The 224,061-nt window shown below is 63.0% G+C and carries 230 protein-coding genes, 3 tRNA genes and 4 pseudogenes (2 of these 237 only partly in view); 91 read left to right on the top strand and 146 right to left on the bottom strand.

Features of this window, described 5'->3' with window-relative positions:
- From ABIC16_RS11645 to ABIC16_RS11635, 3 genes are all read left to right on the top strand, one after another.
- Positions 1–1,306, top strand: partial view of a GMC family oxidoreductase gene (locus tag ABIC16_RS11645; RefSeq protein ID WP_354291231.1) — the 3' portion only. Its footprint begins 401 nt before the window's first position; only the last 1,306 of its 1,707 coding nucleotides appear in the window; the start codon falls outside the window, past its left edge; its stop codon occupies positions 1,304–1,306.
- Positions 1,303–2,016, top strand: a complete 714-nt coding sequence (locus ABIC16_RS11640) for a gluconate 2-dehydrogenase subunit 3 family protein (protein WP_354291230.1) — start codon at positions 1,303–1,305, stop codon at positions 2,014–2,016. Before ABIC16_RS11645 ends, ABIC16_RS11640 begins: the two co-directional genes overlap by 4 nt.
- Positions 2,017–2,296: 280 nt before the next feature.
- A complete protein-coding gene (locus ABIC16_RS11635) occupies positions 2,297–3,307 on the top strand; it encodes an alpha/beta hydrolase (protein ID WP_277969363.1) in 1,011 nt (336 codons plus the stop codon).
- 503 nt (positions 3,308–3,810) lie between these two features.
- Here ABIC16_RS11635 and ABIC16_RS11630 read toward each other — a convergent pair.
- Positions 3,811–4,284, bottom strand: a complete 474-nt coding sequence (locus ABIC16_RS11630) for a DUF2721 domain-containing protein (protein ID WP_354291229.1) — start codon at positions 4,282–4,284, stop codon at positions 3,811–3,813.
- A gap of 131 nt (positions 4,285–4,415) precedes the next feature.
- On the bottom strand, positions 4,416–4,679 hold the full coding sequence (locus ABIC16_RS11625) for a hypothetical protein (protein ID WP_354291228.1): 264 nt from the start codon (positions 4,677–4,679) through the stop codon (positions 4,416–4,418).
- A gap of 205 nt (positions 4,680–4,884) precedes the next feature.
- Between ABIC16_RS11625 and ABIC16_RS11620 the strand changes: the two genes are divergently transcribed.
- A complete protein-coding gene (locus ABIC16_RS11620; protein ID WP_354291227.1) occupies positions 4,885–7,848 on the top strand; it encodes a TonB-dependent receptor domain-containing protein in 2,964 nt (987 codons plus the stop codon).
- Positions 7,849–8,166: 318 nt separating this feature from the next.
- Here ABIC16_RS11620 and ABIC16_RS11615 read toward each other — a convergent pair whose 3' ends face one another.
- Together ABIC16_RS11615 and ABIC16_RS11610 are read right to left on the bottom strand one after the other, a co-directional pair.
- Positions 8,167–9,186 (bottom strand): LacI family DNA-binding transcriptional regulator, encoded by a 1,020-nt coding sequence (locus tag ABIC16_RS11615; protein WP_354291226.1) that lies wholly within the window; start codon positions 9,184–9,186, stop codon positions 8,167–8,169.
- Between the two features lie 4 nt (positions 9,187–9,190).
- Positions 9,191–10,429: an MFS transporter gene (locus tag ABIC16_RS11610; RefSeq protein ID WP_354291225.1), complete on the bottom strand. Its 1,239-nt coding sequence runs from the start codon at positions 10,427–10,429 to the stop codon at positions 9,191–9,193.
- A gap of 776 nt (positions 10,430–11,205) precedes the next feature.
- Between ABIC16_RS11610 and ABIC16_RS11605 the strand changes: the two genes are divergently transcribed.
- From ABIC16_RS11605 to ABIC16_RS11590, 4 genes are read left to right on the top strand one after another with little or no spacing between them, the layout of a single operon-like run.
- Positions 11,206–14,478, top strand: coding sequence for a TonB-dependent receptor (locus ABIC16_RS11605; RefSeq protein ID WP_354291224.1), 3,273 nt, complete (start codon positions 11,206–11,208; stop codon positions 14,476–14,478).
- A gap of 54 nt (positions 14,479–14,532) precedes the next feature.
- Positions 14,533–15,237: a SapC family protein gene (locus tag ABIC16_RS11600; protein WP_354291223.1), complete on the top strand. Its 705-nt coding sequence runs from the start codon at positions 14,533–14,535 to the stop codon at positions 15,235–15,237.
- Positions 15,230–16,264, top strand: a complete 1,035-nt coding sequence (locus ABIC16_RS11595; protein ID WP_354291222.1) for a cupin-like domain-containing protein — start codon at positions 15,230–15,232, stop codon at positions 16,262–16,264. Before ABIC16_RS11600 ends, ABIC16_RS11595 begins: the two co-directional genes overlap by 8 nt.
- Positions 16,261–17,760, top strand: coding sequence for a tryptophan halogenase family protein (locus ABIC16_RS11590; protein ID WP_354291221.1), 1,500 nt, complete (start codon positions 16,261–16,263; stop codon positions 17,758–17,760). Before ABIC16_RS11595 ends, ABIC16_RS11590 begins: the two co-directional genes overlap by 4 nt.
- A 155-nt stretch (positions 17,761–17,915) precedes the next feature.
- Here the strand turns inward: ABIC16_RS11590 and ABIC16_RS11585 are convergent, their stop codons facing one another.
- A complete protein-coding gene (locus ABIC16_RS11585; RefSeq protein WP_354291220.1) occupies positions 17,916–18,791 on the bottom strand; it encodes an SDR family oxidoreductase in 876 nt (291 codons plus the stop codon).
- A gap of 388 nt (positions 18,792–19,179) precedes the next feature.
- Between ABIC16_RS11585 and ABIC16_RS11580 the strand changes: the two genes are divergently transcribed.
- The gene (locus tag ABIC16_RS11580; protein WP_354291219.1) at positions 19,180–19,389 is read left to right on the top strand and encodes a hypothetical protein; all 210 of its coding nucleotides are present in this window, start codon (positions 19,180–19,182) and stop codon (positions 19,387–19,389) included.
- Positions 19,390–19,406: 17 nt separating this feature from the next.
- Positions 19,407–21,212, top strand: a complete 1,806-nt coding sequence (locus tag ABIC16_RS11575) for a glycoside hydrolase family 15 protein (RefSeq protein WP_354292310.1) — start codon at positions 19,407–19,409, stop codon at positions 21,210–21,212.
- A gap of 120 nt (positions 21,213–21,332) precedes the next feature.
- On the opposite strand, the gene ABIC16_RS11570 is transcribed toward ABIC16_RS11575, so the two are convergent.
- The 3 genes from ABIC16_RS11570 to ABIC16_RS11560 are packed head-to-tail and all read right to left on the bottom strand — an operon-like array spanning position 21,333 to position 25,031.
- A complete protein-coding gene (locus tag ABIC16_RS11570; RefSeq protein WP_354291218.1) occupies positions 21,333–22,136 on the bottom strand; it encodes an SDR family NAD(P)-dependent oxidoreductase in 804 nt (267 codons plus the stop codon).
- Positions 22,137–22,146: 10 nt separating this feature from the next.
- Positions 22,147–23,712 carry a GMC family oxidoreductase gene (locus ABIC16_RS11565; protein ID WP_354291217.1) on the bottom strand — a complete coding sequence of 522 codons (1,566 nt, stop codon included), beginning with the start codon at positions 23,710–23,712 and terminating at the stop codon, positions 22,147–22,149.
- Positions 23,682–25,031: an alpha/beta hydrolase gene (locus ABIC16_RS11560; protein ID WP_354291216.1), complete on the bottom strand. Its 1,350-nt coding sequence runs from the start codon at positions 25,029–25,031 to the stop codon at positions 23,682–23,684. The genes ABIC16_RS11565 and ABIC16_RS11560 overlap by 31 nt, the downstream gene beginning before the upstream one ends.
- 554 nt (positions 25,032–25,585) lie before the next feature.
- On the opposite strand from ABIC16_RS11560, the gene ABIC16_RS11555 reads away from it, so the two are divergent.
- From ABIC16_RS11555 to ABIC16_RS11545, 3 genes are all read left to right on the top strand, one after another.
- Positions 25,586–26,437: a LytTR family DNA-binding domain-containing protein gene (locus ABIC16_RS11555; RefSeq protein WP_354291215.1), complete on the top strand. Its 852-nt coding sequence runs from the start codon at positions 25,586–25,588 to the stop codon at positions 26,435–26,437.
- 118 nt (positions 26,438–26,555) lie between these two features.
- Positions 26,556–26,813: a hypothetical protein gene (locus ABIC16_RS11550; RefSeq protein WP_354291214.1), complete on the top strand. Its 258-nt coding sequence runs from the start codon at positions 26,556–26,558 to the stop codon at positions 26,811–26,813.
- Entirely contained in the window at positions 26,810–27,610 is an 801-nt protein-coding gene (locus ABIC16_RS11545; RefSeq protein WP_354291213.1) for a hypothetical protein, read from the top strand. The genes ABIC16_RS11550 and ABIC16_RS11545 overlap by 4 nt, the downstream gene beginning before the upstream one ends.
- A 303-nt stretch (positions 27,611–27,913) precedes the next feature.
- On the opposite strand, the gene ABIC16_RS11540 is transcribed toward ABIC16_RS11545, so the two are convergent.
- Entirely contained in the window at positions 27,914–28,993 is a 1,080-nt protein-coding gene (locus tag ABIC16_RS11540) for a DUF5694 domain-containing protein (protein WP_354291212.1), read from the bottom strand.
- 325 nt (positions 28,994–29,318) lie between these two features.
- Positions 29,319–29,394 (bottom strand) — tRNA-Lys (locus ABIC16_RS11535).
- 101 nt (positions 29,395–29,495) lie between these two features.
- On the opposite strand from ABIC16_RS11535, the gene ABIC16_RS11530 reads away from it, so the two are divergent.
- From ABIC16_RS11530 to ABIC16_RS11515, 4 genes are all read left to right on the top strand, one after another.
- Positions 29,496–29,939 (top strand): hypothetical protein, encoded by a 444-nt coding sequence (locus tag ABIC16_RS11530; RefSeq protein WP_354291211.1) that lies wholly within the window; start codon positions 29,496–29,498, stop codon positions 29,937–29,939.
- A 103-nt stretch (positions 29,940–30,042) separates the two neighbouring features.
- Positions 30,043–30,267: a hypothetical protein gene (locus ABIC16_RS11525; RefSeq protein ID WP_354291210.1), complete on the top strand. Its 225-nt coding sequence runs from the start codon at positions 30,043–30,045 to the stop codon at positions 30,265–30,267.
- Positions 30,268–30,394: 127 nt separating this feature from the next.
- The gene (locus ABIC16_RS11520; protein WP_354291209.1) at positions 30,395–30,634 is read left to right on the top strand and encodes a hypothetical protein; all 240 of its coding nucleotides are present in this window, start codon (positions 30,395–30,397) and stop codon (positions 30,632–30,634) included.
- A gap of 12 nt (positions 30,635–30,646) precedes the next feature.
- Entirely contained in the window at positions 30,647–30,856 is a 210-nt protein-coding gene (locus ABIC16_RS11515; RefSeq protein ID WP_354291208.1) for a hypothetical protein, read from the top strand.
- Between the two features lie 92 nt (positions 30,857–30,948).
- Here the strand turns inward: ABIC16_RS11515 and ABIC16_RS11510 are convergent, their stop codons facing one another.
- Positions 30,949–31,269 (bottom strand): hypothetical protein, encoded by a 321-nt coding sequence (locus tag ABIC16_RS11510; RefSeq protein ID WP_354291207.1) that lies wholly within the window; start codon positions 31,267–31,269, stop codon positions 30,949–30,951.
- Positions 31,270–31,296: 27 nt separating this feature from the next.
- Between ABIC16_RS11510 and ABIC16_RS11505 the strand changes: the two genes are divergently transcribed.
- Positions 31,297–31,785 carry a DUF4142 domain-containing protein gene (locus tag ABIC16_RS11505; protein ID WP_354291206.1) on the top strand — a complete coding sequence of 163 codons (489 nt, stop codon included), beginning with the start codon at positions 31,297–31,299 and terminating at the stop codon, positions 31,783–31,785.
- 90 nt (positions 31,786–31,875) lie between these two features.
- On the opposite strand, the gene ABIC16_RS11500 is transcribed toward ABIC16_RS11505, so the two are convergent.
- Positions 31,876–32,712, bottom strand: a complete 837-nt coding sequence (locus ABIC16_RS11500) for a DNA adenine methylase (RefSeq protein ID WP_354291205.1) — start codon at positions 32,710–32,712, stop codon at positions 31,876–31,878.
- 165 nt (positions 32,713–32,877) lie between these two features.
- The gene (locus ABIC16_RS11495) at positions 32,878–34,311 is read right to left on the bottom strand and encodes an IS1182 family transposase (protein WP_354291204.1); all 1,434 of its coding nucleotides are present in this window, start codon (positions 34,309–34,311) and stop codon (positions 32,878–32,880) included.
- Positions 34,312–34,656: 345 nt separating this feature from the next.
- Here ABIC16_RS11495 and ABIC16_RS11490 point away from each other — a divergent pair, with 345 nt between their 5' ends.
- On the top strand, positions 34,657–34,815 hold the full coding sequence (locus ABIC16_RS11490) for a hypothetical protein (protein ID WP_354291203.1): 159 nt from the start codon (positions 34,657–34,659) through the stop codon (positions 34,813–34,815).
- A 797-nt stretch (positions 34,816–35,612) separates the two neighbouring features.
- Here the strand turns inward: ABIC16_RS11490 and ABIC16_RS11485 are convergent.
- The 3 genes from ABIC16_RS11485 to ABIC16_RS11475 all read right to left on the bottom strand — a co-directional run bounded on the left by ABIC16_RS11485 (position 35,613) and on the right by ABIC16_RS11475 (position 37,901).
- A complete protein-coding gene (locus ABIC16_RS11485) occupies positions 35,613–36,092 on the bottom strand; it encodes a hypothetical protein (protein WP_354291202.1) in 480 nt (159 codons plus the stop codon).
- Positions 36,093–36,289: 197 nt separating this feature from the next.
- A complete protein-coding gene (locus ABIC16_RS11480) occupies positions 36,290–36,973 on the bottom strand; it encodes an HPP family protein (RefSeq protein WP_502958305.1) in 684 nt (227 codons plus the stop codon).
- A 334-nt stretch (positions 36,974–37,307) separates the two neighbouring features.
- The gene (locus ABIC16_RS11475; protein ID WP_354291201.1) at positions 37,308–37,901 is read right to left on the bottom strand and encodes a PEPxxWA-CTERM sorting domain-containing protein; all 594 of its coding nucleotides are present in this window, start codon (positions 37,899–37,901) and stop codon (positions 37,308–37,310) included.
- A 242-nt stretch (positions 37,902–38,143) separates the two neighbouring features.
- Here ABIC16_RS11475 and ABIC16_RS11470 point away from each other — a divergent pair, with 242 nt between their 5' ends.
- The 5 genes from ABIC16_RS11470 (at position 38,144) to ABIC16_RS11450 (ending at position 42,270) form a co-directional block, all read left to right on the top strand.
- Entirely contained in the window at positions 38,144–38,386 is a 243-nt protein-coding gene (locus ABIC16_RS11470; protein WP_354291200.1) for a peptidase S24, read from the top strand.
- Between the two features lie 217 nt (positions 38,387–38,603).
- Positions 38,604–38,849 (top strand): hypothetical protein, encoded by a 246-nt coding sequence (locus ABIC16_RS11465; RefSeq protein ID WP_354291199.1) that lies wholly within the window; start codon positions 38,604–38,606, stop codon positions 38,847–38,849.
- Between the two features lie 402 nt (positions 38,850–39,251).
- On the top strand, positions 39,252–39,521 hold the full coding sequence (locus tag ABIC16_RS11460; RefSeq protein WP_354291198.1) for a hypothetical protein: 270 nt from the start codon (positions 39,252–39,254) through the stop codon (positions 39,519–39,521).
- 69 nt (positions 39,522–39,590) lie between these two features.
- Positions 39,591–40,706: an acyltransferase family protein gene (locus ABIC16_RS11455; protein ID WP_354291197.1), complete on the top strand. Its 1,116-nt coding sequence runs from the start codon at positions 39,591–39,593 to the stop codon at positions 40,704–40,706.
- 400 nt (positions 40,707–41,106) lie between these two features.
- A complete protein-coding gene (locus ABIC16_RS11450; RefSeq protein ID WP_354291196.1) occupies positions 41,107–42,270 on the top strand; it encodes an acyltransferase family protein in 1,164 nt (387 codons plus the stop codon).
- Positions 42,271–42,428: 158 nt separating this feature from the next.
- Here the strand turns inward: ABIC16_RS11450 and ABIC16_RS11445 are convergent, their stop codons facing one another.
- The 19 genes from ABIC16_RS11445 to ABIC16_RS11355 all read right to left on the bottom strand — a co-directional run bounded on the left by ABIC16_RS11445 (position 42,429) and on the right by ABIC16_RS11355 (position 61,586).
- Positions 42,429–43,043, bottom strand: coding sequence for a PEPxxWA-CTERM sorting domain-containing protein (locus ABIC16_RS11445; RefSeq protein ID WP_354291195.1), 615 nt, complete (start codon positions 43,041–43,043; stop codon positions 42,429–42,431).
- 105 nt (positions 43,044–43,148) lie between these two features.
- Positions 43,149–45,881, bottom strand: coding sequence for a hypothetical protein (locus ABIC16_RS11440; RefSeq protein ID WP_354291194.1), 2,733 nt, complete (start codon positions 45,879–45,881; stop codon positions 43,149–43,151).
- A 129-nt stretch (positions 45,882–46,010) separates the two neighbouring features.
- Positions 46,011–48,800, bottom strand: coding sequence for a hypothetical protein (locus tag ABIC16_RS11435; protein WP_354291193.1), 2,790 nt, complete (start codon positions 48,798–48,800; stop codon positions 46,011–46,013).
- A 24-nt stretch (positions 48,801–48,824) separates the two neighbouring features.
- Positions 48,825–49,991: a hypothetical protein gene (locus tag ABIC16_RS11430; protein ID WP_354291192.1), complete on the bottom strand. Its 1,167-nt coding sequence runs from the start codon at positions 49,989–49,991 to the stop codon at positions 48,825–48,827.
- A 9-nt stretch (positions 49,992–50,000) separates the two neighbouring features.
- Positions 50,001–50,303, bottom strand: a complete 303-nt coding sequence (locus ABIC16_RS11425; protein WP_354291191.1) for a hypothetical protein — start codon at positions 50,301–50,303, stop codon at positions 50,001–50,003.
- Positions 50,300–50,674 (bottom strand): hypothetical protein, encoded by a 375-nt coding sequence (locus ABIC16_RS11420; RefSeq protein ID WP_354291190.1) that lies wholly within the window; start codon positions 50,672–50,674, stop codon positions 50,300–50,302. The genes ABIC16_RS11425 and ABIC16_RS11420 overlap by 4 nt, the downstream gene beginning before the upstream one ends.
- 27 nt (positions 50,675–50,701) lie before the next feature.
- Positions 50,702–50,857 carry a hypothetical protein gene (locus ABIC16_RS11415; protein ID WP_354291189.1) on the bottom strand — a complete coding sequence of 52 codons (156 nt, stop codon included), beginning with the start codon at positions 50,855–50,857 and terminating at the stop codon, positions 50,702–50,704.
- 109 nt (positions 50,858–50,966) lie between these two features.
- Positions 50,967–51,341 carry a hypothetical protein gene (locus ABIC16_RS11410; RefSeq protein WP_354291188.1) on the bottom strand — a complete coding sequence of 125 codons (375 nt, stop codon included), beginning with the start codon at positions 51,339–51,341 and terminating at the stop codon, positions 50,967–50,969.
- On the bottom strand, positions 51,338–51,742 hold the full coding sequence (locus ABIC16_RS11405; RefSeq protein ID WP_354291187.1) for a hypothetical protein: 405 nt from the start codon (positions 51,740–51,742) through the stop codon (positions 51,338–51,340). The genes ABIC16_RS11410 and ABIC16_RS11405 overlap by 4 nt, the downstream gene beginning before the upstream one ends.
- On the bottom strand, positions 51,739–52,311 hold the full coding sequence (locus ABIC16_RS11400) for a lysozyme (protein ID WP_354291186.1): 573 nt from the start codon (positions 52,309–52,311) through the stop codon (positions 51,739–51,741). The genes ABIC16_RS11405 and ABIC16_RS11400 overlap by 4 nt, the downstream gene beginning before the upstream one ends.
- A 13-nt stretch (positions 52,312–52,324) precedes the next feature.
- Complete coding sequence (locus ABIC16_RS11395) at positions 52,325–52,789, bottom strand: hypothetical protein (RefSeq protein ID WP_277969318.1); 465 nt, start codon at positions 52,787–52,789, stop codon at positions 52,325–52,327.
- 4 nt (positions 52,790–52,793) lie between these two features.
- Entirely contained in the window at positions 52,794–53,057 is a 264-nt protein-coding gene (locus ABIC16_RS11390; protein ID WP_354291185.1) for a hypothetical protein, read from the bottom strand.
- 11 nt (positions 53,058–53,068) lie between these two features.
- Positions 53,069–53,368 (bottom strand): hypothetical protein, encoded by a 300-nt coding sequence (locus ABIC16_RS11385; protein ID WP_354291184.1) that lies wholly within the window; start codon positions 53,366–53,368, stop codon positions 53,069–53,071.
- Positions 53,369–53,370: 2 nt separating this feature from the next.
- Complete coding sequence (locus ABIC16_RS11380; protein ID WP_354291183.1) at positions 53,371–53,901, bottom strand: hypothetical protein; 531 nt, start codon at positions 53,899–53,901, stop codon at positions 53,371–53,373.
- Positions 53,902–53,919: 18 nt separating this feature from the next.
- Positions 53,920–57,600, bottom strand: a complete 3,681-nt coding sequence (locus tag ABIC16_RS11375; RefSeq protein ID WP_354291182.1) for a phage tail protein — start codon at positions 57,598–57,600, stop codon at positions 53,920–53,922.
- A gap of 3 nt (positions 57,601–57,603) precedes the next feature.
- The gene (locus tag ABIC16_RS11370; RefSeq protein WP_354291181.1) at positions 57,604–58,026 is read right to left on the bottom strand and encodes a DUF6950 family protein; all 423 of its coding nucleotides are present in this window, start codon (positions 58,024–58,026) and stop codon (positions 57,604–57,606) included.
- A gap of 13 nt (positions 58,027–58,039) precedes the next feature.
- Positions 58,040–58,627: a hypothetical protein gene (locus tag ABIC16_RS11365; RefSeq protein WP_354291180.1), complete on the bottom strand. Its 588-nt coding sequence runs from the start codon at positions 58,625–58,627 to the stop codon at positions 58,040–58,042.
- Positions 58,627–59,220, bottom strand: a complete 594-nt coding sequence (locus ABIC16_RS11360; RefSeq protein ID WP_354291179.1) for a hypothetical protein — start codon at positions 59,218–59,220, stop codon at positions 58,627–58,629. The genes ABIC16_RS11365 and ABIC16_RS11360 overlap by 1 nt, the downstream gene beginning before the upstream one ends.
- Entirely contained in the window at positions 59,220–61,586 is a 2,367-nt protein-coding gene (locus ABIC16_RS11355) for a D-alanyl-D-alanine carboxypeptidase family protein (protein WP_354291178.1), read from the bottom strand. Before ABIC16_RS11355 ends, ABIC16_RS11360 begins: the two co-directional genes overlap by 1 nt.
- Positions 61,587–61,658: 72 nt before the next feature.
- Here ABIC16_RS11355 and ABIC16_RS11350 point away from each other — a divergent pair, with 72 nt between their 5' ends.
- Positions 61,659–62,267, top strand: coding sequence for a hypothetical protein (locus ABIC16_RS11350; RefSeq protein ID WP_354291177.1), 609 nt, complete (start codon positions 61,659–61,661; stop codon positions 62,265–62,267).
- 99 nt (positions 62,268–62,366) lie between these two features.
- On the opposite strand, the gene ABIC16_RS11345 is transcribed toward ABIC16_RS11350, so the two are convergent.
- The 14 genes from ABIC16_RS11345 to ABIC16_RS11280 all read right to left on the bottom strand — a co-directional run bounded on the left by ABIC16_RS11345 (position 62,367) and on the right by ABIC16_RS11280 (position 71,932).
- Positions 62,367–62,486 carry a phage tail assembly chaperone gene (locus tag ABIC16_RS11345; protein ID WP_354291176.1) on the bottom strand — a complete coding sequence of 40 codons (120 nt, stop codon included), beginning with the start codon at positions 62,484–62,486 and terminating at the stop codon, positions 62,367–62,369.
- The gene (locus ABIC16_RS11340) at positions 62,486–62,917 is read right to left on the bottom strand and encodes a gene transfer agent family protein (RefSeq protein ID WP_354291175.1); all 432 of its coding nucleotides are present in this window, start codon (positions 62,915–62,917) and stop codon (positions 62,486–62,488) included. Before ABIC16_RS11340 ends, ABIC16_RS11345 begins: the two co-directional genes overlap by 1 nt.
- On the bottom strand, positions 62,914–63,204 hold the full coding sequence (locus tag ABIC16_RS11335) for a hypothetical protein (RefSeq protein WP_354291174.1): 291 nt from the start codon (positions 63,202–63,204) through the stop codon (positions 62,914–62,916). Before ABIC16_RS11335 ends, ABIC16_RS11340 begins: the two co-directional genes overlap by 4 nt.
- Before the next feature lie 36 nt (positions 63,205–63,240).
- Positions 63,241–63,663, bottom strand: a complete 423-nt coding sequence (locus ABIC16_RS11330; RefSeq protein WP_354291173.1) for a hypothetical protein — start codon at positions 63,661–63,663, stop codon at positions 63,241–63,243.
- 45 nt (positions 63,664–63,708) lie between these two features.
- The gene (gene gp17, locus ABIC16_RS11325; RefSeq protein ID WP_354291172.1) at positions 63,709–64,110 is read right to left on the bottom strand and encodes a tail completion protein gp17; all 402 of its coding nucleotides are present in this window, start codon (positions 64,108–64,110) and stop codon (positions 63,709–63,711) included.
- Entirely contained in the window at positions 64,103–64,645 is a 543-nt protein-coding gene (locus tag ABIC16_RS11320) for a hypothetical protein (RefSeq protein WP_354291171.1), read from the bottom strand. The genes gp17 and ABIC16_RS11320 overlap by 8 nt, the downstream gene beginning before the upstream one ends.
- On the bottom strand, positions 64,645–64,998 hold the full coding sequence (locus ABIC16_RS11315; protein WP_354291170.1) for a phage head closure protein: 354 nt from the start codon (positions 64,996–64,998) through the stop codon (positions 64,645–64,647). The genes ABIC16_RS11320 and ABIC16_RS11315 overlap by 1 nt, the downstream gene beginning before the upstream one ends.
- Positions 64,995–65,636 (bottom strand): head-tail connector protein, encoded by a 642-nt coding sequence (locus tag ABIC16_RS11310; RefSeq protein WP_354291169.1) that lies wholly within the window; start codon positions 65,634–65,636, stop codon positions 64,995–64,997. Before ABIC16_RS11310 ends, ABIC16_RS11315 begins: the two co-directional genes overlap by 4 nt.
- A 57-nt stretch (positions 65,637–65,693) precedes the next feature.
- Positions 65,694–65,921, bottom strand: coding sequence for a hypothetical protein (locus tag ABIC16_RS11305; RefSeq protein ID WP_354291168.1), 228 nt, complete (start codon positions 65,919–65,921; stop codon positions 65,694–65,696).
- 86 nt (positions 65,922–66,007) lie between these two features.
- Positions 66,008–67,378, bottom strand: a complete 1,371-nt coding sequence (locus ABIC16_RS11300) for a phage major capsid protein (protein WP_354291167.1) — start codon at positions 67,376–67,378, stop codon at positions 66,008–66,010.
- A gap of 10 nt (positions 67,379–67,388) precedes the next feature.
- Positions 67,389–68,375 carry a head maturation protease, ClpP-related gene (locus ABIC16_RS11295; protein ID WP_354291166.1) on the bottom strand — a complete coding sequence of 329 codons (987 nt, stop codon included), beginning with the start codon at positions 68,373–68,375 and terminating at the stop codon, positions 67,389–67,391.
- 8 nt (positions 68,376–68,383) lie between these two features.
- Entirely contained in the window at positions 68,384–69,571 is a 1,188-nt protein-coding gene (locus tag ABIC16_RS11290; RefSeq protein ID WP_354291165.1) for a phage portal protein, read from the bottom strand.
- A gap of 125 nt (positions 69,572–69,696) precedes the next feature.
- Entirely contained in the window at positions 69,697–71,511 is a 1,815-nt protein-coding gene (locus ABIC16_RS11285; protein WP_354291164.1) for a terminase large subunit, read from the bottom strand.
- On the bottom strand, positions 71,504–71,932 hold the full coding sequence (locus ABIC16_RS11280; protein WP_354291163.1) for a P27 family phage terminase small subunit: 429 nt from the start codon (positions 71,930–71,932) through the stop codon (positions 71,504–71,506). The genes ABIC16_RS11285 and ABIC16_RS11280 overlap by 8 nt, the downstream gene beginning before the upstream one ends.
- Before the next feature lie 178 nt (positions 71,933–72,110).
- Between ABIC16_RS11280 and ABIC16_RS11275 the strand changes: the two genes are divergently transcribed.
- The gene (locus ABIC16_RS11275; protein WP_354291162.1) at positions 72,111–72,674 is read left to right on the top strand and encodes a hypothetical protein; all 564 of its coding nucleotides are present in this window, start codon (positions 72,111–72,113) and stop codon (positions 72,672–72,674) included.
- Here ABIC16_RS11275 and ABIC16_RS11270 read toward each other — a convergent pair.
- From ABIC16_RS11270 to ABIC16_RS11195, 16 genes are all read right to left on the bottom strand, one after another.
- The gene (locus tag ABIC16_RS11270; protein ID WP_354291161.1) at positions 72,671–72,928 is read right to left on the bottom strand and encodes an HNH endonuclease; all 258 of its coding nucleotides are present in this window, start codon (positions 72,926–72,928) and stop codon (positions 72,671–72,673) included. The genes ABIC16_RS11275 and ABIC16_RS11270 overlap by 4 nt on opposite strands.
- Before the next feature lie 1,396 nt (positions 72,929–74,324).
- Complete coding sequence (gene nusG, locus ABIC16_RS11265) at positions 74,325–74,876, bottom strand: transcription termination/antitermination protein NusG (RefSeq protein WP_354291160.1); 552 nt, start codon at positions 74,874–74,876, stop codon at positions 74,325–74,327.
- 47 nt (positions 74,877–74,923) lie between these two features.
- Positions 74,924–75,343 carry a hypothetical protein gene (locus ABIC16_RS11260; protein WP_354291159.1) on the bottom strand — a complete coding sequence of 140 codons (420 nt, stop codon included), beginning with the start codon at positions 75,341–75,343 and terminating at the stop codon, positions 74,924–74,926.
- A complete protein-coding gene (locus ABIC16_RS11255) occupies positions 75,340–75,936 on the bottom strand; it encodes a hypothetical protein (RefSeq protein WP_354291158.1) in 597 nt (198 codons plus the stop codon). The genes ABIC16_RS11260 and ABIC16_RS11255 overlap by 4 nt, the downstream gene beginning before the upstream one ends.
- The gene (locus ABIC16_RS11250) at positions 75,923–76,630 is read right to left on the bottom strand and encodes a helix-turn-helix domain-containing protein (RefSeq protein WP_354291157.1); all 708 of its coding nucleotides are present in this window, start codon (positions 76,628–76,630) and stop codon (positions 75,923–75,925) included. Before ABIC16_RS11250 ends, ABIC16_RS11255 begins: the two co-directional genes overlap by 14 nt.
- A 34-nt stretch (positions 76,631–76,664) precedes the next feature.
- On the bottom strand, positions 76,665–76,874 hold the full coding sequence (locus ABIC16_RS11245) for a hypothetical protein (RefSeq protein WP_354291156.1): 210 nt from the start codon (positions 76,872–76,874) through the stop codon (positions 76,665–76,667).
- Positions 76,874–77,113, bottom strand: coding sequence for a DUF2312 domain-containing protein (locus tag ABIC16_RS11240; RefSeq protein WP_354291155.1), 240 nt, complete (start codon positions 77,111–77,113; stop codon positions 76,874–76,876). Before ABIC16_RS11240 ends, ABIC16_RS11245 begins: the two co-directional genes overlap by 1 nt.
- Positions 77,114–77,136: 23 nt before the next feature.
- Positions 77,137–77,415, bottom strand: coding sequence for a hypothetical protein (locus ABIC16_RS11235; RefSeq protein WP_277969288.1), 279 nt, complete (start codon positions 77,413–77,415; stop codon positions 77,137–77,139).
- 41 nt (positions 77,416–77,456) lie between these two features.
- On the bottom strand, positions 77,457–78,629 hold the full coding sequence (locus ABIC16_RS11230; RefSeq protein WP_354291154.1) for a DNA polymerase III subunit beta: 1,173 nt from the start codon (positions 78,627–78,629) through the stop codon (positions 77,457–77,459).
- The gene (locus ABIC16_RS11225) at positions 78,626–79,258 is read right to left on the bottom strand and encodes a TRM11 family methyltransferase (protein WP_354291153.1); all 633 of its coding nucleotides are present in this window, start codon (positions 79,256–79,258) and stop codon (positions 78,626–78,628) included. Before ABIC16_RS11225 ends, ABIC16_RS11230 begins: the two co-directional genes overlap by 4 nt.
- Positions 79,258–79,446 carry a conjugal transfer protein TraR gene (locus ABIC16_RS11220; RefSeq protein WP_354291152.1) on the bottom strand — a complete coding sequence of 63 codons (189 nt, stop codon included), beginning with the start codon at positions 79,444–79,446 and terminating at the stop codon, positions 79,258–79,260. Before ABIC16_RS11220 ends, ABIC16_RS11225 begins: the two co-directional genes overlap by 1 nt.
- Positions 79,446–79,709: a hypothetical protein gene (locus tag ABIC16_RS11215; RefSeq protein ID WP_354291151.1), complete on the bottom strand. Its 264-nt coding sequence runs from the start codon at positions 79,707–79,709 to the stop codon at positions 79,446–79,448. Before ABIC16_RS11215 ends, ABIC16_RS11220 begins: the two co-directional genes overlap by 1 nt.
- On the bottom strand, positions 79,706–79,864 hold the full coding sequence (locus ABIC16_RS11210) for a hypothetical protein (RefSeq protein WP_354291150.1): 159 nt from the start codon (positions 79,862–79,864) through the stop codon (positions 79,706–79,708). Before ABIC16_RS11210 ends, ABIC16_RS11215 begins: the two co-directional genes overlap by 4 nt.
- A gap of 37 nt (positions 79,865–79,901) precedes the next feature.
- Positions 79,902–80,321, bottom strand: coding sequence for a hypothetical protein (locus ABIC16_RS11205; protein ID WP_354291149.1), 420 nt, complete (start codon positions 80,319–80,321; stop codon positions 79,902–79,904).
- A 47-nt stretch (positions 80,322–80,368) separates the two neighbouring features.
- On the bottom strand, positions 80,369–80,548 hold the full coding sequence (locus ABIC16_RS11200; RefSeq protein WP_354291148.1) for a hypothetical protein: 180 nt from the start codon (positions 80,546–80,548) through the stop codon (positions 80,369–80,371).
- Positions 80,549–80,551: 3 nt separating this feature from the next.
- Positions 80,552–80,692, bottom strand: a complete 141-nt coding sequence (locus tag ABIC16_RS11195) for a hypothetical protein (RefSeq protein ID WP_354291147.1) — start codon at positions 80,690–80,692, stop codon at positions 80,552–80,554.
- Positions 80,693–80,786: 94 nt separating this feature from the next.
- On the opposite strand from ABIC16_RS11195, the gene ABIC16_RS11190 reads away from it, so the two are divergent.
- Positions 80,787–81,035 carry a hypothetical protein gene (locus ABIC16_RS11190; RefSeq protein ID WP_354291146.1) on the top strand — a complete coding sequence of 83 codons (249 nt, stop codon included), beginning with the start codon at positions 80,787–80,789 and terminating at the stop codon, positions 81,033–81,035.
- Positions 81,036–81,126: 91 nt separating this feature from the next.
- Here the strand turns inward: ABIC16_RS11190 and ABIC16_RS11185 are convergent, their stop codons facing one another.
- Positions 81,127–81,351, bottom strand: coding sequence for a hypothetical protein (locus tag ABIC16_RS11185; protein ID WP_354291145.1), 225 nt, complete (start codon positions 81,349–81,351; stop codon positions 81,127–81,129).
- A gap of 86 nt (positions 81,352–81,437) precedes the next feature.
- Here ABIC16_RS11185 and ABIC16_RS11180 point away from each other — a divergent pair, with 86 nt between their 5' ends.
- From ABIC16_RS11180 to ABIC16_RS11135, 10 genes are all read left to right on the top strand, one after another.
- Entirely contained in the window at positions 81,438–82,136 is a 699-nt protein-coding gene (locus tag ABIC16_RS11180; RefSeq protein WP_354291144.1) for a S24 family peptidase, read from the top strand.
- Positions 82,137–82,362: 226 nt separating this feature from the next.
- A complete protein-coding gene (locus ABIC16_RS11175) occupies positions 82,363–82,797 on the top strand; it encodes a hypothetical protein (protein ID WP_354291143.1) in 435 nt (144 codons plus the stop codon).
- Positions 82,798–82,862: 65 nt separating this feature from the next.
- Positions 82,863–83,243 carry an HIRAN domain-containing protein gene (locus ABIC16_RS11170; RefSeq protein ID WP_354291142.1) on the top strand — a complete coding sequence of 127 codons (381 nt, stop codon included), beginning with the start codon at positions 82,863–82,865 and terminating at the stop codon, positions 83,241–83,243.
- A gap of 92 nt (positions 83,244–83,335) precedes the next feature.
- On the top strand, positions 83,336–83,578 hold the full coding sequence (locus ABIC16_RS11165) for a hypothetical protein (protein WP_354291141.1): 243 nt from the start codon (positions 83,336–83,338) through the stop codon (positions 83,576–83,578).
- Positions 83,575–83,763, top strand: coding sequence for a hypothetical protein (locus ABIC16_RS11160; protein WP_354291140.1), 189 nt, complete (start codon positions 83,575–83,577; stop codon positions 83,761–83,763). The genes ABIC16_RS11165 and ABIC16_RS11160 overlap by 4 nt, the downstream gene beginning before the upstream one ends.
- Positions 83,763–84,128 (top strand): hypothetical protein, encoded by a 366-nt coding sequence (locus ABIC16_RS11155; protein WP_354291139.1) that lies wholly within the window; start codon positions 83,763–83,765, stop codon positions 84,126–84,128. The genes ABIC16_RS11160 and ABIC16_RS11155 overlap by 1 nt, the downstream gene beginning before the upstream one ends.
- Positions 84,125–84,559, top strand: a complete 435-nt coding sequence (locus ABIC16_RS11150; RefSeq protein ID WP_354291138.1) for a hypothetical protein — start codon at positions 84,125–84,127, stop codon at positions 84,557–84,559. The genes ABIC16_RS11155 and ABIC16_RS11150 overlap by 4 nt, the downstream gene beginning before the upstream one ends.
- Positions 84,559–84,912, top strand: a complete 354-nt coding sequence (locus ABIC16_RS11145; RefSeq protein ID WP_354291137.1) for a hypothetical protein — start codon at positions 84,559–84,561, stop codon at positions 84,910–84,912. Before ABIC16_RS11150 ends, ABIC16_RS11145 begins: the two co-directional genes overlap by 1 nt.
- Positions 84,909–85,115, top strand: coding sequence for a hypothetical protein (locus ABIC16_RS11140; protein ID WP_354291136.1), 207 nt, complete (start codon positions 84,909–84,911; stop codon positions 85,113–85,115). The genes ABIC16_RS11145 and ABIC16_RS11140 overlap by 4 nt, the downstream gene beginning before the upstream one ends.
- Positions 85,112–85,282, top strand: coding sequence for a hypothetical protein (locus ABIC16_RS11135; RefSeq protein ID WP_354291135.1), 171 nt, complete (start codon positions 85,112–85,114; stop codon positions 85,280–85,282). The genes ABIC16_RS11140 and ABIC16_RS11135 overlap by 4 nt, the downstream gene beginning before the upstream one ends.
- A gap of 10 nt (positions 85,283–85,292) precedes the next feature.
- On the opposite strand, the gene ABIC16_RS11130 is transcribed toward ABIC16_RS11135, so the two are convergent.
- A complete protein-coding gene (locus tag ABIC16_RS11130; RefSeq protein ID WP_354291134.1) occupies positions 85,293–85,508 on the bottom strand; it encodes a hypothetical protein in 216 nt (71 codons plus the stop codon).
- 656 nt (positions 85,509–86,164) lie between these two features.
- On the opposite strand from ABIC16_RS11130, the gene ABIC16_RS11125 reads away from it, so the two are divergent.
- The 5 genes from ABIC16_RS11125 to ABIC16_RS11105 all read left to right on the top strand — a co-directional run bounded on the left by ABIC16_RS11125 (position 86,165) and on the right by ABIC16_RS11105 (position 89,198).
- A complete protein-coding gene (locus tag ABIC16_RS11125; RefSeq protein ID WP_354291133.1) occupies positions 86,165–86,515 on the top strand; it encodes a hypothetical protein in 351 nt (116 codons plus the stop codon).
- Positions 86,512–87,051: a hypothetical protein gene (locus ABIC16_RS11120; RefSeq protein WP_354291132.1), complete on the top strand. Its 540-nt coding sequence runs from the start codon at positions 86,512–86,514 to the stop codon at positions 87,049–87,051. Before ABIC16_RS11125 ends, ABIC16_RS11120 begins: the two co-directional genes overlap by 4 nt.
- A 112-nt stretch (positions 87,052–87,163) precedes the next feature.
- Positions 87,164–87,691: a DUF1643 domain-containing protein gene (locus ABIC16_RS11115; protein ID WP_354291131.1), complete on the top strand. Its 528-nt coding sequence runs from the start codon at positions 87,164–87,166 to the stop codon at positions 87,689–87,691.
- Entirely contained in the window at positions 87,688–87,927 is a 240-nt protein-coding gene (locus tag ABIC16_RS11110) for a hypothetical protein (RefSeq protein WP_354291130.1), read from the top strand. The genes ABIC16_RS11115 and ABIC16_RS11110 overlap by 4 nt, the downstream gene beginning before the upstream one ends.
- Positions 87,927–89,198: a site-specific integrase gene (locus tag ABIC16_RS11105; protein ID WP_354291129.1), complete on the top strand. Its 1,272-nt coding sequence runs from the start codon at positions 87,927–87,929 to the stop codon at positions 89,196–89,198. The genes ABIC16_RS11110 and ABIC16_RS11105 overlap by 1 nt, the downstream gene beginning before the upstream one ends.
- A gap of 81 nt (positions 89,199–89,279) precedes the next feature.
- On the opposite strand, the gene ABIC16_RS11100 is transcribed toward ABIC16_RS11105, so the two are convergent.
- The 6 genes from ABIC16_RS11100 to ABIC16_RS11075 form a co-directional block, all read right to left on the bottom strand.
- Positions 89,280–89,355, bottom strand: a tRNA-Lys gene (locus ABIC16_RS11100).
- A gap of 109 nt (positions 89,356–89,464) precedes the next feature.
- On the bottom strand, positions 89,465–90,580 hold the full coding sequence (gene rodA, locus ABIC16_RS11095) for a rod shape-determining protein RodA (RefSeq protein WP_277969255.1): 1,116 nt from the start codon (positions 90,578–90,580) through the stop codon (positions 89,465–89,467).
- Positions 90,577–92,646 carry a penicillin-binding protein 2 gene (mrdA, locus tag ABIC16_RS11090; protein WP_354292308.1) on the bottom strand — a complete coding sequence of 690 codons (2,070 nt, stop codon included), beginning with the start codon at positions 92,644–92,646 and terminating at the stop codon, positions 90,577–90,579. The genes rodA and mrdA overlap by 4 nt, the downstream gene beginning before the upstream one ends.
- A gap of 29 nt (positions 92,647–92,675) precedes the next feature.
- Positions 92,676–93,185 (bottom strand): rod shape-determining protein MreD, encoded by a 510-nt coding sequence (gene mreD / locus ABIC16_RS11085; protein WP_354291128.1) that lies wholly within the window; start codon positions 93,183–93,185, stop codon positions 92,676–92,678.
- Entirely contained in the window at positions 93,182–94,120 is a 939-nt protein-coding gene (locus ABIC16_RS11080) for a rod shape-determining protein MreC (RefSeq protein ID WP_354291127.1), read from the bottom strand. The genes mreD and ABIC16_RS11080 overlap by 4 nt, the downstream gene beginning before the upstream one ends.
- A gap of 132 nt (positions 94,121–94,252) precedes the next feature.
- The gene (locus ABIC16_RS11075; RefSeq protein ID WP_010163754.1) at positions 94,253–95,299 is read right to left on the bottom strand and encodes a rod shape-determining protein; all 1,047 of its coding nucleotides are present in this window, start codon (positions 95,297–95,299) and stop codon (positions 94,253–94,255) included.
- Positions 95,300–95,457: 158 nt separating this feature from the next.
- Between ABIC16_RS11075 and mutL the strand changes: the two genes are divergently transcribed.
- The gene (gene mutL, locus ABIC16_RS11070; protein WP_354291126.1) at positions 95,458–97,344 is read left to right on the top strand and encodes a DNA mismatch repair endonuclease MutL; all 1,887 of its coding nucleotides are present in this window, start codon (positions 95,458–95,460) and stop codon (positions 97,342–97,344) included.
- A gap of 463 nt (positions 97,345–97,807) precedes the next feature.
- Here mutL and rplI read toward each other — a convergent pair whose 3' ends face one another.
- Genes rplI through rpsF form a run of 3 tightly spaced genes read right to left on the bottom strand, consistent with a single transcriptional unit; the run spans position 97,808 to position 99,089 of the window.
- The gene (gene rplI / locus ABIC16_RS11065) at positions 97,808–98,413 is read right to left on the bottom strand and encodes a 50S ribosomal protein L9 (protein WP_354291125.1); all 606 of its coding nucleotides are present in this window, start codon (positions 98,411–98,413) and stop codon (positions 97,808–97,810) included.
- A 12-nt stretch (positions 98,414–98,425) separates the two neighbouring features.
- Positions 98,426–98,650 carry a 30S ribosomal protein S18 gene (gene rpsR / locus ABIC16_RS11060; RefSeq protein WP_010163758.1) on the bottom strand — a complete coding sequence of 75 codons (225 nt, stop codon included), beginning with the start codon at positions 98,648–98,650 and terminating at the stop codon, positions 98,426–98,428.
- 13 nt (positions 98,651–98,663) lie between these two features.
- Positions 98,664–99,089, bottom strand: coding sequence for a 30S ribosomal protein S6 (rpsF, locus tag ABIC16_RS11055; RefSeq protein WP_277971201.1), 426 nt, complete (start codon positions 99,087–99,089; stop codon positions 98,664–98,666).
- Positions 99,090–99,642: 553 nt separating this feature from the next.
- On the opposite strand from rpsF, the gene ABIC16_RS11050 reads away from it, so the two are divergent.
- Entirely contained in the window at positions 99,643–99,945 is a 303-nt protein-coding gene (locus ABIC16_RS11050; protein ID WP_354291124.1) for a hypothetical protein, read from the top strand.
- Between the two features lie 46 nt (positions 99,946–99,991).
- Positions 99,992–100,336 carry a hypothetical protein gene (locus ABIC16_RS11045; protein WP_354291123.1) on the top strand — a complete coding sequence of 115 codons (345 nt, stop codon included), beginning with the start codon at positions 99,992–99,994 and terminating at the stop codon, positions 100,334–100,336.
- A gap of 56 nt (positions 100,337–100,392) precedes the next feature.
- On the opposite strand, the gene ABIC16_RS11040 is transcribed toward ABIC16_RS11045, so the two are convergent.
- A complete protein-coding gene (locus tag ABIC16_RS11040; RefSeq protein ID WP_354291122.1) occupies positions 100,393–100,770 on the bottom strand; it encodes an RcnB family protein in 378 nt (125 codons plus the stop codon).
- Positions 100,771–100,955: 185 nt separating this feature from the next.
- On the opposite strand from ABIC16_RS11040, the gene fabD reads away from it, so the two are divergent.
- From fabD to mltG, 5 genes are all read left to right on the top strand, one after another.
- Entirely contained in the window at positions 100,956–101,891 is a 936-nt protein-coding gene (gene fabD / locus ABIC16_RS11035) for an ACP S-malonyltransferase (RefSeq protein WP_354291121.1), read from the top strand.
- 13 nt (positions 101,892–101,904) lie between these two features.
- Complete coding sequence (gene fabG, locus ABIC16_RS11030) at positions 101,905–102,645, top strand: 3-oxoacyl-[acyl-carrier-protein] reductase (RefSeq protein WP_354292307.1); 741 nt, start codon at positions 101,905–101,907, stop codon at positions 102,643–102,645.
- Between the two features lie 126 nt (positions 102,646–102,771).
- Positions 102,772–103,008 carry an acyl carrier protein gene (locus ABIC16_RS11025; protein WP_010163766.1) on the top strand — a complete coding sequence of 79 codons (237 nt, stop codon included), beginning with the start codon at positions 102,772–102,774 and terminating at the stop codon, positions 103,006–103,008.
- Between the two features lie 123 nt (positions 103,009–103,131).
- A complete protein-coding gene (gene fabF / locus ABIC16_RS11020; RefSeq protein WP_277971196.1) occupies positions 103,132–104,391 on the top strand; it encodes a beta-ketoacyl-ACP synthase II in 1,260 nt (419 codons plus the stop codon).
- A gap of 7 nt (positions 104,392–104,398) precedes the next feature.
- Positions 104,399–105,364, top strand: a complete 966-nt coding sequence (mltG, locus tag ABIC16_RS11015) for an endolytic transglycosylase MltG (RefSeq protein WP_354291120.1) — start codon at positions 104,399–104,401, stop codon at positions 105,362–105,364.
- A 92-nt stretch (positions 105,365–105,456) separates the two neighbouring features.
- On the opposite strand, the gene ABIC16_RS11010 is transcribed toward mltG, so the two are convergent.
- From ABIC16_RS11010 to ABIC16_RS10970, 9 genes are all read right to left on the bottom strand, one after another.
- Positions 105,457–105,690: a hypothetical protein gene (locus ABIC16_RS11010; RefSeq protein WP_354291119.1), complete on the bottom strand. Its 234-nt coding sequence runs from the start codon at positions 105,688–105,690 to the stop codon at positions 105,457–105,459.
- 153 nt (positions 105,691–105,843) lie between these two features.
- Positions 105,844–106,458 carry a bifunctional 4-hydroxy-2-oxoglutarate aldolase/2-dehydro-3-deoxy-phosphogluconate aldolase gene (gene eda / locus ABIC16_RS11005; RefSeq protein WP_277971193.1) on the bottom strand — a complete coding sequence of 205 codons (615 nt, stop codon included), beginning with the start codon at positions 106,456–106,458 and terminating at the stop codon, positions 105,844–105,846.
- Positions 106,455–107,423, bottom strand: coding sequence for a glucokinase (glk, locus tag ABIC16_RS11000; protein WP_354291118.1), 969 nt, complete (start codon positions 107,421–107,423; stop codon positions 106,455–106,457). Before glk ends, eda begins: the two co-directional genes overlap by 4 nt.
- 54 nt (positions 107,424–107,477) lie before the next feature.
- The gene (edd, locus tag ABIC16_RS10995) at positions 107,478–109,295 is read right to left on the bottom strand and encodes a phosphogluconate dehydratase (protein WP_354291117.1); all 1,818 of its coding nucleotides are present in this window, start codon (positions 109,293–109,295) and stop codon (positions 107,478–107,480) included.
- Positions 109,296–109,413: 118 nt separating this feature from the next.
- Entirely contained in the window at positions 109,414–110,124 is a 711-nt protein-coding gene (pgl, locus tag ABIC16_RS10990) for a 6-phosphogluconolactonase (RefSeq protein ID WP_277971190.1), read from the bottom strand.
- Between the two features lie 103 nt (positions 110,125–110,227).
- Positions 110,228–111,691 (bottom strand): glucose-6-phosphate dehydrogenase, encoded by a 1,464-nt coding sequence (gene zwf, locus ABIC16_RS10985; RefSeq protein ID WP_354291116.1) that lies wholly within the window; start codon positions 111,689–111,691, stop codon positions 110,228–110,230.
- A 94-nt stretch (positions 111,692–111,785) separates the two neighbouring features.
- Positions 111,786–112,715, bottom strand: a complete 930-nt coding sequence (argC, locus tag ABIC16_RS10980; RefSeq protein WP_354291115.1) for an N-acetyl-gamma-glutamyl-phosphate reductase — start codon at positions 112,713–112,715, stop codon at positions 111,786–111,788.
- A complete protein-coding gene (locus ABIC16_RS10975) occupies positions 112,712–112,972 on the bottom strand; it encodes an SH3 domain-containing protein (RefSeq protein WP_354291114.1) in 261 nt (86 codons plus the stop codon). Before ABIC16_RS10975 ends, argC begins: the two co-directional genes overlap by 4 nt.
- 52 nt (positions 112,973–113,024) lie before the next feature.
- The gene (locus tag ABIC16_RS10970; RefSeq protein ID WP_277971186.1) at positions 113,025–113,348 is read right to left on the bottom strand and encodes a MarR family transcriptional regulator; all 324 of its coding nucleotides are present in this window, start codon (positions 113,346–113,348) and stop codon (positions 113,025–113,027) included.
- 334 nt (positions 113,349–113,682) lie between these two features.
- On the opposite strand from ABIC16_RS10970, the gene secG reads away from it, so the two are divergent.
- Together secG and pyrG are read left to right on the top strand one after the other, a co-directional pair.
- Positions 113,683–114,087: a preprotein translocase subunit SecG gene (gene secG / locus ABIC16_RS10965; protein WP_277971185.1), complete on the top strand. Its 405-nt coding sequence runs from the start codon at positions 113,683–113,685 to the stop codon at positions 114,085–114,087.
- Between the two features lie 109 nt (positions 114,088–114,196).
- Positions 114,197–115,831, top strand: a complete 1,635-nt coding sequence (gene pyrG, locus ABIC16_RS10960; protein ID WP_277971184.1) for a CTP synthase — start codon at positions 114,197–114,199, stop codon at positions 115,829–115,831.
- Between the two features lie 67 nt (positions 115,832–115,898).
- Here pyrG and ABIC16_RS10955 read toward each other — a convergent pair whose 3' ends face one another.
- Entirely contained in the window at positions 115,899–116,372 is a 474-nt protein-coding gene (locus ABIC16_RS10955) for an Hsp20 family protein (protein ID WP_277971183.1), read from the bottom strand.
- A 263-nt stretch (positions 116,373–116,635) separates the two neighbouring features.
- Between ABIC16_RS10955 and ABIC16_RS10950 the strand changes: the two genes are divergently transcribed.
- The 9 genes from ABIC16_RS10950 to ABIC16_RS10910 all read left to right on the top strand — a co-directional run bounded on the left by ABIC16_RS10950 (position 116,636) and on the right by ABIC16_RS10910 (position 129,923).
- A complete protein-coding gene (locus tag ABIC16_RS10950) occupies positions 116,636–119,089 on the top strand; it encodes a TonB-dependent receptor (RefSeq protein ID WP_354291113.1) in 2,454 nt (817 codons plus the stop codon).
- A 524-nt stretch (positions 119,090–119,613) separates the two neighbouring features.
- Positions 119,614–120,864 (top strand): lipoprotein-releasing ABC transporter permease subunit, encoded by a 1,251-nt coding sequence (locus ABIC16_RS10945; RefSeq protein ID WP_277971181.1) that lies wholly within the window; start codon positions 119,614–119,616, stop codon positions 120,862–120,864.
- A complete protein-coding gene (locus tag ABIC16_RS10940; protein ID WP_277971180.1) occupies positions 120,857–121,531 on the top strand; it encodes an ABC transporter ATP-binding protein in 675 nt (224 codons plus the stop codon). The genes ABIC16_RS10945 and ABIC16_RS10940 overlap by 8 nt, the downstream gene beginning before the upstream one ends.
- Positions 121,528–122,130, top strand: a complete 603-nt coding sequence (locus tag ABIC16_RS10935) for a GNAT family N-acetyltransferase (RefSeq protein WP_354291112.1) — start codon at positions 121,528–121,530, stop codon at positions 122,128–122,130. Before ABIC16_RS10940 ends, ABIC16_RS10935 begins: the two co-directional genes overlap by 4 nt.
- The gene (locus ABIC16_RS10930) at positions 122,127–122,606 is read left to right on the top strand and encodes a glutathione peroxidase (RefSeq protein WP_354291111.1); all 480 of its coding nucleotides are present in this window, start codon (positions 122,127–122,129) and stop codon (positions 122,604–122,606) included. The genes ABIC16_RS10935 and ABIC16_RS10930 overlap by 4 nt, the downstream gene beginning before the upstream one ends.
- A gap of 134 nt (positions 122,607–122,740) precedes the next feature.
- Complete coding sequence (locus ABIC16_RS10925; RefSeq protein WP_354291110.1) at positions 122,741–124,054, top strand: AAA family ATPase; 1,314 nt, start codon at positions 122,741–122,743, stop codon at positions 124,052–124,054.
- 3 nt (positions 124,055–124,057) lie between these two features.
- A complete protein-coding gene (locus ABIC16_RS10920; RefSeq protein WP_354291109.1) occupies positions 124,058–124,498 on the top strand; it encodes a hypothetical protein in 441 nt (146 codons plus the stop codon).
- 268 nt (positions 124,499–124,766) lie between these two features.
- Positions 124,767–128,285 (top strand): DNA polymerase III subunit alpha, encoded by a 3,519-nt coding sequence (dnaE, locus tag ABIC16_RS10915; RefSeq protein WP_354291108.1) that lies wholly within the window; start codon positions 124,767–124,769, stop codon positions 128,283–128,285.
- 33 nt (positions 128,286–128,318) lie between these two features.
- Entirely contained in the window at positions 128,319–129,923 is a 1,605-nt protein-coding gene (locus ABIC16_RS10910) for a long-chain fatty acid--CoA ligase (RefSeq protein WP_354291107.1), read from the top strand.
- Positions 129,924–129,928: 5 nt separating this feature from the next.
- Here the strand turns inward: ABIC16_RS10910 and ABIC16_RS10905 are convergent, their stop codons facing one another.
- The 4 genes from ABIC16_RS10905 to purM form a co-directional block, all read right to left on the bottom strand.
- On the bottom strand, positions 129,929–130,597 hold the full coding sequence (locus ABIC16_RS10905; RefSeq protein ID WP_354291106.1) for a hypothetical protein: 669 nt from the start codon (positions 130,595–130,597) through the stop codon (positions 129,929–129,931).
- Positions 130,549–130,926 carry an MmcQ/YjbR family DNA-binding protein gene (locus ABIC16_RS10900; protein WP_354291105.1) on the bottom strand — a complete coding sequence of 126 codons (378 nt, stop codon included), beginning with the start codon at positions 130,924–130,926 and terminating at the stop codon, positions 130,549–130,551. Before ABIC16_RS10900 ends, ABIC16_RS10905 begins: the two co-directional genes overlap by 49 nt.
- On the bottom strand, positions 130,923–131,498 hold the full coding sequence (gene purN / locus ABIC16_RS10895) for a phosphoribosylglycinamide formyltransferase (RefSeq protein ID WP_354291104.1): 576 nt from the start codon (positions 131,496–131,498) through the stop codon (positions 130,923–130,925). The genes ABIC16_RS10900 and purN overlap by 4 nt, the downstream gene beginning before the upstream one ends.
- Positions 131,499–131,622: 124 nt before the next feature.
- Positions 131,623–132,732 carry a phosphoribosylformylglycinamidine cyclo-ligase gene (purM, locus tag ABIC16_RS10890; RefSeq protein ID WP_354291103.1) on the bottom strand — a complete coding sequence of 370 codons (1,110 nt, stop codon included), beginning with the start codon at positions 132,730–132,732 and terminating at the stop codon, positions 131,623–131,625.
- Between the two features lie 62 nt (positions 132,733–132,794).
- Here purM and ABIC16_RS10885 point away from each other — a divergent pair, with 62 nt between their 5' ends.
- The 6 genes from ABIC16_RS10885 to ABIC16_RS10860 all read left to right on the top strand — a co-directional run bounded on the left by ABIC16_RS10885 (position 132,795) and on the right by ABIC16_RS10860 (position 141,335).
- Complete coding sequence (locus tag ABIC16_RS10885; RefSeq protein WP_354291102.1) at positions 132,795–134,048, top strand: heavy-metal-associated domain-containing protein; 1,254 nt, start codon at positions 132,795–132,797, stop codon at positions 134,046–134,048.
- A gap of 43 nt (positions 134,049–134,091) precedes the next feature.
- Positions 134,092–134,715, top strand: coding sequence for an HdaA/DnaA family protein (locus ABIC16_RS10880; RefSeq protein WP_354292306.1), 624 nt, complete (start codon positions 134,092–134,094; stop codon positions 134,713–134,715).
- Positions 134,712–136,889 carry an RNA degradosome polyphosphate kinase gene (locus ABIC16_RS10875; RefSeq protein WP_354291101.1) on the top strand — a complete coding sequence of 726 codons (2,178 nt, stop codon included), beginning with the start codon at positions 134,712–134,714 and terminating at the stop codon, positions 136,887–136,889. The genes ABIC16_RS10880 and ABIC16_RS10875 overlap by 4 nt, the downstream gene beginning before the upstream one ends.
- 7 nt (positions 136,890–136,896) lie before the next feature.
- Positions 136,897–138,423: a Ppx/GppA phosphatase family protein gene (locus tag ABIC16_RS10870; RefSeq protein WP_354291100.1), complete on the top strand. Its 1,527-nt coding sequence runs from the start codon at positions 136,897–136,899 to the stop codon at positions 138,421–138,423.
- Between the two features lie 141 nt (positions 138,424–138,564).
- On the top strand, positions 138,565–139,752 hold the full coding sequence (locus tag ABIC16_RS10865; RefSeq protein ID WP_354291099.1) for a glycosyltransferase: 1,188 nt from the start codon (positions 138,565–138,567) through the stop codon (positions 139,750–139,752).
- Positions 139,749–141,335: a glycosyltransferase family 39 protein gene (locus ABIC16_RS10860; protein WP_354291098.1), complete on the top strand. Its 1,587-nt coding sequence runs from the start codon at positions 139,749–139,751 to the stop codon at positions 141,333–141,335. Before ABIC16_RS10865 ends, ABIC16_RS10860 begins: the two co-directional genes overlap by 4 nt.
- 6 nt (positions 141,336–141,341) lie before the next feature.
- On the opposite strand, the gene rnd is transcribed toward ABIC16_RS10860, so the two are convergent.
- Entirely contained in the window at positions 141,342–142,517 is a 1,176-nt protein-coding gene (rnd, locus tag ABIC16_RS10855) for a ribonuclease D (RefSeq protein WP_354292305.1), read from the bottom strand.
- 151 nt (positions 142,518–142,668) lie between these two features.
- Between rnd and aspS the strand changes: the two genes are divergently transcribed.
- Together aspS and ABIC16_RS10845 are read left to right on the top strand one after the other, a co-directional pair.
- Positions 142,669–144,489, top strand: a complete 1,821-nt coding sequence (aspS, locus tag ABIC16_RS10850) for an aspartate--tRNA ligase (protein ID WP_354291097.1) — start codon at positions 142,669–142,671, stop codon at positions 144,487–144,489.
- 94 nt (positions 144,490–144,583) lie between these two features.
- Positions 144,584–145,357, top strand: coding sequence for a polyphosphate kinase 2 family protein (locus tag ABIC16_RS10845; RefSeq protein ID WP_354291096.1), 774 nt, complete (start codon positions 144,584–144,586; stop codon positions 145,355–145,357).
- Positions 145,358–145,405: 48 nt separating this feature from the next.
- Here the strand turns inward: ABIC16_RS10845 and ABIC16_RS10840 are convergent, their stop codons facing one another.
- Complete coding sequence (locus ABIC16_RS10840; RefSeq protein ID WP_354291095.1) at positions 145,406–145,858, bottom strand: hypothetical protein; 453 nt, start codon at positions 145,856–145,858, stop codon at positions 145,406–145,408.
- A gap of 166 nt (positions 145,859–146,024) precedes the next feature.
- Complete coding sequence (locus ABIC16_RS10835; protein WP_354291094.1) at positions 146,025–146,654, bottom strand: carbonic anhydrase; 630 nt, start codon at positions 146,652–146,654, stop codon at positions 146,025–146,027.
- Positions 146,655–146,719: 65 nt separating this feature from the next.
- Between ABIC16_RS10835 and lipA the strand changes: the two genes are divergently transcribed.
- On the top strand, positions 146,720–147,667 hold the full coding sequence (gene lipA, locus ABIC16_RS10830) for a lipoyl synthase (RefSeq protein WP_277970838.1): 948 nt from the start codon (positions 146,720–146,722) through the stop codon (positions 147,665–147,667).
- Between the two features lies 1 nt (position 147,668).
- A complete protein-coding gene (locus ABIC16_RS10825) occupies positions 147,669–148,157 on the top strand; it encodes a type II toxin-antitoxin system RatA family toxin (protein WP_354291093.1) in 489 nt (162 codons plus the stop codon).
- Here ABIC16_RS10825 and ABIC16_RS10820 read toward each other — a convergent pair.
- Genes ABIC16_RS10820 through ABIC16_RS10810 form a run of 3 tightly spaced genes read right to left on the bottom strand, consistent with a single transcriptional unit; the run spans position 148,088 to position 150,317 of the window.
- The gene (locus ABIC16_RS10820; protein ID WP_502958304.1) at positions 148,088–148,618 is read right to left on the bottom strand and encodes a CinA family protein; all 531 of its coding nucleotides are present in this window, start codon (positions 148,616–148,618) and stop codon (positions 148,088–148,090) included. The two genes, ABIC16_RS10825 and ABIC16_RS10820, sit on opposite strands and share 70 nt — an antisense overlap.
- A 2-nt stretch (positions 148,619–148,620) precedes the next feature.
- Entirely contained in the window at positions 148,621–149,154 is a 534-nt protein-coding gene (locus ABIC16_RS10815) for a hypothetical protein (protein ID WP_354291091.1), read from the bottom strand.
- Positions 149,151–150,317 (bottom strand): bifunctional 2-C-methyl-D-erythritol 4-phosphate cytidylyltransferase/2-C-methyl-D-erythritol 2,4-cyclodiphosphate synthase, encoded by a 1,167-nt coding sequence (locus ABIC16_RS10810; RefSeq protein WP_354291090.1) that lies wholly within the window; start codon positions 150,315–150,317, stop codon positions 149,151–149,153. The genes ABIC16_RS10815 and ABIC16_RS10810 overlap by 4 nt, the downstream gene beginning before the upstream one ends.
- A gap of 114 nt (positions 150,318–150,431) precedes the next feature.
- Here ABIC16_RS10810 and dusB point away from each other — a divergent pair, with 114 nt between their 5' ends.
- The 7 genes from dusB to hflX all read left to right on the top strand — a co-directional run bounded on the left by dusB (position 150,432) and on the right by hflX (position 159,579).
- Positions 150,432–151,436 carry a tRNA dihydrouridine synthase DusB gene (gene dusB / locus ABIC16_RS10805; protein WP_277970818.1) on the top strand — a complete coding sequence of 335 codons (1,005 nt, stop codon included), beginning with the start codon at positions 150,432–150,434 and terminating at the stop codon, positions 151,434–151,436.
- Positions 151,412–152,506 carry a two-component system sensor histidine kinase NtrB gene (locus ABIC16_RS10800; protein ID WP_354291089.1) on the top strand — a complete coding sequence of 365 codons (1,095 nt, stop codon included), beginning with the start codon at positions 151,412–151,414 and terminating at the stop codon, positions 152,504–152,506. The genes dusB and ABIC16_RS10800 overlap by 25 nt, the downstream gene beginning before the upstream one ends.
- Positions 152,506–153,933 (top strand): nitrogen regulation protein NR(I), encoded by a 1,428-nt coding sequence (gene ntrC / locus ABIC16_RS10795; protein ID WP_354291088.1) that lies wholly within the window; start codon positions 152,506–152,508, stop codon positions 153,931–153,933. Before ABIC16_RS10800 ends, ntrC begins: the two co-directional genes overlap by 1 nt.
- Positions 153,934–154,018: 85 nt before the next feature.
- Positions 154,019–156,250 carry a sensor histidine kinase gene (locus tag ABIC16_RS10790; RefSeq protein WP_502958303.1) on the top strand — a complete coding sequence of 744 codons (2,232 nt, stop codon included), beginning with the start codon at positions 154,019–154,021 and terminating at the stop codon, positions 156,248–156,250.
- A gap of 3 nt (positions 156,251–156,253) precedes the next feature.
- Positions 156,254–157,627 carry a nitrogen assimilation response regulator NtrX gene (gene ntrX / locus ABIC16_RS10785; protein WP_354291086.1) on the top strand — a complete coding sequence of 458 codons (1,374 nt, stop codon included), beginning with the start codon at positions 156,254–156,256 and terminating at the stop codon, positions 157,625–157,627.
- A 158-nt stretch (positions 157,628–157,785) separates the two neighbouring features.
- Positions 157,786–158,277, top strand: coding sequence for an RNA chaperone Hfq (gene hfq, locus ABIC16_RS10780; RefSeq protein ID WP_431358425.1), 492 nt, complete (start codon positions 157,786–157,788; stop codon positions 158,275–158,277).
- A 9-nt stretch (positions 158,278–158,286) separates the two neighbouring features.
- Positions 158,287–159,579: a GTPase HflX gene (gene hflX / locus ABIC16_RS10775; protein ID WP_354291085.1), complete on the top strand. Its 1,293-nt coding sequence runs from the start codon at positions 158,287–158,289 to the stop codon at positions 159,577–159,579.
- 34 nt (positions 159,580–159,613) lie between these two features.
- Here hflX and mazG read toward each other — a convergent pair whose 3' ends face one another.
- Complete coding sequence (gene mazG / locus ABIC16_RS10770) at positions 159,614–160,363, bottom strand: nucleoside triphosphate pyrophosphohydrolase (RefSeq protein WP_354292303.1); 750 nt, start codon at positions 160,361–160,363, stop codon at positions 159,614–159,616.
- Positions 160,364–160,510: 147 nt separating this feature from the next.
- Positions 160,511–162,673, bottom strand: a complete 2,163-nt coding sequence (locus ABIC16_RS10765; protein WP_354291084.1) for a TonB-dependent siderophore receptor — start codon at positions 162,671–162,673, stop codon at positions 160,511–160,513.
- A 129-nt stretch (positions 162,674–162,802) separates the two neighbouring features.
- On the opposite strand from ABIC16_RS10765, the gene ABIC16_RS10760 reads away from it, so the two are divergent.
- Entirely contained in the window at positions 162,803–163,621 is an 819-nt protein-coding gene (locus ABIC16_RS10760; protein WP_354291083.1) for a transglutaminase family protein, read from the top strand.
- A 56-nt stretch (positions 163,622–163,677) separates the two neighbouring features.
- Here ABIC16_RS10760 and ABIC16_RS21180 read toward each other — a convergent pair.
- A pseudogene (locus ABIC16_RS21180) lies at positions 163,678–163,779 on the bottom strand (PEPxxWA-CTERM sorting domain-containing protein); the annotation flags it as partial.
- 78 nt (positions 163,780–163,857) lie between these two features.
- Positions 163,858–164,832 (bottom strand): annotated as a pseudogene (locus tag ABIC16_RS10755) (NF038122 family metalloprotease); the annotation flags it as partial.
- 304 nt (positions 164,833–165,136) lie between these two features.
- On the opposite strand from ABIC16_RS10755, the gene ABIC16_RS10750 reads away from it, so the two are divergent.
- A complete protein-coding gene (locus tag ABIC16_RS10750; RefSeq protein ID WP_354291081.1) occupies positions 165,137–166,564 on the top strand; it encodes a tetratricopeptide repeat-containing sulfotransferase family protein in 1,428 nt (475 codons plus the stop codon).
- 151 nt (positions 166,565–166,715) lie between these two features.
- Positions 166,716–168,767 (top strand): M3 family metallopeptidase, encoded by a 2,052-nt coding sequence (locus ABIC16_RS10745; RefSeq protein ID WP_354291080.1) that lies wholly within the window; start codon positions 166,716–166,718, stop codon positions 168,765–168,767.
- Between the two features lie 98 nt (positions 168,768–168,865).
- Here ABIC16_RS10745 and ABIC16_RS10740 read toward each other — a convergent pair whose 3' ends face one another.
- From ABIC16_RS10740 to ABIC16_RS10690, 11 genes are all read right to left on the bottom strand, one after another.
- Positions 168,866–169,033: a hypothetical protein gene (locus ABIC16_RS10740; RefSeq protein WP_354291079.1), complete on the bottom strand. Its 168-nt coding sequence runs from the start codon at positions 169,031–169,033 to the stop codon at positions 168,866–168,868.
- Positions 169,030–169,794: an MBL fold metallo-hydrolase gene (locus ABIC16_RS10735; protein ID WP_354291078.1), complete on the bottom strand. Its 765-nt coding sequence runs from the start codon at positions 169,792–169,794 to the stop codon at positions 169,030–169,032. Before ABIC16_RS10735 ends, ABIC16_RS10740 begins: the two co-directional genes overlap by 4 nt.
- Positions 169,791–170,567, bottom strand: a complete 777-nt coding sequence (locus tag ABIC16_RS10730; protein WP_354291077.1) for a TatD family hydrolase — start codon at positions 170,565–170,567, stop codon at positions 169,791–169,793. The genes ABIC16_RS10735 and ABIC16_RS10730 overlap by 4 nt, the downstream gene beginning before the upstream one ends.
- Complete coding sequence (metG, locus tag ABIC16_RS10725) at positions 170,568–172,106, bottom strand: methionine--tRNA ligase (protein ID WP_354291076.1); 1,539 nt, start codon at positions 172,104–172,106, stop codon at positions 170,568–170,570.
- A gap of 39 nt (positions 172,107–172,145) precedes the next feature.
- Entirely contained in the window at positions 172,146–173,123 is a 978-nt protein-coding gene (locus ABIC16_RS10720; RefSeq protein ID WP_354291075.1) for a DNA polymerase III delta subunit-related protein, read from the bottom strand.
- Positions 173,120–173,752 (bottom strand): dTMP kinase, encoded by a 633-nt coding sequence (gene tmk, locus ABIC16_RS10715; RefSeq protein WP_354291074.1) that lies wholly within the window; start codon positions 173,750–173,752, stop codon positions 173,120–173,122. Before tmk ends, ABIC16_RS10720 begins: the two co-directional genes overlap by 4 nt.
- A gap of 4 nt (positions 173,753–173,756) precedes the next feature.
- Entirely contained in the window at positions 173,757–174,929 is a 1,173-nt protein-coding gene (locus tag ABIC16_RS10710) for a D-alanyl-D-alanine carboxypeptidase family protein (RefSeq protein WP_354291073.1), read from the bottom strand.
- Positions 174,930–174,948: 19 nt separating this feature from the next.
- Positions 174,949–175,734: an SPOR domain-containing protein gene (locus ABIC16_RS10705; RefSeq protein WP_354291072.1), complete on the bottom strand. Its 786-nt coding sequence runs from the start codon at positions 175,732–175,734 to the stop codon at positions 174,949–174,951.
- Positions 175,735–175,756: 22 nt separating this feature from the next.
- Positions 175,757–176,734, bottom strand: a complete 978-nt coding sequence (locus ABIC16_RS10700; RefSeq protein WP_354292302.1) for a lytic murein transglycosylase — start codon at positions 176,732–176,734, stop codon at positions 175,757–175,759.
- Between the two features lie 187 nt (positions 176,735–176,921).
- Positions 176,922–177,008, bottom strand: a tRNA-Ser gene (locus tag ABIC16_RS10695).
- 97 nt (positions 177,009–177,105) lie between these two features.
- Complete coding sequence (locus ABIC16_RS10690; RefSeq protein ID WP_354291071.1) at positions 177,106–177,990, bottom strand: 3'-5' exonuclease; 885 nt, start codon at positions 177,988–177,990, stop codon at positions 177,106–177,108.
- A gap of 101 nt (positions 177,991–178,091) precedes the next feature.
- Between ABIC16_RS10690 and ABIC16_RS10685 the strand changes: the two genes are divergently transcribed.
- Entirely contained in the window at positions 178,092–178,355 is a 264-nt protein-coding gene (locus ABIC16_RS10685) for a DksA/TraR family C4-type zinc finger protein (RefSeq protein ID WP_354291070.1), read from the top strand.
- A 132-nt stretch (positions 178,356–178,487) separates the two neighbouring features.
- Here the strand turns inward: ABIC16_RS10685 and rpmE are convergent, their stop codons facing one another.
- The 14 genes from rpmE to ABIC16_RS10615 all read right to left on the bottom strand — a co-directional run bounded on the left by rpmE (position 178,488) and on the right by ABIC16_RS10615 (position 192,099).
- Positions 178,488–178,721 carry a 50S ribosomal protein L31 gene (rpmE, locus tag ABIC16_RS10680; RefSeq protein WP_277969758.1) on the bottom strand — a complete coding sequence of 78 codons (234 nt, stop codon included), beginning with the start codon at positions 178,719–178,721 and terminating at the stop codon, positions 178,488–178,490.
- A 93-nt stretch (positions 178,722–178,814) separates the two neighbouring features.
- Entirely contained in the window at positions 178,815–179,297 is a 483-nt protein-coding gene (gene fabZ, locus ABIC16_RS10675; protein ID WP_354291069.1) for a 3-hydroxyacyl-ACP dehydratase FabZ, read from the bottom strand.
- A gap of 7 nt (positions 179,298–179,304) precedes the next feature.
- Positions 179,305–180,033, bottom strand: coding sequence for an OmpH/Skp family outer membrane protein (locus ABIC16_RS10670; protein ID WP_277969756.1), 729 nt, complete (start codon positions 180,031–180,033; stop codon positions 179,305–179,307).
- On the bottom strand, positions 180,033–182,810 hold the full coding sequence (gene bamA, locus ABIC16_RS10665; RefSeq protein WP_354291068.1) for an outer membrane protein assembly factor BamA: 2,778 nt from the start codon (positions 182,808–182,810) through the stop codon (positions 180,033–180,035). The genes ABIC16_RS10670 and bamA overlap by 1 nt, the downstream gene beginning before the upstream one ends.
- A 68-nt stretch (positions 182,811–182,878) precedes the next feature.
- Positions 182,879–184,012: a M50 family metallopeptidase gene (locus ABIC16_RS10660; RefSeq protein ID WP_354291067.1), complete on the bottom strand. Its 1,134-nt coding sequence runs from the start codon at positions 184,010–184,012 to the stop codon at positions 182,879–182,881.
- Positions 184,009–185,190 (bottom strand): 1-deoxy-D-xylulose-5-phosphate reductoisomerase, encoded by a 1,182-nt coding sequence (locus ABIC16_RS10655; protein WP_354291066.1) that lies wholly within the window; start codon positions 185,188–185,190, stop codon positions 184,009–184,011. Before ABIC16_RS10655 ends, ABIC16_RS10660 begins: the two co-directional genes overlap by 4 nt.
- On the bottom strand, positions 185,187–185,963 hold the full coding sequence (locus ABIC16_RS10650; protein WP_354291065.1) for a phosphatidate cytidylyltransferase: 777 nt from the start codon (positions 185,961–185,963) through the stop codon (positions 185,187–185,189). The genes ABIC16_RS10655 and ABIC16_RS10650 overlap by 4 nt, the downstream gene beginning before the upstream one ends.
- A gap of 20 nt (positions 185,964–185,983) precedes the next feature.
- Positions 185,984–186,739 (bottom strand): isoprenyl transferase, encoded by a 756-nt coding sequence (locus ABIC16_RS10645; protein ID WP_354291064.1) that lies wholly within the window; start codon positions 186,737–186,739, stop codon positions 185,984–185,986.
- Complete coding sequence (gene frr, locus ABIC16_RS10640; RefSeq protein ID WP_277969751.1) at positions 186,736–187,293, bottom strand: ribosome recycling factor; 558 nt, start codon at positions 187,291–187,293, stop codon at positions 186,736–186,738. Before frr ends, ABIC16_RS10645 begins: the two co-directional genes overlap by 4 nt.
- A 2-nt stretch (positions 187,294–187,295) precedes the next feature.
- Positions 187,296–188,024, bottom strand: coding sequence for a UMP kinase (gene pyrH / locus ABIC16_RS10635; protein WP_277969750.1), 729 nt, complete (start codon positions 188,022–188,024; stop codon positions 187,296–187,298).
- A gap of 215 nt (positions 188,025–188,239) precedes the next feature.
- Positions 188,240–189,175, bottom strand: a complete 936-nt coding sequence (gene tsf / locus ABIC16_RS10630) for a translation elongation factor Ts (RefSeq protein ID WP_354291063.1) — start codon at positions 189,173–189,175, stop codon at positions 188,240–188,242.
- An 85-nt stretch (positions 189,176–189,260) separates the two neighbouring features.
- On the bottom strand, positions 189,261–190,109 hold the full coding sequence (gene rpsB, locus ABIC16_RS10625; protein ID WP_354291062.1) for a 30S ribosomal protein S2: 849 nt from the start codon (positions 190,107–190,109) through the stop codon (positions 189,261–189,263).
- Between the two features lie 411 nt (positions 190,110–190,520).
- Positions 190,521–191,348, bottom strand: a complete 828-nt coding sequence (pssA, locus tag ABIC16_RS10620; protein ID WP_502958302.1) for a CDP-diacylglycerol--serine O-phosphatidyltransferase — start codon at positions 191,346–191,348, stop codon at positions 190,521–190,523.
- Positions 191,349–191,367: 19 nt separating this feature from the next.
- A complete protein-coding gene (locus ABIC16_RS10615) occupies positions 191,368–192,099 on the bottom strand; it encodes a phosphatidylserine decarboxylase (protein WP_354291060.1) in 732 nt (243 codons plus the stop codon).
- A gap of 183 nt (positions 192,100–192,282) precedes the next feature.
- Between ABIC16_RS10615 and ABIC16_RS10610 the strand changes: the two are divergent.
- Together ABIC16_RS10610 and ABIC16_RS10605 are read left to right on the top strand one after the other, a co-directional pair.
- Positions 192,283–193,504 (top strand): annotated as a pseudogene (locus ABIC16_RS10610) (NADP-dependent isocitrate dehydrogenase).
- Positions 193,505–193,641: 137 nt separating this feature from the next.
- A complete protein-coding gene (locus tag ABIC16_RS10605; RefSeq protein ID WP_354291059.1) occupies positions 193,642–195,435 on the top strand; it encodes a cation:proton antiporter domain-containing protein in 1,794 nt (597 codons plus the stop codon).
- A 205-nt stretch (positions 195,436–195,640) separates the two neighbouring features.
- Here the strand turns inward: ABIC16_RS10605 and alaS are convergent, their stop codons facing one another.
- Both alaS and ABIC16_RS10595 read right to left on the bottom strand, forming a co-directional pair.
- Positions 195,641–198,295: an alanine--tRNA ligase gene (gene alaS, locus ABIC16_RS10600; protein ID WP_354291058.1), complete on the bottom strand. Its 2,655-nt coding sequence runs from the start codon at positions 198,293–198,295 to the stop codon at positions 195,641–195,643.
- 65 nt (positions 198,296–198,360) lie between these two features.
- Positions 198,361–199,614: a M24 family metallopeptidase gene (locus tag ABIC16_RS10595; protein ID WP_354291057.1), complete on the bottom strand. Its 1,254-nt coding sequence runs from the start codon at positions 199,612–199,614 to the stop codon at positions 198,361–198,363.
- A gap of 103 nt (positions 199,615–199,717) precedes the next feature.
- Here ABIC16_RS10595 and ABIC16_RS10590 point away from each other — a divergent pair, with 103 nt between their 5' ends.
- From ABIC16_RS10590 to ABIC16_RS10570, 5 genes are all read left to right on the top strand, one after another.
- Entirely contained in the window at positions 199,718–201,025 is a 1,308-nt protein-coding gene (locus tag ABIC16_RS10590) for a dicarboxylate/amino acid:cation symporter (RefSeq protein WP_354291056.1), read from the top strand.
- A gap of 266 nt (positions 201,026–201,291) precedes the next feature.
- Positions 201,292–201,822 (top strand): NIPSNAP family protein, encoded by a 531-nt coding sequence (locus ABIC16_RS10585; protein ID WP_354291055.1) that lies wholly within the window; start codon positions 201,292–201,294, stop codon positions 201,820–201,822.
- Between the two features lie 86 nt (positions 201,823–201,908).
- Positions 201,909–202,355 (top strand): VOC family protein, encoded by a 447-nt coding sequence (locus ABIC16_RS10580; protein ID WP_354291054.1) that lies wholly within the window; start codon positions 201,909–201,911, stop codon positions 202,353–202,355.
- 161 nt (positions 202,356–202,516) lie between these two features.
- Positions 202,517–203,704: a DUF2252 family protein gene (locus tag ABIC16_RS10575; RefSeq protein ID WP_354291053.1), complete on the top strand. Its 1,188-nt coding sequence runs from the start codon at positions 202,517–202,519 to the stop codon at positions 203,702–203,704.
- Between the two features lie 154 nt (positions 203,705–203,858).
- A complete protein-coding gene (locus ABIC16_RS10570; RefSeq protein WP_277969737.1) occupies positions 203,859–204,257 on the top strand; it encodes a hypothetical protein in 399 nt (132 codons plus the stop codon).
- A gap of 70 nt (positions 204,258–204,327) precedes the next feature.
- On the opposite strand, the gene ABIC16_RS10565 is transcribed toward ABIC16_RS10570, so the two are convergent.
- The 4 genes from ABIC16_RS10565 to ABIC16_RS10550 all read right to left on the bottom strand — a co-directional run bounded on the left by ABIC16_RS10565 (position 204,328) and on the right by ABIC16_RS10550 (position 207,634).
- Positions 204,328–205,740, bottom strand: a complete 1,413-nt coding sequence (locus tag ABIC16_RS10565; protein ID WP_354291052.1) for a family 43 glycosylhydrolase — start codon at positions 205,738–205,740, stop codon at positions 204,328–204,330.
- A gap of 41 nt (positions 205,741–205,781) precedes the next feature.
- Complete coding sequence (locus ABIC16_RS10560) at positions 205,782–206,480, bottom strand: acetylxylan esterase (protein ID WP_354291051.1); 699 nt, start codon at positions 206,478–206,480, stop codon at positions 205,782–205,784.
- A gap of 271 nt (positions 206,481–206,751) precedes the next feature.
- On the bottom strand, positions 206,752–207,012 hold the full coding sequence (locus ABIC16_RS10555; protein ID WP_354291050.1) for a hypothetical protein: 261 nt from the start codon (positions 207,010–207,012) through the stop codon (positions 206,752–206,754).
- 19 nt (positions 207,013–207,031) lie between these two features.
- On the bottom strand, positions 207,032–207,634 hold the full coding sequence (locus ABIC16_RS10550) for an arylesterase (RefSeq protein ID WP_354291049.1): 603 nt from the start codon (positions 207,632–207,634) through the stop codon (positions 207,032–207,034).
- On the opposite strand from ABIC16_RS10550, the gene ABIC16_RS10545 reads away from it, so the two are divergent.
- Together ABIC16_RS10545 and ABIC16_RS10540 are read left to right on the top strand one after the other, a co-directional pair.
- The gene (locus tag ABIC16_RS10545; protein ID WP_502958301.1) at positions 207,634–208,383 is read left to right on the top strand and encodes an ABC transporter ATP-binding protein; all 750 of its coding nucleotides are present in this window, start codon (positions 207,634–207,636) and stop codon (positions 208,381–208,383) included. The genes ABIC16_RS10550 and ABIC16_RS10545 overlap by 1 nt on opposite strands.
- Positions 208,380–210,876: pseudogene (locus ABIC16_RS10540) on the top strand (ABC transporter permease). Before ABIC16_RS10545 ends, ABIC16_RS10540 begins: the two are co-directional and overlap by 4 nt.
- Positions 210,877–210,916: 40 nt before the next feature.
- Here ABIC16_RS10540 and ABIC16_RS10535 read toward each other — a convergent pair.
- The 14 genes from ABIC16_RS10535 to ABIC16_RS10470 all read right to left on the bottom strand — a co-directional run.
- Positions 210,917–211,435, bottom strand: coding sequence for a YdcF family protein (locus ABIC16_RS10535; protein ID WP_354291047.1), 519 nt, complete (start codon positions 211,433–211,435; stop codon positions 210,917–210,919).
- Complete coding sequence (locus ABIC16_RS10530) at positions 211,432–212,940, bottom strand: deoxyribodipyrimidine photo-lyase (protein ID WP_354291046.1); 1,509 nt, start codon at positions 212,938–212,940, stop codon at positions 211,432–211,434. The genes ABIC16_RS10535 and ABIC16_RS10530 overlap by 4 nt, the downstream gene beginning before the upstream one ends.
- Positions 212,934–213,428, bottom strand: coding sequence for a DUF427 domain-containing protein (locus ABIC16_RS10525; RefSeq protein ID WP_354291045.1), 495 nt, complete (start codon positions 213,426–213,428; stop codon positions 212,934–212,936). The genes ABIC16_RS10530 and ABIC16_RS10525 overlap by 7 nt, the downstream gene beginning before the upstream one ends.
- A 154-nt stretch (positions 213,429–213,582) precedes the next feature.
- Positions 213,583–214,143: a YkgJ family cysteine cluster protein gene (locus ABIC16_RS10520; protein ID WP_354291044.1), complete on the bottom strand. Its 561-nt coding sequence runs from the start codon at positions 214,141–214,143 to the stop codon at positions 213,583–213,585.
- A 999-nt stretch (positions 214,144–215,142) separates the two neighbouring features.
- Positions 215,143–215,901 (bottom strand): maleate cis-trans isomerase family protein, encoded by a 759-nt coding sequence (locus ABIC16_RS10515; RefSeq protein WP_354291043.1) that lies wholly within the window; start codon positions 215,899–215,901, stop codon positions 215,143–215,145.
- Positions 215,898–216,779, bottom strand: coding sequence for a nitrilase-related carbon-nitrogen hydrolase (locus ABIC16_RS10510; protein ID WP_354291042.1), 882 nt, complete (start codon positions 216,777–216,779; stop codon positions 215,898–215,900). The genes ABIC16_RS10515 and ABIC16_RS10510 overlap by 4 nt, the downstream gene beginning before the upstream one ends.
- Positions 216,772–217,881, bottom strand: coding sequence for a DODA-type extradiol aromatic ring-opening family dioxygenase (locus ABIC16_RS10505; protein WP_354291041.1), 1,110 nt, complete (start codon positions 217,879–217,881; stop codon positions 216,772–216,774). The genes ABIC16_RS10510 and ABIC16_RS10505 overlap by 8 nt, the downstream gene beginning before the upstream one ends.
- A gap of 11 nt (positions 217,882–217,892) precedes the next feature.
- The gene (locus ABIC16_RS10500; RefSeq protein ID WP_354291040.1) at positions 217,893–218,906 is read right to left on the bottom strand and encodes a 2,5-dihydroxypyridine 5,6-dioxygenase NicX family protein; all 1,014 of its coding nucleotides are present in this window, start codon (positions 218,904–218,906) and stop codon (positions 217,893–217,895) included.
- A gap of 11 nt (positions 218,907–218,917) precedes the next feature.
- A complete protein-coding gene (locus ABIC16_RS10495) occupies positions 218,918–219,697 on the bottom strand; it encodes an SDR family oxidoreductase (RefSeq protein WP_354291039.1) in 780 nt (259 codons plus the stop codon).
- Positions 219,697–219,891: a ferredoxin gene (locus ABIC16_RS10490; RefSeq protein WP_277969719.1), complete on the bottom strand. Its 195-nt coding sequence runs from the start codon at positions 219,889–219,891 to the stop codon at positions 219,697–219,699. The genes ABIC16_RS10495 and ABIC16_RS10490 overlap by 1 nt, the downstream gene beginning before the upstream one ends.
- Positions 219,888–221,108, bottom strand: coding sequence for an NADH-ubiquinone oxidoreductase-F iron-sulfur binding region domain-containing protein (locus tag ABIC16_RS10485; protein ID WP_354291038.1), 1,221 nt, complete (start codon positions 221,106–221,108; stop codon positions 219,888–219,890). Before ABIC16_RS10485 ends, ABIC16_RS10490 begins: the two co-directional genes overlap by 4 nt.
- Positions 221,105–221,782 carry an isochorismatase family protein gene (locus ABIC16_RS10480; protein WP_354291037.1) on the bottom strand — a complete coding sequence of 226 codons (678 nt, stop codon included), beginning with the start codon at positions 221,780–221,782 and terminating at the stop codon, positions 221,105–221,107. Before ABIC16_RS10480 ends, ABIC16_RS10485 begins: the two co-directional genes overlap by 4 nt.
- Before the next feature lie 235 nt (positions 221,783–222,017).
- Positions 222,018–222,848, bottom strand: a complete 831-nt coding sequence (locus ABIC16_RS10475; RefSeq protein WP_277969716.1) for a TauD/TfdA dioxygenase family protein — start codon at positions 222,846–222,848, stop codon at positions 222,018–222,020.
- A gap of 374 nt (positions 222,849–223,222) precedes the next feature.
- A protein-coding gene (locus tag ABIC16_RS10470; protein WP_277969715.1) for an AraC family transcriptional regulator crosses the window boundary here: on the bottom strand, positions 223,223–224,061 show its 3' portion. It continues 175 nt past the right edge of the window; 839 of the gene's 1,014 nt are visible here — the last part of the coding sequence; the start codon falls outside the window, past its right edge; it ends in the stop codon at positions 223,223–223,225.

The raw sequence follows: 224,061 nt of genomic DNA, 5'->3' as shown, positions 1-224,061 counted from the left end.
CCTTGGGGTGGATTGGCCGATCGGTTATGATGACGTCGCGCCGTTCTACGATCGCATCGAACGCATGATCGGCGTCAACGGTGGCCCGCTGGGGCTGGAGAACCACCCGGATTCCCCAGCAGGATGCCTGATGCCGCCACCGCACCCGCGCATCCCGGAAATGCTCATCAAGGCCGCTGCCGAAGATCTTGGGATCCCGGTGCGCGCGGCCCACACCGCAGTGCTGACGCGCGACATGCCCGACGCGGTTGCGCCGCGCAGTGCCTGCCTCAACGCGACGCCGTGCACGCGCGGCTGCACGATCGGTGCGATGTTCCAGACGACCACGTCGTTGCTGCCGATGGCAAAGGCGACCGGGCGGCTCACGATCATCACCGACGCGATGGTGTCCCGCGTGACGATGGCGCGTCCCGATCGTGCTGGCGGGGTCGAATATGTCGATCGCAAGACCGGGATGCGGCATCAGGTAAAGGCGCGCACAGTGGTGCTGGCGGCGGGCACCGGCGAAACGACCCGCCTGCTGCTCAATTCGGGGAAGGGCGGGCGCGGCCTTGCCAATTCCTCCGGCGAGTTGGGCCGTAATTTGACCGATTCGACTGGCGCGTCCTTCCGCGCTTATATTCCGGCACTTGCCGATCGCCCGCGCTACAATGAAGAAGGGATTGGTGGGCAGCACATCTACATCCCCTTCTGGCTGTATCAGCAACAGAAGCGCGGCGAGCTCGACTTTGCCCGTGGGTATCATTTCGAGATCGGTGGCCGGTTCGGCATTCCGCCTGCAGAAGCCGTGCCGCGCGTCTGGGGGGCGGCACTGAAAAAGGCGGTCCGAAGCGCCTCGGGCGCGACGATCCAGTTGACGCTGCGCGGCGAAATGATCCCCAACAAGGACAGTTTCTGCGAGGTCGATCCGGTCGTGAAGGACCGGTTCGGTATCCCCGTGCTGCGGTTTGCCTTTCGCTGGACGCAAAATGAAGTGAACCAGGTAGCGCACGGCCGGCGAACCGCGCATGCCGTGTTCAAGCGGATGGGCGGTACGATCCTCGACCCCGATTTGCCGCCGGAAAAGATCATGACCGCGGGCGGCGAGATCATCCATGAACTGGGTACGGCCCGGATGGGGGCGGACAGGCAGTCGTCGGTGGTCGACAGTTATGGCCAGACTTGGGACGTCGACAATCTCATATTGATGGACGGCGCGGTCTTCGCGTCCGGCGCACACAAGAACCCTACGCTCACCATCCTCGCGCTGGCGTTGCGCGCGTCCGAGCGGCTGGCGCAGCGGTTGAAGTCGGGAGCTTTCGCATGACGTTGTCGCGCCGCACCACGATGCAATGGATGATGGCCGCCGCGGTGTTGCCGATGGCGCGCTGGTCGCCGCCCGCGATGGCCGCGGGCATGGTTGATGCCGCCGGGGCGGCGCCGCCGTTCGACGTCATCGTGGACTGGCCCGACACGCCGCCGCTCGCGCAGGCGATCGGCTATGGCCGTGACCCCGATCTGATGATGCCGAAGGTTCCATGGGCGCTGACCTTGAGCGTTGCGCAGCGCAGGACGGTCGACTTGCTCGGCGACCTGATCCTGCCCAAGGACACGGTATCGCCAGGGGCAGGGGCGCTCGGCGTCGGCGCGTTCATCGACGAATGGATCAGCGCACCCTATCCGGTCCAGCGCGTTGACCGCGAAAAGGTGATCGGCGGTCTGATATGGCTCGATGCGCAGAGCCGAGTGCTGCACGCGCAGGCCTTTGATGCGATCACGCCTGGGCAACGTGCCGGACTGCTCGACGCATTGAGCGTTGCGGTGCCGATCGCCAAGATGGCGGCTCCGGTGGCGTTCATGGACACGATGCGAAAGCTCTTCGTTCTCGGTTTCTACAGCCTGCCGGAAGGTAAGGTGGACATGGGGTATATCGGCGATCAACCGACCCCCGGCGCTTATCCCGGACCAACTCCCGAAGCCCTTTCGCACTATGCCCAAACCATGGACCGGATGGGACTGAAAATGTCGCAGGCGTAGCGATGCTGGCGTAGCCGTGATTATTCTGGATGTTTGCAGTAGGCAGACCCTGATTGTTCTCCGGTTCAGGCAAGCATACTGAATTGGCCGACCGACCGCCTCTTGCTTTGCTCAGCGGTAAGGTACTCAAGGCTCGATCGAACTGGGGAAGCCGGAAGGCGACGCGATGCTGCTCTCAGAACGAAACAGTAGAAGGTCGGATGTCGTCCCACTCTGAACATTGCTTATGCATCACGCTGGTCTCACGGCTTGGTTGCACGAAAATAGCAGGAGACAAGGTTTGTCGCGGTTCCGGTTGGTTATGCCGTCTCTCTTTGCGTTCGGCATCGCCGGCGCATCTTATGGTCAGCCCAGCTCGCCCGACGCTTCGCCAGCCAGGGTCGTCGTTCCCAAGGTTGAACGGGAAGGGGTGTGGCAGCCGGGTGCAGGTGGTACGCAAGTCCCGCTGTGGCCTGCGAATGTTGCCTTGGCGAAGCCGGATACGGGCGACCATCCCGAAGCTACCGGAAATGGCTCGCCACTTGTTGCAGGAAAAATGTGGCATTGGGCCAGCTATGTGACGCGGCCGACCATGACCGTCTACAAGCCTAAAGGGCGTAATACCGGAACGACGATGATGGTCTTACCCGGTGGCGGGTTCTACGCAGTTGCGACCGATCTCGAGGGAACTGAAATCTGCAACTGGGTCGTGCAGCAGGGCATGACCTGCGTACTGCTGAAGTATCGGACACCCCAGATCTGGGAAACAGAGGCAGGAAAGCCGCAGCAGCGACCAAAAGTCCTATTGGGTCTGGAAGACGCTCAGCGAGCGATGGGCCTGTTGCGGGAGCGCGCCTCTACATACGGGATCGATCCGCATAAGATTGGCGTGATCGGCTTTTCTGCAGGTGCCTATCTTGTAGCGAATATGAGCAACACGGAAGACCGCACTTACCCGGTAGCCGATCCAGCCGATCAGCAATCACCCCGGCCGGATTTCGCGATCGTCGCCTACACGGCGCGGATGCTCGATACCAGCAAGGGCAGGAACAGCCTTGAACTGAAACCGTGGGTGAAGATCAGCCCGAATGCACCGCCAACGCTCATCATTCATGCCATGGACGATCCGACGGACAATGTCCGTCAAGGGATGGCATATGCGCTGGCGCTGAACGACGCTGGCGTACCGGTTGATATGCGTCTCTATGCAAAAGGCGGTCACGCCTTCGGAATGCGTCCAACGCCCGATCCGATCACCAGGGAATGGCCGGGCGAGGTCAAGCAATGGCTTCAGAACCTAGGTATGCTTTGATGCCGATGGTCGCTTCTGCGTGAACCCGGAGCCGAAACCGTACGAAGTATTAGCTTTCTGAACGGACATTCCCTCTTCGGAAGTTTGCCGCGCTTTTGGACCGGCACGTACCCGCGGCATTGCGTTCGAAGAACAGGCGGTGTTTGACCGGTAGCGTTTGCGCTTGCCTGCCACTCACTAAGCGAGGGTCGATCGCCGGGTGCAATGCTTGAGTTCAGTTGGTCAGCACGCGCTGGAGAACTTGCAGCGCATGCACGCCATAGGGCGGAACTCGCCCGATAGATTCTGGCGAGATGATGCGAAGGGTATCTTCAAAGAATTCGACCGTTCCGTCCGCGGGTTGTTGCCCGGTGCCGTTGTTCTGCCGCCTTTCGTTTATGCTCCTGGCATCGGCAGATTGCTGACCCCCGAACGTCGGTGGGTCGGGTTCGCCTTTCGGACTGCCTGATTGGTCAGGGCGAATGGTACCGTACGTCCGATTGCCGGTACGCTGCGCCGGGGCGCTACGGCCGGTCCGGCTGACGATGTTCCTGTCTATCACCCTCGGGTTGCGCCTGTTCTCTGACCGAACGGCCGGACAAGATGGTCTCGAACCCAAATGCCCCCAATGCTGCCACTGCACAGACGAGGGCGGATCCAAAAAAGGCGAAGAGGATATAGCCCGTTCCAGCGTTGCGCAGCGCACCGAGAAAAAGGGTCAGCGCAGCGCAGCAAGTCAGCGCTCCCGCAAGGGTCGCCAGTAGGACAGCCACGTCGAGCGCAAGCGACCGCAGACGAAGACGGGCCAACTGCCGGGGATGACCTGAAGGATCGCTTGCAAGTCGATCGACGCGGTCGGCAATGCGACCCAATCTGGTCGTGAACACGTTGAGCAGCGAGGCGAGGCCCGTGAGCAGGAAGATCGGCGTCAGCGCGAGTTGAACGACATGCGCCGCGCCGGAGAGATCATTAGCTCCGAACATCAAGTCCCCATGCATGCGTAGATCCCGGTCTGCAAGCACTTGGACTTGAAAGGGTTAGAGGAGGGAAAGGGTCACGACCTGAGGCGTACGAAGCGCGGGTTGGTTCGGATATGCTATCGCCTCGCGCCCGTTAGGAGAAGGCATCCTCATTCCTGTGGCTGACAGCGTTCGGCCGCACCGGCAAGGGGGCTGACGGGACTAAAAGGAGAAGCGCCTTTACCCAACACTTTGCGGAATGATGTCGGTCGAATCTTGTGCTGCTGCGAGAGTAAGGGCGGCCGAATGCACGTCGCAAACGGATCCTTACGTTGGAAGAAAAGCCGGGCGCTGCTCAGGAGGGCTGCGGTGGCGACAACGCCCACCATCATTCGTGCCGGAATCGGCCTCGCGAGCATCAGCACGGGCATCATGATCCCGCATACCTCCTGGCACAGAGTATGACACCTCTAAAGCCTTTGGTTATGCTTTGGTATTTGTGTTTTGCGATTTTGATGATACCAGACCCACCAGTTGCAGAGCGTGATTGCACGCCGTCTGGATGAGGTTGCTATGATTGTACGAAACGTTGCGTCGCAGGCCGTATTGGCCGCTGTTTTTCTCCTGCATGCAGCACCTGTGGTCGCTCAAGAAACGCCCGAACAGGCAAAGACTGAGGCAGACGCCACAACGGCGGTCGTAGCAGCAGAACCCGATCCGCAAGCGGATGCAGCGATCGTGGTGACGGGATCGCGCATTCAGCGCCCGAACACGACCTCCGCCGCGCCTATCACGTCGGTGACCGCGCAGGACATCAAGGCGCAGGCGGCGATCAACGTCGAGGACGTGCTCAACCGGCTGCCGCAAGTCGCGCCGGACAGCCAGCAGACCTATAACGATTCGGATGGTCGCCAGCGGATTAAGCTGCGCAGCCTCGGGTTCGAACGCACGCTGGTGCTGATCGACGGCAAGCGCATCGGTACCCAGAACGGCCAAGACGTCGGGATCATCCCGCCGTCGCTGCTTGAGCGAGTCGACGTGCTGACCGGTGGTGCCTCGTCGGTTTACGGTTCCGATGCAGTCGCGGGTGTCGTCAACTTCGTCCTCAAGAAGGATTTTGAAGGGATCCAGCTCGACGGCAATTACAATTTCTACAACCACAACAACAAGGACACGGTGGTGTCGTCGCTGGCGCGCGGCGCCGGTTTCAGCAGCAAGCAGGGCCTGAGCAACGACGGTGGCCGTGCCGACGTGACGCTCACCGCGGGCAAGAAGTTCTTCGACGGCGCGCTGCGGCTCAACGGCTTCGTCAATTACAAGCACACCGACGCGATTCTGCTGTCGGATCGTTCGAACTCGGGTTGTTATCTGACACAAACGAGCCTGAACGCGCCCTTGTCGTGCGGGCTGACGCCAAGCAGCTCGACCAGCGGCCTGATCACGCCGCTTAGCGGCGCCAACGCCAACGCCCAATATGTGAACAACCCCAACGGCTCGCGGACCTTCGTTCCGTTCGGGCCGGGAGCGGGGAACGCGTCGAACTATTTCAGCAACTATGCCTACCAGCGCCCCTCCGAGCGCGTGAACGCTGGTGGTTTCGCCAGCCTCGACATCTCGCCCAACGCCGAACTCTACGCATCGGGCATCTGGTTCCGCGACAAGTCTTACAACAATTACCCGGCAATCGCTGGCGGCAACGTCCAAGTGAATTGCAACAACCCGTTCCTGTCGGCCAGCCAGTCCACCGCGATCTGCGGTGCTGCCGCCGGAACCGCGGCGACTGCACCGATCGATCTTCGCTACCGCCTGGGCGAAGGCAATGACCAGCCCGACGCGTATCTGAACACCGGCCTCCGCCTCACCGGCGGCGTGCGCGGCAAAGTCGGCGATGCGTGGACGTATGACGTCGGCGGCGTCTACGCCCGCAACCATCAGGATTACTCGCCGAGCTTCGTCGACCCGACGCGGTTGCAGAATGCGATCAACGTCGGCGGAACCCGCGCTGCACCGACCTGCGCGGCGACGGCCGACGCGGCGTGCGTTCCCTTCGACGCCTTCAGCGCGGGCAACAGCGATCCGGCGCTGATCGACTATCTTTATAATCAGGGCACGTCGGTAACCGTCGGCACGCTGTACGACGTTCAGGCCAACGTGACCGGCGACCTCGGGAAGTACGGCATCACGTCGCCGTTCGCCGAACAGGGTGTGGCGGTCGCATTGGGCGCGGAATATCGCAAGGATACGCTCAAATCGCGGGCGGACAGCGCGTATCGCGCCCGCCTCGGCGGGACCGACAGTTTCCTCAGCCAGGATGTCTGGGAAGGCAATATCGAAGTCCAGGCACCGCTGGTTCAGCACAAGCCGTTCGTCGAGCAACTGCAGGTCAACGGCGGCTATCGCCTGTCGAAGTACAGCAGCAATCCCAGCACCTTCAACACCTGGAAGGTCGAGGGCATCTACGCCCCGGTTCGCGACCTGACGTTCCGCGCCTCGTTCAACAAGGCACAGCGCGCACCGACGGTGGTCGAAATCCGCCAGGCGACTAATGTCGAGTTCGCGCGCGGCGGATCGGGCACGTTCAACGATTTCTGCGCACCGACCGTCACCAGCAACCCCAATGGCGGCGTGACGTACGGGTCGCCGATCGCATCGCGCGACGTCTGCCGCGCGACGGGCCTGTCGGACGCGCTGTACGGCAGCCCGACGCTGCTCTGTCCGGGGGATGCGTCGACCGGCGCAACCGGGTGCACCGTGCGCTCGGGCGGGTTCACCGCCGATCCCGAGACCGCCTACACCCAGACCTACGGCCTGATCATCAAGCCGCGCTTCGTGCCGGGGCTGTTCATCTCGGTCGATCGCTATCGGATCAAGATCAACAACTCGCTCGGCTATAACGACTACAGCTATTACACCGATGGATGCCAGCGTTCGAACGGCGATGCGTTCTTCTGTCAGGGTATCGTGCGCAACCCGGGCACGGGTACGCTCTATTCGTCGGCAGCGAGCAACCCGACCACGGGCTTCATTCGCCAGGGAACGACCAACTTCTACACGTCGATCGCGCGCGGCTATGATTTCCAGACGCAATACACGCTCAACCTCGACAAGCTCGGCAAGATCGACTGGAACTTCAACGGCTCGCTGACGACCTTCGCGGGTGGCCAGGATTCACCGGTGCAGCCGTCGCGCAATTGTGCGGGCTATTATGGGAATGGTTGCGGCCAGTTGATCCCGAAGTGGTCGCACGGCCTGCGCGCAACCTACACCACGATGAGCAAGGTGTTCAGCGCCTCGGCTAACTGGCGTTATGTCGGTTCGCTGACCAATGCCGACAATTCGGGCGATCCCGCGATCGGCGGCACGCCGGAGCGCGCGCGGACGGGGTATTTCCGGGTCGCCCCTCAGAACTATTTCGATCTGGCGCTCAATTTTGCGGTCAACAAGGCGTTCTCGCTGCGGTTGATTGCGAACAATCTGCTGGATCGGAGCGCGCCGATCGTTCCGGACTCGTACAACGTCGCCCTTGCGCGAACCAACACCATTCCGCAGCGGTATGACTCATTGGGCCGCAACTTGTCGGTCGGTGCGACTGTGCGGTTCTGATATAGCTCTCAGAGCGTTCATACCCTCTCTCCATCATTGATTGCGGCACGCACGGAGGTGCGTGCCGCAATTGAGCGATGATTGAACGGAATTACTCGACCAATCAGTAGGCCAACAAACTCGCTCTGATCTGCATGACACGAGCCGCGAAAGCTTGGAACGCGATGCGGCAAGCAGCATCGCCGAACGGTTACAAAGCGAGGCGGCGTCGTCGTTACGGGGTGCGGTACGAATGCTTGAACAGCCGCTCTTCGTTTCCTCGCCGTCGCCCGCTCCATGCCGCCCGTTATCGGGCGGTGAGATAACGGCATTTGCACGTCAAGCCGGCCCCGAACTTGAACGTTCGATAAAAGTATACGGCACCTGAACCGATCGCGCGGGTCGGTCGCAAGCCTGTTGGTACGACGGATCGGCCAGGATATCGATGGCGACACTGGCGAGAACGCCATTGGGTTGGTGAATGGTCGTCAGCTGAGGCCACGCCATGCGAGATATGGGTGCATCGTCGAAGCCGACGACGGACAGGGCCCCAGGTACGGCAATATTCCTGCTTGCGGCGCTGACCAAAACTCCCAAAGCCATCTCGTCGTTGGCGGCAAACACAGCGCTGGGACGGTCGTCTGTCGACAGAATTGCGTCTCCTGCCGCCATGCCGGATCGGAAGCTGAAGTCACCGCCCCGAATCCAGGCATCTCGGATGCCAATCCCTGCGCAACGCATCGCGTCGCTGAACCCAGCCAGCCTCTTGCCGGCCGCATCGTGCGAAACAATCCCTTGAACGAAAGCAATGTCGCGGTGTCCCAACGCGATAAGATGATCAGTCATATCGCGGGCGGCTTGATAGTCGTCGATGTAAATCACCGCGGCAGATGAATCGTTTGGCGACGAATTCAATTTCACGACCGGGATGCCGCGGTGATCAAGCAGGTCGGCGAGATCGGGCCAATCGCAGATTGGCGGGGTGAGAATAACCCCTGCGAGCTGCAAGGCCTGCACCGTTTTCGACACCTGGTCGAGCGCCCCGGATGCGCCGCGGTCAACTCGTTCGACAACAAGATGGTATCCGTGATGACGGCAGCGGACCATCGCTCCAAGCTGGACGTCTGCGGCGTATCCCGATGCCGGATCGTCAAAAAACAACCCAATGAGGTAGGATCGAGAACTCGACAGGCTGCGGGCGTAGGCGTTCGGGCGGTAGTCCAGTTCGGCGACGACCCGTAGGACGTGATTTCGTACCGCTGGCCTGACATGCGCCTCTGCATTCATTACCCGCGAAACGGTCTTTGGCGACACACCTGCGGCGCGAGCGACATCCTTGATGGTTACCGGCGGCATCATCCCGCTATAAAGTCCATGTTCGATGCCGCCACCATGCGAACCCTGCGATGACGATGTAGCAGGCGCCTGGAAGACCGAACGCAATCTTCAACCCGACCATGTCCGCAACAACGCCGGTCAGCAACGGGATGATGGCGCCGCCCACGACAACCATGCACAACAACATTGAGGCATAGGTCGCGGTGGAATGATCGTCAGGCAGCGCAAGCGCGAAGATCGTCGGATACATGATCGCATTGCACAGCCCGACCGCAAGCAATGCCGAAGCCGCCACCGGACCTTGCAACCCGATTGCCATCCCCACGAGCGCAATGGCGGTGATCGCGCAGCCGAGCAGCATCGTCGGTGCGCTATACCGAGCGAGGTAGCGGGCGCCTACCAGTCGCCCGGCCAGCGCACCAGCCCAGTACAGACCTACGAGTTGCCCTGCCGCCACCGGAGAGATGCCCAGAGTTTCGGGCATCGCCAAATACTCTACGAGGAGTGTGCCGATCGTGACTTCGGCGCCGACATAGGCGAACATCGCGCCTGCACCCGCCAGCAGCCGCCGGTTCAACAGCACGCCGACAATGCCCGAGAGCGGCACCTGGCGCGGCGTCGATGACGGGAGCAGCAAATCGCGTCGGTAGATGAAGGCTGATGCAAGCGCAGATGCGACCAGCGCAACGGCAAGGAACGGGAAAACGACCCGTACATGATTTGTCAGGTCACCGGTTCGTGGCCGACCAGTCCCGAGCAGCAGTGTGGATCCTGCCAACGACGCAAGCACGGTGCCGAGCGAGTTGAAGCCTTGCAGGAAGGTCAGTCGCGAAACGGCGCGGCGTGTCGGTTCGACCACCGGGACGACGATGTTGGCGGCGATCTGCAGGAAGGTGACTCCGCTGGCGAGCGCGAGGAGTGCGAGTAGGACCACCATGTATCCGAACGACCCAAGCGAGGCGGCCAGCAGGCCGCAACCGAGCGCGATGACAACCAGCCCCGCCGCGATGCTTCGCATGTAGCCAAACTTAACCACCAGCGCGGTGATCGGTACGGCGAAGAGGAGATAGCTAGAATGGAACGCGAACTGCACCAGCAGTGCACGCGTATGATTCAGTCCTTCGATCATCCGTAACCGGGGTACAAGCAGTCCGACCAGCGAGTTGAGGAAGCCTCCCAGAAAATACACGCCGATACAAAGCCGAAACAGCAGTGTCGCGCGGTGTTCGCTGGTCTCGGGCGCAAGGGTTGTGCTGTTGGTCACGCCTCATCCTATCAAGGCGCCGATGCCGCGCAACGTACGACAATGGCATCGCACGACACATTGATATCGATGTCGGAGGGAGTGATCACGCCGCCAAGCCGCTCGGGAAGATGCGGCATGGGAAGACTTCTACGAGGAGTACGCGATCCTTGCGGATCGCCTGCCCGCTGTTGAGCGTCGCGCCGATGGCGCTCTTGGCGCAAACGCTGCCGGGGGAGGGGCCTGCACAGCCGTCGGCATCAGAGAGAGCGGGCGGAACGGATGCGCGGAGGTTTGAGACCTGGCGCGACACCACAATTACCGCGGCGGACCGGGTCGATGCTCTCGTAAAGGCGATGACCAAGACCGAAAGGCTGAAATACGTTCACGGCATATTTCCCCGATAGCGAAGAACCTAACGCCTGATATGTTTCCGCCCGTTGGTTACGAGCCCGGCGTCCCTCGTCTGGGCATACCGACGTTGACGATCACTGCCGCTCGACGCGCATTGCCACAATGGGAAGCCGCTGGCTGGCGTCTCAAGGCGGCACCTATGCCGTCAAGCTCGCGACGGATGCCCAGACGGCGATCGTAGTAGGCACGGTCAGGCTGACTGAACAACGCCTGGCGTCGGTCCGTGCTGCTTTTGACACACCTTGAAACAAATACGCACGACACGGACGGCGATGTTGCGGACTGATTGACATCGATGTCGGGCGAAAGCACGGTGGAATTACGCGGGGTTACACCGCCAGGTTCATACACCGGCAGGGACATGCCGGTCAGGGAGGATGAGTATGAGGGGATCTATTTCGTCGGCGTTCGCGCGCTCGACGTCACTATTCGCGCTGGTTGCTGGGTTGACGATGCCAGCCGTCGCGAATGCGCAGGCAGCGCCAAGTCCGACACCGCTGGTTCAGGCACAACAGGGTACCCCACAAGCCGATACGTCGCCAGGCGCTCCGCAGATCGAGACCGGCGCGACCGCCACCAACGCGATGCCGGACCAGACTCCAAGCGACGATATCGTCGTGACTGGCGTTCGCGCATCGCTCGAGCGGTCGATCGCGATCAAGCGCGATTCGTTCGGTGTCGTTGACGCGATCAGCGCGGAGGACATCGGCAAGTTCGCCAACACCAATCTGGCGGAATCGCTGCAACGCATCACGGGCGTGTCGATCGATCGTCGTAACGGCGAAGGTTCAACCGTTACGGTCCGCGGCTTTGGCGCTCAGTACAATCTTGTTACGCTCAACGGCCGTCAGCTTGCGACGTCGAACATCGTTGCAGTGGGCGGAGACCAAGGCGGCGATGGTGCTGGTGGCTTCGGTCGGTCGTTTGACTTTTCCAACCTCGCTTCCGAAGGCGTCAAGACGTTGGAGGTCTACAAGACCGGCCGCGCCGCGATCCCCTCGGGTGGCATCGGAGCGGCCGTGAACGTCGTCAGCCGTCGTCCGCTCGACTCCAGGGACACGGGCCTGCTCGGCTCGCTAGGCGTCAAGGGCGCATACGACAACAGCTCGTCAGACTGTTTCGACTGCGGCGCGCGAGTAACGCCCGAGGTTTCCGGTACTGCGAGCTGGAGCGATCCTAATCAGCGCTTCGGCGTTTCGCTGTTCGGAAGCTACCAGAAGCGCAACTTCAGCTTCTCCAGCGTCGCGCCCGACAACTGGAACATCCGGTCGCTCACCGACTTCCTGAATCCTGGCAACGGGTTCGTCAACGGTCAGACAGTAATCAACAACCGTCCGACCAACGGCAACGTTCTGGTCTCGGTGCCCAATGACTCCCGCTATCACTTTTCTGAGGCGAGCCGCGAGCGCATCAACGGATCTGGCGTTCTGCAATTCCGCCCGACCGACACGCTGACCCTTACGGCAGACGGCCTCTACGCTCAGCTGCGTCAATCCGAACGTCGATCGACCCAGTCCAACTGGTTCAATCGCCCGTTCGGCGTGGTCACGTTCGACGACGCCAGCAACGGCATTGCGACGACGAGCTTTCTTTCGGAAACCATCAACGGCGTGAAGGACGAAGCGTTTGAGCAAGCGTATCGCGCACAGAAGAACAAGCTGTACGATTTTGGGGGCAACATCGAGTGGAAGCCGACTGAACGCTTCACTCTGGCGATCGATGGCCACATCGGTCGGGCGGATAGTTCTCCCGACAACCCCAATGGTCAGACGTCGACCACTGTCGCGTTCAATGCGCCGGTCGTTGCCGCGCATTCGCTAACGCTCGGAAAGGATGGTTTCCCGCAACAGACGATCGCCATCAACGACGGCTCGACCAGCACGACGCCGACCGGCCAGGCTTTTATCAAGGGCAACGGCAACGGCGTGATCGATCTTGGGGATCTGTCGAGCGCGGTGCAACGTCAGTTCGCGTCCAATCAGACGCAGCGGGTTAAAGAACTGCGCGCAGATGCGGGTTGGGTGTTGAACGATCAACTCCGCGTCGATGCCGGCGTCGATTACCGCACCACGGACACGCGGCAGACGCAATACAATACTCGCCAGGTCCTGGGTGACTGGGGCAATTCGCTGCCGCCCGACGTTGCACGGCTCGCCCCCGGTCAGGTGTTTCAGTTCTGCAACGTATGCAAGTTCGAACACAACGATGGAAAACCGGACGCCAACACGTTGGTCGCGTTCCGCACACAGGATGCCACAAAGCTCTACAATACGCTGTACGACTATTATCTTGGCGTGACGAACGACGGCGTGAACCACGCCAACAACATCGACGCGAATGACGACAACCGCGTCCGCGAGAATGTCTGGTCGGGCTATGTCCAAGGGGCGTGGAACGGCAAGCTTTTCGATCATAACGCGCAATTGGTCGCCGGCGTACGGTACGAGAATACCAAAGTGCGGGCGGTTTCGCTTCAGCCGGTACCCACTGCAATCGTGTGGACTGCGGACAACGACTTTTTCGTGGCAAACACGTCCGATCGCCAGACATTGTCTTCGCGTGGCGGCTACAGCAACTGGCTTCCGTCGGTGGATGCCAAGTTCGAGGTCATCCGTAACCTCTTCGCACGGGCTTCGTACAGCAAGACGATCTCACGGGCTGGTTATGGCGACTTATTTGCCTCGACCAACGTTGGCAGTCCGGGCCGTCCGACGGCGATCGGTGGCATAGCGACAGGCACCGCGCATAATACCGATCTCGACCCACTGTCATCGGACAACATTGACATCTCGTTCGAATGGTATCCGAGAAAAGACGTTTTCCTGTCTGCTGGCTTCTTCAACAAGCAGGTCCATAACTTCATCGGCCAGACGGTCGTCAACCGTAACCTGTTTGGCCTGCGCGATCCCACCTCCGGTACCGCCGGAACGCGGTCCGGTACTGCGCGCCAGCAGTTGGCGGGCACGTTCAATGCTGACATTACTGACGTAAATCTGTTTACCTACACCGCATTGCTGCAGCAGAATGCGGGCAACGTGGCGACGACGAACGCTCAGTTTGCGGCCAATTACAACACGCAGAGTCGTGCGTTGAACCAGGGGTTCGTAGATCAGGTCTTGGGTCAGTACGATGTCACCGCCAACGGACAGGATCCACTGTTCAATTTCGCGGTGAATACGCCGATCAACAATCAGGATGCGCATATCTATGGCTTCGAACTTGCCGGGCAGTATTTCCTTGGAAACACTGGCTTCGGCGTGGCAGCCAGCTACACGCTGGTTCGCGGGAATATCGGTATCGACGTTGCCGCAGATCCGAGCGTCAACACCTTTGCGTTGGTAGGCCTCTCAGATACTGCCAATGCGACCCTGATCTACGACAAGCGTGGCATCTCGGCGCGGCTGTCGTACAACTGGCGCGACAAGTTCCTGAGCGGTATCAACCGCGGCGGCGATCGCAATCCGGTGTTCACCGCGCCTTATGGGCAGCTCGATCTGTCGGTGAACTTTGATCTCACGCCGCGTCTGGCACTTGGGTTCGAGGCGATCAATCTTACCGAGGAGGGAGTGCGGTCGTACGGTCGTGACGAGAGCAACATCTGGTACCTGGCGGAAGGGTCCGCGAGATACCTAGTTGGGGCCCGATACCGCTTTTAACGAACCATCGGGAAGGCCGCTGACCCCAGCGGCCTTCTCGTCTAGGATGATTTCATGACGTCTCCGGTCTTGCTCAACAACGTCGACCACCGGGACCTGCGTGTCGCAGTCGGACATCACGCGCGCTACGGCGACGCGATCAACCAGACGCGGGTCTTTCCGGCTGAGTTTGAGGAACTGCAGCGCGACTATGCGATCCTGATACGGAGAGATGACGACGGTTCTCTTTTCGCCACAGTCCTGTTGGGCCTCGATCCTGATGAGAACCTGTTTCTCGACGGTGAACGGTGGGATGCGCGGTACGTGCCCGCGGCTCGGGCGCGTGGACCCTTTTCGATTGGCGTGTCGTCCGATGGCGAACCCATGATCCACGTCGATCTGGACCATCCCCGCGTCGGCACTACTGGAGAGCGGGTTTTCCGTGACCTCGGCGGGAACGGCCCGTTGCTCGATTACGTCTCGGCGATGTTACAAAGGATCTATGTCGGTCTGGAAACCGAAAAACGGATGTTCGAAGCGTTCGCTGCCGCTGACTTGCTTGAACCCGCCACACTGCAACTCGATCTTGCTGATGGGCGCCGCTATGACATTCCCGATCGCTTCACCGTCGATGCAGGGCGATTGGCTGCGCTTGACGGCGAAACTTTGGCACGGCTTCACCGGGACGACTTCTTGCGTCCTGCGCTTTGGATCGCCTCGTCGCTCGGCAACCTCCGCCACCTGATCGATCGGAAGCTTCGAAAGGAGGCCCATGGCTGAGCGCCTGCGGGTATCGCGACGGGTGCGGGAGATCGAGGGCACCGGCGTCCTCGATTTAGAATCGTTATTAGCACTCGACGAACCTGTGATCCTGCGCGGGCTTGCCGCCGATTGGCCGCTAGTTCAGGCCGGACGTGCGTCGCCTCAAGAAGCCGCCGCCTATCTTCGTCGGTTCGACACGGGCCGCCCAGTTACAGGATATGTCGGCGATCCTGCGATCAAGGGGCGCTTCCATTATGACGAGACCGCGACGTCCTTGAATTTCGCCGCGAAGCGGATCTCGCTGGGCGACTTTCTTAATCTTCTGCTTGGCCAACTGGGCGACGTCGCGGGGCCGGCCTATTATCTCGGCTCCACCGATCTCGACGACTATCTTCCCGGTTTTCGCGCTGAGAACGATCTGCTGCCACACGGCCCGGTCTTCAATCACCACCCGCCGCTCGCCAGCATCTGGATCGGAAACCGCACGATCGCGTCTGCGCATCACGACATGTCGAACAATGCTGCGGTCTGTGCGGTTGGACGGCGGCGATTTACGCTGTTCCCGCCGGATCAAGTCGCGAACCTGTATCCCGGTCCGCTTGCCCCCACGCCCGGCGGGCAGGTGGTCAGCATGATTGATTTCACCGCACCTGATCTAACAGCCTATCCCCGCTTCGCCGCCGCACTTGCCGCCGGATCGGTGGCAGAACTCGAGGCTGGGGACGTCATCGTTTACCCGGCGTTGTGGTGGCATCATGTCGAGGCGTTGAACGACTTCAATGTGCTGGTGAACTATTGGTGGAATCCGGTACCCACATTCATGGATACGCCTATGGATACGGTGCTGCATGCATTCCTCAGCCTGCGTGACCGGCCCGCGCAAGAGAAACGCGCATGGCGGGCGATGTTCGACTATTATGTATTCGGTGACGCTGAGGCAGTCGCAGCGCATTTGCCCGTGCCCGCGCGCGGACCGCTCGCACCGCTCGATGAGGCTGGCGCACGTCAGTTGCGCGCCTATCTGCTAAACCGGCTTAACCGATGACGGCACCCATGGAAGCACCGCGTACCCGCGTCGTCGTCGCTGGTGGTGGTACCGCCGGCTGGATCGCTGCTGCGGCGATCGTCCGCCAGCTCGGGCCGCTGGTCGACGTCACGGTTGTCGAATCGGACGAGATTGGCACCGTCGGCGTCGGCGAGTCCACCATTCCGACCGCGCGCAGTTTCCATGCTTTCCTCGGCATCGACGAAGCCGCGTTCATGCGTGCCACGCAGGCGACCTTCAAACTCGGCATCGCGTTCGAGAACTGGCGCAAGATCGGTGACAGCTATTTTCATCCATTCGGAAGCGTCGGTCGGTCGGTGGCGATCGCCGACTTTCAGCATTTCTGGCTCGCGGCACGTGAACGTGGGTTCGGTGGCGCATACGGCGACTACTCGCTCGAACAGCAGGCGGCCGGCGCCGGCCTTTTCGGACACGATGAACACCATTCGCTGGCCTACGCATATCACCTGGATGCGACCGCCTACGCGCGGTTCCTTCGGACGTTGGCAGAGCCTTGGGGCGTGCGGCGCGTTGAGGGACGCATCGAGCAGGTCCAGCGCGATGGTCAAGGCGGAGATATCGTAGCGCTTGTCCTGGCATCGGGTGAACAGATCGCGGGTGATTTATTCATCGACTGCACCGGCTTCCGCGCGCTTCTGAGCGAAGCCACGCTTGAGACCGGGTTCGAGGATTGGTCAGAATGGCTCACAACCGACCGGGCGCTTGCTGTGCAGACGGAGGCAGTCAGTCCGCCGGTACCGTACACCCGCGCGATCGCGCATGCCGCCGGTTGGCGCTGGCAAATTCCGCTTCAGACGCGGACTGGTAACGGCCTTGTCTATTCTAGCCGGCACATGAGTGACGATGAGGCGCACGTTACGTTGATCGGTTCTCTGAATAGCCGCCCGCTGTTCGAGCCGCGACAACTGCGGTTTCGTTCAGGCATGCGACGGCAGGCCTGGAACCGGAACTGTATCGCGCTGGGTCTTGCGGCAGGGTTCATCGAGCCGCTCGAGTCGACCAGCATCCATCTGATCATGAATGCGGTGATCCGTCTGATTCAGTTGTTCCCATTTCGGGGGGACGATCACGTTGCACTGGCCTCACGCTTCAACACTCAATCCAGGCACGAGTGGGAGCATGTACGCGACTTCATCATTCTCCATTACCACGTCACGGAACGTACCGACTCCCCGTTCTGGCGTGACTGCGCGAGCATGCCAATTCCTGATAGCCTTGCTGAACGCCTTTCTCTTTTTGCCGCGACGGCCGGCGCTTGGCAGGGACAGGACGATCTGTTCAGAATCGATTCCTGGGTTTCGGTCATGCTCGGACAAGGCATCGTACCGCGTGCACATCATCGCATTGCCAGTATGATAAAGGGGTCAGATCTGGAAACATCGTTTGCAGACCTTTCCAGAGGAATATCAAGGACGGTACGCACGCTACCGCGTCATTGTGACTTTCTTGCGCAATATTGCCCAGCTGACGGCTGATGCTTTGGCCAGTGGTTCCGTTCAGCCGCTCAGCTTACAGCCTGAACTCTCGACGATGTGCGGGAGCTAACCGCTCTGAAGTAGTCTCAAGATCCGCGGGGCGTTCAACCTCAGCTGACCGCAGACGGCAGTCGGCTGAGGTCGGGTTTTCAGAACTAGGAAATGGGAACGCCACCGGTGACCGCTACGACATTGCCGGACATGTAACTCCCTTCCGTCGATGCTAGCATCACGTAAGCGGGCGCGAGTTCGCCCGGTTGTCCGGCGCGTCCAAGCGGCGTGTTCTGGCCGAGTGTCTCCAATTCCTCCGAGGACTTCGCGATCGGCTGGATAGGCGTCCAGATCGGGCCGGGCGCAACCGCGTTCACGCGAATGCCGTCCCCAGATAGCAGGTTGGACAGGCCTACCGTCAGGCTCGAGATGGCGCCCTTGGTCGCCGCATAAACGATCATGTTCTTACCCGCGACCTTGGCCTGTTCGCTGGTCGTGTTGATGATCGCCGAACCCGGCTTCAAGTGCGGTGCGGCCGCCTTGGCCAGACGGATCATGGCAAAGACGTTGGCGGAGAAAGCGGCCTGCATCTCGTCGTCGTCGATGCTATCCAGCCCCTCGTTCATGGTTTGCGCGGCGGCATTGTTGACCAGGATGTTGAGGCCGCCGAGTTCCGCGACCGTCCGTTCGACAAGCTTTACGCAGTGATCTCTGTCGCGGATGTCGCCCGGCAACAGAATGCACCGCTGGCCTGCCTTCTCGACCCACGTTTGCGTCTCTTTGGCATCGGCTTGCTCTTCGGAAAGGTAGGAAATGGCGACGTTTGCACCTTCACGCGCATACGCAATCGCCACTGCGCGACCGATACCGGAATCACCGCCGGTTATGAGTGCCACCTGGCCTTCAAGCAGTCCCTTACCGACATAGCTATCCTCGCCATGGTCCGGTTTGGTACGCATCTCAGTCGTCAGACCGGGGCTCGGCTGTTGCGGCTCGTCGGGAAAACTCGTCGGCTGGCTGGTGCGGGGATCTTCAATCATATCGGCTCCTGCTGATGGGGTATGCAGCAAACGACCCACGAGGAATAACGTGCCCGGGGACACTGATCACGAGCGCGCATCAGGCCGTCGACGGGCAAAAATGAATGGGCGTCGAAGGTTAAAGGGGAAGGGGGAATGAATGCCGCAAGACGCGCGGAGTGTTGGCGAGATCGCATGATCAGACGCATGGCTGGCGCTCTACGAGGGTACCGCTCGGTTTGACCTATGGGTCGCCGTTGGTCGGGGGCGGTGGCGTCAGGCGTCGGAGCATCTTTCTCCCCTTGCAGAACGGATAGGGTTTGATCCTCTTGCGTTGGGATCTTCCCTACTTTGTTGTTCGTGCAGGCCGACCGGCCCTGCGTCTAGCCATCATCCGCCCGGAGTGAGCATGCCCGAAACGATCGTTTTCTCTGGTGATAGCGCCGGCATCGGGTCTGCTACCGAACAGCATTTTGCAAACGCCGTTTGGAAGGGCGAGATCGTCGCGCGGGGCGTTGCCCAAGACCCGGCGGTCGTCGCGGCTCCGCGTAGCAGCGAAGCGGAACCGGATGATCACGCTGCCGCGGCGTCGAGCCTCCTGTCGGGGTCACAGGCGTGACGGGCCTTCTCGCAGGCTTGCTCTCGCGCGCCACTCAGCCCGCTGCAAGTGGAACCAGAACCGACGGCTATCTCGCGTTGGAGGATTATGGCGCGCTGGGCGACGGTCGCTCGGTTGCCTTGTCGGGTGCCGATGGTTCGATCGATTGGTGGTGCGTTCCGAATCTCGATTCCCCACCGCTGTTCGATCGTCTGCTCGATCCGGAAGAAGGCGGTCGCTTCAGCGTGACGCCAACCGAACCCTTCGAGGTCGAGCGGCAGTATCGGCCAGACAGCAACGTTCTCGAGACTATCTTCAAGACCGCCGAAGGGCAGGCCAAGGTCACGGAGTCGATGAACAGCGGCACGGCTGGCCGCTTGCCCTGGGCGGAACTGGCGCGGCGGGTAGAAGGGCTTGAGGGCACCGTCGCGTTCGCGGTGGAAATGCGGCCCGGTCGCCGGGCAAACGGGGCTAGCCCGTATCAATCGAAGATTGGCCGCCATTCGGTCTTCCATGTTGGATCGGTGCTGGGTCTCTTCCGGCATAGCGAAGGCTTCGTGTCCGAACGCGCCGATGACGCCGTCAGAGGCACGCTCACCGTTACGCAGGGGCAATGCGAAGTGCTTGCGATCGTTGCCGGGGAAGACGAACCCCTGGTGGTTCCCACGATCGCGGACATCGACGACCGTATCGATCTTTCCGATGAGGAATGGCGCGCCTGGGCATCGCGTGTGATTTACGACGGCGAGCATCGCGCCGCCTTCATCCGCAGCGTGCTGGCGCTGAAGCTGTTGTTGTTCTCGCCATCGGGCGCGATTGCCGCCGCGGCGACGACGTCGCTTCCCGAAGGAATCGGCGGGGTGAAGAATTACGACTATCGCTACGCATGGATTCGTGACGCGGGCTATACGATTAAGGCATTCCTGGCCGCCGGCGCGCAGGCCGAGGCAAAGGCGGCCTTTACCTGGCTGCTGAAGCGGCTCGCTGAACATGACGCGCGCGTCTGCTATACGCTAGGTGGCGAACTGGTGCCGGACCTTACCGAGATCGACGTGCCGGGCTATCGCCGGTCGGCGCCGGTGCAGATCGGCAATGCCGCGACGGACCAGCATCAGCACGGTATCTATGGAGACATTTTCGAGACGGCTTCGTGTTTTGTCGGGTGCGGCAACATCCTCGATCCATCCAGTGCCGAACTGCTCTCGCACCTTGCCGATCAATGCGCGGACGCCTGGCGCAAGAAAGACGCCGGGATCTGGGAGCTGGAGGATCCGCAGCATTACACGATGTCCAAGGTCAGTTGCTGGCAGGCGCTTGCGCGTGCTGTCGAGCTGGCGGACGATGGTCAATTGCCCACGACGTGCCGTGACCGCTGGGCCCGCGAACGCGACCGGATCGCGGCGTGGATCGAACAGCATTGCTGGTCCGAAACGAAGCAGGCATTCGTCTTCTATCCCGGCAGCGACAAGCTCGACGCCTCGCTGGCGCTCGCGGTTCGCTTCGGGTTCGACGGGCATGAGAAACTTAGGAAAACACTCGACGCGATCGACGCCGAGCTCGGTGCAGGGCCTTACCATTACCGGTATAGCGGCGTCGACGCGGAGGAGGGCTGTTTCCTCGCCTGCACGTTCTGGATGGTCGAGGCGCGCGTGTTGCTCGGTCAACGCGATCAAGCGGAAAAGGCATTCATGTCGATTACCGCTGCGCTCGATCGCGGCGTCGGCATCATGACCGAGATGGCGGACCCAACGACCGGCGTGTTCCTCGGAAACTTGCCGCAGGGTCTGTCGCATCTTGCCCATGTCATGGCGCTCGATGTCCTGTCTCACCAGGATGCATGCTGACCGGCGTCTACTGTCGTCACGTCCCGAGCACCCGAACACTCAAGACCGTTCTTAGCTAACCCCTGATCCTCAGAGTTGTGTGGCAACGCCGCGGCACCGGAAGGTACCGCGGCGTGTCCTTTATCCGGCGATGGTGAAAACCGAACCGGAATCCACACGGATGCCCGCGCCGTTGATAAAGCTGGCACGTTCGGAGCACAGAAACGCGACGGCGGCGGCGACTTCTTCGGCGCGACCGCGACGCTTCAACACCATTCCGGGACGTTCCTCCTCAAGGAAGCTGTCGATCGCCGCGTCGAAGCTCTCGCCGCGCTCTTCGGCGCGTTTGCGCATCATCTTGTCCGTCATGGGCGTAGCGATGAAGGCGGGCGAAACAGTGTTCACCAGCACGTTGTCGCAACCGTAGGCCTTCGACAAACCCTTTGCGAGACTGAGGATGCCTGCTTTGGAGGCGCAATAGGCGAGCTCATCGACATAAGGCTGGACCGCGTCCTCGGATGCGAACAGCACGATGCGGCCCCAGCCCTTTTGACGCATCGCCGGGATCGCCTCCCGGCACATGCGCACGGCACCCATCAGATTGATGTCGAGCGTCTGCTGCCAACCTGCGTCGTCGACGTCGAGGAAGTCGCCAGTCGCACCAGTGACGCCCGCCGCATTGACGTAAATGTCGGGCTCGCCGAGTTCGTCACGAACCTGTGCCCACAAGGTGCGGACGTCGTCGGGTTTGGTCACGTCGCCGGTGACGGCAATGACTCTGCCGAGCGGCGACAGTTCGGCGAGCGCCTCGTCCAGCGTGCCGCCTGGCTGGTCGGTGATCGCGATGCGAACGCCCGCTTCCAGCAGCAGGCGTGCCGTCTCCTTGCCCATTCCCGAGTCTGCGCCGCTGATCAGCGCGATACGGTCTTTGATACCCAGATCCATGATGAACTCCTCAACGGTCGGAAGCAAGAAAGCGGTCGGCGGTGCGAAGCGACAGCGCCATGATCGTCAACGCGGGGTTGGCCGCGAGCGCGCTCGGAAAGATGGAATTGTCGCAGATTAGCAGGTTCGGCACGTCGAAGCTGCGACCGTCCGGATCGACCACCGCCGTGTCGCCATTACGCCCCATACGGCAGGTGCCGATCGTATGGGCAGAGCGGTCAATGGCAAAGATATCGTGCGCCCCCGCCGCTTGCCATATTTCGGTCAGCGTGCGTCGCGCGTGGCGGTCGATCGCCTGTTCGTTGGCGTGATAGCTGAAGTCGATCCGGGCCTTGCGATGTCCAAACGCATCGACTTCGTCGGAAAGCGTCAGGCGATTGTCCGCATGGGGCAGGCATTCTCCGTTGATCCCGATCCCGGCCATCCGGTTATACCCGCGAAGGATCGTCTGGAGCCGCTCGCCCCACATGCCGGCACCGCGCGCCAGGCCGGTCGCAAGAGTGACGGGCAATACGCCAAGGCTCTGGATCAGATACCCGCCGGCGCAGCCCGCTTCGCCGGGCCGCATCATGTCCTCGCTGATCAGAGATGAGGGATAGCCGCGGTTCATTCGCATTTCGGCGTCGAACCGACCCCATACCTGAGTCGCCACATGCGCCATGAAATTCCGCCCGACCTGACCGCTCGAATTGGCGATGCCGAGATTGAGGAGCAGGCGCGGTGTCTCGATCCCGCCAGCACATAAGAAGACGGAGGAACAGCGCTGGCGATATTCTTCGCCATCCTTCCGATAGATCACCGCGCTGATCCGGCCCATACCGTCAAATTTGAACGACAGGACGCGGGCTTCGGCACGGATTTCGGCGCCATGCGCGGTGGCGAGGGGCAGGTAGGTCGTGTCCATGCTGGTCTTGGCCGCCGTGCGGCAGCCTTGATGGCAAGTGCCGCAATTGATGCACGCTTGCCGCTGTCCCCAATGCGGCTGATCGCGATCGCGTGACACCAAAGCGGCGGGTGCGTCCGTTGCGGTAACGCCCAGCGCTGCACAGCCGCGCGCCATGGCATCGGCGGCGGCGTTCCGCTTTACGGGCGAATAGGCGTAGCGGCGGCCAGCATCCCAGGGATACTGCGCTGGACCGGACACGCCGGTGAAATCTTCGACCTCTGCAATGTAGCGGATTAGTTCGGCGTGGTTGATCGGCCAGTCGGTACCTTCGCCGGTCAGCGTCTTCAGTTGCAGATCCCGTGGGTCGGGACGCGGGCAGAAGGCCCCCCAATGCAGCGTCGATCCGCCGACCCCCATGCCGGAGTTATTGGAACCGAACGCCGTTGGCGTCGCCCCGCCGCTCAGTCGCTCCTCCATCCAGTAGATGTCGGCGGCAACTTCGTCGGCAACATGCTCGGCGGGCAGGAAAGCGCGCCCTGCGTCCAGCGCGACGACCGACAGGCCCGCCTGCGCGAGGCGCGCGGTAAGCGGCGCGCCGCCGGCGCCTGTGCCGATCACTACCGCGTCGACGACGTCGCTCGGCGCGTAACGTTTCGCCTTCACGACCGGCGGTCCGGTGACGACTGCCATGATTCCAGGTCGTCCGCGCCGGTACGGGTATAACCCTGTTTGCGGTGACCATCGCCACCGACCGCAAATCCATCATAGCCTATCGACGCCATCGTCGACGGGAGCGACATCCAGACGCGCACGACTTCTGCACGGACGTCCTCGAACCACAAGGCCATTTGCTCCGGGGAAAGCTGTGCCGCGTCATCGCTGCCGATTTCGCCGTCGGCGACGCGCTCCAGCACTCTGGTCTGCTCGTCGCGTTCGAGAGCGGTGAAACCGCCGGACACGTTCTCCAATGTTGCGAAGCCGCGCTGCCATGCTTCCCGATCGCACGGCAGGGCGGCGAAACGCCAGCCGTCACCCGTTCCATCGGCGATCCCCGCCAGGACACGGTCCACCAGAGCACTATCCCCACCGGAGTCGGGCAGGATTTGCACGACCAGTCCCGCAGCCGTGGCACGCTCTTCCGCGGTCCAGAACTCAGCTTGCTCCACGGGCTGCAACCGCTTTAGCAGCACCGTGCGAGTCCTGCGGCTGACGCGATCGGAGGCGAGCAGTTTCCCGAAATCGTCGGGAAGTTCGGCCGACGCTATCGTTGCCAGGCGACTTTCGATCAGTCCGGCAAGCGCCTGCGGCTGTTCGTACGGGATGAGATGCGCCGCCCCCTGGACGACGCGTAGGTCGGCGTCGGCGTAATGCGGCAAGTTGAGCCGACGCTGCGCGTCCTCGCCAAGATCCCCGTCTTCGGCACCGGCAATAATCAGCGCCGGGATCGCAATACGTCCAACAGCAGCACTCCAATCCTCGCGACTGCCGCGTTCGAGCCAGCCAAGCCACGCTTCCCGGCTGGAGCGCTGTACATCGTCAATCGCCGCATTCCGCAATGGGGTTGCGAGCGGCTTCGCCGTATTGGCATCGATGAAGGTCGCGGCATCGGTCGGCGAGGCTTGTCCATGGGCGAACCAGCCGATCATGTCAGTGCGACGGTCTTCGTCCATAGGCTCCGGCGATGGCGGCGAGGCGGTGACCAATATGACACCGACGACTCCTGACAGTCCGATCTCGCCTGCTACCGCGCGGGCCGCAACAAGGCTGACGATCTTGCCGCCCATGCTGTGACCGACGAGAACGCACGATGTGGGCGCGCGAGCGCGTATTTCGTCCGCCAGCCAGTTCGCCATCTCGCCGAGATTGGCGTATCCTTCATCCGCCGCGGTGCCGAAACCAGGCAGGTCCAGTGCCACGCAATCGTGTTCCGGCAGATGTTCGAAAACGTGGTTCCATTCGCTGGCGCTGGCGCCGAGAGCATGGAGAAATATCAACGTCGGTCCGGTCATGAAGCCCCGCAAATGCATCTGGCTACCGGACGTTGCAAAAGCCGGTCGGTTCCGGATGGCGACGCCCCACAGCAAGTATTTACCGTCTGGACGTTACTGAGCGGGGGACATTCGTGGTGACGGAATGTTCAAACCACGACGTGATCATCAAATGGGGCAGAGCAATCACCGCCAGCACGGCGAAAAGCAAACGTACGTTCGTGGGGCCCCAGCCGAGGTACGACGGTTCCCATTCCGCCAACCGAGGTTTGGGCTGGGGTATGGAGAGCGACGGCGGGCTGCGTTTGGGTTGGCACTGAGGTGCCAACGACGGCGTTGCGAACCTGCTCGTTGTGGACCTCGCGTCGGTCGCGGCGGTCAGAGTCTTCAGCAAGGGCGACACCGGATGCAAATGAACCGGGGATCCACGTCTGGGCTATGAGCCGGAAGCTTTTATTTACCGGATTAAGATCACGGCTACCGAGATGTTTTGGTCGCTGTCGCCCATCGGATAAGGTCCGCCAGAGCCAATTGGGTGGCGACTTTGAGCAGGGGAGCTAGGCAAGGGAGACGAGGTGATCGACGCGGTTGATCGAGGCTTCTACGAAGGGCCGAACACCTTCTTAATCCAGAGAAATTGGACACCCTTGATACGTATGCGGGCTCTCTCGATCGCTTCCCAATTACGGACGCCCATAACAATATGGCTGGGCGTCACAGCCTTTCTAACAATCGTGAATGCCTTCGGCGTTTCGACGACGTTCGGTCCTGCGGCAGCATCGTCATTCTGGGGTGGACTCGTTGCTGTCAATATCGCGTGTTGGTTCGCATGGCGCAGATTGACGCCCGGGGACGAGTTGACTGGCCGTCAGCTGGTCGTGGGAGCCGCGCTGTTCAACGGTCTCCTCGCCATCGAGGTGCCGCTGCTTTATCGGCTTATGGGTCGGACGAACGCTGTGATCGGCTGGCGCCCATTCGTGTATGGGCTGCTCGTTACGGCGTTCGTTGCCTACCTTGTGCGGGTCGCAAAAGCCCGGCGAACGATCCTGCAACCTCAAAGCAGCCCCATACCGGTCGATGCTGTTCAGCCACTGCATCCTGTTACGCCTGGGATCCTTGCGCGTGCCGGTATCCGCGATGTCGAGGATCTTCTCGCGGTCCGCGCAGAGGACAACTATTGCCGCCTGGTGCTTCGCAACATGGAGTCTGTGCTCATCCATTACCGCTTCAAGGATGCGGTCATGGATCTTGGCGATCGCCACGGCGTGCAGGTTCATCGTAGCGCCTGGGTTGCGAACAGCGGCGTGGTTGGGGCCCAACGCGACGGTCGGCGTTGGTCACTTAAGCTGGCAGACGGTACCATCGTGCCGGTCAGTGAAACCAGTGTAGCCCTTTGCCGGGCACGTGGTTGGCTAAGAATCCACTGACGGACTGGCGTAACGCCAATCCGACTTCACGAAAAAGCACGCTGATACGGCGCAATACCGTCTTCTCACGCCAGTCCGCCTTGGTGATCACAAAGGCGAGATCGGCGTAGGGGGATCAATGTTGAGTAGCAGAGCGGTGACCGCGATGGCGCATGTCGCGGTAGAAAGCATTGCGCTGGCAAGCGGCGCCGCAGGGCTTGTACTGTCGAAGGGCAGGGTCGGGCATCGGTTCGTCGGGCGCATCTATGCCGTGGTGATCCTGCTCATCAACTTTACGGCTTTGTCGATCTGCCACTTGCCGCTGAACCTCGCTCTGTTCCTATGCGGTCCATGGCGCGTCAGCGCTCGACTAAGCGAAGCAGGGGTGCTGTCATGATTGACCACGGACACAAATCGCCCGCTGCTGTCGCCGACATTATCGCCATGGCGGCAGTCACCTGGGTTGCAGCGGCAACGTTGCACGAAGGCTTGGGTCATGGTCTGGCCTGCAAGGCTATGGGCGGGGAGCCGATTGCGTGGAGTACTTTCCACTTCGAATGCAACCACCGGGCGATGTCCGTCTGGGGCAGACGTATCGTTGCTGGTGCTGGAACTGTGGTCAATCTTGCCCTCATAGGCTTGGGCGGGCTCTGCTGGCGCTTCAGTACAGCTGCGACCGTCAAGCTTGCGGCCTGGATCGCATTCGTCGTCAATGGCCTGACGTCGTTCGGATACCTGATCTTCTCTGCCACTTTCGGTATCGGAGACTGGAACGCGGCGGGTGTGATGGCGGGCGTCTTAGATCCGTGGTTCGCACGAGGCGTTCTCGCTGTCGTCGGCGTTGCTGGATACGTTGCCATCATCTGGGCGGCTGCCCGGATGCTGTCGCAAATGCTGAATGGTCCCAGTATGGCGGCGCACGCGCGCCGGTTGGCGATAACGATTTGGGTGACGACGGGTGGGGTCTCCCTACTCGCGGGGCTGTCCGCAGACGCCGCTTGGCAGTCTACCCTAGGCGCGTCCATCGGGGTTGCGTTGGGTGGTAACGCTGGCCTGTTGAGTATCGCGCGTTTCATGACTCCGTCGCCGAGGCAGTGCTCCTCGGACGTCCCACCCAGCTGGATTTTACGCGGCACGGCAATCGTTTGCGTCGTAGCGTTCGGTGTTGTCCTCGGCCCGTCAGTTCGTCTTTGACAACTGAAGACTGGTCAGCTGCAGACTTACGCTGCGTGCGCGATCTGATGAGTAGATATGATCGGTTCCTGGAAGCGGTATCGGTGCTGAGCCTGTTAAATCAGAAAACGGAAGCGTTACCGTGACGGTTGCGCGATCGTCTGTTCCGGCCCGTCAGCACGGATATAACGAATGTCTGAAGTTGGAACAGATGCAGAGGCGCGCGAACGTTTGACACTGTTTCTCTTCCGTGACGTTAAAGGTCGCTTCCAGCGTTTGAGATATCGGGTTCAGCTTTCATCTATTGTGCTAAAGCGTTCGTGATCAGCGAAGCACGGTCTCCGCATCTACTACCGTCATGTCGTGCATTTGGTTGAGGTAGTTTTCGATGTACGGCTTGTGCGAGGCGCCGACGACCACAAGACCGCGGATGCCCGGTCGCATGGCGAACATATCGCGGATGTTCGACGCCATCCGCAAGTTGCGGGTCTCCCAATAGCCGACATAGCCCCGGCCGAAGCGTTCCGTCGAAGGCTCTTCCAGCGCGGCACCGAAGTCGCTGGCGAAGATCAGTTTCCCCTGGTCGGCGCGATTCAAGGCACGATACATTGCAAGCATGGTACCCGGTTGCCCCACCCTGGCGGCCAGTGCTGCATCCGTTGCCTTGCGCTTGGATGTGGCGGGATTATCCCAGGCCTTGGAGATCGCGGCTTCGTAGCCATTTTCATCGGTAACGGGCGAATCGGCGGTGTGGTCGTCCATCGCATGAACGCGTTCGAGACCGAGCCGGGCGGCCAATGCGGCTGCGATCAACAGGCTTTCGTCGTTCCGGGTGCGTAGCCGCTCGAGCCGCGCGACCAAAGTGGTGTCGAGACCCTCGCCGACATGGCGTTCGTTCTCCGGGAGGCGCAGCCATTGGACCAGCGCGCTAGCGCCCTCGCCGCCGGCGAGGAACAATGCGGCAAGGCGCCTTCGGTCGGCAGCCGACGGCGTCGCGGGCCAGGTCGCGAGCAGGCGGCTCCAAGCAGCCGTCGCCGACGGCACATCGAGCCCCGTCGCCTTGGCAGCGGGGGCGGGGTCCCAACAGTAGCTTTCGACGCTGTCCTTATAGTGATCGGGGTAGTGCCGCATGAAATCGCACTGCGCCCCGGACACCGCCTCGATGGCAATCGCTTGAGGGCGCCATACTTCCAGCTTGTCGAGGAGCGGGTCGAGTTGCTCGGGCTGGAACGCCGCCGGCATACCCGATAGATGCGTGCTGCCGAGCACGAGCAACTGGTTGCGTGTTCCGGAATGCGGCCCCTTCAGCCGGCTTGTATCAAACGGACGGTAGTCTTGCGCCGTTGCGATCGACGCGCCTGCAACTGCAGCGATCATCGCTGCCAACTTCCACAACTGCGCCATATCTCGTCCCGTAGACTATAACCGTGCTATGGACGTAATACAGCAAGCGTGCCGAAGGAAGTAGCTACCGTGTCGTATGTCGTGGGCGCTCGGGCAAGACGCACTAGCCTTTATTCCACCGTACGCTCGTGCGCCGCTACGCACACGGGTCGGTGAACCACTTGCAGCGTTACGCAGACCAGCTGATTTTCAGGGCAGATCAGGTTACGCTGGACCCGAGACAGAAAAGCCCGGTCAAGGTCACGAAAACGTTCCGAGCGGAGCTCATCCCGGCCTAGGCTAGTGGCCGGGATCTACAGGGATAACTAGCGTCTGGAGAAGAAAATGGTGGACGCACTTGGGCTCGAACCAAGGACCCGCTGATTAAGAGTCAGCTGATTTCCCTGTCTTTTCAACGCTCCTTCCGCGATTATCTGCATCTGTACCGGAACGAACGCTCAGCGCTAGCGGAAGTTTGTCGGAAAGCGAAAAGGTCAGCTGCGCAGCCTCTGTGGAGGGCGGCATGACCTGCATCCATATCGGGAGCAGCTGCCTCGCGCGCGGCGGTGCTATCATATCCGCCTTCAGCGACGCCCACGATTACCGGATCACCGATGGCGTACGGATCTGGCATTTCGATTGGAGCGATCGGTTCGGTCCCAGCCTGACGAACGGGAAGGGGGAGATAAGGGCTAAGCCGTACCCGCCCGAGGGATCGCCCTTCTGGCGCTGCGTGATGCTGTGGCAGCGGCAGGGAAAGCGGTCCGAGGCGTTCGGCGCCGGCGCGTACCTCCGCGCTGCGATCTTCGACCAGCCGCCGGTCGGGACGTACACGATTGACGATCGGGGACTGATCCTGAACTTTGACGAGCCCGAGGGGTTCGACGAGGACTATTCGGAGCGGCGGTACGTTGATCGAGATGGGTGTCAGGTGGGGCTGCGCCGCCGGCGCGGGCGGCGCGAGTAGTGCTTGAGCGCCGCCCAGCAGATTGCTCTTAGTCAGTTCCTTCCCGGCCTCGCAATGATAAGCACCCTATAGAACCCAATCTACGTTTCCAAAGGAACGCAGCATGACGAATCCGGTCGACATTTCGAACGAGGAATACCGCATCTACACCTATCCGAACAACTCAGAGTATCGAATTAATAGCCCGCTCGCGTTGCACGTCATTCAAGATGGGAAGGGCCCGACCCACCGCGTGACCGACAACTTTGGCATGACGCATCTCCCTGAACGCGGCTGGGTCGCCATCGCCTGGAAGCCCCGCGACGGCGCACAAGTTCTCGTCCCCTGATCTCCCCCACCCCGCCGACGCGAGGGGGTATCGTCAATTGAGCGGGAGCGAGATTATGGAAGACGGACGGATAGCGAACTGCCCCGATTGCGGAAAGACAACGCCGTGGGGCGTTTACGACGAGCACATGAACCTCGAACATCGCCAGCCGCAACGGCAGGAAACCGGGCTGAGTAGGTTTGACGAGGCAGTTGCGCAGGTATTTCAGGAGGCGTGCAATCGCTTTGTCGAGTCAATTCGCGAGGCGGGTCAGCACGATCCCGACAACAAGTTTTTTATCGCCACGAACGCCATTCAGGATGCTTGGCCGGATGTGATCGTGCGCTTGTATCCCGACCGTGCTGCCGTGCCGCCGGCGCAAATCTGAAAGAAGTTCGCCGTGGACGTAATACCAGCGACGCACTTCGTCGGGTTCCGCGGCGATGAGTACGTCAGCGCTGTCCGCATCTGGGGAAAGCCGAACTTCGTCCACCGCGTTTGGGATCGGCGCGCGGTCCGCGACATCGACCCCACCGACACGGTAATTTTTGCCAAGGGCACGGAGCATGACGAGCCGTGCAAGTTTAACGGGCAGGATATCGTTGAGTGATGCTGAACGCGATCCTGCCCTCTGGTTTGGGGTCGGTCCAGCATCGCTCTGCATAGGGGTTTCACCGCGGGCGGGCCTATACACCGCAGGATTTACCCGCGCCCGATCAGTTCCTTAACCCGCTTGCTGCCCCCGGTCGTCGCGGCTGCGGTCATGTATGTCTTCTTTGCCTCGGCAAGGTCGAACCGTTCGAACATTTCGCTCGCGCCAGTGGTCGCGTCGATCGTCAGAATGTAACGCCCAGTGATGTCTGGCGTATTGGCGGAACGGCGTTCGAAGAGCCGAAGCGAACACGCCGCGGACTGATGCGAACCCAGCCCGGTTTGCGAAACCTGATATTGATCAAGCAGATATGATTTTAATGATACGAAGCATTCAAACGTTCCGGGCGTTCCCCGATCAGGACAAAGCATAGACGCTTATCCAGCAGGAGATAAAACATGCGGTTTGGCAAAACTATCGCAATACTGGCGCTCGGTACGGTCCCGGCACTGGCGGTCGCTGCTTCGGCGATGACGTCGGCGACCTATTTCATGAAGGCAGGAGCGGGAGATCTTTATGAGAAGCAGTCAAGCACGCTTCTCATGCAGTCGACTGCCAACCCCGCCCTCAAGACGTTCGCCAAGGAGATGATCACCGACCACACGAACAGCACTGCGGCGGTTAAGGCAGCCGCGATGAAGGCTGGGCTGCATCCGGCCCCCCCGAAGCTGACGGCGAAGCAAATGAGTGATCTCGCCGCGTTGCGTGCAGCGAAGGGCACCTCACGCGACACGCTCTACATTACGCAACAGAAGGCAGCGCATCAGGAAGCACTCGCACTGCATCAAGGCGAGTCATCGACCGGGACTGCAGCGCCGCTCAAGGCGGCGGCTGCTAAGATCGTCCCAGTCGTGCAGCATCACATCGACATGCTTGCCACGATGTAACTGAATGCAATGCCCCGTCACCGGTAACGTCGCCGGGGCATTGCATACGCGGGTAAGGCAACCGCTTTGTTAAGCAATCACGGGATTCACTTAACCCCTGACGATCAGTTCTTTCACCCGCTTGCCGCTGCCGGTTGCCGCAGTCGCGATTGTATAGGTCGTATCGATCTCAACGACGTTAAACCGTCCGAATACTTCGCGCGCTCCGTCGGTCGCGTTGATCGTCAAAATGAAACGCCCCGCGATCCCCGCCAGCTGCTCGGCCAGGCGTTCAAAGTCCGCACGCTCGAACACACCCGGACCATAGTCGCCCTCGCAGCCCCAATATGGCGGATCGAGGAAGAATAGCGTCCCGGGCCCGTCGTATCGCCGGATCAGGTCGGCATACGGCAGTCGCTCGATCACGACGCCTGTCAGGCGCTGGTGGAGCTCATCGAGCACAGGCGCGAGCTTGGTCACGTCGAACCGCGCCGGCGTCCGTCGATCCACTCCGAAGTTCCGACCATCGACCTTGCCCCCGAACGAAAGCCGCTGGAGGTAGAGGAAGCGCGCGGCCCGCTCGAGATCGGTCAGCGTCTCTGGCGCCGCGGCGCGCAGCCGATCAAACTCCGCCCGGCTGGTGATCTGCCATTTCAGCACGTCCATGAATTGAGGATAGTGCCGTTGCAGGATCCGGAAGAGGGTGGTGACGTCCGCAGAGATATCGTTGACCACCTCGGCCCGGGGCTGGCGCGTGCGCTTGAGGAACACGCCGCCCATGCCGACGAACGGCTCGACATAGGTGTCGTGCGGTGTCGAATCGATCAGGGCGCAGAGACGGCGCGATAGGTTGCGCTTGCCGCCGATGTACGGGGCAGGGGGTGAGACTGGCCGGATCGGATTCGACGGCGGTTCTGTCGCTGGCGGATTGGCAGGTTGGTGGCGCATCCACGAGCCTGCACCACAAGGCGGCCGTTGTAGGAAAGCACTTTCACCACCGCTTTAAGGGAAGAGAGACCTCGGGCGAAAACAGACGGAATGTCTGAGATTGGTGGAGGCTGTGTGAGAACGGTGACGGAGCTTCGCTGATTGAGATGCGCGCGAACGCAGGGTTCAGGCCTGCATCGCTGCTATCAGCCCCGGCACACCGACCAGAGCGATGGCGCGCTTGATGTTGTAGGCGAGGATGTGGAGGCTCATCTCGGTTCTGACGTTCCTCAGCGTTCGCGTCTTGAAGTGGCTTCGCCCCATCCAGTCCTTGAGAGTGCCGAAGACGTGCTCGACCGTGCGTCGTCTGACGCGCATTGCACTCGGCATCCGGTCGAGCCGCGCCTGCATCGCTTCGATCACCTCTTCATGCTCCCACCGCTTGATGCGGCGTTCGATGCCGGTGGTGCAGTTCGCCTTCACGCCGCAGCGATAGCGACAGGCCGGCGTGGCATAGGCGTGTAGCGTCATGCCATGCTCGATAGTGGAGAAGCGCCGCGTCATCGTTTCGCCGTCCGGGCATCGGTAGGTGTCGTTCTCGGGCACATAGACGAAGTCCTGCTTGCCCCAGCGGCCATCGGCCTTGGCGCCGGAGGTGAGCGGCTTGGGGCAGATCGGCGTGATGCCGGCCGCTTCGCACGCCAGGATCTCAGGGCCCGAGAAGTAGCCGCGATCGGCGAGCACGGTGAGCACATCCGTGCCCGTCGCCGCACGGGCTTGCTCGCCCATATTCGCCAAAGACGTACGGTCGTGGCCAAGGTTGATGACCTCGTGCGCGACAATGATGTGGCTGTCGGTATCGACCGCCGCCTGGAGGTTGTAGCCGACCTGCCCAGTGCCCGTGCCCGCCGACGCCATCGCGCGCGCGTCCGGGTCGGTGAGCGAGATCTGCCGATCAGGCGATGCGGCGACCGCCTGTTCCATGGCTTCGAGTTCCCGCATCTGCCGCCGCAGCTCGCCGAGCCGTGTCGTCAGCCGCGTCGTGCGTGGTTCGGCGGCTTCACCGTCCTGCCGGTCGGCGGTGTCGAGCATGCCGAGATAGCGCTGGATGCTGGCATCCACCTGCTCCATTCGGCGCCGGATCGTCACGGCTGTGAAGTTTTTGTCGCGGGCGTTGACCGCCCGCATGCGGCTGCCGTCCACCGCCACTGTGCCGCCCGCAATGAGCCCGAGGTTGCGACAGAGCAGGACGAACCGGCGACACGCCGACTGGATCGCTGCGCCATGATCGCGGCGGAAGTCGGCGATGGTCTTGAAGTCGGGCGCGAGCTTGCCGGTCAGCCACATCAGCTCGACGTTGCGGCCCGCTTCGCGCTCCAGCCGCCGGCTCGACTGCACCTGGTTTAGATAGCCGTAGATGTAGAGCTTGAGCAGCATCGCCGGATGGTAGCCAGGCCGCCCGGTCGCCGCTGCATCCGCGAAACCCAGCGCCGCCAGATCCAGTTCGTCGACGAACACATCGACGATCCGCACCGGGCTGTCCTCGGCTACGTAATCGTCCACGCAATCAGGCAGGAAAAGCTGCTGCCGCCGATCGCACCCCGCTATGAAACGCCCCATCACCGGCCTCCCAAATCAGACCCTGATCATAGCATGTCAGCGCGTTTTCACACAGCCTCGGTGGATACCGGCCATTCACGTTTTTTCCAGATCGTCGGCTGCGGCTATCACTCCCTTACCAGCGCGTTGTAGGAGCCAAACCCTGATATTTCGGCGTTTTGCTTCGTAGGGGAATGGCTGGCAGTCGCGTCAAGCAGCCGTTCGCCTTCATGAAACGAAATAGGGATGCGACCTAACCAGCCAGCCTTTTCCGTGGTACAGGAAAGACATCGCCACCGATCATGCCGCGAGCAGGATGGCGACAGAGGGCAAAGACTGGCTCCCGCTTGCACGTGGAGCACCAAGATGGCCGAAACCAACGAGATGGCATTTCTTGTTGTGCGCGAGCGACAATCTCGCGAGTTGGCATTAGTACCGGGAGATATTGCAGTGCAGCGTGCGCACCTAGCAATGGCGGACATCTATGCCGCCCGCATATCCGCTATAAAATCACAAATCCGTTAAGTCACAGACGGATAAAGGCCTCTTCAGAAAACACGCCTGACATCTTGCGAGCGAACTCAAATAGCATCTCCGATGCTATAGGTTGCAGGCCGTCTGCCCGGTTCGGAGTGTCAGACATTGAACTCCTTACCGTTTGTTCGCAGCGTGGCGTTGTGACCATGAGTCCGCCGCAATTCGAACGTTACGGATACGGTCCAAATATGGTATGTTGAACGATCGGTGACTTCAGCGGGAGGGCGCTATGGAGACCTATCGAGTCGATTGTCTAAGCGGCAGTGAAGTCGTTGAGACAGACCAGTATGAGGCTCGGGACGATATAGAGGCTTTGATTTTGTTCAAATTGCGCGGTGAGACAACCGATTGCGAGTTGTGGTGCGGCATACGGTTGGTAGCCAGAGTCCCGAATGGCGGACGGCCTATCTTGGCTTCGGAAAGTCCTCCCGCTCGGAGTTGACCGGCCTATCTCAGTCCGGTTTGCCGTTCGACGGCGGCACCACTTGACCCGCGTCAGCCGTCCGTCCGCTTTTGTCCGCTGCCACCTCGAACGTCTTCCGCGGATCGTCGGCTGCGGTTATCACTCGCCTACCAGCGCGTTATAGGAGTCAAACCCTGATTTTTCCGGTTCACTACGAGCGGGAATGTCTGAAAGTGGTGGACAGCGGACCGTCCGCTTTCGGGCGCCGATTAGGGTAACCGGACCTTCGTTTATTTGCGGGACAGATCGCCTGGATGTCGACGTTGGCAATTTGCAGTCATTCGGCTTTCATGAAGCCTGCGGATGGAAGCAGGTGATGATCCTACATGCCCACGTAGTTCGAATCCCGGCAGGGCGTCACTTTGCGCTGAACGTCAGCGCCGTATTCTCCAAAACTTTGACATTCGGGATCGTCAGGAAAGTATCGAAGTCTGCTATCATTCGTTCGCCGCACTGAGCCGAGATATTGCCACTTCGGCGAAAGGCGGTACTCAGCCTCTCTGTTTTGCGGTCTTATTTCAACGGGCCTCTGTCCTTCGCTAACCTCGACCATCATCGGCACGGTGCCGTAATCTGCTATTATTATCCGTCCGGAAGGCGATGTGTACAAGCTGACGTGTCGAGAATCCGCCGCTCCGTTGTAATCTACTGACGCGTTGCCGTGTTGATTAGCCACGATCGTCCGAAACACTCCGGTGGCGCGATGCTGAAGCGTGATTACGGTTCCATCCTGCAAACGGACCTTCTGCTCCATCCATGGCCAGTCACAAGAAGCTGCTGAAAGGGCAACGGCCAGCGACATCAGTAAGCGAAGCGATAGGGCGGCCATCTTGCTAACCTTCCATCCGGCGCTGTCGTTTACAATGACCCGTTGACCCCACCCGGCTGACGGAACGGCAGCTTATAGGCACTGCGACGACAGCGCCCGATGGCGACAACTGGGCGAAAGCGGAATGGCTGGGATTGAAGGTTAGAAGACACGGCCGGACGCGCGACGCCTTAGTTTCGTTTTCGTTCTGCCGCGTGGAACTCGACGCGGCGAAACAGCAGGTCAAGGTCTTCTCTGCTCACATCGAATGTTTCGCCAAGGTCAGCGAGTGCCAAATCGATGTCTGCGGGGTTCGGTACGCCCAGTTCGGACGCAGCAAGCTCGTGGCCCGCTATCGGTATGGCACGGTGTGGATATGAATGCCCTGATGCCTTGTGGAACGCGAACCCCGCAAGGATTAGAATGACCGAATTGATCCCAACTGGCACGAACGGAAAGGCATAGCCGGCGCTCAGCACCGCAGGGCCTCCGATGACCGCGGTCAACGCAGCCGCTCCGCCGGGAGGATGCAAGCAACGAAGCAGCGACATCGCCAATATTGCCCCGACGACTGCAACCCCGACCGCAAGAGACGGTATAGGGACGAACCGGGCTGCTGTTACACCAACGAGCGCCGATACGACATTGCCCCCCACCACCGACCAAGGCTGCGCCAATGGGCTAGTCGGAACGGCAAAAACGAGCACGGCCGAAGCACCGATGGGCGCTATTAGAAAAGGTAGCGGCGCCAGTCCATGCAGAGCCGCTGCTGACACCATACTCGTCAGCATTACGCCAACCAGCCCGCCCACACATGCGATAAGGCGGTCCCGCAGGGTTGCGCCGGCCAGAACAGGAACAAAAGACAACGACATTCTCATTTGTCCTTAGTACCTTTTGGAATAATCTTATCCGAACCGTACCCGGGCGTCGATCGAACTACCATGCGCTCGCTATACTGCTTGGCGTGCTAAAGTCCCCTTCCGGGATCAAATTAGAGTAGCGTGAATGGCGGGGACGTAGGCGTTTCCAGACATTCCGCTTCACCGCCTGAAAGGCTGCTGGTCGACTTTTAGGAACGGGAGAAGCTTTGTCTGCGCATGAACGTAGTGACCTCTTGTCTAGCGGACGGTCCTCGCTCAGGCGGCACGCAGCAAAAAGCCGCCACCCTTCCGGGCAGCGGCTTATCTTTAAAATAGCATTGGGCTGTTAGGCGTAGACAGCCGTCGTCGACCGGCGGCGATAGCGGAGGCCAGCGCCCATCATGCCGAATCCAGCGAGCATCATTGCCCAAGTGGCTGGCTCTGGCACTGCGCCGGTGACAGATGCGGCGAACGTTCCGTTGGCCGCATTCGTGATCGTTACCGAGCCGCGATCTGTGTCGAACGTCGCGGCATAGGGGTTCTCATTGAATGAGATCGGAACCGTCTCGAAGTTGGTATCGCCCTTGTAGTTCAGCAGGGCATTATTCTGACCAGAAAAGTAGCTGTTGGTCGCACTGAAATACAGGCCCGCGTAGCCATTACGGTTGACGTAGAAGGACACGGGCGAAAGGATGTTGAACGTTCCAACCGTGGAACCGAACGCGGAAAGCGACGTCAATGGCGTCAGGTAAGAAAAGCCGTTGTTTGTAATCGTGGAGGTGTCACCGATCCCAGTAAATGTTGCGGCGACGTCGGTGAACTCGCCACCATTTACGCCGCTGAAAGACCCCGTGAACGTGTAGATCACCGGCGCCGCCATGGCAGGGGCGGCGATGGCCGAGGTGGTCAGCATTAGCGCAGCAACAATAAGCTTTTTCATGTAACATCCCCTCAAAACTAGCCCCCGCATCGCGGTAGGTTGCACCGACGTGCGGCTTAAGGCTTGGCAATAACTGTGCCACTGGCTAAAACGTGCGCTCAATGGTTTTTTCTAGACAGCTCATTGTAACTTTTTCTTACAGCGAAGGAACAATGTGGCCTGGTGGCCAATTAGATGGAGCAGTAGAAAGTTTGTCGTCGGTTTTGTAAGCACTTACGCGATGACGAACCGGGAGAGCCCGAATGAAGCCTGTCGTCGCCGCCACACCCGATCAGGTGCGCGAAACGTTGCGATCGCTTGCCAAAGAAACCAGGGTTCCGCTCGCACCATTGTCACGAATGGTCGGTCGACCATCCGATTACCTGTCGAGATTTGTGCGCGGAGAAAGAGGCAACGGCCTGAAAGCCAACGAGCAGGATTTTCTCGCAGAATTCTTTCGGGTCGATCCGCGCCTGTTCGGAGCGCGAGAGGACTGGGAGCCCTGATCCGATGGGTCCGGCTGCTGCTGAGGCTGTGACGCTTGAACCATGGTGCGATGTGGCGCTGTGGTGTATCGTAGCGGCAACCGCTCAAGTCCCCCCAAGCGACGCAGGCGGCCAGGGTCGTAGCTCCGGTTGTCTCCGAACTGCGACCCGCTTTTCTGCTCTTTGCCCAAACTGGTCTCGAGCCGCGCGTGTGCTTAAAATTGGATAGGGGACGACGATGGAAATCATCGAACGAGTAGCGCGCGCCCTTTGCAAGGCGGACGGTCATCCGGAAAACTCAAGGTTCGAAGGCAAGCCGATGTGGGTCAGCTACTCCGACACGGCGCGGGTTGCGGTTGAGGTTATGCAGAATCCGACTGAAGCAATGGCTGAAGCTGCTCGTGACCTCGGACCTAACCACGACCCCATCAGATATTATGCTGCGATGATCACCACCGCGCTTGCACGCCCGCCGCAAAGCTGAGGGACAGGCGCTGTGGATGTGATCACAGCTATCGGTTTGCACTTGATCCATGACAACGACGTTTGTTTTCAGGCGCTTATGCTAAAACTAACCGGCCCGTCTCCCTCCCGATGCGTGGGCTGGCTAGGGCCGCAGTTTTGTACCCCCCAGCTGCGGCCCGCCTCGTTGGCTACTCGCCGACTAAAGCCTGCCGAGCCGCCACAGCCAGTTCCCGAAAGGCGGACTGCCACGTCCCGCCGGCCTCGCACCAAGGCGTGCGCACCTCAAAGTGAACCTGCCGGCTATCCCACATCTTCTCCGCCAGGTGGTCGACCACGGCGTCTTCGTCGTTGCTGGTGCATAGGCGGCAGCGCGCCATCGCGAATCCCTTGCTATCGTGTTCCTGTTCCGTTCCATAGCAGGATGCATAGCCGCCAGCGAATCAAGATCGATTTATCGGTGCAGATCCTCCGCGCCGCTGTGGCAGCGAGTCCGGAGCAACGGGTCGACACGATCGCGGTCCGGCTCGCACTGCGTGTGCTGATGCCGCATTGCCCTGAGCGTTGGCCGTTGACGGCGTTCTGGGACAGCGCTTCCGGCGATAACGAGATCGGTCGCTTCCAAAGCACCAACGCCGCGCTCAACGGGATCATGCGACAGTTGCGGCTGTCGGGGGTGTGGCGCGACGCTTAACGTGGCACCTTTCCAAAATGTTTCGCACGCGCTACAAACTGTTGCGAACGGTTCTTTAGAAACCGGATAGTGGCATCGATCAGAAGCCGGGTGGGGCGTACTTTGACAGACAACATTCTTACCGATGACCAGTTGCGTCGCAGGCCGGCAGTCGCCGCAGAAGCAGGTTATAGTGCCTTAGATCCAGATCTGCCGCACTCTCACCCAAAGCCCCGCATTGGGTACTTGGACGGTTGGCGAGGCCTATCGATCCTCGCCGTTCTTGCAGGCCATTTCGCCCAACTGCCCATCATGAATTTTGGCCGGTTCGGCGTTGAAATGTTCTTTGTGTTGAGCGGAAGTTTGATGGCGCAGGTGCTCTTCATTGAACGGCAGCCGATCGGCGAGTTTTTCCGACGTCGAGCCTCGCGGATCTGGCCTGCGTTTCTTCTATTTGTGGTCGTAGTTGCGACCGTGTTTCACGGAAACCAATATGTGTCTTGGCGCACTCTCCTGGGCGCGTTCACCTTCACAATTAACTACCTCACGCTCTATCCTGACCAGCCGGAAGTGCTGAACCACATATGGTCCCTCTCAATCGAAGAGTGGAGCTATGTCTTCTTGGCGTTAATCGCGATCGTATCGCAACGCCTGAAGTTGGACCCTATCCTCTGGCTTGGAATCATCGCCGCCCTCGCGACGCTGAACGGTGTGATTTTATCGTGGCAGGGGCTCGATTACTATCATGTTTACTGGCGGACAGATGTGCGCGCGGCCACGTTGCTGGACTCCGTTGTGATATGCCTATTGTTCCACCGCCACCGACTTAGCATTCACCCATATGCGCCGCTCGCAGCAGCGGCAGTCGCATTTGCACTGAACACAAACCATGTCCCGGATCCCATAAAATACTCGGTCGGGCCGATATTTCTTTCGATAGCTTTGGCGAGCTTGGGAAGTGCGCCGGAACTGGTTCGAAATGCCCTTTCGGTGAGACCGCTACGTCTGTTCGGACTGATCTCGTTCTCTCTGTATTTGTGGCAACAGCCGTTTGTCTCGGTGGTTGAAGCGCCGGCTATCGTCAGGGTAGCCTGCGCAATATTGATTGCGACGTTGAGCTACCGGTACGTGGAGAACCCTTTGCGACGGTATCTAAATAGCCTTGGGAGCAAAACAGGGGCAACGGGTAAGCGAGCTCCTGCCTGATCTTCGCTGGTTCAGAAACGCATTCACGGCCACCTGCTTCGGCGCGTTAGTCTGCCCGCCATACTCTCGCGGGCCCCACGCCCCGAACTTGCTGATCTGCCCGACGTCGTAATAGAGCATCGTCAGATCGGCCTGTCTGGACATTGCAGCAAAATTCATTGCTCAGGTCGCCCATAAGTTTTGGTACTGTTCTGACACATGTTGTTCGGCGGAAACGATTTTGGCAGGGCGCGGTATAGCTGCGGGAATTGGCGGATACGCGGCCAATCGTGGTTCGCGAGTGGCCCGGCAGCCTCATCTACGTATGACTAACGGCCGCTAATTATAAACTGGCGCAGCCTCATTTCGATGATATTGAACGGCTTACAAAGTGAATCGACGTTACCGGGGGGGCGGGGGCATGACATACCAAGAGCGCGCGAGGGCATACTTTGCGAAAATGCCGTCGGTCAGTGATCAGTTAGAGAAGTATCGAGGTGCCGGACCCGGGTTCGATTTTTGGAGGTTTTCTCTTTCTGCCAGCATCATTTTTCTCCACACATTCCACGTCTGTTACGGAACGGCCATTGGGGGGGGCAAAATAACCTTTCTAGACCCAGCGAATGGGGCAATTTTGCCAATTTTCTTTGGTTTGAGCGGCTTTCTCGTTGCCGGCAGTGCTATTCGTACCGAAAAGCTTTCGACGTTCTTGGGTTTTCGTGCGATCCGTTTGATGCCTGCGCTGTCCGTCGAGGTCACCCTCGCAGCCATTATCCTTGGACCAGCGCTTACCACAATTCCCTTACTGCAGTATTTCACGCATCACGACTTTTGGGCCTATTGGGGTAATATCATAGGGCGAGTGCGCTATCACTTGCCGGGGGTGTTTGAAAATAATCCGCTGCCGCTGACCGTAAACGGGAATCTCTGGACACTTCACGCGGAGTTGGTGTGTTACGGCATCATGGCTGCAGCAATGCTTTTGGGCATTCTTCGGCAACGCCGCGCGCTCTTCGCGTTTTGGTTGATTGCGACCGCGGTGATGACAACGTTAACCTTTACTAACGGTTGGTTCGTCGGGCGTGCATTGTATCCGCATAGCTTGTGGATTTATGCCTTTTGCACAGGGGTTGTGGCCTTCGTATGGCGCGATAAAATTATCCTATCGCCCGTTCTAGCGGTCGCAATGGTAGGCCTCTATCTGGCTCTATATTTCGTGAAAGACCTGAGCGTTGTCGCAATATTGCCGCTAATATATATAATGATTTGGGTAGGTATGCAGCCAAAACTGCAATCGCGTTTTTTCAAAAAGGGCGATTACTCTTACGGCTTATATCTTTACGGCTTTGTGATCCAGCAGACAATTGCGTTGGTCCTTCCAGATGCACGCGAGTGGTGGATCATGTTCCCGCTTTCGCTCTTACTTACTTTAGGTTTCGCTATTGTTTCTTGGCATCTAATCGAGAAGCCTGCTCTGCGGTTGAAAAAGTTTATCTCACGTCGCGCAGCAGCTCCAGCGGGGACAGCGACACCCCACGAGATACGCCCAGAAGAGCAGGCGCGTCTTGCGGCTGCGGAGATCTGAACGAACCGTGGGGCTTAATTTTGTCATGTTGGCGAGGCCCTTGCGATCACGACAAAGGTCGAGCGCAGGGCGTGACCGTGGTGTTCAACGGTATAGTGCGCCAGTTGCGGCTGTCGGGGCAGGGGGGTGGCGACCAAAGGTCAGCCCCATAGTCTCTTTCAACCTGGAATCGGGGTCACAAGCGGAACTGTTCGACGCCTCAGGAAACACCCGATCATGCCAAAACCGGCCAGCATAAAAGCCCACGAACCGGGTTCAGGAAGTGCCGTTGGCGTGAAATCGTACGTGATTGTGTAGCGATCGCGAGATATCGCCGGGAACAGGGATTGGGGTCGCATCAGCGGGACTGCATTGGCCGAAAACGTCGCGGTAGTCGCAATTTCAGCCGCAAGGGGAACCGTTCCATCGCCGATGTACATGTCGAGGTTCTCTGTCGTGGAGCCCATTGCCGTGCCAACAACGATGATCCCGAGCACCAATGGGTTTTCGGTGAAAGACCTGTACGAGCCCGTGAAATCGAACGAGGCCAGCGAGGATCCCCCATAAGTTCCGACGGCCGAAACTAGCGGCGTTCCAAGCTCGAACGGATAGCTGAAATACGCTGTAAAATCGTATGATGCTGAAACCGAGACGCTGTTGAGCTTCCCCGCATTGGCGTTGAATTTCGCCGCATAAGCCGGGCCTCCGGTTACCGTTTGCACGATCGTAGCAGCTGTGGCTGGCACAGCGCACAGCGTCGTAGAGGCGCAAAGCACCAGATAAAGGTTACGCATACAGTATTATTCCCTGACGCTGCACGATTCGTGCGGCGCCGGAAAATCTACTCGTTAAGGAATTGGTGTCAATCAGTCGCAAAGTTCCGGCAAACGAAGACCTTGTTAGGTCAATACGATCTTGTTCGAATGGCTGAAGGCGGTGCTGTCTCCAAGGTCGCCACGTTCGACAAGCTCAAAGGTTTCGCCCGCCTTCATGTTTCCGCGAGCGATCGTGTTCCCGGTCAGATTGAGCGAACGCAGCGCACCATCTGTGCCAGTGATAACCACCACCCGCGAATAGACCTTCGTACCCGAAGGCCAGACTGCCGGCGTGACGGTGAAGCTCGTGGCGCTGGACGCGCCCGAGATTACCGGATTGGTCGTCGCTGGTGTCGGGTCGTAGACGTAATTGCGCGACGTGGGCTTTCCGATGAAGGCGCGATACGCATCCATCATCGCGTTCGTGCGAGCGCCTGGTCCTGTATCGACACACCACTGCTGCCCGATACCGACGCGGCCCGTGTCGTTGTAGAACGCGAACGTCCCACCCAGGTCGTCGAGCAGCTTGAGGTAGTTGAACATCAGGTCGAAGAAATACTTGCTCGAGAGCCACAGGAAATCCTCCTCGAAGGTGCGGGTCGGGACGGTCGGTCGCGCGATATTGAACTCGTAAATTCGCATCTTGCCGAACCCCGCAGCGAGGTTTCGCTTGCGCATGCCCGTCAGCGACGCAGGAAGCGCAGCAAGGCTGAGCGACATCCAGTTGTAGATGCTGAGGGCGCTGTGATCGGCCGGCGGCTTCGTGCCCGAACCTGCCGTGCTGTCGAACGGGATGTACGGGGCGGTCGCACAAGAGTCGATGTACGGCTTGGCGGCGGCGAACGAGGTTGCGTCGTTCTTGAGGTTCCCAGCGTCGCCAGTTCCGGTCTGCAAGTTGACCGTCAGCTCCGTGCGGGTGCGCCACGTCGGGATGGCTTCACGGATTTTCGCGCCCATTGCCGCCTGCATCAGGTTGCGACCAATGCACGAGGCACCGTGCTTGTTGGCGCCGTCCTGTCCATCGTCGATGTACGACTTGTACGGGCGACCGATCCGCGCGGCGTAATCCCAGTTCTGGTTGCCAGGCGCCCAGTTCTCGTTGCCGAACTCGAAGATGATCGTGCCGACAGCGCCGCCGGAGATGCCAACGCCGCCTTCGCCGGTGTCGAGCAGCCGTGCCATGCGATACAGGTCATCGAGCCCTTCGGGACTGTTGCCCATTGCAAGCGAGCAGCACACCCACAGCGGGCGGCCGGTCAGTTGCGACAGGAGCACAAAGTCCTCGTACGCCATGCCGCGGCGACCCTTGGAGATAGCGTTGAACGGCGTGCGGTTACTCCAACCGGGAACAGCGTCGTATCCAGTCGGATCGAGCGCAGGCAGCACGTCCATCAGGCGGATCGGGCCGTTGAACTCCTTGAGGAACTCGACATATTCCGGCGCGATGCGCTTGGTCTTGTCGGCCCCCATCTTGCAGAAGAATATGTTTTTCGGCTCGTTGCCAACCGTGATCGCGTCAAACGTCAGCGAGATCGCCGCAAACCCCGAAGTGGTGTCCTCGAAATCGCGTGAGATCGTCCACCGAATGGTATTAGAGTCGATCTTCTGCTGCGGCCCGATGACGACGCCTGCGCCGAAGTTTTCCAGCGACACCGACACCGGCCCGCCGGTCCAGGTGAACTCTACCGTCGCCGAGCCCTGCGGCGGCATGTCAGGGGTCGACATACGAAGCGTAAGGCCGGCCTTCATCGGGTTGCCGAAAGCGTCAATCTTGGTCGATCCGGAGCCGAGCTTCGCCTCCGCGTAGGAGTCCTGCTTGTCCTGCCAATACCCGCCGACAGCGAGGTTTTGATACATGGCGCGGTATATGGCATAGGGCACCGGGCCTGCCAGGTTCCCGCCCCACTGCGTCCGAGCCGGATAATAGGCGTCGGCCAGCGCTGCCACATCGGGCTTTGCCTGAAACTTGAAGCGCACCTTGAAGTCGGTTTCGAGCATCGACGTCGGCACGACGCTCGTCGTCGTAACCTTGGCCACGCCAGCCGATGCGTTCTCGATTACAGAGCATGGGGCGAACGGAAGCAGCACGTTGCCGCTATCGTCTTCGACCTGCGCCAGCAGGGTGTCCGTCGTGGGCACAAAGTATTTGATGTCGGCCTTCACCACGCGGGTGTCGCGGTCGACCAGAACGCTACTTACGACCAGCGGCGTGCTTGCCTCCGAGAGGCCGTCCGCAACGCCATTCATCGCCGTGGTATTGGTCGCAGACACATATGTGCCGGTCGGCGTCGTCAGCACCCGGCCGCTGTTGAGCGTCCAGTTCTCGATCAGAACGCCGTCGACCTGATTGCCGAACAGCAGCCGCAGTCCGAGCTTTTTGGTGTACTCGAGGCGAATGCGGCCATTGGTGGCGTATTCCGCGGGCGAGCTGCGATAATCCATGTACTGATCGACGCCATCAACGATCGCAAACACGTTGTAGTTGGTGTTGCTGGTGATCTTGACCTTGAACCCGTTCTGCCGGGCGGCGTCGCACGCGATGTAGAGCACCAGGGCGCCCTTGGTGCTGTACGTAAGATCGATGTACTGATCGACCGAGCCGGTGTCGACGTTGTTGAACGCTGCAGCGTTTGTGACGGTATAGGCAGTCGATGGCGGGAGCGGATTTGCCCGAAGACTCTGCCCTGACGTGGGCGCAGGCGTCCCAGCTGAGGCCTGTTCCAGACCGCTTATCCGCGCCTTTAACTTTAGGATGCCAGCGGAAAACAGGTCGCCAGTGGCCGTGTTCGGCCCGGATCCAAAAACGATATCTGCCATGACGATACTCCAAACCTGTCAACGTCTCAGTCTAACTATTGGTCAAGTCCCGCAGGCGTTGACGGCTGCCATGTCCTGCGCGCCCGAATGGCGAACGCGCAGGAGCATGGATACGCGGTGCACCGTGAATTATTGCGGAGCCACGGCCAGCAGCTGGGCCTTTTGCGGCCAGACAGTGATGTTCTCGAAGTCCGAATAAGTGCCCTGAATCGTGTCCGTGTCGTCGAACGACCACCCGTAATCCTGGCGGCCCTTCGGGAAGGTGCCGGGGTTGGACGCCAGCGTGTACCGCACCTTGTTCCCGATAATCTGGGGGGTGCCAGTCATCGGAAGAGTGCTGGTGAAGTTGTCGATCGAGAACTGCCAGCCGCACTTGGCGTTGCCCAGGGGCGGCGTCGGCACCGTGCCAGTGGCCAGTGTGATCGGTCCGGTCAGGCCCGTCGCACCGTTAAGGTCGTACACCACGTCGACGTAGGTTGCATTCCACTCGATCCGCTGAACCTTCGGCCCCATGCCATCGTGGACGTTCGCGCCGAAGGCGTTCTTTGCCACCGACCATGCGTCACGTCCGCCCATTTTCGCATAGGTGGCGCCAGAGTAGTGGTAGGCGTCGCCGCCGTGCGGGCACCCAGTCTTGGAGCTCGCCCAGAAGACGTTCGGCTCCTTGGCGATGATGTCCCGGTACTGCGCGTGCAGCATGTCTCGCTGGGCGTCGATGGTCGCGGCCGCGTACCCGTTCGGGGCGCTCGAACTCGCGAAGCGTCCGACCGGGCGGATAAACACCTTGAGGTTTGGGTTGCCCGTGGCGTCGCGCATGCCGGGAAGCAGCACGGTGCGGAAATAATCGCTGTAATTGGTCGGGTAGGAGGCCCCGTCTGCGTTAGCCTCTCCCTGGTCCCAGGTCGCGAACTCCACGATGCCCCGCGTTGCCGCCACACCATCGAGGAACGTCTGCCAGCCTGCACCACCCGGAGAAAGATAGGCAAGGTCCGTTGCGCCCACGCCGCGCGTGTCGAAAACTACAGGCTCTCCGAGGATAGTGGATAGCTGCGAGGCAAAACCGTAGGTGCCCGGGTAGTTGTAGGGTCGGGTTGTGGAAGCGAACTGGCCGTCTGGGATGCCGTTTATCATGGGCGTCCGTGCCGCAGCCGCGTTGACAAAGACCGTGGGTGTATAGGTCTGTTCGGTTTGGCCGGTACTGTTGCTCTGCCCGTGCCCAAGGCCGCGTCGGCCGCAGCGCATCGCCATGGACTGCGTGGTGTGCAGGAGACCGTCGGAGCCGATGTAGCCGTGCTCGACCGAGTATGGTCCGCCCTTGGGCACCGACACCGTGCTGGCGAACGGCGCAGCGACGCCAGCGACAGTGGGGAGCCCCGCCGCGCCCCCAGCTGTGTTCGGCGTCATGTCACGCCAGTCTTGCACGAGCGCACCCGTGAAATAGTCGCGGACCTTGTAAATCCAGCGGACGGGCGTTCCGGTATAGACCCCCTTGATGTCGCCGGTGCCGACCGATCCCATCGAGACGTCGGTGCCGAAGGCGTCGAGCGAGAAGGTGCAAGCGATGTCGAGCGGGGTGACACCGAAATACCCCGCCTGCGCCCACCGCCGGGTCTGCGCGTTGATTCCGGTGTAGCCCGAGCGGTTGCCTGCCGGGATTACACCCGTGAGGTCTGCGATTTCGTATGGGTACGCATTGCGCGGCCCCTTGACCAACCACTTGCCGTCGACCTTTAGGCGCGCAATGCCGTTCCGCATCTCGACCTGGAGGTCGCCCTTCTTGCTGGCGTTGAATGTCACGCCGTTCCAGTAGCTCTGGGACTGCTCGGTGCCCCCGATCTTTGCACCAATGGTGATACGTCCACCGGCGGTCGCCGGGTCGAACGCGATCCATCCGTAGTTGCTTTCGTCCGTCTGCCAGAAGCGGTATTGCTGGAGCGAGGAAGACCACACGGTCGTGTCGGATCCATTGAAACTCGACGGGTATGTGCCCGAGAAGTCGTACCCGAGGTTCAGGATGAAGTCGGTCATCTGCGTTCCGAGGATCGCCGACGTCGCACCAGAGAAGTTGGTGTTCATGTAGACGAAACCGTCCGCCACGCTCCACTTGGTGAGGCTCCCGGCCGCCGTGCCGTTCTCGTTCCAATTGGGGCGCGTCGAGAGCAAAGCGTTCGAGCCCTCGAAGTCGTCGGAAAACGCCATATACCGGGCGGGGGCAACGATCGTTGTATTTGCCGCGATCGTGATTGCTCCGCTCGTCGTCCGCGACGCCCCGCCTCCGGTAGGGGTCTCGACGATATCGATAAGACCAGGCGTCGTGGGTGTGCCGTTGATGACCGCGCCATTGACCGACATGGCGGCCGCGCCAGCGCCAGCGAGCGTGACGATGGTGTTCGGGCTTAGACCACTGATAATCGAACTGAGTGACGTACCAACCTTGCCCGAGGTGACCGACACGGTGAGCGCCTTCAAGGCGTCGTCGTTCAGGATGGTGCCAAGTGACGAAGCAGCGACACGGTAGAGTCGAACGGCGAAGTTCTCGTTCGGCTCGATCGTCGCGTCGCTGGCGACCGCGACGCTTGCGTTCACCGTGGTGCTACCCGCAGGAATAGTGACGAGAAAGCGAGGGAAGGCGCCGCCAACAAAATCGGTCGCATCCGCCGGATTTGAGCCAGTCGGGGCTACGACGACCTCATAGGAAATGTCGCTCGACCACGGCTTGTCGAGATTGACGGGATACACGAATGAAGTGGTGCCGCTATTGCCTTCGTTCTGGGACAGCGTAGCGACGCCGAAGGATGCAAGCGGAGGAATGGCCGCAACCTTGGCCTTCAGCGCTGTGATTGACGCCAACGCGTCGTTGAGCGTTTCGATCGCGTCAACCGGGTCAGTCGAGGAATTGAACGAGCTAAGAATTGTCATTTGAACACCTTTCGGTTGGGGATTTTATCCTCGGGCGAACATGCCCGTGCTGAAGAAGGGGGCGCTGAAGAACGGCCGGGCGAGATCTCCCTCGATCGCCGAGATCCAGTTCTGGAGCTTCATCAGCGCCGCGTAGACGGTGTCTCCCGTCGCGGTGTTCGCACCGGAGCCGTAGTCGACCCGGTACTGCGTGAAGCGGAATCCCAGCGCTAAGAGCCGCTGCTCGACGTCGAGCAGATCGGGCGAGAAGCTTGAGTTGTTGGCGTAAACCTGCGTCGAGTTTGCGTAGGTGTTGCTCGGCGTAGGGGCGGGCACGGCCACCGTGATCGGGTCGGACGTGATCGAGATCGTCGATCCGTCCGCGCCTTGTCCGGTGAGCCTGCGTGTCAGAGATCCCGAATTGCCAGCCCCAGGCACAATGGTCGTTCCGGTCCCGATGACCGCTGTTCCAAGCAGCCAGGCACGCGCCGTGATTGTGCCGTTCACGATGGTCGGGTCGGTCGCGGTGAACGTTGCCGAAGTATCGCCGCTGTTCGGGGAAATCGTCGGCTTGCCGGAGAACGTTGGGGCTGGAACCGCAGACACCGTGACGGCCGTCGAGGAAATCGTGATCGTCGATCCGTCGGCCCCCTGGGCGGTGATCTTGCGGGTGAGGCTTCCGGTATTGCCAGCGCCAGGAACGATCGTCGTCCCGATACCGAGGACCGTGGTTCCAAGCAGCCACTGGCGAAGTATGATGGTGCCGTTGTTGACCGTCGGATCGGTTGCGGTGAAGGTTGAGGCCGTCGTGCCGCTTGTCGGCGAGACAGAGGGGTTGCCTGAGAACGCAGGCGCCGGGAGCGCTGCGACAGTGACTGCTGCCGACCTTACCGTGGTGACCCCGCCAGTGCCCAGCGCCGAGACCTCGAGGATAAGCGCGCCGCTCGTCGAGGCTTTGACCGTGGGGCCGGTCCCCATGAGGTTGCCGGAGAGAAGCCACCGTCGCCCGGTGACGATGCCGTCGTCGACAATTCCGTCGTCTGCGATGAACGTTGTCGCAGTCGTGCCGCTTGATGGAGAGATCGAAGGGGCAACAGTGAAGGTTGGTGGCGGCGCGATCGCGCCGATCGGGATGACGACAGCGTCCGTGAGAGGGAAGTTGGAGCCGTCCGCAGTGAGGACGAGCGTCTGCGATAGCGGAGCGAGAGCCACAGCGTTCTCCTAGTTGGGCCGGACGGGCGCGACGGTCAGCGTCACGACGCGCATTTCGCCGACCCGGGGTGCGGCACTGTTGGCGTCGAGGTGGCGCTCGGTGATCGCGAGGACCGAGACGAGCTTGCCGTCGACGAGGCCTTGGACGTTCAACGGGGGGTAGGGCTTTGCCGAGGCAAAGAACGACACCTCCTGCACTTCCCCGCGATCGCGGACGCCGACCTCGCCTTGGTAGAAGGTGAACGTCCCTCGGACGCGTTTGCCGTTATGAACGGCACCGCCGAGAACGGCTTCTGTGGCTTCTTCGGTCATTTGTTTGCCACCCGAATGCCGACCGTGATCTGGTCCTGTTGCTGAAAATTGGTGGTGAAGCTGATCTCCACGCCCAGGACGATGCCGGTGCCGTTGAAGATCGAGCTGCCCCTCATGGCGGTCGCGATCTCGACCCAGAAGGCGAACGTCAGTCCGGCGTAGCGAGGAGTGAAGTCGCCGTCGGTCAGCACCACCAAACCGGCCGCCGTTGCGTCGGCGTTGGGCGTGACGGTGAACGAGGTCACTTCCTCGCCTGGCTGCAGGATGTCGCGCACCGCGTCGCCGCGGGTCAGCGTCGGGTAGAACCCACGGCGCGGCATGTTCGGATCGATGCGCCGGGGGAATGTCTTGATATCGAGTGGATTGGCCACGGGCATCCTTCCTGAGTTGGAGGCAGATCAGAAGATGCCGAGCACCTTGGGGCGGGCTTTGTGCTGCGCCGCCGCTGCGCGCGATTCACAGCGCGAAACGATGTCGATGGTGTCAACAGTCCGGCCGTTCGCCTTATCCAGCTGAGCCGTTTGGAGATCCCCGAACCCGACCCAGTCGGCCATTTCCGCGGCGTATGGGGGGAGGGGCGCGCCGGCGACGGGCTTGCGCCAGCTGTCCGGGAGAAGTCCGGCGCAATCGGTTGGACTGGCGACGATGACGCTGGCGGCGCAGCTACTGAGGCTGAGCGCAGCGAGGATCACCTTGGTAGGCCGCGCGGCGACATAGTGCGCTAATGCCAGCACCTGAAACAGCCGCCGGGACGACAACGGTCGCGCCCTCGGCGTTGCGGATGGCGGCGTCGTTTTCTCGCGAGATAGCATCTGACTGTTCCTCTGCCTGGGCACGATTGCCAACCGTATTGACGGCGTCGGCGCCGCTCTCTGCCGCCGCCCCGGCTTGGCCGATCGCGAGGGTGGTTTCGGTCTCGGCGGTCCTGGCCGTGCCGCAGGACCGGATTGAGACGACGGTCGCGATCAAGGCGATGAGCCCGATCGCGAACACGAGCGTCGCGGCGCTGCGGCCGAGCCAGGAGCGGATCCCCGTCATGCGACGCCCCCCTTGATGTCAGCAGCTGCGTCCGCGGCCGCGCCGGCGACCTCGTCGGCTGCTTGCGCGGCATCGTTGCCGGTCCTGATCTTGAAGCCCCAGCCTTGCGCGTCGATGCCCGCTTTCAGGTCGCGGGTGACGATGACGAGGAACGCGATCGCGACGACCGCCAGCAGCCCGACCGCCGTCCAACCGAGCCACTTGATCAGTTCCATCTCGATCGACGTGCAATCGTTGATCGAACTGGTCGCGAGCTTCGTGTCGGCCACTCGGACGCTGCACCACTTCACCGGATCGGACAGGATCCAGATCAGCCAGGCGAGGAAGCCGAGCAGCACCGGCAGCCCGACGATGATTGCGATCGACGTCCACGACACGCGGCGGTTCGAGAACACGCTCATTGGGCGGCCAGCGCGCGCGCGACGTCGGCGCGAATGTCGACCCGCTTCGGCTTGCCGGGCAGGTAGCTGGGCTTGCGAACCGGGTAGACGTTGACCAGCCCGTCGAGGTGCTTCCACTTCCCGTCGAAGAACAGGGCGGCCTCGTCCATCCGGCGCTCCTTGAGGTCGCCGCCGTTGAGGTAATGCGTTTCGAGGAACTTGCGGGCCTCGGCCACCTTTCCGGCGAGGTACAGCCGCACCCATTCCGTGCCGCCGATCGCACCGGTATTGTAATGGAACGACAGAGCTGCGGCGAACTGCGCCTCGGTCAGCGTCCGTCCCTTAAACGCTGCAAGCACCTCGGGCCCGTACTTGGTCTGAACGAGCCAGATGAAGATCTGCATGACGCGCTCGATCGTCGCGGGCTTGTCCTTGTACCGATCAACGAGGTGGCCCGATGCGTTGGTGACGCCAATGCCCCAGGTGCCCACAGGCGGCGTCGCACTGTCGAGGTACCACTCGAGCACGAGGCCCTCGGCGCCGGCGACCTCGCAGGCGACGCGTACGGTGATGTTGCCGTTGATCGTCATGATCTCGGTCCTTTCAAAAGGTGGGGTTCGTCGCGGCGATCTTGGCGGCTGACACCGCACCCTTTTCGAGGGCTTCGGCGTGCATCTGTTCAGCTTCCATCGTCTCGATATCGGCGAGGATCGCGACCAGCATTTCGGGCGGGTTCGGCAGGCGCTTGAGCAACATAACGAGCGCGCGGAACCGCATCTTGACGTTGTTCAACTCGTGCCGCGCCGTGCGCTGCGCGACGTCGTAGTCGGCCGCCAGCTTCTCGAGCTTCGCCTCGTAGTGCGAGCGGGTATCTTCGAGCCGGGTCTCAAGCTTCTCAACACGCGCGATCAGGTCGTCGCGGAGCTTCTCTTCTGCGGACCGTTCGATCTCCCGCATCTTCGGCCTATTCCGGACCCACGCCGCGAGCACTCCGCTTCCGAGAGCGAGATTGATGAGGGCGAAGATCGCACCCCAGCCGAACGGGAGTCCCGCCAGATAGTTGGGCATCCGATCACCGATCATGACGTTGGAAGGAAAGGGTGACCGCGCCCATCGCGATCGCCAGCAGAATGGCGGTGATGTGGCTTGTCTCGAACGACACGCGGGCAATGAACGTGACCCGGTTGACCGCCAGCATGAAGACCAGACCCCAGATCGGGTCGAGGTAGCGTCCGCGTCTCCGTAGGATCCGCCAGACGGCTGGCGACAGGCAAGCCAGGCAGAACAGCCACGCGCAAAGGGCTGCGCCGCGAAGCGCATCAGCAAGCAACATCACAGTAGCTCCTGTTATTTGGGGGCCATGCCCAGGAAGGCGGCTTCGATCGCGCGGGCGCAGTGCCCCGGCGCGGAACCGAGCAGCATGAACAGGTGATCGATCGCCCAGGCGCAGGGCTTGCCCCACCATGCGCCCGCCATCGCCGCGCGGCCGACGCGCGAACTGATCGTCTCGTCAGCCGAAGGGCAGGTGCCGCCGAAGATCAGGTAGTAGGGCGCCGCGAGCAGGACATAGACGAACTGGTCGATCGCGATCAGGAACTGGATGATCCACTTGCTCAACCGCGTCAGCGCGGGCTCGCGGGGCGGCATGGTCAGACGGCAGGCGCGGGTGACGCAAGCAGCGCCTGCCAATCGATCCGGGCCACTTTGACGATATCGGCAAACGTCGCGCCTTGCGTGATCTTGGCTTTTGCACCCATGCGCTCGCCCTCTATCAGTGAGCCAACGAGCTCCCACTGATCGGCCCGCGCGATCACGACCGGCACCAGCTCCTCAACCGTGATGTCGCAGGCGGACGCTTCCGCCTCGAGGAACGGGGTGCGGGTCGTGTTGTCCGCCAGCCACGCGCGGGCCTCCGCTTCCTTGCGCTGGTACGTCATTGCCTGACCCATGCCAGCGGTAAGGAAGAGCAACCGGAACGCCTCCGCCGACGTGTCCACGAACAGGTTCATCGCACCGCGCAAAGCTTCGAGGTCGAGTGGCCCTTTCGCGATCACGGCGTAAGGCACCACGACCAGCCCGGTCCCTTCTGGCAACTGCTGATAGACGCTGCTGCCGACGTTGCCGGATCCGCGGTACACCTCCTGGAAGGTGTCGAGCGAGTAGACGATCCAATATTCCATGCTGCCCTCCGGAAAGCGTTAAATTGCGACCCACGTCACCTTCAGATCGATCCGGCTTACGGTGTATGAGGCGGCGACCTGGCGCTCGTAGGAATCGCCGTTGTTGATCCAGCCGGTGTCGTACGAGCCCACCCGGACGGTCGCGGTCCACGACGGCACAAAGTCCGTGGTCGCTAGGACCGTCGACGATGCATTTGCGCGCGGCACGTAAGCGTTGTTCTGATTGTCTCGCGCCACGATCGTCAGGCCGCCGGTGTCTTCGACGTAGGTCAGATACGATGGCTTGCCGAGCATCGTGCCGACCACCATCTGGCCGGCGTTGGTGGTGACCGCTGCGGTGAACTCGTAGATAAACCGCCCGAGCGCCGGGATCTGCGAGAGCGACAGGTTCCACGGGACGGTGATCGTTTGGCCAGCCGACGGCGTAATGCTGCCCTGCCAGACTGAGGCGCCTTCTCGCGACATGCTGGCCCGGTTAAATTTCTGGGGCGTGAACGTACCGTTGAGCGTGAGGTTACCGTCGATCACCATGTTGGAGTTGACGTAAAACAGGCCGGGGGAGCCATCCGCCTTCGACAGCTGGACAAAGGTTCCACCGTCCGGGGTCGTGCCCGCGATCCGCCAATAGACGCTGCTGCGACCGTCAATTCCGGCCAACGTGCCCGCCTGCTGTTCGAACTCCGCGACCGTGCCGTTGTATTCGCTGCGAAGCGTGGACACGTCCCGCGTGATCGCGCCCACTTTCGCGTCTACGATCGCAGCCGTCTGACCATTAGCGCGGGCCAGCAAATTGCTGTCCGCCGTACCGTTGAGCTGTGCTTCAATCGTCTCCTGCGCCGACGCCGCGGCGTAACGGTTCGGCATATCCACAAGCGTGTCTTCGGCCTTCTTCACGCGGGCCGCGATCAGTGGCAGCGCCGCGTCAGCCTTCTGCGCCTTGATCTCGCCGTCGTTGGCGGGGCGCGCGCCACACTTCAGCCAGTGCACCGCCTTTGCCGAGGTTACTCCAAACCCCGACCAATTCGTCATAGCGTATAGATTGACGGGTCCAGCGAACTCCGACTTAACGAAGAACGACCAGTGGCGGACGCCACCCTGCGAACCCGTATATTCGGCGATGTCTTCCACAGTCGAAAAGTTCAAAGCTGGCAGGTTGTCGATCAACACCCCCGCTCCTTGGGTGCTGCCATTCTCGAACCAAACCGATGCTTCGATCACCCAATATCCGGCGGTGACGAAGAAGGTGGTCGCGATGCCCGCGTCATTGCTGTTCGAAACGACATGCCCGAGCATGTAAGCGCCGGCTTGGAGGTTCCCGCCCTCTCGAGTGAAGGTTCCGTTGTTTGCCCAATATGTCCACTGGCTCGGCAACAGCGATCTGTCAGGCCAAGCCGCAAAATTGGCGTTTGAGGTCGCGTAGTTGCTGGTATTGCCAGCGCGGCTTTCGAGAGTTTCTGTTCGGCCCGCATAGCTTCGCTGCGCGTCCGACAATCCTGTGATGCGCTCATTGTAAGCCGTGAGGGTCGTATTGACGCCCACGAACTGCGTTTCAACGCTGGTGGACAGCTCCGCAACTGCTTGTTTCGCGCTCGATGCCGTAATCTCGACTTGATCGATGCGAGCGTTCGCGTCGGTGTCGCCATTCTGGAAACTAGTGATGACGCTATCAATGCGGCGCCCGATCGTGCCATCCCGGCTGATCGCGGCCTCATCGACGCGGCGGACCTCAGCATAGACGTTCGTATCGTTATATCCACCGCTTGCCGACACGCTGTCGATTCGACGGTTGATAAACGCGTCCTTGTCGTCGAGCCGCGCGACCGCCTGCGCCAGCGCGTCAGCTGCGTCCTGCCGGGCGGTCGCGATCTTCGTGTTCGCGCCCTGGACTGCGTCGTTGATCGTCGGGATCGTAGTGCCATCGATGTACGCCAGTTGCGCCCGCGCAGCGGCAACAGCCAGTTCGAACTCGCTAACCGTGCCAGATCCGAACGGGCTGTTCGGGTCTGCGCTGTTCGTGGCGTTGTCGTCGGGCTTGTTGGGGCCCGTGACACCATCCCAGAAAGCGGTGGTAGCGGCCTCATCGATTGCGAGGATCAGCGGATTGTTTCGGCTGTCGTAGACGATCGGTTCGGCGCCCTGCACTGGCAGGGAGTCATCGGCGTCCCATTGATAGAACAGGGGCGTCTCGTAGGTCAGCACCATGTTGCAGGTGCCGCCCTGACCGAGTTCCTGCTCCTTCACCCGGAACACGCCGCGCTTGAAGCCGAGCGGCGCGAAGGTGAACGGCAGAACGTCGCCGACCGTGTATTTCCAAGCGCGGATATCGAACGGTGCTGCGAATTGTCGCGAGTATTGCCGGCGCTGCAGAACCTGCTTGGCGATCCGCTGCGCATGGCTCGGGCTTTCGACGACGCCGAGGTCGAGCGAAAGGAACCGATCCTGCCCGTCGGGGCTTGGCAGTCGCACTTCGGGATAGTCGATCAGCTGGTACAGCGATGCTGATGTCGCGTCGACGTACCGGCCGCGCACCACATTCGGCGTCGATTCAAGCGATGGGTCAGGATCCCAGGTGAACGCGCCGACAACGTCGTCGTCGTTCAGGCCATCATCGACCGCCACGGCTGCCAGATCGTTGTGCGAGATCGCCAGCGCCAGCTTGCCGCCGGTGTCGCGGAAACGGCCGCAGCAGGCAGAGCACAGCATGTCGAGGACGGTCTTCTGATCATCTCCCTCGGAAACCACGCCCGCGCCATGGTAGCGCGGCTCGTTGCCGCCCGCTGCGCGGTTGACGAGCTCGTCGGCAAGGTTCGCTGCGACCTGAAATGACGGGAAGCTGATGCGCCGCCCGGGCACCCCCGCGCCGGTCGCCAGCTTCATTACGCCGGTCGCGGGGTTCTGGATCCGCCAGCCCAGGATGACGCGCAGGATCTGCAGCGGGAGGTTCTCACCGATCACGACGCCGTCATCAGCCGTGTAACGCCACGTCGACTGATCGTTCGACCGCATCGGACCGGACCCGCCTGGCACCGTGCTATCGCGGCGCGGGTCGTACAGCTTGGCGCCACGTCCGATCACGGTGATCCGGCTTGGAATGCCGCTCGAGAACGGGCTCTCGGTCTTCTTGCCGTTCCCGGTGACCTTGAAGCGGAAGCGGGCATAGGCGCAGCCGGTCAGGCGCGCGCTCTCGCGATTCCATTTCCGGCTTGCAAAGGTAAAGGCGTTTGCCTGAGTCCCCTCAAGGATCAGGTTGGGGATCGAGAAATAGCCGTTGTATTTGGCGGCCACGCCTGTCGCGGCCGACCACGCCATTTCGGTGTCGAACCATATCTCGTCGAGTCCGTCGATCGCATGGCTGGCGAACGCAACGATCCAGTCGCAGATCTCCTGGTCGTTGCCCGACCATTCCTCGTAGCGGACGTCGACCGGCATCGCGGTCTGGCCGAGCACGGTCTTGCGAAACGTGCGGGGGTCGATGCTCGCGGTCAGCCGGTCCGTCTGTGACGCGGTGACCTTGGGGCCCTTCTGTAGCAGGCTCGCCGCGAGCGTCAGGCCGCCCGAGGCAAGAAACAGCGTGCCGGTCGAGACGCCAGCGACGGTCAGCGATCCGGCAAGCCCGCCGAGCGCGACCGCACCGACGCCGGTCGCGATCAGCGCGACAGCGCCAACGGCCAGCGCGGCGAATTTGAGTGCTTTGGCCAACCGTCAGACCCCGAACCGGACGTGCCAGGCGCGAGGCTCGCACCAGCGTGCGCGATCGATCCTGATCAGCCCCTCGCGGTCGCCCTCGGAGCCTACTGCCACGAGGAACGGTCCCAGGCAGATCCCGAGCAGCCCGTCGGACATGATGATGTCGCCACGGTGTGCGAGTGACGGATCGACCGTCTCGAATTTGCCGCTGAGTGTCGACGCCAGCGTACCAGCGCCAATGCGGCGCAGCGCGCGCACCGAACCACGCGCGGTGGTGTAGCGTCCCCGAAACTCGGGCATCGGGTCGACGCCGGTCATAGCTTTGACCGCGCCAGCCGTGAATGTGCAGCAGTCGTGCCGGCCCCATGCGAAGGGAAGCGTACGCAGGGGTTCGAGGTACGCGGCGAGGCGCGCCTCCCAATCGGGTAGACGGTTCATAATCGACTCCCGTTCAAGATTTGCGGCTGGCGCCGTTGGCGATCGCAATCGCGAGCTCAGCTGACCGGTCGTCCGGGTCGTAGCTCTGCTGATCGAGATAGGTTCGGTTCGAGGCCTGGCCGAAGAAGCCAAGGTAGGACTCGACATCAAGGTTGATCGTCTGGCTGGTCTGGTCGCCGACGATCTTCGGCACCGACATGTATCCGGTGTAGAATGACCACAGCGCGCCGATGCGCGTCAGCTGCCGCGGATCAAGCATTGCCCGCCACAGACGGCAGTCGCGGCCAACATAGTTCGCGCGGTTGCCGATCTGGGTCATCAACTCGTCGTCGACGCCGGCGAGGCCGGACAGCTGCAGCGACAGCGTGTCGGTACCGCCCTCGCGCGCCTTGACGGCGCCGACCGACACAACGCGGGGGTCAACCGCGGTGAAAGTGAAACCGTCGAGATCCTCGTCGCCGGTGCCGCTGAAGGAATAGCTGTAGGGCGCATTGGTAACGCGGATCGGGCCATCGGCGAGGTCGAGAAAGCAGAACGTGACTGGCTTGCGGACGTCGGCAGATAGCGCGGCGTTCGCATCGGTGTCGGGACGGCTGTCCATCAGAACGCCTCTTCGCAGTCGAACGAGACGCCGTATTTCTGCCCGATGCCGACCTTCCAGCCGTTCTTCGGATCTGACATCGCCATGACGGCATAGGGCCGCTTGACCTCGATCGTTGCCTTGTCCGCCGGCACGACCCGAACATAGGGCTTTACCGAAATGGTGGCGTTCCCGTCGGAGTCGGCCACCACCGGCGCGTTCACCATCAGCAGCTGGTCGCCGAGCGTGATGAACTGGCCGCGCTTGAGCTTGAGCCCTGCCGCGCCCCACCCAGACGTCATCAGCGAATGCCCGCCCTGGTTGGCGCCCTTCACGCGGACGTCGAGCGATCCCGCGATCTGGTCCTTCTCGCAGGCGATGACCCGAAAGCTGTTGGCGACGCCGTCGCAGTCGACCACGAACGCACGCCAGTCAAGCACGCGGCCTTCACCGGTGATCGGGGGCAGGGTGACCTTGGCGAACCAGCGAGGCGCAGCCGCCAGAATGGTGACCCGTCGCTTGCCGGTGAACTCGCCGCGGTTGACCTGGCCGGGCTGGTCGATCGTCCACTCGATATCGGACGCGACGGGATCTGAGGGGATGTTGATCAACATCAGTCGAACGCTCCCGGCAACTGGCCGCGATTAAGCTGCCGCATGGTCCGCGCGCTTGCGCCTGCCATGATCGGCTCGGCGGTTGCTCCGACGGTGCGCAGCGATACGCGTTCCATCTTGGCCTCGAACTCCGGCCCGGCATTGACCGTGACGTTGGCGTCCAACTGCATCCGCCTGTTCGCGCCACCGCCGTACGCCGCCGCCGGCAAGCGGGGCGCGCGGAGGCTGGGGAGGGACGGCGAACCGCCGAGCGAGCCGCCGTCGGCGAACCGCGGGAGCCGGCGTGCGTTGATCGCTGCCATTGCGCCCGCGCCGTAGTGATTGACCGCGGCCTCGTTCATGATGAACTCGCGGTTCGAGAGCCGCACCGCGCCGCCGCCGGGCCCCTTAAGCAGCGCAAGGATGCTGTCGGACCGGCCATGACCCGGTCCGCTGATCAAGCCTCCGAGCGATCCGCCGTCTGCCCGTCCCGGGATATCGCTGAGCGAACCGCCATCGGCCAAACCGAAGAAGCTCCCGCCACCGAGCGCGCCAACGATCGCCTTTTGGATCGCGACGCGGGCCAGGTCGGCGATCACGCTCGAGGCCATTTCACCGAACGCGCCTTTCAGCTTCAGCACCTTGCCGATGGCAGACGCTGCGCTGCTTTCAAGCGAGCCGAGCCCATTTACCGCGACGCTCTGCAAAGCTGCGTTCGTATCGCCCGTCGCGGCCTTTAGGCGCTCGCGGTACGCATCAAGCGGCGAGGCGTTCTGCCGGGCAAGCTGCCCGCGCTCCGCGCCTTCCAACGCCGGCAACGCGCTGAGCGAACGCTGCGCCGACATGACGGCGTCCGGATCCTTGGAGGTGTCGCGAACACGCTCGAGCGCCTGCCGGCGAAGCGTCTGCTCGGCCTCGAGGATCTGCTCGGCGATGCGCGCGCGCTCGCGCTCGGTCGGCGCCATGTCTTCGCTGATGCGGAGCAGGGCGATGCGCGATTCAAGGCTCTGCCGGTCGACGTCGTACCGCTGCTCGATCACGCGCATGGCGCGGTCGGCTGCGGCGTTCTGCAGATCCTGCACCCGGGTCTGTTCGTTCAACGAGCGCAGGTTGTCGGCGCGCGCCTTCGAAAGCCCCTTCTCCTGCTGCAGGTCGATCTTCTGCTTGCGGCTGTCGGCGTCGGCATTGATGCTCGCGACCAGTTCGGCGTCGCGCTGATCCTCGGTCTGGGCCGACTTGCGCGTTGCCGCGGCGAGCCGTTGCCGAGCCGACTGTTCCTCCTGGCTGTATGCGATATCGTCGCTCAGCACCTTCTGGCGCGCGCGCTCGGCGCGATCGTCGACCGACTGCTGGCTCGGGCCCTTCTTGCCAAAGGCGACGTGGAACACCTTCTGGTCGCGCTCGTCGATCAGCTGACGGATCGCGACGCCTTCCTTGGCGAACGCCTGACGGATCGACGACACACTGATGCCGGGGCCATAGGCGACGTCGACCGCCTGGCCGCGCTCGTGGTCGCTGGTGCCGGGCTTCGCGACCGGACCCGCATGCCGCCCGGCGAGCTTGTCCGCATATAGCTGAGCTTGCCGCTCGGTCGAGCGCAGCCCGCTGGTGACCCGCCCGCCGATACCGGCAACGATGCTGGTCGCCTCGGCAACGCTGACGTCGCGGCCAATCTGGTTATTGTTCGGCTTCACGTTGGCCGCGCGCTGCTTCTCTTGCGCGAGGTCCGATGCTGCCTTCTTCTGCGCTTCCAGTTCACGCAGACGCTTTAGCGATTCCGCCCCGACAACTTGGCCAAGTCGAGCTTGCGTTCGAAGCTCGTTTTTGAGGGTCGCGATCTTGTCGTCGATAGTCTTGGTCGCCGAGCGAACCGGGTCGATCGAGATCGCAGCACGTTCGGCCGCGATGTCGACGCGAGTAACGTTCAACTGCCGCTCGGCTGCAGTAACCGCAGCTTCCGCCTTGGTGCGCTCGGCCCTGAGCTTGTTGACTTGATCGCTGCGCGCTTGATTCTGAAGCGCCGCTGCACCGGTGGTGCCGCCGGTCAGCGAGAAGTCGTCGAGACGGGCTTCGGCTTCAGCTAGGCGGGCTACAGTTGCCTGCCGGATAGCTAAAGCCTCGTCGCGCTTTGCCTTTGCAGCGATGTTGGCACGGTCGGCAGACGATCGTTCGCTATCGGCTGTCTGACGAAGCGCCTTGTCCTGATCTCGCAGGGCTAACGTTAGGCCCTCAACCGTCCCGGCAAACCGAGCCTTCGCACGAGCCGCGACGTCGCTTTCGATGGCGTCCTTCTTCAGCTTTTCGACCGCATCATTGGTTGCGTCACTGAATTCGAACATGCCCTTGGTCAAAGGACCGAGGACGAGCAACGCGCCGGTGATCGCCAACCCATACGGACCGGTCATAAAGCGAGCGAACGATCCGGCTTTTCCTTCGACGTTGACGAACTGCCCGGCCGCTTGTCCGCCCTGAATCGCGATCACCTGGAACGCGTTCGCGCCCATGCTCAACTGGGTGAAGGTGTCCTGGATTTGATAGGACAGGCCCTGCATCGCGGCACGCTGTGCGCCAGACTGAGCGGTGACGCCTTGCTGGCGATCGCCGAACAACCGCGATGCCGCGCCTGCCTGCTGAAGCTCGATCTCGACCCGCTCAAGCGCACCGGCTTCGCGCGTCAGTTCGTTGGCGTGGTTCTCAGCTTCCAGCGCCGCCGCGCGCGCCGCCTGGACGTAGAGGCGGGTCTGCTCCGTCAGAACACCCTCGCCCTGCGCGGCACGTTCCGAGGCGTCGGCGATCAGGCGCGTGGCAATTGCCTGCTGCTGAGCAGCGGCAGCCGCCGCGCGCGCGTCCGCGGCACCGATGTTGAGGCCGCCGGTGACGGTTGGCGCGATGATCGCCTTTGCCGCCAGCTTCTGGACGTTGCTGAAGCTCGCCTCGAACGACCGCTCGGCCTTCGTCGCGGCATCCTGTGCCAGATCCGCGAACGCGCCGAAGCGCTTGCCCATGCTGCCGATCGAGCCTTCGACGTTCTCCGCCATCTTGGCGGCACGCTTCTCAAATCGGTCTAGCGGCTTTTCACCTTCAGCCAAGTTCCGGCGCAGCAACTCGGTTGCCGCGTCCACCTGCAACAGGAGGCGTTCGGTCTGATCAGCCATGGACGCCTCCTGCTATGACGGGCTTGGGGGATTGGCGCGCTCGAACGCCTTCATAGCGGTCCAGAACTCGACCGGTGTGCAGCGCCAGAAGTCGGCAGGCCGCCATCCCAGCAGGACGACGGCCGTGCCCATCAGCCGTCGACGAGGGCTTTCTCCGTCGTCTTCGTGATCATCGACGGCTTCAGTTCCCCCGCGGTGGTGTATCCGCCGGTTACCGCCATAGACAGCATGCCGCCGATGGTTCGCATCGCCTCGTGAACGCCGTCGTCGCTGTCCATGATCAAGCGGGCGATCCGCTTATCGTTCGCGCCGGCGACGCCCTTATTGTCGGTTTCACGGCCCCAAGCGCGCACGCATGCTCCGACGATCTGGGCAGTCTCCGACATCTTGAGCTTGCCCGCGACGGCTGCGCGGGCAAGGTCGACGAGTCCGCGATCAAGCGTTTCCTCGATTTCCGAGACGGCTTCGAAGGTCGGTCGCAGGACCATCCTCGTGCCATCGAGCGTCAGGGCCAGTTCGCCCCGATCTTCGATCGCCGGCGCGGCGGTGTCGAGATCGCTCACTGTGCGACGATCTCTTCGACCGTATCCGCCGGCAGCGCATAGAGCTTGGCAATCTCGCCGACGGCGTTCGGATCCGCTGCGATGTCGCAAGCCAACTCATTGAGGTCTGGCGCGGGACTGTCGTCGTGCTTGCCGAGATACGGCGCCAGCGTACGCGCGGCGAGCGAGGGCCCCGCACTGAGCAGCGACTGAAGCTCGCGCACGCCATGTCCGGTGGAGGCGATCAATTGCTCGTTCAGATCCGTCGGTTTGTTGGTTCGAAATTCTTTGCCGTTGATAGTGATCATCTGGGTGATCCTTATGGTAGGGGCGGGCGCGGTCGCTTACGCGAGCGCATCGACGGTCGGCTGCGCGGCCGGCTGCAGCGTCAGCGGCGTCTTGACGCTCGCGCCCTGGTCGAAGCCGGAGCTATCGAGGGCGGTGTACATCAAGCACTCGAACACTACGTCGGTGGTGCCGAACGGCTTCTTCCGGATCTGGTAGACCTCGGCCGCGTTCGTCTTGTCGAGCGTCTCGATCCGGGTGTAGCCGTTCGCGTCGGGCAGATCGGGAGTCAGGTCTTGCTTGACCGTGATCGTCCGCAGACCCGGCGACTGCGTGTCGACGCCTTCCTGATCCTTCGTCGCATTCGACGAGAACCCCTTGCCGCGATCGATGCTGAGATTGCCCTGACCGGCGGGCTGGTTGAACGTTCCCACGGTGGTCGCCTGGAGGAACAGGCGATAGTCTGAGCCCAATTTCTTCATGGTGGTTCTCCTGTAAATGCGCGCGGGCGGGGCGCGGCGGGTAGGTTACTGGTGGTCGGAAGGGGCGAACGCGAGAACGTTGAAGCTGGTGATGCCGCCGTAGGTCGCTCCGTCCTCGGTGAGCACAGCGTCGTCGTCCTCGAACTCGAAAGCGATCGTCCAGCCGTCCTTCTCGAACCGCTGGCCATCGAGCGCGGTCTCGATCTGCTCCTGAAGCGCGAGCAGCGGCGCGCGTTCTTCGGCCTCCACGATCGTGACGATTGCAATCGTGACGCGACGATCGCCTTCCGCTTTCTTGGTCGACAAGCGGAAGCTCTTCATCTCGCCGAGAATGACCAAGTCACCCGGCGCGTTCACGGGCGCATCCTGATAGACCGTCGCGCCGGAGATGGCAGAGCTCAGGGCGTCGAACGTTACCGCCTCGACCAGTGCTTTGGCTCTACTCATCGCCACCCCCTGCAATTCGGCTCAGCGATCGGGCGAAGATCCCACGCAGATTGTCGTTCAACGTGCGGCGCAGGTCAGGCATCCGGCCCGTGATAAACCGCTTCGGAGCCATGCCCCTGACGCGCATCTTGTAGGTCGCGACAATGTCCTCGGTCCGCTTGCGGCCGCCAGAACCGGTCCGAAGCATGTTGACGGTGCGTCCGTCGCGAAAGGTCTGCGCCACGCGACGCCGACGCTGCACCAGCACGGTTTGGGCACGCCGCCCGAGATCCTGAATCCGACCATAGAACAGCTTCGACTGCCCGCCGCGCGTCCCGAGCAAGCCGACTTGCAGCCGGAGTGACTTGGGCAAGACCTTGCTCGTGATACCCTGGCGCACGGCACCGGTCTTCTGCGGCGTCTTCGCCTTCATCGCTTGCTCGATCTGCCGACCGGTAACGCTCAGTTCGACCACCAATTCGCCGCGTACGGCGTCCGGCATGCGCCGAAGCAGGCGGCGAAACTTGCCGATGCCGCGGATCTTCGTGCGCGCCATCAGCCGAGCGCTCCGGTTTCGCACGTCATCACCTGCGTCGCCCGGTCAGTCGAAGGCGGAGCGGTCCGGATATCGAGCGCAACGCCGTTCCACAGCAGGCGATGCGCCGTGGTAACGCCGGCGCGCTTGCGGATGGTGACGCGGTAGAACTGTGTTGCGCGCTGCACCGCGATGCTCAGCGCCTCGCCGCCACGAAGGGGAACGATCTCCGCCGGGATCTTGGTCGCAACGTCGCGCCAGGCGGGCTGCCCCTCCGGCACCTTGCGCCCGCCGCGACCGTTGTCGACGGCGTTCGACTGCTGAAGCGTCACCCGCTCGCGCAGGCGACTTGATAGGCCATCCCCGGCGGTCACAGGCGACGCAATCGCAAGCGACCGCAGATCCTGCGCGCACTGGCCTCGGCCTTGGCGAAGATTTCGCCGCCCTCGCGATCGTTGTCGTATCCGGAGATCAGCACGAGCATGGCGCGGCGTATTTCGCGCGGCACATCGTTCGGCGATTCATACCCGGCGCGAATGGTGACGGTAAAAAGCTGTTTGCTGTCGGTGAAAGGGTAGAACGGGCCGCTTGGCGGCAAGACGCGCGCTGGGCGATTGCTGAGGTCCAACCGGGCACCGGTGATCGCGATGGGCTGCCCGCTCGCGTCCTGATAGGCCACACCCGGCACGGCTGCCGCAGCGATTGGCCAGGCGCGGATCTCGACTGCACCAAAGCCGCGGAACTGCTCCGTGACGTCGCGGGCGGAGAGGAGGTGGCCGGTATATCCCTCTACCCATGCGGACGCGTCGGCGATGAAGTCGGTAGTCTCTGCGTCGTCGTTCGTATTGTCCTGTTCGCGTTGCAGCTGAGCCTTCGCTTCGCGCAGCGACACGATCGGGGTGACCGTCGCGCCATCAAGATATGCACCATACTGCTCAAGCACGCTCGCTTCGAACACGTCGGGCCCGAGCGACAGGAATTCCCGCATGGAAGCGATGGTTTGCAACGTCATCGTGCGCCTCCCATGCTGGATCGCAAGTGCCAGCCGCGAACGGCTGGCACTGACTGGTTACTTCTGAGCGTTGAGGTTCTGCTCGACGGCTTCCGCACCCGAAAGCGTCGGGTCGTTGAAGTCGATGCGGTTCTGCTCGGCACTGGTATTGGCGCGCGGATCGGCGTCGACGGCGGGGTGGTTCATGTCGACGTCGGGAACGATCTGCTGCGGTGCGCCGGCGGTGTCGATATCGGTTGCCGGAGCGATGCCGTTATCCGGCTTCTTGACGGTCTTGGTGTCCATAGGTCTTCTCCTGGTTCGCCGAAACCGTGGGCCTTGCCGCGCGGCTTCGAAGAACCGGGCCAGCTCGAAGCCGGCCCGGCGGAGAGTTACGCGTTCACGGCGATCTTGAGTGCGCGCATCGGCTCGGGGTTATGCACCCCGCCGCCCACGCGCTTGGTCGTGTAGAAGTGCACGAACGGCTTGTTCGAATACGGATCGCGCAACACGCGGATCCCGATCCGATCGACAACCAGGTAGGTCGCTTCCATATCGCCGTAGAGCGCCGCGACGTTGCCGGCCGCCGCCGTCGGCATGTCGGGCATTTCCACAATCGGCGCGCCGTTCAGCGTCTGCGGCTGACCGAGTGCGTAGGACGGCTGCCACAGGAAATTGCCTTGGCCGTCCTTCAGCTTGCGCGCGGCACCGAGACTCTGCCGGTTGATGAACAGCTTCGCGTTGCCAGCAAATTCGCTCGGCAGGTCGTACATCAGGTCAACGAAGCCGTCGCCGGTGAGCTTTGCAGCATCGCCGGTGTTGACCGCCTTGATCGCGCCGTAGGGGTGGCGTGCCGCGTTCGCGGCGCCCGTGACGTAGGTCAGGATGCCGTAGGGCTTGTTCGCACCGTCGCCAGACAGGAAACCGATGCCTTCCTGACGCGAGAACTCGGTATCGACTTCCTGGCCGAGCCATTCCTCGAGGTCGATCGCGGCATCGTCCAGCAGCTGCTGGGAGATCGCCGGGTTCGCGTAGAGTTCGCCCGGCACGAAGTCGAGCACCCCGATCTGCGGCGTCGTGGTCGCCGGACGGCTGGCGGTTTCACCGACCCAGCCCGACCCGACGTTGCGGTCCGAGAAATACTTCTTGAACCCGGCGACGCTGATGGTGATGACCCGGCTCTCGGCGCGCATCGGGCTGATCTTCTTCAGCTTCTCGCCGATGGTCCGATCCCACTCGATCGGGGCAAGATAGCCGCCGTCGGTGTCGGTACCCTTCTGCATCGCCGCGCGGACTTCCGCCGAAGCATTGTCGCCACGACGCATGTGCGCCTTGAACGCCTTGGTGTATTCCGGATCGGACTTGATGTCGCCGATCACGGCACCGTCGCCCAGCTTGGCCGCCGCGTTGATCCGCGCCTGATCGTCGACCGCGGTCTGCAGTTCGGTCAGGGTGGCGTTGATCGCGTCGAGCTTGTCCTTGGTCAGAACGTCCGTCTTGCCCGCCTTGATCTCCTCGATCTCACGAGCATGGGTCGTCTTGAATTCCTCGAACGCCCCGTTCAGCGACCGAATGAGCGTTGCGGGATCAGCGGCGTCCGCACGGACGGTGCCGGCGATAGCACGAGGCATTGCGGGCAGGGTAGGAGCCGAGAGGGTCAGTTCGGGTGCCGGCTTGCTGGCAGCGACCGCCGCAAGCGCGCGAAACGGATTGGCGAGCACCGTCGCCACCGCCACAAGGGCGGCCATGTTCAACTTCTTCATGGGGGAGCTCCTAGCTCTTGATGGTGGAGAGCAGACCCGCCAGCAGGCCGGTCAACTCGGTCTCGCCGCCAGCGCCTGGCGTGTCGGCTACAGGGGCAGCGCCTGGCGTGCCCTTGATCTTGGTGATGTGGTCGCGCGCCTGCGTGCGCGTGTCGCCGCCGGCGACAAGCTTCAACTCCAGCGCGGTGATCGCGGTGCGCTCCCGGTCGGAAGCCTTGGCCTGCTCGTCCCGCGTCGTCTGATCGGCGGTGAGTAGGGTGTCAGCGAAGCCGCGCTCAATGGCGATAGACCCGGACATGTACGTCTCGTCGTCCATCCACTTCGCGCACTCCGCCGCGGTCCGGCCGCTGCGTTGAGCATAAACGTCCGCCATCGCCTGGTCGAACGGCCCGAGGTACGTGGCCGTCTCGGCCATGTCGTGCCGGTTACCGACCGCCACGACCCAGCAATTGTGGATCATGAGGAAAGACGCCGCGCCGATCTCGACCGTGTCGCCCGCCATCGCGATGACCGACGCTGCCGATGCAGCCATTCCCATGATCTTGATCGTCACCGGCTGTGCATGCTCGCGCAGGACGTTGTAGATCGCGATCCCTTCGAACATGTCGCCGCCGGGCGAGTTGATCTGGACCTCGACAGGGCGGTCGCCGATCGCACGCAGCTGAGCCGTCACCGTCTTCGCGGTGATGCCGCCGCCCGACCAATAGTCTTCGCCGATCGCTCCGAACATCGTGATGACGGTGTCACCGCTCTCGACCGCGCGGATGCCTGCGGCGTCGGCCGACCACTTCTCGAGGATGTTGGGTCGCGCCAAGGCCGATACGGAGCGATCTGCGGGCATGGGCAGGGCGCCGGGCCGATCCTTGCCGTTCACATTCGAGATCGCGCGGGGCATCCGCGTATCGGGGGTGGCAAGGACCGGCTTGCCCGGAAGGGGCCGGCCGTTGAGGGTCTTTACCGCGCGCGGCTTGCCCGCCGCCTTGGGCTCGTCGGTCATAGTTGCTCCTAAGCGTCTGCGAGAGTTGCGGCGGCAGTCGTGCCGTTGCGCGGGAGATCGTCGCCCCCCTTGATCGGGTTGCGGTCGAAGTTGTCGCGAGCCTCATTCGGCGTCAGGAAGGCTGCGTTCGGACCGAGTGCTGCCTTGAAGAATTCGGCCTGATCCTTGAGCGAGCCGCGCAGAAGCGCCCCGTCGTTGTACTTGGCGTACATCGAGTCCTGCTCATCCGAAGTGAGCAAGCAGAACCAGACGGCCTCTTCCCAGATCACGAACCACTGGAGGAGGCAGTAGGTCACGAAGAACAAACCGAGCTGCTCGATGCCGCTGCCCCAGCTGGTCTCATCGAACATCAGCAGCGGGCGAGGGGTACCCGTGAATCGGGAGACTTCCTCCGCCTCCTGGCGCCGCAGCGCGACCAATTCGTTGTCTTTTGCCGTGCCGGACAGCACCTTGGCGGTCAGGCCTTCCTCGAGGATCAGCCAATCCTCATCGGCATCTGCGCCCGAGAAGTTCTCACGAAGGCTATCGCGCAGGTGGCCGATCGCCTCGTCGCCAAGCGTCTCCGCGGTCTCCAGGGCACCGCGCGCCATCGTCCCCTTGTCGAGCAAGCGACCTGCGGCTTGGAGTGCGCGCTGCGACAGGCCGAGCGTGTCGGCCGCCACGTCCAGTAGGGAAACGCCGTTGAGCCCATCCAAGGAGATCGGGCCGCGGAAGTGGAAAACGTCTTCCCTCTTGAGCGTTACGGCACTGCCCGACTTGGGCTGGTACCGGAAGGTGAGTTCGAATGTCGCGGAGAGTTGCGGCTTAACCGACCGCCGGGGAAGGGGGACGATCTGACGCACGGCGCCGCGCGAGCGGATGATCAGCGCGTACGCGTTACCATCAAGCAGCGCGCACAGCTGCATGTAGCTCTTGAACTGGGTCGCAGACTGGAAGTCGTTGGGCTTGCGATGCAGCACCTTGAACAAGGGGTGGTCGCGGGCTTTCTCGATCGACCCGTCGGCCGTACGGCGCATGAGGTGCAATGGAAGCATGCCCATGGATCCGGAGATCAATGACATCGCCCGGAAAAACGTGCTGTTTCGGAGCGCGGCGCGTTCGTTGACCGCGATCCCTGCCACACCCGTCCGTCCGCCGTCGCCACGCATCATATCGTGAAGTGTGGGGTCGGACAGATCATAAGCGTTGTAGGCCATGATTGGTCCGCCAGGACGATTGCCTTCCGCTGCTCGGGCTGCGGCGATCGCGCGTGATGGCGATAGGGACCTTCGTCCGCCAGCCCGGGCGACATAGTCTTCAGGAGAAGCCATCTATTCTCCTTTCATACCCGGATGACGCCGCGCGAAGCGTAGACCGACTTCTTCTTCGGCTTTGCAGCGGCGGTCGCGGCGCCAACGGCCATGGCGATCGTAACCATGCCGTCGATCCGCCCGCGGGACTTCTTCTTGTTGAACATGCGGTTGCCGAGCCCATCCGGCTCGATCACCGCATTCGCAGCGCAGCTATAGGTTACTGGGGAATCGTCGATCAGCAGCTTGTTGTTGAGGATGAGATCCTCAGTGCGGGTGATCGAGTGCGGCATGCACAGCTGCCGGTCCTCGAACATGATCCGTTGGCCCTGAGCGTGCTTGACGATCTTCAGGCCGCGACCTTCAGGCTTGCCGGGACCGTCCCAAAGCCACCAGACCAGCCCGACTTGATCGCAGGCGTCGGTGAACGACGTGAGGAAGGCAGGGTCAACGACCAGCGCTTCGATCTCATGCTCCGCCTGTTGCTGCTGAACCTGCGCCGCAACGAAGGTATAGTCGATCGTCGCGCCCGGAGTGGCGGTCAGGTATTTGTCCTCGACCCAGTCGAGGTACGGAGCTTTGTCGGCGTCCGCACGCTCCTCGAGCCCCTCCTTGGTGGTCCAATACCAGGTCTTCACCGCTACGAGATCCTCGGGGAGCTCCCACGCCTGCGACAACGCGGTAAGATCGTTCTTCTGCGACAGATCGAGCGACAACCACGACTTGCGGCCTCGCATCGCACGGGCGTCTACCACCCCCTGGACGGCGGACCATTTGTCCTCGCTGATCCAGAAGTCCGCCGCCGCGCTGTCGATGCCGAAATAGAGGCGTTTGACGCTCGACTTCGTCGACGGCCGCAGTTTGGCGGAATTGACCGTCTCGCGGATATTCTCGATCGGGAACGTCTCGCCAAGGGCGGGCAATGACTTCTGCCAGGCGCCTTCGTTCTCGAAGATCGTATCGCGGTCGCGCTTGTCGATGCGAGCGATGAACGCGAAGGCGGTATCGTCTTTCGCTTCGCCCTTCACGATCGACTGGTAGGTGTCAGAGTATGAAGTGCCGACGTGCTGCGACGAGCGCGCTGGCGTGTTGGTGCCCAGCAGCATCAGAGCGTTGCCCGCGACCTTGTCGATCGCTGCTTTCCAGGTCAGCAGCGCCGCTTCCGATTTCAATTCGTGGATCTTATCGGCCGCAACGAGCGAAGGGCGCGGTCCAGATTGCGATTCACCGCTCGCAATCGGCATGAAGAACGAACCGCTGTCGGGATGCTCAATCTTCCAGGCGTTTTCCAACTCGCCGCGGATAATGACTTCGCCGAGACCCTCGAGACTCTCCCCTTCGTCACCGCCGGGAATGTCCGCGCGACACATGGCAACGGCATCTCTGAACAGAACGTTCGCGGTCGCCTTGTCTTCACCGATCGCATAGCACTGAGCGCGAGGGATATCGCACCAGCCCATGATGTAGATGCCGATCGCGCCCATAAGTGGCGACTTCGCCTGTCCCTTGCCGGTTTCGAGCCAGCCCGTTCGGTACCGCCAGCGGTTGGTTGCTGTTCGCCAGCCGAACAGGTTGCCTCCACAGAACGTATGGTACTCGAGCGGGTAGAAAGGCTGACCGGCAGCCGGACCGTCGGTGACCTGGAAAACTGACGGCAGGAAGTTGAGGAAGTGCGCGGCGGCGTCGGGACGCCAGTATATGCCGCGCCGCTCACCGTCGCGAATATCGCGCAAGTGACGCTCGGCAGCGTGCCGGACCAAGTCACCGCAGGTGAAGAGCTTGCCGTCGACCGCGGCTTTCGCCCAGGCTGTGGTTGGGTCCTCTTCGGCGAGGAAGCGATTAGCCACGGCTCTTGAGGTATCCACCGCCGGTGCTGCGCGTTGCCTTCCGCTCCACCTTCGCGCCAGCGCCGCGCTCGCGCGGCGTGATACAGAGCGCCTTTTCCAACGTCGCGGCTTGGCTGTCCGCGCCGGACATCGCGGCGAACCATGGGTTGTACATCGGTACCCCGGTTTTCTTCGCCTTGATCACCGGGCCCGATTTCAGCACCTCGCGTGCGCTGATGTCGTAGGTGACGTAGGAGACCACGAGACGCTTGATCGAATGAGCGTTTGCCACCGCGAGCTTGTCCGCCGAACGAAGCTCGCTGATGACGTCGCGCCAATAGCCGGCTGCGGCCTCGCGGTCCGCCACGCGACCAAAGATACTGCGCCAGTTCGGCTCGGGCGGAACGCCGTCGCCGCCGGCAATTTCGACGATCTCGACCATCCGGTCCCCTTCGGCGGAAGCGGCGGAAACCCTCCCCCCCTAAAAACTGCTCGCAGTGCGTACGGAGGAGCCGTTCGGTGTCCGGCTTCAACCGCCCCAAACTTTTGCCCTGGGGGGTGGGTTTCAGAACTTCACAGGTTCCGTAAGCTATAGGTCAACGAATCGGGGGATCAGTACGATGATTGCTGAGATCAGTGCGGGCTTTAGCAGCCTGAAGGCAGCCAAGGACATGGTTCAAGCCATGAACGGTATGCAGACCGCGGCAAGTATCAACGACGTCAAGCTCACACTGCAAGGGCATATCCTCGAAGCCCAGCAAAGCTTGTTTGCGGCACAAGAGGCGCAATCTTCGAGCGCCAGACGCATAAGCGATCTTGAACAGGAGATTGTGGCACTCAAAGACTGGTCCGCAGAGAAGCAGCGCTATCAGCTTCACGACATAGGGCGCGGAGCCATGGCCTATGTTCCAAAGCTTGGAATGCTGGACGGCGAGCCACCGCATTGGCTTTGCGTAAGGTGCTTTGGTCAATGCCAAAAGTCCTTCATGCAATTCAAAGGCAACGGAGCTGGTAATCAAACCACAGCGCAGCGTGGGTTAGATAACCAATACGCTTGCGACATATGCAAGGCGAGCTTCAGAGTGTCTTACAATACTAGCCCAAACGCTGACGCGCGGAAACGGCGGGAGCAAGCCGCAGCTGACGAAGAGAATGCAGACCACATGAGGGACTCAACGCCCTAAAGCGATTTGCAATTCCATGGGTGGTCCGCGCTGGTAGGTCGACCGTCACGTCCGACACCCTTGCCCTTGACCGGCACCGACTTGCCGAACTGCTTCGCTGTGACGATCGCGTCATGCCGAGCGCAAAGGTTCTCGGTGTTGCTGTCGATGTCCTCGCCGCCGTGCGCGAGTGGCACCTTGTGGTTGACCACGGTGGCCAAGGTGACGAGCCCTTCGTCGTCGCACATCTCGCATAGGCCGTCTGTGCGATCCATGCGTCGCTGACGTTGCTTCTGCCCGGCGCGGCCACGGAGCCGGTTGTCCGGCTCGGCCCGCTGCCAGGGCTTACGCTTGTCGGCCATTGTCTTCCCCCACCATCGTACGTCTGAACGAGGCAGCGGATTATGACGATGACGGAACGCGCATCACCGGACCGTTTCCGCACCATTTTTTGCAATAGGTCAACAATCGTGGACTATTAAAGCAAAATTGTTTTGTTATCTTCGAGGCGTCGGAGTTCTCACCGACTGTGTTTCCCCCCTCTAAATTGGAAACGCTCCCTGGCCCGCAACGATCAGTCGTTGCGGGCCATTTTTCGGCTCTCTGCGATGCGGGGGATGCAATGCGCAACACGGTGGCTGCTGATGACGTCGTTCGCCACAGAAGTGACGGTAGTATCATGCTGGTGAGAGCTGTCTTACTCGACGAAAATGGAAGCCCTAATCAAGTAGAATGTGAGGTCGTAAAGCGAGGACAACTCACAACAGTCTGGGTACACGCAGGCGATCTGGAGTTTGTCACGCGCTTCTAACGGCAGTCGCCAACCGCGGGTGCGTTCTGATTCGAGATTCTGCGCCTACCATCTTGCTATCTTTCCTCACCATCAGTCGGCCGATCAAGGGCATGCCCGATCGCCTATGTCTCGCGTCGCGCGCGTCGGTGAGGCGGCGGGCTGGCCGTAGAGGAGAGGAAACGGTCAACTGGGCTGATCTTAGTATCGTGACAAATTATTCATCAAAAAGCAGGCCGGTAGAGTGAGTTAGAGCTTTAACTCCGACTTTTGGCTGTTATTCCTGCGCCGTCGCCCCCTCCAAGGCGACGCCTACTCCAAACTGCCCGCAGCGATCCGTCGTTGCGGGCATTTTTGTGCTGTACAGGCTCAGCGCCGGCCCTCATGATGGGACGTTCCTATCTCGGGAGCACTACTCGGCCCGCAGTGAGCAATCGCTGCGGGCTTTTTTACGCATTGCTAACGCCGGGCTCTAAACAGCGTCACCATTCTAACAAACACCGATTGCGTTATATCAATATCCGTCGTTAGCTCTTGGCGTCGCGTCCGTCTAACGCAGTGGGCGCGGCATCTCTGGGGAGAGGTTCACCCGCGCCGCCGGTTGTCATCGAAGCGCGGGTGAACTTGCCTACGGTCAGCGCTCTTGGGCCAGCGCTGCTAACTTTCCTCACCACAACTCTCGAGGTACGCGACGGTGAGGGGGCGTGCTGACCGCCAGGGAGGGGAACAGTCAGCCAACCGAGCTATGAGTTGGGTTATTGCCACGCCGTAGGACAACCACAGAAGCGCTTGCTCCTGCTTGGGCGGCGAGGGCGGCCACCTCAGGGGCGCCAGACCGATTAACTCGCCTAAGCCGCTAGTGCGGCGGTCCCACTTCTGGGCTACGCCTGCTGTACTCCGTCTGTTCGGATTAGGAAAGAGGCAATATTCACTTCGAACGCGCCGCCGAAAGCGACCAGCGCAAACTTCCCATCGCTTTTCTTCACGACGCCGGACAGCCCCGCAAACGCGCCTTCGGTCATCGTCACAGTTGTTCCCACCGGCACCACATTGCGGGTCTTTTTCAACTCTCGGAGCCGGGCTGCGTCCTCGACGTCGCGCAAGTTCTTTATCTCGCGGTCCGCCAGCAGCGGAATGTCGCCCAAATACCGGAATATCGAGAACGAGGGATGCGGATTGACCGGGAGAGCCAGCGCCGCGGCGAGCTCCGGGATATGTACAGCGCGAGCGAACACGAATGTCGGAAGGATTGCCACCTCGCGATCCACCACCGTCTTCTTCCGAGGCACGCGGCGCGACAACGTCTCTTGAGGCGTCCAAACGTCAAAGCCCGCCTCGGCGAGCGAGCGGGCTAAGTTGAGCGTCCGGCCGCCCGAGGTGCGAAGGATGCACCAATCCGTATCTTCCCTGCGCCGTGCTGCCTTCCTACTCATATCCCACCCCTTGAACCTTGATCCTGAACTGAAGATGCGCGGTGCCGTTATGGCCAAGCCTCGTCCCAACGTCGGGACTGCACATGTCCGTCGCGGTGCCGGTAGAACCGCGTCTCGCGCTCGACCGGTCCAGCCGTCACCAGCGTCCAGCAATCCTCACCGAGCAATCGCGTGATGCGATGAATGTGGCTAGTCTCGACCTGATGCGTCGTGCCGGGCACGCGGCGCTGCTCCAGCACGCTGAACGGATCGAGGGTGAGCACGATGTCTTCGGCATAGCCCCCGTGCAGAACCTCGGAGGTGAACGACCACGGGTGCGAATGGTATTCGTCGCCGTTGTCGCCCTCCGTGAAGTGATGCAGAGCGCGCCCATCGCCGAGGTGGATCGTGCGGAAGGCCGGGGACATGACCTCGATCCGGATGGAGGAAGCCGCCTCGATCAGCGCGGTTACGACCAGCGGCATCATGCGGCTTGCGCCTGCTCGGCGGGCTCGGACAGTGCCGCGTCGACTTCCTCCTGGGTGAAGCTGCCGGTCGCAAAGCCCATCTTCTTGAACTCGGGCCAACCACCGAGGCGGCTCAGCGCGCGGATCCGCTCTGGTGGTATCGGCCCGGTGCTGACATCGTCCTCGGGCAGCATGGTGGATGGCTTGGCCGCCCAGGCGATCGCGTCTGCCAACTGGCGGAGACGGCGGAGCGCCACCGAATGCCGGATCGTAATGGCCGCGGCCTCGTCGCGAATGACCGTCTCGACCTCGTTTAGGAACTTCATCGGCCGATGCAGCGCAGACGTGGCGGCTTCGCGCGCGACGCGACCGGGCAGGTCGGCCAGGGCGACGCACATCACTTTGATCCATGCGTCCGACTGCTCGGGCGACAGCGTGGGCGCGATCTTCGTGGCGATCATCGCCAGATCATCGCCGAGCAGAGTCGTCAGCGCACCAGCGGCTTCCGGGTTGCGGCGCGATTTCCCCTTCGGCTCCGCCTCGGCGAGCGGCACCAACCCACGTTCGTAAGCCGCAATAACCTTGCCGATATCCACGCCTTCAGCCTTGGCCATAGCCGAGGTCAGGTTCCACATCGTGCTGTTCGCGAAAGCGCCGACGGCTCTCGATTGGTCCGCTCGGTCGGTCGTGGTGAGGTCGTTTGCCATTCTTCGGTTCCCACTTTTTCGAGTTCTTGACCCAAGTCCTCCACGACGCTTGCCAGTCGTGGCTCGTGGTGCCGTTCGCTCGATGGTAATCGGCGAAATGCTCCAGCTCGTCGTCGAAGCGGCCAGGCGGCCAGCCGTTGACGCAATCCGCCGTCTTCCCGCTCATCGTCGGAATGAAGCTTTCGGGAATGCTGGTGGCGCGCTTCGGCGGGCGGGCCCCCAAAGAGGGCGAAGCTCTCTTTGGGGTATTGGTGGTTCCTGACGTATTGGGTGCAGCGGCTGCGGGGGTTTTACGCAGAGGCTGCGGGGGCGCAGTATCTGCGGGGGTGTTATCGCTGCGGGGTGCAGCCGCTGCGGGGGTGAGCGTGTAGAGACACCCTTTCCCCGGCTTCTGATCCCGGGTCAGATACCCGCGCTTTTCAAGGCTGATCAGCGCACCTTGAACGGTCCGTTCGCTCTTGCTCGACTTCTTCGCGATCTGGGCAATCGAAGGCCAGCAGATACCCTCGTCGGAACACCAGTCCGCGAGTGCGAGCGCGATCAGCTTCTCGCTGTCTGGGAGGTCAAGGTCCCAAACGGCTGACATGACGCGTATGCTCATGGTCTGCCCACTAAGACGCGGTCTGCGCGGCTCATCAGAAAGGCACCTGCTCGCGCAGCAACGGATCGCGTACGACCTGCTCTTGCACCTTGGTTGCCGCGCCGATGCGCGCGCGTTCGTTGAGGATGGCGCGGCTGGCCTTCCGGTGCTGGAGGCGAGCGTCGAGTTCGGCCTCCAGCGCCCGCCGCCGCGCACGCGCGTTGCGTTCCTGCTCCGACAGGAAGAGGGAGGCCAGCAGACCCATTAGGCCAGCCCCAGCGCCTGCTTGTAGGTTTCGAGCAGCGCCTCGGCCTCGTCGCGGTGGTGCTTCTCCATCTTGCGGAGGCGCACGATCGTCTTGATCGTCTTTACGTCGAAGCCGGTGGACTTGGCTTCGCCGTAGACGTCGGCGATATCGTCGGAGATACCCTTTTTCTCTTCCTCAAGCCGTTCCACCCTCTCGATGATCAGGCGCAACTGGTCTGCTGCAATGGTATCGCTCATGGTCGTTCTCCCTGTGAACTGCTTCAGCGCGGCGCCGGCGTGTTGCCGTTGCGGCCCGGCGCGGCGGTTGCGCCGTCGGTGCGGCCGGGCGTCCGGTTAGCCACCGTCTGGCGCTCGACGAGGTCGACGTACGGCTCGTCGAAGTAGAAGGACTCGAAGGGCTTGCCCTGCTCGGTCAGTCCCTGCGGCTGCAACGACACCTGCGCGCAACCGGTAAGGTATTCGACGCGGGCGGTAACAATGCCCTCCAGTCCGGTGATCGCGTGGCGGGCCTTGTCGCCGAGGTTTAGTTTGGTCGTCATGGTCGTCTCCCTTGGGTAGTGTCAGTTGAGGTCCGGTGCCGTCACAGGCGCAACGGCATCAGGACAGCGGTCCAGGCAGTGTCAGCGGGGTCGCGCACAAGACCTGGGGTCGACGGGTTTTCGACGTCGAAGAGAATCTCGCTTCCGCGGCACGATCCGATCACCGAGGACAGGTACCGGCCGTTGTAACCAATCTCGAAACCGGGCGAGGTGTGCTGGCACGGCACGATGACCTCTGCGGAGAGCCCGATGTCGATGTAGGCCGCCGAAATCTTCGCCGTGCCGCCTTCTGCCAGCGCGATCCGAGTAGCCCGCAGCGTCGACGAGTGGCCCGATATTGCAGCGATTGCGCGACGCAGGTCGGGAAGCTGGAAAAGGAACTGCGTCTTGCCTGACGCCGGTATGATCCGAGACACGTCGGGGAACGTCCCGTCGATAAGCTTCGACTGGAAGGTGACCTCGGCGGCGCGCTCGCGGATGCTGACGCTCAACCGGTGTGCGCCTTTGGCCTCCGGGGCAGTGCCCTCGATATGGTTGCTCGCCAGCGCTGGGCCGACTGCCAGTCGCACGCCATCGCTCGCCGACTTTGCCAGGTCGAACAGCAGGGCCACCGCCTTGCGAGGAATGATGCAGTTGGCAGGCAAGGAGCCAGTTGCGTCCGGCAGTTCGATGTCGGCGAAATACATCCGGTGGCCGTCGGTTGCTTCGGCGCGGACGGTGGTCTCGCCCATCGATCGTAGGTGGAGGCCGTTGAGATAGTAGCGGGTTTCCTCGCTCGACATGGCATCGGCAACTCGGGCCAGCATGTCCATGTGATCGCGCGACAGCGTAGCCGCGAAGGCTGGCGTGATGCTCCGCTCCATATCCGAGGGGAAATCGTCGGACGGCAGCGTTTCGACGGAAATGGTCAGCGGCCCGGACGCCAGTGCGACTTTGCCGCCCGTGGGCGCCGCCGAGACTGTATCGCCGCCCGCCGCCGAAAGAGCCGAGACCACGTTCTTCGGCGATTGCATGACGAAGTCGCCGCCGGGGCCGGGGATGCGCGCCACGGTCGCGGTCAGCGACATATCGAGGTCAGTGCCGGTGGCCTGGAACGATCCGTTCGCGTGGCAGCGAACCATGCTCAGGATCGGAATTGAGTTACGCCTCTCAATGACCTTGCCGGCGAGCACGATCGCGCGCCGGAAGTCGGCAGACTTCACTTGGATGTTCACAGCAGTTCTCCCTTGGTAATGGGTTTCGGTGGCAGCCACCGGACACGCGTTTCGCGGTCGTGCGGGCGGCTCCAGACGATCCAGCAGAAGTCGGTCACGCCGCCGCGAAAGGCCTTGTCGCCAAGCTCGGCGATCATGTGGCCGGGCGGCATGCTCGGGCGCTTGCTGAGGATGAGGACGTCGCTGGGCGGGAACTCGTCGAACAGCGCCCACCGGCCTGCGCTGGCGAGGAACGACAGCTGCTGGAGAACCGCGACGCGATAGTCGGCGCGCTTGAGCATGTTCCGCGTGATCTCTTCCGCTCGGTTGAAGGGCGGGTTCATCACCACCGATAGGCGACCGAATGGCGCAACGCTGCGTGGCATGCCGTCGCTGGTCGCATCCCATACACCGCCGAAATGACGCGCGCCGCGGTCAACGATGTCGGTGCCGATCACCATCTGGTCGCGGTCAGCGAACGTATCGATGATGTTGCCGCCGCCGCAGCACGGGTCCCAAATCGTATGACCCTCGAACGATACGGCGTCCGCCAGCTGCTCGACGCAGAAGCGAGGCTCGACGTACCAGTCCTGCGCGGCACGCTCGAAAGCGGTCGACCGGTGGTTCTGGGCGACGTTCCCGGCGGGCATCAGCGGCTGCGCTTCTGTGCGCGATCACGGCAAGGTGCGCAGCGTCCGCCGATGAGGCGAGGGCTGTCGTCGCCGCATTCCTGGCATTCGCCCTCGACGCCTTCCGGCACGGGCTGGCGGGCTGCGCGGATGCTGCGCTGGAGGTAGAAGTCGCTGATCTCAGCGGACATATCCATCTGATCGGCCATTATGCTGCCACCCCCCAAGCGAGGACGCGGTGTGAGCATCCCCGCGCCGCGTCGCAGCGGGGGCAAGGGGAGGAGGGCGGGCGCGATGCAACGCGATCGCGGATCTCGTCCTGCACTTCTTGGGCGGTTTGTTTGCGATAGACGACGCCTTCGCTGACGCCGTAACCCGCCTTGTTCAGGCGATCCTTGGTCACGTACAGCGAGACGCCAAGCTCCTTGGCGAGATCAGCGACCTTGGCGCCCTCGAATGACACCATGGTCATGCCGCCGTTCCCATCCAGGACTGGACGCGAGCGTTCCAGCCGTCGACCGCCTTGTTCGCCACCGGCAGGAGCCGAAACGAGGTGGCTTCATCGGAGCGCAGTTTATCGTTCGCGGAAGCGACCATTGTCGCCACCGCGCGGGTGGTGTTCGGCATTGTCGTTACTCCCTGCCGGTCGCGCCGGCTTTGATCCTCAGGCTGTTCGAAGACGTGAGCGAATCCGTTCCCGGTATCCGTCGATGATTTTGCCGAGCCGCTCGATCACGAACTGATGGCGCTCAAGGTCTTCGTCATCGACCTTGCCGTCCTTTTCGAGCTCGCCCGAGAGGGCCATGGCAAACGACAAAAGCGTGGTGACGCTGGCCTGATCGTCGACGCTTTCCGCCTCGATCGGAACGAGCTTCATGCCGACCAAGCCAAGCACGCCGTTCGCGAAGCACCCGTCCCACTCCTTGCAACCGCGTAGGAAAGAGACGACGCCCATATCCGCCGCGCCAGCACGGTACGCCGCGGCACGATCCTCGCTCTTGCCGAGCACGGCGCCGAGGTCGCTGTCCGTTGCGCCATCGCGCTCCTTGATCGCCTTCAGGCTCTCACCGAGCGTATCGAGCATCAAAGACGCGGGAATGGTCCGATAGCGACCGTGGAATTGCGGCGTGGTCATGCCTTACTGCTCTCTGCATGAAGTTGATCATCACCATCGAACGGGACCAGCCCGCTGAAGTGCGCGTCGAAATGACCGCAGTCGGTCTTGCGGCAGACCGAGCAAACGGCGTCGAGCTTCTCGACCAAGTCCGTAATTGCGGGATCCGCCTGAGCGGCGTCGTTCGCGTGTGTCATGGCTTACCGGTCTCCAGCGCGGCGATTGTGGCGGACCGGTCCGCAGCCGTGGCGTCCCGCAGCCTTCAAGCCGTGGCCTACGATCACGCCCAAGCCGACCGATGCTACCGACCAGAAAGCCAGACCTTCAATGACGGCGCTCATGCGGCCCCCCCTTCCGTGGAGAGGCTTGCGGCCCCTCCACGGTCGGCTATCGTCGTGCTTCCACACACCGACGAAGAGGAATCACGTGCCGGACATGAACGATTGGGATCTTCGTCCGAATGGCGACGTGGCTGTGGTGCCGCTGTGCGGATGGCAAACGGCAGCGGCCCCGCTGACCTTACTCTTGCGTCTGAAAACAACAAACAGCGCGGAGCGACTCCAAAAAGAGGATTTCGACAACGTCCAGATTGCTCTGACGATACCGCAAGCCCGCGAGCTCGCGCAGGATCTACTCCGAATGGCTGCGGTCGTGGAAGCTCAGCCGAAGGGCACGATGCAATAGCCATTTCAGCGGCTCCACACAGTGATGAGGGCGGGAAGAGCGAACAGCAGGCCACACAGGGCACCGCGTGCGAATATGAGAGCGCTGCACTTCATGCTGCCTCCTGCACCGAATTGGCCGGCTGGTACGTCGCTATGAAGTCGAGCACGCGGGCGGCAGTCTTAAGCGTCAGCGAGCGCTCAGCCTTCAGATTGGAGACAAGATTTCCATCGCCCAGCGCGAGCCTGCCGAACGTCGTCGGCTTGAGACCATTGGCCTCGCAGAACGCCTCAATTTTTGCCAGGACATCCGCGTCGCTCGCCAGCGTCGTTAGCATGCAGCGGATATAGTCGGATGTTTCCGACTTGTGAAGTAGGAAACTTCAGTCTTTCCGCACTGCCGCCCTTGTGGGAAACGTCCGACATGACGAGTGCCACAAATCTTGAAGGGCCTCGGCTCTATGACGCGCTGATCGCGCTTAAGCCGCCGGAGCTAGCGGAAACCGAATGGGCCGCCGCAGCTGGCGTGAATCGCGGATTCTTTGGCAATCTAAAGACGAAGTCTAAGAATCCGCGGCGCGACACCATAGGCAAGTTGCTCGCGCACATCGGCAAATCGGAAGCGGACCTGGCTCAAAATCCGCCGGTTGCGCCCAAAGCAGGGGGGAGGGTCAGCCAACTAGTAACATGCGACGCTGGGACGATCGACGATAGCACCGTCGACATCATCTCGCTTGACCTTACGCTATCGATGGGACCGGGCACGGTCATCGAAGAGTTCGTTGAGGATGAACCGGTCAAGATGGACTTGGGCTTCGTTCAGGCGATCACCCGTACGCCGTCTGACCGGCTTCGCCTTGTAAAAGGAGTCGGCGACAGCATGGAGCCGACGCTGCGATCGCACGACCGCATCATGGTCGACATCAACGATCGCCAGCTTACGCGGATCAATGGCATTTATTGGATCGACTATTGCGGTTCGCACGGGATCAAACGCCTTCGCCCGGCCGGTCAGGGGCGTGTGATGATCATCTCAGACAACCCCGCCGTTGAAAATTACGAGGTCGGCGCGGACGAGCTGCGGATTGAAGGGCGGGTAATCTGGTTCGCGAGGGAGCTCTAGTGACAGAGGATGACGACCCATTCCCCAATTGGAATTTGCCAGCAACAAAAGGCGATGTGATCAGGTCTATGATTTGGACAAGATCTTTAGTCCGAAGCCTTTACGGAATTATTGTGGCGCAGAAATCAGGCGATATAGAGGAATTTAGAAAAGCTTTCGCTGCGTTCGAGAAAGAGAATGACGAATTTACTGGGACGCTCGATTCAATATCCGGAAGAATACGGTGATGACCGACAACGTCTCTCAGATGGATGCATACCGCAAACTGCAAAGCCGCAACCTGCCGTCGGAACCTGAGCTACCCTTGTATGGCGGGGGCGGAGGTGGCACATCTGGCGGTATGGACCTGATGGACGCCAAGATTTCCGCATCCGAAGCGCGCACCGACACCAAGTTCGCTGAGCTTCGGGGCGACCTCAAGAGTTTTGCGACTAAGGGAACGGTCTGGACAGCGGTAGGCACGGCGTTAGGTATAATGCTAGCGGTAGCGGCCTTGGCCGGTAATCGCTTCGATGCGGGTATGACTATCCGCTCAACCGTTGAAGCGGTGACCGCAGACCAGCGTCGTCGTGACTCCGCTCAGGATGCTAAGCTGGACGAGATATTGAAACGTCTGCCAGCGCAAAAGCCCACTTCGACTACGTCCCCTTCGTCTCTGTAATTGACGTTACGATAGCACGGAAGCGCTTGTGAAACTGGCGTTGGATCTGGGCGTTTTGCCGGTGTATGCAGCAGATATCGTTAGCAATTGTAGGCGTTCAGCACCCCAATAAGCGCGGCCCATCTCGGCGCTTCGATCTGGCCCTCTGTCGCCCAGGCGACCCCCTAGAACTTCGCCCCGAGCCTTCGAATCCGCACGATCCGAGAGCAATCGCCGTGTTCAGCGAACGCGACGTACAGCTCGGGTATATCAGCGCTGAGCGTGCCTCGCTCATTGGTAAGCGGATACGGGATGGTGGCGTGGTTGCAGTGTTCCAAGAAGCAACGCATTGGGGAGCGATCGCGCGCGTGGCGTTTGATGGCCAAGCGCCAGCCTTGCCAGCTGCGCGCATACCCTTCGGAGGCATTCCTGACTTCTACCCTGACGATATCTACCCAGAGGATTAACGTAAGAAATATCCGACTTTTGCGTTGACTAGTAGGAGAAATCCGACTAAGTATATTCCATCAGCCGCACTGACGCGGCGATGGAGATCGACGTGGCATCGCTACCACCCGAAATTACCGAAGAGACCGCGGAGCCGATCGCGTGGGCAGGGGGCAATTGCCCGGTCCCGGCGAACACGCTGGTTCAAGTCCAGTGCGTCTTCGAAACCGAGTTTGATCACAGCCAGCCTGCGCGGAAGGCCTCGGCCTGGGACAAGGCGCGTCGCTGGAACCGCGATCACGGTGATGAGTGCGGGATCACGCACTATGTGATCGTCTCAGGTGACGCGGCATGAACGCGCCACAGCACTCCGCCCAGTTCACTCGTCGACTGCCCACCGTCGTTGAACTCGAACAGACGGTCGAGGCCACTCGCGCCGTTGCCAATCGTCCTGAGCCATTGTGGCTTTCGGCTACGCTGACGCTCGGTGTCGGGATCGTGTTTGTCGCGTTGGTCGTCGCGCGAGCGTGGCTCGGCTGATGCGCGTCGATATCCGCCCGCGCCAGCGCAACAGCTACAAGGCTGACGCCGACCGCCGCTTCCCAACGCACCTCGCCTGGTTGCGCAAGCGTCCGTGCTTGCTCGCCGGTCGCGCGGGACACGTCTGCGAAGGCGTGATGGAGGCCTCGCACTCCGACGCCGACGGCATGAAAGGCGTTTCGCTCAAGTCGCCCGACTATCATGCTGTGCCGCTCTGCTCGGGTGCGCACCGCGAGAAGGACAGCATCGGTCTGCGCACCTGGCAGGCCAAGTATGCCGTCGATCATTTCGAGGCGGGCAGGGCGTACGGTAAGGCATCGCCGCACCGCGCGCGCTGGGCGCATGTCGAGGGCGCGCCGCGGTGATGCGCGATCCGGATCTCGATCTGGCAATCGCCGAGCTGCGTCCAGTCTTCGCCAAGATGCGGGCTGAGCGAGCGAAGCTTCGTCACGAGAAGGTTCGCAACAACCTAAACACGCAGGCGGCAGTGTCGTCGTACGTTCGCGAGCTCGCATCAGAGATCGGGCTCCGCGCCGACCGGATCGGGCTCGATTACGACGCTTTCATCGCGATCCTTGCGACCGACGCAGCCGAGATCAAGCGGTCGCGGATCAACCGCAAGCCGTCCGCCCGCCAGATGACGGTCGCACTCGAAGCGCAACGCAAGGGGTGCGCGGAGCATGTCCGCGTAACCATGGCCGCGCTCGCCCGCGCCGACGCCGATCATCGCGAGGCCGTCCGCCTCGACGCCGCCGCGCGCGAAGCGTGCCGCGCCTACACGGGATATTCCAACTGATGGCCGACACCCCAGAGCCACCGGCGCTGACCGGGCTGGAGGTCAAGATTGCCCTGCAGTCTTGGCCCAAGGTCCGCCCGTCGTATCACGACGTCTGGCAAGGCCGGAAGGTTGAGGGTTCCCCCTGGACCTTGGAACAGATCGCCACGCTCGAGAAGCGCAAGCCAGGCAGCAGCGAGAAGCGGGTGTGGTCGTACGAAGTGCCGCTGCTGATGCCCCGCGCCGATGACCCGTGGGCGCCCTACCGCACCATCTACCTCCGTTGCCCGCTGATCGTGAAATCTCGCGATGGCCGGCGTGTCAAAATCATCACGCCCTCGGGCGAGATCAAATGGACGGACGCCAAGATATGAGCGCTTATCGCAAAGTGGAGGTGGCGACTGGCCACTTCCTGCCCCTTCGCCGCCTCACGACCGTGCCGCCGCGCAACGGCAAGGTGCTATGCCGCCACCGCAACCGTCATCGCCCTCCGTTCGAGATCGAGCAGGATCTCTGGGACGCCGCCACGCCGCATACGCCCGACTTGGGCCCGGTCCGTATGCGGGGTGCGCTGTGAGCGGCCGCTACATGTCGCCGGCTGGTCAGCGCTTCGTGCGCAATGACCGCCAGCACGTCGCCCGCGTGCTCGACGAGCGCGATCGCTTGGACCGCATTGATCCGCTCTGGGTACGCAAGCGTCTCGACCAGCTGCGCGCCGCGCGCGGGGCGGTGCGGCATGCTTGACACCGTGATCTTACCAACAGTTTCCAAGCGTCGTCCGGAGGTTTTCGACCTCTACTTTGAGGTCCTTCCATTCGAGGTTCGTTGGCGCCCGCGATATAAGAATAAATGCGCCCTCAAGATGAAGTTCGGCGCTGGTGATGTCGCCACGTTTCAGCGCTCGTATGGCTTTAGAAATCTGATCTTTGGCCAATTCCTGGCGGTCGGCGGTGCTGAAAAAGTCGATCATGCGAAGGAGCAGTTCGGGTGCGAGACTGCGCTTCTCCGCATCAGAGCGGCATCGGACCCACTCCATCACACTGTCTCTGAGCTCCCAATAACCCGAAACCGTCATGGCCTGTCGCCCTGTTCCGCAAAATTTGCTGTCGCCAACCTCGCTATCAGGAAACCGCTAACTCTAAGCTTAACGACGTTTCTGCCGCGAGACGCCGAAGTCGGTGCTAGCCCATACGTGCGCAACGCTACTGAATTCTCGCTTCTGCCCCGGCGGGGCAGCGGGATGGACTTACATCAGACATTCTTCCGTCCCGCACCGACCGTTGCGCTGTCCCTCGTCGACAAGCGCTTGCAGTTTGCCGGGCATCTCTCGCACCAGGGTTTCCCACTCGGTTGCCGTTCGGCTCTCCCGGCCCCCTCCGAGGGTCTCGTAACTGACGTGCGCGCGAAGACGTTGTGTCGAACTGAAAACGTCGAACTCAACGCCTGCCATTCGCGCCTTCGGTCGGCTGGCGTCGACCGTGTATCCCATCATGGCTCAGTTCCTCCCCGTCGCCCTGCAGGGATAGTGCGCGCCGCTACTCTTGGGTTCAAGGGATCATCCAGTCTCGTTCGCTCCTCAATTAGTGGGAGGCTGCCGGCGATCCCTGCACTGAGGGGGTCGACGAAGTGACCGACCTTTCGACCATCGATTTCGCCGCCGCAGCACCGATCATCAAGCGCTTCGCTAAGGTCGCCGAAGCTTTGGGGCAGGCCGCCGGTGTCGGCGCCATGGAAACGGCCGGAAGCTTCGTCTCCTACCTTGCCGAACATCCGGAGGACATCGAGCCGCTGCTCAGGTTCGGCGCGTCCGAACTGCCTGAGGACTGGATCCACTACGGTTGCCTGACCTGGTTGGGTGCCGACGGCAAGCTCCACCACCCCGCGGAGGTCCGCCGCATCGTCGGCGCGCCCGAGACCCCCGTCTATTTCCGGCATGCCCCGCGCACCGCCGTCCCTCATCGTGGAGACGCGAAGTGATCACCAAAGCCTTGATCTTGAGCCATGCGGCTGCTGTCGGCCTGACCTGCACAGCCGTCGAAGTGGTGCCGCCTGCGTATAACGCAGCCAAAGCGCGGTTCGTGAAGCCCGCCGAACATCGCCGGTCCGCGACGGAGCCGAATACGCACCGCAAGGCCACCGCCGTTCCGGTCTGCCCGCCAGCGGGGATCGCCACTCTCGGCTCTCTCCCTGACCTGTCGCGCCCACTGGTTGCGATGGACAGCGACTTTGAGGACGCGGTCCTGTCCGGCTCGACGATGCAGAGCGCCGCGCGATCGCCGTGGGGTGGTGCTGTCCAAGCATCTGCGATCGGATTCGTCCGGCCGGGCGGGGCAGGCGGGGTCGGTACCGTTCCGCCCGCCGCCGGGACCCCAGGCGCGACGCCGACCGACGAAGCGCCGGTGTCCGCTTTGCCTGAGCCCAAGTCGTGGCTCTTCATGATCGCAGGGGTGATGCTCATCGGGGCAGTGCTGCGCCGCCGCCGTGCAACCGCCGCTCTGGGTGCCGTCGCATGAACGACGCCCTCACCGAGCAGGTCATGCATGTCTTTAGCCGGTTCGATCCGCCTGGATTGTGGGAGAGCGAGCCTCGGTCGAGCAGGTCCGTGATGAAGGGGGCAGGGGAACGATGAAAACGCTCTCGCGCAGCGATCTCTCCGGCATGGAGTGCACCGCCACCTTCTCTGACGATGAGGCTCACCGCTATAGCCTCTCGTGGATCTGGGACCGGGCGCTGCCGCCGCTCGTCGTCTGCATGCTGAACCCGTCGACCGCAACGCACGAAGAGCTCGATCCGACGATCGCTGGCCTCGTTAAGCGGGCACGCGCCTGGGCGTATGGCGGCGTCGTCGTGGTCAACCTCTTCGCGCTCCGCGCCACCGATCCGCGCGTGATGAAGCTGCATCCCGAGCCAATTGGACCGGAGAACGACGAAGCGATCCGGCTTGCGGCGCTGACCTCGGTCGAGCGGAAAGTAGCGCTCGTCGCGGCATGGGGCGCGCATGGGCGACACCTCGATCGCGAGCGCGCCGTGCTAACGTTGCTTACCGCCACCGGCGCCCGCGTCACAGCCTTCCAGATCAACGCGGACGGAACGCCGAAGCACCCGCTTTACGTGGGGCACGATATCATCCCTGAACCTTGGAATGCAGAATGACCCGCGCTCTTGCCGCGCTGCCTGATTGGCCCGCCGCGCTGACCGAATCTGAGGCGCTCGAATACACCCGCGTCAGCGTCGCTCAGATCAAGGAGTGGCGCGACCGCGGCACGGTGCGTTTCGTACCGCGCGGACGCAATGGCGCGGCGATAGCGCGACGCTCCGACCTAGACGCGGCAATGGCGGCGATGTTCGAGAGCGGCTCGGCCACCGGCACGGACGGATGGTTCGACTAATGGCACTCGATCGTCTTCCGGCCTACGTCCGCAAGCTCCGCAATGCGGCCGGTGAGCCCGTCTATTACTGGGAACTGCCCGCATGGGCGCGCCCGGTGAAGGACGAGAAGACCGGGGCAATGGTGCCCGCAATGCGCAACGGCAAGCCGATGCTCCTTGCCTCGGAAAAGCTCGGCTCGGATCTGGCCGAGGTGCATCGCAAAGCGCAGTTGCTGAACGCAGCGCTGACCGACTGGCGCAAGGGCGCGGAAGGGGCTTCGATGGTCCCGGGAAGCGTTGAGTGGCTGTTCCAATGGTACCGCAAGCAGGCGCGCTTCACGTCAAAGAAGGCGAAGACCCGTGCGGATTACGGCAAGCTGATGGATATGCTTGCCGCGCGCGAGACGAAGAAGGGCGCGCCGCCGTTCGGCAAGCGCCGGGCCGCCGACGTTGATGCCGCCGCTGCCGACCGGCTGTACGAAATGCTGCGCGCGGATACCGGGCCGCGCCAGGCGAGCTATGCCATGCAGGTCTGCCGCCTGGTTTGGTCGTGGGCGACGCGACATTACAAGGTGACGGGGGTCAAGGAGAACCCGTTCATGGGAATGGGGCTCACGAGCACTGCCGCCAAGGGCAACCGGGCGACGTCGCGCGCCGAATACACAGCCTACCGTGCGAAGGCCGTCGAGATGGGCTTCCAGTCGATGGCAACCGCCGCCGCGCTGTGCTTCGAGGGATGCCAGCGGGTGTCCGATGCCTTTGGCTATGTCGATCCGGACGCGCCGGACCGCGCCGCCATCGTTTGGGAAGGCTACCAGCCCGGGGTCGAGATCACGCTCGTTCAGTCCAAGACCGGCAACCCCGTGACGCTGCCGCTATTCGAAGAGGTTCCGGGCGAGGGCGGAGGCGTCGAGCGCGTGCCGCTCTATCCTGAACTCGAGGAAGAGCTCGCGCGGTCGCGCGAAGCGACGAGGTCCGCGACCGGCCCGATCGTTGTCGAAGAGCGCAGCGGCAACCGCTACGTCGAGCGGCGCATGTCGAACGTCCATCGCAGGATCTGCGACGCTGCCGGGTTGCCCAAGGACATGACCTTCACCGGCTTTCGGCATGGCGGCATCACCGAGATTGGCGACGCAGGCGAAGACGACGTGCGGCCTGTTTCCGGTCACAAGACGCTCGCTGTCACCCGGATCTACAACAAGGCGAACGCCGAAAAGGCGCGTCGAATCGCTGGCGCAAGACGCCGCCATATCGCCGCGATCGGCGCTCTGGACGAAGCGAGAACGAAATGAGTTTGTCGGAAAGCGTGTCGGAGAACATGTCGGAGCGCTCGCGCGCTTCGGCAGAAAACCTAAGGATTCCAATGTGGAGAATGGTGGACGCACTTGGGCTCGAACCAAGGACCCGCTGATTAAGAGTCAGCTGCTCTACCAACTGAGCTATGCGTCCATTCCCGCTTGGTAGGGACAGTGCCGAAGCGCTGTCGTTGCCGGGAGGCGGTCGGTTAGCAGTGCGCGCGCAGGTTGCAAACCCTTTTTTACACTGCACCGCAAAAAAGTTACCACCGCGCCTCGATTTTGCGGTTCGATCGGTCGATCGACATCAGGATTCCCAGGCACAGCATGAACGTCATCTGGCTCGATCCGCCGTTGCTGATGAGCGGCAGCGGCACGCCCACGACCGGCGCCATGCCCATCACCATCGCCATATTGATCGCCACGTAATAGAAGATCGTCGCGGCGAGCCCCGCGGCGGTCAGCTTGGCGAAGCGGGATTGGGACTGGAGCGCGGTCGATACCCCCCATTGCACGATCAGGACGAAGGCGATGATCAGCAATACGCCGCCGACCAATCCCCACTCCTCCATCATCGTTGCCAAAGCGAAATCGGTATGGCCCTCCGGCAAGTAATCCAGATGGCTCTGGGTGCCGTTGAGGAACCCCTTGCCCAGAATACCGCCCGATCCGATCGCGATCTTCGACTGGCTGATGTGATAGCCGATTCCAAGCGGATCGCTTTCGGGATCGAGGAAGACGAGGATGCGGTTGCGCTGATATTCGTGCAGCACGAAATTGAACGCGATCGGCACCGCCGCTCCGAGCGCGAGCGCGCCCCCAATGAACAGGCGCAGCGGGACACCCGCAAGGAACATCACCGTGATCCCGCCAATCGTGATCATCAACGCAGTGCCGAGGTCGGGCTGTTTCATCACCAGCGCGGCGGGGAGCAGGATCAGGATCGCCGCGGGCCAGATCGCGTTGAACCGCCGAGTTTCATTGGGCGGCAGCATGTCATAAAATTTGGCGCAGGCGAGCACGATGCACGGCTTCATCAGCTCGGACGGTTGCAAGCGCATGAACCCGACGTCGAGCCAGCGCTGGCCGCCGCCGCGCACCGCCCCGACCAGTTCGACCAGCACCAGCATGACGCACAGCAGGACATAGGCAGGCAGCGCACCGGTCTGCCACCAGCGTTCCGGGACGCGCGCCAGGGCTAGCGCGCCGCCCAGCAACATGAAGAAGCGGATCCCCTGCGACATCGCCCACGGCTGGATACTGCCGCCCGCGGCGGAATAGAGGATCAGGAGATCGAAACACCCGATCGCCAGCACCAGCAGAATGATCTTCCACGGCAACTGGATCAGCGGCGCGGGAACGATGCTGCGACTGCTCATTCCAGGTCGTGCTCCGTACTGCCTGACTCGGCCACGGTGTTACCCAGGGCAGCGGAGTTCGCGAGGGCTTCGGCCGAGGCCGCATCGGCCGCCGCTGCAGCGCGCACGGCGGGCGCGTCGGTAGCGGCGGGGACGCCCATCTCGGTCTGGACGCCGGTGGTCGGCTTGGGGGCGTTCGCGGCGCGGTAGGCGGCGCCCTCGGCCGCCATGCGCGTGCGGATATCGCCACCCCATGTCGGTTCGGCTTCGGCGAGCGATGCGATTGCGCGATCTCGGTCGAACAGCCACGTCATGATGTCGCGCCCGATCAACGGGGAATCGAGGTTGCGCACGGTGTGGCCGCCGTGTTCGAGCACGACGCTGGCGGCGTACCGCGGGTTGTCGGCGGGGGCGAAACAGACGAACAACGCGTGATCGCGCAGCTTGAAGGGCAGCGACGCGTTCTTGAGCACGCCGGATCCACGCTCCGCCATCGAGATTCGCCGAACCTGCGCGGTGCCCGTCTTGGCCGCAATCGACACGCCCGGGATCAGCATCCGCGCCGCGCCCCCGGTACCACCTTGGTTGACCACGCCGTACATCGCGTCGCGCACCAGGGCGAGGTGGTCGGGAGAATAGGGCAGGGGGGCTGCACCATGATGGATCTGGCTCGCGAGAATACTCGGTTCGAGGTGTTTCCCCGAAGCGAGCCGCGCCGCCATCACGGCCAATTGCAGCGGATTGGACAGCACATAGCCCTGGCCGATCGATGCGTTCAACGAATCCGCAACGGTCCAATCCGTCTTGTATTTCCGTAGCTTCCAGGCAGGATCTGGCATCGTGCCGTACCGCTGCGACCCAAAGGGCAAGTCGAACTTCTGGCCGAGCCCGACGGTTCGCGCGATCGGTGCGATGCGGTCGTAACCGAGCCGACGGACCATCTCGTAAAAGTAGATGTCGCAGCTCTGCATCACCGCGTTCTTCATATCGAGCGGCCCGTGCCCGCGCTTCTTGTGGCAGTGGAACACGCCGGTGCCGAGCCGCATCGCGCCGGTGCAGTTGATTCGCTGGTTCGGGTCGACCCCGGCTTCCAGCAAAGCGAGCGCGTTCATCGGCTTTACGGTCGATCCGGGCGGATACAGGCCCTGCAGCACCTTGTTCATCAACGGAACATGGTCGTTCTCCGACAGCATCTTCCATTCGAGATGGCTGATCCCATCGGAGAAGGCATTCGGATCGTACGCCGGCATCGAGACCATCGCGAGCATCTCGCCGGTCAGGCAGTCGATGACCACGACCGAGCCCGAGTTGGTCCCCAGCCGCCGCGCGGCATATTCCTGCAAACCGGCATCGATCGTCAGGCGCGCGTTCTGGCCCGGCTGATCGGGCTTTGTCGCGAGTTCGGCGACGAGCTTGCCGCGCGCGGTCACTTCTACGCGTTTCTGCCCGGCGACACCACGGAGAGTCTTTTCCAACGTCTTTTCAAGGCCATCCTTACCGAGCTTGAAACCCGGTGTGACCATCAGCTGATCGTGCGTCTGCTTGTACTGGTCCGCCGAGGCGGCACCGACATAGCCCGTCAGATGGGCAACGGCGGCAGCAGCCGGATAGCTTCGCGAGAAGCCGCGAGTAGGGGCGACGCCGGGCAACTCCGGCAGCCGCACGCTCACCGCGGCGAACCGCTCCCAGTCGAGGTTTTCGGCGACCTGGACTGGCTGGAACCCGGCGGCGTGGCCGAGATCGGCATTGAGCCGTTCCATTTCCTCCGGCGGCAATCGCAGAATGTCGCGCAACAGCGCGAGCACGCGGTCCTTGTCTTCCAACCGGTCGGGAATGATGTCGACGCGGAAATCGGTGCGGTTGTTGGCGATCGGCGCGCCGTGGCGATCGACGATCCAGCCCCGCCGCGGTGGCACCAGCGTCATGTTGACGCGGTTGCTCTCCGACAGATTGGTGTAATGCTCGTTCTCGGCAACCGCGAGCCACGCCATCCGCCCGGCGAGCGCAACCCCGACCGCGCCCTGGCCGACACCCAACAGCACCGCCCGCCGCGAAAAGCTGAAACTTTGTGCGGCTTCGGTCATCATCTTGTTCGAATTGCCGAAGGTCGGCCCGTTCACACCGTTTCCTCCTCGCGCGTGAGCATCGAGCAGATGCGCGTCGCGAGGGGAAACAACAAGGTGGTTACCGCAATCTGGAGCATCAAAAGCGTGTCGACGTGCGCGGCGAGCGGCGAAACGACCAAACGGCCCAGAATCAGGCAGAAACAGATCGATCCGCCCGCGATCAGCCAGTCCTGCCAGAAATCGCGAAACACGATCCGCTGGTCGATCAGATCGATCATGAAGAAGCACAGCGTCCAGAACAGCATCGAATTGCCGAGCGGCTGGCCACTGAGGAGATCGTCGTACAGGCCAAGCGGAAGCGACGCCCATACCGGGAGGCTCAGCGGGCGTGACAACCGCCAGCCGAGTAGCATCAGCAACCCGAGCGGCGGGAATAGTGGGACGTGCGCAATCACCGGCCATACCGCGAAGGTCGACGCGACCAGGACCGACACGGCGGGCACGAAGCGCCCGAAACTCGTGTCAGGTGGCTCGTCGAAGGGACCGCGGATCTGGCTCATCGCGCGACCGGTTTGGACGCGGTCGGCGTGGCCTTGGGCTTGGGTTTGGGGGTCGGTTTGGGCGCGGGCTGCGGCACCGTGAGCGGTGGTGGCGTCGGCATGAAGGCGCGTTGGACCATCGCGTAATCGAGCGTGTCGGGTTGCGCATAGGTCCGCGCGAGCCCGGCCTCGGGACCGCGGCGGATCACGTGCGCCACCGGAATGCCGGGCGGGTAGATCCCGCCGATCCCGGAGCTGACGAACACATCGCCCGGGCCGAATGCGGCGGTGGCGGTCGCGACCGACCGGATGTCGACCAGTCCGTCGCCACGCCCGGCGGCGAGCGCTGGCATCCCGTCACGAGTCCGGCGGACCGGGACGACGCTTTCCGGATCGACCAGCAACAGGACGCGGGCGCTGTTCGGGCCGGTTTCGAGGATTCGCCCGACGAGGCCGTCCGGACCGATGACGGGCTGCCCCGATGCAACCCCTTGCCAGGATCCCGCATTGAGCACCGCGAAGCGGCGCGTGCTGGTTACGGAGGAGCTCACCAGACGCGCGGTCACGACGGGTTCGGCGACCCGTTCGCGCAGCCGCAGCAGCGCCGCGAGACGACGGTTCTCATAGCCAAGCGATCGCGCGCGCATGAACAGTGCGTGTTGGTCGGAGAGTTGCTTGCGCAAGCGCTTGTTCTCGTCGTGCACGCCGAAATAGCTGCCGACGGACCCGGGAATCGCACCGAACCATTGGCCGACCGTGGAGAGCCCCGACGAGACGGGCGTGGTCACTTCCGCAACGGTCGCGCGCAGGACGGCGAACGCAGGCGGATCGATCGCCGACAAGGCAAGCAGCACCGCAGCGACCAGCGAGCCTGCGGCCGCGATCACATATCCAAGGAACAGACCATATTGCGCCCGTCGCGAAAAACCCGGGCGCCGATTACGAGGCGGCGCCATGATACCCCCATCCCAAGGCCCAAGGGCCGCCTGATGCTACGACGTGTAGCGAGGGCCGTCCGCGCTGAGTAGGGGTTCGCGTACCCATCCTGCCCGACAGCCTTGATCGTCCGTGTGTTGCCTCCGCACCGCTCACGCGCTGTGGAGCACACCCCGGTAAATCGGATCCTCGAGCGCACGCCCCGTGCCGAGCGCGACGCAGGTGAGGGGGTCGTCCGCGATCGTCACCGGCAGACCGGTCTCGTCGCGCAGAACCTCGTCGATGCCCTTGAGCAACGCCCCGCCACCGGTGAGCACGATGCCCTGGTCGACGATATCCGCCGCCAGCTCGGGCGCGGTATTCTCGAGCGCGATGCGGACGCCCTCGACGATCTGGCCGACCGGCTCGCTGAGCGCCTCGGCGATCTGGCCCTGGTTGATCTGGATTTCCTTGGGGACGCCGTTGACGAGATCGCGGCCCTTGACGTGGATCGTCAGACCGATCCCGTCGAGCGGCGGCTTGGCGACGCCGACTTCCTGCTTGATCCGCTCCGCGGTCGCATCGCCGATCAGGAGGTTGTGATTGCGACGGACATAGGAGACGATCGCCTCGTCCATCTTGTCACCACCGACGCGGACCGAGGTGGTGTAGGCGAGCCCACGCAGCGACAGCACCGCGACTTCGGTCGTGCCGCCACCGATATCGACGACCATCGAGCCGATCGGCTCGGTGACCGGCATGTCCGCACCGATCGCGGCAGCCATCGGCTCCTCGATCAGCCAAACCTGCGACGCGCCCGCGTTCGACGCCGCATCGCGGATCGCGCGGCGCTCGACCGAGGTCGAGCCCGAGGGAACGCAAATGACGATCTGCGGCCAGCGCATGAAGCGCCGCTGCCCGCCGTGGACCTTACGGATGAAGTGCGCGATCATCTGTTCGGCGACGTCGATGTCGGCGATCACGCCGTCGCGCAACGGGCGGATCGCCTGGATGCTGTCGGGGGTCTTGCCCATCATCAGCTTGGCGTCGTCACCGACGGCCTTGACGCGCTTGACGCCGTTGAGCGTCTCGACCGCGACGACCGAGGGTTCATTGAGCACGATCCCGCGCCCGCGCAGATAGACGACCGTGTTGGCGGTCCCCAAATCGATCGCCATGTCGTGCGAGGAAAAGCGAAAGAGATTCGAGAAAAAGCCCATGGATCGTTCCGTTTCACGCCGGGTGCGGTGGCTTCCGGCAGGTCGCAATTCGCCCCCGCGACGTGCTTATAATCGTGGCTTGCAGAACGACACGCACGCTCTGGTTAAGTCACGGTTACGGCTCGCGGGATGGCGTCGCTTGGGCTAGAGCTTAAGGCATGTCAATACGCCGCCTCCCCGAACATCTCGTCAATCGTATCGCTGCCGGTGAAGTGGTGGAACGGCCAGCCAGCGCGTTGAAGGAGCTGGTCGAGAATGCGATCGACGCAGGCGCGACGCGGATCGCGGTGCGGTTGGGTGGCGGTGGGACCGATCTGGTCGAGGTGACCGACGACGGCTGCGGGATGGCGCCCGACGACATGGCGCTGGCGCTCGAACGGCATGCGACGTCGAAGCTGCCCGACGAGGCGATCGAGGCGGTCAGCACGCTCGGATTTCGCGGCGAGGCGTTGCCCTCGATCGCGAGCGTCGCGCGGATGACGCTCGAGAGTCGCGTTCCTGGCGCGGAGGGTTGGTCCAGGATCGTCGACAACGGCGTGCTTGTCGCGGAAGGCCCCGCCGCGATCCCACCCGGGACTCGCGTCCGGGTCGAGGCGCTGTTCGAGCGCGTCCCGGCGCGGCGCAAGTTCCTCCGCTCGCCCCGCGCCGAATTCGCGGCGTGCATGGATGTCGTCCGTCGGCTGGCGATGGCGCGGCCCGACATCGGTTTTTCGGTCGAGCATGATGGGCGGCGGTCGCTGTCGGTCAGCGCGGACGAAACGCTCCCCGATCGAGTCGCCGCGCTGACCGACCGCGGGCTCATCGCCAATGGGGTAGGGGTCGACTTCGTGCGCGAGGGGATCGGCCTCGGCGGCATCGCCGGATTGCCGACCTTCAACCGCGGGATCGCCGACCATCAATATCTGTTCGTCAACGGGCGCCCGGTGAAGGACCGCCTGCTGATCGGCGCGATCCGCGGGGCCTATGCCGAGATGATGCCACGCGATCGGCATGCGGTGGTGGCGCTGTTCCTCGACGTCCCGCCCGATGCGGTCGACGTCAACGTCCACCCCGCCAAGACCGAAGTCCGGTTTCGCGACCCGGCGCTGGTGCGCGGGTTGATCGTCAGCGGGTTGCGGAGGGCGCTGGACGAGGCGGGGCACCGCAGCCAGCGCCCGACCGAAAGCGCGCTCGCCGCGTGGACAACCGAAAATAGCCCCTCCCCCTCGGGGGAGGGGTTGGGGTGGGGCAGTCCAGCAGAACTGGCTCTCGGTGAGACACGCCCCACCCCCAACCCAGTTTCAGGTCGGTCAGGCTCCCAGCCTGACCTGAATAGCCCGGGGGGCTATTCACCCGAAACTCCTAAAGGGGAGGGGCTTAGTATCGACCAACGCTCCTATTCACTCAACGACCGCCGCACCTTCTTCACCCCACCCCCACTAGCCCGCGCCGAACCCGCCTACGCCCCGCCCCCGGAAACCGTCGATTACCCCCTCGGCGTCGCCCGCGGCCAGGTCGCCAAGACCTACATCGTCGCCGAAGCACAGGACGGCCTCATCCTCGTCGACCAACACGCCGCGCATGAACGGCTCGTGCTCGAACGGATGCGCAAGGCGATGGCCGACGGCGGAGTCGCCAGCCAAGCGCTGCTCCTCCCCGAAGTGATCGAGCTCGACGAAACCGCCTGCGACCGGCTCGAAGCACGCGCCGCCGAACTGAGTGAGTTCGGCCTCGACCTCGATCGCTTCGGCCCGCGCGCGATGCTGGTGCGCGGCGTGCCCGCGATGCTCGGCCAAAGCGACGTCACCGGCCTGGTCACGGACCTCGCCGACGAACTCGCCGCATTTGACGAGGCGCTATCCTTGCGTGAGCGTCTGGATCATGTCGCCGCGACGATGGCGTGCCACGGATCGGTGCGGGCAGGGCGAATCCTGTCGGTCGCCGAGATGAACGCGCTGCTCCGCGAGATGGAAGTGACGCCGCATTCGGGCCAGTGCAATCACGGCCGCCCAACCTGGGTGAAGCTGGCGCATGGCGATATCGAACGCCTCTTCGGGCGGAAGTAGCAAGGCAATCTACCGCCCGTTCGTTTAGCGGCGAACACCGAGCCCACCCGTTCTCGACTCCCTCACCACGAACGGGAAGCGGAAAGATGAAACCCAGCGTTTCGTTCATCGTGCGGAAACAAACCCAGCTCTGCGCATTGACACGACAACAGCCTCCATCGTCGTATCGGACCGCCCCATGACCAAAGTTCTCCCCGTCGTCTTCGCGCTCATCCCGCTCGCCGCGTTGGTAGGTGCATGCGCCGTCACCGGCTGAACACCGTCGCTGTTCTACACGCGCGGATGACGGCATCTTGTCGCCTGGCTCTTTGACAGCATCGGCAGCCCTGTCGATCGACCCATGCCGGCGGTGATCGCATTGCGTTTCCGCCTGACCTTAGCCTAACCTTCCGCATCGTCGCCAAACCAAAAAGGGCCGCCCGGATCACTCCGGACGGCCCTTTTTGTATCGCTAACGAAGACGTTAGGCCGCGGCAGGTGCCTCGGCGTCGTCCTGGTTCGAAGAGACCTCAGCGGTCGCGCCGGGCTCTGCGTTGGGATCGTAATCCTCAACGAAGCCAGCCTCGTCCTTTTCGAACATGGCTTCCATGACGTTGACGCCCTCGGCCTGCATTTTCGCCTCTTCGGGCGAGCGTGCAATGTTGACCTTGATCGTCACCGACACTTCCGGGTGCAGCGAAACCTTGACCTCATAGAGGCCAATCGCCTTGATCGGCTTGTTGAGCACGATCGCCGACTTCGACACCTTGTGGCCCTCGGCCTCGAGGATCTCGATCAGATCGCGAACCGCAACCGAGCCGTACAGCTGGCCGGTGTTCGACGCCTGACGGATCAACGTCACGGTCGTGCCGTCGATCGTCTTGGCTTCGACTTCCGCTTCCGAACGACGCGCTGCGTTCTCGGCAACGATGTTCTCGCGGTTCTTCTCGAAGACCTTGCGGTTGGCTTCGTTGGAGCGAAGCGCCTTCTTGTTCGGCAGGAGGAAGTTACGGGCGAACCCGTCCTTCACCTTGACGACGTCGCCGATGTTGCCGAGCTTGTCGACGCGTTCCAGCAGGATGACATCCATCTCAGCCGCTCCTTACTTAACGATGTAGGGCAGAAGGCCCAGATGACGCGAACGCTTGATCGCCTGGGCGAGCTCGCGCTGCTTCTTTGCGCTCACCGAAGTGATACGCGACGGGACGATCTTGCCACGCTCGGACACGAAGCCCTGGAGCAACCGGACGTCTTTGTAATCGATCCGGGGAGCGTCTTTTGCGGAGAACGGGCAGCTCTTGCGGCGGCGGAAAAATGGGCGTGCCATGGTCTATAGCTCCTTATTCGCCGTCGAAGTCACGACGCGGGCGGTCGCCGCGGTCAGGACGATCACCGCGGCCTTCACGGCCACCCTCACGGTCGCCACGACGCTCGCGGTCGCGCTCGGACTTGCGCATCATCACGGTCGGGCCCTCTTCGAGCGCGTCGACCTTGACGGTCATGTAGCGGATGATGTCTTCGTTGATCTGCGTCTGGCGCTCGAGCTCGGCGACGACACCGGCAGGGGCGTCGATTTCGAGCATCACATAATGCGCCTTGCGGTTCTTGGCGATCTTGTACGCCAGGCTACGCAGACCCCAGCTCTCGGTCTTGACGACCCGGCCTTCGTTATCATTTACGATCTTGGTGGCGATTTCCGCCAGGGCGTCCACCTGCGCTTGTGCCAGATCCTGGCGCGCAAGGAACACGTGCTCGTATAGAGCCATGTGTCTCGTCTCTCTGTTTTGGCCGATCGCTGACGTCGCACCATGCGAACGCCCCTCCGGCTGTCGTCTCAGGGATTACATACGACGACCATCACTGGCCGCAGCACGGGCGAGCCCATTGCCCGATCATCGATTGAAACGCAAGCGCCATGACGATCGAGAGATCGTCGGTCGGTGAAACCCGCCAAACCCTATGTCCGTGCGAATACATCATAATCGGAGCCGATTACAGAACCTCTCCTCCATCCTTAGTATGAGCAATACACGATCTGCCGTATTTTTGTTTAACCATCGAGAATGTAAGAGATGAAAGCAGGAGGGTTCCTTTAATGATCCTACTAATTAAGCTCTTCGCCGCTACGACACTTTTCTCGGTGGGATTTGTCGTTGGCTGTTTCTGGAGTACAAACTTCGTGCGGGACAGGATGGAGCGCAACACTGCGCTGGGCAGCGGTAAACATGGCGTAGAACCGCAGCATATGCGGTCGAACGAGCCGGTTTTGTCGTTCGCTGGTCGAGAAAGGACTTCGGGACAATGACGGCAAGAGTCGCAATGCGATCGGATACCTTGCAGCTTTACCAAGCGTGTAACATCCACGCCCCCGTGTCGGACCGGTATCTGGCCACGTTCGATCTGGATGCGGACGGCGTCTTGCTTGGATGCAATGCGGTTGGGCAGCACATGCTCGATCGTGGGAATGTGCTGCTTGGTTCGCTCCATCACGCGATAACCTGGGCATCAGGCGACTTGGCCGAGAAGATGAACGCCGCGCTGACCGAACGGGCGGGGGACGTCCTTCTTGTTTCCGTGATGGACACGAGCGGGGGCGCGACATGCGATCCTCGTCGCCCGTGAAACCGGGATCGGCACGTTCCGCACCTCGACCCGGACCCGGGTGGTCGTGCGAGATCTTTTGGCGTGGGCGGAAGCCGAGATTCTCGTTCCGTCCCGCGTCTATCTGCTCACCGCAAGTGAGACATCGCTGGCGCAGAGTCTGGTGGTTGGCCGGTCGCTGACGATGCACGCAAAGCTTCGCGGATCGGTCGTCGCGACCGTGCGGAAGCAATTGTCTGCGATCTTCGCCAAGACGGGGACAAGCCGCCAGGTCGAACTTGTCGCAACGTTGCTGGCGACCGCAGCGCTCCACGACCCGTGGGCGACGGACGCACCGGCCCCGTCGTTCCCCGCAACCGGACCGCTCGACCGGACCATCGCACGACGCGCGACTGTGCGGGTGAGCCACTAATCGGCTCACCCGCGTATTCGTAAAGTGCCAACATCATTCGATCGCTAGCCGCCGGATCAGTTGAACGCTCCGGCGAGGACGGCACCGATGATCCCGCCGGACACCGCGATCAGGACGGCATCGTTCCCGGAACGGACCCAACGGTAGCCGCGCGGTGGGGCGTAAAGGCGACGTCCGCGATACGCCCGCCAATCGTTGATTTCGCGGTAATTCGATGCGTAGCGTCGATCGAACCGTTGGCCCCTGGCCCAGCGACGGTGGTTCTGCGCGACGTTGCGGCGATTGACCGTCGTGCGCTTGGTGACGACCGTCCCGTTTGGGCGCTCGCGGACAACCGTGGTCGTCTGGCGCTGCTGCTGCGCTTCGGCGCTGGTTGCGGCGATCGGACTTGCGGCGGCGGCCGTGGCGAGGATCGCGATGATCATCTTTCTCATGAAGAACTCCTGTGTTTCGACGGCGCCTTGCTCCCGGCGTCGGCTCCTATGTGGAAGGCGTTTGTCGCGCATCGGTGCCGTCAGGCGCGTCAAAGGGTCGCAAAATGTCGCGGCCGGTTCGCGCCCGTTCAGGTTGACGTGGCTTTGGGTCGAGAGCCTAACCGCCCGGACAAAGGAGTGGTGCTATGCGAGCGTTTGTATTTCCGGGGCAGGGCAGTCAGGTCGTCGGCATGGGCCGCGCGCTGGCCGAGGCCAGTGCCGTCGCCCGTTCGGTCTTTCAGGAGGTCGACGATGCGCTGGGGCAGCATCTGTTCCGACTGATGACCGACGGTCCGGAAGATCAGTTGCAACTGACCGAAAACGCCCAGCCGGCGATCATGGCGAACGCGATCGCGACGCTGCGGGTGCTCGAGGCGGACGGCGGGATCCGGCTTGCCGACAAGGCCGATTATGTCGCGGGTCATTCGCTCGGCGAATATAGCGCCCTTTGCGCAGCGGGCGCGGTCGACCTCGCCACGACGGCGCGCCTGCTCAAACTGCGCGGGCAAGCGATGCAGGCGGCGGTCCCCGTCGGTCTGGGTGCGATGGCCGCGCTGCTCGGCGCCGATGTCGACAAGGCGCGCGCGATCGCCGATGCGGCTGCGGAAGGCGAAGTGTGCACGGTCGCCAACGACAACGATCCTTCGCAGGTCGTGATCTCGGGACATCGCGGTGCCATCGAACGCGCGGTCGGGCTCGCCAAGGAGATGGGCGCCAAACGCGCCGTTCTGCTCCCCGTCTCCGCGCCGTTCCATTGCGCGCTGATGCAGCCCGCCGCAGACGCGATGGAACGCGCCCTCGCCGACGCCCGGATCGAGGCACCGCTGGTCCCCGTCTTCGCCAACGTCACCGCCGCCGCGGTGGCGGACGCGGACACGATCCGGCGGCTGCTGGTCGAGCAGGTTACGGGCATGGTCCGCTGGCGCGAGTCGGTGCTGGCGATGGCCGAGACCGGGGTCGAGCGGTTCGTCGAGTTCGGCGGCAAGGTGCTCACCCCGATGATCAAGCGGATCGCGCCCGAGGTCGAAGCGACCAGCGTGGTGACGATGGACGATATCGAAGCGCTCGCCAAAGCGCTCTGACGGAGAAATGACAATGTTCGATCTTACGGGAATGACCGCGCTCGTCACGGGCGCATCGGGCGGCATCGGCTCCGCCATCGCGCGCGGCCTTGCCGCGCAAGGCGCGCGGCTGGCCGTGTCGGGCTCCAACGTGACCAAGCTGGAGGCGTTTCGCGACCAGTTGGAGGGCGATCATGTCGCTTTGCCGTGCGACCTTTCCAACGGTGCAGCTGTCGATGCACTTGTTCCGCAAGCGGTCGAGGCGCTGGGGGGCAAGCTCGACATTCTGGTCAACAATGGTGGTATCACGCGCGACAATCTCGTGATGCGGATGAAGGACGAGGAATGGGACGCGGTGATCCGCGTCAATCTCGAAGCCGCGTTTCGTCTTGCCCGCGCCGCGGCCCGCCCGATGATGAAGGCACGCTTCGGCCGGATCGTGTCGATCACCTCCGTGGTCGGCACGACGGGCAACCCGGGCCAGGCAAATTATGCGGCATCCAAGGGCGCGCTGACGGCGATGTCCAAGGCGCTCGCGCAGGAACTCGCCAGTCGCGGGATCACGGTAAACTGCGTTGCCCCCGGTTTCATCGCGTCGCCGATGACCGACGGTCTGCCCGACGCGCAGAAAGACGCGTTGAACGCACGGATTCCGATGGGAAAAATGGGCGAGGGCATGGATATTGGCGCAGCCGTCGTCTATCTGGCCAGCCGCGAAGCGGGCTATGTCACGGGGCAGACAATCCACGTCAACGGTGGCATGGCAATGATCTAAGCGCAGACGCCGCACGGTTCGCGGCGTTACCGTACCGGTTCGGGTGCCGGTTCCCCTTGCAAGGGGCCCGACCCCGTTCTAGGTGCGTTCAGGAATCAAGAACCCCCAGCTACAGAGGGACGGAATATGAGCGAGACCGCAGACCGCGTTAAGAAGATCGTCGTCGAGCATCTCGGCGTTGAAGCCGACAAGGTGACCGAAGATGCGAGCTTCATCGATGATCTGGGCGCGGACAGCCTCGACATCGTCGAGCTGGTGATGGCATTCGAAGAAGAATTCGAAGTCGAAATTCCGGATGATGCCGCCGAGAAGATCACGACCGTCAAGGACGCGATCACGTTTATCGACGAGCACAAGGGCTGAGCGCCACGCCATCGGCGCGGCAGCAACGCTGACGACAGGATCGGCTCCCCGTCCCAGGGCAATTGACCGGGGGCGGGGAGCCGTTTCTCTTTTGCAAGACAAGAAATTCAACGGGAGATGGCCATGCGCCGTGTTGTCGTAACCGGTTTGGGGCTCGTGACGCCGCTCGGCGCGGAGGTCGAGACGGTCTGGGCGAACTTGCTCGCCTCTAAGTCCGGTGCCGGGCCGATCACGCGGTTCGACGCGTCGGACCAGAAATGCCGGATCGCTTGCGAAGTGAAGCCAGTCGGCCACGCCTATGGCTTTGACCCCAATCTGCGCGTCGATCACAAGGTGCAGCGCCAGGTCGACCCGTTCATCATCTACGGCATCGACGCCGCCGGTCAGGCGCTCGAGGATGCAGGCCTCACCAACATGAGCGAAGCCGAACGGTATCGCGCGGGTTGCTCGATCGGGTCGGGCATCGGCGGATTGCCGGGAATCGCAAGCGAGTCCCTCGTCTGCGAGAACAAGGGACCCAGCCGGGTCTCGCCACATTTCGTCCATGGTCGGTTGATCAATCTGATCACCGGACAGGTTCAGATTAAATACGGCCTGATGGGCCCGAACCACGCCGTCGTCACCGCCTGTTCGACCGGCGCGCATTCGATCGGCGACGCCGCGCGGATGATCGCGATGGATGATGCCGACGTGATGCTCGCTGGCGGCGCCGAAGGGGCGATCTGCCCGCTCGGGATCGCCGGCTTCGCGCAGGCGCGCGCGCTGTCGACCGCGTTCAACGACCAGCCCGAGAAGGGCAGCCGCCCCTACGACATCGCGCGCGACGGCTTCGTCATGGGCGAAGGCGCGGGTGTGGTCTGTCTCGAGGAATATGAGCATGCCAAGGCGCGCGGCGCCAAGATCTACGCCGAAGTGATCGGCTACGGCATGTCCGGCGACGCGTATCACGTCACCGCGCCGCATCCCGAAGGCTCGGGCGCGTTCCGCTCGATGGAAATGGCGATGAAGCGGTCCGGGCTGCAACTGTCCGACATCGACTATATCAACGCGCACGGTACCTCGACCCCCCTTGGCGACGAGCTCGAGTTGGGGGCCGTCCGGCGTCTGTTCGGGAACAACATCGACACCTTGTCGATGAGCTCGACCAAATCGGCGATCGGGCATCTGCTCGGCGGCGCGGGTGCGGTGGAGAGCATTTTCTGCATTCTCGCGCTACGCGACCAGATCGTGCCGCCGACGCTCAACCTCGATAACCCCAGCGAAAGCTGCGAGGGCGTCGATCTCGTACCCCACGTCGCCAAGCAGCGGTCGGTGAAGGCGGTGCTCAACAATTCGTTCGGCTTCGGCGGGACGAACGCATCGCTGATCATGACGGCGGTCTGACAGGCGTATGCGTCGGCCCGGCTGCCTTGCGATTGGCGCGCTCGTGCTGGCGGTGCTGGCCATCTTTGGCGTGGTCCACATGTGGGGCGGGCGCGGACCGCTCAACCGCGCGATCTCGCTTCAGATCGCGCCGGGATCGAGCCTTGCCACGGTGTCGCTCCAGCTTGAGAAAGCTGGAGCGATCGCTTCGGCTGAGCGGTTCCGATTGCTTGCGCGCGTCTTCGGATCGAACGCGCCGGTCAAGGCGGGCGAATATCGCATCCCGCCCCGCCTCAGCCAGGGGGACATTCTCAAGGTCTTGCAAGGCACCAAGACCGTCCAGCGCTACGTCGTGGTGCCGGAGGGCTATCCGTCGGTCATGGTCAAGCAGGTGCTAGACCGCACCGCCGAACTGACGGGCGCCATCGAGGCGCCAGCGGAAGGGAGCATCCTGCCCGACAGCTACGCCTATCAGCGTGGCGAAACGCGCGCGCAGATGGTCGCGCGGATGCAGGAACCGATGACGCGGTACCTCGCGCAGGCGTGGGCCAAACGGAAGCCCGGCCTGGTCGTGAAGACGCCGCGCGAGGCGCTGATACTTGCGTCGATCGTGGAGAAGGAAACGGGCAAACCGGCCGAACGACGGCTCGTCGCGGCGGTCTATGCCAATCGGCTACGGCAGGGAATGATGCTGCAGGCGGACCCGACGATCATCTACCCGATCACAAAGGGCAAACCGCTCGGTCGCAAGATCCTGTTGTCCGAAGTCCGCGCGGTCAACGCGTACAATACCTATGCGATGACCGGCTTGCCGGCAGGACCGATCTGCAATCCGGGGCGGGCCAGCATCGATGCCGTCCTCGATCCCGCAGCGTCGAAGGCGCTGTATTTCGTTGCGGACGGCACTGGCGGCCACGTCTTTGCCGATACGCTGCAACAGCATAACGCCAATGTCGTCAAATGGCGGGCGTACCGGCTTCAGCACGGAATCTGAAGGTACCAGCCTAAACGCTGAGTGCGGGGAAGCACATTCGCTGTGCTCCCCCAACCCTCAGGGCCGCAGATCCGCCAGATTGGCCGCGGAGGTTATTTCTGGACTTCGAAGGCACTTCGACGTGCCGTGTCAGCCGCACCTGGGGTGATCTTCGGGGCAGCGGACATTGCAACCGCCGTCCCGGTCGCCGGCTTCAGGACGAACCACTCGGGCCGATCGATGGCCACCAAAAACGCCAGCATGCTGATCCCGAACATCAGGAACAGCAGCGACCCGCGCAGCGTGTCATGCGGGCCTGGGCGGTCTTTGTCGTTCGGTCCGGACATCGGCAGTCTCCTTAAGTGGGGACCACCTAGATAAGTGGGCAAGGAAGCCCTTGTTTAACCAGCGCGTTAGTTTTTATTGCTGCGACGCAGCACATGTTCACGTTATCGTCTTGGGGCGTCACCCCGGCAAAGCGCGGAATGACGCCCCCAGGATTATCCGCGCAACGCGTTTGCTGCGCGGGCAAGGCCCTCAATTTCCGCCATCGACGCGCCTTTCGGCGTCACCCAGCTTCCGCCGACACACAATACTGGCTTGAACGCGAGCCATTCGGGCGCGCTTTGCTCGGTAATGCCGCCGGTCGGGCAGAAGCTGCACTGGTAGAACGGTGCAGCAAGCGCCTTGAGGGCCTTGAGCCCGCCATTCGTCTCCGCCGGGAAGAATTTGAAGTGCGTCAGCCCCAGTTCAAGCCCGGTCATGATGTCGGCCGCGTTGGCGATACCCGGCAGGAACGGCACGCCGCTGTCGATGATCGGCCGCGCAAGGCGTTCGGTCAAACCCGGGGAAACGATGAACTCAGCGCCCGCGTCCATCACGCGCGTGAACTGATCGGCATTCACCACCGTCCCGGCCCCGACGATCGCGCCAGGCACCTTCTTCATCTCGCGGATCGCGTCGATTGCGGCGGGGGTCCGCATCGTCACTTCCAGCACGCGCAAGCCACCCGCGACGAGCGCCTCGGCCAGCGGGCGCGCCGTCGCCGCGTCCTCGATCACGAGAACGGGGATGACCGCACTGGTCTGCATGATGTCGACGATCGTTGCGGTCATTGCGTGTGCTCCTGCGCATAGGCTGCCGCCGCGCCGAACAGGCCCGGCTGCGGATGGGTAATAAGTTTGACAGGAATGGCCGCCATGCGGTTCTGGAACCGGCCCTTCGCGGAAAAACGTTCGGCAAAGCCGGACCGGGTGAAATGGTCCTTCAGCCGCAATCCGAGCCCCCCGGCGATCACAACCCCGTTCGCGCCGTGGGCGAGCGCGAGGTCGCCGGCAACCGAGCCGAGGCTCATGCAGAACCGGTCGGCGGCGGTGACGGCAAGACTGTCCTTGCCTTCGAGCGCTGCAGTCCAGATCGCCTTGTCGTCCAGCCGCGTGATCGAGCGATGCTCGATATCCGCCAGCGTTTCGTACATCGCGACGATCCCGGGTCCGGAGACGATCCGCTCGGCGGAAACGCGCGTATAGGCCTTGCGCAGACGCTTTACCATCGCGTCTTCCAACGCATCGAGCGGGGCGAAATCAATATGACCGCCTTCGGTCTCGATGACGTGGTACCGATCCTGCGTCCGCAAGACCTGCGCCACGCCGAGCCCGGTGCCCGGTCCGCAGACCGTCAGGACGCCGGTTTTCGCAAACGGCACGTCCGGTCCGCACAGATGGAGGAAGTCGCCGTGGTCGACCTGCGCAACCGCCTGGCCGACCGCGCCGAAATCGTTGATCAGGACGAACTCGTCGACGTTAAGGCGTTCCTTGATCAGCGGCGGGCGGATTACCCAGGGGTTGTTGGTCAGCTTGATCACGTCACCGCTGATCGGCGAGGCAACCGCGATCGCCGCGGCGCGCGGCAGCGGTTGGCCGACTTTCGCGCCGAACGCCTCCCATGCGGTCTGGAACCCGCCATATTCGGCGGTCTTGAGCGTGACCGGCTCGCCGAGCGACACGACTCGACCGCCTGCCACCTCCGCCAGCGCGAAACGGGCGTGCGTGCCGCCGATATCAACTGCTACGACCTGCATTCTCTTCCCCTTGACGCGCTCCCGGTGCTCCTGCGCCGGAGCACGGAATTGCTATTACCAGCCCATGCCCGTCAGCAGCGGCGATGCACCGCGTTCCGCCTCGTTAGCGTTCGAACGGAACAGGCCGAACAGTTCGCGACCCATCCCATCGATCTCGTTCGGCATCGTGACCGGCACGCGCGCCGCCCATTCCGCCGGATCGACACGCGCGAACAGCTCGCCGGTCTCCGCATCGACTCGGATCACGTCGCCGTCGCGCACCCGCGAGAGCGGACCCTCGCCAAGCGCCTCGGGCGAACAATGGATCGCGCACGGCACTTTGCCGCTTGCCCCCGACATGCGGCCATCGGTGACGAGCGCCACCCGGAATCCGCGGTTCTGGAGCACCCCGAGCGGCGGCGTGAGCTTGTGCAACTCGGGCATCCCGTTCGCGCGCGGCCCCTGGAACCGCACGACCACGACGACGTCGCGGTCGAGTTCCCCCGCCTGGAACGCCGCCTGGACGGACGCCTGATCGTGGAAGACGCGCGCCGGCGCCTCGATCGTCCACCGGTCGCGCTCGACCGCGGACACCTTGATGCACGCCCGCCCGAGGTTGCCGGTAAGGATGCGAAAGCCGCCTTCGGGAGCGAACGGTGCAGCGGGCGTGCGCAGGATCGTCTCGTCGCCACTGGCACCGGGATCGACCCAGTTCAGATGATCCGCCTCGAGCACGGGCTTGCGCCCGTAGGCCTCGAGACTGTCCCCCGCGACCGTCATCAAATCACCGTGGAGCAGCCCAGCACCGATCAGTTCCCGGATCACGAACGGCATGCCGCCCGCAGCCTCGAACCCGTTCACATCGGCCGAGCCGTTGGGATAGACTCGCGTGATGAGTGGAACCGCCTTCGACAGGCGATCGAAATCCTCCCAGTCGAGCACGATCCCGGCACACGCCGCGATCGCGGGCAAATGCAGCAAGTGATTGGTCGATCCGCCCGTTGCGAGCAGACCGATCGCCGCGTTGACGATCGCCTTCTCATCGACGCACGCGCCGAGCGGACGATAATTGTCGCCGTGCCAGCCGTTCGCGGCGAGCCGGTGGACCGCCCCGCGCGTCAATTCCTGGCGCAACTTCGTGCCGGGATTGACGAAGGCCGCGCCGGGCATGTGGAGGCCCATTACCTCCATCATCATCTGGTTCGAATTGGCGGTGCCGTAGAAAGTGCAGGTGCCCTTGGAATGATACGCGCCGATCTCGGCTTCGAGCAGCGCGTCGCGCCCGACCTTGCCCTCGGCAAACGCCTCGCGGACAGCGGCCTTTTCCTTGTTGGGCAACCCCGACGGCATTGGCCCGGCCGGGATCAGGACCATTGGCAAATGCCCGAAGCGCAAAGCGCCCATCAGCAAGCCCGGCACGATCTTGTCGCAAATGCCGAGCAGCGCCGCGCCTTCAAAGACACCGTGGCTCAGCGCGATCGCGGTCGACAAGGCGATCGTGTCGCGGCTGAACAGCGACAGTTCCATGCCGGGATAGCCCTGTGTAACGCCGTCGCACATCGCGGGAACGCCGCCCGCGACCTGTGCTGTCGCACCCGCCTCGCGCGCCCACACCTTCATCTGTTCGGGGTAGCGATAGTAAGGTGCATGCGCGGAGAGCATGTCGTTGTACGACGTGACGATCCCGATGTTCATCGCCTTGCCGCTGGTCAGCGCCGAGCGATCTTCCTCGGTTCCGGCATAAGCGTGCGCGGCATTCGCGCAGCCCATCGCCGGTCGTTCGATATGGGTGTCGCGCGCGCGCCCGATCAGGCCGAGATACGCCTCACGCGTCGCCTTCGACCGCGTGATGACCCGGTCGGTGACCGCGGCGATTTCGGGGTGCAGCGTCATTATAGTCCTCCGTCATGCCGGGTGTGTCCCGGCATCCACCGCGCCGCGTCTCCGCCGTCCGCGTACCGTGCGCCGCCGTCGCTCCCGGGACGCGCCCGGGGGAACGGCGGGCTGGCGATCATTCCGCCGACCAGTGAATGTCGACCGGCAATTCCGCATCCGCCAATACACGACCGATCGGGTAAGGCGAAGACGGTCCCTGCTTGATTGCCTGCTCGATCACCTTTTTCTTGGCGTCGCCCGTCACCGCGATGATCAGCGCACGCGCCGAGACGATCGCCGCGCGGCTGAGCGTGACACGTGCAACCGGCGCTTCCTTGGGCAAGGGATCCGGCATCACGCCGACCGCGCGCCGCTCGTTCGGGCCGGACAGTGCCTCGTCGAAATCGGGGCCGGGGAAGATCGAGGCGGTGTGCCCGTCTGCGCCCACGCCCAGCAGGCACAGGTCGAGCGGCCAGTGCAGATCCTGCATCAGCGCATCCGCGGAACGCCCGGCCGCCTTATAGTCTGCCGTGGCATTGGGAACGATCGGCATCACGCGCGCGCCCTTGGGCAGGAACGTCTTGGCGATCATCGTGACGTTCGACAGCGCATCGCCCAGCGGCACGATCCGTTCGTCGGTCGGCACGATCGTCACGCGCTTCCAGTCGATCTTGGCCTTGGCGAGACGTTCGTAGATCGGGATCGGCGTCTTGCCGCCCGACAGCGCAATGACCGCCGCGCCGCGTGCGTCGATTGCGGCATCGATGATGAAGCCGATGTCGCCCGCGACGGCGTCCGCCATCTCGTCGGCATCCTCATAATCCCACCATTCGATTTCTTCGCTCATCAGTCATTCTCCGTTGGGTGCTCCTGCATCGTCAGGGCCCAAATGACGGGGATGGCATCGGCCGACCCCCGGATCCCCGCATCGGCGGGAACACGAAACTAGCTCAATCGTCCTGCCACGTCACACCGTCGCGCTCGGTCAGCGCGACCGCGGCGCTCGGGCCCCAGCTTCCCGAGGGATAGCTTTTGGGCTTCATGTCGTTGGCAACCCAGCCTTCGCGGATCGCATCGATCCAGGTCCACTGCGCTTCGACTTCGTCGCGCCGGACGAACAAGGTCTGGTCGCCCTCGATCAGGTCGAGCAAAAGGCGTTCATAGGCGATCCGGCGGCGCGATCCCGCGAATTCGGCATCCAGGCTGAGGTTGAGCGGCACTTCGCGCAGGCGGATACCCTCGCGGTCCAGCCCGGGCTCCTTCGCCATCACCAGCAGCTGGACATATTCCTCCGGCTGCAACCGGATGATCAGCACGTTCGGCTGGAGCAGGCCGCCGCGGTTCGAGAACATTGAATGCGGGACCGGCTTGAACTGGATCGCGATTTCGCTTCGGCGAGTCGGCATCCGCTTGCCGGTGCGCAGGTAGAAGGGCACGCCCTGCCAGCGCCAATTGTCGACATGCGCCTTGATCGCGACGAACGTCTCGGTCGTCGATGCCTTTTCGAGCTCGTCGGTATAGCTCCTGACGATCTCACCGCCGCTCGCACCCGGCCCATATTGGCCGGTCACGGTATCGCGCGCGGCATCCTCCGACTTGATCTGGCGGAGCGAGCGGAAGACCTTGGCCTTTTCGTCGCGGATCGCATTTCCGTCGAAGCGGGCAGGGGGCTCCATCGCCACCAGCGCGAGCAGCTGCAGCATGTGGTTGGCGACCATGTCGCGCAGGGCACCTGCGCCGTCGTAATAGGCCGCGCGTTCTTCGAGGCCGACCGTCTCGGAAATGGTGATCTGGACGTTGTCGATCCCGCGCGCGTTCCACACCGGCTCGAAGAACGAATTTCCGAAGCGCAGGGCCAGAATGTTCTGGACGGTTTCCTTGCCGAGATAATGGTCGATCCGGAACGTCCGCTCCTCGGGGAAGGCGGTCGCGACGGTGTCGTTGATTTCGCGGCTGGACGCGAGATCGTAGCCGAGCGGCTTTTCGAGCCCGATCCGTACCGTTTCCCCGGCAAGGCCAGCACCTTCGAGACCGCGGATGACGGCCTCGAACAGCGAAGGTGCGGTCGACAGGAAGATCGCAAGACCGCCCGATACGTCACCGACCTTGTCGGACAGCTGTTTGTAATGGTCGATATCCGTCGCATCGAGCGGCTGGTAGCCGACCCGCTCGAGGAAACTCTCCACGGCTTTTTCGTCCATCCGATCCTTGGGGACGAACTTCTCCAGCGCGGTCTTGGCGAAGGCGCGATAGCTCGCGTCGTCATTCTCCGACCTTGCGGTGCCGGTGATGGTCAGACCGTCCGGCAACAGGCCATCGGCATGAAGACCGTACAGCGACGGGAGCAACATGCGCTGTGCAAGGTCGCCGGTGGCGCCAAACAAGAGGAGTTTACCGACGGGCTTGCGGGGCATGCGACTTATACCTCCTGGGGGGGAAGGGGTCACCTAAGCCGCGAAGATCGTCCCGCCAAGGTGAAACCGGAAAACAATTCGGGGACTGCGCGGATCAGCGGATCAATCCGGCAAGCGGATCGAACCCTGCCATGACGTTCAGATTCTGCACCGCAGCGCCCGCGGCGCCCTTGCCGAGATTGTCGAGCGTTGCGATCAGCCGAACCTGACCCGCGTCCGCGTTGCCACAGACTCTGAGAGTCAGCCGGTCGGTACCGGCATCGTCCTCGATCTGGACGACCGACGCATCGCCTTCCGCCACGCGGATCAGGCTGTCGCTGCCGTATGCCTCGCGCAACGCCGCCTCGCACGCCTGGAGCGAGGGACGCCGCTTGAACATTGCCAGCGGCAGCGGGACCTCGACGATCATCCCGCGGTAGGTATTGACCACCGACGGCATGAAGATCGGCGGATGTTCCAGCCGCGCGTGCTTCTGCATTTCTGGCACATGCTTGTGCGCGAGGCCAAGCGCATAGGCGCGCGCCGCCGGGGGTGGGTTCGGCCCCTCATACTCGGCGATCATTGCCTTTCCGCCGCCGGAATATCCGGACGCGGCGTTGACCGTCACAGGCCAGTCGACCGGCAACAAGCCTGCCCGCACCAAGGGGCGGACGAGCGCGAGAAAGCCCGTCGGATAACACCCCGGGTTGGTCACACGCTTCGATTCGGCGATCAATGCGGCCTGGCTACGCTCGAGTTCTGGGAAGCCGTAGCTCCATCCATCCGCGGTACGATGTGCGGTGGACGCGTCGATCACACGGGTACGATCGTTGTCGATCAGCGCGACGGCTTCGCGTGCCGCGTCGTCGGGCAAGCACAGGATCACGAAATCGCTATCGTTCAGCGCCGCGCGCCGCGCCTCCGGGTCCTTGCGGAGGGCAGGATCGATTGTGACGAGTTGAACGTCATCGCGACCCGCAAGCCGATCGCGAATTTCCAGGCCCGTCGTTCCCGCGGCGCCATCGATGAATACACTGACGCTCATGTCGTTGGCCACGATAGCGCGCGCGTATCGACATAGCCAACGAGATCGAACGCCGGCGCGCGGCCCCACGCCCGCCCCGCGATGAACTCAAGGACTTCGAACGCGGTCCCGATCGGCAGTTCCGCAACGACCGGCGAATCGGCCTCCGGCGCCTGCCGAAGACCGATCGGCGAAATCACGATGCGCGAAACCGCGGCTGCGTAATGCGGCGCGAAAACCCGATCCGCGAGGCGGATGTCGGCAAGGTCGCGACGCACCGCATAGCGCAGCGGATCCAGCGCAACCGATTGGCCTAGAAGAGCAAAACTTTTACGCGGTAGCGTGACGGGCGACGGGTTGCGGTGCTCCGCCGCCGATGAACTGGCCGAAATCTTCAAGAAACCCTGCCCCTTCGGAGGTACGTGCGACGAAGATATTACGCTTGTCGTTATCGTCGCGTTGACGGCGCAGATAGCCCAGGGTGCCAAGCCTGTTCAAGGCACGTGTCACCACCGGTTTGGATACGTTGAGCATCGACGCCAATCCGCGCACCGTATGCGGCCCCGGTTTGAGGTATACGACCAACAATAATGCCATCTGCCGATTGGTCAGGTCGGGTTCTCCCGAACGGACATAATCGACAAGGGCCTGCATCCACTCGCCTAAAGAGCTATCGCTTTGAACTGCCACGGCCAACACCCGCAAATTACTCGGCAACCCCCGACAGCCGGGGACATTCCTGCACACCAAACGCCTTGCATGGCGCTAGGTTTCAGTTCGTTCGCGAAATGTCGCGGATCCGTCACCAATCTGCTGTAAAGTCTCGCCGACGCCGGGCTTCCGAGCAAAAAGTCATAGCGAAGCGCGAAATGCGCCGGGCCGGCGCGTTCTGATCGCAACCGGACCGCCGTGGTTGATCGGATCGGCGACCTCGCCTATGTGCCCCTCAACGCAGCCGACCAGTGGCGCTCAAGGATCAACCCGCAACATGTTTCTGTTCCAGTTCCTCCTCGTCGTCCATTTCTGCGTCGCTGCGGCGCTGGTGTCGGTCATTCTCGTGCAGAAGTCCGAAGGTGGCGGCCTGGGCATGGGCGGATCGCCGTCGGGCCTGATGTCGGCACGCGGCGCAGCGGACTTCCTGACGCGGGCGACGTCGACGCTCGGTGCGGTGTTCATCGCGCTCAGCATCGTGCTCGCGGTCCTTGCCGCGCAGAACCGCGTTGCCAAGGTCGATCCGACGCTTGCTACGGGTGCAGCAACTGCCCCCGCGCCGGTCGCGCCTCCCGTCCAGACCGATCCCAACAATCCGTTCGCCAGCGGCGCCCGCAGCGCGATCGAGCCGACCGGTAACGTCGCGGCGCCTGCCAACGGTGCGGCCCCGACCGCCCCATAAGCCGCGTGTCGGCCGGTGCATCGCCGTTGCCGACGTCGCATCTCCCTGAAACTTTCCCGGAGTCGCGCGCTTGTCGTGCCACCCCGGATGACGCTAGGCCTTTGTACCCATGGCGCGGTTCATTTTCATCACCGGCGGCGTGGTCTCCTCGCTTGGCAAGGGACTCATGGCAGCAAGCCTCGCGGCGCTGCTCCAGGCCCGTGGCTATCGCGTGCGGATCCGCAAGTTCGATCCCTATCTCAACGTCGATCCGGGCACGATGTCGCCCTATCAGCACGGCGAAGTCTATGTGACCGACGACGGCGCCGAGACCGATCTCGACCTTGGCCACTATGAACGCTTCACCGGCGTTCCGTCGCGCCAGAGCGACAACGTCACCTCGGGCCGGATCTATCAGCAGATCATCGCGCGCGAACGCCGCGGCGATTATCTCGGGGCGACCGTGCAGGTCATCCCGCACGTCACCGACGCGATCAAGGACTTCGCGCAAGCCGAGATCGACGACCTCGATTTCGTCCTGTGCGAAATCGGCGGAACAGTCGGCGATATCGAATCGCTGCCGTTCATCGAGGCGATCCGCCAGCTCCGCAACGATCTCGGGCGCGGCAACTCGGTCAGCATCCACGTCACGTTGGTGCCCTATATCGCCGCCGCGGGCGAGCTGAAGACCAAGCCGACGCAGCATTCGGTGCGCGAACTGGCGGCTTTGGGCGTCCAGCCGGACGTGCTCGTCTGCCGCTGCGAACAACCGCTTCCCGAAAGCGACCGCGCGAAGATCGCGTTGTTCTGCAACGTCCCCAAGTCGGCCGTCATCCCCGCGCTCGATGCGAAAAGCATCTATGCGGTGCCGGTGCAGTATCACAACGAAGGGCTCGACGACGCGGTCCTCAACGCGTTCGGGATCCTGCCTGGCGGTGCCCCCGATCTTTCGCGCTGGACCAACATCATGGACCGGCTGACCAACCCGGAGGGTGAAGTCACGATCGGCGTGGTCGGCAAATATGTCGGTCTGCAGGATGCGTATAAGTCGCTCAACGAAGCGCTCGTCCACGGCGGCATCGCGAACAAGGTCAAGGTCAACGTCGAGTGGATCGACGCGGAACTGTTCGAGGCGAACGACGCGGACATTGCGGCGCGACTGGAACCAATGGACGCGATCCTCGTCCCCGGCGCATTCGGCGAACGCGGGGCGGAAGGCAAGATCGCCAGCGTCCGCTTCGCGCGCGAACGCGACATTCCCTATTTCGGCATCTGCTTCGGCATGCAGATGGCGTGCGTCGAAGGCGCGCGCGATCTCGCCGGGATCGCGGACGCAAGCTCGACCGAGTTCGGCCCGACCGACGAACCGGTCGTCGGCATGATCACCGAATGGATGAGCACCGGCGGGCTCGAAAAGCGCGAAGCCGGTGGTGACCTCGGCGGTACGATGCGGCTCGGGGCCTATCCCGCCAAGCTCGACGGCAATTCGGTCGTCTCCACCATCTACGGCGGAAGCGACATCTCCGAACGCCATCGCCATCGCTACGAGGTGAACACCGCCTATCGCGAACGTCTCGAACAGGGCGGACTGGTGTTCAGCGGCATGTCGCCCGACGGGATGCTTCCCGAAATCGTCGAACGGCCGGACCATCCCTGGTTCGTCGGTGTCCAGTTCCATCCCGAGCTCAAGAGCAAGCCGTTCGATCCGCATCCGCTGTTCGCCAGCTTCATCGCGGCGGCAGTCCGGCAGTCGCGTCTCGTCTGAACGCGGGAAGGGCGCCCGGACCTTGATCCGGGCGCCCTTCCTCTGGCTTACAGTTTAGACGACAGGTTCAGGCAGCCTGGGCCGAATCCTTGTTGTCCTCGACCGCTACCAGCGGTGCACCGGTCTTGATCGCGATGGTCTTGGGCTTCATCGCCTCGGGCACTTCGCGGATAAGATCGACAACAAGGAGGCCGTCGTTGAGCCGGGCATCCTCGACCCGCACGAAATCGGCGAGTTCGAAACGACGCTCGAAGCTGCGGTTGGCGATGCCGAGATGAAGGAACGACGCGCTGGCGGCATCCTTGTCATCCTTGCGCCCACGCACCTGCAACAGGTTCTGCTGAGCGGTGATCTCGATATCGTCACGACCGAAGCCAGCGACCGCGATCGTGATGCGGTAGCGATCGGTATCGATCCGTTCGAGGTTGAACGGCGGATAATTGTCCGCGCTCGCCTGGCGGGCATTGGCCTCGAGCATGTCGAACAAACGGTCGAAACCGACGGTCGAGCGGCGGAAGGGGGTAAGGTCGAATTGACGCATGATGGGCTCCTTTAAAAGCGAGGGTCATCGTTGGTATGCAAGCCCGGTCCACTGCTGTGCGACCTGGCCTGATGCGGCCCGCAATCGGCACCGCACGGCGTAGATTTGGGGCGCTCTGTCGGCAGTTCAAGAGCGCAACGGCGAGAATCGTGTCCGCCTAAAGCCCCGCTATCGACGTCCAAAGAACAAGCGGCGTGATAATCCCCCCGATTGGTAGGCATTGTGGATCGACTCGGCACGACCGAGCGAAAAAGGGGATTTCCATGTTCGCGCACTTGCCGCTCATCCTGCTTGCTCAGACCGCGGTCGAAACGCAGGCGCCGCCGGTCGCACCACCGCAACCCGCCGATCAGACCGAGGGGCGATTGGGAACGGCGCAACAGGGCGGCGGCGACATCGTCGTCACCGCACGGCGACGCTCCGAGACGATCCAGTCGGTCCCGATCGCCATGTCCGTCATTGGCGGCACCGCGCTGGCGGAAACGGGGACGTACAACGTCAACCGGTTGACGCAGCTTCAGCCGAGCCTGCAATTCTACTCGACCAACCCCCGCAACTCCGCCGCGAACATCCGCGGCCTGGGCGCGCCGTTCGGGCTCACCAACGACGGGATCGAGCAGGGGGTCGGTATCTATGTCGACCAGGTCTATTACAGCCGGATTGCGTCGGCGACGTTCGACTTCACCGATACCGAGCGGATCGAAGTGCTGCGCGGGCCGCAGGGCACGCTCTACGGCAAGAACACCACGGCGGGCGCGATCAACATCACCACCCGCAAACCGAGCTTCTCCCCCGAAGCGCGGGTCGAAGTGTCTGGCGGCAATTACGATTTCTTCCAGGGCAAGGCGTCGGTTTCGGGCCCGCTGATCGACGACAAACTGGCGATCCGCCTGTCGACCTCGATCACCACGCGGCGCGGCACGATCTACAACAGCCGCACCGACACATATCTCAACAGTCAGGACAATACCGGCTTTCGCGGGCAGTTGCTGTGGAAGCCGACCGATACGCTCGATCTGACCCTGTACGGCGATTATGCGCGGCAGAACCCGCAATGCTGCGTCCAATATTATGTCCGCACCGGCGCAACGCAGCGACCGCTCAATCGGCAATATGCCGCGCTTGCTGCTGCGCAGGGCTATGCTGTGCCGTCGACCAACGCGTTCGATCGTGTCACCGACGTCGATACGCCGCTCCGCGCGAAACAGTCGCTCGGCGGCGCATCGCTCGTCGCCAACCTGGATCTTGGGGGCGCGACGCTGACCTCGGTGTCGGCATGGCGCTTCTGGGACTGGGATCCCTCGAACGACCGCGATTTCATCGGTCTGCCAATCACCAGCGCGTCGAACAATCCGTCGCAGCAGGAACAATTCAGCCAGGAAGTGCGGATCGGATCAAACGGGACCCGCAAGATCGACTATGTCCTCGGCGCCTTCTATTTCTACCAGACGATCGATACCCAGGGGTTGCAGGTGCAAGGGCCGGCCGCGAGCCGGTTCCTGCTCAATCCGGGTGCGAGCGTCCGACCGGGTGCTGCCGGGTGCGCGACCCCGACGACGAACGCGTGCAATCCGGCAATCCTCAACGGGCTGACGGCGCGCAACACCATCGGCTTTACCAACACGAGCGTCGCGGCATTCGGCAAGGCGACGTGGCACGTGAGCGATGCCTTCTCGATCGCACCCGGGTTGCGGGTGAACTACGACAAGAAGAATGGCTCTTATGTGTCTGTCGTTACGACCGGAACGGGCAGCACGACCTTGAATGCGGACCAGCGTGGCGTGCTCGCCCCGCAGACGTACACGCCACGCTTCGACAAGTGGAACGTGTCCGGCGACATTACCGGCGCGTATACCGTCACGCGCGATATCCACGCTTATGCGACCTATGCGCGGAGCTACAAGTCGGGCGGGATCAACCTGTCGGGCTTGCCGCTCGATGGCGCGAACAATCCGATCCTGTCGGCGGCGACGGTCAAACCCGAGAAGGTCAATCACTTCGAACTCGGTCTGAAGACGCAATTCCTCGACCGTCGCGCGACCGTCAACATCGCGGGCTTCTGGACCGAGATCGATGATTATCAGGCGACCGTCACCAATGGCCAATTGGGGGTGTTGCGCGGGTATCTCGCCAATGCCGGCAAGGTGCGGACGCGCGGGATCGAAGTGGACTCGGCGTTCCGCCCGACGTCGCGGCTCAACGTCTATGCCAACGGCGCGTTCACCGATGCGCGCTACGTGAAGTTCGTCGACGCGCCATGCCCACCCGAGCTTTCGGGGGGGACGACCGTGGCGGCTGGGCAGACCCCGGCGGCTGCGGGTGTTTCGGGGCTCAGTCCTGCAAGTTGCGACGTGTCAGGGCAGTGGCTCCCGGGTGTTTCGAAATGGGCGTTTTCGTACGGGGCGGAATATGACGTGCCCGCGCGGATCGGTGCGCTCGAGGGGCAGGTCTATGTTGGATACGACGGCAGCTATCGTTCGACGTTTTCTTCGAACCCGTCGCGATCCGCCTATACTGACATTAAGGGGTATGCGCTCAGCAATTTCCGGCTGGGGTTCAAGGCGCGCGACGATTTCAACGTGTTCGGCTGGGTCCGCAATGCGTTCGACCAGAATTACTACGAGGTGCTAGCGACGCAGTCGGGAAGCACGGGGTTGGTCGTCGGGCAACCGGGGGATCCGCGGACGTACGGCCTTACGCTAAGCAAGTCGTTTTAAGATTTGGGAGGCGTTGCGCTCTGCAAGGCTCGGCCCCACCCCAACCCCTCCCCTGAAGGGGAGGGGCTTTTTGGCGATCGCTTCTTTCTAGCCCCTCCCCTTCAGGGGAGGGGTTGGGGTGGGGAAGCCCAGCAGAACACCCCCCACCAGAGAGCAAACCACAAATAAGGAAGAAGCGCCGACCAGCAAAGCCGCCGCCAGAGGAAATGCTGCACACAAGCAAACGCCCGGGCCGTTTCCGACCCGGGCGCCTGCGTGACGATCGCTCGTCAGCCCCCAATTCGCCTTCGCAGCCAGCCCTTTTAGGCGGCGCTGAAGGCATCCCCGAACCACGGCCGTTGCCTGTGTGTCAGTGACAAAAGCGTTAGGTTCGTTCCGGGGGCTTGTCACCGGGAATGTGGCCGACGCGAACCGATTGCGGCGCTCCTGTGGCGATTGCGCAACACGTAGCAACAGTTGCCAGCCCGCGACCTCGCGCCTAGAGCGACCGCTTGAGCACCACCGGGGCGGACAGACCGAACCATATGATCCTATCCCGATACGAACGCATGATCGCCCGGCGCTACTTGCTGCCGGGCAAGGGCGAAGCGTTCATCTTCCTCGTCGCCGGGATCAGTCTCGTCGCGGTCATGCTCGGCGTCGCGGCGCTCGTGATCGTGATGAGCGTGATGAACGGCTTCCGCGCCGAACTGTTCGACAAGATCGTCGGCCTCAACGGCCATGCGGTGGTGCAGGGCTATGGCGGCCAGATGCCCGACTGGCGCCGCGTCGTCGGCCTCGCCGAAGCCACGCCGGGCGTCACCAGCGCGACGCCGCTGATCGAACAGCCGCTGATGACCACCTACAACGGCCGGGTCGAAGGCATATTGCTCCGCGGGATGCGCGTTGCGGACATCCGCTCGAACAAGACGATCGGCAGCAAGATCGTGATGGGCTCGCTCAGCAACCTGACGCCGGGCAGCGGCAAGATCGCGATCGGGTCGGGGCTGGCGGACTCGCTCGGCGCGGTCGTCGGCAGCCAGATCGCGCTGATCAGCCCGCAGGGACAATCGACCCCGTTCGGCACGGTGCCGCGGATCGTCAACTACACCGTCGGCGCGGTGTTCACGATCGGCGTGTACGATTTCGACAAGGCCTATGTCATAATGCCGCTGGAGGATGCGCAGACGCTCCTCATGTTCGGCGACTCGGTCAATATCGTCGAGCTGCAGACCACCAATCCGGACCAGATCGGCCCGATCCTCGCGCCGCTGGTCGACAAGATCGGGCGGAGCGGGGTGGTGCAGGACTGGCGCCAGATGAACGCGCAACTGTTCGAGGCATTGGGCGTCGAGCGGGTCGCGATGTTCACGGTGCTGTCGATCATCATCCTGGTCGCGGTGTTCAACATCCTGTCGTCGCTGATCATGCTGGTCCGCGCCAAGACCCGCGACATCGCGATCCTCAGGACGATGGGGGCGAGCAGGGGGGCGATGATCCGCATCTTCATGACCGTCGGCACCACGATCGGCGGGCTCGGCGTGATCGCGGGGCTGATCCTCGGCTTCATCTTCCTCCAGTTCCGGCAGGATGTCGTCAACGTCGTGCAATGGGCGACCGGGCAGAATCTCTGGGACCCCTCGGTCCGGTTCCTGAGCGAACTCCCGTCCAAGACCGATCCGGTCGAAGTCACCGTCATCGCGCTGATGGCGCTGGTGTTCAGCTTCCTCGCCACGCTCTACCCCGCGCTCAAGGCGGCGAGCACCGATCCCGTCCAGGTGCTTCGCTATGAATGAACCGGTTCTCTCCGTCACCGGCCTGTCGCGCAGCTTCGCGCAGGGCGGCGAGACGATCGAAGTCCTGCGCGGAGTCGATCTCACCGTCGGCGCGGGCGAGATCGTCGCTTTGCTCGGCCCCTCGGGGTCGGGCAAGTCGACGATGCTCCAGGCGGTCGGCCTGCTCGAGGGCGGGTTCGGCGGATCGATCCGGATCGACGGCGAGGAAGCCGCACGGCTCAACGCCGACGGGCGGACGCGGGTGCGGCGCGACAAGCTCGGCTTCGTCTATCAGTTCCACCACCTCCTCCCCGATTTCAACGCGACCGAGAATGTCGTCTTGCCCCAGATGATCCAGGATCGCCCGCGCGACGAAGCCGACGCCCGCGCCGCCGCGCTCCTCACCGCGCTCGGCCTCGGCCACCGCCTGACGCATCGCCCGAGCCAGTTGTCGGGCGGCGAGCAACAGCGTGTCGCGGTCGCCCGCGCGCTCGCCAACCGGCCCGCGCTGGTGCTGGCGGACGAACCGACCGGCAACCTCGACGAGGGCACCGCGGACGTGGTGCTCGCCGAGTTCCTCCGGCTGGTGCGCGGGGAAGGCTCTGCGGCGCTGGTCGCCACGCACAACGAACGGATCGCCGCCAAGATGGACCGCGTCGTCCGGCTCCACGAAGGACGGCTTGCATGACAGCCTGGACCGACCCACCGACGCTGGTCGGTCAGCATGTCACGCTCCGCCCGACGGTGCTCGACGATCGCGACGGCATCGTCACGGCGGCGGCGGACGGCAAGATCAGCGAACTGTTCTTCACCAACGTCTCGACGCTGACCGACCCGGACTCGTTCATGGCGGCGCTGTTCAAGGAGCGCGATTACGGGCGCGCGATGCCGTTCACGGTGTGCAAGCCGGACGGGCAGGTCGTCGGCCTCACGCGCTACATGCGGATGAACGCCGCGCACCGCCGGCTCGAGATCGGCGGCACCTTCTACGCACAGTCGGTCCAGCGCAGCGGGGTCAATACCGAGGCCAAGCTGCTCCTGCTCAAACACGCGTTCGAGCAAATGGACTGCAACGCGGTCCAGATCCGCACCGACTGGTTCAACAAGGCCTCGCAAAAGGCGATCGAGCGGCTCGGCGCGAAGCGCGACGGCGTGCTCCGCAACCACCAGCTGATGGACGGCCGCATCCGCGACCTCGTCGTCTATTCGATCATCGCGAGCGAATGGCGCGGGGTCGAACGCAACCTGCGCTTCCTGCTCGCGCGCAACCAAGGAACACCGGCATGACCAAGATCACCGAGCTGACCGTCCACGCCGCCGACGGCAAACTGGTCGACCTCAAGACCTATGCCGGGCGCGTGCTGCTGATCGTCAACACCGCGTCCAAGTGCGGCTTCACCCCGCAATATGCCGGGCTGGAGGCACTCCACCGCAAGTTCGCGGACAAGGGGTTCGCGGTGCTCGGCTTCCCGTGCAACCAGTTCGGCGCGCAGGAGCCCGGCAATGCCGAGGAGATCAAGAATTTCTGTTCGCTGACCTATGACGTCAGCTTCCCGCTGTTCGCCAAGGTCGACGTCAACGGCGCGGATTCCGACCCGTTGTTCACCGAGCTTAAGGCGCAGGCCCCGGGGTTCCTCGGCACGCAGGCGATCAAGTGGAACTTCACCAAGTTCCTGGTGGATCGCAGCGGCAAGGTGGTGGAGCGCTATGCGCCGACGACCAAGCCTGAGGCGATTGAGGGGGATATCGCCAAGCTGCTGTAGTACTCCAAAATACTCTGAATCTCGCGCCGACGCTGAGGGGATTTAACCAGATCTGAGCCGTTAGCGCTCGCATGCGTTGGCAAGGTGACAACCGGTACTCAAAACCGTAGGCTAACTGAGCTTAGGGGATCAGTATGCCAACACTCACAGTGAATGAATTTTCCTGCTTACGTGAAGCGGTATTCGAACTTGCACCGGTAAATGTTATCATTGGACCGCAAGGTAGCGGCAAAAGCGTAACAACTAAGCTTCTCTATTTCTTCGCCGATATTCTATCAAACTTCCTGCAATATGCAGAAAAGCAGGACTCCATAGAAGACTATCGCAAGATCGTAGCGAAACAATTCAGTATATGGTTTCCCCCATCAGCATGGGGTTCCGGAAGGTTCAATATATCATACGTGGCGAACCCATTCTCTGCTCGTATTTTGAGGCGGAAGAGAGGGGGTAAACTTTCTGATGAAGTTTCCGTGACATTCTCTGAGTGGTTTACTGAGTTCTATATTCAAACTAGTGAACTATTTGAAAAGAACCGCTCTAGTAGCGATCTCGATCTTGGAGACAGTGTTGGAATAGATGACGCATTTGATCGGGCTTACCGTGTTAGAGATATAGCCACACGAAGAATGCAAGTCGAAATTGGTACAGAATATTTGTCTCAGCAGACGTTTATTCCAGCGGGCCGTGCATTTTTTACTAGTATTGGAAGGTTAGTTGCGGGATTCGAACAGGCGGGAAATCTAGATCCAGTAACTCTTAAGTTTGCAAAGCTATTTGCAAACCTTCGAGATAGACAATTTAGTAGATATTCTAGTCGAAAAATGACCACCGAGTTCGTCGAAAAACGAATGTCATTCATGAATGAATTGTTTGGCGGAGAGATCCGCTACGAGGGCGATAGCGAATACGTAGAGTCGACAGACGGGCGTAAAATCCCTTTTTCGTCGTTGTCGAGCGGACAGCAAGAGTTGCTGCCAATGTGGTCTATCATGGACTATTTTAATGGAATTGATGCGTCGCGAATTGCTGCGTCATCAAAGTCTGTCCGGCGTTCGCGCGAACTCGTCTATATTGAGGAACCGGAAGCGCACCTTTTTCCGTCTGCGCAGAGCTTGCTTATGGAATTCCTGATTGGATCAGTCGTATCCGAGCGGCGGAGAAGTCTAATCATTACGACGCATAGCCCTTACATAATGTCAAAGCTTAATGTGTTTCTGAAAGCAGGGCAGCTAGCGCGGCGCAAAAAACGAAATCAAGACATAAACGATATTGTAAGTAGAGAATGTTGGCTGAACGAGAACCAGCTTTCGGCTTTTGCAATTGAAGACGGGAAGCTTAAGAATCTCATCGACGACGATGGCCTCATTGATGGGACTTACCTAGACGGAATATCTGAACAAATCTCACGAGAGTTCTCCGATTTGCTTCAAATCGAGTCGGAGATTTAGGTCATGAGCAATAGTTGTACTAAACGGGTATCTCATTCGAAGGTTAAGGTTGAAGAAAATAAGCGAAAGGCCGTTTTTAGAAACCCAAATAATGTAGATTACGATGTTACTACTATTGACGGATGTTTGGTAAAAGAAGGAATCCGATCAGACTTCATGGTAAGCGAGGTTGGCAAAATTTCAGTACTAATCGAGTTGAAGGGAAAGGACGTAGCGCACGCCTGTGACCAATTGCTGGCCACCGTTAAGAGAGATAATGTGAGAGACCTGATGGAAAAGAGAATTGGTTTCTTAGTAATTTGCCGTAAACTTCCTAGATTTGATACGTTTGTGGCAAAGGCAAAGCAAAAATGCGCAAAGGAACTTAAGGCAGGGTTCCACGTTGTTTGTGATAAAGGTGAATTTGATATAGAACAAGTAGCTTCTATTAATGGTAAGCTTTGATATCGTAATCAAAGTGGCAATGACGTATTTTGATGTATTTCCATTTTGCTCATCTGAATTGTCTCAGTAGGTTTTGACGTTAGTTGGGAGGGCATATTCTATGATATATAGAAGGGGTGAAATGGACTCTATTTGAGCGGGAAGTAGAGTTGAGCACTGTCGGTTGCCACCGACGGCCTTAAAACTAAAAGGCTCATCTCCTCCCCCCGCTCCAAAAATCCCCATCCCCCCGGTTCCCAGAATCGCCCCCACGGCGCATAAGCCCCCCATGTCTCATGCTGGCTTCGTGCCCCTCCGTATCTTCTCGTCCTACACCATGCTCGACGGCGCGATCGAGCCCAAGGCGATCGCTAAGCACGCGCAGCAGCTCGGTTTTCCCGCCGCTGCGCTGACCGATCGCAACGGGCTCTACGCCGCGATGGCCTTCTCCGACGCCGCGATGGCCGCTGGCGTCCAGCCGGTGATCGGGACGATGCTGGGCGTCTGTCGCCCCGACATGCCCGAGACCGCGGCTCCGGTGCTCGACTGGATCGCGCTCTATGCGCAGGACAAGACCGGCTATGACAATCTGTGTAAGCTCGTCTCGCGCGCGCATCTCGATCGTCCGCTAGAACTCGCCGCGCATGTCGATTTTGAGGCGCTGGCGGCGTGTTCGGACGGGCTGATCGCGCTCACCGCCGGGCGCGAGGGCGGGCTCGCGCGGCTGTTCGCGGAGGATCAGCCGAGCCGGGCGCTCGCTTATGCCGACCGGTTGCAGGCGCTGTTCCCCGACCGGCTGTATATCGAGCTCACCCGCCGCTCGTGCGAGATCGAGGGCAAGGCCGAACCGCATCTGCTCGACCTGGCGTATGACCGGAACCTGCCGCTGGTCGCGACCAACCCGTGCTGCTTCGCGAACGAGGATTTCAGCGAGGCGCATGACGCTTTGCTGTGCATCGCCAACTCGACCTATATCGCGAGCGACGACCGCCCGCGCAGCTCGCCCGATGCGTGGATGAAGCCCGCCAAGGAAATGAAGGCGCTGTTCGCCGATCTTCCCGAGGCGATCGACAACACCATGATCGTCGCGCAGCGCTGCGGCGTGGCCGCGCCCAAGCGCAAGCCGATCCTGCCGAGCCTTGCGGGCGACCGCGAGGCGGAAGCCGAGAAGCTGCGCGTCGATGCGCGCGCGGGGCTGGAGCGGCGGCTCGACCGGATCGCCGAGCTCGGACTGTTGTCCGCCGGGGGGCAGAGTGCCGAACAGACCGGCGACTGGCGCACGCCGTATCGTGAGCGAATCGAATTCGAGCTCGACGTCATCATCCAGATGGGGTTCCCGGGCTACTTCCTGATCGTCGCGGACTTCATCAAATGGGCGAAGGACCACGACATTCCGGTGGGGCCGGGCCGTGGCTCGGGCGCAGGCTCGGTCGTCGCCTGGGCGCTGACGATCACCGATCTCGATCCGATGAAGCTGGGGTTGCTGTTCGAACGCTTCCTCAACCCGGAACGCGTGTCGATGCCCGACTTCGACATCGATTTCTGCGAAACCCGTCGCGGCGAGGTGATCCGCTACGTCCAGCAGAAATACGGCCGCGATCAGGTCGCGCAGATCATCACCTTCGGGAAGCTGAAGGCGCGCGCGGTGTTGAAGGACACCGGCCGCGTGCTCCAGATGGGCTATGGCCAGATCGACCGGCTGGCGAAGCTCGTCCCCAATCTCCCCGCAGACCCGTGGACGCTGAAGCGCGCGATCGACGGCGTGTCCGAACTCCACAGCGAGTATAAGCAGGACGGCAACGTCCGCCATCTGCTCGATCTCGCGATGAAGCTCGAGGGGCTCCCGCGCCACAGCTCGACCCACGCCGCTGGCGTGGTGATCGGCGATCGTCCGCTCGCCGAGCTGGTGCCGCTGTACCGCGATCCGCGCTCGGACATGCCGGTCACGCAGTTCGACATGAAATATGTCGAGGGCGCGGGGCTGGTGAAGTTCGACTTCCTCGGGTTGAAGACGCTGTCGGTCTTGAAGAAGGCGATCGACCTGTTGGCGGTGCGCGGGGTCGTGCTCGATCTCGACGCGCTCGAATGGGACGATGAGGGCGTCTACAAATTGCTGCAGAAAGGCGACACGGTCGGCGTCTTTCAGCTCGAATCGGAGGGAATGCGGCGCACTTTGTCCGCGGTTCGGCCGTCGAATTTCGGCGATATCATCGCGCTCGTGTCGCTGTATCGCCCGGGCCCGATGGACAACATCCCGATGTTCGGCAAGCGCAAGAACGGGCTCGAGCCGATCGTCTATCCGCACGCGCTGCTCGAGGGGATCCTGTCGGAGACCTACGGGATTTTCGTGTATCAGGAACAGGTTATGCAGGCCGCGCAGATCCTCGCGGGCTATTCGCTGGGGCAAGCGGATCTGCTGCGCCGCGCGATGGGCAAGAAGGTCAAGGCCGAGATGGACGCGCAGCGCGCCGGCTTCGTCGAGGGCTGCAAGACGATCAACGGGATCGACAAGGCCAAGGCGAACGAACTGTTCGACTTGATCGACAAGTTCGCCGGCTACGGTTTCAACAAATCGCACGCCGCGGCCTATGCGTTGCTGTCGTACCAGACGGCCTGGCTGAAGGCGCATCATCCGCACGAATTCTATGCCGCATCAATGTGTTTCGACATGACGCTCACGGACAAACTGAGCATTTTCGTCGATGACATGCGCCGACTGGAAGTCGCGTTGCTGCCCCCCGACATCAACCGCAGCGAAGCCGAGTTCACGGTCGAGGACACCGGCGACGGTCTCGGCGTCCGCTATGCCTTGGCCGCGCTGAAATCGGTCGGCGAGGGCGCGATGGAAAAGCTCGTCCAGGAACGAGAGGCGAACGGCAAGTTCGAGTCGATCGACGATCTCGCCCGCCGCGTCGACCCCCGCCTGATGAACAAGCGCCAGGTCGAGACGCTCGCCTCGGCCGGCGCGTTCGACTGCCTCGACGAGAACCGCGCCGGGCTACACGCCTGTGCCGAAACGATTCTTGCGACTGCCGCCCGCATCCACGACCAGAAGGTCAGCGGGCAGGGCGGCCTCTTCGGCACCGCCGACGCCGCCGAACCCCCGATCAAACTCCCCCGCTCGGCGCACTGGTCGGTCGCGCAGCGGATGGACCAGGAGAAGGACGCGTTCGGCTTCTACCTCTCGGCGCACCCCGTCGACCGCCACGGCCACCTCGCCAAAATGCACGGCGCCCGCAGCTTCGCCGCTTTGGGCGAGCTCTCTATCCCCGACGACGGGACGCGCGCAGGTGCAACGATGGCCGCTTTAGTCGAGGACGCGCGCTGGCGCACCTCGGCGCGCGGCAAGCGCTACCTGATGGCAACCTGTTCAGATCCCTCGGGACAATTCATCGCGACCTGCTTCGACGACGCGGTCGCGGCGGACCTCGAGGAAGCCGCGCGCAACAACGGCTGCGGCTTGCTGACGGTAGAGCTCGACCGCCGGCCCGGCGAGGAAACGCCGCGCGTCTCGATCAAACGGATCCAGCCGTTCGAACAGCTCGCCAACAGCGCGCGGTTCGCGCTGGAAGTCCGCATCCACAGCCCGATCGGCATCGCGGCCCTCGCAAGCGTCCTCAGCGACGTGCGCGGGGCGCGCGGCGAAGTCTGGGCGACCGTCCCCGTCGCCGATGGCGGCGAGGCGCGTGTCTTGCTCGGACGCGACTTTTTGCTCGACGGAGAGCTTGCCGAGCGCATCGAAGGCTTGCAGGATGTCAGCCAGGTAGAGCTGAGAACCGCCGAAGCGCGGCTGGCTCTGGTGGGGTGAGCCAGCACCCCACCGACGGTCTGGAGAGAGACGATGCTCGGCGGAATGCAGGATTTCGAATTGCGTGTGCCGCGCCTGGTCGATCACGCTGCGCGCGAGCACGGCGACCGCGAGATCGTCACGTATTGGGCATCCGGGATCGAGACCCGAACCAATTGGTCCGGAATTGCGCGCGATGCCCGCAAACTGGCGCAAGCGCTTGAACGCCTATCGATCAAACCGGGAGATCGCGTTGCGACGCTGGCGATGAACCACGCGCATCATCTGGTCGCATGGTACGGTGTGATCGGAATGGGCGGTGTGATCCACACGATCAATCCGCGGCTGTTCGACGAGCAACTCGCGTTCATCGCCAACCACGCAGAGGACCGCGTGCTGTTCTACGATCGGCAATTTCAGCCGATCGTCGACCGGTTGAAGGCGCAATGGCCCTCGATCGAGCACTACGTCTGCTTTGACGACGGCGCGTTCGAAGCACTGATCGGGGCGGAGGATGGCGCGTACGACTGGGTAGAGGGTCCCGAACGGGATCCGTGCATGCTGTGTTACACCAGCGGGACGACCGGAAACCCGAAGGGGGTCCTGTACGAACATCGCTCGACCGTCCTTCACGCAATGGCCGAAGTCGCCCCGTGGGTGTTCGACCTATCCTCGAACTCGGTAGTCTTGCCCGTCGTGCCGATGTTTCACGCCGCATCCTGGGGCTTGCCGTTCGCGGCCGCGATGGCCGGAGCAAAGGTGGTCTATTCCGCGGCAAACGATCCTGCGGTGTTATGCCGCCTGATGAACGACGAGCAGGTAACGCATTCCGCGGGTGTTCCGACGGTGTGGCTCGCGCTGTTCCAGTATATCGATTCCGGTGGAGAGGCCCCGCAGCACCTACGCCAAGTCACGATCGGTGGGTCGGCCGCACCACGCGCGATGATCGACCGGATCATGGGGATGGGTGCGACCGTAAAGCATCTGTGGGGAATGACCGAGACGTCGCCGATCGGGACGGCGGGGTGCTACCCACCGCATTGGGAGACGATGAGCCGCGACGCCAAGCTGGACCACGCCTGCAAGCAGGGGCAGATTCCGTTCGGGATCGAGCTTCGTGTGGTCGACGATGCCGATACGGTATTGCCGCGCGACGGGGCCAGTTCAGGGCGTCTGCAGGTGCGCGGTCCCTGGGTGGTCAAACGCTATTTTAAGGCCAAATCAGACGCTGTAGACGCCGAACAGTGGTTCGATACCGGCGATGTGGCTGTGCTTCATTCCGACGGGACGATGCAGATTACCGATCGGGCGAAGGACGTCATCAAATCCGGGGGGGAGTGGATTTCTTCGGTAGACCTGGAGAACGCCGCGGTCGGGTGTGGCGGGGTTGCGGAAGCGGCGGCGATCGGCGTCTATCATCCAAAGTGGGACGAGCGTCCGCTGCTGCTCGTCGTCCGAAAATCGGATAGTATCGTCACTGCCGAGGAGATCACTGCGCATCTGGCGGCGCATGTCGCAAAGTGGTGGTTGCCGGACGAGATCCTGTTCGTCGATTCACTTCCGCATACCGCGACGGGCAAGCTATTGAAGACTGCGCTGCGGGCGACGTATCGCAATCATGTGCTGGCCGCGTACGGGGAAACCGCACAGTATTTCTGACGGCTTTACCCCTTTGGCTTTTCCGCCGCCCATGCCGCTTCCAGAGCGGTTTCTGTTGCAGAGGGGGTACGCAAGCGGAGTGCTTCGATCTTGAGGTCTCGACCAAGCAACGGGCGGCTCTTGGTGCGCCACACGATGTCGTAAATTCCGTTTGTCGTTTGGAGTTTGTCGTCGTTCCAATATTGAACGGTGAGGAGCACGGGCAGTTTGCCGGTCGCGCGATCTTCACGACCATCGGTAACCTTCAGCAAGGCGCGCTCATATGCATCCCGGCTGATCGTCTGCGTAGCAGACGTCTGCGGCGCGACTCCTAACGCGTTGGGAAAGACTGCGGTCACGTCGCCCAACGGATGCCGCTCGTCTGTTACAAGGACAAGGTCGCCGTTGCGCGCGACTGTCGCCTTGATGGCATAGCGCGCAGCCTCACGGCTTTGCGTGACCGACTGTGTTTGCTTCTCGGCTTGTTCGCTCCGCCTGTCCGACCAGGTCAACCATAACCCCAGAGCCGCGATCGCGACACCTGCCACGCTTACGATCTCCGCCAGTGACACCCATCGGCGACGGATGGCCGCCGCTTCCGCTTTCTCGGCTTTGGTGACAGGGAGGTTCGGCTCAGGAGACTCGCTCATCGACCGCCTGCCTCCAGCACCTGCTGCGGTGCCGCAAGTTCCCAACTGATCGCAATCCGGTCGTCGACACGATCCCAGTTTACCGTATCACCATTCAGCCGTACGGCGATCCAGCCGGACGCTCCAAGATAAGCCGGTTTGTAATACGTTTTCGGATCGAACTCGATCAGTTGCGCTTGTTCATCTCCGCCGGTCGTCCGCACGATCAATGCCGTCTCGCCATCGTCATGATGATTGTGCCAAAAATAGGCAAAGAACTTTCCGTCAGCGACAACGAAGCCTGGCGCTCCGTGAGACTCGCGCTCGAGGGCCTCCGGGAGCGCCAAGCACAGCGTCCGGATGCGTTCAATCAGGGGGGTCGGATCGACGATCATCGAGTTACAAACTCCGCCAGGATACGAGGATAGAGGCGATGTTCCGCTGCCAGAACGCGCCCCGCAAGCGTGTCGGACGTCTCGCCCGGCTCGATCACGACCTCGGTTTGTCCTAGTACTTCGCCACCATCGAGTTCTTCGGTGACGACGTGGACCGAACACCCTGCCACTGCGTCGCCGGCCGCGAGAGCGCGAGCATGTGTGTCGAGACCTTTATACTTTGGAAGAAGAGAGGGATGAATGTTGACGATCCTTCCCCGCCACGCTTCGACGAACGTGTCTGACACCAGCCGCATGTAACCGGCGAGGGCGATCGTTTCGACGCCTGCCTCGCGCAGGGCATTCTGGAGCGCGCTTTCATACGCAGGCTTGCCGATCCCTTTCGGGGACAGCGTCCAGGTCGCTATGTCGTGATCCTTGGCCCAAGCGATGCCAGCGGCATCCGGTTTGTCCGACGCCACCAGAACGACTTCGTATGGGCACGCATCATCCCGCGCCGCGTCGACCAGGGAAATCATGTTCGATCCGCGACCGGAGATGAGAATGCCGACCCTGATTTTTTGACCGGACATTCAAGCTTTCCCAGTTCCGGCCATCGAGCTGATCAAGGCTCGAAGGCCTCGACCAGGCGATCCTGCTCCAGAACGGACGGACCCGTTCCAGGGGTGGAATGCCGAATCGATCGAAAATGCGGGCTTATCCATGGTTGTGTGTGGCAGTCCAATCAGCTTTGCCGCCCCAGGTTTCGGTCGAGCCTGAAACGGTGCATCCTCGCGCCCCCGGGACGAGTAAGCCGATCGAAAATACCGTCTCACCGGCCGCCTGCAACGCCGCAGTGACGGCTCCAACGTTCTCCGCCGCGACAATGACCGCCATGCCGACACCACAATTGAACGTCCGGGCCATCTCTTCGGGTTCAATATTTCCCTGGGCTTGAAGGAACGCCATCAGCCTGGGCTGCGGCCAAGCGTTGGCGTCGACCTGTGCGTGGACGCCGTCTGGCAAAACGCGCGGGATGTTCTCTAACAAGCCGCCCCCGGTAATATGTGCAAGGCCCTTGATCTGTCGATCTGCGAGCAACGGGAGCAAGGATTTCACATAGATCCGAGTGGGTGCCATCAGGGCGTCGATCAGCCGGACTTCATTGTCGAACAGGGCAGGGCGATCGAGCTTCCATCCCTTGTCCGCAGCCAGCCTCCGAACCAGCGAGAAGCCATTGGAATGCACGCCCGATGAGGCAAGCCCGAGGATCACATCGCCTGCCGCGATATCGTGGCCGGTCAATACTCTGTCCCGCTCGACCGCACCGACACAGAAGCCCGCGAGATCGTAGTCGCCCGGCGCGTACATGCCCGGCATCTCGGCGGTCTCTCCGCCGATCAGCGCGCAACCCGCCTGCAGACATCCTTCGGCGATCGAGGCGATGACTCGTTCGGCCACCACGGGATCAATTTTTGCGGTCGCGTAATAATCCAGAAAGAATAGCGGTTCCGCGCCCTGAACGATCAGGTCGTTGGCGCACATCGCAACCAGATCGATCCCCACGCCGTCATGCGCGTTCTGGTCAATCGCGAGCTTGAGCTTGGTGCCGACGCCGTCGTTTGCCGCGACCAGAAGTGGGTCGACAAATCCGGCCGCCTTGAGATCAAAAAATCCGCCAAAGCCGCCGAGATCGGCATCCGCACCAGCACGTCGCGTGGCCTTTGCCATCGGACCTATGGCGCGGACCAGCGCATTGCCGGCCGCAATCGAGACGCCCGCCTGGGCATAAGTGTAGGACGCCTTGTCCGGTTCGTTTTCGCTCATGATGCCCGCCTAGCCATATCCCGCTTGGATTTCCACGCCTCCTTCGCCAAAAGGGCGCCGACATGTCGATCCACCGCTTTTTCCGGCCCTTGGGGCTCGCAGCCGTACTCGGCATTGCGGTGACGGGTGGGTTGGGGCTCGCACAGGGCGACAATCCGACTCAAGGCCTCGCGTCGGCGGATGCTTCTGGAAGCTACGAGGTCAGTGGAGTCGCAGTCGACGTTACAGGCAAGTCTGCGGATCAAGCCCGCTTCGCCGGGTGGCGGCTTGCACAGCGTAAAGGTTGGCAGATCCTGTCCAGGCGCCTCGGCGGGGGCGGCGCCATGCTGTCTGACGGAGCTCTTGATAGCATGGTGTCCGGGATCGTCGTCGAAAACGAGCAGATCGGTCCCAATCGATACGTCGCCAAGCTGGGGGTATTATTCAGTCGCGCACGGGCGGGATCGATTCTTGGTGTTGCGGCTGAAGCCACGCATTCGCAGCCGATGCTGACTATTCCGATCGAAATGAGCGGCGGCGCAACCGTCGGCTTCGAGCAGAAGACGGCGTGGCAGGACGCTTGGCTTCGCTATCGGACGGGCAATAGCCTGATCGATTATATCCGGCCGACGGGCACCGGGACTGATCCTCTGTTGCTCACTTTTGGCCAGACCGAGCGGCGTGGGCGTGGTTGGTGGCGCGTCGTGCTTGACCAATATGGCGCGACGGATGTTCTTGTTCCTACCGTCCAGATCCGCCGCGAATGGCCCGGGGGGCCGATCATCGGTACGTTCCAGGCGCGGCACGGCCCAGACAATCATTTAATTGCGCAATTCACGCTGAGGGTCGACAACGGCGATGCGTTGCCAGTGCTGCTTGATGCCGGCGTGAAGCGGATCGACGATGCGTATCAGGCCGCGCTGCGGAACGGTGCTCTGATGGGGGATTCCGGGCTCTCCTACGTGGCGCCAGTCGCGACACCGACGCCGCTTGCAACGCCGACCGAACTTCCGCTGCCCGGAGCCGACGGGATGGCTGGTGCGACCGGATCGGTGATCACTGTACAGGTGGACACGCCCACCGCGGCGTCGGTTACAGCGACCGAATCGCAGTTGCAGGGCGTTCCAGGAGTTCGTTCCGCTATCACAACGAGCCTTGCTCTCGGTGGTGTTTCAGTGATGCGGGTTCAATTCGATTCGGATCCCGCCGTACTTCATACGGCGCTTGAAGCGCGGGGCTGGACCGTCGTCGGAAGCGGAACGACCCTCCGCATCCGTCGCAACACGCCTGCAACGCCGGCAGCGCAGGCTGCTTCCACAGACGACACGACCGGCTGATGCCGCGATGTCCGACCCGACGCTCATGACCCTTTCTGCGCAGATGGCGCTGCCATTAGACTGGCCGGCCGATCCGCGTGATGATGAATTCCTGATTGGACCCTCGAACGCTCGGGCTGTCCAGCAGCTCGAGCATTGGAGCACATGGCCCGTAATGGCGGTGGTGGTTACCGGGCCGCGTAAATCGGGACGGAGCCTGATCGCACGGATCTTTGCCGCCAAGACCGGCGGCGGGCTGATCGACGATGCGGAACGGCAGAATGAAGCCGTGATCTTCCATGCGTGGAACAGAGCGCAGGAAGAACGACGTCCCGTCGTGGTCGTCGCGGACGCGCCGCCACCTGAATGGGAAATCAAGCTACCGGATTTGCGGTCGCGGCTCGTCGCCAGCCCCATGCTGCGGATCGGAGATCCGGATGAGGTGCTGATGGCAGCGCTGTTCGAACGACAGTTCCTGCGCCGCGGGCTGGATGCACGCCCGGACCTCATTCAATGGCTGGTTGCGCGCGTCGAACGTACCCACGTCGCGTTGCTGCGCGCAGTCGACCTGCTGGATCAGGTCGTGCTAGAGCGGCGCAAGCGCTTGTCGATCCCGCTCGCGCGGGCAACATTGCAAGAGGCGGGGCTGATCGGCGGCCACGCTCCAGACCCGGCAGAGCATCCATGACGAGACCCGCCCATATCGCGAGCCTTGATCGCGACGACGACCCATTCGTCGGGACCGACGGTAGTGACCGGTATTTCAATCGGGAATTGTCGTGGCTGGCGTTCAATCGCCGGGTGCTGGAGGAGGCGACCAATACCGCGCACCCGCTGCTTGAACGGTTGCGGTTCCTGTCGATTTCAGGGTCTAATCTTGATGAGTTCTTCATGGTACGGGTCGCCGGTCTGAAGGGCCAGCAGATCCAGGACGTGGGACGTCGTTCGAGCGATGGCCTTACTTCGGGCCAGCAGCTATCGGCGATCGTTGCGGAGGCGGACGCGTTGATCGAAAGTCAGCGTATCGTCTGGCGCGAACTCCGGCGGTTGCTTGCGGAAACCGGGATCGGCGTGCTGAGCTCGCGCACGATCGACGAGGCTTTGACCGCGGACGAGTTGTCCTGGCTGGAAACGCAGTTTCGCGAACAGATCTTCCCGATCCTCACGCCGCAAGCGCTGGACCCCGCGCATCCGTTCCCGTTCATATCGAACAAGGGCCTTGCGGTGATGTTCGATCTGGTTCGCATTTCGGACGACCAGCCGATCCGCGAACTCGTCATGCTTCCGGCGCCGATGCCGCGCTTCCTGCGACTGCCCGGCACCTCCGCGCGATATGTCGCGGTCGAATCGCTGGTGAAGCGGTTCGCGCCGTTGATCTTTCCGGGGTACCGCGTGCTTGGCGCGGCCGAGTTTCGCGTGCTTCGGGACAGCGATATCGAGATCGAGGAAGAAGCCGAGGATCTGGTTCGCTACTTCGCCAACGCGATCAAACGACGGCGGCGTGGGCGCGTGATCCGTCTCGAACTTGAGAGCGGGATGCCCGAGCGGCTCGGCGCGGTGTTGCGCGATGAACTCGGCGGGCCGGATTGCTTCGTCACCGAAAGCGGCGCCTTCCTCGGCGTGGGCGACCTTGAGGCGATCGTCGACGAGGATCGGCCGGACCTCAAGTTCCCGCCCTTCTCCCCCCGGTTTCCGGAGCGAATCCGCGAATATGGCGGCGATTGCTTTGCGGCGATCAGCGCCAAGGACATCGTCGTTCACCACCCGTACGAGACGTTCGACGTGGTTCTGGCGTTCCTCAAACAGGCTGCGGCGGACCCGGATGTGGTTGCGATCAAGCAGACGTTATACCGCGCGGGCAAGCAGTCGGCGGTGATCAACGCGCTGATCGCTGCGGCTGAGGCGGGCAAGTCGGTGACGGCCGTGGTCGAACTGAAGGCGCGCTTCGATGAGGAGCAGAATCTGCTGTGGGCGTCGGCGCTGGAGCGGGCCGGGGTGCAGGTGGTTTATGGCTTCATCGACTGGAAGACACACGCCAAAGTCTCGATGGTGGTGCGGCGCGAAAATGGTCAATATCGCACATACTGCCATTTCGGGACCGGCAACTATCATCCGATAACCGCGAAAATATATACTGATCTCAGCTTCTTCACGGCGGATCCTCGCTTGGGGCGGGATGCTGCGCAGATGTTCAATTACGTCACGGGCTATGTCGAACCCGAGAATATGGCGCTGATCAGCCTGTCCCCGCGCGACATGCGGCCGCGGCTGATGGACTTGATCGACACCGAGATTGCCAATGCCCGCGCAGGGAAGCCGGCCGCAATCTGGGCGAAGATGAATTCCGTTGTCGACCCCGAGACGATCGACAAACTCTACGAAGCGAGTGCCGCCGGGGTCCAGATCGACCTGATTATTCGCGGTATCTGCTGCTTGCGGCCGGGGGTTTCTGGCCTGTCCGAGAACATCCGTGTCAAGTCGGTGATCGGGCGGTTCCTCGAGCACAGCCGGATTTGGGCGTTCGGCAACGGCAAGGATCTGCCCAACCCCGATGCGTGCCTGTTCATCACATCGGCCGACTGGATGCAGCGCAATTTCGATCGCAGGATCGAATATATGCTGCCGATCGAAAACCGCACGGTCCATGACCAGATCCTTGGCCAGGTGATGGTGGCGAACCTCATCGACGACGAACAAAGCTGGGAATTACAGGCGGATGGCAGTTATGTCCGCGTCGTTCCCGGCGAGCGACCGTTCAATCTTCACCGCTATTTCATGACCAACCCGTCGCTCTCGGGCCGCGGTGCGGCACTCGCGGCGAGCGGGTCCGTCCCCAAATTGTCGCTTCGGCGCAGGCGTTAGGCACATCATGGCGACGACCCTTTTCCGCACGCCCAAGCCGGCGAGCCCTCCCGCCGCGCCTGCCGCCAGCGAGGACCGCATGGGCATCATCGACATCGGATCGAATTCGATCCGCCTCGTGGTGTATCAGGGCCCCGAACGCTTGCCGGCGACGCTGTTCAACGAAAAGGTGATGGCGGGCCTCGGTCGCGGGTTGGCGGAGACCGGCGCGATCGCACGCGACGCTTTGGCAACAGGCTCCGTCGCTTTGGCGCGATTTGCCGCCGTTGCCCGCGAAATGGAGGTGACTCGCCTCCGTACCGTCGCAACCGCCGCGGTGCGCGATGCCAGCAACGGCGCTGAATTGCTCGCCACCGCGCGCGCGCTCGGGTTGGACGTGGAATTGCTGTCGGGCGAACAGGAGGCGTCCGGCGCGGGCTATGGCGTGCTCTCCGCGATCCCGGATGCCGATGGGATCGTTGGCGATCTGGGCGGCGGAAGCCTTGAGCTAATCCGCGTTTCCGGCGGAGAAGTGCGCGACCGGATTTCCTTCCCGCTTGGCGTTCTGCGGATCGGCGCGATCCGCAACAAGGGGCCGGGCGCGCTGCAGCGCGTGGTCGAGCAGGCGCTGCGCGAGTCGGGCTGGTCGGGCAAGGGGGCCGGGCTTCCACTGTATCTCGTCGGGGGATCGTGGCGCGCGCTCGCGCGGCTCGACATGCACATCAACAGCTATCCGCTGCCGGTGATCCACCAATATGCGATGACGCGCGCCGCGATCGATCGGCTCGGTCGGACGATCAGCCACGTCAACAAGGCTTGGCTGCGCGCAGTTCCCGGCCTGTCGGCAAGTCGGGCCGCAACGCTCGGCGATGCCGGGGGTTTGCTCGGCGTGTTGATGAAGCATCTCGGCACCGAGACGACGGTCGTATCGGCCTTCGGCCTCCGCGAAGGCCTGATATTCGACGCGCTTGATCCCGCCATCCGCGCGCAGGACCCGCTGATCGTCGCGGCGCGCGACGAGGGGCAGCGGCACGGACGCTTTCCGGAACATGGCGATCTGCTCGACAGCTGGATCGCGCGACCGTTCCAGCGCGACACGCCGGACATGGTGCGGCTGCGGTTGGCTGCATGCCTGCTGGCGGACGTCGGCTGGCGCGCCAACCCGGAGTTCCGGGCCGAACGCGGGGTCGAGATTGCGCTTCATGGCAATTGGGTCGCGGTCGACGCGCGCGGGCGCGCGGTGATGGCGCAGGCCTTGTTCACCAGCCTGGGGGGCGGCCTGGACACGCCAGCCCCGCTTGCGATGCTGGCCCCCCCCGCGGACCTGAAACGTGCGGTGCAATGGGGGCTTGCGATGCGATTGGGGCAACGGATGAGCGGCGGACTTGCGGGGCCGTTGTTGCGGACGTCGCTGCACGACGACGGAACGATGCTGACGCTGCGGGTCGCCGAAGCCGACTGCCCCTTGTACAGCGAAACCGTCGAGCGTCGGCATTCGGCGCTGGCAACGTCGTTGGGGCGCAAGATCGCGCTCGCTTCGACACCGCCGAACTGACGGATCGACACGGTTCCAGCGTGATTTAGCGCGAGATCGCGCCGTTTCCGTCGCTGGTGAGCGGACGAATGGTTACCAATTGAAAAGAGGGTTAGCATAAACCCCGGTTCGAAGCCGTGGCTGACGGTTTGGGGGAATGTGATGGAACCGTTCGCGGACCGGCTGACCAAAGCGGCGGAGGCGCCCGCCGATCGGGAGAAGACGGCTTCCAGATTGCCCGCGGAACTGGCGATCGTGGTCCCGACCTTCAACGAATCGCGAAACGTGCCGCTGCTGGTCGAGGCGTTGCGCACCGCCTTGGGCGACATCCGTTGGGAAGTCGTTTTCGTCGACGACAATTCGCCGGATGGCACGGCACACCGGGCCCGCGCGCTTGCGCTGGAAGATTACCGAGTCCGCGTCGTGCATCGGTTCGACCGGCGGGGCCTTGCCTCTGCGTGTGTCGAGGGGATCCTGGCGACGTCGGCGCCGTATGTCGCGGTGATGGACGGCGACATGCAGCATGACGAGACCATCCTGCGCGACATGCTCGCGCGCCTCCGCCGTGGCGACGTCGATCTGGTGGTCGGCAGCCGCTACGTCGAGGGCGGCGGGATGGGGGACTGGACCCGGCAGCGAATCGCGATGAGCCGGTTCGCGACGACCCTCGCCAACACGCTGACCAAGACCGCGATCGGCGATCCGATGAGCGGGTTCTTCATGCTCACGCGCGAGGCCTTCATGGGCTCTTTGCCCGGTCTGTCGTCGGTCGGGTTCAAGATCCTGCTCGACATCGCGGCCTCGTCGCCGACCCCGTTGCGGGTCGCCGAAGTGCCCTTCACCTTCCGCACCCGCCAACATGGCGAAAGCAAGCTCGATGGCCTGGTGCTGTGGGAATATCTTCAGCTCCTGCTCGACAAGATGATCGGCCATGTCGTGCCGATCCGGTTCGTCAGCTTCGCGCTGGTGGGCGGGTCGGGCGTGGTCGTGCATTTCCTGGTGCTGACGGTCGTCTTGCAGACGCTGCTGGCGCTGTTCGGCGCGGCGGACGAAGACCGCTGGTTCGCGATCGCACAGGGCGTGGCGACGCTGGTCGCGACGTCGAGCAACTTCTTCCTCAACAACATCCTGACGTACAACGACCAGCGCCTGAAAGGGCAGCGCCTGTGGTGGGGGTGGCTGACGTTCAACATCGTCTGCGGGATCGGGTTGTTCGCCAATGTCGGGATCGCGCGCTGGTTGTACCAACGGCACAATTACCTGGTGCTGTCCGCGCTGGCCGGGGTCGCGGTGACGACGGTGTGGAATTACTCGATGTCGTCGCTCTTCACGTGGCGGAAGCGTCGATGAGCGGCGCGTCGACGGAGCGAGCAGCGGGAGCACGAACGAAGCAAGCGCGCTCGCGCCACGGGCTGGCGGCGTTCGCGGTCATTCTGCTGTTCGCCGCGGTCCTGCGGTTCGCGCTGTCGGACTACGCCTTGTGGTTCGACGAATATGCGTCGCTGTTCTTCGCGCATCAGCCGTTCGCACGGCTGTGGAGCGCGTGGATGATCCGGGAAACCAATCCGCCATTGTTCTACTCGATCCTGCGGGGATGGCTGCTCCTGGTTGGGCCGATGGACCGGATCACGCTGCGCGTTCCGACGATCATGGCGAGCCTGCTGCTGATTGCGGTGAGCTATTTCGCGCTGGCCCGGCACTATGGCGAACGCGCTGCGACAGCCGGCGCGTTGCTGCTGGCGGTGTCCGCGCAGCAGATCGCCTATGCGCATCAGGTGCGCGGTTACAGCATGCTGGCGGTGGCGCTGACGATCTCGTTCTTCAGCCTGATGCGGATCGTCGCGGCCAACGAAAGCAATACGCGGCAGCGCGTGACGTCGTGGCTGGGGTATGTCGGGGGTGCGATCGCGGCGGTCTATCTTCATGGCACTGCGGTGCTGTGGGTGCCGGTCGCGACGCTGGCGCTGATGGCGGTGGACCGGCGGTTCGTTCCCTTCGTCGGGCGTGACTGGCTGCGGCTGGCGCTTGCGGATCTGGTGATCGTGATCGGGTCGGGGTGGGCGCTCTATATCATCTACTGTCAGACGCGGGTGCCCAACCCCAATCTGTCGTGGCTGCACTTCCCGGGCGTGCCGATCTCGCTCGAGCTCTTCTGGGCAAGCACGCTGCTGATGCGGGACCCGTGGGGAATCCAGAGCATTGCAGCGACCGTCGTGTTCGGCGCGGCGCTGTTTGGGATCACGCGAACGATCCACCGCAAGGCGACGCAACTCGCGGCGGTGTGCTGGGTCGGGATGCTCACGCTGTTCATCCTGTTCAGCCTGAAACAACCCGTGATTGTCGAACGGACATTGGTCTGGATCGCGATCTTCCCGGTCACGCTCGCCTGTGCGTGGCTCAGCACGCTTCGGAGCCTGCGGACATTCCTGCTCGCCGCCGGCGTACTGACGGGGCTGACCGCGGCCAACCTGTGGGCGACGCAGTCGGGGTTCGAGTTGGAGGACTGGCAAGGGGCGGTCGCGCAAGTGCTGAAGGACCCGCGCGGCGTCATCGTCGTCAGCGGGGAGGGCGGCGCGGTGATCGCGGACGAGGCCTGCAAGCTCGCGGACCGGCGCGACACCTGCCGGGTGCCGATCATCACATTGTCGGGACAGACCAACAACGCCTGGGCAAAGGGCTATGCGCCCACGATCCCGACCGTCGGCAAAGATCGGCTCGACCTGCCCAAAACGTCGAATCTCTATCTGATCCAACGGTTTGCAGAGCAACCCTTGAGCGATTTGCAAGCCGCCGGGCTGTTGCCCGACGACGGGGAGAACCTCGACTTCTTCGTCGGGCCGTTCGGTCCGCCGCTGGTGTCGCGGCTCGAGCGAAGCGCCTGTGTCGAGGGCAGGGTGCTCAACCCGTCCTGTGCGGCACCGCGCGACCGCTGAGGCCGGTCAGGTAACGTCCTCGGTGCGCGTCATCTTGAGCTTGCCACCGACGACCGCGAAGGCGAGGCGCCCCTCGACCAGATCGAGCGCGTCGCGGCCGAACTGATCGAAGCGCCAACCCTCGAGGATCGACAAGCCTTCGCGCTGCCCGGCGGCGAGCGCGTCCAGATCGTCGGTCCGCGCGAGCAGCCGCGCGGCAACGTCGATTTCCTTGGAACGGATCTTGAGCAGCAGCTTGAGCAGGTCGGCGACCAACGCGCCGTCCTTGCCGAGCCCGGGTTTGCGATCGTCGCGCGCGGGGAGGTCTTCCGCCGCCATCGGTTCGGCATGCTCGATCGCGGCCATCAAGCGGGCGCCGATGTCGTTCTGCGCCCAGGTCGCGGAGAGGCCGCGGACCTTCGCCAGATCCGCCTGCTTGCGCGGGGCGTGGCCCGCCAGATCGGCGATCGTCTCGTCCTTGACGATCCGGCCGCGCGGCAGATCCTTCGCGCGGGCTTCGATTTCGCGCCACCGCGCGAGCGCCTTGAGCCGACCGAGCACGTCGGGCTTGCGGCTGGGGATGCGGATGCGCTTCCACGCTTCCTCGGGGTCGTTGGCGTAATTCTTGGGGTCGCCGATCCGCTCCATTTCCTGGTCGAGCCACGCCCCGCGCCCGGTCTTGCGCAGGCGGGCGAGCATCTTGGGGAAGATGTCCGCCAGATGCGTCACGTCGCCGATCGCATATTCGATCTGCCGCGCGTCGAGCGGACGGCGGCTCCAGTCGGTAAAGCGCGCGCCCTTGTCGATCGTCAGGCCAAGCCACGCGTCGACGAGGTTAGAATAGCCGATCTGCTCGCCCTGGCCGAGCGCCATCGCCGCGACCTGCGTATCGAACAGCGGATAGGGGGTCTTGCCGGTGAGGTTATAGATGATCTCGAGGTCCTGCCCGCCGGCGTGGAAGACCTTGAGCACCTCATCGTTGTTGACCATCAGCTGGAGCAGTGGAGCGAGATCAAGCCCCGGCGCCATCGGATCGATCGCGGCGGCCTCGTTGCTGTCGGCGATCTGGATCAGGCAGAGCTCCGGCCAGAAGGTGTTCTCGCGCATGAATTCTGTATCGATGCAGACGAAGTCGGCTTCGGCCAGTCGCGTGCAGAGATTGGAGAGCGTGGCGGTGTCGGTGATGAGCGGATGGATGTGCATCACCCCCCCATAGCGACGGTGGTGCGCCTTGACAAAGGTGGGTGGGGGAGGGAAGCGCAGGCCATCCATTTCACCCTTGTGGAGCGGGCGTTGCGCCCGGTCCGCAGCGGCCCCGGCCTGTGCCGGGGTGGCGCACATGAGAAGAAGAACGATGCACGCTTATCGCACGCACACCTGCGCCCAGCTGCGCGCCGCCGACGTTGGCTCCTCGGTCAAGCTGTCGGGCTGGGTTCACCGCAAGCGCGACCACGGCAATCTGCTGTTCGTCGATCTGCGCGACCATTACGGCATCACCCAGATCGTCACCGACAGCGACAGCCCGACGCATGCGTTGCTCGACAAGGCGCGGCCCGAGTCGGTCGTGACCGTCGTGGGCGACGTCGTCGCACGTTCGGGTGAGACGGTGAACGCGAATCTACCGTCGGGCGAGATCGAACTGCGCGCACGGGAGGTTACGGTCCAGTCGTCGGCGCACGAGCTGCCGATGCCGGTGTTCGGCGAGAACGAATATCCCGAGGATATCCGCCTGCGCTACCGCTTCCTTGATCTGCGGCGTGAGCGGTTGCACGCGAACATCCTGCTACGCTCGAACGTGATCGCGTCGTTGCGGACGCGGATGGTCGACCAGGGGTTCACCGAGTTCCAGACGCCGATCCTGACCGCGTCGAGCCCTGAGGGCGCGCGCGATTATCTGGTGCCGAGCCGGGTGCATCCGGGCAAATTCTACGCGCTGCCGCAGGCGCCGCAGATGTTCAAGCAGCTGCTGATGGTCGCCGGCTTCGACCGCTATTTCCAGATCGCGCCGTGCTTCCGCGACGAGGATGCGCGCGCCGATCGTAGCCCGGGCGAATTCTACCAGCTCGATTTCGAGATGAGCTTCGTGACGCAGGACGACGTGTTCGCGGCGATCGAGCCGGTGCTGCACGGCGTGTTCGAGCAGTTCGCCGACTGGCAGGGCAAGGGGCGCACCGTCTCGCCGCTGCCGTTCAAGCGCATTCCGTACCGCGAATCGATGCTGAAATACGGCAACGACAAGCCCGATCTGCGCAATCCGATCGAGATTACCGACGTATCCGAGCATTTCCGCGGCTCGGGTTTCGGGCGCTTCGCGTCGATGGTCGAAGGCGGCGATGTCGTCCGCGCATTGGCGGCACCCAACACGCATGAGAAGAGCCGCAAGTTCTTCGACGAGATGAACAGCTGGGCGCAAAGCGAGGGCTTCCCGGGGCTTGGCTATGCGACCCAGAAGGACGGCGTGTTCGGCGGGCCGATCGCCAACAACCACGGCCAGGACGGCATGAAAGCGATCGCAGAGGCGCTCGGGCTTGGGCCGAACGATGGCATCTTCTTCTCGGCGGGCAAGGAAGCGTCGGCCGCGAAGCTCGCGGGCCTCGCGCGCACGCGGGTTGCCGAGCAGCTCGGGCTGATCGACGACAAGCGCTTCGAATTCTGCTGGATCGTCGATTTCCCGATGTTCGAATATGACGAGGACGCCAAGAAGGTCGATTTCAGCCACAATCCGTTCTCGATGCCGCAGGGCGAGATGGAAGCATTGGAGACGATGGACCCGCTCGACATCCTCGCGTTCCAGTACGACATCGTCTGCAACGGGATCGAGCTGTCGTCGGGCGCGATCCGGAACCACAAGCCCGAGATCATGTACAAGGCGTTCGAGATCGCTGGCTATACCCAGGCCGACGTCGACTTGAACTTCGCGGGCATGATCAACGCGTTCAAGTGCGGCGCCCCGCCGCACGGCGGGTCCGCGCCGGGTGTCGACCGGATCGTGATGCTGCTGGCGGACGAGCCCAACATCCGCGAGGTCATCACCTTCCCGATGACGCAGAAGGCGGAGGACCTGATGATGGGCGCGCCCAACTTCGCGACGCCCAAGCAGTTGAAGGAACTCAACCTGCGCGTGACCGGCGATGGCGCCAAGGCGGTCGAGGCGGCGGGCGAAGCGGCGAGCTGAACCTGATCGTCGGGGCTGCCCGGATCGAATGGCGGGGCGTTGCGTATAACAGAGCGGCACCCCGCCGCCGTTCCACGATAAAGGGCCGATCCCGATGACGCTGCACCTCGCCGATTACGAAGCCGGGAAAAAATATCACGGCGAGTATGGTGATGATCTGGACGCGCTGCAGGAGCGTCTGGCGCATGTTCAAGTCGCGCATATCGTCCGCAACAAGCGCGCGATCGTCGTGTTCGAAGGCTGGGATGCCGCGGGGAAGGGCGGGATCATCAAGCGGCTCTGCGCCGAATGGGACCCGCGCAATTTCGAGGTCTGGCCGATCAAAGCGCCGACGCAGGACGAGCTCGACCATCATTTCCTGTGGCGTTTCTGGCAGAAGCTTCCTGCATGCGGCGACATCGCAGTGTTCGACCGCAGCTGGTACGGTCGTGTCCTGGTCGAGCGCGTCGAAGGCTATGCCAGCAAGGACGAGTGGAAGCGCGGCTACGACGAGATCAACGCGTTCGAGGCGCAGCAGGTCGATTCGGGGACGACGATCGTCAAGCTGTTCGTCCATGTGACGCAGGCGGAACAAGACAAGCGGCTGGAAGACCGGCTGGAGTCGCCGTGGAAGCGCTGGAAAACCGGGATCGATGATTATCGCAATCGCGACAAGCGCGACCAGTATCTCGATGCGATGCACGACATGTTCAAGCGTACAGATACCAAGGCGGCACCGTGGACGATCATCGACGGGAACGACAAGAAGGCCGGGCGAATCGCCGCGCTGACCGCGATCGCCGAAGCGCTGGAAGCGCAGGTCGACATGAAGCCGCCCGAACTGGACCCGGAGATCGAGAAGGTCGCCCGCAAGGCTTTGGGAATTTAGCGGCGGGGACGGCGGTGCGCGATAGCGCGCACCGTACGGGTCACCGGTCTAGATCCATAGCAGCGCGATCGGCACCACCGCCCCAAGTGCCAGCAGTATCAGCGACGTGCGCCGCGACCCTTTGTTCGAGAGCGCAATCATGATGCCGAGCACCGTCGATGCGGCGAGGGCGATCGACAGCAGCACGACGAAGATCTTGAGCGGCAGCGGGGATGGCCGCTTCGCGTCCTTGCGTGGCCCGCCTTCAGGCTTTGCCGTTGCGACAGCCGCACCCGCCGGCTTGGGGCGCACGGTTCTCGCTTCGCGCGGCGGCCCCTGATCCTTGTGGACGCTCGCAAGCCAGACGATCCAGTTCGGCGGCGGACCGCCATACCCCTTCGCCTCCTGCAACCGGAAGGTCTGCAACGCGCCGCTGACCGAGAACAGCAGGATCATCGGCGCGAAGAACAGCCCGAGATAGGTGTGGTAACGCCGCAAGGCGCGCAGGGTGTTGGGTCTCATCGCGCAAGGCTAGGCGGGGAATAGCGCACACGCAACGGAAACGATTTTCCCGACGCTTCGCATCCCGTGCGCATCAAGACAGCACAGAAATCCAAAAATTCTGGGTCGCGATTGCACCCGAAACGAACGAGACCGCGGAACCACCACGGTCTTGCCCCGTAACGACCTACGCTGCGCCGAACGCTCCACCGTCGCCCATCACGTGCAGCACGCCATCGGCAATCGCGAAATAGGCACCGCGCAGCTTGAGCGTCCCCGCCGCTTCGGCTTCCTGCACGAATGGGAAGGTCCGCAGGTTTGCGAGGCTGACTCGAACGGTTTCCAGCTCCATCGCGTGAATGGCCTCCGGGCCAGCCCCATGCTCGGCGACGATCCGGTCGCGCGCCTCGTCCAGCATGTCGACCCAGTGCGCGATGAAGCCGCCTTCACCGGGCTGCTTGCCCGCGAACGCGTCGGTCAGCGCGGCATGGACGCCACCGCACGAGCCGTGGCCCATCACGACGATTTCGGACACCTTGAGCTGCGTCACCGCGAATTCGAGCGCTGCCGAAACGCCGTGGCGCGAGCCATCGCGTTCGAACGGGGGGACGAGGTTGGCGACGTTGCGGACGACGAAGATTTCGCCCGGGGACGTGTCGAACACCTGCGCGGGATCGACTCGGCTGTCCGAACAGGCGATCACCATCACCTTCGGGCTTTGCCCGCGGGACAGTTCGGACCATCGGTCACGCTGGCGTGCCCAGTCGGTTTCGCGGAAGCGGTGATACCCGCCGATAAGATCAGAAAAATCGGTCATGGCGGCTGAATATCCGAAACATGCAAGGGGTGGCAAGCACGCGCAGCAATCGCTATCTGGCACCCATGAACGAGATCACCCCGCTTGCAGCGCAATCCGGCACCGATTCCCCCACGCGTCCGGCGCGGGAACGCAAACCGGACTGGATCCGCGTCAAGGCACCCGGCGGCGCCGCGTTTGCCGAGACGAAGGCGCTGATGCGCCGCCTCAACCTTGCCACCGTGTGCGAGGAAGCGGCGTGCCCGAACATCGGCGAATGCTGGACCAAGAAGCACGCAACGGTGATGATCCTTGGCGACACCTGCACCCGCGCCTGCGCGTTCTGCAACGTGAAGACGGGAATGCCGCGCGCGGTCGATGCGTTAGAGCCGCAGCATACCGCCGACGCCGCGGCCGAGCTGGGGCTTGAGCATATCGTGATCACCTCGGTCGATCGCGACGATCTGCCGGACGGTGGTGCCTCGCAATTCGTCAAGGTGATCGAGGCGCTGCGCCGCACGACGCCCAATACCACGATCGAGATCCTTACCCCCGACTTCCGCAACAAGACGCAGGCGGCGGTCGAGTCGATCGTTGCGGCGCGGCCCGACGTGTACAACCACAATCTCGAGACTGTCCCGCGGCTGTACCCGACGATCCGCCCCGGCGCGCGCTATTACGCGTCGCTGCGGCTGCTGGAGAGCGTGAAGCGGCACGACCCGTCGATCTTCACCAAGTCCGGCGTGATGCTGGGGCTGGGCGAGGAGCGGCTGGAGGTCCATCAGGTGATGGACGACATGCGCTCGGCCGACATCGATTTCCTGACGATGGGGCAGTATCTGCAGCCGACGCCGCGCCACACCAAGGTGATGGACTTCGTCAAGCCGCAGACCTTCGACGCCTTCGCCGCGATCGCGCGGGCGAAGGGCTTCCTGCTCGTCGCGAGTTCGCCGCTGACGCGGTCGAGCTACCACGCCGGGGATGACTTCGCCCGCCTGCGCGCGGCGCGGGAGTTGAAGCTGGCCCGCGCCTGACATGCCGCGCCATTCCGAAACACGGCATTTGCCGTACACGCCAGAGCAGATGTTCGACATGGTGGCGGACGTCGGGCGCTATGCAGAGTTCCTGCCTTGGGTTTCGCAGATCCGCGTGCGCTCGCGCAGCGAGACGCAGCTCGTCGCGGACATGATCGTCGGGTTCAAGGGCCTGCGCGAAACCTTCACGTCGAAGGTGGAGATGGAGCGGCCCGGCCACATCCACGTCGATTATCTCGACGGGCCGCTCAAATATCTGCGCAACGACTGGGTCTTCCGCGCGGAGCCACAAGGGTGCGCGGTCGACTTCACGGTCGATTTTGCGTTCAAGAACCGTGTGTTCGAGATGCTCGCGGGGCAGGTGTTCGGCACCGCGCTGCGCAAGATGATCGGCGCGTTCGAGGACCGGGCGAAGGTGCTTTATGGCGCCTCGTCGCCGTCCGGTTCGGTCGGCGGCAGCAGCAGTTCGAGCGCGCACAGCGCCGCCTGAAGCCTGACGCCACCGCGACCGAGATCGCCGAAATCCTTGCGATCGGCGACGACGTTGCCCGGATCCGCACCGCGCTCGGCGCGCGCGAACACGACGGTGCCGACCGGCTTCTTCTCCGAACCGCCGCCAGGGCCCGCCACTCCGGTGATCGCCACCGCGATGTCCGCGCCGCTGCGCTCGAGCGCGCCCTGCGCCATGCTCCACGCGGTCGCGACCGAGACCGCGCCGAAGGTTTCGATCACGTCCGCGCTGACGCGAAGCATCGTCGTCTTGGCGTCGTTCGAATAGGTCACGAAACCACATTCGAACATCTCGGACGATCCCGGAATTTCGGTGAGCGCCGCCGCGACCAGTCCGCCGGTGCAACTCTCCGCCAGCGCGACACGGCGACCGACGGCGAGATTGGCTTCGACCACCTTGCGGGCAGCTTCGACCAGTTCGGGGGGAAGGATGGTGTCCATCGTCATTTCGCCGTTTCGAAACAGACGGGCAGGTCGATCTTTTCGCCCCTGCGCGTCTTGGCCTGGATCGTGAGCATCAGGATTTGCGCCGCCACGTCGGCGGTGTTGCGCGGGGGCAGTGGCGCGAGCGCGCTGACGATCCGCTCGATCGAGGCGCAGTCGCGAACGTTGATCGTCTTGGTCACCTGCGCGACCAGCATGGTGGTGAGGATCGGGCGGACGAGTTCGGAATCGAGCATGCCGACATCCTCGACTCCGCCGATCTTGCCGATGACGCGCTTCGCCTGGGGCCACACCCGGTCCGCCTCGCTGCGATAGCGCGACAGCATCGCGCTGCTGGTCTGGCGGATCGCCGCGCTGGCGGGAAGGACCGAACCACATGCAACCCCCGCCGCGCCAATCGCTTCGGGCAGGATGACCTGTGCTAGATCGGACACCTCGGACGCGCTGAGGCACGGGCTGATCTGCGGCTGGGCGGCCATCCCCGCGGTGGCGGTGAGCGCCAGCCAGGTCGCCGCGAGCGCGCGCTTCATCATGACGCCTGATCCTCCGGGACGCGTACGGTTGCCGCCGCCTGCGCGGCAATGCCTTCGCCGCGTCCGGTGAAGCCAAGCCGTTCTGTCGTCGTCGCTTTGATACTGACCTGACCGGGCTTCAACCGCAACAGCTCTGCGATCCGGTCGCGCATGGCGGCGCGGTGCGGGCCGACCTTGGGTTCCTCGCAAATCAACGTCAGGTCGATGAAATCGATGATGCCGCCGCGCCCGGTGATGAGGCTGGCGGCATGTTGCAGGAACTGCGCCGAGTCGGCGCCGCGCCATTGCGGGTCGCTCGGCGGGAAATGCGTGCCGATGTCGCCCGCCGCGATCGTGCCGAGCAGCGCATCGGTGATCGCGTGGAGCGCGACGTCGGCGTCGCTATGCCCGGACAGGCCCTTGTCGTGCGGGATCAGCACGCCGCCGAGCCACAGCTCCTCGCCGACTTCGAGCCGGTGGACGTCAAAGCCGGTCGCCATCCGCGTCCGTAGCGTGGTTTCGAGCCGCGCCTCGGCGGCGGCGAAATCGGCGGGGTGGGTAATCTTCTCGAGCATGGGATCTCCTGGGACCAACGCGACGGCCCCGCCGGCGGCGCGGACCATCTGGGCATCATCGGTGGGTTCGTCACCCCGCCAGCCCCGGTGAGCGGCGAGGATCGCGGGGAAACGGAATGCCTGGGGGGTCTGGATGCGGTGCAGGCCATCGCGCGCGACGGTTCCGCCAAGGAGCGTCCCGCTGAGCGCGGTATCGCGCGCGAGCGTATCGGCGACGGGGAGGGCCGGGACCGCACCGTCGCGCGTATCGAGCGCGACCAGCAGCGCGTCGATCACGGTTGCGCTGAGGAAGGGCCGGGCGGCGTCATGAATCAGGACGCGGTCGACCTCGCCGCCGAGTGCTTCGAGACCGGCGAGGACCGACAGGCGACGGGTCGCGCCACCGATCACGGCGGGCACATCGCCCACTGCCGCCTGCAACGCCGCTTCCTGGCCGGCACCGATCACGACGACGATCCGTCCGATTGCGGGATGGCGCTGCAAGGCCTCGTAGCTGTGCGCAAGGATCGCGCGTCCGCCGAGCGGTGCATATTGTTTGGGGACCGCGCTCCCGGAGCGCGCGCCGGTCCCGGCGGCGACAATGATGGCGGCGGTTGTGGTCGATGACATGCCGCGCGCCTAGCCGATGCCGCGCCGTCCCGCCAGCCTTGCCGCTACCGGCTGTCCCGGCTATAGGCTGCCTGTTTTTCAGGCACGCACCCGTGCGCAACAGAACAGGCTCCCGTGACCCCGCGTACGCTTCCCCCCCTGCAGATCGGACCGGTGACGATCGCGTCCCCGGTCATCCTCGCGCCGATGACGGGAGTGACCGACATGCCGTTCCGCACGCTGGTGCGGCGCTATGGGTCGGGGCTCAACGTCACCGAAATGGTCGCGAGCCAGGCCGCGATCCGCGAGACGCGCCAGTCGATCCAGAAGGCGGCGTGGCATCCGATCGAGGATCCCGTCTCGATGCAGCTGGTCGGCTGTACGCCCTATGAGATGGGCGAAGCCGCGAAGCTGAGCGAGGATCGCGGCGCGGCGATCGTCGACATCAACATGGGTTGCCCGGTCCGCAAGGTGACCAACGGCGACGCCGGGTCGGCGCTGATGCGCGATCTCGACAATGCCGCCGCGATCATCAAGGGCGTGGTCGATGCGGTGACGGTGCCGGTCACGCTCAAGATGCGGATGGGCTGGGACCATTCCAGCCTGAACGCGCCCGATCTTGCCAAGATCGCCCAGGACCTGGGGTGCAAGATGGTGACGGTCCACGGCCGCACCCGCAACCAGATGTACAAGGGTAGCGCCGATTGGGCGTTCATCCGCTCGGTCAAAGACGCGGTCGCCATTCCCGTGATCGTCAATGGCGACATCTGCTCGATCGAGGACGCTGAGACGGCGCTCGACCAGTCGGGGGCGGATGGCGTGATGATCGGGCGGGGCGCATACGGACGCCCGTGGCTGCTGGGTCAGGTGGTGGAATGGTTCGCCCACGGACGACGTCGTGACGATCCCTCGATCGAGGAACAATACAACGTTATCGCAGAGCATTACGATGCAATGCTGACGCACTATGGCAGCGAGACCGGCGTCAATATGGCGCGCAAGCACATCGGCTGGTATACGCGCGGGCTTCACGGATCGGCGGAATTCCGCAACAAGGTCAACCAGATCCCCGACCCGAAGGTGGTGCAGGCAATGCTCGCCGAATTCTACGCGCCGTGGCGCAGCCGCGCGGCTGCGTGACCAAAACACGCGCGGCGGGCGACGGCGGCCCGGGGTTCGCGGACCTGTTCGCCGCGCTGCCGGTGGCTGTGCTGGTGGTAGACCCGGAGTCGCGGATCGCGCATGCCAACGCCGAGTGCGAGGCGCTGCTCAACCTGTCCGAGCGCGCGATGCTGGGCCAGCCCCTGGCGTCGGTTATGCAGGATCCGCACGCACTCAACCCGCGCGACAATCACGGACTGTCAGCCTACGACGCCGAGATCATGTTGACCCGCGGCGGCAGCGTGCGGGTCGATTATGTCGAGACGCTGGTTGTCGACCATCCCGGCTGGCGCACGATCACGCTGCACCACGCGGCAGCTTCGCGTCGGCTCGGGCACAGTGCGGATCGTGCGGCGGCGGCGCGCGCTGCGATCGGCGCGGCGGCAATGCTCGCACACGAAATCAAGAACCCGTTGTCAGGTATTCGCGGGGCCGCGCAATTGTTGTCCAAGGGCAAGGATGCGGCCGAATTGACCACGCTGATCACGACCGAAGTCGACCGCGTCGCGGCGCTGATCGACCGGATGCAGGATTTCACCGACACACGACCGCTCAATCTCGTTCCCGAGAACGTCTACCCGCTGCTCGACCATGCCCGCCGCGTCGCGCTGGCGGGGTTCGCACAGCATGTAAAGATCGAGGAACGCTTCGATCCCTCACTGCCCCCCGCATTGCTCGACCGGGACTCGATCCTGCAGGTCGTGCTCAACCTTTTGAAGAACGCCAGCGAAGCGATGCGTGGGCAGGTGGATGCGCGGATCACGCTTGCGACCGCATACCGCCACGGCATGGCGATTGCCCCAGCGGCGGGGCGCCCACGCCAACCTCTGCCGATCGAGATCAGCGTGATCGACAATGGTCCGGGCGCGCCGCCCGACATCGCCGACCATCTGTTCGACCCGTTCATCTCGGGGAAGCCCGAGGGGCAGGGGCTCGGTCTGGCGCTGGTCGACAAGCTCGTTCGCGACATGGGCGGGATCGTCCAATATGCGCGGGAAGGAACGCCCCCAATGACCGTGTTTCGCATCATGCTGCCGCGTGCGCTGTAATGACGGGGATGGGAAACCGAACCGGCCGGATTCTGGTCGTCGATGACGATGCGGCGATTCGCACGGTCGTCGGGCAAGCGCTCAAGCGCGACGGCCACCGCACGACGACGGTGGCGACGATCGCCGAAGCCGAAGTCCAGCTTGCCGCAGGGCTGCCAGACGTCCTCGTGACCGACGTCATCCTGCCAGACGGGAATGGGCTCGATCTGGTCGAGCGTGTCGTCGCCGCGCATCCGGGCCTGCCGGTGATCGTCCTGTCGGCGCAGAACACGCTGTCCACCGCGGTCCGCTCGAACGAAGTCGGCGCCTTCGACTATCTGCCCAAGCCGTTCGACCTCGATGCCCTGTCGCAAAGCGTCCAGAGCGCGCTGGCGCGTGGGTCGGGCGGGGTGCTCGAACCGAGCGACGCCGAGGACCATACGCTCCCGCTGATCGGGCGGTCCCCGGCGATGCAGGACGTCTATCGCATCATCGCGCGGGTGGTCTCGAACGATCTGACCGTCCTTGTCTCGGGCGAGTCGGGGACCGGGAAGGAACTGGTCGCGCGTGCAATCCATGATCTGGGGCCGCGCCGACGGTCGCCGTTTCTCGCGCTCAACATGGCGGCGATCCCGCGCGAACTGATCGAGGCGGAATTGTTCGGGCATGAGCGCGGCGCCTTCACCGGCGCGCAGGCGCGATCCGCCGGGCGGTTCGAACAGGCGGCGGGGGGCACGCTGTTCCTCGACGAAATCGGCGACATGCCGATGGAGGCGCAAACCCGGTTGCTACGCGTGTTGCAATCCGGCGAATTCACGACCGTAGGCGGCGCCCGGACGATCCGCGCCGATGTCCGGATCGTTGCCGCGACCAACCGCGAGCTCGCGCAGCTGGTCGCCACGGGACAGTTTCGCGAGGATTTGTTCTACCGGCTCAACGTCGTTCCGGTCACCTTGCCCGCGCTCCGTGCGCGCCGTCAGGATATTGCTCTGCTGGCACGCCATTTCCTCGATCGCGCAGTCGAAGATGGCTTGCCGCGCAAGCAGTTGACGACCGATGCTGTGGCGGTGCTGGAAGCGTATGACTGGCCCGGCAACGTCCGCGAGCTCGAGAATATGATGCGCCGCATGTCGGTGCTGGCGCGCGACGAACGCATCGACGGCATCGAAGTGCGCGGAATGCTGGGGCACGTCGCGCCGCCACGGCCGGTCGGCGACACCGGGATTGATGCGGCGATCCACGCCCGGATCGCGCGACTTGCGGTCGAGGAACCGGCGGCGCTCGACGACGGCACCTTGTACGACCGGATCATTGCGGAGGTCGAGCGCCCGCTGATCGCGGCGTTGCTTGCGCGGCATGGCAACAATCAGCTCCGCGCCGCCAAAGCGCTCGGAATCAACCGCAATACGCTCCGCAAGCGACTGGATGTCCTGGGAATTGAACCATGAGGTGCGGGCGGAGGAGCCGACAATCGGATGGACGGAAACAGATTGTGTGTTTTCTCCGCCACAATAGCGTTGTAGCAATGTCACGATGGAAGGCAGTACGCCCCCTTTGACGCGTTCGGGTCCCGACCAGCTCAGGCCGCTTGGACGCTCGCTGTTTCGCCTTCTTCCCGCGATCGAGTTTTTCGTCCTGAGCGCTGCGGTTGCGATCGCGATCGCGACCTACTTCATCATCACCGACGGCGCATCGTCGCATGCGCTGCTCAGCCCGCCATTGATTGCGTTTCTGCTGGTCGCGAACCTGATCCCGGCCGGCGCGCTGCTCGTCCTGCTTGGACGGCGGAGCGCGATGCGCCGCGCCGCACGGCTTCCGATCGGCGGGCGCGCGCGATTGCACGTCCAGCTCGTCGCGCTGTTCTCGGTGATTGCAGCGGTGCCGACGCTATTCGTGGTCGTGTTCGCATCGCTGCTGTTTCAATATGGCGTGCAGTTCTGGTATTCCGACCAGGCCCGCAGCATGATCGAGAACGCCACGGGAGTCGCCCGCACGTCGTACGACCAGATGCTGCGACGCTGGCAGGATCAGGCGGTGATCGCGGCTGCCGACATCTCGGACGATCTCCAGATCAAGCTACGATCGCCTGAGTTTCCCAAATACTTTTTCAACCAGATCTATCTGCGCGGGCTTTCCGACGGCTTTCTCTTCATCGCCGAACCGAAGGGCGAGTCGCGTGAAATCGTTCAGGTGAACCCGGACAACCTCGATTACCGCAAGGAGGTTTCGCAAGCGGAACTCAGCCGTTTGCGCACCGGGACACCGAGCATCACCACCGTGAAGGGCGACCGGATCGAGACGGTGACCCTTGTGCCGGGGACCACCAACGTTTTTCTGCTGACCGTCGCGATCTCCGACCTGCACGTGATGGAGGTACAATCCAAGCGCAGCATCGCGGTGTTGTCGAGCTACCGCGACCTCATTGCCAAATCGCGTTCGTTACAGCTCAAGTTCAACGCGGCGTTGCTGGCGATGTCGCTGTTCATCATCGCAATCGCGGTGTGGATCGCGCTTGCGGTGGCGGACCGCCTCGTCCGTCCGGTTGGCGAGCTGGTCGCTGCTGCGCACAAGGTCGCGACGGGCGACCTGACCGCGCGCGTTCCCGATACCAAGGTGCAGGACGAACTTGGCACGCTCGGGTCCGCGTTCAACCAGATGACCGAACGGTTGCAGGCGCAGACCGGCGCGCTGGAAAGCCGCCGTGCGCTGATCGAGGCGGTGATGTCGGGCGTAACGGCGGGGGTGATCTCGATTTCCCCCGACGGCGTCATTCGGCTCATCAACCGGTCTGCGATCTCCCTGCTCGACAGTACGGACGATACCCCGGTCGGCAAACCGCTGAGCCGCGTTTCGCCCGAGCTTGCCGCGCTGATCGAGCGCGACGAGCGCGATGCGATCGTCGAACTGGGGCAGGGCAATGACGCGCGGACGCTCGCGGTCAAGATCACCCGCGCCGCCGAGGGGCCGATCCTGACGTTCGATGATATCACCGGGCAGTTGCTCGACCAGCGCCGTGCGGCCTGGTCCGATGTCGCGCGCCGGATCGCGCATGAGATCAAGAACCCGCTCACCCCGATCCAGCTTGCCGCGGAACGGCTCCAACGGCGCTACGGCAAGCAAATCGATCCCGAGGACACGACTTTCGCGCGGCTGACCGACACGATCGTGCGTCAGGTCGGCGATTTGCGGCGGATGGTCGACGAATTCTCGTCGTTCGCGCGGATGCCCAAGCCGGTCTTCCGCGAGGAATCGCTGGTCGAGCTCGCGCGGCAGACGCTGTTCCTGCACGAAGTCGCGCATCCGGGGATCAGCTTCAGCCTCGACGCGCCCGAACCGACCCCTTCGCTCGTATGCGACCGGCGCCAGATCAGTCAGGCGCTGACCAACATCGTCAAGAATGCGGTGGAAGCGGTCGAGGCCAATCCCGGCGCGCACGAAACGCGGATCGCGATGACGATCGAACCCGGCGACGGGAAGATCGTGCTGTCGGTCGCGGACACCGGGGTCGGCCTGCCGGCTGCGCGCGACCGTATCGTGGAGCCCTATGTCACCACGCGGGCGCGCGGGACCGGGCTGGGGCTCGCGATCGTCAAGAAGATCGTCGAAGAACATTGCGGCACGATCAGCTTTGCCGACCGACCGGGCGGCGGGACGATCGTATCGCTGTGCTTCGATACCGAACAGCTCGCCAAGCTCGATGGCGGGGAAGATCCCGCCGCGGGCGCGTCCCCAAACGCGCCAGTCCTCGTACAGAACCGGACCTGAACCATGCCCCTCGATATCCTAGTCGTCGACGACGAACGCGACATTCGTGATCTGGTAGCCGGTGTCCTCGAGGACGAAGGCTATGACGCGCGCGTTGCGGGCGACAGTGACGCCGCGCTCGAAGCGATCTCTGTGCGGCGACCGTCGCTGGTGCTGCTCGATGTGTGGCTGCACGGGTCGCGGCTCGACGGGCTGGAATTGCTCGACGAAATCAAGCGCCGCGATCCCTCGATCCCGGTGCTGATGATTTCGGGGCACGGCAATCTGGATACCGCAGTCGCCGCGATCCGGCGCGGTGCGGCGGATTTCATCGAGAAGCCGTTCGAAGCGGAACGCTTGCTGCTGATGGTCGCGCGCGCGACCGAGACCGAGCGGCTGCGCGCAGAAGTCGCGAGCCTGCGCGCGAGCGTCGGGCGGGACAATGACCTGACCGGGAGCTCGACGGCGATCAACGGCGTGCGCGCGACCCTGAAACGTGTTGCGTCTACGGGTAGCCGCGTCCTCATCATGGGCGGCGCGGGGGTCGGCAAGGAAGTCGCGGCGCGGTTGCTCCACGGCTGGAGCCAGCGCGCCACCGCGCCGTTCGTCGTCGTGAGCGCGGCGCGGATGACGCCCGAACGCGTCGAGGAAGAGTTGTTCGGCGTTGAGGAGAGCGGACAGCTGGTGCGGTCCGGGCTGCTCGAACAGGCGCATGGCGGCACGTTGTTCCTCGACGAGATTGCCGACATGCCGCTGACGACGCAGGGCCGGATCCTGCGCGTCCTGACCGAGCAGGCGTTCAACCGCGTCGGCGGGCAGCGCGTCGTCAAGGTCGACGTCCGGGTCGTGTCCGCGACTGCGCGCGATCTGCCGCACGAAATCGAGCAAGGGCGTTTCCGCGAGGACCTCTATTATCGGCTCAACGTCGTTCCCGTCGCGATTCCCGGGCTGTCGGAGCGGCGCGAGGACATTCCGGTGCTAATTGACCATTTCATGGCGCATTATGCGTCGGAGCGGCGCGTGGCGACTCCGCAGGTCGCGCCCGATGCGATGGTCGCGCTGCAATCCTACGAATGGCCGGGCAACGTCCGGCAGTTGCGCAACATCGTCGAGCGCACGATCATCATGGCGCCGGGCGACCGGCTCGCGCGGATCGACGTCGACATGCTGCCGCCGGACATTCTCGGCGACCCGGGCGAGATGGGCAGCGGCGCGACCGCGATTATGGGGGCGCCCTTGCGCGAGGCGCGCGAAAGTTTCGAACGCGAGTATCTGCGGGTTCAGATCCGGCGTTTCTCGGGCAACATCTCCCGCACCGCCAATTTTATCGGAATGGAGCGATCGGCGCTGCACCGGAAGCTCAAGCTGTTGGGAATTACGGAAGTTCGCGAAGAGTAACCCGGCGCGCGGGCGCGACATCCGCTCGTCCAACCGATAAAGTCGCTTCGCTCCAGTGGACGAAGCGACACCGCGTCCCTAGATTAGCGCAGTACGACTACCCGACGCCGGGCACCGGCGCGCCGCGGGAAAACCCGCCAATAACAAAGGATCGACCGATGGCCGACAAACACACTTCGCTGCAAGACCTGTTCCTCAACGCGCTCCGCCGCACCAAGACACCGATCACGATGTTCCTGGTCAAGGGCGTCAAGCTGCAAGGCATCGTTACCTGGTTCGACAATTTCTCGGTGTTGCTACGCCGGGACGGGCAATCGCAGCTGATATACAAGCATGCGATCTCCACGATCATGCCCGCGAACACCATCGACGTCGACGCCATCGTCAACGCGATCGGCGAAGCGCAGCGCAAGCAACCGTTGTTGCAGGAGATTTTCCTGAACGCCGTGCGCAAGTCCGAGGACAATGTCACGATGTTCCTGGTGAACGGCGTGATGCTGCAAGGGCAGATCGCGGCGTTCGACCTGTTCTGCATGATGCTCCAGCGCGATGGGATGGCACAGCTTGTCTACAAGCATGCCGTATCCACGATCCAGCCTGCGCACCCCTTGAACCTTGCTGATGAAACAGCGGGTTCCGACGAAGATTGAGGACCGTTTTTGACTACAGGATTTGAACGCGACCGGGACGACGTCGCGCGTGGTGCCAAGGCCGTCGTCGTGTATCCCGATACCGGAGTATCCTCCCGCGACGCCGAAGCTCGGCTCGCGGAGACGGCGGGACTGGCGATGGCGATCCACGTCGAGGTCGTCGACCGGGTCGCGGTCAAGGTCCGCGCGCTGCAGCCCTCCACGCTGATCGGCAAGGGGCAACTCGAAGCGCTGGCCGCGACCGTTCAGATGGCGGAAGCGGAGCTCGTCGTGTTCGACGCGAGCCTGACCCCCGTACAACAACGCAATCTCGAAAAAGCGTTGTCGGCCAAGGTGATCGACCGGACCGGTTTGATCCTCGAAATTTTCGGCGAGCGCGCGGCGACCGCCGAGGGCCGGTTGCAGGTCGAACTCGCGCATCTCGATTATCAGGCGGGGCGGCTCGTACGGAGCTGGACTCACTTGGAACGCCAGCGCGGCGGCTTCGGCTTCCTTGGTGGTCCGGGTGAGACGCAGATTGAGGCGGATCGCCGCTTGATTCGCGATCGCATGGCGCGGCTCAAGAAGGAACTCGAGCAAGTCTCGCGGACGCGTGGGCTTCACCGCGATCGGCGGCAGCGGGCGCCGTGGCCGGTGATTGCGCTGGTCGGCTATACCAACGCCGGCAAGTCGACGCTGTTCAACCGGATGACGGGCGCGGATGTCATGGCCGAGGATCTGTTGTTCGCAACACTCGACCCGACGCTGCGTCAGATCGCGCTGCCCGGGATCGACAAGGCGATCCTGTCGGACACGGTCGGGTTCGTTTCGGAATTGCCGACCCAACTCGTCGCGGCGTTCAAGGCGACGCTCGAGGAAGTGGTTTCGGCCGACCTGCTCATTCACGTCCGCGATATCGCGCACCCGGACAGCATTGCGCAGAAGGACGACGTCGAGGCGGTGTTGCGCGACATCGGTGTCGAGGCGTCGGTCCCGCGGATCGAGGCATGGAACAAGCTTGACCTGCTCGACGAGGACGAACGGACCGAGATGCTCGGCGAAGCTGCGCGGCGCACCGACGTCGTCGCCTTGTCCGCGCTGACTGGGGACGGGGTCGCAGGTCTGCTCGATACCGTCGCGGCACTGCTGACCGTCAGCCACCGCCGTTATGTCATCACGTTGGACGCTGCGGACGGCGCGGCGGCGGCCTGGCTCCATGCGCATGGGGAGGTGTTCGAACAGACGATCGACGGCGATACCGCGATCTATGAAGTGCGGATGGCCGAGCGGGATTACGAACGGTTCTGCCAGCGCGGCGAATGATGAACCTTTCCGCCCGCGCCGATGAACGAGTAGCTTAACGCTGCTCGTTCGAAACCTTCGCACGCTGCCACAGGACTTCCATCGCCGCCAAGTCGAGACTTTCGAAGGCCGGACCAGCATCGGCCTCCATCGCTTTGAAACGGCGTTCGAATTTATCGTTCGCGCGACGCAGCGCCGCTTCCGGCTCGATCCCGAGCTTGCGCGCCCAATTGACCACCGAGAACAAAAGGTCGCCGATTTCCTCCTCTTGGTGATCGACGCTCGTGGCCGTCTCCACTTCGTCGATTTCTTCGAAAACCTTGGCGCGCGCGCCCTCCGGATCGGGCCAGTCGAAGCCGGTCCGGGCAGCGCGTTTCTGTAATTTTCCGGCCCGCAGCAACGCGGGCAAACCGACCGCAACGCCGTCCAGCGCGCCGCCCGCGCCCTTGTCCGCGCGTTCGTTCGCCTTGATCTGCTCCCATGGAGGGTGGCCGCCCTCGGCTCCGTCGCCGAAGATATGCGGGTGGCGGCGTTCCATCTTGTCGCTGATCGCGGCGACGACATCGGGCAGAGCGAAATGGCCCGCCTCTTCGGCGATCCGCGCGTGGAACACGACCTGGAGCAACAGGTCGCCGAGCTCGTCCTTCAGGTCAGGCATGTCGTTCCGCGCGATCGCGTCGGCGACTTCATACGCTTCTTCGATCGTGTAGGGCGCGATCGTCGCGAAGTCCTGCGCGACGTCCCAACTGCAGCCCGTCTCGGGATCGCGCAGCCGCACCATGATCTCCACGAGCCGTTCGATCATCATGCCCATCCTTCTCGGTCGCGGTCAGCCGCGACGGTTCGTGAAGGTGCGTGCGTATGACGGCGGGCGGCGCGTTTCAATCGCCTACCCGCACATGGCCCCCTGGCCGACGGCGGCGGAAGCGCCGTCGGCCGGGGGAGGGCGCGGTTACCAGCGGAACGCAATCGTTCCCTGCACCGTGCGGCGGTTGCCGTACCAGCACCAGGCATAATCGAGATAGCAGGTCGTGACGTATTTCTTGTCGAACAGGTTCTGCGCATTGACCGCGAGCGAAAGCCCCTCCAGGCGCGGCGCGAGCTTGCCGAGATCGTAGCGGATCAGCGCGTCGACCAGGGTGAACCCTGGGGTGCTCTGCCGCGGACCAGCGACGCCGTCCGCCGAAAAGAGCGTGCCGGCGTAGATGCTGTCGACATGACGGACCGCGCCGCCGATCGCGAACCCTTGCAACGCACCCTCTGTCGGTGCCCATTCGAGATTGGCGGAAACGCCGCCCCGCCCGACCCCAAGAATGCCGTTCCCGATGTTGGCCGGGTTGGCGTCGGCAATCGTCCGGACTTTCTGGCGGCTATAGGCGAGCCTCGCGTTGAAGCCGAACGGCAGCGGTGCGATCGCCTCGACCTCGACACCGCTCGAACGGACTTTGCCGCTTTGGGTCGAGACGTTGGAAAGCGGCGCGGTCGTGATGAGATTGGTCTGGTCGATCTGGAACCACGCACCGGTCAGCAGGATCTGGGTGCCGGGCACGGTATATTTCGCGCCTGCCTCGATCTGCTTGCCCTCACTCGGCTTGGCAACGACAAGCGGACCGCCAACGGTCGTGCGGATCGTGCCGTTGGGTTCGAACGACGTCGAATAGCTGACGTACGGCGCGAGCCCGAACGGCAGCGTGTACAGCGCACCGGCGCGATACGTGAACTTCTGCGAATCCTCCGACGCAGTGCCGGGTGCGGCGCGCACCGCCGCCCAATCCTGGCGGCCGCTCAAAAGGACGCGCAACGCTCCGTACGAGATCTGATCCTGTGCATAGACGCCAGCCTGGTTCGACCGCGGCTTGTTGTCAGCGACACCGAAATTGTTCGGCACTTGCTCGGGCGTCTGCGGTACGACCATCGTGCCATAGACGGGCGCATAGCCGTTGAGCGGGGTCGCCGAACCGAAGGCGTTGACCGACCGTGCGTTGCCGGTCTGGTAATCCACCCCGAACAACACCTCATGCGAGAGATCGCCCGTCGCGAAACGCCCGCGCAGCTGATTGTCGAACACCCAGGAACCGGCACGCTCGCGGGTGGAATAGGAATAGCGATCATAGATTTGCAAACTGGCGTTGTTCGCCGCGGCGAGCGTTCCGCCGGCGTAGACGATCCCCAGCTTCGACGTGGCATGCTGGTAGCGGCCTGACGCTTTGAGGCTCCAGTCCGGATTGAGATCGTGCGTCAGGATATAGGTCCCTGCGATCTGTTCGCGCTCGAAGAAGTTGCCGGGTTCGCCGAAATCGCGGCTGGTCGGGATCTGGCCATTGGGATTGGACAGATAGGTGCCCGAGGCCGGGAAGACGCCGTACGACCCGTTTTGCGGATCCCGCGAATAGGCGCCGAGCAGCGTCAGCTTGGTCGCATGGTCGAGATTGATCGTCACTGCGCCGGACACGGTCTGACGTTCGCGCGCGCTAAAGGTCTGCTGGGTGTGTGCGCCGTTGACGCTGCCGTTGAGGCGCCACAGCACCGATTCGCCGAGCTTTCCCCCGATGTCGCCATCGACGCGGTAGAGATCATAGGTGCCGTAGGTGCCCGAGACTGCGCCATAAAGCGCCTTGTCGACCGGCAACTTGCTCGACAGCGCAACGAGCCCGCCGGGGCCGGACTGGCCGTACAATACGGAGGCGGGGCCCTTGACCACTTCGATCCGGTCGAGCCGCGACACATCGATCTGGGGGCTCAAGTAGCTGGCCCCGCCGATCAGCTTCAATCCATCGAGGAACTGCGGTGCATCAAAGCCACGCAGCTTGAACTGGTCGTAGACTTCCGCGCTCGAGCCGCGCTGTTCGGTAGTGACCCCGGCAACGAACCGCAGCGACTGGTTGAGGTTGGAAAGCCCGAGATTGGCGATATCCGATGCGCTGATCACGCTGATCGACTGAGGGGTTTCCGCGATCGGAGCCGATCCCTTGGTTCCCGCAGCCGCCTCGTTGCGCGGACGTTCGCCCGTCACGACGATCGACGGGGCGTCCTGGTCCTCGTCGGTTTCGGCAAACGCGGGCATTGCATACGCAACCGACGTCAACATCAGGGCGGAAACGAGCGAACGGTTCATCGTGGGTCCTCAACTGCTACGCCGCGGCCTATGACTTAGATGCGAACGATTATCAATCGCATTAGCACTTCTGGTGATCTTTCCTGTTGAATGCGTTGCAGATCAGGCACGGCCACCCATGTGGGAGGCATGGAAGACGATGACCTTGTTCGCCTTGGACTTGTCGATGACGACGAGATCATTCTGGATGAAGCGGCGCTGGCACTCGCGCTGCTCGACCACCCCGAAACCGACGATGCGCCGTATCTCGACTTGTTCCAGGCGATTACCGAGGCGCTGGAAGAAGCCGCAGCCACCGCTTCCGCCGCAGAGCCCGATTCAGAGGAGCAGGCCGAGCTGCTCGCACAGGTGATCGGCGGGGCGTTCGGTTTTCTCGGCGACCGCGACACGTATGACGATTCCGCCAACGCCGATTTGATCAGGGTGCTCGACCGCAGGCGGGGCCTGCCGGTCAGCCTGTCGATCCTTTACGTTTCTGCGGCCCGTCGGATGGGGTGGATGGCGAATGCGCTCGACGTTCCCGGGCACGTGCTGGTGCTGATCGGCGACGAAGCGGCACCGATCATGATCGATCCGTTTCGCGGGGGCGAACGGGTCAGCCAAGAGCAACTCGTCACGCTTCTCAAGGCCATGCACCCGGGCGAGGGGCCTGCCGTCCGGCATGTCGCCGCAATGCCCAACCGGGCGGTTCTGGTGCGGCTGTTGCTCAATCAGGCAAAGCGCGCGGAGGCGGCGGGGCAGGGGCGGCGCGCGCTGACGCTGTTCGAACGCATGACCGTCATGGCGCCGGCCTACCCGCATGCGTGGTGGGAGCTAGCGCGGCTGCAACTGGTGGACGGCGACATCCCGGCCGCCCGCAAGAGCTTGAGCGCGATGCTGGAGATAACCCGCGAACCCGATTTGCGCGCGCGGATCAGCGAAACGCTCGGGTCCTTGCCCGCAGCGTAAGGCGCGCGCCGGATCATCCTGGATGATCCGGCGCGCGCGCTTATCGGATTATGCGATCAGGCCGCGTAGCTGACCTTGGTCACGCGGCGGCGCATCGTCGCACCCACCAGGCCGAAGCCCATCAGCATCATCCCCCACGTCGTGGGCTCGGGCACGGACGAGGCGAACTGGCTGTAGATCTGCGCGGTCGAGGTCGTCTTGTAGGTCAGCGCGTCGGTGCTGAGGTTCCACCCCATCGCGTCGTATGCGGCGAGATCGAGCCCGGTGACATAGCCGGTCTGCTCATAGCAGAACGTCGGATCCATGATCCCGTTGCCGATCGCGCAACCGGGTGCATCCTTCCAGTGCGACGCCTGCTGGCCGTCACCGTTGTAACGGCCGGTCGAGAAGCGGTTGCCGAACAGCGCGGTCTTCCCGCCGTCGATCGAGAAATACTTGTCCCCGCCGACCGAGAGATCCAGCACCGGCGCCGTGCCGAGCACGACATTCGTCGGATCCTTGCTGTAGCGGAACATGTCGAGCGCGCTGTAGATCGACGTGTCGTTCAGGCTATAGCCCAAGGTGCCCGATCCGGGACCCTTGCCAATGCCATAGACGTCCAGCAGGTCGACGCCCGACACGAACCCCAGCGCATGGCCGATCTCATGGATTGCGACACCGATGAAGTCGAACGTATCGTCGCTGATCCCGTCGGTCGGATCGAAGTCGAACGCGAAGTTGCTGCTGAACGTCACGTTGCCGTCACGGACGCCGGGCTGCTGGCCGGTCGATCCGCCGATTGCCTTGACCAGCGAAGAGTTGAGATACAGCGTCTGGCTGCTGGTGGTGGCGCCGGGATTGAACGCGAGCTTGCTGAGGTCGTCGTTGATTTCGGCAGGTGCGGTCGCGGTGGCCGCGGTCGTGGTCGTGCCGTTCGTGATGAAGCTTGCGCCACCGTCGGTCAGACGCGGCAGGACGATCCCCTGATCGATGGTCGATCCGCTCTTGGTCAGATTGAGCTGTCGCTCCCAGCTCGCGGTCGCGAAATCGACGCGATTGCTGCCCGTCGAACCGATGATGCCGGGATCGAGCGGCGAAAATTTCACGCCCAGGTCGATCACCGCGCTGTTGGTGAACATCGAGCTCCAATAGGCGGCAGCGATCTTGAAACCACGTTCGGCTTGCGAACCCTTAACGCCACCGAGGTCGATCAGATTGATCGTCGTGGCCATCACCGGCGCTGCCGTCAGCGCGATGATCGCCGCACCGCAGGCCATGAAACTCTTGATACGCATAGGTCCCCCTCGATTACCCGGTCACGCGACTTTTCGACTCAAGTCCTGGTTAACGCCCCGTTAACTAAAGGAATGTTGGTCGATCGCCGGACTGTCAACCCGACCAAACCGTTAAAGCGCGATGCTGTTGTACGCGGGCAACACATTGGGCATACGGGATTCGAACCGGGCACACCTGCTCGAAAAATGGGTTTGCCGATCTCTCATGCCCGCGACGGGAAAGACCATTCTGCCGGAATTGATGGCGCGTTTGAAAGGGGCGCTAGCCTCTAAGGACCGTGCCGAAACACGGCGCGTCGTCGCGGAAATGCTCGATCACCGCGCGCCGCTCGGCGAGCACTGGCGGGCGATCGCGCAGCTGATGCAAACCAGCGGCGAGCTGACGCTGGCGTTGCGCGCGATCGACGCGTTCGTCGCGGCTACCGGCAACAATCCGATGGCGGTCTATTCGAAGGTCGTGCTGCTGACGCAGGCGCATCGTGTCCGCGAGGCGCACGACTTGCTCGCGCACTTACCGGCTACCGTGCCCGACGCCGCCGGCCACGCCTATGTGCTCGGGAATACCGCGATGACCCTGGGGAACGTCGACGCTGCCCGTGCGCATTTGCTCGATGCGCTGACGCACCGGCCAGGGTGGGGACCCGCGTGGCTGACACTGGCCGCGGCAACCAACCTTGCCGACGGGCCGATTGGCGACCGTCTGCTCGCGGAAGGAGCGGCGGCAGAGCGGCAGGGGGCGGGTGATTTTGCGCGCTATTGCTATGCGTTAGGCAAGCTTCATGCGGATCGGGGCGAACATGGCGCAGCGTTCGCTGCGTTCGTGCGCGGTGCAGCGCTGCTCAAGGCGGAGGTTTCCTATAACTGCCATGCCGACGCAGCCAACGCGACGGCCGCGATGGAAGGATTTGACGGCGCGCGCCTCGACCAGAAGGCCGATTCTGGTTCGATCGCCACTGGTCGTCCCATTTTCGTGACGGGCTTGCCGAGGTCAGGGACGACGCTGGTGGAACAGATCCTCGCGAGCCATAGCGCGGTGCAGGACGGCGGCGAACTCAACATGATCCAGCACGTGGCCGTCGCGGCCGGGGGCGTCTCAGGGACGGCGATCGAACAGCATCTGGCGCGCGGTGGTACGCTCAACGGCCTCGCGGAGCTCTACCTGCATCTGCTGCAGGAAAGGTTCGGGCCAAGCGGGCGCATCGTCGACAAGACGATCGATGCCAGTCGTTTCCTGGGGCTGATCGCGACGGTGTTACCCGATGCGCCATTGGTGTGGATGCGACGGGACCCGCTGGATACCGCGTGGTCATGTTTCCGGACGTTCTTCATTCACGGTGTCGGGTGGAGCTTCGAGCTCGCTGACATCGCCAATCATTTTCGCCTGGAGGACGCGTTGATGGCGTTCTGGAAACAGCGGTTGGGCGATCGGCTGCTCGTCATACCTTATGGCGAATTGGTCGAGGATCCGTCCACGTGGACGGCGCGCCTGCTGGCGCATTGCGGGCTGGCGGACGAACCGGCGGTGTACGAACCACATCTCAACCCGCGGCGTGTCGTCACCGCCAGCGCGCTACAAGTCCGTCGCCCGATCAATCGCGACGGACTTGGGGTGGCCGAGCCGTATCGCGCCTGGCTGCAACCCTTCATCGATGGCTACGCCAAGCCCTGAGGCAGGGGAGGGAGCGGGCCGTGATGTAACGGAAGCGGGTCGACAAGGCGGGGTCGGTTTCGCTAGCGAAGGGGCTACCCGGGAAGGATCCTTCATGCTCCGCAGCATTCTATTAGCTACTGTTAGTGCGACGCTTTTAGCCGGGCCAGCAATGGCCGACAATCCTTTCGCGGCACGCAGCACGTTGCCGTACGAAGCTCCGCCGTTCGACCGGATCACCGACGCCGACTACCAGCCGGCGATTGAGCAGGGGATGGCGGAAAGCCTCGCCGAAGTCCGCAAGATCGCGGACAATCGCGCCAAGCCGACCTTCGAGAACACGATCGTCGCGATGGAACGCCAGGGGCAAATGCTCGCACGCGCGCAAGCCGCCTTCGGACAGGTGGCGCAAGCCAACACAAACCCGGCGCTTCAGGCTGCGCAATCGGCTCTGGCGCCCAAGCTGGCCGCCTATACCGACACGATCTACCTCGATCCCAAGCTGTTCGCGCGGGTCAAGACGCTGTTCGACACCAAGACTTCGCTAAACCTCAACCCCGAGCAAGCGATCCTGCTCGACGAATATTACAAGACGTTCGTTCGCGCCGGCGCGCAGCTGTCGCCTGCGGACCAGACCAGCTTGCGCGCGCTGAACACGCAGATTTCGACCGTCGGCATCGCGTTCCGCCAGAAATTGCTCGCCGCAACCAAGGCTGGCGCGATGGTTGTGGACGACCCCGCCAAGCTTGCCGGCATGACACCGGGCGCAATCCAGTCCGCCGCGCGCGACGCGACCGACCGCGGGATGCCCGGGAAATACATCCTGCCGCTCCAGAACACGACCGCGCAGCCCGCGCTCGAGGCACTGTCGGACCGCGCGACGCGGGAAACGCTGTTCACCAAGAGCTGGACGCGCGCGGAGCAGGGGGATGCAAACGACACGCGCGCATCGATTCTTCGACTGATCGACCTGCGCACGCGCAAGGCCAATCTGCTGGGCTACAAGACCTGGGCGGATTATTCGCTTGCCGAACAGATGGCCAAGTCCGCGGACGTGGCGCGAGACTTTCTCAACGCGCTCGATGCCCCGACGGCAGCTGCGCAGGGCCGCGAAGCCGGCGAGCTCCAGAAGGCGATCGACGCGGAGCAGGGGGGCTTCAAGCTCGCGCCGTGGGATTGGGCGCGTTATGCCGAAAAGGTCCGCAAGGCGAAATACGATCTCGACCTCAACGATACCAAACCCTATCTCGAAATCTGGAACGTGCTGGAAAACGGTATTTTCTTTGCCGCGCACGAACTCTACGGCCTGAGCTTCAAACGCCGGACCGACATCCCGACCTACCACCCGGACATCCGCGTCTATGAAGTGTTCGAGGCAAGCGGCAAGCCGCTCGGCCTGACCTATTTCGATTACTGGAAACGCGACAACAAGTCGGGTGGCGCGTGGATGAACAGCTTCGTCCGCCAGGCCAAGATCTTCGGGACCAAACCCGTCATCTCGAACACCGCCAATTTCACCAAGCCCGCCGCCGGGCAACCCGGGCTGGTCACCTTTGGCGAAGTACGAACGATGTTTCATGAGTTCGGCCACGGCCTGCATGGCTTGTTCGCCGACCAGACCTATCCGACGCTGTCGGGCACCGCGGTCGCGCGCGACTTCGTCGAGTTTCCGTCCCAGTTCAACGAACATTGGGCGCTGGAACCGCGCGTCCTCGCGCATTATGCGCGGCACTATCAGACCGGGGCCGCGATGCCGCAGGCATTGATCGACAAGATCAAGCGCTCCGAGACGTTCAACCAGGGGTATAGTTTCGGCGAGACGCTGACGGCGGCACAACTCGACATGGCGTGGCATTCGGTTCCGGCAAACGGCGTTCCGCGAGACGTCGATGCGTTCGAAACCAAGGCGTTAGGCGAAACCGGCCTCAAGGTCGGGCTCGTACCGCCGCGGTATCGGACAAGCTACTTCGCGCATATCTGGGGCTCGGGGTATGCAGCGGGCTATTACGCCTATCTGTGGACCGACATGATCCAGCAGAACGTCTATGACTGGTTCCAGCAGCATGGCGGGATGACCCGGGCGAACGGTCAGCGGTTCCGCGACCTGGTGCTGTCTCGCGGGCACACGCAGGACTATGGCGTCATGTTCCGCACCATGACGGGTCACGACCCGGAAGTGGCGCCGCTGTTGCGCAAACATGGTCTGGAGAGTGCAAAGCCCTGATGGAATACGGGAGGACCGGTTCAAACCGGCCTCCCCGTCAATATATCAAAGTCCGATAATACACATTATGTTAAATTAGGTGACGTTTGAGCGTGGCGTCACGTCACTCCGGTGCCTCTTTGCCAAACCATCACGACCAGAAAGAAAACTGCGAAGATCGCAACCCAGACCAACGCCATTTTGATCGTCGTGCTCAGCGGCAAACGTCGGGCTGCAAGCGCACTGATCGGCAGGATCAGCAACAGCGCGGTAAAAAACACGCTCACGCCGACAACTCCAGCCCATCGAACCCCGGTTCCACACCGTCCGGCAATGTGCGGACCAGCTCGGCATAGTCCATCGTCTGGTCCATATGCGTCAGCGCTGTGCGTTTGGGGCGTAACTCTTCGATCCACGTCAATACAGTCGGCAAGTCGGGATGCGACGGATGCGGTCGACGCCGCAACGCGTCCACCACCCAGATGTCGAGCCCCGCGTACAACCTGCGCATCGCATCCGTCATGCCACTCAGATCGGTCGCATACCCAATGGCGCCTCCATCGGCCTCGAACCGCAATCCGGCGGACTGAATTCCCCCATGCGGCTGGTCGACGACCCCGACGCTAATGTCGCCGATCGTCACGGTATCCCCCAGCGGCTCTATCGAAACGACCTTAGGATAACCGCCCTTACCGCTGAAAATATACGAAAATCGATCCGTCAGGCGGGTGACTAGCGACGGTCTTGCCAACCCCCGCACCGGATGCCCGAGCGCGTGGTAAACCTGCCGGAGATCGTCGATCCCATGCGTGTGATCGGCATGATCATGCGTCCAGATCACCGCGTCCAGGGTCGAGACGTCCGCCGCCAGAAGCTGTTCGCGCATGTCCGGTCCGGTGTCGACCAGGATCCTGGTCTTCTCGGTCTCGATCAGCACCGAGGCCCGCGTACGCCGGTTGCGTGGCTCCTTTGGATCGCACGCGCCCCAATCGTTACCGATCCGTGGCACGCCGGATGACGTTCCCGAACCGAGAATGCGGATCTTCACGCGATCGTCTTGGCGAACAAGGCGTGAAAATTGTCCCGCGTCGCGGCGGCCAGCGTCTCGATCGATTCCCCGCGCAGGTCGGCTAAAAACGCGGCAGTGTCGGCGACGAAAGCGGGCTCGCCGGTCTTTCCGCGATGCGGGACCGGGGCAAGAAACGGCGCGTCGGTCTCGATCAACAGACGATCGAGCGGAAGCCGCGCGGCCGTTTTCTGAAGGTCCTTCGCATTCTTGAACGTCACAATCCCCGAAATCGAGATATAGAAACCGAGTTCCAGCGCGATGTCCGCGAATGCTCCGCTCGCAGTGAAACAGTGGATGACCCCCGGGAAGGCCCCCTGCTCCATCTCTTCGCGAAGGATCTGCGCAGTGTCCGCCTCCGCGTCCCGCGTGTGCACCACGATCGGCAACTGGGTTGCACGACACGCTGCGAGATGCACGCGAAAGCTCGCTTGCTGCCGTGCCTGATCGCTATGGTCGTAGAAATAGTCGAGCCCGCTCTCCCCGATCCCGACGACCCGAGGATGCGCGGCTCGTTCGATCAGGCGCGCAGTCCCGACGTCGGGATGCTGGTCGGCTTCGTTGGGGTGAATGCCAACGGTGGCCCACACGTCGGGCTCGCGCTCCGCGGTCCCTACCACCGCATCCCATTCGCTCTCCCGGGTCGCGATGTTGAGCATCGCTTCCACCCCGCGCGCGCGCGCGCGCGCCAGCACCTCCGCCTGCTGTTCGCCGAGGCCCTTATAGTTGAGGTGGCAATGGCTGTCGGCGAACATTTACGTCTCCGTCGGGGCTTCGAGCCGGGGAAACACGCCGCTCGGTGCCGGAAGAACCGTCCCAGAAGCCAAAGGATGCGCCAGTGCTTCGAACCGGCGCGCATCCGCCGATTGCGCGAGAAGATCCAGCAGCTTGTCCGCGCCGCCCGGGATCGCCCAGCGCGCCAGAATCGCGATCCGCCGGATCGCGTCCGCAGCATGGTACAGGATCGTGTCGGCGCGGGCTGGATCGGTCTTGCGGACGCTCCACGGCGCCTGATCCGCGAAATACTGGTTCGCATCGCGCGCCGCGGACCAGACGGCCTCCAGCGCATTATGCAGCGACAGGTCCTTCATCGCCTCATGCAAACCGCGCTCGGCTGCCGCGACGCTGTCCGCGAGCGCCGCCTCCGCATCGGTGACCGCACCCGCCTCCGGCACGATTCCACCGCACGCCTTGGCGATGATCGACAGACACCGTTGCGCCAGATTGCCGAGGTTGTTGGCGAGGTCCGCGTTGCAGCGCGTGACGATCGCCTCTTCCGAATAGCTGCCGTCCTGCCCGAAGCTGACCTCGCGCAGCAGGAAGTAGCGCAGCGCATCCACCCCAAAATGCTCGACCAATGCCATCGGGTCGGTGACGTTGCCGAGCGACTTGGACATCTTCTCGCCGCGGCTGAGCAGGAACCCGTGCCCGAACACGCCACGCGGCAGCGGAATGTTCGCACTCATCAGGAACGCCGGCCAGTAAACGGCATGAAAACGCACGATATCCTTGCCGATGATATGGATATTCGCCGGCCAGAACGTCTCATACAGCTCCACGTCGTCCGGATAGCCCACGCCCGTCAGATAATTGGTCAACGCATCGACCCAGACGTACATCACATGGCCGGGACTTCCCGGAACCGGAACACCCCAGTCGAAGCTCGTGCGCGATACGGACAGGTCCGACAAACCCCCTTCGACGAACCGCAGGATTTCGTTGCGCCGGGCTTCTGGGCGGATGAACTCGGGATTGGCTTCGAAGAAATCGAGCAAAGGTTGCTGATATTTGGACAGTCGGAAGAACCACGTCTCTTCGGCCGTCCACTCGACCGGGGTTCCTTGCGGCGAAAGCTTGGCGCCGCCCTCCCCCTCGACCAGTTCCTTCTCGTCATAGAACGCCTCGTCGCGGACCGAATACCAGCCTTCGTAGCGATCGAGATAGAGATCGCCCGCCGCTTCCATCGCCCGCCAGATCGCCTGGCTCGCGCGGTAATGATCCTCGTCGCTGGTCCGGATGAAACGATCGTACGAGATATCGAGACTGTCGGCCATCTGCTTGAAATAGCCGCTCATTTCATCGGCCAGCGCACGTGGGGTGAGGTCGCGCTTGCGCGCTTCCTGCACCATCTTGAGGCCATGCTCGTCGGTGCCGGTCTGAAACCGCACCTCGCGCCCCAGCTGGCGCTGATAGCGCGCGATCGCATCGGTCGCGATCGCTTCATAGGCATGCCCGATATGCGGGCGGCCATTGGGGTAGCTGATTGCGGTGGTAATATAAAACGGGTCTGCCATCGGCGCCTCCTACTGCAAGCCGATCGCGAAATGAAGGCCTCAGGCAGCGAGCCGAGCGACGATCCCCGCCATTTCATACACAGTCGCCTGCGAATCGAGCGTGAGCGCGCGTGCCGTGGCGGACAGCGCGCGTGCCGCGTCATAGCTTTCGAGCGCGGTCCGCAGGCGCTCGCCCCGTCGCGCCGGTGCTTCCGCCGCAATGAAGGCCGGCACACGATCGAGGAACGCCTCATAGCGTGGCTGTGCAGCCTTGAGCGCGAGCGCTTTAGCGAGCTTCCCCCGGCGTGCGTTGGTCGGGTCGCCGTCCTGCGCAATCGCGGAAAGCGCTTGATCGAGCGCGGCAAGGTCCAGTCCCGCAAACCCCATCGCACGCCCCGGCGATCCTTGCGCGCCACGGATCAGCGCGGCGATCTCGGCGTCGTCGGCACGCGGCAGCGCCTCGCGCAGGACCGTCGCCATCGCAGCGTCGTTCAGCGGGTCGAACCGCAACGTCCGGCACCGCGACCGGATCGTCGGCAGCAAGCGTCCGGGGGCATGGCTCACAAGCAGGAAAATCGTTCCCTGTGGCGGCTCCTCGAGGTTCTTGAGCAAGGCGTTGGACGCGCCGGGCCGCTCCAGATCGTCGACCGCGTCGATCACGACCACCCGGCGATCGGACATCGACGGGCGTGTCGCGAACATCGGCCCCAGCGCCCGGACCTGCGCGATCGGGATACTGCGCGCCAGATCGAGCCCGGTCTTGTCGCCTTCCTTGGGCTGGCGAGTCAGTTCCCGATAATCCGGGTGCGACCCGGCAGCGATCAGCGACCGCGTTCGGTCGGTCTCGGGAACGTCGAACCCGGGCGGCAAGTCCGCGCCGGCGCCCTCCGCCAGCAAGCGCAACGCCGCGGCGCGGGCAAAGCTTGCCTTGCCTATGCCCTCGGGCCCCGCGAATAACCAGGCATGATGCAGCGCCCCGCTCCGCATCGCGGCCGCGAAGGCACCGTGCGCAGCGTCATTGCCGATGGGCATCGTCACGGGAGGTAATCCGCGAGCTGCGCCAGGATCGCATCCGAGACCGCATGAACGTCGGCCGATGCGTCGATGATGCGAAACCGATCCGATTCGCTCGTGGCAAAGCGTCGGAACGCGCGTGCGACGTCGGTATGGAACGCCTCCCCCCGCGCCGCGAACCGGTCGGCCGCTGCGCCATCCCGCGCTTCGGCCCGCGCGCGGCCTGCGTCCGGCGTGAGTTCGAGGACGAAGGTGCGATCGGGAAGCAGCCCGCGCGACCCAAAACCGTGCAGCGCAAGGATCGCGGCATCGTCGATCCCGCCCGCCAGTCCCTGATACGCACGACTGCTGTCGAGAAACCGGTCACAAATCACCCAGCGCCCCGCGCCGATCGCCGGACGGATCGTCTTCTCGACATGGTCGGCACGTGCCGCGGCAAACAGCAACGCCTCGCTATGCGCGCTCCACCGCGTCACCGCGCCTTCCATCAGCAGGGTGCGAATCGCCTCCGCCCCCTCGCTGCCGCCGGGTTCGCGGGTGACGAGCGCGTCGATCCCACGGTCGGCAAGCGCGGCGGCGAGCAAGCGGGCCTGCGTCGACTTGCCCGCCCCCTCCCCGCCCTCGAGCGACAGGAACCGTCCGGTTACCGACACGCAATCATCCCCCGAAGAAGCTCATCAACCCCGCCCACGCGCGACCGAAGAACCCGGCCTCGGCGACGTCGGTCGCGGCGACCAGCGGCAGGCGTTGCTGTGGCATGTCGGGCGTGGAGACGATCAGGTCGGCAATATGCTGGCCCGCCTTGATCGGTGCCTTGATCGGGCCATCATAGACGACCTTGAGCTTCATGTCCGCCGCGACGCCCGCAGGCAGAGTTGCGGTCAAGTCGGTCGGCGCGACCAGACCGACGGTCCGGGCGCTGCCGAGCTGGACTTCGGCGGTCTCGATCTGCTTCCCCTTCGCGGCGATCGGCTTGGCCTGCCACGCGCGGAAGCCCCAGTTGATGAACTTGACCGACTCATCCGCGCGCTGCCCCGAACTGCCGAGCCCGGCCATCACCATCACAAGGCGGCGACCGTTCTGCTGCGCCGATCCGGTGAAGCCATAACCCGCTTCCTCGGTATGCCCGGTCTTGAGACCGTCGGCACCCTGCACGCGGCCGAGCAACGGATCACGATTGGCCTGCGCGATCGGATTGGCACCGCCTAGCGTCTTGCCCCAGGTGAAGTTCGGCAACGAATAGAACCGCTTGTACAGCGTCGGATGGTCCAGGATCGTCGCCGACGCGAGCTTCGCAAGGTCGCGCGCGGTCACATAGGTCACACCGCCATCGGGCCAGCCGTTCGACGTTCCGAAATGGCTGTTGGTCAGCCCAAGCTTCGCCGCCGAGCTGTTCATCCGTTCGGTGAAGGTTTCCTCCGTCCCGGAGATGCCCTCGGCGAGCACGACGCAGGCGTCGTTGCCGGACAGGGTGACGATGCCCTTGAGCAAATTCTCGACGCTGACGTCCTCGTTCGCCGAGAGGAACATCGTCGACCCCTGGCTATGCCACTTGCGCCACGTCTCGGGCTGGACATGGAAGGTCTGGTTGAGCTTGAGCTCGCCCGACTTGATCATGTCGAACGCGACATAGACCGTCATCATCTTCGCCATCGACGCCGGCGGCATGCGGCGGTCCGCATCCTTGGAATAGAGCACCGCGCCCGACGACAGGTCCTGCAGATAGGCGACCGGCGCCGGCGTCTGGAAATCGGGCTTGGCGATCGCGGGCGTCGTGACCGCAATGGCGACGATGGCGGTGGCGGCAATCCAGTTCCGGCGGGATGACATGATGTTGGCTCTCGATCTTCTAGTTTGAATGGAGAATGCGGGCGTCGCCATAGCCAGCCCGGGCGATGCCGTCACGCGCGCGTTGGGCAGATACGAAATCGGCATAGGGCCCAAGCCGGACGCGGTACAGCCCACCCCCCGTGAAAACCTTCCCACCCAATTTGCGCGCCAGCGCCGAGGCGGGCGTCGCTGAGGACAGTGCGGCAACCTGAACCGTCCACGACCCTCGGGCGGGAGACGCCCTTCCTAAGACTGCGGGCCTTGCGGGCCCTGGGGGCGTAACGGGCAAAGGCGCGATCGGGGTTGGGGTCTCAGCGATCGGCGCACCTGTCGCTTGCTCGGCGACAGCGCTCCCCGGAAGCATCCGCCGCAGCGCTGCGAGCAACACCGGCGGGGCATCCAGCCTCGGCGCAACGCTTTTACCGGCTAGAAGGCGTTCCCGCTCGGCAATGGGAGGAAGGACCCCGCGCACCCGGAATGGCGCGCGGTCGCCTACCCCCAATTGCCGGGCTGCCCCCGGGGACAGCGCGACGACCGCGCCATCGGCCGCGCCGCTGACCACCTGCGCGACGATCGTCCGCCCACTGTCGAGCGCGGTCAGTTCGACGAAGCTGCCGACGGGAAGCCTTGGATACGCAACGGCGATCATGACGTCCCGGAACGGTCCCTCCGGCGGCGGCGCCATCATCGTCGCGAAACCCACCGCGTCCGACGACACCTCCCCCGATGTCCCCTTCGGCCCGGCCGCGGCCGGGCCGGGACTTTCCTGCCCAGCCAGCGGCATCGTCGCCAGCAGGAGAAGCATCAGCCCCGCACTGCCGTACATCTTACCGCTCGACCGCATCGGCGAGGAGACCCACCGACAGCGCGTAGAAGTTGGAGCAATTGTAATCGAGGATGACCCGGTAATTGCCGGTCAACAGATAAGCGGTCTGCCCTTCCCCGTCGGGCTCGATCAGGGTGGCGAGAACCGTATCCCCCGGCCAGCTGCGCGTCTGCGGCACCAGCCCCAGCGCACGCCACTCGGCCATCGTCTTCCAGCCGCTATGCCGCTGAAAGACCCGCGGACACCGCGGCGAAACCAGCCGGTTGGCGATCTGCCCGCGATCGAAGCTCCCCGGCACCGAAACCGCGATTCCCCACGGCTGCCCCGACCGCCAGCCCGCATTCGAGAAATAGTTGCCGATCGACGCGAGCGTGTCCGCGCTACTGCTCCAGATATCGGCGCGCCCGTCGCCATCCCCGTCGCGCGCCAGGCGCAGATACACCGATGGCAGGAATTGCGGCCCACCGGTTGCCCCGGCCCAGCTACCGACCAGCTGCGACCGCGGCACGCCGCGGTCCATCATCTGCAACGTCGCGATGAATTCGTCCGCGAACAGATCACGCCGTCGCCCTTCGTAGGCTAGCGTGGCGAGCGCGCGTGGCAGATCGAAGCTGCCCGTCACCCGGCCATAGCTCGTCTCATGTCCCCAGATCGCGACCATGATCGATTCGGGAACCCCCGTCTCCTGCTCGATCCGCTGGAGCCTGCTCCGCTCGCTCGCATAGGCAGACTGTCCCCGCGCGATCAGTGCGCTGCTGAGGTGCTGTGCCTTGTACGGCGCGAACGGGGGAATCGCGGATATCGATGGTCCGCCGGGCTGCTGGCGATCGAGTTCGATCACGCGCTGGTTGAGCGTCAGCGTCGGCAGGACCGCGTCGAGCGTCGCCCGCCGGACGCCCTTCGCCTCCGCCTGGCTGCGCAACGTTCCGAGATAGGTCTGGAACCCCGCATCGTCCTGCGCATAGGCAGACCCGCTGATGCCCAAGCTGAAGGAAATCGCCGCAATACTACGCGCGATCCGTCGCCTAATTCTATTGTTACCCCGCATGAGGCGACCTTGGCACAGCACGATAGCGGCATGAAGCCCCGAAACGCCCTCCGTCCCGAACTAATCGCCAGACGCTGGCAGAGCGGGGGTGAAGCGAGATGCAGAGCCGTTTGAAGCCCGGACGGGGTGGGATTCGAACCCACGGTAAGCGTAAACCTACGGCGGTTTTCAAGACCGCTGCCTTAAACCACTCGGCCACCCGTCCCCGGGAGGCCGGAATTAGCGGGGCGCGATGTGAAAAGCCAGCCTCGATCTTTGAGGCCGATCGACCCGCGGAAGCGCGAAACGAACCGTGTCGGATTTTAGCCGGTCCGCAAAAGACTGGCGATGATTTCGTCTTCGGAAACGATCTCGATGGCTTTGCCATCGCGCCTTAGCGTGTCGGCACGTTTGTGGTCGGCGTGGGCGCTGACGTAGCGACCAAAGGGCTGTTCGTTACTAATGACCAGTTTGGTTGTGGTCAGACCCACCGACGCCACGATCCGAGCCCCCGCTGCTGCAAGCCGGTTCGCAAGCATTCCGTCCCGCGCCGCGCCGAGGATTGCGATGCGCTCCCCTTTCAGCGGTCCAACGGCCGCGGACTTTGGGCTTTGGCGACCACGTGTATGGGCCGGTAACAACCATCCGGCGAGACCAATCCCCGTATGCTCGATCGCGCGGACGATGACATAGCCCGCGGCACGGGCGTCGCTGAGCGCATCGTGATGTTTATGCCGCACCCCGAGGAACTTGGTCAGCACATTCAGCCGGTGGCTTGGCAGGTCAGGCCACGCCCGTTTCGCCACACGTACGCTGTCCAACCACGTCGTCTCGATCGGCGTCCGGTCATGAACGCGACATGCCGCCGCCAGAGCGCCCTTGTCGAAAAAGGAATGGGCGACGGTGATCCGTCCCGAGAGATGCGCAGCAATCGTAGCGTGGACCGTGGCAAACGTCGGCGCTCCGGCGACATGATCACACGTAAGTCCATGAATTCGGGTGTTGAACGACGAAAACCGGTCGAGCGGGTCGATCAGCGATTCATATTCGAAAACCTCCCGTCCATCTTTGAAGCCAACGATGCCAATCTGACAGATACTGCTAACGCTTGAACATGCGGTCTCGACGTCGATGACGACGAATTCAGCGATGTCATCGCTAGAGGACTCCGCTGAAACAACGGGACACTGGGGAATCACTGAACGCATTCCATGGAACATACCGTGTCCGCTCGCAAAACGCATCCTCTTGGTACGATCTCGCGCCACCCCATATCGGCATCAGGGGGAAATTTTCGACAGGTGACGAGATGGCAAATGGATGGGCGCCCGATGGCGCGGTACAGGATCAGATCGACGATACGATCAAGGACGCGGTAAACAGCGCGCGTGCGCGGATGCCGAGCGGAGACAGCGCGCAGGATTGCGACGAGTGCGGCGTCCAGATTCCCGAGGGACGACGCCGGGCGCTTCCTGGTGTGCGTACTTGCGTTGCCTGCCAAAGCGAGCGCGACAAGAAACCCGTTCTCTCAAGTATGAACCGGCGCGGGAGTAAGGACAGTCAGCTCCGGTAGTGGCCAATGCCACCTCAAGATTCTTGGACATCTGACCGTAAAGACAGAAAACCCTCCCCGCGAAGGCGCGGAGAGGGATAATCCGTGTCATTCTGTCGCCGCGATTTTTCCAAGCGGCACCGGCAGAAGACCTTACTTCTTGCCGAACGAAGACATCGCACCGAAGCGCTTGTTGAAGCGGGCGACCTGGCCGCCAGCGTCGAGCATCGTGCCGCGCCCACCGGTCCAGGCCGGATGCGCGAGCGGATCGATGTCGAGCGTCATAAGATCGCCTTCCTTGCCCCACGTGGTGCGGGTCTGGAACTGCGTGCCGTCGGTCATCTGCACCGTGATGGTGTGATAATCGGGATGGATGTTCTTCTTCACGACGTAATTCTCCGAAAAGCCGCTGGTTTCCGACCAGCAGCGAAGGCGCGGCCCTTATCAGAGCCCCACCCGATGTGCAACCAACGCGTCCCGTCAACCCTTGGGCGGATCCGCGATCATCGCCGTAAAGTTGGCTTCCGCTGCCAATTGCCCGTCGATCGTCGCGCGCCCGGCGAACTTGCACACGCTCGAGCGCTTCTGGACGAACTCGACCTCGAGCTTGAGCAGCACCCCCGGTTCCACTGGCTTCCGGAACTTCGCCCCGTCGATCGCCATGAAATAGACGAGCTTGCCCGACCCGGCGAGCCCCAGCGATTCCACCGCGAGGATCCCAGCGGCTTGCGCCATCGCCTCGACGATCAGCACGCCCGGCATGATCGGACGTCCCGGGAAATGTCCCTGGAAGAACTGCTCGTTCATCGTCACCGCCTTGATCGCCGTGATCGACCGGTCGAGGATGAGATCCTCGACCCGGTCGACCAGCAGCATCGGGTAACGATGCGGCAGCGCCGCCATGACCCGCCCGATATCGAGCGGGCCCATCGCGCCGCGGCCTTGTTCTACACCGTCAGCCATCAGACCCTCAGCGACCCTGCGGTGCCTTGGTGCCTGCAGCCGGAGCAGCCGGTGCTGCGGCGGCACCAGGCGCACCAGCGGCGCGCTGACGCTGCATTGCCGACATATAGGCAAGCTGCTGATACTGCTGCAGCAGCTGCTGGGTCTGCTGGCTCGGCTGCCAGCCGGCCGGCGGCGTGAACGGAACCGTCGGGTTCGCACGATCGAGCTCGGCCTTAATGTCGTCGGTCACGTCGACGGCAGGCGTGCTGAACTGAACCGTGCCGGACGACAGCAACAGGCTCAGCTTCTTCGATGCGACGACGGCCTGCATCGCAGCCGCATACTTCTGCGAAATCTGCTCGATCGCATAGGCCTGCGCCAGCGTCGCCGGGCCACGCAGCCGTGCAACGTCCGCCTGACCGGTGCGCTGCGCGGTTTCGATCTGCGTCAGCGCAGGGTTCTTCGCGGCCTGCGCCTTCTGGACCTCGTCGTCGGACAATTGCTTGTCCTTGTTCAGGTCGAGCGGTGCGTACAGCGTGTTCAGCTGCGCCTGGAGTGCCTGTGCGCGCGCCGTCGCCTGGTCGAGCTGCGCCTTGTAGGTCGTCGCGATCGAGGTGTTCGCCGCGTCGAGCGCCTTTGCGGTCAGGATGACGGTCTCAGGATCCGCAATCGCGATCCCGCTGACCTGGGCCTGTGCCGAACCGGCGATCGCAAGGCCGACGCAGCCGAGCAGAGTGGTATAGGTGGTCTTCATCAGAACTGTGTCCCTACGTTGAAAGTTACGAGCTTGTTGTCGTCGCCCTTGCTCTTGAGCAGGGCGTAAGCGAGATCGATCCGGAGCGGCCCGAACGGCGAGTTCCAGTTCACCCCGGCGCCCACCGAGACACGCGGACGCGGCGAATCGCCAAGGAAACGCTCGAGGAAGGGCGCCGAAACGACTTGCGTCGCCGCGGTGTTGACCGACGTCCCGACGCACGCCCCGCCCGCTGCGGCGGCATAGCCGACCGAACAGGTCGTCAACGCGGACGGGTTGGTGCCATCGGTCGACGGCACGGTGAACAGCGGCTGGCCATTCGCCGCAAGCGCAGGCTGCGACAGCGGCAGGACGATCGTCCGCCCGGTGACCGGATCGGTCGTCGTCTGGAAGGTCGCAGACGGCTCCGGACGCGTGATCCCGAACAGCGCACCCGCCTGCACGTAGATAGACGGGCGCAAGCCGAGTTCGCGCGCGCCGGCGCCCAACGGGATCTCGAGTTCGAGCTTGCCCAGATAATAGGCGCGGCCACCCAGCGCATCGTCGACGAACTGGTTGCGATCGGTAACGAGCGTCTGGTTGCCCGCCGCATCGGTCGTGTACGGAATGCGCTGAATGCGCGGGCCCACGCCACGAATGTCGAACCCGCGGAAATCAGGCTCGCCGAGATAGAAGCGATCGTTGATCCGGACCCGGTCGACACCCGCGCCACGACTCTTCTCGAGCGACTTGATATAGCCGCCCTCGACGTTGAGCGAGGCAATGAACCCGCTGCCGACGTTAACGAACTTGGCACCCTCGACCTTGGTGCGGATGTACTTCACGTCCCCGCCGAGCCCGGCAAAATCCTGGCTGAAGATGAACCGCTGGCCGGCGGTCGGACGGAGCCGGCTGTTGAGGCTGTCGAACAGCAACGAATAGCCGACCGACGACGTCCAGCGATTGCCGATCGCGTCGCACAGATACCGGCCTGCCTTCAGACGGTCGCACTGGCCGTTGGTGTAATAGGTCGACTGGTCGAGCCCGACCTGATCGTAGGAAAGGCCGTACCGCCCGGCGAGCTGCCAGAATTCGGTCAGCGGGATGCCGGCGCGAAGCTGGAAGCCGGTCGACACCTGCGTGTAGGTGGTGTTGCGCTGATTGTTCGTTCCGAAATTGAACGCGTTGTAATCGCGCCGGAAAATGTCCCCACCGATCGCGATGTTCTTGTTGAACAGATACGGTTCGGTGAACCCGAGTTCGATCGACTTGGAATAGGTCGAATAATTGACGCTCGCGCGCAGCTCCTGGCCCTTGCCGCGGAAGTTGCGCTGACGGATCGACGCCTGGATGATGAAGCGTTCGAGGCTCGAGAAACCCGCGGACAGCGACAATTCGCCGGTCGACTTTTCCTCGACGTTCGCGGTCAGCACGACGCGGTCGGGCGACGAGCCCTGCGTCTGCTTGATCTCGAACTTGTCCTGGAAGAAGCCGAGCGAGTTGATGCGATCCTGCGAGCGCTTGACCTGGAAGCTGCTGAACGCATCGCCCTCCGCGAGACGGATCTCGCGACGGATGATCTTGTCCTGCGTCTGCGTGTTGCCGTTGATGTCGATCCGCTCGACATACGACCGCTTGGCTTCGGCGATGTGGAAATTGATCCCCATCGTCAGCGTGTCCTTGTCACGCTGGAAGTCCGGGTTCACCTCGGTGAAGGCATAGCCGAACGCACCGGCGGCCTCGCTCAGCGAGTCGACCGCGGTCTCGACCTTCTTGGCGTTATACCAGTCGCCCTTGTTGATCCCGAGGCTGGCGGCGAGCTTCTTGTTGTCGAAGTCGCGGATGTCGCTGTCGACGGTCACGTCGCCGAACTTGTAGCGCTTCCCCTCCTCCACCACGTACGTGATGATGAAGTCCTTCTTGTCCGGCGTCAGCTCGGCGACCGCGGAGGTCACCTTGAAGTCGGCATAGCCTTCGGTCAGGTAGAACTGCCGCAGCTTCTGCTGGTCGTACGCCAGACGATCCTGATCGTAGCTGGTGTTCGAGCTGAGTAGCGTCGTGAGGCGCGCCTGCTTGGTCGCCATCTGCTCGCGCAGCTTGCTGTCGGAGAATTCCTCGTTGCCGAGGATGTTGATCTGGCGGACTTTGGACTTCGGGCCCTCGGTCACTTCGAAGATCACGTCGACGCGGTTCTGGTCGAGGTTGACCATCTTCGGTTCGACCACGGCGGCGAACCGGCCCTGGCGACGATACAGTTCGATGATGCGCGCAACGTCCTGACGGATTGCGGTACGCGTGAAGATCTGGCGCGGGGCGAGTTTCACCTCCTTGCGGATCTTGTCTTCCTTCAGGCGCTTGTTGCCCTCGAAGATGACACGGTTGATCACCGGATTTTCACGAATCCGCAACACGATGTCGCCACTCTCGGCGCCAGCGATGGAGACGTCCGCGAACAGGTCGCTCGCGTACAGGTCCTTGATCGCCTGATCGAGCGATTCATTGGTAAAAGCCTGGCCGGTACGCAACTTTGTGTAGGACAGGACCGTTTCTGGTTCGAGACGCTGCGATCCCTCGACACGGATCGACTTGATCGTTCGCGTGGCGACTGGGACCGGCGCGGGCGTGGCGGCGGGTGTCGCTTGGGCTGGTCCAGTCGTGCGCGGCGCGGCGACGCGTGGCGCTTGCCTGGCGGCCGTCGGCGCGGTCTGGGCTTCGGCCGACACGCACGAGAACATCGTGCCTGCCAGCAGCACGGCGGTGGCCCGTGCCCCGAAAGTTGAAACCTTGATCGCTGTCACATCCCACCCCAAATCGGAGAAAATACTCGCGTGGCCAAAAACCGCTGGCCCGCCCTGCCTTACCTGCGTCACCCGATCAAGCCGGAGAGGGTCTTCCACAGGCCAAATGCGCCGAGATCGTTGAACGTCACCATCACCATCAACGCAAGAACCGCGGCCAATCCCCCCCGAAATGCCCACTCCTGAACCGCTGGCGCGACAGGCCTGCGTTGTACCGCCTCGATTGCATAGAAAAGCAGATGCCCGCCATCCAGCATCGGGATTGGCAACAAGTTGATGAATCCCAGATTAATCGACACACCGGCAATGAAGAAGATCAACACCGGCCAGCCGAGCGACAATTGCTCGCCGGACGTCTTGGCGATCCGCAATGGTCCCCCCAGCTCGTCGACCGAACGGCGGCCGGACAGGATCTGCCCAAGCCCTTCGACCGTAGTCCGCAGGATCGTCCCCGTCATCTCGATGCCGACCAGCGGAGCTTCGAGCAATCCGACCTTCGCCGCGACAGGCGTCGATGGCCCAATTCCGAGCAGGCCTTTCTTGAACTCGTTCCCGAACCGGTCCCGCTCGGTCGCGACACCAAGCACGGTCTGGCTTGTCTGTTGCGACCCGTTATGGAGATAGTCGATCCGCACGGGCTCGCCGGGGCGAAGCACTGCGTATTGGAATACGTCCTTGAACGTCTCGATCGACCGCCCGTTCAGCGCGGTGATGCGGTCGCCGGTCTGCAATCCTGCCTTCTGTGCAGCACTTCCCGGGCTGACCATCCCGACGATCGAAGGAGTACGATCCACCCCGTAGCTCATGGCGAAGCCCGCCAGGATCAGAATTGCGATGACGAAATTGGTGACCGGGCCCGCTGCGACAACGATCGCGCGCTGCCACACCGGGCGCGCCTGCAACGTTTGTGCGCGCTCTTCCGCGGGCAATTCGAGCCAAGCCGGATCGGGCACGCTGGCCGCGTTCATGTCGCCAGCGAACTTCACGTAGCCGCCGAGCGGCAGGGCGCTGAACTTCCAGCGTGTCCCGCGGCGATCGGTCCAGCCGAACAGTTCGTTGCCGAACCCGATCGAAAATGCGTCGATCTTCACACCGAACACGCGTCCAGCGAGGTAATGTCCCATCTCATGCAGAAAAACGAGCGGACCGATCACCAGCGCGAACGCCAGGATGGTCAGCAGGAATCCGGGCGATTGGCTCAAACGACGCTATCCTTCATCAACGCCCCGTTGCGGTATCCCACCTGCCGGCGCGCTATGCTGCGTGCTTCGGCATCGACCGCGAGAACGTCGCCCAACGTTCCCGGTGCGGCCGGATGATAGACGGACAGTGTATCGTCCACGATTGCGGCAATTTCGAGGAAGCCGATTTCACGCGCCAGAAACGCGGCGACCGCAATCTCGTTGGCGGCATTGAGGATCGCCGGACGCGCGCCGCCCATGTTCAGCGCCTCCCGCGTCAGGCGGAGCGCTGGAAAGCGTTCCGGGTCTGGCGCTTCGAAATCGAGCCGACCGATCGCGACGAGATCAAGCGGTGCCATCGGCGTCGCCATCCGGTCGGGCCAGGCCAGGCAATGCGCGATCGGCGTACGCATGTCGGGCGGCCCCATCTGCGCCAGAACCGAGCCATCGACATAATCGACCAGCGAATGGATCACCGATTGCGGGTGGATCACGATCTCGATCGAATCATGCGGCACCGGGAACAGCCGCGCGGCCTCGATCAGCTCGAGTCCCTTGTTGAAAAGCGTTGCCGAATCGACCGAAATCTTTGCTCCCATGGACCAATTGGGATGCGCGACGGCCTGTTCCGGCGTCACGCTGCGCATTTCTGCAGTCGACCAGGTGCGGAACGGCCCGCCGCTGCAGGTCAGAATGATCCGGCGCACGCGCTCCGGACGCGCCGCATCGAAGCACTGGAAGATGGCGTTGTGCTCCGAATCCGCCGGGAGCAACGTCGCGCCATATTTGGCGGCAGCGGCGAGTACGACGTCGCCGGCCGAAACGAGTGGTTCCTTGTTGGCGAGGATTACGGTCTTACCGCCTTGAATCGCAGCCATAACTGGCTCGAGACCGATGCACCCGACGATCGCGCCCATCGTGATGTCCGCGCCCATCGTCGCGGCCTCGATCACCGCGGCCCGCCCGCCAGCGCACTTGATATCAGTGCCCGCGAGCGCCGACCGAAGATCCGCAAGACATCCCTCGTCCGCAACGACGGCGCGCTTGGCCCGCGTGCGGATCGCAGCCGCAGCCAACCGTGCGACATCGCAATTGGCGGTCAGCGCAAGGACCTCAAAACGTTCCGGTTCTCGCTCAATCAGGTCGAGCGTCGAGGTGCCGATCGACCCCGTTGCGCCCAATATTGTGATCGTTTTCACCACGAATACACTTTCGGTAATACGATAAGGAGGGCCGCAATCGGCGCAACCGGGACGAGGCCGTCGAGACGGTCCAGCACGCCGCCATGTCCAGGCAGCAACGTACCGCTGTCCTTGACGCCGGCGCGGCGCTTCAGCCAGCTTTCGTACAGATCGCCACCCTGCGCGAGAACCGCCAGAAACGGCGTCGCAACGGTCAGCCGTAGCGGCAAACCGTAGCGCGCCTGCAGGATTCCGGCAAAGATCGTTGCCAAAACGACGCCCCCGGCAAGCCCGGCCCAGGTTTTGTTGGGGCTCACCTTAGGGGCCAGCTTGGGCCCGCCGATCGTGCGCCCCGCAAAATAAGCGCCGATATCACAAGCCCATACGAGCGCCAGCGCCCACACCGTGAGAAGAATACCATCCCCCTGCCCCCGGATCAGCAGCAACGCGAGAATCGGCAGGCAGACATAGACCGCCCCAAAGGCAAGCCCCTGACGCCGCGTGACAATCACTATGAAGAACGCGGCTGCAGCAATAAGCCCCAACGCAAAAAAGTCCGGACCGGCCCCCAGATGCGGGGCCATGATCGCCAACGGAACCGACACCGCATATTGCGCTAACCGCTTCATTTTCGGCGGTGTTTTGTGGAGATCTGCCCATTCGGCCATCATGAACAGGCCAAGCACGACGCACAGCAGCCAGAACGCCAGATCGCCAAGCAGTACGCTCGTCAATGCCACCGCGACCATCGCGACACCGACGATGCTGCGCAGCGCAAGGTTCGATGACATTCTCTGCGAAAGGCTAGGCTTCACAGGCCCCCGAACCGCCGCTGCCGTTGCCCGAACGTGGCGATGGCCTGCGCAAACGTATCGGCATCGAATTCCGGCCATAACGTATCGACGAACAGCAACTCTGCATAAGCCGCCTGCCACAAAAGGAAATTCGACAGCCGGACTTCGCCCGAGGTACGGATCAGCAAATCGAGCGGCGGAAGATCACCCGTCTCGAGCTCGCGTTCGAACATTGCCTCGTCGATCGTCGTCGGGTCGAGCAGTCCGTCCCGCGCCTTCTCGGCGAGGCGGCGCGACACCGACAGGATTTCTGCCTGCGCACCATAATTGAGCGCGATCACGAGGATCGGGCCGGTATTCACGGCCGTACGCCCCACGGCATCATCGATCAGTTTTACCAGATCGGGGCTAAACCGCTGATAATCACCGATGATCCGTAGCCGGACATTATCGCGGATGAGTTCGTCGAGATCGCTGCGGATGAACAGCCGCAACAGGCCCATGAGGTCGCTGACTTCCTCCTCCGGTCGCCGCCAGTTCTCGCTGGAAAACGCATAGAGCGTAAGCACTTCGATCCCGAGCGTCCGCGCGGCGCGCGCGACGCGCCGCACCGCCTCGACGCCTTGGCGATGCCCGGCAACGCGCGGGAGTAAACGCTTCTTCGCCCACCGGCCGTTGCCATCCATGATGATCGCAACGTGACGCGGCAGGACGACGTCGCCCGAAGCCGGCGCCGTCGCCCGATCGGCAGCCGGGGCGGCGAACGGCCTCACTTCCCCAGGATTTCCTTTTCCTTGGCGGTCGCGGCGGCATCGATTTCGCCGATCGTCTTATCAGTGAGCTTCTGCACTTCGGTCTCGAGCTTCTTGCGCTCGTCCTCGCTGTAGACGCCCTTTTTCTCGTCGGTTTTGAGGCTATCCATGCCATCCCGACGCACGTTCCGCGCCGCAATGCGCGCGTCTTCGGCGTACTTACCAGCGAGTTTCGCCAGTTCCTTGCGGCGTTCCTCGGTCAAATCCGGAATGGGAAGACGCAGGGTCGTGCCATCGACGATCGGGTTGAGCCCAAGCCCGGCCGAACGGATCGCCTTGTCGCAGGGACCAACGTTGACCTTGTCCCACACCTGAACCGACAACATCCGCGGCTCGGGAACGGAGACGGTCGCGACCTGATTCAGAGGCATCTGCGCGCCATAGACCTCGACCGTCACCGGATCGAGCAGCGATGTCGACGCGCGGCCTGTGCGCAAACCGGTCAGATCGCTCTTCAACGATTCGACACTACCCGACATGCGGCGCTCGAGATCGGCCTTGTCATATGCAGCCATGATTATGCTCCTGTCTCTGCCTGGACGATCGTCGATACGCCTTCACCGCGCAAAACCGCGGCAAGATTGCCCGGCTCGCGGATATTGAAGACGACGATCGGAATATTGTTGTCGCGACACAAAGCAATAGCGCTCGCGTCCATGACCTTGAGATCATTTGCGAGGACCGTGCCATAGCTGATCGTGTCGTAGCGCTTGGCCGTCGGCACGAGCTTCGGGTCGGCATCATAGACGCCGTCGACCGATGTACCCTTGAACAGCGCATCGCACTTCATCTCGGCAGCACGCAATGCGGCGCCACTGTCAGTGGTGAAATACGGGCTGCCGACGCCTGCCGCGAAGATCACGACGCGGCCCTTCTCAAGATGGCGTTCGGCGCGGCGGCGGATGAACGGTTCGCACACGCTCGCCATCGGGATGGCGGACTGGACGCGGGTATCGACGCCGATCTGCTCCAGCGCATTCTGCACTGCGAGCGCGTTCATCACGGTTGCGAGCATGCCCATGTAGTCCGCGGTCGCGCGCTCAAAACCCTTGGCGGCAGCGGCTAGGCCCCGAAAAATATTGCCCCCGCCGACCACGACGCAAACTTCAAACCCCTTCGACCGCGCGTCGGCGATCTCGCCCGCGACGCGCGCCGTGACCGACGGGTCGATTGCGAGGCCGTTGGGCCCCATCAGGACCTCCCCCGACAATTTCAGGAGAATACGTTTGAAGTTTGGGTTTGGCACGGCAATCCGAATGGCAAAGGGGCGGTCGGCGCGGACCTTATCGGTCGCGCGAAGCGATTGGAAGCGTCGAAACCGTACGGATGGCGTCGCGGCCGGTCGCCTCAGCGCAAATCCGCCACGGATTGGTCCGCATCTCTAGAATGTGCGGCGACGATGCGCCGGGGATCTGGCGTGGCGTTGCCCGAAAGCAACGCCACGCCGAAACAGCCTCAAGATCAGGCGGTCTGCTGGGGAACGCCTGAAGCCGCGGCAACTTCTGCTGCGAAATCGGTAGTTTCCTTCTCGATGCCCTCACCAAGCTGGAAGCGGACATAGTCCTTGAGCTCGATCGACTTGCCCGCTGCCTTGGCGGCATTGGCAACGACGTCCGAGATCTTGGTCTTGCCGTCCATCACCAGCAGCTGGCTGACGAGCGCGTTTTCCTTGCGGTACTTGGCAATCGCACCATCGACCATCTTGGCGACGATGTCGGCGGGCTTGCCGCTCTCGGCTGCCTTCTCGGTCGCGATCGCACGCTCGCGCGCGACGATCTCGGGGTCGAGGCCGTCCTCGTTGAGCGCCAGCGGGAAAGCGGCCGCGATGTGCATCGCGATCTGCTTGCCGAGCGGCTCGAGCACGTCGGCACCGGCATCGCTCTCGAGCGCAACGAGCACGCCGATCTTGCCGAGGCCCTGTGCTGCCTGGTTGTGGATGTACGGGATCACCGCGCCCTGCGTGACTTCGAGGCGCTTCGCGCGACGCAGATTCTGGTTCTCGCCGATCGTCGCGATGTTGTTGGTGAGCGTTTCCTCGACAGTCTTCTCACCGAGCGACGCGGCCTTGATGACGTCGATGTCGTCTCCCAATCGGAGCGCGACAGCGGTCACGTCGCGAACGAAGGTCTGAAACTGCTCGTTCTTGGCAACGAAATCGGTCTCGGAATTGACTTCGACCGCTGCACCGATGGTTCCGTCGACTTCAACGCCGATCAGGCCCTCGGCCGCGGTGCGGCTGGACTTCTTGGCGGCAGCAGCGAGGCCCTTGGCGCGCAGCCAGTCCATCGCAGCGGTCATGTCGCCGGCAGCTTCAGTCAGCGCCTTCTTGCAATCCATCATGCCCGCGCCGCTCTTCTCGCGCAGATCCTTCACCGCAGCGGCAGTAATGTCGGCCATGTCACTTATCCTCTTGTGTGTCAGATGCGGTTTTGGACGGGGCAGAGCCATGCCCTACCCCGTCCCTATGTCAGTTGTGCGACGCTTATGCGTCGATCTGGCGCTCGGCTTCCGCGACCATTTCGGCCTGCAGGGCAGCGTCGCTGGCAGCGGTCGGCTCAGCGCTGGCTTCAGCAGGTGCGGACTCGAGCAGCGCTTCCTCGGCGGGCGGCGCTTCCATCGAACCGATGTCCTGACGGCGCGCAAGCTGCTCGTTACCACCGCGGGTCGCGGCGATTGCAATCGCTTCGCAATAAAGACGGATCGCGCGGCTTGCGTCGTCGTTCGCGGGAACCGGGAAAGCGATGCCGTCCGGAGAGACGTTCGAATCGAGGATCGCGACGACCGGAATACCCAGCGTGTTGGCTTCCTTGATCGCCAGCTCTTCCTTGTTCGCGTCGATCACGAACATCACGTCCGGAATGCCGCCCATGTCGCGGATGCCGCCGAGCGACAGCTCAAGCTTGTCCTTCTCGCGGGTCAGCTGGAGCACTTCCTTCTTGGTCAAGCCGACCGTGTCGCCCGACAGCTGCTCTTCGAGCGTCTTCATGCGCTTGATCGAGTTGGAAATGGTCTTCCAGTTGGTGAGCATGCCGCCCAACCAGCGATGGTTGACGAAGTGCTGGCCCGAACGACGCGCTGCGTCCGCAACGGGCTCCTGCGCCTGGCGCTTGGTGCCGACGAACAGAACCTTGCCGCCCGCCGCGGTCGACGCCGAGACGAACTCGAGCGCGCGGGCGAACAGCGGAACGGTCTGCGAAAGATCGAGGATGTGGACGCCGTTACGGTCGCCGAAAATGTAAGGCTTCATCTTCGGGTTCCAGCGATGCGTCTGGTGGCCGAAGTGTGCGCCCGTCTCGAGCAGCTGCTGCATGGAAACGACTGGTGCCGCCATAGATAATTCCTTTCCGGTTGGTCCTCTGGGAAGCGAGTAATCGGTTCGGGGTAAAACCCCTGCACGACACCGGTGATGTGTGCTTCCCATGCGGTGTGAAGGCGCGCCCATTAGCCAATTTCGATCGCCAGTGCAAGACCAGGAAAGACCTTGCCCGAAGAACGGATATGGAACATACCATGTTCATGGCGGGAACACGGAACGTTGACCGCGGCTACGGGTTGAAAAGCTTAATCCTGCTCTGAGACAGAGGAATTCGAGCGATGATTATGGTGACGGGCATTCTGGTCTTCGCGAGCGCATTCGCCGCTAGTGCATCGGTTTTTTGGCAGACGCTTGTGCCAGCGATGCCGCGCATCGTTTCCCTGCTGCGCGACGGCGTAGACCCGGTGATTGAAAACCTTCCAGCACTCAAGGTTCGAGAGCCCCGGGTTCGGTCGCGGGTGCGGGCACAGTTTGTTCTGGAACCGTCGCGCCAGGCAGTCCGCGCAGCCGCTTGACCCGATTGTAGGCAGCGACACTGAACGGCAATGTCGCCAAATAAGCGACACACAAGAACGTCAAGGTATGCCAGGGCGCAGATATCAGTGCTGCGCCCAGCAGAACGACGAAGGCAATCGCCTCAAACCTGATATGAGTGCGCAGACGCAAGGACGACCAGCTGAACGTTGCGATGCTTGAAACCATCAATAGTGCCATCAGCGCGACCCACGGCGCTACCAGCAAGGGGGAGCGCCAGAAGTCCATCCCCGTCCAGAACCAAAGATAGAGTGGCAACATCGCGAGGCCTGCCCCAACCGGTGAGGGTGCGCCGGTAAGGAAACCGGCGGATTTGTGAGGCTGCTCCGCAACGTCAATCGCTGCGTTGAACCGCGCGAGCCGGAGCGCACAGAACACCGCGAAGATCAGGGAGCAGAGCCAACCGAGCCTCGGCAAATCCTTGAGTGACCACAGATACAAGATCAACGCGGGCGAAACGCCGAACGAAATCGCATCCGACAACGAATCGAGCTCCGCGCCGAAGCGACTTTCGCCCCGCACCATCCGCGCAATACGTCCGTCGATTCCGTCCAGCACGCTGGCGATCATCACCATCAGCACCGCCGTTTCCCACTGACCCGAAATGGCGAATCGGATCCCGGTCAGCCCGGAACACAGCGCCAAAGCGGTGACGGCGTTGGGGGCAACCGCACGAAGCGGCAATCCACGCGTCGGAGACCGACGCACCGGGCGGTTCATGCCCATCCCTCCCGCCCCTTCATTGCGCGATACCGCTGGCTACGGTTGCGCCCGTCCGTCCGAGGATAGTCTCGCCCGCAACGCTGCGCTGCCCGAGGACGACCTGACACGCGCAATCTTCGGGCAGATATACGTCCACGCGGCTGCCGAACCGGATCAGTCCAATCCGCTGCCCCGCCGCGACCATATCGCCCGGCTTCACGAACGGCACGATCCGACGCGCGAGCAAACCGGCGATCTGCGTGAAACCAACCCGACGACCGTCGCGGCCTTCGACGACAAGATGCTGTCGCTCATTGTCCTCACTCGCCTTGTCGAGCTCGGCATTCAGGAACTTCCCCGAGATATAGACGACCTGCTTGATCGTGCCAGCGATCGGCGTGCGGTTGATGTGAACGTCGAACACCGACATGAACACCGACACCCGCACCAGCGGCGCTTCGCCAAGCCCGTTCGGCCCAGCCAGCTCGCGCGGCACCGGCATGCGCTGGATCATCGAAACCAGCCCATCAGCAGGCGATATGATCAATCCGTCGCCGGATGGCGTAACACGTACCGGATCGCGGAAGAACAACGCGACCCATAAAGTCACACCGATCAACGGCCAGGCGACGAACCATCCCAGCCAGATCAGTGCGACAAGCGCGACCACCGAAGCAATCACGACATACTTGCGGCCTTCCGGGTGGAGATCGGGCACGCGCCATTTGGCGGTCTCGGGGGCAGAGGACGAATAGGGTGGTGGTATCATGCCTCGACCCTAACCGAGCGACCGGGTTGCCACAATCGTCAATGCCCGTGTGACCCGACTGGCGCGCCTACACGCCGGCTCCCCGGATAGACGCCACCTCTCTCACGATGCGAAAGCCGCGGGTTGATCGATGCGGTCCATGCTCCTAGACGCAGCTGCAAAACCCCCACAGGAAAGTGCGAGATGGCGAAGATCAAGGTAAAGACGCCCGTTGTCGAGATCGACGGCGATGAGATGACCCGGATCATCTGGCAGTGGATTCGCGAGCGGCTGATCCTGCCGTATCTCGATATCGATCTGGAATATTACGACCTCGGCATGATGAGCCGGGACGGCACCGACGACAAGATCACCGTCGAAAGCGCCAAGGCGATTCAGAAATATGGCGTCGGCGTGAAGTGCGCGACGATCACCCCGGACGAGCAGCGCGTCGAGGAATTCGGCCTCAAGAAGATGTGGAAGTCGCCCAACGGCACGATCCGCAACATCCTTGGCGGCACGATCTTCCGCGAGCCGATCGTGATCAAGAACGTCCCCCGCTTGATCCCGGGCTGGACGCACCCGATCGTCGTCGGGCGTCATGCCTTTGGCGACCAGTATAAGGCGACCGATTTCCTCGTCCCCGGCCCCGGCAAACTGCGTCTCGTGTTCGACGGCGAGGATGGCACGGTCATTGACCAGGAAGTGTTCCAGTTCCCGACCTCGGGCGTCGCGCTCGCGATGTACAACCTCGACGATTCGATCCGCGATTTCGCGCGCGCTTCGATGCACTATGGCCTGAACCTCAAGTGGCCGGTGTATCTGTCGACCAAGAACAGCCATCCTGAAGGCCTATGACGGCCGCTTCAAGGACCTCTTCGCCGAGGTTTTCGAGAGCGAATTCAAGGACAAGTTCAAGGAAGCGGGCATCGTCTACGAGCATCGCCTGATCGACGACATGGTCGCATCGGCGCTCAAGTGGCACGGTGAATTCGTCTGGGCGTGCAAGAACTATGACGGCGACGTCCAGTCGGACCAGGTCGCCCAGGGCTTCGGCTCGCTCGGCCTGATGACCTCGGTGCTGCTCACCCCGGACGGCAAGACGGTCGAGGCGGAAGCCGCACACGGCACCGTCACGCGCCACTTCCGCCAGCACGAGCAGGGCAAGGCGACGTCGACCAACCCGATCGCGTCGATCTTCGCCTGGACCGGCGGCCTCAAGTATCGCGGCAAGTTCGACGGTACGCCTGAGGTGACGCAGTTCGCCGAGACGCTCGAGCGCGTTTGCGTCAAGACGGTCGAGGACGGTCACATGACCAAGGATCTCGCTTTGCTCATCGGCCCGCAGCAGCCGTGGATGACGACCGAGCAGTTCTTCGAGCAGGTCCGTCTCAACCTCGAACAGGCAATGGGCACTTCCGCCTAAACTGCATTCCCGTTGCCCGGAACTCAATCCGGGCAACGGGCCGTTGCGGGTGCAGCAGGAATAGCCGAAGTGAACCTTTTTTCACTTATTTTGCGACATAAGCTGACAAGGCGGCTGGTTGTTGCTTAGATGGCACTATGCCATCAGCCCTTGCAAATGCCGGTTTCAGTGATGCCCTCGTAATTCTCGGGGCGGCCGGCCTCGTCATACCTGCCTTCGCCCGTGCCAAGATCAGCCCCGTCATCGGCTTTATCCTCGTTGGGTTGCTTGTTGGACCATTCGGTCTAGGCGCTTTGGTCAGCCAATTTCCGTGGCTTTACTACTTCACGATTTCTGACCCGCATTCGATCGAGCCCTTTGCCGAATTCGGGATCATTCTACTTCTGTTCTCGATCGGGCTAGAACTTTCGCTCAAACGCCTTTGGTCGATGCGACAGCTCGTGTTTGGAACGGGTGCTGCGCAATTGCTCGTCGCAGGCGCGATCCTGGGTTTAGGGCTGCACCTGCTGACCGCCTTGCCGTGGACCGGGGCGATGGCGCTGGGCATCGCGCTGTCGCTTTCCTCAACGGCGCTCGTGTTGCCGATCGCGGGAACCACCAGCCCAGTTGGCCGAACGGCGTTCGCGATGCTTCTGTTCGAGGATCTTGCGCTCGTTCCGATCATCTTTGTGCTCGCCGCGCTTGGCCCAATGGCGGGCGACAGTGGCTGGAGCGGGCTTGCGCGCGTCGGGATCGCGGCGTTCACGACGGTCGGGATCCTGTTCATCGGCGGACGGATGATCCTTCCCAAACTGTTCGCGCAAGCCGCGAGAACCAAAAGTCCCGAATTGTTCCTTGCTGCCTCGCTCCTGGTCGTCATCGTTGCCAGCCTGGCAACGACCGCAGCGGGCTTGTCTCCGATCGTCGGCGCACTGCTGGCTGGTCTCCTGATCGCAGAAACTGATTATCATAGCGAAGTCGAAGTGATGACGGCACCGTTCAAGGGCCTCGCGCTGGGCGTGTTCCTGATCACGATCGGGATGAGCGTCGATCTCGCGGCGATTGCAGCCAATTGGGCCGGATACCTCGCGGCAATTGCTGCCGTCGTTGCGGTCAAGGCGGTGGTGACGTACGGACTGCTGCGCGGGAGCGGGATCCGCGGCGGCGTCGCAGTGGAAACCGGCGTGCTGATGGGGAGCCCGTCTGAAACTACGCTGATCGTGCTCGGCGCTGCTGCGCAGGCCCAGCTGATTGCCGCACCCACCGCCAACTTCTGGCAGACCGTCACTGCAATCGGGCTAACGATCACGCCGCTGCTGGCGATGCTTGGGCGGCGCTGGGCACGGCGCATCGAGCAGAGCGTTGGAAACGAACCCGAATTGGAAATCCCCGAGGAAGGCCCCGGCACGGTCGTTATCGGGTTCGGGCGGGTCGGCCGGATGGTGTGCGACATGCTGACGGTCCACGAGCAACGCTATGTCGCGGTCGAGGCCGATATCGATGTCGTTACCGCGGCGCATGCGGAGGGCTATCCGGTGATCTTCGGCGACGTCATTCGCCCCGAACTGGTCGACCGGCTCAATCTCGGTCGCGCCAAAGCGCTGATCCTGACGATGGACGACCCGGTGCTGAGCGTCGCGTTGACGCGGCGTGCGCGCAACTGGGTTCCGGACCTCGCGATCGTCGTGCGCGCCCGCGACACGCAACATGCCGCCGAACTTTATCGCGCGGGTGCGACCGACGCGGTGCCCGAGACGCTCGAGAGTTCGCTGCAACTGGCGGAAGCGGTGTTGACCGATCTCGGTGTTGCTGTCGGGCCGGTGATCGCGTCGATCCACGAAAAGCGCGACGAACTGCGGCAGGAGATCAAGGCTGCGGCGGAGATGACGACCACCCCGCGGTTGAAGCGGGTTCGTGCGCCGCGGGGGATGGACAGCAAGCCTGCGGTTTGAGGCGCGCGCTGCGGGGGGGGCATCTGTTTCCGCCGCCGCGTTCCCCACCGTCTGCGCTTCCCCGGCGAAGGCCGGGGCCCATGAGCGGAAGAGTAGATTGCTGGCGATGGCGCTTCGTTACCTCGACCTTCGCTACTGGGCCCCGGCCTTCGCCGGGGAAGCGCAGAAGAGGGGGAGCTAGCCTTCCACGCCTACGAGCCCAGCCTCACCCCGCGAGATGAGCCCGAACCGCAGCCACGGCATCTGCCGCCTTGGCACCATCCGGACCGCCGCCCTGTGCCATGTCGGGGCGCCCACCGCCGCCCTGCCCGCCCAGCGTCGCAACCGCAACGCGCAGCAGGTCAACCGCGCTATGTGATCCAACCAGATCCGCCGTCAGCCCGACCGCAACCGATGCGCGGCCTTCGTTGACCGCGACGATCATCGCGATTCCCGAACCGACCCGCTGCTTCATCTCGTCGACCGTGCCGCGCAGGCCCTTGGGGTCGAGACCCTCGACCACCTGGCCGAGGAATGCGACACCGCCGACCTCTTCCGGACCGGCCGCCGCGCCGCCCGAACCGCCGCCAAGTGCAAGCGCCTTCTTGGCATCGGCCAGTTCGCGTTCCAATCGCCGCCGGTCTTCGACCAATGCCGCCACGCGCGCAGGCACTTCGTCTGGCGACGATTTCAGTGCCGCCGCCGCTTCGCGCAACTTGGCGTCGCGTGCGGTGAGATAGTCGCGCGCTGCCTCGCCGGTCAGCGCCTCGACGCGGCGAACGCCGGAGGACACCGCGCCCTCACCGATTACCGTGAACAGTCCGATATCACCCAATGCGCGGACATGCGTCCCCCCGCACAGCTCGAGCGAATAGGTCTTGCCGCGCTCGCTGCCCATCGACACGACGCGGACCTCGTCGCCGTATTTCTCCCCGAACAGCGCCATCGCGCCCTCGGCGATCGCTTCGTCCGGGGTCATCAGCCGCGTATCGACCAGCCCGTTGCCGCGGATCTGCGCGTTGACGTCCGTCTCGACCTCGGCGATCCGCGCGGGATCGATTGCAGTCGGCTGCGAGAAATCGAACCGGAGCCGCTCGGGCGCAACAAGGCTGCCCTTCTGCGCGACATGCGCGCCGAGACGCTGGCGCAACGCCTCATGGAGCAAATGCGTCGCTGAGTGATTGGCGCGGATCTGGTCGCGGCGGGTGGCATCGACGGTCAGGTGCAGCGCATCGCCGACCGCGATACCGCCCGCGCCGACGCGCGTGACATGCGCGAACACGCGACCGAGATACTTGCGCGTATCCTCGACCACGCCGTGCATGCCCGGTGCGGTGAGCGTGCCGGTATCGCCGACCTGACCGCCGCTCTCGGCGTAGAATGGCGTCTGGTTGACGACGATCTCGACCGTTTCGCCTATATCAGCCCGGTCGACCTGCTTGCCGTCGCGGACGATCGCGACGACGACGCCTTCGCCCTCGACCGCGCTATAGCCGATGAACTCGGTGCCGCCGTTGGCCTCGGCGATGTCGAACCACACGTCGTCGGAGGCGCGTTGGCCCGATCCCTTCCACGCGGCCCGCGCCGCCCGCTTCTGTTCGGCCATCGCGGCGTCGAACCCGGGACGATCGATCCCGAAGCCCTGGGCGCGGAGCGCGTCCTCGGTCAGATCGTAGGGAAAGCCGAACGTGTCGTAGAGTTTGAAGGCCGTCTCGCCCGGCAGCGTCGCGCCCGGCTCCATCGCCGCGGTCGCCTCGTCGAGCAGCCGCAACCCGTTGACCAGCGTGCGACGGAATTGCGTTTCCTCCTGCAACAGGGTCGATTCGATCGCCGCCTGCGCCCGCACCAGTTCGGGATAAGCCGCGCCCATTTCTGCCACCAGCGCGGGGACGAGCCGATGCATCAAGGGCTCCTTCGCGCCGAGGAGGTGCGCATGGCGCATCGCGCGCCGCATGATCCGGCGCAGCACATAACCGCGCCCTTCGTTGGACGGCAGCACACCATCCGCCACCAGGAAGCCCGCCGAGCGCAGGTGATCCGCGATGATCCGGTGGCTCGCCTGCGTGTCGCCGGTGGCGGGCGTGCCTGTCATCGCCGAGGATGCGGCGATCAGCGCCTTGAACGTGTCGGTATCGTAATTGTCGTGGACGCCCTGCAGCACCGCGGCGATCCGCTCGAGCCCCATGCCCGTGTCGATCGACGGCCGCGGCAGCGCGGTGCGCGCGCCGTCGGCGGTCTGTTCGAACTGCATGAACACGAGGTTCCAGATTTCGACGAAACGGTCACCGTCCTCGTCTGGCGATCCCGGCGGGCCACCGAAAATGTGGTCGCCGTGGTCGTAGAAGATCTCTGAGCAAGGACCGCACGGCCCGGTGTCGCCCATCGACCAGAAATTGTCGTTGGTCGCGATGCGGATGATCCGCTCCTCGGGCAGGTTCGCGATCTTGCGCCATAGGTCGAACGCCTCGTCATCGGTATGATAGACGGTGACAGTCAGTCGGTCGGGGTCGATCCCCCATTCGCGCGTCAGCAGGTTCCACGCGAGCGTGATCGCGCGTTCCTTGAAATAGTCGCCGAACGAGAAATTGCCGAGCATCTCGAAGAAGGTGTGATGCCGCGCAGTATAGCCGACATTGTCGAGATCGTTGTGCTTGCCCCCTGCTCGTACGCACTTCTGCGAAGACGTCGCGGTCACATAGGGCCGCGATTCGAGCCCGGTGAAGACGTTCTTGAACGGCACCATGCCGGCGTTGACGAACATCAGCGTCGGGTCGTTCTGCGGCACGAGCGGCGCGGACGCGACCTTGGCGTGCCCGTTGGCCGCAAAATAGTCGAGGAAGCTACGGCGGATGTCGTTGGTCGACGTCGGGGACTGGGTCATGCGCGGTGGCTTAGGCGAGCCGCACGGCGTTCTCAAGTATGCCGCGCGTCCCGAATGCGGATCGTTTACCCCAACGGCTGATCGATCGAGGTTGGAGGAACGCTGAACCACTTCGGCCCGCTTGCGGTCATGTGGAAGCAATCCTCCAGCCGAACGCCGAACTTGCCCGGCAGATACAGGCCGGGTTCGTCCGAGAAGCACATGCCCTCCGCCAGTTGCGTGGTTTCGCCGTGGACGAGATTTACCGGCTCGTGCCCGTCGAGCCCGATCCCGTGTCCCGTACGATGCGACAGGCCGGGCAAGCGATACCGCGGGCCGTAGCCGAGCGTCTCATAATAGCGCCGCACCGCATCATCCACCGCCCCGGCAGCGACCCCGGGCTGCGCGGTCTTGAAGGCAAGCGCCTGCCCGTTGCGGACGTCCTGCCAGACCTTGCGCATGTCCTTGTCCGCGCTGCCATAGACGAAGGTGCGCGACACGTCCGACTGATAGCCCTGCACGGTGCAGCCGCAGTCCATCAGCACGATCTGCCCGTCGGCGACGACTTGCGGGTCCTTGCTGCCGTGGGGAAAGGCGGCGGCTGGGCCGATCAGCACCAGCGAGAACTCGGGGCTGCCCCCGAGTTGCTTGGTCGCTGCGTTCATCAGCGCGGCGATGTCGGCGGGTTTCATGCCCTTCTCGACGCGGGGCCAGGTCCAGCGATAGGCTGCGATCGTCACATCGGTCGCGGTCTGCATCAGCGCGATCTCGGGCGCGGTCTTGCGCATCCGAACCGCGCGGACGACCGGATTGGCGGAGACGATTCGCGCGCCCGGTAAGGCGTGGGCAAGGCCGTCCACTGCGAAGTAACGGACGGTTTCCTCGATGCCGATCGGACGGGTGGCGAGCTTTCGGTCCTTGAGGAACCCCGCGACAAGCGCATGCGGGCTTTCGTCCTCCTGCCACACCCGCACCTCTGCGGGGATGCCGAGCGTCTGGCGGACCGAGGGTTCCTCGAAGAACGGCGTGACGATGCACGGCTCGCCCTCGACCGGCAGGATCGCCGCGGTCAACCGTTCGCTTCGGCCCCAGCGGATGCCGGTGAAATAGGTCAGGCTCGACCCCGATTCGATCAGCACCGCGCCAATCCCGTTCTCGCACATCAGCGCCTGCGCGCGCGCGAGCCTGCCACGGCGTTCCTCTGCGCCAATCGGTGCGGTGCCACCCGTTATGTCGCGCAGACCGCTCAGATCGGGCTCGGCGGCGCGCAGTACGCCGCTGGCGGAGACTAAGGGGGCCGCGATGGCGGCGGAGGCGAAGGCGCGTCGGCTGAGGATCATGGCAACAGTCTGGCAGCGCGCGCCGCCCCCCGCAACGCGCGTCTCGCTTGACCGATTGCGCTTTCTCCCGTTGATGCGGGCGCGAACCAATCGAGGACGAAGCGTGGCGAAGCGGCTGACACTGTATATTCTGATCGGCTTGGTGCTGGGGCTGATCGTCGGCTGGGTAATCAACCAGCAGATCGTCGACGGGAGCGTCGAGGGCACCGCGCGAGCGAAGGAGATCGCGAGCTACTTCTCGATCATTACGACGATCTTCCTGCGCCTGATCAAGATGATCATCGCGCCGCTGGTGTTTTCGACGTTGGTCGTAGGGATCGCGCACATGGGCGACATCAAGGCGCTTGGGCGGATCGGCGGGCGGACGATGGCGTGGTTCATCTCGGCCTCGCTGGTGTCCCTGACGCTCGGGCTCGTGTTGTTCCACGGGATCGAGTTCGTGATCGACTTCGTCTCGCCCGGCAGCGGGTTCGGGCTCAAGCTGCCGCCCCCCGATGCGACCGTCGGGCTCGACGAGAAATCGTTCAGCCTCACTAACTTCGTGACGCACATCGTGCCGTCGTCGGTGGTAGAGGCGATGGCGACCAACGAGATCATTCAGATCGTGATCTTCTCGATCTTCGCCGGCGTCGCGCTCACCGCGATCGGGGAAAAGGGCGCGCCGATCGTCCGCGGTGCCGAGGCACTCGCGGCGATGATGCTGCAGATCACCGATTACGTGATGCGTGTCGCGCCGTTCGCGGTGTTCGCGGCGATCACCGCGACGATCGCGGTCAATGGGCTTGGCATTCTCTGGACGCTTGGGCTGTTCGTCGGCAGCTTCTACGTCGGGCTGGCGGTCTTGTGGATGCTGCTGTTTGCCGCAGCCTTCGCGATCATTGGTCCTCGCGCGCTCACCTTGGCGCGCTACATCGGCGAGCCGATCCTCCTCGCCTTCTCCACCGCATCCTCCGAAGCTGCTTACCCGCGGACGCTCGAGGCGCTGGCGCGCTTCGGCGTTCCTCGCAAGATCGCGAGCTTTGTGCTGCCGCTCGGCTACTCGTTCAATCTCGACGGGTCGATGATGTACATGACCTTCGCGACGCTGTTCCTCGCGCGGGTCTACGGGGTCGATCTGTCGATCGGGCAGCAGATCGTGATGCTGCTGGTGCTGATGATCACGTCCAAGGGGATCGCCGGCGTGCCACGCGCATCGCTGGTCGTCATCGCGGCGGTGATGGGACAGTTCGGTATTCCTGAGGCGGGCCTGTTGCTCATTCTGCCGGTTGATCAGTTTCTCGACATGGGCCGATCGGGCACCAACGTCGTCGGCAACGCCGTCGCTACGGCTGTCGTCGCGAAGTGGGAGGGACCGCTGGACGTTGCAGAGGCGCCCGAGATCGAACCGCCGCACGCGCCTAGCCGAGGCTAACGAGCGGAAACGCAAAGGTGGTCGCACCTAGAATATTCGACTGCGTCGGGTGCATCTGAAGACGAACGGTTCGGTTGGGAAGCGGATCTCAAGTTTCAACTAAGGCGTGCCCGCGGGCGTAAACGCCCTGTTCTGGCGTGCGACGCGAAGCCGTGACATTTCTTGCAAGCGAAACGCATTGCAGCTGCGACCCATGTCGAGAATGCCCAAGATTGGCCGTCCCTTTCCCACGACAGCGTTCCCCGGAGCGAAAGCATCGACGGGCCTTGGCATGGCACCTGTCCGGCAAGTTTGCCCTCAAATATCCGGACGTTGCGATCACGCCGTGGAGGCGGTACGCCAAGGCTTTCTGGTTCGAGGAACTCGTTATGCGCTTTGCCCTTGCCTGTCTCGCGCTGTCCGTTCCCGCCCTTCCGGTATCTGCCCAGGAAACTGCGGTGAACGCGCAGACCCTGGTTTATGAATTGCGCGTCTATTACCCCGCGCCGGGGAAGCTGGCTGCCCTGAACACGCGGTTCCGCGAGCATACGCTAGGCCTGTTTGCCAAGCACGGTATGCGCAACGTCGCCTATTGGAATGAAATGCCGACCGAAGCGGCGCCGGAAGGGCGCGTGGTGTATGTGTTGGCCTATCCCAGCCGCGCGGCGCGCGACGTAAGTTGGAAGGCATTCACGGAGGATCCTGAATGGCGTTCCGTCGCGGCGGCGTCCGAGGCGGGGGGCAAATTGGTTACTAAGGTAGACTCCGTGTTCATGACGCTGGCGGATTATTCACCGCCACTGATCCTGAAGCGCTGACCGGTAAGGGTTGGAAAACTGAACGAATGCTCTGTCGACCGCAAATGACCTAATTCTCAGATCTGCAAACCCGGAGCAAAGCGTCCATGATCCTCTCCCCAGCCCTGTTCATCGCTGCCGCTGCCGCACAAGCGCCGGTCAATGTGCCAGCGCAGGCGGAGCACGTGGCAATTCAATCCGCGGACATCGACCGGAGTGCAACTTTCTACCACGAGGCGTTCGGGTTGAGAATCATTTCGACACCGCTCAAGAACCGCCGTTGGCTCGACCTTGGAAACGGATTGGCACTCCACATTCTCGACGGTCGCACCACGCCCAAGCCATCAAACCGCAACGAACATCTTGCCCTGCACGTAAACGATCTGGCTACGGTCACCGCCTGGTTGGACCAACACCATCTCATCTGGACGGATCTTGCGGGCACGGTGCGAACGATGCAGGTCCGGTTCGATGGCGTCCGCCAGATTTACGTTCAGGATCCTGACGGCTATTGGCTCGAGGTCGGTGACTCGCGCGGCGTTCCGGCAAAATAGCCCGTTGCATTTAGGTGGAGAATTGGCGGTAGACTTTTGCCGTCGGATCGCAACTAACGCGTCATCTCGTCTGTTTAGCGGCGTCTAGCATCGGTTCTAGCCTTGTATGCTTCAAGGTTCCGCTGGTGCGATCCGTTGTCTCCCAGCTTGAAAGTCCAACCATGGCCGTGGCTCCCGACGAACGCTCGGTCGTGCTCGCACGAACGCGCGCGCTAAAGATGGCGCGGTCGGTTCACGCGTATGTCCGCGGCAATACCGCGCAATTTTATGAGTGGCTGGAAGCGTCCTCCATCGCAGCGAGCATTCCTGAAGGCCCGACGTTGTGGATTTGCGGGGACTGTCACCTCGGCAATCTCGGTCCAGTCGCCGATGCGGAGCACCGGGTGGACATCCAGATCCGTGATCTCGACCAGACCGTGCTTGCCAATCCCGCGTATGACCTGATTCGCCTTGGCCTATCGCTCGAGACCGCCGCACGCAGTTCGGATTTACCGGGTGTCACCACGGCGAAAATGATCGAGGCAATGATCGATGGATATCGCCGCGCGTTGACGCCGACGCTCAAGGATGATCCGCGGGAGCCCGACGTCGTACGTTCGGTCCGACGGAAGGCAATCGGACGACGGTGGCGTCATCTCGCGAAGGATCGTCTCGAAGACGTCACACCGAACATCCCGCACAACAATCGCTTCTGGAAGCTTTCACATGCCGAAGCGGACGCGATCGTCACTCTGTTCGCGCAAGAGCCGATCCGCGAACGGTGCAGGGAGCTCGCCGGTGTTGAGGGGGACGGAAGCGTTCGGGTCGTCGACGCCGCATATTGGCGGAAGGGTTGCAGCTCGCTCGGAAATCTTCGGTTTGCGGTACTCGTCGGCATTTCCAGCGGCAAGGCTAAGGACGAACGCCTTGCACTGGTTGATATCAAGGAAGCTGTCACCTCGGTCGTCGCGCCCAGTTCAAAAGCTGCGATGCCGGCAGACCCAGCAGAACGCGTACTGATGGGGGCCAAGGCATTGTCACCCAATTTGGGGCACCGGATGATCGCGGCTCAGCTCATGGGGAAACCCGTTTTCCTGCGGGAACTGGCACCGCAGGATCTGAAGATAGAGGTCGAGCAATTCAGTCGGAAGGAAGCCATCGTCGCCGCTTCGTATCTGGCATTCGTCGTGGGTCAGGCGCATGCCCGACAGCTCGGCGACCGCGAAAGGCTGGCGTGGCGCGAGACGCTGACATCGCAAGACGGAAACCTCGAGGCACCTTCGTGGCTTTTTCGAGCCATCGTCGCGATGGCGGGTGCGCATGAAATCGGCTATCTCGAGCATTGTCGGCGTTTCGCCCTGAACCGCTAAATGCGCTTGCTCGGGTCTGCGATCCGTAGGGGTGCCGATCAGCCCAGCCGTGCAAATGCCTACCAGCAAGCTGAACGAATGTTGCCAATCTAGTTCAGAACCGGTTCGGCCACGAACCTTTAAACCGTCTTCATCACTCGCAAGGAGACGTACGATGTTGAAGCAAAAGTTCGCCGCAGCCGCCCTCGCCGCCGCCGCGATTCTGCCGCTGACCGTCGCTACTCCTGCTCAAGCGCAGCGCTACGGCTACAACGATCGCGCGCAGTACGAGCGGAACGACGACTATGATCGCGGACAGTATCAGCGCGGATATTACCGTGGTGACAACGATGGTCGTCATTATCGCGGCTACCAGCGCCGCAACTATCAGGATTGCCGTCGCTCCAGCGGGACGACAGGCCTGATCGCCGGTGGCGCAGGTGGTGCAGTCCTTGGTTCGGTCCTTGGCGGCGGCACGCTCGGCACGATCCTCGGTGCGGTCGGCGGCGGTTTGCTGGGAAAGAACCTCGACCAGAACCACGACCGGTCGCAGAACTACCGCAACGGATGCTGAAAGATAGCGGTACGGCCGGTTCCGAAACCGACCGTACCGCCCTCGTCGCATAGCGCGTTGAAAGTCGTTGTTACGGCAACTTGAAACTCCACCGGCCTGTATCCCCGGTAGACGGGAATGGAGCCAACGTCGGCGTACTGCGCCCAAGAGCCACCAACGCGACAACTCCCTTCCCGTCGACGGCAGCTTTGGGCATGATCCGGTAGGACCCGTCGGTGAGTTGGTCGATCCGCCAAAGCTGCCCCAAGGAACCGTCGAAAGTCGGCGCGGCGCGGACGGTACCTTCCGGACCGACCGACAACGCGCGTTCGGTCCCGGCAATGACGATCTTGTAATAAGGCGCGCCGAACGCGCCGCCCGCTCCGGCTACCGGGGAGATCGTCCACTGCTGGTGCGCGCGGATCATGTAATCGCCAAGGTCGACCTCGACGTTTCCTGCGGGCCAAGTCGTGCGGTCTTCGGATAGGGTCTGGTTCGGAATTGGCGCGACGGGCTCAGTGCTCTTGGCCATGAAGCTTCGCCGCACGTCAAAGGGCATGCGCACGAAGTCGACCGCCAGTTGCAAGGCACCGCCGCTGCGCTCCGATTGAATTTCATAGGTGCCTGGCGTGATATTCGCACCACCCAACGGCCAACCGTCCTTCCAGAGCAGTGGCTGGATCCCAAGAACGCTGCGACCGCTACGATCAAGATCGGCTTCGTAATGCATCGAATATTTCTCGACGCCATTGCCCAGATCAATCAGGCCGAAATGTCCGGGGCCGTATTGACGACCTCTTCCTGCAACGACCAATTTACCGCCGCCTTTGAGCAGGGGTACGCCCATATTGTCGACATAGGGCCCAAGCGGTGCGCGGGATCGACCGACCCTGATGTTGTAAGACGAATTTGGCCCATCGCAGCAGGTCCCGTGCGTACCGAGCAGATAGTACCAACCGTCACGGTGCAGTAGCGCCGTCGCCTCCATGTCGATCGCGACGTCCACAGGCTGATTACCCGGCAACCGCCCGCCCGTCTTCGGATCGAGCTCGATCATTCGGATCGAACCGAAATACGTCCCATAGCTCAGCCAGAGATGTCCCTCCGCGTACAGAAACGCGGGGTCGATCGCATCGGCCACTTCGATCCCGTTGGTCGATGCGACGATGCCGACGTCGTGATAGCCAAACGCGGGCGACTTCGGGTCGAGCGAGTGAGTCCACATGATCTTGACGTTACTGGCGTGGCCGCCGTTCATCCCGCCGCCCCCGACGGCATAGGCGACATAATAGCGGTCGCCGATCTTGATCACGTCCGGCGCGACACCGCCGCCGGGTCGCTCGCCACCGCTGTGCCAAGTCCAGCCGTCCTCCGAAACAAGGCCGCCCCCACGTGTCCCAAAGGTCCACCATTTGCCGTCCGACAAGGTCACCGTCGACGGATCGTGGATGAACGGCTCGCCCGCAAGTTGGGCCAAGGCAGCACCAGGAATTGCAAGCAGCATGGCCGCAATGGTCAGGGCGGAGGAGCGTTGCATGATCGATCTCACTTCACGTCGACCTTGATGTCCCGGATCGGATGGCCGCTGTCATCAAGCAAGCGGATACAGAAGTCGCTCAGACCGGGGCCGTTGATGACCGCGCCGCGCAGGACGTTCCGTCCTTTGCGAAGAGTCACGGGTCGCGACAGGACGTCGTCCATGACCATACGCCGATCCCCGAACAGGCCGACGGTTTCCTTGCCGTTGAGCCACCAGACCGACGCGGAATTGGAACCGACCGCAAGGCGGACGTCACGGATCTCGCGCGGACTGTCGACGACCGTAACAGCCCAGAAGATAACGCCGTAGGTCGGCTTCCCGAGTCCTTGCGCGAGGCTGAATAGCTTCACGTCGAATAGATTCGTATCGAGCGCGTGCCAGCGCGGCGTGCCGGGTGCGGTGGTCGCCTCACCATCCCGCGGCAAGGCGTCAAAACGGCCTGGATAATGCGCGGATGACAGCGCCTCGCGGACATAGGCGGACGTGAACCCGGCGTTCGTCCGGTTGGGTTTCGAGATCGGCTCCAGCAGCAGCCATCGACGGAGAAATCCATCCGCATCCGGGCTGGAAGGCGTCGCGGTGGCTGGCGTGAAAAAAGGCGACAGTCCGGTTGGCGGTGGAAGCGCTTCAACTACGTTGCCTGCGGTCTGAGCGGATGCTGCGGCTGGAACCGACAACGCGAGCATTGCGGCGGCGAGCGCCATTCCGGCGTATTCTGCGGTGGTCGCAATGCGGGGGCGAAGGCGGGAACCTTGATTTCGTATCGTCTGCTCAGACCCCAGCATCGTTACTTCCTCAACCCACGAGCGACTCGATGAACGGACGCCTTGTTATCGTTACCATACGCTAGGTCGCGTTTGCCCCTCCCGTCAACCAACGACGCGCAAGATCGACAGGGTCGCGTAAATTGGATTGATATTCTTGATGTTGCAGAAAGGTGATGTTGACGGATCTGAGGAAATGCGCCCTCAAGAGTTAACTTTCACCAAGGCTTCCCGCCACGTCCATGAAACGCCGCGCCGCAGCGCGGTCGGCTTCAGAAACGAACGCTACATCAAGATCGGGCGCGGCACCGAGCATATGCAAGAGCGTCCACAATCCGAAGCGCCGGTCGCGGTCCTTTTCCAGCCCAAGATCGACACGCATGTGCTCTATCCCAGCATCAAGCGAAGATGCTTTTAGGTTGGCCAGATCGCTGGTGCCGAAATACCGGCGGAACTGGTCGTCGAGGTCCATTCACCTTTCCCTTCACTGTTCATTTTAGGGCTTGGCGGACGCTGGGGAGCATCCGTTTCACGATGATTTCCACTCCCCGCGCATTCGGATGTAATCCGTCTGGCTGAAGCAACGCGCGATTGCCGGCGACGCCATCGAGGAAGAACGGATAGCGCGGGACCTTGTGTTGCTTAGCGAGTGCCGGGTACATGGCTTCGAACGCCGTTACATAGTCCGTTCCCAAGTTCGGGGCGGCGCGCATTCCGGCCAGGAGCACCGGGATCCGCCTGGCGTGCAATTCCTTCAGGATCACATCCAGATTGTATCTCGTTTGCGCCACCGGAAGACCCCGCAGCATGTCGTTTGCGCCAAGCTCCACGATTACGAGATCCGGTGCAGCACCGAGCCCGCGCAAGCCCCAGCGCAATCGTGCCCGCGCCTGTGCAGCGGTGTCACCCGCGACGCCGCCGTTGCGTACCGTCGCTGCAACCTTTGCGCGCCGCAACGCGATTTGCAGCCTGGCTGTGAACCCCAAAGCGGGCGGAAGGCCGTAGCCTGCGCTCAGACTGTCGCCGAAGGCCCAGATCACCGGTGCTCGCGGCGCAGCCTCGGCGGCCTGCGTAAATCCCGCCAGCGACAGCAATGCGAGATGGACAATCCCCCGCCACCGTCCATATCGCTTCAACCGTGACCATATCATTTCCCCCCGATAGCGCGCTGATCGAAGCGCGCAACGTCTCGCTGTCGTTGGGGCCCGCACCCGCTCGCGTGGAGATCCTCCGCGGCATCGACTTGAGCGTGTCCAAAGGAGAAAGCATTGCGCTGCTTGGACCGTCCGGATCGGGTAAATCGTCGCTGATGGCGGTGCTTGCCGGACTGGAACGACCGAGTACCGGCACGGTGACGGTCGCCGGGCTGGATTTCGCCACACTCGACGAGGACGCGCTGGCCATCGCCCGACGCGGTCGCATTGGTATCGTGCTCCAGGCGTTCCACTTGCTGCCGACGATGACCGCGCTGGAGAACGTTGCCGTTCCGCTGGAGTTGGCGGGCGTGCGGGATGCGTTTGCCCGCGCGGAGGCGGAGCTCGGCGCGGTGGGACTGAGTCGCAGGATCGGACATTATCCCGCACAACTCTCCGGCGGCGAGCAACAACGGGTCGCCATCGCGCGCGCGTTGGTCGCGGCTCCTGTATTGATCTTTGCGGACGAACCGACCGGCAACCTGGATACTACAACCGGCGCTACGATCATGGATTTGCTGTTCGAACGCCACGCCGAGAGCGCGACGACGCTGTTCGTCATCACGCATGATCCCGCTCTTGCAGCACGATGCGCCAGAGTCGTTACCCTGGCCGACGGGCGGATCGCCACCGATCGGCGGCGCACTTGAGCATCGCGTGGCGGCTGGCCCTGCGGGATCTTCGCCGCGGTGGGCGCGGTCTGGTGCTGCTCATGGCGTGCCTGTTCCTCGGGACGGCGGCTTTGGCGGGGATCGGAAGCCTTGCCGCGAGCATGATTTCGGCGCTCGATGCGAACGGCCGACAGATCCTCGGCGGCGACATCGAGTTCACCGTCTCCCAGCGCCGCGCCACGGTGGCGGAGCTTGCGGCGTTTGCCAAGGCTGGCCGGGTGTCCGAAACGGTGTCGATGCGCGCAATGCTGAGCTCGGGTAAAAACACCCCCGCAATGCTGGTCGATTTGCGCGGGACGGACACAGCGTGGCCACTCGTCGGGCGGTTCCGGTTGGCGGCGGGGGCACTGGCCCCTCGCCCGCACGACCGCGAGATCGCCATTGCCGCGGCGGCGGCGGATCGGCTGGGCGTGAAAACGGGGGACAGCGTTCGGGTGGGGACGACACCTCTGCGGGTTATCGGAATCATCGCGGAAGAACCCGATCGGCTTGGCGCGGGGTTTACGCTCGGGCCGCCAGCACTGGTCGACCTTACGGGATTGGATGCGACAGCGCTGGTTCAGCCCGGTAGCCTTTATGAAAGCCGGTATCGCGTCGTGCTCAACAATCCTGCCGAGGCTACTCGGGTACGGGATCAGCTGCTCGGACGTTTCCCCAGTGCCGGATGGTCCGCACGGACGAGCGACAGCGCGGCCGGCGGCTTGCGGCGTGGTATCGATCAGTTCGGCCAGTTTCTGATGCTGGTCGGGCTTGCTGCGCTCGCCATTGCGGGGGTCGGCGTGGGGAGCGGCGTTGCCGCCTATCTGGCGGGGAAGACACGGATCATCGCAACGCTAAAGGTTCTGGGGGCGACCTCGCGGACGATCGCAATCGTCTTCCTGGCGCAACTGGGAATGGTGGCGGCCGCCGGGATCGGTGGCGGCCTGCTGGTCGGTGCGGCGGTGCCGTGGCTCATTTCGGGGGTCGTCGGCGCGGCGCTTCCGGTGCCGCCACGTCTTGCGATTTATCCCGTGCCGCTGGCCACCTCGGCGGTGCTCGCGCTGCTTGTAGCGTTGCTCTTCGCCCTGCCCGCACTGGCGCGGGCGCGCGACGTACCGGCAGCGACCCTGTTGCGCGACGCCCTTGCAACGCGTCGGCGTCCGTCAGCGCGAGTGCTCGGCATAATGGTGCTCCTCGTTGCCGCGCTGGTCGGGCTTGCCGTCCTCACAGCATCCAATCGCCTTCTCGCGTTGGGCTTCGTCGGGGCAGTAACGGCGCTGATCGTGCTGCTCTGGCTTCTTGGCCTCGCGATCCGATTTGTCGCCGCCAGTCTCCCACGTTCTCGAAGGCCGCTAGTGCGACTGGCCATCGCGAACCTGCACAGACCGGGCGCGCAAACCGACCGGCTCGTGGTTGCCCTGGGCCTCGGTTTCTCGCTGTTCGTGGCGCTCGCTGTCATAGACGCAAGCTTGGCCTCCGAACTACGCAACGCTGCGCCCGACAAGGCGCCCCGCTTCTTCGCAATCGACCTGCAACCGGAAGACAATGCCGTTTTCGCGAACGCGGTGAACGTTGCTGCCCCCGCCGCCAAGATCGAAACGCTGCCGTCGCTGCGCGGGTCGATCGTTGCCTTGCGCGGGCAGCGCGTGGCCGAGATGAAGACACTACCGGAAGGTGCCTGGATCCTGCGGGGCGACCGAACGATCACTTGGTCGGCGACGCTACCGCCGCGCAACGTGGTCGTCGCGGGCAAATGGTGGCCTTCCAACTATCGGGGGCCACCGCTTGTCTCACTGGAGGATAAGGCGGCCGCTTCGCTGGGTCTTAGAATCGGCGATACGATCACGGTGTCGGTCCTCGGCGTCGACGTGCCGGCACGGATCGCCGCGTTGCGTACCATCGACTGGGGCGGGCTTGGACTCAACTTCGCGATCGTCTTTTCCCCCGGCTATATCGAGGAGGCACCACACGGCCTTCTCGCCAGCGTCTATGCCGAACCCACACGCGACGGTGCGATCATGCGCAGCGTCGGAAACGGCGTTACCCTCGGTCACGCTGATCCGCGTCGGGGACGTAATCGGTCAACTTGGCGCGGTCCTTGGCCAGATCGCGCTTGCGGTCCGTGCGGCGGCGGCGGTGACGGTTGCGGCGGGGATTGCGGTGCTGATCGGTGCCGTCGCCGCATCGGCGCGCGCACGGCGGTACGATGCCATCATTTTGAAGCTGCTAGGCGGTTGCCGCCGCCAAGTGTTGGGCGCGCAAGCGCTGGAGTATGCAATGCTGGCGACAATCCTCGTTTTGGTTGCCCTAGCGATCGGAGCGGGCGCCGGCTGGTACGTTGTGACACATGTGTTCTCAATTGCCTGGGCGCCGCGTTGGGACACAGTCGCCGCGACGCTTGCGATCGCCGTCGCGATCACGCTCGGGATGGGGATCGCAGGCAGCATCCCCGCCCTCCGTGCGCGGCCCGCCGCAGCGCTGCGGGACCTTTGAAGGCGGGATCGCCGGTCACGTTTCCCCGCATCGCTCGCTTCTATTTGCGTCGACCGCGCCAAAGCGCGTTCAGACCGGCCACTGCGTCATAGGGTATCGCGGCGAGCTCGCGGGCCCACATCTTGGCGCGCAGTCGCTTCGGGCCGCGCGCGACGATCGGCAGCGGGCGGGTCGCGAAACCCAGCATGCGAAACAGCATGATCGCGCGCGGCTGGTGGTACGCGTCCGTGCAAGGCTGGACCCTAGAATAGCCGTGCGCGCGGCAATAAGCGACCGCCGCTTGCACCGTCTGCAACGTATCGCGGCTGATTTCGTCCAGGATGAGCCGTTCCGCTGAGACAACCCCTTCGACCATGGTCGCCATCACGCGCGCTTCCGATGGACGATACGTCCCCACCCCGCCCGACAGGAACAGGTCCACGCTCGGATCTGCTTCCGCAACCGCTGCCGCATAGCCGATGCGGCGCGCGAGGGCCGGACTGGCGCTGCCATCGGGACGAACTGCAGCGCCGAACACCACGACGAGGGTTCGCTCGGCTTTTCCGTGCACAGCCGTCATGAACGCTTAGCCTTTCCGGGCTGATCATCGGCGGTGTTCGTGCAACCGCAACCATAGCGCTCTCGCGGCACGTCGCCGGGGATACTCACTGCGGGGACGGGTTGCGACGCCGTCTTGGCAATCCATGCGGCACCGCCGTCGCGTCCGCGGGTGGACCCGTCGCCCCGAGGGACGACCCGACCATAGACCGGACGATCGGTTTCGCCGGGCGCGCCGCCGAACATTGCGGCGATATTGCCGTAGGTTGCAGGATCCCGGCCGTCGAGGCTGAGCCGGTCGTTGAGGTAACAGGCCGTCGCCCAGGCAGTTTCGGGATCGGGCGTCATCGCAAGGATCCGCTTCGCCCAATACATCCGGAGATTGTTGTGCATCCAGCCGAACCGCAGGAACTGGCGCTGGCAGGCATTCCAGCTCTCGTCACGCGTCTCGCCGCGCAACATTGCCGTCAGGCTCTCCTGCTGAGGCCGAGAGTCGCCGGAATGATCTGCCAAGGTGGCGCGGGCCCAACCGGCGATGCGGCCATAGCTTTCGGGCGCAGACATCGCACGGGCCTGGTAGTGAAACCACTCGCGCCACCCGAGCAGCTCGTCCGCGAACTTGATGCGGTGCCGCGCCCCGACCGAGGCTGCCGTCACCGTGCGCATGACTTCGCGCGGACCCAGCACACCGAAATGCAGATAGGGCGACAGACCGCTCGCACCGTCACGCCGCGTCGCATCGTTGCGGGTGGCGGCGTAATCGGGAAGCACGTCGTCGATCAGGCGGGTCAGCCGCGTCTCTGCCGCAGCCCGGCCGGCGGGAAACGCCGCGCTCACGGGCACGCTGTGATCGATTGCAAGCGATGCGACGAGCACGTCGAGATCACCATCGAGGGTATCTGGTACGAACGGCAACGGGCCCTCGTACGGTGCGATATCGGTCGGTTCGTCGTCTGCGTCTGCCCATGTCGCGCGTTCGGGTTCGTGGCGGCGCAGAAAGCCGGAGCGGCCGCTGATCCCGTCTCCCACCACGGCGGGCGGCACAAGGCAGGCCGCGTTGACCGCATAGACGGGGATTGGAATTCGAGCGGCAACCCGCTCCGTCTGCCAGCGCGCGACAAACGTTGGCTGGTCCTCGACAATCAGCGCGGCCGCGTTTGCACCCAGCCGATACACCAGCCCTTTCTCGCGATGCTCTTCACGATCGACGTGCTGGACGCAAGCAAGGCCGCGTGCCCGACACCCCGACGCAGCGTCGCGGCTGGCACCCAGGATAAAATAATGCAGCCGATCCGAGGCGTAAGGATAGTCTTCTCGCACGCCGTGGTAAACCAGCACCGGCAAGCGCAGCGCATTGCCGAGGCGGACGGCTGCGTCGATCACCGGATTGTCGGTGGCCCGCAGTGCCTGCTGGAGCCAGCACAGCACGTAGCGTGCTTCGGCCACGAGCGGCACCGCGTTCAACTTCCGAACGCGTGGCACTTCGCGCCAGTCGGACAGCCCGGCGGGTAACGCCGCGGTTACCATCCCATGCTACCCGGAACGCCCTTGAAGGGACCGGCCAAATCGGATGTGATCCACCCCCCGTAAAACCCACCGGGTTGCGGTCGCACACGTTCGCCGTCGATCGTACAGCGGTCGAACGGCGCAGCGTAGAAGGCAATGTGGTCGCGCAATATTGAAAAGGCGCACGTTGGGTTCGCGTAGCTCCACCCCACGTCGCGCAGCATCCGTCCGCCGATGTCCAAATGCCAGTAGCGTGCCTCGCCCTTCCATTCGCAGAACGATCGGCGATCCGAGGAACGCAACAAGCCCGAAGTGATCGAGTCCGGCGGGATATACCAGCTCGGGGGATGGCTCGTCTCAAGCGTACGCACTGCTGACGACGTGTCGGCGACAACGATCCCCGCATGGACGATTTGGATCCGCCGATGACTTGGCTCTGCGATTGCCGGTCGTGGATAGAGCCAGACGCTCTCCTGACCGGCGGCAGGCGTTTCGGGTTCAGGCCTCACGCACGTTGCTCCTTACCGTCACGGGGGATGGTCCCGTGGGATCGGTCTGAGCGGTTGTGACCGACATAATGCGCGACATGAAACAGCACTCCTCAAGACCGCACAACGGTCGAGATGCGTTTCGGTCGCTTGACGTTCCCGGCTTGGGGAAACGCTAGGCAGTCGCCCCGAAGACCCCGTATTGCTCGCGCCACGCCGCGACTTCCGCCTGGAGATGCACGGGTGCCGTATCCCCGGAGAGGACGAGGGTGGCGACGTCGTCGCTGGGGTGCATCAACATCTTCTTTGCCCCGTCGCTGAACCACACGGACACCAGCCGATCGCAAAGGCTGTCGAGAACGGCTGCGGCCATGCTCTTGTCGATGGCGGCACCCGGATCGGTCGTGCGGACAATGATCGAGACGCCTTCGAAGCAGTTGCGCGGCGCGCGCTCGAAATTGAGCGACACCAGAAGGCCGGACCGATCCGGGCGAGCTTGGTCCGGCATCGCGGCCGTCCGCCTCCAACCGCAGAACCATGTCCGGCAGATATGCGGCCGGGACGCATGAATGCTGCACCCCTGTGCCACGAGATAGTCGCATGGCGTTCCGCCGGGCTTGCGAAATTCGGGTGTGTCCACCGTCAGGACGGTGCAGCATGCAGTGCAATCCCCACATGCGCGATCGGCGAGGACCGCCCCCAGCAGTATCGCTTCCAAATTCTCCTCGGCCTGCATCCCAGCGGATTGCCCCGACCGTGATGGAAAGACAAGCAAAGTCGGTGTGCCCGAAGCCAATTGGTAGGTCGGTTCGACACTCTGGATCGGTTGAGCTGGCTCACCCAGCAATAGGTGAAGATCCGCTCGATACTTGTTCAGAGGGGGAATGCGACCGTCTTGCGGTGCGAGCAAATCCCGTACCCGTACCGATTTGGCACATGAATTTAACGGCGATCTCTGTCCGGTTTGGGAACGGACGCTGCGGTGTGGCGTTGGCGTGCGGAACTGGTTAAATATCTCTTAAGGTAGCGAAACATGGTACGGAGAACGCAAGGATCGGCCTGGTCTAAAAAGGCCGTTCAGCCCGCTCGACGGCTCAATGACGATCCGCGCGCAGGCCTCACGCCGCTCGAGCTCACGATGCTGGACAAGTCGCTTAAAATGGTTGGCTAATCCAAACGTCTGTAGAGGCAAAATGCCAGTCATAATTCTGTATGATCAAGGCTCGGCATGAGTTGTCGAACCATACCGAGACGTCCTGGATGGACTTTTAGCCGAGACCTTTGCTCGCCAGTCCACTATCCGCTGCGAACATTCTTCCAGTGATAGCTGCGAACATGCTTCCAGTGATATGCGACGAATGTGTCGAGCCGTCCGAATGCGTTGAGCGCGCTCTCGATTGCGGACTTGTTGCCACCCCTACTCTAAACATCCGCAGCGACTCTACACACGGCGTCACTGTGCAGATCCGCGAGGGGTGCGAGCCGATCCGTATCGACATCGAAGACGCACCCGCGCGCCCCTCGCGCATGAAGCGCTCAACGATCCCGCGCTCGATACCGCCGCCAGCCCCGGTGACGATAGCCACTTTCCCGTCGAGCCTCATGCCCATATTCGCTTCCTTGCCGCATGAGACGGACGTGAACCGCCGGTGTGCTGTATCGTAGGTCGGCAGGTCATCTTTGCTCCATGCGATGTCGCGCACCGCCGACAAAGCGTGGCCTAGAACGACTATCGCTAGTGTTTCGTCACTTCGAGGAGTCGACCGGCTTCGGGCACGACGGGTTCGAGTTTGAGTTCGTTCAGGATTTTCCAGACGGTCGCGACCGCTGCGCTGAGGACCGGGATATCGAACTGGCGCTGGACGACGGGGATGGCGTTCAGCGATGGCATCTGGACGCATGCCGAGAGCACGAGCGCATCAACCCCGAAGCTGTCGACCTTCTTCGCATATTCCGGCAAGCGATCCTGCGGCAGACGCCCCACGGCCAGATTGTCCGACACCTCGAGGCTCAGCGAGTCCTGCACCTCGATCCCCTCCGCCTCAATATAGTCGGCGACCAGCTTGGTCAGCGGCTTCATGTACGGAGTGATGATAGACACCTTGCGGGCGCCGATATGCTTCAGCCCTTCGACGAGCGCGCCCGCCGAGGTAATCACGGGAATGGGGTTTCCGGCGGTTTCCATCGCCAGCCGCCCAATCGCCTGTTGGCTGTGTCGATGGTAGCCCGGCCCTTGAGCCATGATCGCGACCAGGCAAGCATAGGCCAGCGCATCGACCCGCGCATCCGCCAGTTCAACCGCACAACGTAATGATTCCACGTCCATTGCCTTCAATTCGTCCGGCGTCACATGCTTCATGCGCATCCGCGACGAGTGGAAGGTGAAGCGATCCTCGGGCAGAATCTGCTGCCGACGCAACAGCATCGCAGGAATCTCGGTTTCCATCGTGGTGTTAGAACTCGGGACGATCAGCCCGATACGAAAATCGCTCATAGCGTGGCTTCTTCCATGCGGTACGGGGCGAGGGTTACGACGGCGGGCGTCCCATATGCGTCGGGCCGCACATGGTGGAGCACCGGAAGCTTGTCGCGGGCACTGGCGACCAGACCGAGGTCCAGCTCCACGACCTGGCAGGTCGGGCTTGCGATGCCGAGGTCGACGATCACCTTCCCCCACGGTTCGACCACGAGACCGTGGCCGTAGGTTTCGAAGGCGTCCGTGCCATCGTCACCGCGAACCGTGGTGGAGGAGACAATGTAGCATTCATTCTCGATCGCGCGGGCGCGCAGCAGGGCTTCCCAATGCGCTTCGCCGGTCGTCTGGGTGAAGGCCGCGGGGACGAGGATGATCTCCGCGCCCGCCAACGCCAGTTGCCGGTAGAGTTCCGGGAAGCGGACGTCGTAGCAGATCGTGACGCCGATCTTCACACCGGCGATCTCGACGATGAGCGGACACGTGCCGCCCTGTTCGACGGATGATGCCTCGAACGACTGCCCGTTGATCCGCGCATCGAACAAATGAATTTTGTCATATTGCGCGACGAGGGCACCCTCTCCGTCGTACAGCACCGCCGAGTTGCGAATGACGCCATCGTCTCCGAGATGCTTGAAGCCCCCCAGGAGCACGGGCGTCTTCGTCTCGCGCGCAATACCCGCGAGCCGCTGCAGTTCAGCGCTGTCGGTGCGCAGCGCCGCTTCGCGCATTTCCACGTTCGTGCCCAGATGCAGGCCGTTTTCGGGGAGAAGGACGAGATCGGCGCCGTCGGCGGCGCATCGCCGAACCAAATCGCAAGCGATGTCGAGGTTGGCGGCGCGGTCCCGGGTTGCGCGCCACTGGGTGATCCCGATCCGGAAGCGCTGAGCGTCAGGCACGCGCCACCACCTTCGGCTCGAACTTCATATTGGCGACGGTCCAACCGCCGCCAGAGTTCTCCATCGGTTCATAGGCGTAGACCTCGCCTTTGGTGCCGGCGCCGACGACGGCGAGCATGATCACCCAATTGAGGATCTCATACTGCCCGTGGTCCAGCAGCGGATACGGTTCGAAATTGCTGATATCGAGGCCACGGCCCGCCTTCAGGAGATCGAGCAGGAACCCATCGAAGGCCACGTCCACCTTCCCGTACTTGCCGGGTTCGAGCCAATGCGACAGCCCTCCCGTGGCAAGGAAGCCGACGCGCTTCCCGGAGCGCTCGATCGCGCCGCGCAACGCCTCGCCGAAGGCCTTGGCCCCGAAGGGCGAGAAACCGCGCGCCGGCTGGGTGATGATCGGGACGACCGGAATGGTGCCGTCCTCCAGCATCACACGAAGCGGGACCACGAGGCCGTGATCGAGCTCGACTTTGGACGACGCTTCCACTTCGAGGCCCGCCGCCCGCACCGCTTCGACGAGTTCGAGCGCAAACGCGGAATCGCCAGGGACCGACGCGTCCAGATCGGGACGCTTGAAGAACGCCATGGATCCGGCATGCGTTTCGCCAACGCCGATTACGGTCGCCGCAGTCTCGAAGCTCTGAAAATGGCAATCGGCGCTGATCAGCAGGACATCGAGCTTGGCCGCGGCGATATCCGCCTTCAACCGCGCATAGCCGTCCAGCAACCGCTGCACCGCATCGGCCGGATCAATCTCGGGACGCGCGATGAGGTCGGGGACATGGCTGCAACCGCCGGCGAAGTAGAGATTGGCAGGCGGCTTGGGCGTTTCCGAGCTGACTCGTCCGTCGAACACGAACTTCCCCGTGCTCGTACTGTCGGTCACATCGTCCTTGAACCAGCGGGTCACCAGAATGGTGATCCCATCGGCGAGGCCTTCCGAACGAAGACGGTCGCGATCGCCATTGGCAATCACCTCGCTCCATCCGGCATCGATCCCGAGCTCGGTCCCTACCCCAACGGGGTCAGCCTTGAAGCGCGCGAGGAGGTCCTTATTCTCGCCGAGCGAGAGGATCGCCTTCTCGATTGTCTTGCGGTCCATGTGTCTACTCCTCAGAGGGTAAGCGCGCCGTCACGCACCACGACCGTGTCATCCACAGCGATCGTGCAGCCGCGCATCGGGATGTCGAGGTGTGCGGGCGTTTCGCGATTGGCGAAGCGGTTCGAGCCGGTCGACCACATGAAGTTGCCCTCGACCGACCGCAGCTCCTGCCCGTAGAGCGTGCGGGGGTTATAGACCTCGAACGCGGACCACGATGCGGTCGGATGGACGCCCCACCCCATGTGCGACGTCGCGTACACCGCTTCGTCGTCCCAGGTGCTGAGGTAATCGCGGAGGTTCGCCGCATCGATCCCATCGCCTTCGATCTTGCGGATGAAGCCCTTCTCAATGGTCAATTCCACGGGTTGCTGGACGTAACGCTGCCACGGAATGAGCGCGTCTCCGGGCTGGAGCACGATCGTGCCGTTGACGCTGCCATCCTTCGGGAAGCACGCGATAAAACCGCTTGGCCAATGGTCCCACCGGCCCGGCTCGTCGACGAAGCCCCATTGGCAGGTGATCGGCAAATCATCGCTGGAGATGTCGGCGACGAAATCGGTGCCGCCCGCGCTGGTCACGCGGAGCTGCTTCCCCGCTTTCAAAAGATCGCGACCGGCTTCGACGCGACGGCGGATCTCGGCAGTCCCGATGAGGCGTTCGAGCACGTCGGAAGGCTCCGCCACGAACAACATCCGCCGCCCAGCCCCCGTGATCCGCGTGCGAACGTCGGAATGGATCAATCCGCCAACGGTCACGTCGATGACCATGTCGCATTCGCCCGCGGCCGCCAGCAAGGCGGGCACGTCCGGCCCTGCCTTGTGCTCGAGCCCGGGCAGCGTGGGGTTGGACAGGCTGGATGCCGTCAGGACGACCGCGCTGGCGCCGACGCTCCGGGCGCCCGCAACGGCCGCATCGACATAGTCCAGTTTCTGGCCATGTTCGGCGATGACACCGACGAGCTGGCCGCTACCGATATTGCAGAGCTGAAATTGAGTCGCGAATAGCTCGCTGAGCGTTGCCGGCACTTCGAATCTCCTCAGAAGACAGTCTTGATCGACCCGCCGTCGACGGCGATCGTCTGGCCGGTGATGTATTGCGCGCGGTCGGACACCAGGAAGGCGATCGCATCCGCGGTCTCCTCGGGCCTGGCCCAGCGGCCAAGCGGGATCGCGGCCACGGACTTTTCGAACTCCGCCTCGATCGAGGTGCCGTTCCGCTCGGCGCGCCCGGAGATTTGCGTCTCCATCCGATCGGTCGCGGTGGTGCCCGGCATCAACTGGTTGACCCGAACCTGATCCGGCCCGAGCTCGAGCGAGAGCAACTTCACGAGCGCGCTCAGCCCGGCCCGGAAGGTCGCCGTAAGACAGCTGTTGGGGGCCGGTTGCTTCGTCCAGGTCGAGGTGATGAACAACAGCGACCCGGTCTTGCGTGCCGCCATGTGGACCGCCGCCGCGCGCGCGACCGTGACAACCGGGCGGAAGAGCATGCGATAAGCGCCGTCCCATTGGTCGATCGTCGCATCGACGAACGGCTGGATAGTCGGTCCGCCGGTATTCAGGATCACGATGTCGAGCGTGCCGTGCGCCGCCAAAACTTGCGGCACGAGATCCGCGACCGCGTCGGAAGCGAGATCTAGCACGACCGGATGGATGTTGGCACCGTGCGAAGCGACTTCTTGCAACTTCGCTTCGTTCCGACCGACGATGACGACGGTAGCGCCCTCCGCGGAAAGCCGAAGCGCGGTCGCCCGACCGATGCCACTGGACGCGGCGAGCACGAGCGCGACTTTGCCTTCCAAGCCAAGGTCCAGCGCCATCAGCTTGCCACCGCAAGAGCTTTTTCGGGGCATTGCGCGATGGCATCCATCGCCTTGTCCTCATCGCCGCCCGGTACCGCGCCGTTCGTGATCAGTTCGGGAAAGCCAAACTCGTCGAGCGAAAACATGGACGGACACAGTTCGGCGCAAATGCCGTACCCCGTGCACTTGGTCCCGTCGAAATTGACCTTCATCGTGCTACCTCCATGGAGCTTTCAGCGAGCGCTTCGACGGCGGTGCGCGCGAGGGACGCGGCGCCGTCGAGGAACGAACAGGCGCCGCGACCGCCGAGGGACGATCCCCAGCGCCGTAGATTCGTCAGTGTGGCGTCGGTCGACGTCCCGGCCTCTACCTCGGCGAGCGCGCCCGATATCGCCTGCGTGCCCTTCACGCAGACCCCGCACTGCCCCGCCGTCTCCCGGGCATACCAGGCCGCAATTTCGGCAACGATCTTGATCGGGCGCGAGGCTGCGGTGAGTGCCGTGAACGACCCGCAGCCGAAGCCGCTTTTCTGGTCGCGAAGATGCTCGAAACTCAGCGGGATGTCGATCAGGCTTCCCGGCAGGACGCCCCCGAACCAGCCGCCCGCAAGGATCGCGACGATCGGCCCGGCCAACCCGCCGGCTAGCCGAGCGTAGGCGTCGGACAGCGCGGTGCCATAGGCCACTTCGAACACCCCGGGTTTGGAGCAATCGCCGTTCAACGTGATGAGCGCGGTGCCGGGCGAGGTATCGGTGCCATATTTGCGATAGGCAATCGCACCCTTTCGGGCGATCCACGCCGCCATCGCCAGCGTCTCGACGTTCGCCACCAGCGTCGGGAGTCCATCGACCCCGGCCTCGAACACGCGGGGCGGCTTTGCGAGCGGAAGCGCCGGACCGCCGCTGATCGCGCGGCAAGCTGCGGACTCTTCGCCTGCGACATAGGTCGGTGCGACTTCGAAGATCGTGATCGCCCCTGCGCGCGCATGGCAGTCCGCCGCGACCAGTTCCGCGACCGCGCGCCGCGCGGAAGCGATCGCCTCGCCATGCGAGACGTAGAGCACGATCCGTTCCGCACCGACCGCATCCGCCGCAATCAGCAAGCCGTCCAGAACGGCATGCGGACGGTTGACCAACAGCCAGCGGTCCTTGAACGAGGAAGGCTCCCCTTCCTCACCGTTACCGACGATGACCTTCGGGCCCGACGCCGCCGCCACGGTTCGCCATTTCACGTGCGCGGGGAACCCTGCGCCACCGCGCCCTCGCAACCCAGCGGCTTCAAGCTCATCGATCAGGACGGTCATGTCGACCGCCGAATAGGTCCCGAGCGCGCGTTCCTGCTCCAGACTCAGCGGGCCATCCCCCACGACCAGTCGAGGCTCGATCGTCGGGTCGGCATATGCCTTCGGGATGGGCGAGACTTGGCTCACTGTCCGCCCGCCGCAGCGATGGCAATGGCGGAATCCAGGTCGATGACCTCGCCGTATTTGGCCTGAATATCGAAGAGGCTCGCCTCATGGGGACCGCTGGCGCGATCCGCCACGCAATCGCGCGGCACGAAAACACGCAGACCGCTCATGCAACCGTCCACCGCGCTTGCGCGCACGCACCCCGAGGTGGTTGCCCCTGCGATAACGAGCGTGTCGACTCCCGTCTGAACGAGTACCGTCGACAGATCGGTGCCCGTAAAACACGACGTTGCGGTCTTGGTAAGCAGGATGTCCGTGTCCCGCAAGGTGAGGCGGCGGTCCACCTGAACTGCCTTGCTACCTGGTGTCAGGCATTTCATCGCCGGCATTTTAGCCAGCCAAACCGATGACGAAGCCCGCGCAGAATCGAAGACGATCGTCGAGAAAATAACGGGCGTCTCCGCGATCCGCGCGGCTGCGAGGAGTGTCGCCGTCGCCGCTACGGCCGCGTCGCAATCGGTGCCGCACGCATACGTTGGATCGGTGAAACCGTTGATGAAGTCGACCACCAGGACCGCACACCGTTGGCCGGGTTCGATCCGGTTGCCGATGCCGCGTTTGGCATAGAGGTCCTGCAGAGCAATCCGCCGGTCGCCCTCATTCTCTGCAGACCCGCTCTCTTGCCTCGCGGCCACGACACTTCTCCTTGATTGAGGGTACGAACGCCGTACTGCCACGGCTCGTGAGAAACGCAGGCAAAGGCCCGACTGTGAGGGGCACTACCATTCGTGCGCGCCCTCCAGATTGACGAGATGGGACGTAAACTTCCGCTAATGTGACAGCGTATGGAACCGCCCCATGGCCCGTCGCGACCAGGCGCGTTTTCGCGCTCTGGTCGATGGTACGATGCTCCCAATGGATCGTCTGTGCTCAGTACACCTTGTCGCCCGCGATCGTGACCCGGAAGCCCGACCGTGTTTCCGGGAAATAGTCCCAAACGGCAAAATGCTGCGTGCACCGGTTGTCCCAAAAGGCGATCGAGTTCGGGCGCCAGCGGAAACGGACGTGGAAGTTCGGATCGTTGATATGGTCGAACAACACCTTGAGAACGCCCGCGCTCTCCTTGTCCGACAGCTCCGGGATCTTGGTGGTGTAGAGCTGGTTGACGAACAGCAGCTTGCGCTTCGTCACCGGATGCGTCCGGATGATCGGATGACGCGTGGTCGCGAACCGGTTGGCCTTGCGCTGATAGGTCGTGTCCTCGTCCGCGATGATGCCGAACACGTGGTTCCCATCGTGCACCGCCGTCAACGGCGCCAGGAACGCCTTCATCGGTTCGGAAAGGCCGTCATACGCGGCATAGGCGCTCGCGAAGAGCGTATCCCCGCCGCTTTCCGGAAGCGTGTGGATGTGGAGGATGCTCCCCATTGGGGGCTTTTCATCGAAACTCATGTCCGAGTGCCAATCCTCTCCGGCGACCGCCACCGAATTGTGGTCACCATGGATACGGACGATATCGGGTTCATCGGGCAGGCCCGCCACGCCGGAATGCTGGACGAGCTCCCCGAAGGCACGACCGAGCCGCTTATGGCTCTCATGATCGATGTTCTGGTCTCTGAAGAAGATGACCTGATGTTCCATCAACGCGGTGTGGATCTCTTCAAGCTCCTTGTTCTTCAAGGTCTTCGTAAGATCGACATTGAAAATCTCGGCTCCGATCCGCTTGGTCAACGGCCGAACATCCAGAACGTCGTAACTCATCGATCATCTCCTGCAGTATTATGGCAATTCACAAACCGGCCGTTATGTTTGTTGCCGCGCAACTTCGATGCAACGTCTATCCAAACGGCAATCCTAAATTCTACCGCTACGATATCATGGCACTAACTGAGCCAGGTGTTCGGGACGGGACATTTGCTTGATAAAATGGGACATTATGGGATCTTCCAGCGGCCTTGCTTTCGACGCGTTTTCAGTGACCGGGGCGAAGCGACGGGCAGCCTCGACGCTATAATCTCCGCCTCTATTTCGGTCGGATCCTGATCGGTCATCGAAACCCTTGCCTTGTGAATTGGTGGATGCTGCAGCTTCAAATTGTCATCGCCAACCGACGGACCTGACCGCCCTGATCACGGTCATGCCTGGATGAGGTACGTCTCACTAAAGCGGCCGGTATGATGAACGGCCTCATTCTCTCGAACGCGGTGGCGCCGCCACTCGATCGGGGCGCATGCGAAGCTTTTCCGGAACCAACTCGAAAAGGCGCTCAAGCTCCGAAAGCCGAGTTCGTAACTGATCTCAGACAACGTTTTCACATTCTCTTCGAGCAACGTCTGCGCGATTTCGGTGCGGATCGATTGCAGAAGTGTCGAGTAACTATGGCCCAATTGCCCAAGCTTGCGATTGAGCGTCCGCCGGGTGATGCCGAGTTGCGCCGCCGTAAGATCGGCAGACGTCTCGCCACGCGCGAGAAGGCTCAAGATGATGTTGATCGTCCGCTGGTCGAACCGCACTGCCGATCCAATACGAAGCGTCTTCAAATAGGCTTCGGCATGCCGCCGCAGATCCATGCTCGCCCCGTTGAGGGGGGTATCGAGATCCGATTGGCGCATGACGATGCCGGTAAAATCATGGCCATATTCCACCGGACAGCGGAACAGCGTGTAGGCGCGGTGGCGATATGGCGACACTGGATGCGCGAAGCAGACCAATTGCGGCTTCCATGTTGGATCAATCAGTTGCCGGATGATCTGGACCAGTCGAGCACAGGTCAGTTCGACAAGCTGGCGGCCGGACGTCACGCGATCGAGGCTGAAGTTCTGCATCAGGATCGGATCCTCGTCGTCCTCGTTCAGCGTGATCGAAAACGCATCGGTATTGATCGCAAGGTTTGCCGACAGGGTCCGTAGCGCAGCACGGACGTTGGCCTCTTCGCGCATGAGCAGCGCCAGTGGACCGAAGTCCGGGGATCCTT

It is taken from the genome of Sphingomonas sp. PvP055, assembly GCF_040546365.1.
Classification (GTDB): Bacteria; Pseudomonadota; Alphaproteobacteria; order Sphingomonadales; family Sphingomonadaceae; genus Sphingomonas; species Sphingomonas echinoides_A.
Note: the sequence above shows the minus strand (reverse complement) of the source record. Positions and strands in the feature narration are given on the sequence as shown.

What these genes read in the sequence shown, in the direction of transcription:
- ABIC16_RS11640 (WP_354291230.1), top strand. Translation starts at nt 1,303, where the DNA reads ATGACGTTGTCGCGCCGCACCACGATGCAATGGATGATGGCCGCCGCG.
- ABIC16_RS11630 (WP_354291229.1), bottom strand. Translation starts at nt 4,284, where the DNA reads ATGCATGGGGACTTGATGTTCGGAGCTAATGATCTCTCCGGCGCGGCG.
- ABIC16_RS11625 (WP_354291228.1), bottom strand. Translation starts at nt 4,679, where the DNA reads ATGATGCCCGTGCTGATGCTCGCGAGGCCGATTCCGGCACGAATGATG.
- ABIC16_RS11615 (WP_354291226.1), bottom strand. Translation starts at nt 9,186, where the DNA reads ATGATGCCGCCGGTAACCATCAAGGATGTCGCTCGCGCCGCAGGTGTG.
- ABIC16_RS11605 (WP_354291224.1), top strand. Translation starts at nt 11,206, where the DNA reads ATGAGGGGATCTATTTCGTCGGCGTTCGCGCGCTCGACGTCACTATTC.
- ABIC16_RS11600 (WP_354291223.1), top strand. Translation starts at nt 14,533, where the DNA reads ATGACGTCTCCGGTCTTGCTCAACAACGTCGACCACCGGGACCTGCGT.
- ABIC16_RS11595 (WP_354291222.1), top strand. Translation starts at nt 15,230, where the DNA reads ATGGCTGAGCGCCTGCGGGTATCGCGACGGGTGCGGGAGATCGAGGGC.
- ABIC16_RS11590 (WP_354291221.1), top strand. Translation starts at nt 16,261, where the DNA reads ATGACGGCACCCATGGAAGCACCGCGTACCCGCGTCGTCGTCGCTGGT.
- ABIC16_RS11585 (WP_354291220.1), bottom strand. Translation starts at nt 18,791, where the DNA reads ATGATTGAAGATCCCCGCACCAGCCAGCCGACGAGTTTTCCCGACGAG.
- ABIC16_RS11580 (WP_354291219.1), top strand. Translation starts at nt 19,180, where the DNA reads ATGCCCGAAACGATCGTTTTCTCTGGTGATAGCGCCGGCATCGGGTCT.
- ABIC16_RS11570 (WP_354291218.1), bottom strand. Translation starts at nt 22,136, where the DNA reads ATGGATCTGGGTATCAAAGACCGTATCGCGCTGATCAGCGGCGCAGAC.
- ABIC16_RS11565 (WP_354291217.1), bottom strand. Translation starts at nt 23,712, where the DNA reads ATGGCAGTCGTCACCGGACCGCCGGTCGTGAAGGCGAAACGTTACGCG.
- ABIC16_RS11560 (WP_354291216.1), bottom strand. Translation starts at nt 25,031, where the DNA reads ATGACCGGACCGACGTTGATATTTCTCCATGCTCTCGGCGCCAGCGCC.
- ABIC16_RS11550 (WP_354291214.1), top strand. Translation starts at nt 26,556, where the DNA reads ATGTTGAGTAGCAGAGCGGTGACCGCGATGGCGCATGTCGCGGTAGAA.
- ABIC16_RS11545 (WP_354291213.1), top strand. Translation starts at nt 26,810, where the DNA reads ATGATTGACCACGGACACAAATCGCCCGCTGCTGTCGCCGACATTATC.
- ABIC16_RS11540 (WP_354291212.1), bottom strand. Translation starts at nt 28,993, where the DNA reads ATGGCGCAGTTGTGGAAGTTGGCAGCGATGATCGCTGCAGTTGCAGGC.
- ABIC16_RS11530 (WP_354291211.1), top strand. Translation starts at nt 29,496, where the DNA reads ATGACCTGCATCCATATCGGGAGCAGCTGCCTCGCGCGCGGCGGTGCT.
- ABIC16_RS11525 (WP_354291210.1), top strand. Translation starts at nt 30,043, where the DNA reads ATGACGAATCCGGTCGACATTTCGAACGAGGAATACCGCATCTACACC.
- ABIC16_RS11520 (WP_354291209.1), top strand. Translation starts at nt 30,395, where the DNA reads ATGAACCTCGAACATCGCCAGCCGCAACGGCAGGAAACCGGGCTGAGT.
- ABIC16_RS11510 (WP_354291207.1), bottom strand. Translation starts at nt 31,269, where the DNA reads ATGCTTTGTCCTGATCGGGGAACGCCCGGAACGTTTGAATGCTTCGTA.
- ABIC16_RS11505 (WP_354291206.1), top strand. Translation starts at nt 31,297, where the DNA reads ATGCGGTTTGGCAAAACTATCGCAATACTGGCGCTCGGTACGGTCCCG.
- ABIC16_RS11500 (WP_354291205.1), bottom strand. Translation starts at nt 32,712, where the DNA reads ATGCGCCACCAACCTGCCAATCCGCCAGCGACAGAACCGCCGTCGAAT.
- ABIC16_RS11495 (WP_354291204.1), bottom strand. Translation starts at nt 34,311, where the DNA reads ATGGGGCGTTTCATAGCGGGGTGCGATCGGCGGCAGCAGCTTTTCCTG.
- ABIC16_RS11490 (WP_354291203.1), top strand. Translation starts at nt 34,657, where the DNA reads ATGGCCGAAACCAACGAGATGGCATTTCTTGTTGTGCGCGAGCGACAA.
- ABIC16_RS11485 (WP_354291202.1), bottom strand. Translation starts at nt 36,092, where the DNA reads ATGTCGCTGGCCGTTGCCCTTTCAGCAGCTTCTTGTGACTGGCCATGG.
- ABIC16_RS11480 (WP_502958305.1), bottom strand. Translation starts at nt 36,973, where the DNA reads ATGTCGTTGTCTTTTGTTCCTGTTCTGGCCGGCGCAACCCTGCGGGAC.
- ABIC16_RS11475 (WP_354291201.1), bottom strand. Translation starts at nt 37,901, where the DNA reads ATGAAAAAGCTTATTGTTGCTGCGCTAATGCTGACCACCTCGGCCATC.
- ABIC16_RS11470 (WP_354291200.1), top strand. Translation starts at nt 38,144, where the DNA reads ATGAAGCCTGTCGTCGCCGCCACACCCGATCAGGTGCGCGAAACGTTG.
- ABIC16_RS11465 (WP_354291199.1), top strand. Translation starts at nt 38,604, where the DNA reads ATGGAAATCATCGAACGAGTAGCGCGCGCCCTTTGCAAGGCGGACGGT.
- ABIC16_RS11460 (WP_354291198.1), top strand. Translation starts at nt 39,252, where the DNA reads ATGCATAGCCGCCAGCGAATCAAGATCGATTTATCGGTGCAGATCCTC.
- ABIC16_RS11450 (WP_354291196.1), top strand. Translation starts at nt 41,107, where the DNA reads ATGACATACCAAGAGCGCGCGAGGGCATACTTTGCGAAAATGCCGTCG.
- ABIC16_RS11445 (WP_354291195.1), bottom strand. Translation starts at nt 43,043, where the DNA reads ATGCGTAACCTTTATCTGGTGCTTTGCGCCTCTACGACGCTGTGCGCT.
- ABIC16_RS11440 (WP_354291194.1), bottom strand. Translation starts at nt 45,881, where the DNA reads ATGGCAGATATCGTTTTTGGATCCGGGCCGAACACGGCCACTGGCGAC.
- ABIC16_RS11435 (WP_354291193.1), bottom strand. Translation starts at nt 48,800, where the DNA reads ATGACAATTCTTAGCTCGTTCAATTCCTCGACTGACCCGGTTGACGCG.
- ABIC16_RS11425 (WP_354291191.1), bottom strand. Translation starts at nt 50,303, where the DNA reads ATGACCGAAGAAGCCACAGAAGCCGTTCTCGGCGGTGCCGTTCATAAC.
- ABIC16_RS11415 (WP_354291189.1), bottom strand. Translation starts at nt 50,857, where the DNA reads ATGGCCGACTGGGTCGGGTTCGGGGATCTCCAAACGGCTCAGCTGGAT.
- ABIC16_RS11410 (WP_354291188.1), bottom strand. Translation starts at nt 51,341, where the DNA reads ATGACGGGGATCCGCTCCTGGCTCGGCCGCAGCGCCGCGACGCTCGTG.
- ABIC16_RS11405 (WP_354291187.1), bottom strand. Translation starts at nt 51,742, where the DNA reads ATGAGCGTGTTCTCGAACCGCCGCGTGTCGTGGACGTCGATCGCAATC.
- ABIC16_RS11400 (WP_354291186.1), bottom strand. Translation starts at nt 52,311, where the DNA reads ATGACGATCAACGGCAACATCACCGTACGCGTCGCCTGCGAGGTCGCC.
- ABIC16_RS11395 (WP_277969318.1), bottom strand. Translation starts at nt 52,789, where the DNA reads ATGCCCAACTATCTGGCGGGACTCCCGTTCGGCTGGGGTGCGATCTTC.
- ABIC16_RS11385 (WP_354291184.1), bottom strand. Translation starts at nt 53,368, where the DNA reads ATGCCGCCCCGCGAGCCCGCGCTGACGCGGTTGAGCAAGTGGATCATC.
- ABIC16_RS11380 (WP_354291183.1), bottom strand. Translation starts at nt 53,901, where the DNA reads ATGGAATATTGGATCGTCTACTCGCTCGACACCTTCCAGGAGGTGTAC.
- ABIC16_RS11370 (WP_354291181.1), bottom strand. Translation starts at nt 58,026, where the DNA reads ATGAACCGTCTACCCGATTGGGAGGCGCGCCTCGCCGCGTACCTCGAA.
- ABIC16_RS11365 (WP_354291180.1), bottom strand. Translation starts at nt 58,627, where the DNA reads ATGGACAGCCGTCCCGACACCGATGCGAACGCCGCGCTATCTGCCGAC.
- ABIC16_RS11360 (WP_354291179.1), bottom strand. Translation starts at nt 59,220, where the DNA reads ATGTTGATCAACATCCCCTCAGATCCCGTCGCGTCCGATATCGAGTGG.
- ABIC16_RS11345 (WP_354291176.1), bottom strand. Translation starts at nt 62,486, where the DNA reads ATGGGCACGGCCGTCGTCCTGCTGGGATGGCGGCCTGCCGACTTCTGG.
- ABIC16_RS11335 (WP_354291174.1), bottom strand. Translation starts at nt 63,204, where the DNA reads ATGATCACTATCAACGGCAAAGAATTTCGAACCAACAAACCGACGGAT.
- ABIC16_RS11330 (WP_354291173.1), bottom strand. Translation starts at nt 63,663, where the DNA reads ATGAAGAAATTGGGCTCAGACTATCGCCTGTTCCTCCAGGCGACCACC.
- gp17 (WP_354291172.1), bottom strand. Translation starts at nt 64,110, where the DNA reads ATGAGTAGAGCCAAAGCACTGGTCGAGGCGGTAACGTTCGACGCCCTG.
- ABIC16_RS11320 (WP_354291171.1), bottom strand. Translation starts at nt 64,645, where the DNA reads ATGGCGCGCACGAAGATCCGCGGCATCGGCAAGTTTCGCCGCCTGCTT.
- ABIC16_RS11310 (WP_354291169.1), bottom strand. Translation starts at nt 65,636, where the DNA reads ATGACGTTGCAAACCATCGCTTCCATGCGGGAATTCCTGTCGCTCGGG.
- ABIC16_RS11305 (WP_354291168.1), bottom strand. Translation starts at nt 65,921, where the DNA reads ATGGACACCAAGACCGTCAAGAAGCCGGATAACGGCATCGCTCCGGCA.
- ABIC16_RS11300 (WP_354291167.1), bottom strand. Translation starts at nt 67,378, where the DNA reads ATGAAGAAGTTGAACATGGCCGCCCTTGTGGCGGTGGCGACGGTGCTC.
- ABIC16_RS11295 (WP_354291166.1), bottom strand. Translation starts at nt 68,375, where the DNA reads ATGACCGACGAGCCCAAGGCGGCGGGCAAGCCGCGCGCGGTAAAGACC.
- ABIC16_RS11290 (WP_354291165.1), bottom strand. Translation starts at nt 69,571, where the DNA reads ATGGCCTACAACGCTTATGATCTGTCCGACCCCACACTTCACGATATG.
- ABIC16_RS11280 (WP_354291163.1), bottom strand. Translation starts at nt 71,932, where the DNA reads ATGGTCGAGATCGTCGAAATTGCCGGCGGCGACGGCGTTCCGCCCGAG.
- ABIC16_RS11275 (WP_354291162.1), top strand. Translation starts at nt 72,111, where the DNA reads ATGATTGCTGAGATCAGTGCGGGCTTTAGCAGCCTGAAGGCAGCCAAG.
- ABIC16_RS11270 (WP_354291161.1), bottom strand. Translation starts at nt 72,928, where the DNA reads ATGGATCGCACAGACGGCCTATGCGAGATGTGCGACGACGAAGGGCTC.
- nusG (WP_354291160.1), bottom strand. Translation starts at nt 74,876, where the DNA reads ATGAGTAGGAAGGCAGCACGGCGCAGGGAAGATACGGATTGGTGCATC.
- ABIC16_RS11260 (WP_354291159.1), bottom strand. Translation starts at nt 75,343, where the DNA reads ATGATGCCGCTGGTCGTAACCGCGCTGATCGAGGCGGCTTCCTCCATC.
- ABIC16_RS11255 (WP_354291158.1), bottom strand. Translation starts at nt 75,936, where the DNA reads ATGGCCAAGGCTGAAGGCGTGGATATCGGCAAGGTTATTGCGGCTTAC.
- ABIC16_RS11250 (WP_354291157.1), bottom strand. Translation starts at nt 76,630, where the DNA reads ATGAGCATACGCGTCATGTCAGCCGTTTGGGACCTTGACCTCCCAGAC.
- ABIC16_RS11245 (WP_354291156.1), bottom strand. Translation starts at nt 76,874, where the DNA reads ATGGGTCTGCTGGCCTCCCTCTTCCTGTCGGAGCAGGAACGCAACGCG.
- ABIC16_RS11240 (WP_354291155.1), bottom strand. Translation starts at nt 77,113, where the DNA reads ATGAGCGATACCATTGCAGCAGACCAGTTGCGCCTGATCATCGAGAGG.
- ABIC16_RS11235 (WP_277969288.1), bottom strand. Translation starts at nt 77,415, where the DNA reads ATGACGACCAAACTAAACCTCGGCGACAAGGCCCGCCACGCGATCACC.
- ABIC16_RS11225 (WP_354291153.1), bottom strand. Translation starts at nt 79,258, where the DNA reads ATGCCCGCCGGGAACGTCGCCCAGAACCACCGGTCGACCGCTTTCGAG.
- ABIC16_RS11220 (WP_354291152.1), bottom strand. Translation starts at nt 79,446, where the DNA reads ATGGCCGATCAGATGGATATGTCCGCTGAGATCAGCGACTTCTACCTC.
- ABIC16_RS11215 (WP_354291151.1), bottom strand. Translation starts at nt 79,709, where the DNA reads ATGACCATGGTGTCATTCGAGGGCGCCAAGGTCGCTGATCTCGCCAAG.
- ABIC16_RS11210 (WP_354291150.1), bottom strand. Translation starts at nt 79,864, where the DNA reads ATGCCGAACACCACCCGCGCGGTGGCGACAATGGTCGCTTCCGCGAAC.
- ABIC16_RS11205 (WP_354291149.1), bottom strand. Translation starts at nt 80,321, where the DNA reads ATGCTCGATACGCTCGGTGAGAGCCTGAAGGCGATCAAGGAGCGCGAT.
- ABIC16_RS11200 (WP_354291148.1), bottom strand. Translation starts at nt 80,548, where the DNA reads ATGACACACGCGAACGACGCCGCTCAGGCGGATCCCGCAATTACGGAC.
- ABIC16_RS11195 (WP_354291147.1), bottom strand. Translation starts at nt 80,692, where the DNA reads ATGAGCGCCGTCATTGAAGGTCTGGCTTTCTGGTCGGTAGCATCGGTC.
- ABIC16_RS11190 (WP_354291146.1), top strand. Translation starts at nt 80,787, where the DNA reads ATGAACGATTGGGATCTTCGTCCGAATGGCGACGTGGCTGTGGTGCCG.
- ABIC16_RS11185 (WP_354291145.1), bottom strand. Translation starts at nt 81,351, where the DNA reads ATGCTAACGACGCTGGCGAGCGACGCGGATGTCCTGGCAAAAATTGAG.
- ABIC16_RS11180 (WP_354291144.1), top strand. Translation starts at nt 81,438, where the DNA reads ATGACGAGTGCCACAAATCTTGAAGGGCCTCGGCTCTATGACGCGCTG.
- ABIC16_RS11175 (WP_354291143.1), top strand. Translation starts at nt 82,363, where the DNA reads ATGACCGACAACGTCTCTCAGATGGATGCATACCGCAAACTGCAAAGC.
- ABIC16_RS11170 (WP_354291142.1), top strand. Translation starts at nt 82,863, where the DNA reads ATGCAGCAGATATCGTTAGCAATTGTAGGCGTTCAGCACCCCAATAAG.
- ABIC16_RS11160 (WP_354291140.1), top strand. Translation starts at nt 83,575, where the DNA reads ATGAACGCGCCACAGCACTCCGCCCAGTTCACTCGTCGACTGCCCACC.
- ABIC16_RS11155 (WP_354291139.1), top strand. Translation starts at nt 83,763, where the DNA reads ATGCGCGTCGATATCCGCCCGCGCCAGCGCAACAGCTACAAGGCTGAC.
- ABIC16_RS11145 (WP_354291137.1), top strand. Translation starts at nt 84,559, where the DNA reads ATGGCCGACACCCCAGAGCCACCGGCGCTGACCGGGCTGGAGGTCAAG.
- ABIC16_RS11140 (WP_354291136.1), top strand. Translation starts at nt 84,909, where the DNA reads ATGAGCGCTTATCGCAAAGTGGAGGTGGCGACTGGCCACTTCCTGCCC.
- ABIC16_RS11130 (WP_354291134.1), bottom strand. Translation starts at nt 85,508, where the DNA reads ATGATCGACTTTTTCAGCACCGCCGACCGCCAGGAATTGGCCAAAGAT.
- ABIC16_RS11115 (WP_354291131.1), top strand. Translation starts at nt 87,164, where the DNA reads ATGAAAACGCTCTCGCGCAGCGATCTCTCCGGCATGGAGTGCACCGCC.
- ABIC16_RS11110 (WP_354291130.1), top strand. Translation starts at nt 87,688, where the DNA reads ATGACCCGCGCTCTTGCCGCGCTGCCTGATTGGCCCGCCGCGCTGACC.
- ABIC16_RS11105 (WP_354291129.1), top strand. Translation starts at nt 87,927, where the DNA reads ATGGCACTCGATCGTCTTCCGGCCTACGTCCGCAAGCTCCGCAATGCG.
- rodA (WP_277969255.1), bottom strand. Translation starts at nt 90,580, where the DNA reads ATGAGCAGTCGCAGCATCGTTCCCGCGCCGCTGATCCAGTTGCCGTGG.
- mrdA (WP_354292308.1), bottom strand. Translation starts at nt 92,646, where the DNA reads ATGATGACCGAAGCCGCACAAAGTTTCAGCTTTTCGCGGCGGGCGGTG.
- mreD (WP_354291128.1), bottom strand. Translation starts at nt 93,185, where the DNA reads ATGAGCCAGATCCGCGGTCCCTTCGACGAGCCACCTGACACGAGTTTC.
- ABIC16_RS11080 (WP_354291127.1), bottom strand. Translation starts at nt 94,120, where the DNA reads ATGGCGCCGCCTCGTAATCGGCGCCCGGGTTTTTCGCGACGGGCGCAA.
- ABIC16_RS11075 (WP_010163754.1), bottom strand. Translation starts at nt 95,299, where the DNA reads ATGGGCTTTTTCTCGAATCTCTTTCGCTTTTCCTCGCACGACATGGCG.
- mutL (WP_354291126.1), top strand. Translation starts at nt 95,458, where the DNA reads ATGTCAATACGCCGCCTCCCCGAACATCTCGTCAATCGTATCGCTGCC.
- rplI (WP_354291125.1), bottom strand. Translation starts at nt 98,413, where the DNA reads ATGGATGTCATCCTGCTGGAACGCGTCGACAAGCTCGGCAACATCGGC.
- rpsR (WP_010163758.1), bottom strand. Translation starts at nt 98,650, where the DNA reads ATGGCACGCCCATTTTTCCGCCGCCGCAAGAGCTGCCCGTTCTCCGCA.
- rpsF (WP_277971201.1), bottom strand. Translation starts at nt 99,089, where the DNA reads ATGGCTCTATACGAGCACGTGTTCCTTGCGCGCCAGGATCTGGCACAA.
- ABIC16_RS11050 (WP_354291124.1), top strand. Translation starts at nt 99,643, where the DNA reads ATGCGATCGGATACCTTGCAGCTTTACCAAGCGTGTAACATCCACGCC.
- ABIC16_RS11040 (WP_354291122.1), bottom strand. Translation starts at nt 100,770, where the DNA reads ATGAGAAAGATGATCATCGCGATCCTCGCCACGGCCGCCGCCGCAAGT.
- fabD (WP_354291121.1), top strand. Translation starts at nt 100,956, where the DNA reads ATGCGAGCGTTTGTATTTCCGGGGCAGGGCAGTCAGGTCGTCGGCATG.
- fabG (WP_354292307.1), top strand. Translation starts at nt 101,905, where the DNA reads ATGTTCGATCTTACGGGAATGACCGCGCTCGTCACGGGCGCATCGGGC.
- ABIC16_RS11025 (WP_010163766.1), top strand. Translation starts at nt 102,772, where the DNA reads ATGAGCGAGACCGCAGACCGCGTTAAGAAGATCGTCGTCGAGCATCTC.
- fabF (WP_277971196.1), top strand. Translation starts at nt 103,132, where the DNA reads ATGCGCCGTGTTGTCGTAACCGGTTTGGGGCTCGTGACGCCGCTCGGC.
- mltG (WP_354291120.1), top strand. Translation starts at nt 104,399, where the DNA reads ATGCGTCGGCCCGGCTGCCTTGCGATTGGCGCGCTCGTGCTGGCGGTG.
- ABIC16_RS11010 (WP_354291119.1), bottom strand. Translation starts at nt 105,690, where the DNA reads ATGTCCGGACCGAACGACAAAGACCGCCCAGGCCCGCATGACACGCTG.
- eda (WP_277971193.1), bottom strand. Translation starts at nt 106,458, where the DNA reads ATGACCGCAACGATCGTCGACATCATGCAGACCAGTGCGGTCATCCCC.
- glk (WP_354291118.1), bottom strand. Translation starts at nt 107,423, where the DNA reads ATGCAGGTCGTAGCAGTTGATATCGGCGGCACGCACGCCCGTTTCGCG.
- edd (WP_354291117.1), bottom strand. Translation starts at nt 109,295, where the DNA reads ATGACGCTGCACCCCGAAATCGCCGCGGTCACCGACCGGGTCATCACG.
- pgl (WP_277971190.1), bottom strand. Translation starts at nt 110,124, where the DNA reads ATGAGCGAAGAAATCGAATGGTGGGATTATGAGGATGCCGACGAGATG.
- zwf (WP_354291116.1), bottom strand. Translation starts at nt 111,691, where the DNA reads ATGCCCCGCAAGCCCGTCGGTAAACTCCTCTTGTTTGGCGCCACCGGC.
- argC (WP_354291115.1), bottom strand. Translation starts at nt 112,715, where the DNA reads ATGAGCGTCAGTGTATTCATCGATGGCGCCGCGGGAACGACGGGCCTG.
- ABIC16_RS10970 (WP_277971186.1), bottom strand. Translation starts at nt 113,348, where the DNA reads ATGCAGGCCCTTGTCGATTATGTCCGTTCGGGAGAACCCGACCTGACC.
- secG (WP_277971185.1), top strand. Translation starts at nt 113,683, where the DNA reads ATGTTTCTGTTCCAGTTCCTCCTCGTCGTCCATTTCTGCGTCGCTGCG.
- pyrG (WP_277971184.1), top strand. Translation starts at nt 114,197, where the DNA reads ATGGCGCGGTTCATTTTCATCACCGGCGGCGTGGTCTCCTCGCTTGGC.
- ABIC16_RS10955 (WP_277971183.1), bottom strand. Translation starts at nt 116,372, where the DNA reads ATGCGTCAATTCGACCTTACCCCCTTCCGCCGCTCGACCGTCGGTTTC.
- ABIC16_RS10950 (WP_354291113.1), top strand. Translation starts at nt 116,636, where the DNA reads ATGTTCGCGCACTTGCCGCTCATCCTGCTTGCTCAGACCGCGGTCGAA.
- ABIC16_RS10945 (WP_277971181.1), top strand. Translation starts at nt 119,614, where the DNA reads ATGATCCTATCCCGATACGAACGCATGATCGCCCGGCGCTACTTGCTG.
- ABIC16_RS10940 (WP_277971180.1), top strand. Translation starts at nt 120,857, where the DNA reads ATGAATGAACCGGTTCTCTCCGTCACCGGCCTGTCGCGCAGCTTCGCG.
- ABIC16_RS10935 (WP_354291112.1), top strand. Translation starts at nt 121,528, where the DNA reads ATGACAGCCTGGACCGACCCACCGACGCTGGTCGGTCAGCATGTCACG.
- ABIC16_RS10930 (WP_354291111.1), top strand. Translation starts at nt 122,127, where the DNA reads ATGACCAAGATCACCGAGCTGACCGTCCACGCCGCCGACGGCAAACTG.
- ABIC16_RS10925 (WP_354291110.1), top strand. Translation starts at nt 122,741, where the DNA reads ATGCCAACACTCACAGTGAATGAATTTTCCTGCTTACGTGAAGCGGTA.
- ABIC16_RS10920 (WP_354291109.1), top strand. Translation starts at nt 124,058, where the DNA reads ATGAGCAATAGTTGTACTAAACGGGTATCTCATTCGAAGGTTAAGGTT.
- dnaE (WP_354291108.1), top strand. Translation starts at nt 124,767, where the DNA reads ATGTCTCATGCTGGCTTCGTGCCCCTCCGTATCTTCTCGTCCTACACC.
- ABIC16_RS10910 (WP_354291107.1), top strand. Translation starts at nt 128,319, where the DNA reads ATGCTCGGCGGAATGCAGGATTTCGAATTGCGTGTGCCGCGCCTGGTC.
- ABIC16_RS10900 (WP_354291105.1), bottom strand. Translation starts at nt 130,926, where the DNA reads ATGATCGTCGATCCGACCCCCCTGATTGAACGCATCCGGACGCTGTGC.
- purN (WP_354291104.1), bottom strand. Translation starts at nt 131,498, where the DNA reads ATGTCCGGTCAAAAAATCAGGGTCGGCATTCTCATCTCCGGTCGCGGA.
- purM (WP_354291103.1), bottom strand. Translation starts at nt 132,732, where the DNA reads ATGAGCGAAAACGAACCGGACAAGGCGTCCTACACTTATGCCCAGGCG.
- ABIC16_RS10885 (WP_354291102.1), top strand. Translation starts at nt 132,795, where the DNA reads ATGTCGATCCACCGCTTTTTCCGGCCCTTGGGGCTCGCAGCCGTACTC.
- ABIC16_RS10880 (WP_354292306.1), top strand. Translation starts at nt 134,092, where the DNA reads ATGGCGCTGCCATTAGACTGGCCGGCCGATCCGCGTGATGATGAATTC.
- ABIC16_RS10875 (WP_354291101.1), top strand. Translation starts at nt 134,712, where the DNA reads ATGACGAGACCCGCCCATATCGCGAGCCTTGATCGCGACGACGACCCA.
- ABIC16_RS10870 (WP_354291100.1), top strand. Translation starts at nt 136,897, where the DNA reads ATGGCGACGACCCTTTTCCGCACGCCCAAGCCGGCGAGCCCTCCCGCC.
- ABIC16_RS10865 (WP_354291099.1), top strand. Translation starts at nt 138,565, where the DNA reads ATGGAACCGTTCGCGGACCGGCTGACCAAAGCGGCGGAGGCGCCCGCC.
- ABIC16_RS10860 (WP_354291098.1), top strand. Translation starts at nt 139,749, where the DNA reads ATGAGCGGCGCGTCGACGGAGCGAGCAGCGGGAGCACGAACGAAGCAA.
- rnd (WP_354292305.1), bottom strand. Translation starts at nt 142,517, where the DNA reads ATGCACATCCATCCGCTCATCACCGACACCGCCACGCTCTCCAATCTC.
- aspS (WP_354291097.1), top strand. Translation starts at nt 142,669, where the DNA reads ATGCACGCTTATCGCACGCACACCTGCGCCCAGCTGCGCGCCGCCGAC.
- ABIC16_RS10845 (WP_354291096.1), top strand. Translation starts at nt 144,584, where the DNA reads ATGACGCTGCACCTCGCCGATTACGAAGCCGGGAAAAAATATCACGGC.
- ABIC16_RS10840 (WP_354291095.1), bottom strand. Translation starts at nt 145,858, where the DNA reads ATGAGACCCAACACCCTGCGCGCCTTGCGGCGTTACCACACCTATCTC.
- ABIC16_RS10835 (WP_354291094.1), bottom strand. Translation starts at nt 146,654, where the DNA reads ATGACCGATTTTTCTGATCTTATCGGCGGGTATCACCGCTTCCGCGAA.
- lipA (WP_277970838.1), top strand. Translation starts at nt 146,720, where the DNA reads ATGAACGAGATCACCCCGCTTGCAGCGCAATCCGGCACCGATTCCCCC.
- ABIC16_RS10825 (WP_354291093.1), top strand. Translation starts at nt 147,669, where the DNA reads ATGCCGCGCCATTCCGAAACACGGCATTTGCCGTACACGCCAGAGCAG.
- ABIC16_RS10820 (WP_502958304.1), bottom strand. Translation starts at nt 148,618, where the DNA reads ATGGACACCATCCTTCCCCCCGAACTGGTCGAAGCTGCCCGCAAGGTG.
- ABIC16_RS10815 (WP_354291091.1), bottom strand. Translation starts at nt 149,154, where the DNA reads ATGATGAAGCGCGCGCTCGCGGCGACCTGGCTGGCGCTCACCGCCACC.
- ABIC16_RS10810 (WP_354291090.1), bottom strand. Translation starts at nt 150,317, where the DNA reads ATGTCATCGACCACAACCGCCGCCATCATTGTCGCCGCCGGGACCGGC.
- ntrC (WP_354291088.1), top strand. Translation starts at nt 152,506, where the DNA reads ATGACGGGGATGGGAAACCGAACCGGCCGGATTCTGGTCGTCGATGAC.
- ABIC16_RS10790 (WP_502958303.1), top strand. Translation starts at nt 154,019, where the DNA reads ATGGAAGGCAGTACGCCCCCTTTGACGCGTTCGGGTCCCGACCAGCTC.
- ntrX (WP_354291086.1), top strand. Translation starts at nt 156,254, where the DNA reads ATGCCCCTCGATATCCTAGTCGTCGACGACGAACGCGACATTCGTGAT.
- hfq (WP_431358425.1), top strand. Translation starts at nt 157,786, where the DNA reads ATGGCCGACAAACACACTTCGCTGCAAGACCTGTTCCTCAACGCGCTC.
- mazG (WP_354292303.1), bottom strand. Translation starts at nt 160,363, where the DNA reads ATGATCGAACGGCTCGTGGAGATCATGGTGCGGCTGCGCGATCCCGAG.
- ABIC16_RS10765 (WP_354291084.1), bottom strand. Translation starts at nt 162,673, where the DNA reads ATGAACCGTTCGCTCGTTTCCGCCCTGATGTTGACGTCGGTTGCGTAT.
- ABIC16_RS10760 (WP_354291083.1), top strand. Translation starts at nt 162,803, where the DNA reads ATGGAAGACGATGACCTTGTTCGCCTTGGACTTGTCGATGACGACGAG.
- ABIC16_RS10750 (WP_354291081.1), top strand. Translation starts at nt 165,137, where the DNA reads ATGGCGCGTTTGAAAGGGGCGCTAGCCTCTAAGGACCGTGCCGAAACA.
- ABIC16_RS10745 (WP_354291080.1), top strand. Translation starts at nt 166,716, where the DNA reads ATGGCCGACAATCCTTTCGCGGCACGCAGCACGTTGCCGTACGAAGCT.
- ABIC16_RS10730 (WP_354291077.1), bottom strand. Translation starts at nt 170,567, where the DNA reads ATGTTCGCCGACAGCCATTGCCACCTCAACTATAAGGGCCTCGGCGAA.
- metG (WP_354291076.1), bottom strand. Translation starts at nt 172,106, where the DNA reads ATGGCAGACCCGTTTTATATTACCACCGCAATCAGCTACCCCAATGGC.
- ABIC16_RS10710 (WP_354291073.1), bottom strand. Translation starts at nt 174,929, where the DNA reads ATGTCATCCCGCCGGAACTGGATTGCCGCCACCGCCATCGTCGCCATT.
- ABIC16_RS10705 (WP_354291072.1), bottom strand. Translation starts at nt 175,734, where the DNA reads ATGCTTCTCCTGCTGGCGACGATGCCGCTGGCTGGGCAGGAAAGTCCC.
- ABIC16_RS10690 (WP_354291071.1), bottom strand. Translation starts at nt 177,990, where the DNA reads ATGCGTTCAGTGATTCCCCAGTGTCCCGTTGTTTCAGCGGAGTCCTCT.
- ABIC16_RS10685 (WP_354291070.1), top strand. Translation starts at nt 178,092, where the DNA reads ATGGCAAATGGATGGGCGCCCGATGGCGCGGTACAGGATCAGATCGAC.
- fabZ (WP_354291069.1), bottom strand. Translation starts at nt 179,297, where the DNA reads ATGGCTGACGGTGTAGAACAAGGCCGCGGCGCGATGGGCCCGCTCGAT.
- ABIC16_RS10670 (WP_277969756.1), bottom strand. Translation starts at nt 180,033, where the DNA reads ATGAAGACCACCTATACCACTCTGCTCGGCTGCGTCGGCCTTGCGATC.
- ABIC16_RS10650 (WP_354291065.1), bottom strand. Translation starts at nt 185,963, where the DNA reads ATGTCATCGAACCTTGCGCTGCGCAGCATCGTCGGTGTCGCGATGGTC.
- frr (WP_277969751.1), bottom strand. Translation starts at nt 187,293, where the DNA reads ATGGCTGCATATGACAAGGCCGATCTCGAGCGCCGCATGTCGGGTAGT.
- tsf (WP_354291063.1), bottom strand. Translation starts at nt 189,175, where the DNA reads ATGGCCGACATTACTGCCGCTGCGGTGAAGGATCTGCGCGAGAAGAGC.
- rpsB (WP_354291062.1), bottom strand. Translation starts at nt 190,109, where the DNA reads ATGGCGGCACCAGTCGTTTCCATGCAGCAGCTGCTCGAGACGGGCGCA.
- pssA (WP_502958302.1), bottom strand. Translation starts at nt 191,348, where the DNA reads ATGAACCGCCCGGTGCGTCGGTCTCCGACGCGTGGATTGCCGCTTCGT.
- ABIC16_RS10615 (WP_354291060.1), bottom strand. Translation starts at nt 192,099, where the DNA reads ATGATACCACCACCCTATTCGTCCTCTGCCCCCGAGACCGCCAAATGG.
- ABIC16_RS10605 (WP_354291059.1), top strand. Translation starts at nt 193,642, where the DNA reads ATGCCATCAGCCCTTGCAAATGCCGGTTTCAGTGATGCCCTCGTAATT.
- alaS (WP_354291058.1), bottom strand. Translation starts at nt 198,295, where the DNA reads ATGACCCAGTCCCCGACGTCGACCAACGACATCCGCCGTAGCTTCCTC.
- ABIC16_RS10595 (WP_354291057.1), bottom strand. Translation starts at nt 199,614, where the DNA reads ATGATCCTCAGCCGACGCGCCTTCGCCTCCGCCGCCATCGCGGCCCCC.
- ABIC16_RS10580 (WP_354291054.1), top strand. Translation starts at nt 201,909, where the DNA reads ATGATCCTCTCCCCAGCCCTGTTCATCGCTGCCGCTGCCGCACAAGCG.
- ABIC16_RS10575 (WP_354291053.1), top strand. Translation starts at nt 202,517, where the DNA reads ATGGCCGTGGCTCCCGACGAACGCTCGGTCGTGCTCGCACGAACGCGC.
- ABIC16_RS10570 (WP_277969737.1), top strand. Translation starts at nt 203,859, where the DNA reads ATGTTGAAGCAAAAGTTCGCCGCAGCCGCCCTCGCCGCCGCCGCGATT.
- ABIC16_RS10565 (WP_354291052.1), bottom strand. Translation starts at nt 205,740, where the DNA reads ATGCTGCTTGCAATTCCTGGTGCTGCCTTGGCCCAACTTGCGGGCGAG.
- ABIC16_RS10560 (WP_354291051.1), bottom strand. Translation starts at nt 206,480, where the DNA reads ATGGCGCTCGCCGCCGCAATGCTCGCGTTGTCGGTTCCAGCCGCAGCA.
- ABIC16_RS10555 (WP_354291050.1), bottom strand. Translation starts at nt 207,012, where the DNA reads ATGGACCTCGACGACCAGTTCCGCCGGTATTTCGGCACCAGCGATCTG.
- ABIC16_RS10545 (WP_502958301.1), top strand. Translation starts at nt 207,634, where the DNA reads ATGCGAGATGGACAATCCCCCGCCACCGTCCATATCGCTTCAACCGTG.
- ABIC16_RS10535 (WP_354291047.1), bottom strand. Translation starts at nt 211,435, where the DNA reads ATGACGGCTGTGCACGGAAAAGCCGAGCGAACCCTCGTCGTGGTGTTC.
- ABIC16_RS10530 (WP_354291046.1), bottom strand. Translation starts at nt 212,940, where the DNA reads ATGGTAACCGCGGCGTTACCCGCCGGGCTGTCCGACTGGCGCGAAGTG.
- ABIC16_RS10520 (WP_354291044.1), bottom strand. Translation starts at nt 214,143, where the DNA reads ATGCAGGCCGAGGAGAATTTGGAAGCGATACTGCTGGGGGCGGTCCTC.
- ABIC16_RS10515 (WP_354291043.1), bottom strand. Translation starts at nt 215,901, where the DNA reads ATGAGCGATTTTCGTATCGGGCTGATCGTCCCGAGTTCTAACACCACG.
- ABIC16_RS10505 (WP_354291041.1), bottom strand. Translation starts at nt 217,881, where the DNA reads ATGGACCGCAAGACAATCGAGAAGGCGATCCTCTCGCTCGGCGAGAAT.
- ABIC16_RS10495 (WP_354291039.1), bottom strand. Translation starts at nt 219,697, where the DNA reads ATGGCGCTGGACCTTGGCTTGGAAGGCAAAGTCGCGCTCGTGCTCGCC.
- ABIC16_RS10490 (WP_277969719.1), bottom strand. Translation starts at nt 219,891, where the DNA reads ATGAAGGTCAATTTCGACGGGACCAAGTGCACGGGGTACGGCATTTGC.
- ABIC16_RS10475 (WP_277969716.1), bottom strand. Translation starts at nt 222,848, where the DNA reads ATGAGTTACGACGTTCTGGATGTTCGGCCGTTGACCAAGCGGATCGGA.